The sequence below is a fragment of the Algoriphagus hitonicola genome, from assembly GCF_900113375.1.
GTDB lineage: Bacteria > Bacteroidota > Bacteroidia > Cytophagales > Cyclobacteriaceae > Algoriphagus > Algoriphagus hitonicola.
The window spans coordinates 57672-221048 of sequence record NZ_FOPC01000009.1 but is presented as its reverse complement, the minus strand read 5'-3'; the positions used below and the strand labels follow the sequence as shown (position 1 = coordinate 221048).

148 protein-coding genes, 1 other RNA gene and 1 pseudogene (1 of these 150 cut by a window edge) are annotated in these 163377 nt (G+C 42.6%); 79 read left to right on the top strand and 71 right to left on the bottom strand.

Annotated elements, in window-relative coordinates:
- Nucleotides 1-157 precede the first annotated feature (157 nt).
- Nucleotides 158-1069: an L-serine ammonia-lyase, iron-sulfur-dependent, subunit alpha gene (gene sdaAA / locus BM043_RS13610; RefSeq protein WP_092792529.1), complete on the top strand. Its 912-nt coding sequence runs from the start codon at nt 158-160 to the stop codon at nt 1067-1069.
- Here sdaAA and BM043_RS13605 read toward each other — a convergent pair.
- The 5 genes from BM043_RS13605 to BM043_RS13585 all read right to left on the bottom strand — a co-directional run bounded on the left by BM043_RS13605 (nt 1055) and on the right by BM043_RS13585 (nt 5878).
- Nucleotides 1055-1513 (bottom strand): hypothetical protein, encoded by a 459-nt coding sequence (locus BM043_RS13605; RefSeq protein ID WP_092792527.1) that lies wholly within the window; start codon nt 1511-1513, stop codon nt 1055-1057. The genes sdaAA and BM043_RS13605 overlap by 15 nt on opposite strands.
- A complete protein-coding gene (locus tag BM043_RS13600) occupies nt 1510-2448 on the bottom strand; it encodes a calcium/sodium antiporter (protein WP_092792526.1) in 939 nt (312 codons plus the stop codon). Before BM043_RS13600 ends, BM043_RS13605 begins: the two co-directional genes overlap by 4 nt.
- A 2-nt stretch (nt 2449-2450) precedes the next feature.
- Nucleotides 2451-3107 (bottom strand): uracil phosphoribosyltransferase, encoded by a 657-nt coding sequence (upp, locus tag BM043_RS13595; RefSeq protein WP_092792523.1) that lies wholly within the window; start codon nt 3105-3107, stop codon nt 2451-2453.
- Between the two features lie 69 nt (nt 3108-3176).
- Entirely contained in the window at nt 3177-4478 is a 1302-nt protein-coding gene (locus tag BM043_RS13590) for an OmpA family protein (RefSeq protein WP_092792521.1), read from the bottom strand.
- A 116-nt stretch (nt 4479-4594) separates the two neighbouring features.
- Nucleotides 4595-5878, bottom strand: coding sequence for an OmpA family protein (locus BM043_RS13585; protein ID WP_092792519.1), 1284 nt, complete (start codon nt 5876-5878; stop codon nt 4595-4597).
- 172 nt (nt 5879-6050) lie between these two features.
- On the opposite strand from BM043_RS13585, the gene BM043_RS13580 reads away from it, so the two are divergent.
- The 9 genes from BM043_RS13580 (at nt 6051) to BM043_RS13540 (ending at nt 14087) form a co-directional block, all read left to right on the top strand.
- Nucleotides 6051-6959 carry an aminopeptidase gene (locus tag BM043_RS13580; RefSeq protein WP_092792517.1) on the top strand — a complete coding sequence of 303 codons (909 nt, stop codon included), beginning with the start codon at nt 6051-6053 and terminating at the stop codon, nt 6957-6959.
- Nucleotide 6960: 1 nt separating this feature from the next.
- Nucleotides 6961-7491 carry a hypoxanthine phosphoribosyltransferase gene (gene hpt / locus BM043_RS13575; RefSeq protein WP_092792515.1) on the top strand — a complete coding sequence of 177 codons (531 nt, stop codon included), beginning with the start codon at nt 6961-6963 and terminating at the stop codon, nt 7489-7491.
- A gap of 20 nt (nt 7492-7511) precedes the next feature.
- Nucleotides 7512-8084: an adenylate kinase gene (locus BM043_RS13570; RefSeq protein WP_092792513.1), complete on the top strand. Its 573-nt coding sequence runs from the start codon at nt 7512-7514 to the stop codon at nt 8082-8084.
- Between the two features lie 74 nt (nt 8085-8158).
- Nucleotides 8159-9154, top strand: coding sequence for a GTPase ObgE (gene obgE, locus BM043_RS13565; RefSeq protein WP_092792511.1), 996 nt, complete (start codon nt 8159-8161; stop codon nt 9152-9154).
- An 81-nt stretch (nt 9155-9235) separates the two neighbouring features.
- Nucleotides 9236-9808, top strand: a complete 573-nt coding sequence (locus tag BM043_RS13560; RefSeq protein WP_092792509.1) for a nucleotide exchange factor GrpE — start codon at nt 9236-9238, stop codon at nt 9806-9808.
- A gap of 1 nt (nt 9809) precedes the next feature.
- Entirely contained in the window at nt 9810-10916 is a 1107-nt protein-coding gene (gene dnaJ / locus BM043_RS13555; RefSeq protein ID WP_092792507.1) for a molecular chaperone DnaJ, read from the top strand.
- Between the two features lie 80 nt (nt 10917-10996).
- Entirely contained in the window at nt 10997-11884 is an 888-nt protein-coding gene (locus BM043_RS13550; protein WP_092792505.1) for a hypothetical protein, read from the top strand.
- Nucleotides 11885-11893: 9 nt separating this feature from the next.
- Nucleotides 11894-12787 carry an ABC transporter ATP-binding protein gene (locus BM043_RS13545; RefSeq protein ID WP_092792503.1) on the top strand — a complete coding sequence of 298 codons (894 nt, stop codon included), beginning with the start codon at nt 11894-11896 and terminating at the stop codon, nt 12785-12787.
- Nucleotides 12780-14087 (top strand): ABC transporter permease, encoded by a 1308-nt coding sequence (locus tag BM043_RS13540; protein WP_092792501.1) that lies wholly within the window; start codon nt 12780-12782, stop codon nt 14085-14087. The genes BM043_RS13545 and BM043_RS13540 overlap by 8 nt, the downstream gene beginning before the upstream one ends.
- 38 nt (nt 14088-14125) lie before the next feature.
- Here the strand turns inward: BM043_RS13540 and BM043_RS13535 are convergent, their stop codons facing one another.
- Nucleotides 14126-14596: a Dps family protein gene (locus BM043_RS13535; RefSeq protein WP_092792499.1), complete on the bottom strand. Its 471-nt coding sequence runs from the start codon at nt 14594-14596 to the stop codon at nt 14126-14128.
- A gap of 146 nt (nt 14597-14742) precedes the next feature.
- On the opposite strand from BM043_RS13535, the gene BM043_RS13530 reads away from it, so the two are divergent.
- Together BM043_RS13530 and BM043_RS13525 are read left to right on the top strand one after the other, a co-directional pair.
- Nucleotides 14743-15978, top strand: a complete 1236-nt coding sequence (locus tag BM043_RS13530) for a sensor histidine kinase (RefSeq protein WP_092792497.1) — start codon at nt 14743-14745, stop codon at nt 15976-15978.
- A gap of 82 nt (nt 15979-16060) precedes the next feature.
- Complete coding sequence (locus BM043_RS13525) at nt 16061-17641, top strand: peptide chain release factor 3 (protein WP_092792495.1); 1581 nt, start codon at nt 16061-16063, stop codon at nt 17639-17641.
- A gap of 192 nt (nt 17642-17833) precedes the next feature.
- On the opposite strand, the gene BM043_RS13520 is transcribed toward BM043_RS13525, so the two are convergent.
- The 4 genes from BM043_RS13520 to ade all read right to left on the bottom strand — a co-directional run bounded on the left by BM043_RS13520 (nt 17834) and on the right by ade (nt 21462).
- Nucleotides 17834-18244 (bottom strand): hypothetical protein, encoded by a 411-nt coding sequence (locus tag BM043_RS13520; protein ID WP_092792493.1) that lies wholly within the window; start codon nt 18242-18244, stop codon nt 17834-17836.
- Nucleotides 18234-19385: a DUF4221 family protein gene (locus BM043_RS13515; protein ID WP_092792491.1), complete on the bottom strand. Its 1152-nt coding sequence runs from the start codon at nt 19383-19385 to the stop codon at nt 18234-18236. The genes BM043_RS13520 and BM043_RS13515 overlap by 11 nt, the downstream gene beginning before the upstream one ends.
- A 102-nt stretch (nt 19386-19487) precedes the next feature.
- Nucleotides 19488-19682: a hypothetical protein gene (locus BM043_RS13510; protein WP_092792489.1), complete on the bottom strand. Its 195-nt coding sequence runs from the start codon at nt 19680-19682 to the stop codon at nt 19488-19490.
- 151 nt (nt 19683-19833) lie between these two features.
- On the bottom strand, nt 19834-21462 hold the full coding sequence (ade, locus tag BM043_RS13505; protein WP_092792487.1) for an adenine deaminase: 1629 nt from the start codon (nt 21460-21462) through the stop codon (nt 19834-19836).
- Nucleotides 21463-21581: 119 nt separating this feature from the next.
- Between ade and cmk the strand changes: the two genes are divergently transcribed.
- The 11 genes from cmk to BM043_RS13450 all read left to right on the top strand — a co-directional run bounded on the left by cmk (nt 21582) and on the right by BM043_RS13450 (nt 30840).
- Nucleotides 21582-22289, top strand: coding sequence for a (d)CMP kinase (cmk, locus tag BM043_RS13500; protein WP_092792485.1), 708 nt, complete (start codon nt 21582-21584; stop codon nt 22287-22289).
- Entirely contained in the window at nt 22270-23166 is an 897-nt protein-coding gene (locus tag BM043_RS13495) for a 4-hydroxy-3-methylbut-2-enyl diphosphate reductase (RefSeq protein WP_092792483.1), read from the top strand. The genes cmk and BM043_RS13495 overlap by 20 nt, the downstream gene beginning before the upstream one ends.
- Nucleotides 23167-23304: 138 nt before the next feature.
- Complete coding sequence (locus BM043_RS13490; RefSeq protein ID WP_092792481.1) at nt 23305-24660, top strand: Na(+)-translocating NADH-quinone reductase subunit A; 1356 nt, start codon at nt 23305-23307, stop codon at nt 24658-24660.
- A 5-nt stretch (nt 24661-24665) separates the two neighbouring features.
- On the top strand, nt 24666-25880 hold the full coding sequence (locus BM043_RS13485; protein WP_092792479.1) for an NADH:ubiquinone reductase (Na(+)-transporting) subunit B: 1215 nt from the start codon (nt 24666-24668) through the stop codon (nt 25878-25880).
- Entirely contained in the window at nt 25867-26634 is a 768-nt protein-coding gene (nqrC, locus tag BM043_RS13480; protein ID WP_092792477.1) for an NADH:ubiquinone reductase (Na(+)-transporting) subunit C, read from the top strand. Before BM043_RS13485 ends, nqrC begins: the two co-directional genes overlap by 14 nt.
- 31 nt (nt 26635-26665) lie before the next feature.
- Nucleotides 26666-27349: an NADH:ubiquinone reductase (Na(+)-transporting) subunit D gene (locus tag BM043_RS13475; RefSeq protein ID WP_092792475.1), complete on the top strand. Its 684-nt coding sequence runs from the start codon at nt 26666-26668 to the stop codon at nt 27347-27349.
- Nucleotides 27350-27362: 13 nt separating this feature from the next.
- Nucleotides 27363-27974, top strand: a complete 612-nt coding sequence (gene nqrE, locus BM043_RS13470) for an NADH:ubiquinone reductase (Na(+)-transporting) subunit E (protein ID WP_092792473.1) — start codon at nt 27363-27365, stop codon at nt 27972-27974.
- A 151-nt stretch (nt 27975-28125) separates the two neighbouring features.
- A complete protein-coding gene (locus BM043_RS13465; protein WP_092792471.1) occupies nt 28126-28752 on the top strand; it encodes a 3-keto-disaccharide hydrolase in 627 nt (208 codons plus the stop codon).
- Between the two features lie 60 nt (nt 28753-28812).
- The gene (locus tag BM043_RS13460) at nt 28813-29367 is read left to right on the top strand and encodes a DUF502 domain-containing protein (protein WP_092792470.1); all 555 of its coding nucleotides are present in this window, start codon (nt 28813-28815) and stop codon (nt 29365-29367) included.
- A 127-nt stretch (nt 29368-29494) separates the two neighbouring features.
- Nucleotides 29495-29698: a hypothetical protein gene (locus BM043_RS13455; protein ID WP_143189539.1), complete on the top strand. Its 204-nt coding sequence runs from the start codon at nt 29495-29497 to the stop codon at nt 29696-29698.
- A 56-nt stretch (nt 29699-29754) separates the two neighbouring features.
- Nucleotides 29755-30840: a 6-bladed beta-propeller gene (locus BM043_RS13450; protein ID WP_092792466.1), complete on the top strand. Its 1086-nt coding sequence runs from the start codon at nt 29755-29757 to the stop codon at nt 30838-30840.
- Between the two features lie 34 nt (nt 30841-30874).
- On the opposite strand, the gene BM043_RS13445 is transcribed toward BM043_RS13450, so the two are convergent.
- The 8 genes from BM043_RS13445 to BM043_RS13410 all read right to left on the bottom strand — a co-directional run bounded on the left by BM043_RS13445 (nt 30875) and on the right by BM043_RS13410 (nt 41447).
- The gene (locus tag BM043_RS13445) at nt 30875-31783 is read right to left on the bottom strand and encodes a TolB family protein (protein ID WP_092792464.1); all 909 of its coding nucleotides are present in this window, start codon (nt 31781-31783) and stop codon (nt 30875-30877) included.
- Nucleotides 31784-31832: 49 nt separating this feature from the next.
- On the bottom strand, nt 31833-32873 hold the full coding sequence (gene selD / locus BM043_RS13440) for a selenide, water dikinase SelD (RefSeq protein ID WP_092792462.1): 1041 nt from the start codon (nt 32871-32873) through the stop codon (nt 31833-31835).
- Nucleotides 32866-33900, bottom strand: a complete 1035-nt coding sequence (gene mnmH, locus BM043_RS13435; protein ID WP_092792461.1) for a tRNA 2-selenouridine(34) synthase MnmH — start codon at nt 33898-33900, stop codon at nt 32866-32868. The genes selD and mnmH overlap by 8 nt, the downstream gene beginning before the upstream one ends.
- Before the next feature lie 65 nt (nt 33901-33965).
- Nucleotides 33966-34286, bottom strand: a complete 321-nt coding sequence (gene trxA / locus BM043_RS13430) for a thioredoxin (protein ID WP_092792459.1) — start codon at nt 34284-34286, stop codon at nt 33966-33968.
- A gap of 124 nt (nt 34287-34410) precedes the next feature.
- A complete protein-coding gene (gene dnaE / locus BM043_RS13425; RefSeq protein WP_092792457.1) occupies nt 34411-38700 on the bottom strand; it encodes a DNA polymerase III subunit alpha in 4290 nt (1429 codons plus the stop codon).
- A 363-nt stretch (nt 38701-39063) separates the two neighbouring features.
- Nucleotides 39064-39708 carry a 16S rRNA (guanine(527)-N(7))-methyltransferase RsmG gene (gene rsmG / locus BM043_RS13420; RefSeq protein WP_092792455.1) on the bottom strand — a complete coding sequence of 215 codons (645 nt, stop codon included), beginning with the start codon at nt 39706-39708 and terminating at the stop codon, nt 39064-39066.
- The gene (locus BM043_RS13415) at nt 39709-40320 is read right to left on the bottom strand and encodes an RNA polymerase sigma factor (RefSeq protein WP_092792453.1); all 612 of its coding nucleotides are present in this window, start codon (nt 40318-40320) and stop codon (nt 39709-39711) included.
- Nucleotides 40311-41447 carry a glycosyltransferase gene (locus BM043_RS13410; protein WP_092792451.1) on the bottom strand — a complete coding sequence of 379 codons (1137 nt, stop codon included), beginning with the start codon at nt 41445-41447 and terminating at the stop codon, nt 40311-40313. Before BM043_RS13410 ends, BM043_RS13415 begins: the two co-directional genes overlap by 10 nt.
- A gap of 120 nt (nt 41448-41567) precedes the next feature.
- On the opposite strand from BM043_RS13410, the gene tgt reads away from it, so the two are divergent.
- From tgt to BM043_RS13395, 3 genes are read left to right on the top strand one after another with little or no spacing between them, the layout of a single operon-like run.
- Entirely contained in the window at nt 41568-42698 is a 1131-nt protein-coding gene (gene tgt / locus BM043_RS13405) for a tRNA guanosine(34) transglycosylase Tgt (protein WP_092792449.1), read from the top strand.
- Nucleotides 42699-42701: 3 nt separating this feature from the next.
- Nucleotides 42702-43775 (top strand): LptF/LptG family permease, encoded by a 1074-nt coding sequence (locus tag BM043_RS13400; protein WP_092792446.1) that lies wholly within the window; start codon nt 42702-42704, stop codon nt 43773-43775.
- Nucleotides 43776-44687, top strand: a complete 912-nt coding sequence (locus BM043_RS13395; RefSeq protein WP_092792443.1) for a DMT family transporter — start codon at nt 43776-43778, stop codon at nt 44685-44687.
- Here the strand turns inward: BM043_RS13395 and BM043_RS13390 are convergent.
- Genes BM043_RS13390 through ispE form a run of 3 tightly spaced genes read right to left on the bottom strand, consistent with a single transcriptional unit; the run spans nt 44684 to nt 46096 of the window.
- Complete coding sequence (locus BM043_RS13390; RefSeq protein ID WP_092792440.1) at nt 44684-45016, bottom strand: type II toxin-antitoxin system PemK/MazF family toxin; 333 nt, start codon at nt 45014-45016, stop codon at nt 44684-44686. The genes BM043_RS13395 and BM043_RS13390 overlap by 4 nt on opposite strands.
- A complete protein-coding gene (locus tag BM043_RS13385; protein WP_092792438.1) occupies nt 45003-45248 on the bottom strand; it encodes a CopG family transcriptional regulator in 246 nt (81 codons plus the stop codon). The genes BM043_RS13390 and BM043_RS13385 overlap by 14 nt, the downstream gene beginning before the upstream one ends.
- 41 nt (nt 45249-45289) lie before the next feature.
- Nucleotides 45290-46096, bottom strand: a complete 807-nt coding sequence (ispE, locus tag BM043_RS13380) for a 4-(cytidine 5'-diphospho)-2-C-methyl-D-erythritol kinase (protein ID WP_092792436.1) — start codon at nt 46094-46096, stop codon at nt 45290-45292.
- Between the two features lie 522 nt (nt 46097-46618).
- On the opposite strand from ispE, the gene ilvD reads away from it, so the two are divergent.
- The 10 genes from ilvD to BM043_RS13330 all read left to right on the top strand — a co-directional run bounded on the left by ilvD (nt 46619) and on the right by BM043_RS13330 (nt 58194).
- Entirely contained in the window at nt 46619-48298 is a 1680-nt protein-coding gene (ilvD, locus tag BM043_RS13375; protein WP_092792434.1) for a dihydroxy-acid dehydratase, read from the top strand.
- Nucleotides 48299-48303: 5 nt separating this feature from the next.
- Complete coding sequence (gene ilvB / locus BM043_RS13370; RefSeq protein ID WP_245753036.1) at nt 48304-49998, top strand: biosynthetic-type acetolactate synthase large subunit; 1695 nt, start codon at nt 48304-48306, stop codon at nt 49996-49998.
- Between the two features lie 12 nt (nt 49999-50010).
- Nucleotides 50011-50511 carry an acetolactate synthase small subunit gene (gene ilvN / locus BM043_RS13365; RefSeq protein ID WP_092792432.1) on the top strand — a complete coding sequence of 167 codons (501 nt, stop codon included), beginning with the start codon at nt 50011-50013 and terminating at the stop codon, nt 50509-50511.
- A 41-nt stretch (nt 50512-50552) separates the two neighbouring features.
- The gene (ilvC, locus tag BM043_RS13360) at nt 50553-51596 is read left to right on the top strand and encodes a ketol-acid reductoisomerase (protein WP_092792430.1); all 1044 of its coding nucleotides are present in this window, start codon (nt 50553-50555) and stop codon (nt 51594-51596) included.
- 21 nt (nt 51597-51617) lie between these two features.
- Nucleotides 51618-53126, top strand: coding sequence for a 2-isopropylmalate synthase (locus tag BM043_RS13355; RefSeq protein WP_092792428.1), 1509 nt, complete (start codon nt 51618-51620; stop codon nt 53124-53126).
- A gap of 5 nt (nt 53127-53131) precedes the next feature.
- Nucleotides 53132-54538 carry a 3-isopropylmalate dehydratase large subunit gene (gene leuC / locus BM043_RS13350; RefSeq protein WP_092792427.1) on the top strand — a complete coding sequence of 469 codons (1407 nt, stop codon included), beginning with the start codon at nt 53132-53134 and terminating at the stop codon, nt 54536-54538.
- Between the two features lie 88 nt (nt 54539-54626).
- Nucleotides 54627-55217, top strand: a complete 591-nt coding sequence (gene leuD / locus BM043_RS13345) for a 3-isopropylmalate dehydratase small subunit (RefSeq protein ID WP_092792425.1) — start codon at nt 54627-54629, stop codon at nt 55215-55217.
- Nucleotides 55218-55225: 8 nt separating this feature from the next.
- Nucleotides 55226-56812: an alpha-isopropylmalate synthase regulatory domain-containing protein gene (locus BM043_RS13340; protein WP_092792423.1), complete on the top strand. Its 1587-nt coding sequence runs from the start codon at nt 55226-55228 to the stop codon at nt 56810-56812.
- Complete coding sequence (gene leuB / locus BM043_RS13335) at nt 56781-57848, top strand: 3-isopropylmalate dehydrogenase (protein WP_092792421.1); 1068 nt, start codon at nt 56781-56783, stop codon at nt 57846-57848. Before BM043_RS13340 ends, leuB begins: the two co-directional genes overlap by 32 nt.
- A gap of 106 nt (nt 57849-57954) precedes the next feature.
- Complete coding sequence (locus tag BM043_RS13330) at nt 57955-58194, top strand: addiction module protein (protein WP_092792419.1); 240 nt, start codon at nt 57955-57957, stop codon at nt 58192-58194.
- A gap of 7 nt (nt 58195-58201) precedes the next feature.
- Here the strand turns inward: BM043_RS13330 and BM043_RS13325 are convergent, their stop codons facing one another.
- From BM043_RS13325 to BM043_RS13315, 3 genes are read right to left on the bottom strand one after another with little or no spacing between them, the layout of a single operon-like run.
- Complete coding sequence (locus tag BM043_RS13325) at nt 58202-58657, bottom strand: PIN domain-containing protein (RefSeq protein ID WP_092792417.1); 456 nt, start codon at nt 58655-58657, stop codon at nt 58202-58204.
- Entirely contained in the window at nt 58654-58968 is a 315-nt protein-coding gene (locus BM043_RS13320; protein WP_092792415.1) for a hypothetical protein, read from the bottom strand. The genes BM043_RS13325 and BM043_RS13320 overlap by 4 nt, the downstream gene beginning before the upstream one ends.
- A 15-nt stretch (nt 58969-58983) precedes the next feature.
- Nucleotides 58984-59556 carry a hypothetical protein gene (locus tag BM043_RS13315; RefSeq protein WP_092792413.1) on the bottom strand — a complete coding sequence of 191 codons (573 nt, stop codon included), beginning with the start codon at nt 59554-59556 and terminating at the stop codon, nt 58984-58986.
- Between the two features lie 81 nt (nt 59557-59637).
- Here BM043_RS13315 and truA (BM043_RS13310) point away from each other — a divergent pair, with 81 nt between their 5' ends.
- Both truA (BM043_RS13310) and rimO read left to right on the top strand, forming a co-directional pair.
- Complete coding sequence (gene truA / locus BM043_RS13310; protein ID WP_177188479.1) at nt 59638-60426, top strand: tRNA pseudouridine(38-40) synthase TruA; 789 nt, start codon at nt 59638-59640, stop codon at nt 60424-60426.
- Nucleotides 60427-60502: 76 nt separating this feature from the next.
- Nucleotides 60503-61816: a 30S ribosomal protein S12 methylthiotransferase RimO gene (gene rimO / locus BM043_RS13305; RefSeq protein WP_092792560.1), complete on the top strand. Its 1314-nt coding sequence runs from the start codon at nt 60503-60505 to the stop codon at nt 61814-61816.
- A 101-nt stretch (nt 61817-61917) separates the two neighbouring features.
- Here the strand turns inward: rimO and BM043_RS13300 are convergent, their stop codons facing one another.
- The 9 genes from BM043_RS13300 to BM043_RS19515 form a co-directional block, all read right to left on the bottom strand.
- Entirely contained in the window at nt 61918-62325 is a 408-nt protein-coding gene (locus tag BM043_RS13300; RefSeq protein ID WP_092792408.1) for a hypothetical protein, read from the bottom strand.
- A gap of 46 nt (nt 62326-62371) precedes the next feature.
- Entirely contained in the window at nt 62372-62533 is a 162-nt protein-coding gene (locus BM043_RS13295) for a type II toxin-antitoxin system antitoxin (RefSeq protein WP_092792406.1), read from the bottom strand.
- A complete protein-coding gene (locus BM043_RS13290; RefSeq protein ID WP_092792404.1) occupies nt 62526-63050 on the bottom strand; it encodes a hypothetical protein in 525 nt (174 codons plus the stop codon). The genes BM043_RS13295 and BM043_RS13290 overlap by 8 nt, the downstream gene beginning before the upstream one ends.
- Nucleotides 63028-63876 carry an SPFH domain-containing protein gene (locus BM043_RS13285; protein ID WP_092792402.1) on the bottom strand — a complete coding sequence of 283 codons (849 nt, stop codon included), beginning with the start codon at nt 63874-63876 and terminating at the stop codon, nt 63028-63030. Before BM043_RS13285 ends, BM043_RS13290 begins: the two co-directional genes overlap by 23 nt.
- A 119-nt stretch (nt 63877-63995) precedes the next feature.
- Nucleotides 63996-64952 carry a signal recognition particle-docking protein FtsY gene (gene ftsY / locus BM043_RS13280; protein ID WP_092792400.1) on the bottom strand — a complete coding sequence of 319 codons (957 nt, stop codon included), beginning with the start codon at nt 64950-64952 and terminating at the stop codon, nt 63996-63998.
- A gap of 95 nt (nt 64953-65047) precedes the next feature.
- Complete coding sequence (locus tag BM043_RS13275; protein WP_092792398.1) at nt 65048-65200, bottom strand: DUF4295 domain-containing protein; 153 nt, start codon at nt 65198-65200, stop codon at nt 65048-65050.
- A 36-nt stretch (nt 65201-65236) separates the two neighbouring features.
- Complete coding sequence (gene rpmG / locus BM043_RS13270) at nt 65237-65419, bottom strand: 50S ribosomal protein L33 (RefSeq protein WP_092792396.1); 183 nt, start codon at nt 65417-65419, stop codon at nt 65237-65239.
- A gap of 31 nt (nt 65420-65450) precedes the next feature.
- Nucleotides 65451-65693 carry a 50S ribosomal protein L28 gene (rpmB, locus tag BM043_RS13265; RefSeq protein WP_087938582.1) on the bottom strand — a complete coding sequence of 81 codons (243 nt, stop codon included), beginning with the start codon at nt 65691-65693 and terminating at the stop codon, nt 65451-65453.
- 102 nt (nt 65694-65795) lie between these two features.
- Complete coding sequence (locus BM043_RS19515) at nt 65796-65954, bottom strand: C1orf53 family protein (RefSeq protein WP_177188478.1); 159 nt, start codon at nt 65952-65954, stop codon at nt 65796-65798.
- Between the two features lie 70 nt (nt 65955-66024).
- On the opposite strand from BM043_RS19515, the gene rocD reads away from it, so the two are divergent.
- The 6 genes from rocD (at nt 66025) to BM043_RS13235 (ending at nt 86712) form a co-directional block, all read left to right on the top strand.
- Nucleotides 66025-67290 (top strand): ornithine--oxo-acid transaminase, encoded by a 1266-nt coding sequence (rocD, locus tag BM043_RS13260; RefSeq protein ID WP_092792394.1) that lies wholly within the window; start codon nt 66025-66027, stop codon nt 67288-67290.
- A 75-nt stretch (nt 67291-67365) separates the two neighbouring features.
- Nucleotides 67366-68025 (top strand): HAD family hydrolase, encoded by a 660-nt coding sequence (locus BM043_RS13255; RefSeq protein ID WP_092792392.1) that lies wholly within the window; start codon nt 67366-67368, stop codon nt 68023-68025.
- Nucleotides 68026-68449: 424 nt separating this feature from the next.
- Complete coding sequence (locus BM043_RS13250; RefSeq protein ID WP_092792390.1) at nt 68450-75052, top strand: DUF6603 domain-containing protein; 6603 nt, start codon at nt 68450-68452, stop codon at nt 75050-75052.
- Between the two features lie 2 nt (nt 75053-75054).
- Nucleotides 75055-78309: a hypothetical protein gene (locus BM043_RS13245; RefSeq protein ID WP_092792388.1), complete on the top strand. Its 3255-nt coding sequence runs from the start codon at nt 75055-75057 to the stop codon at nt 78307-78309.
- Nucleotides 78310-78313: 4 nt separating this feature from the next.
- Nucleotides 78314-84784 carry a hypothetical protein gene (locus tag BM043_RS13240; RefSeq protein WP_092792386.1) on the top strand — a complete coding sequence of 2157 codons (6471 nt, stop codon included), beginning with the start codon at nt 78314-78316 and terminating at the stop codon, nt 84782-84784.
- A gap of 2 nt (nt 84785-84786) precedes the next feature.
- Nucleotides 84787-86712 (top strand): hypothetical protein, encoded by a 1926-nt coding sequence (locus tag BM043_RS13235; protein ID WP_092792384.1) that lies wholly within the window; start codon nt 84787-84789, stop codon nt 86710-86712.
- 189 nt (nt 86713-86901) lie between these two features.
- Here the strand turns inward: BM043_RS13235 and BM043_RS13230 are convergent, their stop codons facing one another.
- Nucleotides 86902-87888 (bottom strand): tRNA 2-selenouridine(34) synthase MnmH, encoded by a 987-nt coding sequence (locus BM043_RS13230; RefSeq protein ID WP_092792382.1) that lies wholly within the window; start codon nt 87886-87888, stop codon nt 86902-86904.
- A 124-nt stretch (nt 87889-88012) separates the two neighbouring features.
- Between BM043_RS13230 and hemB the strand changes: the two genes are divergently transcribed.
- From hemB to BM043_RS13210, 4 genes are all read left to right on the top strand, one after another.
- The gene (hemB, locus tag BM043_RS13225) at nt 88013-88984 is read left to right on the top strand and encodes a porphobilinogen synthase (protein WP_092792558.1); all 972 of its coding nucleotides are present in this window, start codon (nt 88013-88015) and stop codon (nt 88982-88984) included.
- Nucleotides 88985-89500: 516 nt separating this feature from the next.
- Complete coding sequence (locus BM043_RS13220) at nt 89501-90796, top strand: ammonium transporter (protein ID WP_092792380.1); 1296 nt, start codon at nt 89501-89503, stop codon at nt 90794-90796.
- A 107-nt stretch (nt 90797-90903) separates the two neighbouring features.
- Nucleotides 90904-92076, top strand: coding sequence for a porin (locus tag BM043_RS13215; protein WP_092792378.1), 1173 nt, complete (start codon nt 90904-90906; stop codon nt 92074-92076).
- Nucleotides 92077-92362: 286 nt separating this feature from the next.
- Nucleotides 92363-92725 carry a hypothetical protein gene (locus BM043_RS13210; RefSeq protein ID WP_092792376.1) on the top strand — a complete coding sequence of 121 codons (363 nt, stop codon included), beginning with the start codon at nt 92363-92365 and terminating at the stop codon, nt 92723-92725.
- 57 nt (nt 92726-92782) lie between these two features.
- On the opposite strand, the gene BM043_RS13205 is transcribed toward BM043_RS13210, so the two are convergent.
- The 3 genes from BM043_RS13205 to BM043_RS19510 all read right to left on the bottom strand — a co-directional run bounded on the left by BM043_RS13205 (nt 92783) and on the right by BM043_RS19510 (nt 95599).
- On the bottom strand, nt 92783-93157 hold the full coding sequence (locus BM043_RS13205) for a co-chaperone GroES (RefSeq protein ID WP_092792374.1): 375 nt from the start codon (nt 93155-93157) through the stop codon (nt 92783-92785).
- Between the two features lie 120 nt (nt 93158-93277).
- On the bottom strand, nt 93278-95197 hold the full coding sequence (dnaK, locus tag BM043_RS13200; protein WP_092792372.1) for a molecular chaperone DnaK: 1920 nt from the start codon (nt 95195-95197) through the stop codon (nt 93278-93280).
- Nucleotides 95198-95443: 246 nt separating this feature from the next.
- Nucleotides 95444-95599 (bottom strand): hypothetical protein, encoded by a 156-nt coding sequence (locus BM043_RS19510; RefSeq protein WP_177188477.1) that lies wholly within the window; start codon nt 95597-95599, stop codon nt 95444-95446.
- Between the two features lie 110 nt (nt 95600-95709).
- Here BM043_RS19510 and BM043_RS13195 point away from each other — a divergent pair, with 110 nt between their 5' ends.
- Nucleotides 95710-96519: an MOSC domain-containing protein gene (locus BM043_RS13195; RefSeq protein ID WP_092792370.1), complete on the top strand. Its 810-nt coding sequence runs from the start codon at nt 95710-95712 to the stop codon at nt 96517-96519.
- Between the two features lie 54 nt (nt 96520-96573).
- Here BM043_RS13195 and hemE read toward each other — a convergent pair whose 3' ends face one another.
- From hemE to truA (BM043_RS13165), 6 genes are all read right to left on the bottom strand, one after another.
- A complete protein-coding gene (gene hemE, locus BM043_RS13190; RefSeq protein WP_092792368.1) occupies nt 96574-97596 on the bottom strand; it encodes a uroporphyrinogen decarboxylase in 1023 nt (340 codons plus the stop codon).
- Between the two features lie 109 nt (nt 97597-97705).
- Complete coding sequence (locus BM043_RS13185) at nt 97706-98254, bottom strand: hypothetical protein (RefSeq protein ID WP_092792365.1); 549 nt, start codon at nt 98252-98254, stop codon at nt 97706-97708.
- Between the two features lie 79 nt (nt 98255-98333).
- Nucleotides 98334-98852, bottom strand: a complete 519-nt coding sequence (locus tag BM043_RS13180; protein ID WP_092792364.1) for a hypothetical protein — start codon at nt 98850-98852, stop codon at nt 98334-98336.
- 7 nt (nt 98853-98859) lie between these two features.
- Entirely contained in the window at nt 98860-99447 is a 588-nt protein-coding gene (locus BM043_RS13175) for a hypothetical protein (protein WP_092792362.1), read from the bottom strand.
- A gap of 46 nt (nt 99448-99493) precedes the next feature.
- Nucleotides 99494-101266 (bottom strand): ABC transporter ATP-binding protein, encoded by a 1773-nt coding sequence (locus BM043_RS13170; RefSeq protein WP_092792360.1) that lies wholly within the window; start codon nt 101264-101266, stop codon nt 99494-99496.
- 6 nt (nt 101267-101272) lie between these two features.
- On the bottom strand, nt 101273-102031 hold the full coding sequence (gene truA, locus BM043_RS13165) for a tRNA pseudouridine(38-40) synthase TruA (protein ID WP_092792556.1): 759 nt from the start codon (nt 102029-102031) through the stop codon (nt 101273-101275).
- 93 nt (nt 102032-102124) lie between these two features.
- Between truA (BM043_RS13165) and BM043_RS13160 the strand changes: the two genes are divergently transcribed.
- Nucleotides 102125-102607 carry a DUF4293 domain-containing protein gene (locus BM043_RS13160; protein WP_092792358.1) on the top strand — a complete coding sequence of 161 codons (483 nt, stop codon included), beginning with the start codon at nt 102125-102127 and terminating at the stop codon, nt 102605-102607.
- Nucleotides 102608-102734: 127 nt separating this feature from the next.
- The gene (locus BM043_RS13155) at nt 102735-103844 is read left to right on the top strand and encodes a trans-sulfuration enzyme family protein (RefSeq protein ID WP_092792356.1); all 1110 of its coding nucleotides are present in this window, start codon (nt 102735-102737) and stop codon (nt 103842-103844) included.
- Here BM043_RS13155 and BM043_RS13150 read toward each other — a convergent pair.
- Complete coding sequence (locus tag BM043_RS13150) at nt 103841-104263, bottom strand: rhodanese-like domain-containing protein (protein ID WP_092792354.1); 423 nt, start codon at nt 104261-104263, stop codon at nt 103841-103843. The two genes, BM043_RS13155 and BM043_RS13150, sit on opposite strands and share 4 nt — an antisense overlap.
- Before the next feature lie 151 nt (nt 104264-104414).
- Complete coding sequence (locus BM043_RS13145; protein WP_092792352.1) at nt 104415-105155, bottom strand: MBL fold metallo-hydrolase; 741 nt, start codon at nt 105153-105155, stop codon at nt 104415-104417.
- A 113-nt stretch (nt 105156-105268) separates the two neighbouring features.
- Here BM043_RS13145 and BM043_RS13140 point away from each other — a divergent pair, with 113 nt between their 5' ends.
- The gene (locus tag BM043_RS13140) at nt 105269-106360 is read left to right on the top strand and encodes a 6-phosphofructokinase (protein WP_092792350.1); all 1092 of its coding nucleotides are present in this window, start codon (nt 105269-105271) and stop codon (nt 106358-106360) included.
- On the opposite strand, the gene BM043_RS13135 is transcribed toward BM043_RS13140, so the two are convergent.
- The 7 genes and pseudogenes from BM043_RS13135 to BM043_RS13105 all read right to left on the bottom strand — a co-directional run bounded on the left by BM043_RS13135 (nt 106344) and on the right by BM043_RS13105 (nt 114406).
- The gene (locus BM043_RS13135; RefSeq protein ID WP_092792348.1) at nt 106344-107048 is read right to left on the bottom strand and encodes a tetratricopeptide repeat protein; all 705 of its coding nucleotides are present in this window, start codon (nt 107046-107048) and stop codon (nt 106344-106346) included. The genes BM043_RS13140 and BM043_RS13135 overlap by 17 nt on opposite strands.
- 13 nt (nt 107049-107061) lie before the next feature.
- Nucleotides 107062-107931: pseudogene (locus tag BM043_RS13130) on the bottom strand (restriction endonuclease).
- The gene (locus BM043_RS13125) at nt 107928-108800 is read right to left on the bottom strand and encodes an ORF6N domain-containing protein (RefSeq protein WP_092792346.1); all 873 of its coding nucleotides are present in this window, start codon (nt 108798-108800) and stop codon (nt 107928-107930) included. The pseudogene BM043_RS13130 and the gene BM043_RS13125 overlap by 4 nt, the downstream one beginning before the upstream one ends.
- Before the next feature lie 27 nt (nt 108801-108827).
- A complete protein-coding gene (locus tag BM043_RS13120) occupies nt 108828-110366 on the bottom strand; it encodes a YifB family Mg chelatase-like AAA ATPase (RefSeq protein ID WP_092792344.1) in 1539 nt (512 codons plus the stop codon).
- A 60-nt stretch (nt 110367-110426) separates the two neighbouring features.
- On the bottom strand, nt 110427-110795 hold the full coding sequence (locus tag BM043_RS13115) for a hypothetical protein (protein ID WP_092792342.1): 369 nt from the start codon (nt 110793-110795) through the stop codon (nt 110427-110429).
- A 29-nt stretch (nt 110796-110824) separates the two neighbouring features.
- Nucleotides 110825-112657, bottom strand: coding sequence for an ABC transporter ATP-binding protein (locus BM043_RS13110; protein WP_092792340.1), 1833 nt, complete (start codon nt 112655-112657; stop codon nt 110825-110827).
- 51 nt (nt 112658-112708) lie between these two features.
- The gene (locus BM043_RS13105; RefSeq protein ID WP_245753035.1) at nt 112709-114406 is read right to left on the bottom strand and encodes a hypothetical protein; all 1698 of its coding nucleotides are present in this window, start codon (nt 114404-114406) and stop codon (nt 112709-112711) included.
- Nucleotides 114407-114654: 248 nt separating this feature from the next.
- Between BM043_RS13105 and BM043_RS13100 the strand changes: the two genes are divergently transcribed.
- The 11 genes from BM043_RS13100 (at nt 114655) to BM043_RS13050 (ending at nt 124038) form a co-directional block, all read left to right on the top strand.
- Nucleotides 114655-114897, top strand: a complete 243-nt coding sequence (locus BM043_RS13100; protein ID WP_087938486.1) for a type B 50S ribosomal protein L31 — start codon at nt 114655-114657, stop codon at nt 114895-114897.
- Nucleotides 114898-114966: 69 nt separating this feature from the next.
- On the top strand, nt 114967-116166 hold the full coding sequence (locus BM043_RS13095; RefSeq protein WP_092792552.1) for a GlmU family protein: 1200 nt from the start codon (nt 114967-114969) through the stop codon (nt 116164-116166).
- A 4-nt stretch (nt 116167-116170) separates the two neighbouring features.
- Nucleotides 116171-117319 (top strand): DNA polymerase III subunit, encoded by a 1149-nt coding sequence (locus BM043_RS13090; RefSeq protein ID WP_092792339.1) that lies wholly within the window; start codon nt 116171-116173, stop codon nt 117317-117319.
- The gene (locus tag BM043_RS13085; protein ID WP_092792337.1) at nt 117312-117746 is read left to right on the top strand and encodes an ATP-dependent zinc protease family protein; all 435 of its coding nucleotides are present in this window, start codon (nt 117312-117314) and stop codon (nt 117744-117746) included. Before BM043_RS13090 ends, BM043_RS13085 begins: the two co-directional genes overlap by 8 nt.
- 1 nt (nt 117747) lies before the next feature.
- Nucleotides 117748-118656, top strand: coding sequence for a 30S ribosomal protein S6--L-glutamate ligase (rimK, locus tag BM043_RS13080; RefSeq protein WP_092792335.1), 909 nt, complete (start codon nt 117748-117750; stop codon nt 118654-118656).
- A complete protein-coding gene (hemC, locus tag BM043_RS13075; RefSeq protein WP_092792333.1) occupies nt 118653-119588 on the top strand; it encodes a hydroxymethylbilane synthase in 936 nt (311 codons plus the stop codon). The genes rimK and hemC overlap by 4 nt, the downstream gene beginning before the upstream one ends.
- Entirely contained in the window at nt 119585-120430 is an 846-nt protein-coding gene (locus BM043_RS13070; protein ID WP_092792331.1) for a peptidylprolyl isomerase, read from the top strand. Before hemC ends, BM043_RS13070 begins: the two co-directional genes overlap by 4 nt.
- Entirely contained in the window at nt 120420-121337 is a 918-nt protein-coding gene (locus BM043_RS13065; protein ID WP_092792329.1) for an SDR family oxidoreductase, read from the top strand. The genes BM043_RS13070 and BM043_RS13065 overlap by 11 nt, the downstream gene beginning before the upstream one ends.
- A gap of 39 nt (nt 121338-121376) precedes the next feature.
- Nucleotides 121377-122762: a sodium-dependent transporter gene (locus tag BM043_RS13060; protein ID WP_092792327.1), complete on the top strand. Its 1386-nt coding sequence runs from the start codon at nt 121377-121379 to the stop codon at nt 122760-122762.
- Nucleotides 122763-123000: 238 nt separating this feature from the next.
- Nucleotides 123001-123372, top strand: coding sequence for a response regulator (locus tag BM043_RS13055; RefSeq protein ID WP_092792325.1), 372 nt, complete (start codon nt 123001-123003; stop codon nt 123370-123372).
- 75 nt (nt 123373-123447) lie between these two features.
- Nucleotides 123448-124038 carry a porin family protein gene (locus BM043_RS13050; protein WP_092792550.1) on the top strand — a complete coding sequence of 197 codons (591 nt, stop codon included), beginning with the start codon at nt 123448-123450 and terminating at the stop codon, nt 124036-124038.
- Nucleotides 124039-124110: 72 nt separating this feature from the next.
- Here BM043_RS13050 and BM043_RS13045 read toward each other — a convergent pair whose 3' ends face one another.
- The 8 genes from BM043_RS13045 to BM043_RS13010 form a co-directional block, all read right to left on the bottom strand.
- Complete coding sequence (locus BM043_RS13045; protein ID WP_092792323.1) at nt 124111-126615, bottom strand: WD40/YVTN/BNR-like repeat-containing protein; 2505 nt, start codon at nt 126613-126615, stop codon at nt 124111-124113.
- A gap of 94 nt (nt 126616-126709) precedes the next feature.
- Nucleotides 126710-127879 carry a hypothetical protein gene (locus BM043_RS13040; protein WP_092792321.1) on the bottom strand — a complete coding sequence of 390 codons (1170 nt, stop codon included), beginning with the start codon at nt 127877-127879 and terminating at the stop codon, nt 126710-126712.
- Nucleotides 127876-129012 carry an NHL repeat-containing protein gene (locus tag BM043_RS13035; RefSeq protein WP_092792319.1) on the bottom strand — a complete coding sequence of 379 codons (1137 nt, stop codon included), beginning with the start codon at nt 129010-129012 and terminating at the stop codon, nt 127876-127878. Before BM043_RS13035 ends, BM043_RS13040 begins: the two co-directional genes overlap by 4 nt.
- A complete protein-coding gene (locus tag BM043_RS13030) occupies nt 129009-130214 on the bottom strand; it encodes a hypothetical protein (protein ID WP_092792318.1) in 1206 nt (401 codons plus the stop codon). Before BM043_RS13030 ends, BM043_RS13035 begins: the two co-directional genes overlap by 4 nt.
- A 15-nt stretch (nt 130215-130229) precedes the next feature.
- Nucleotides 130230-131294, bottom strand: a complete 1065-nt coding sequence (locus tag BM043_RS13025; protein WP_245753034.1) for a DUF6340 family protein — start codon at nt 131292-131294, stop codon at nt 130230-130232.
- Between the two features lie 73 nt (nt 131295-131367).
- Nucleotides 131368-132072 (bottom strand): gluconate 2-dehydrogenase subunit 3 family protein, encoded by a 705-nt coding sequence (locus tag BM043_RS13020; RefSeq protein WP_092792316.1) that lies wholly within the window; start codon nt 132070-132072, stop codon nt 131368-131370.
- Nucleotides 132073-132075: 3 nt separating this feature from the next.
- The gene (locus tag BM043_RS13015; protein ID WP_092792314.1) at nt 132076-133818 is read right to left on the bottom strand and encodes a GMC family oxidoreductase; all 1743 of its coding nucleotides are present in this window, start codon (nt 133816-133818) and stop codon (nt 132076-132078) included.
- Between the two features lie 126 nt (nt 133819-133944).
- Entirely contained in the window at nt 133945-134631 is a 687-nt protein-coding gene (locus BM043_RS13010) for an arylesterase (RefSeq protein ID WP_092792546.1), read from the bottom strand.
- A 254-nt stretch (nt 134632-134885) separates the two neighbouring features.
- Between BM043_RS13010 and BM043_RS13005 the strand changes: the two genes are divergently transcribed.
- Together BM043_RS13005 and BM043_RS13000 are read left to right on the top strand one after the other, a co-directional pair.
- Entirely contained in the window at nt 134886-135563 is a 678-nt protein-coding gene (locus BM043_RS13005; protein ID WP_092792312.1) for an ABC transporter ATP-binding protein, read from the top strand.
- On the top strand, nt 135556-138078 hold the full coding sequence (locus BM043_RS13000; RefSeq protein WP_092792310.1) for an ABC transporter permease: 2523 nt from the start codon (nt 135556-135558) through the stop codon (nt 138076-138078). Before BM043_RS13005 ends, BM043_RS13000 begins: the two co-directional genes overlap by 8 nt.
- A gap of 51 nt (nt 138079-138129) precedes the next feature.
- On the opposite strand, the gene ssrA is transcribed toward BM043_RS13000, so the two are convergent.
- Nucleotides 138130-138534: a transfer-messenger RNA gene (gene ssrA / locus BM043_RS12995) on the bottom strand.
- 147 nt (nt 138535-138681) lie between these two features.
- Here ssrA and BM043_RS12990 point away from each other — a divergent pair.
- Nucleotides 138682-139827, top strand: a complete 1146-nt coding sequence (locus BM043_RS12990) for a DNA polymerase III subunit gamma/tau (protein WP_092792544.1) — start codon at nt 138682-138684, stop codon at nt 139825-139827.
- A 44-nt stretch (nt 139828-139871) separates the two neighbouring features.
- Entirely contained in the window at nt 139872-140405 is a 534-nt protein-coding gene (locus tag BM043_RS12985) for a hypothetical protein (protein ID WP_092792308.1), read from the top strand.
- On the opposite strand, the gene BM043_RS12980 is transcribed toward BM043_RS12985, so the two are convergent.
- From BM043_RS12980 to BM043_RS12965, 4 genes are all read right to left on the bottom strand, one after another.
- Nucleotides 140402-141394, bottom strand: a complete 993-nt coding sequence (locus BM043_RS12980) for a DUF3078 domain-containing protein (protein ID WP_092792307.1) — start codon at nt 141392-141394, stop codon at nt 140402-140404. The two genes, BM043_RS12985 and BM043_RS12980, sit on opposite strands and share 4 nt — an antisense overlap.
- A gap of 17 nt (nt 141395-141411) precedes the next feature.
- Nucleotides 141412-142989 (bottom strand): LysM peptidoglycan-binding domain-containing protein, encoded by a 1578-nt coding sequence (locus BM043_RS12975; protein ID WP_092792305.1) that lies wholly within the window; start codon nt 142987-142989, stop codon nt 141412-141414.
- Between the two features lie 61 nt (nt 142990-143050).
- Nucleotides 143051-143695: an O-methyltransferase gene (locus BM043_RS12970; RefSeq protein WP_092792303.1), complete on the bottom strand. Its 645-nt coding sequence runs from the start codon at nt 143693-143695 to the stop codon at nt 143051-143053.
- 2 nt (nt 143696-143697) lie between these two features.
- Nucleotides 143698-144924, bottom strand: coding sequence for a M16 family metallopeptidase (locus BM043_RS12965; RefSeq protein WP_092792301.1), 1227 nt, complete (start codon nt 144922-144924; stop codon nt 143698-143700).
- Between the two features lie 275 nt (nt 144925-145199).
- Here BM043_RS12965 and BM043_RS12960 point away from each other — a divergent pair, with 275 nt between their 5' ends.
- The 3 genes from BM043_RS12960 to vapC all read left to right on the top strand — a co-directional run bounded on the left by BM043_RS12960 (nt 145200) and on the right by vapC (nt 147169).
- Nucleotides 145200-146486, top strand: a complete 1287-nt coding sequence (locus BM043_RS12960) for an aminopeptidase P family protein (protein WP_092792299.1) — start codon at nt 145200-145202, stop codon at nt 146484-146486.
- Nucleotides 146487-146564: 78 nt separating this feature from the next.
- Nucleotides 146565-146765, top strand: a complete 201-nt coding sequence (locus tag BM043_RS12955; RefSeq protein WP_245753033.1) for a type II toxin-antitoxin system VapB family antitoxin — start codon at nt 146565-146567, stop codon at nt 146763-146765.
- Entirely contained in the window at nt 146762-147169 is a 408-nt protein-coding gene (gene vapC, locus BM043_RS12950; protein WP_092792297.1) for a type II toxin-antitoxin system VapC family toxin, read from the top strand. Before BM043_RS12955 ends, vapC begins: the two co-directional genes overlap by 4 nt.
- On the opposite strand, the gene BM043_RS12945 is transcribed toward vapC, so the two are convergent.
- Complete coding sequence (locus BM043_RS12945; RefSeq protein ID WP_092792294.1) at nt 147166-148017, bottom strand: endonuclease/exonuclease/phosphatase family protein; 852 nt, start codon at nt 148015-148017, stop codon at nt 147166-147168. The two genes, vapC and BM043_RS12945, sit on opposite strands and share 4 nt — an antisense overlap.
- Before the next feature lie 120 nt (nt 148018-148137).
- Here BM043_RS12945 and BM043_RS12940 point away from each other — a divergent pair, with 120 nt between their 5' ends.
- Nucleotides 148138-149031, top strand: a complete 894-nt coding sequence (locus tag BM043_RS12940) for a flavin reductase family protein (RefSeq protein WP_092792292.1) — start codon at nt 148138-148140, stop codon at nt 149029-149031.
- 39 nt (nt 149032-149070) lie between these two features.
- Here BM043_RS12940 and sppA read toward each other — a convergent pair whose 3' ends face one another.
- Nucleotides 149071-150837 carry a signal peptide peptidase SppA gene (sppA, locus tag BM043_RS12935; protein ID WP_092792290.1) on the bottom strand — a complete coding sequence of 589 codons (1767 nt, stop codon included), beginning with the start codon at nt 150835-150837 and terminating at the stop codon, nt 149071-149073.
- 69 nt (nt 150838-150906) lie between these two features.
- Here sppA and folK point away from each other — a divergent pair, with 69 nt between their 5' ends.
- Nucleotides 150907-151395 carry a 2-amino-4-hydroxy-6-hydroxymethyldihydropteridine diphosphokinase gene (gene folK / locus BM043_RS12930; protein WP_092792288.1) on the top strand — a complete coding sequence of 163 codons (489 nt, stop codon included), beginning with the start codon at nt 150907-150909 and terminating at the stop codon, nt 151393-151395.
- Nucleotides 151396-151434: 39 nt separating this feature from the next.
- On the opposite strand, the gene fabD is transcribed toward folK, so the two are convergent.
- Nucleotides 151435-152310 carry an ACP S-malonyltransferase gene (gene fabD, locus BM043_RS12925; protein WP_092792286.1) on the bottom strand — a complete coding sequence of 292 codons (876 nt, stop codon included), beginning with the start codon at nt 152308-152310 and terminating at the stop codon, nt 151435-151437.
- 66 nt (nt 152311-152376) lie between these two features.
- Entirely contained in the window at nt 152377-153294 is a 918-nt protein-coding gene (locus BM043_RS12920) for a LysR family transcriptional regulator (RefSeq protein WP_092792284.1), read from the bottom strand.
- An 86-nt stretch (nt 153295-153380) separates the two neighbouring features.
- Here BM043_RS12920 and BM043_RS12915 point away from each other — a divergent pair, with 86 nt between their 5' ends.
- Nucleotides 153381-154340 (top strand): sodium-dependent bicarbonate transport family permease, encoded by a 960-nt coding sequence (locus BM043_RS12915; protein WP_092792282.1) that lies wholly within the window; start codon nt 153381-153383, stop codon nt 154338-154340.
- Here BM043_RS12915 and BM043_RS12910 read toward each other — a convergent pair.
- Nucleotides 154321-154758 carry a thiol-disulfide oxidoreductase DCC family protein gene (locus BM043_RS12910; protein WP_092792280.1) on the bottom strand — a complete coding sequence of 146 codons (438 nt, stop codon included), beginning with the start codon at nt 154756-154758 and terminating at the stop codon, nt 154321-154323. The two genes, BM043_RS12915 and BM043_RS12910, sit on opposite strands and share 20 nt — an antisense overlap.
- A complete protein-coding gene (locus tag BM043_RS12905; protein ID WP_092792541.1) occupies nt 154755-157532 on the bottom strand; it encodes a T9SS type B sorting domain-containing protein in 2778 nt (925 codons plus the stop codon). The genes BM043_RS12910 and BM043_RS12905 overlap by 4 nt, the downstream gene beginning before the upstream one ends.
- Before the next feature lie 321 nt (nt 157533-157853).
- On the opposite strand from BM043_RS12905, the gene BM043_RS12900 reads away from it, so the two are divergent.
- The 6 genes from BM043_RS12900 to BM043_RS12875 all read left to right on the top strand — a co-directional run.
- Nucleotides 157854-158534: a succinate dehydrogenase cytochrome b subunit gene (locus BM043_RS12900; protein WP_092792539.1), complete on the top strand. Its 681-nt coding sequence runs from the start codon at nt 157854-157856 to the stop codon at nt 158532-158534.
- Between the two features lie 13 nt (nt 158535-158547).
- Nucleotides 158548-160482 (top strand): fumarate reductase/succinate dehydrogenase flavoprotein subunit, encoded by a 1935-nt coding sequence (locus BM043_RS12895; RefSeq protein ID WP_092792278.1) that lies wholly within the window; start codon nt 158548-158550, stop codon nt 160480-160482.
- A 24-nt stretch (nt 160483-160506) separates the two neighbouring features.
- The gene (locus BM043_RS12890; protein ID WP_092792277.1) at nt 160507-161256 is read left to right on the top strand and encodes a succinate dehydrogenase/fumarate reductase iron-sulfur subunit; all 750 of its coding nucleotides are present in this window, start codon (nt 160507-160509) and stop codon (nt 161254-161256) included.
- 177 nt (nt 161257-161433) lie between these two features.
- Nucleotides 161434-162867 (top strand): sodium:solute symporter family protein, encoded by a 1434-nt coding sequence (locus BM043_RS12885; RefSeq protein ID WP_092792275.1) that lies wholly within the window; start codon nt 161434-161436, stop codon nt 162865-162867.
- Nucleotides 162864-163304 (top strand): GNAT family N-acetyltransferase, encoded by a 441-nt coding sequence (locus tag BM043_RS12880; RefSeq protein WP_092792274.1) that lies wholly within the window; start codon nt 162864-162866, stop codon nt 163302-163304. The genes BM043_RS12885 and BM043_RS12880 overlap by 4 nt, the downstream gene beginning before the upstream one ends.
- A 1-nt stretch (nt 163305) precedes the next feature.
- Nucleotides 163306-163377, top strand: partial view of an alanine racemase gene (locus tag BM043_RS12875; protein WP_092792272.1) — the 5' portion only. Its footprint extends 1002 nt past the window's final position; only the first 72 of its 1074 coding nucleotides appear in the window; its start codon is at nt 163306-163308; the stop codon falls past the right edge of the window.

Below are 163377 nucleotides of genomic sequence, written 5' to 3'. Positions count from 1 at the left end.
CCCACTGATTAGTTGAGTAGCCCCGCGGCAGGCGGCATTAAATCAATTCAAAAACAGGCTTAAAAATATTGTCCAGTTTTTTGTAGTAAATCCAGTGCTACCAAAACTTCATTCAGTATTTGTGGTAATTTTACAAAAGAGAATAAACCTAAATACTATGTGTTATTTATTTGAAGGTTTCAAAGATTGGAAACTGTATTGTGAAGCTAAATCAATGAGTTTGCCCGATTCGGTCATCGAATATGAATGCGAACAAAAAAATGCTACTCCCCAATCAATTCAAGAGGGAATGTTAAGAGCCTATTCGGTCATGAAGGACGCAGTGGAAACTGGGCTTACCAAAGAAATGAAATCTCGATCAGGAATGATCGATAATGGCGCAAAGAAGGTTTTTAATTATCCATTACCAGTTTTATCACCCGAATTCCAGCGATTGATTTCAAGAGCACTGGCGGCAAAGGAGGTTAATTCCTGTATGGGAAGAGTAGTGGCAGCCCCTACCGCAGGGGCATCAGGGATTCTTCCCGGAACTATGGTAACTCTACAAGAAATTCATCAACTTTCGGATGATAAAATTATTGAAGGTTTGTTGGTCGGAGCGGGAATAGCACTGATCATCGAGCAAAAGGCCAGTTTGGCGGGTGCAGTGGGTGGCTGTCAAGCGGAGACGGGTTCAGCTGCAGCCATGGCATCTGGAGCCATTGTCTTTTGTTTGGGAGGGTCGATTGAGCAAGTTTTTAATGCCGTTGCCATTACCATACAGTGTATGCTTGGTTTGGTCTGTGACCCCGTTGCTGGTTTAGTAGAAGTGCCATGTGTGGTGAGAAACGCAAGTGCCGCTAGTATTGCCTTCAGTTCAGCTCAAATTGCTCTTGCTCAGGTTGGCTCAGTGATCCCTGTTGATGAATGCATAGAGGCAATGGGGGAAATCGGTGCTTCTATGGAAAGTAGATACAAAGAGACCGCTCTTGGTGGTTTGGCTGCCACCTTGACGGGTCAGGCTATTTCAGAAAAAATACTGATTCGCGATATTGAGATTTTACCTGATAATGAATCAGGTGAGCAGTGATTTAAAGAATGGAATACTTATGATTTTTTCTATGCTTAGACTGAAAAATATTGCCCATAAGATAGCGCTCCAGAGCATGTGAAAAATTATTTTCCTCTTTTTGGTGCCAAAAGAAACCAAAATTAAAGTACCACCTATTGGAGTTAATAGTAAAGGGGTGAGAAATGCAATACCTATTTCTCCATATTTTTTCCAGATTTGAACGATTCTTCTGTTTTTCTTAGAAAAAACGACTCTTTTTTTAGTGGACTTAAGAGTAATAAAGGCTTTTATTTTCCTTCCAAGATTTGCAAAAATTATAACACTTGACATCATGCCGGCAACAGTAATCAAGATGACTTTTAAGGAGCTATACCCTGCTGCATGACCCAAAACAGGTCCAGCGATGAACTTGAAATAGGACAGGAAGTATATGCCAAATAGAGTAATCAGTGAATCATTCATAGTAACATGCCTAGATAAACCAAATAAGTAACTAGGAGAATACTACCTTCAATTTTGGAAATTTGAAGCTTTGATTTCATTAAGGGGAAAAGTAAAATGGTAATCCCCGTCATCCAAATAAAATCAAACTCAATAAAAGCCCGGGAAATATTAATAGGATTTATCAGGGCCGTAATTCCGATAATTGAAAGAATATTCATGATGTTACTGCCTAATATATTTCCAATAGCTAAGTCCGTTTTTTTGGAGATTGCGGCCATAATTGAGGTAATTAACTCAGGGAGACTTGTACCAATAGCAATTATGGTGACACCGATTACTCTTTCGGATACGCCGAAAGTTCTGGAGATATTTACTGCATTAGACACTAAAAGTTCGGAACCAAAATAAAGACCGACAATTCCTCCAAGAAATAAAGTGACGGCCTTGGTCCAACTGTAATCTTTTACTTGCTCGACTTCTTCTACACCTTCCACTGATTCTAAAAAATAGGCATTGCTTCCTCTAAATAAATATACATTGAAAAGAATGAAAAGGCTGATAAGAATTATTCCTTCCCAAAATCCCAGCATACCATTGAGTGCAAGTCCAAAGAAAAGGATTGTTACCAAAAGGGTTACAGGATAGTCAAAACGTAAATGAGTCCTTTTAATCATAATGGGATAAAAAAGACCACTTATCCCTAAAACTAAACCGATATTTGCAATATTTGAACCGATTACATTTCCAATTGAAATGTCACTATTTCCTTTAATGGCAGCATTGACACTGACAATAAGTTCTGGGGCCGAGGTCCCAAAGGCGACAATCGTAAGACCAATAAGCCCCGCCGACATCCCAAGTTTAACAGCAATTGCAGAGGCTCCGTCTACCAGAAATTTCCCACCTAAGAGAAGAGTAGCTAGGCCTATAACTAGAAAAATATATGGAATCATAGTTAAAGTTTAGTACCGAATGCTAAGTCACCCGCATCTCCAAGCCCCGGAACGATGTATGATAAGTCGTTTAAACCCTCGTCTAAGGCACCCAGCCAAAATTCAAACGGAATGTCCAAATTAGCTTTAATATGATCTATTCCCTCGGGGGCTGCAAATGCAGCAGCAATATGAATGAATTTCGGGCTGCCATGGGCCTGCAATTTCTGAATTGATTTTATAAATGACTTTCCAGTAGCCAACATAGGATCGGCTAAAATAACCGTCTTATTTTCTATTGATGGGCAGGCGAGGTAGCTTAGTCTTATGTGGATGTCCTCATCTCCACTCGAATTTTCATTTTCTTCTCTAAAGGCACCAATAAACCCGCTTTCTGCATGATCAAAAAAATTAAGAAACCCTTGATAAAAAGGCAGTGAAGCTCTCAAAACAGAAATAATCACGAGTTCTTCATTGGGCACTTTAATTTTTGCTTGGCCCAATTGGGTCACTACTGTTCGGGATTGAAAACTTAGGGATTTTGAGATTTCATAGGCTAATATTTCCCCTAGCCGAGTAAGATTTGATCTAAACCTCATACGATCTTTTTGAATTGCTTTATCTCGCATTTCAGCCATAAATTGATTGGCTACGGAAGGGATTTGGTCAAGAATAAACATAGTTCGAATTTAATAGAAAAAACCCGGCTTCGTTTGAAACCGGGTTTGAATTAATTTTAGCTCACTTAATTATTGAACTTCAAAACTTACTCTTCGTGCCATTTTTCTAGCATCTGAAGAAGATTTGTCTACGCTGGTATCTTCTCCATAACCTTTAAACGACAATCGACTTTCATTGATTCCTGAATCCTTCAGGAGTTGATAAACGGCCATTGCTCTTTTTTCAGAAAGCATCAAATTGTAGTCTTCTCCTCCGAGTTCGTCTGCATATCCTTTGATTTTTATATTGACGTCAGGATTCCTTTTTAAAAAGTTTGAGATGAATTGAACGCTCGAAATTGAATAATTTAAAGGCTTTGAAGAGTCAAAGGAAAAATACACATTCAAATATTGGTCATTAATTGCTTTTTTTAGATAATCAACCTCATTTATTGCCTCTTCGACAGGGCATCCATCAGTAGTGCTGGGTCCAGGGATAAAGGGACATTTGTCAAGGTGATCTGGAGTCCCATCTTTATCAGAGTCTAAGGTGGTGCCTTGGGAATTTACCCGTGCATCAGCCGGTGTGTTTGGTTCTTTATCTAAATAATCAGGAATTCCATCTCCATCAGAATCTTTCAGCATATCCTTAATTTCACCGATTTGGGATTGCAATTCATCTTTTGTCACATAAATGTCTGGGGCTAAATACCAGTCGGCGTGTTGGTCATGTTTGCCTAAGTAAAAGCTTAAACCCAGCGTACCTGTCCACCAGGTTCCGGTGGCGTGGACAAAAGGATTACTGTTTGGAGTTGTGATTGGATATGGGGCATTATATTGATTTCCATCAAAGGTATAAGTTTGACGACCATTGATTATCACGCTTATATCAGCTTTCATTGCTACTCGGTTTGAAATCAAGTACTGTGGGCTAATCCCAGTAATGAAATTGTAATGATAATCATATTCAGTGTTGGTTATAATGCTTTCTTCGAATTTCATTCTACCGCCTCCAGTACCGAAATGACCTAGAATTGTAAGTTTTGGTGATATATTTTGAAAATTCAATAACCTACCAATATTGGCTATGCCTTGTAAATTAATTCTGGAATAGTTGGTTGAAAAGGATGGGCTATTGGAATCACCTCCCGCTTCATTGAAGTTGCCAAATCCTATATCTCCTTTTATCCCAAAGTATTCATTGAACATGTAACGTGTTCCAAAATCCACGTGCCCAATATTTAAGGTAGGTGAGAGAAACCCTGGGGTTAATGGTCCCATTGGTTTATTAAATCCACTATTAATTTCCAAAGACCATCTGTTGAATTCTTTCTGGGCATTAGCCGAACTCACTGCTCCGACCAAAGCCAAAATAACAAGAAGTTTTTTCATTTAATCTATTCTTAGGGTGTGCCCAAAGGTATAGAATAATCATGAATTCTCGATTTGAGTATAAAAAAAAGCCTGTCCTAAAGTAGGACAGGCTTCACTCATATTGAAATGAATTATTATTTTACTTCAAAGCTTGCTCTTCTAGCCATTTGTCTGGCATCAGCAGATGACTTGTCTACACTTGTATCCTCACCATATCCTTGGTAAGATAGTCTGGATCCATCTACTCCAGCAGCTACTAGTAAATCATAAACGGATTTTGCTCTGCTCTCAGACAATTCCATGTTGTAGTCTTCTGGACCTAGTTCGTCAGCATAACCTTTAACTTCTACATTTACACCTGGATTTCTTTTCAAGAAGTTGGCGACATAATTTGCTGCACTTGTTGAGTACCCTAGTGGCTTATCACTATCGAAAGCGAAGTAAACATTCACATATCCATCATTGATAGCTTGCTTGAAATAATCTACCTCTTCAACTTCTTCCTCTACAGGACAACCATTAGTTGACGCAGGACCTGGCATGAATGGACACTCATCTACGTGATCAGGTGTGCCATCACCGTCTGAATCAAGAGTAGATCCCGAAGAATTTACACGAGCTCCAGCTGGAGTATTAGGCTCTTTATCCAAATAATCAGGAACACCATCACCATCAGAATCTTTCAACATGTCTTTGATTCCGTTGATTTGAGACGCTAGCTCTTCTTTAGTAGCATACTTGTCAGCTTCAATATACCAATCGGCGTGCTCTTCAGCAGAACCAAGGTAGAAATTTAAGCCAATTGTACCAGTCCACCAAGTACCATTAGCTCCGTAGAATCCATTGGTAGTGCTGGGTCTGATTACACCGTCTCCGTCGAATGTAACAGTCTGTCGTCCATTCAAGATCGTGGAAATGTCTCCAACTAAAGCGATGTTGTTCGAAAGCTTTAATTGAGGAGTAATTCCGAAAATCAATGTGTAAACATTGTCATCAAAATCATTGTAGGTGTTAAGTTCAGGATTTACCAGTCCAATACCGGCTCCACCATGTAACAACATCCCAAAAGATCTGCTGAAAGATTCGAAATTAAGAACTCTACCAAGGTTGGCTACCCCTTGAAGATTAAGTCTGTTGTATTTGGTATCAAAAGCAGGACTTTGGGAATCTCCCCCAGCCTCTTTAAATGATCCAAATCCAAAATCTAGCTTGGCCCCGAATTTTTCATTGAACATGTAACGAACACCGAAGTCCACGTGACCAATATTCAATGTTGGTGATAAGAATGGAGGCGCCAGAGGAGCCATCGGTTTATTAAAACCGCCATTCAATTCGAGAGACCATTTGTCATAGTCCTGAGCGTTAGCGCCGAGGGCTAAGGCTCCTGCCATAAGTGTTGAGAGTATTAGTTTTTTCATAACAAAAAATTTTTGTTCAAATTTTAAGTGTTTGATTGATGTGAGTTACAAATTTATAAACTTTTAAGTTAATACAAATCTAGATAAATTATTTAATTGACAATTGATCAATTAAATTTATTCCCGATTAGCAAGCAATTAACAAAATTTTAATAACATAATTGATGCCAAAATGAAATTATTGTTTGATTTACTGAATCAATTCGGGGTTTCGGGAGAAGAATTTCATATCCGTGACTTTTTAATCCAATACATTTTCAAACGGAAAAGTACATGGAATGTTTTACCCGAAGTTTTCTGGGGAGACGAATTCCACGATTGTATTCTCCTGAAATTTGGAAATCCGAGAACAGGATTATTCGCTCATATAGATACTATTGGTTTTATGGTAAGGTATGATAATCAGTTGATTCCTGTCGGTGGGCCTGAATTAATTGAGGATTGTATCTTAGTGGGACGGGATAGTCTAGGAGAGATCAGATGTAAGCTGAAAATTCAGGAAGATTTAATTTTTCACGATTTCCCAAGAAAAATTGACCGTGGAACCCGGTTGGCCTTTGAACAGAATATCCGCATCGACGATCAATTTATTCAAGCTGCCTATTTGGATAATCGGCTTGGGATTTATTCTGCATTGAAGGTTTGCGAAGAGTTAAAAGATGGTTGGGTGGTTTTTTCTACCTATGAAGAACATGGCGGGGGAAGCATGCCTTTCTTATTGAAATTTATCCAAGAAAATCAGCCAATCAAGCAAGCCATAATTTCCGATATTACTTGGGTCACCGAAGGTGTGGAGGCTGGAAAAGGTGTTGCCATTTCTATTCGGGATAAATTTATCCCCAGAAAAAGATTTTTGGACCAAATCATTAACTTGGCTGATCAAAGTAAAATCCCCTTTCAGCTAGAAGTGGAAGCCTACGGCGGAAGTGATGGTAGAGAGGTTCAGTTTTCCCCCTATGCCATTGATTGGTGTTTTGTCGGTGCACCAGAAGATCATGTACACTCTCCCGATGAAAAGGTAGCGTTGGTTGATCTTGATGCAATGATTCAAATGCACCGTTTTCTCATACAAAATCTGTGAAATGAAGAAAAAGATAAAGGAAAGACTTTTTGAAGTATATATTCCAAAAGAAAAAATCAGACCCCGGATCACCCAGTTAGGTACTCAAATTTCCGAAGATTTCGAAGGAAAAGATTTGATCATCATAGGAGTCTTGAATGGGGCTTTTATCTTTTTGGCAGATCTTAGTCGCCATATTACCGTATCTGCCCAAGTGAGTTTTATGAGAATTTCATCCTATCAAGGTCTCCAGTCCACCGAATCAGTGGAGAAAAAAATGGAAATAAATGAGGACCTTTCAGGTAAACATGTCCTCGTCGTTGAAGATATTGTAGACACGGGTATCAGTATGAATTACCTGTTAAAGGAGATCAAAACTCATAATCCCTCCAGTGTTTCGATCGCCACTTTACTTTTCAAACCCGAAGCTTTTCAGTTTAATTACCCACTTAATTATGTGGGTTTTGAAATTCCCAATAAATTTGTCGTCGGTTACGGCTTGGATTACGATGGCTTAGGAAGAAATTTGCCGGATATTTATCAGCTCGTCTGAAAGAAATTTAATGAAAGAACATGTATAACATCGTCTTATTTGGTCCTCCGGGTGCAGGAAAAGGCACTCAAAGTGAGAAGCTTATTGAAAAATACGGTTTGACTCACCTATCTACAGGAGATCTTTTTAGAAAACATCTCGGGGAGGGAACGGCATTAGGTGAATTGGCCAAAAAATATATGAACGAGGGCAGATTAGTCCCCGACGAAGTGGTAATTGGGATGGTAGAGGAGAAAATCTCGGAATCAAAAAATACCAAAGGTTTTATCTTTGATGGTTTTCCTAGAACCACCGCTCAGGCCAAAGCATTGGATGAAATGCTTGAAAAACATGGAATGAGTATTTCTGGAATGATTGCACTTGATGTTCCGGAGAAGGAATTAAAAGAGCGGATCAAAGAACGTGGAAAAACCTCAGGTAGGGTCGATGATCAGGATGAAGAAAAAATCAACACCAGAATCAAAGTATATCTAGAAGAAACCCTTCCGGTGGCTGCTTACTATGAAAGCCAAGGTAAATTTACCAAAATTAATGGAGTAGGTTCAATCGAAGGGATATTCAATGATATCTCACAAGTCATTGATAGCTACTGATCCTATTTAATTTATTAATTTTGTATTCAAAACTAGGCTAAGCTGATGTGCTTAGCCTTTTTAGTTTCAAAAATATGGCAGATTCCAACTTTATAGATTATGTGAAATTTTGCTCCAGATCAGGAGCTGGAGGGGCTGGATCGCTTCATTTTCGAAGGGAAAAACACGTCCCAAAAGGAGGGCCTGACGGAGGTGATGGAGGTCGGGGCGGTCATATTATCTTGAGAGGAAGTTCCCAGTTGTGGACCTTGCTCCATTTGAAATACAAAAAACATGTCATCGCCGAATCCGGTAAGTCAGGGGAAGGAGGAAGAAGAACCGGTGCCGACGGTAAAGATGTGATTTTGGAAGTGCCACTGGGTACCGTGGCCAAAGATGCCGAAACCGGAGAAGTTAGATGTGAAATCACCCAAGATGGACAGGAGGTAATCTTGACCAAAGGCGGTCGGGGAGGATTGGGGAATGATCATTTTAAATCAGCCACTAACCAAGCTCCTCATTTTTCCCAACCCGGTGAATCTGGAATCGAGGAGTGGATTATCCTTGAGCTAAAGCTATTGGCGGATGTTGGGCTAGTTGGTTTTCCTAATGCTGGAAAATCAACCCTATTGGCATCCATTTCTGCTGCAAGACCCGAAATCGGGGATTATCCTTTTACTACTTTAGTACCGAATTTAGGCGTTGTGGGCTACCGAGATGATAAATCCTTCGTGATGGCCGATATTCCTGGAATCATAGAAGGAGCCGCAGAGGGGAAAGGTCTTGGGACTCGGTTTTTGAGACATATTGAGCGAAACTCTATTTTATTATTTCTCATACCAGCCGATGCCCCCGATTTGAAAAAACAATACCAAATCCTCGTTGGGGAGCTCGAAAAGTACAATCCCGAACTTCTAGATAAAAAGCGGATTTTGGCAGTTTCTAAATCAGACATGCTCGATCAGGAGTTGATGGAGGAAATGAAGGCCGAATTACCGACAGACATTCCCGGCATATTTATTTCTTCGGTCTCCCAATTTAACTTGGAAAAGCTCAAAGATCTGATTTGGCAGGCAATTCATGCTGATTAAAGTGTCAGTTTGTCAGTCTTTCGAGAGTGGCAACAATATTGTTCAAATTGGAAAAGCCAGCTATTGAATTCATTTATAAGTATGAAAAATAAGAAAGAAGAAACAGAAGAAGTAAAAACCCAACAATCCACCGATTCTGAGGTGGAAGCACCCACAGTAGAATCTAATTCCGAAGAAGAAAAAGAAGGAAAGGAAGAATCGAATCCTTTGGAGAAAATGGAGGCCGAGTTGGCGGAGGTAAGGGACAAATATCTCAGACTTTATTCTGATTTTGAAAATTACCGGAAGCGAAATGCAAAAGAACGGCTTGACCTGATTAAAACCGCTTCTGAGGAGGTTTTGAGAGATTTGATTCCGGTAGTGGACGATTTTGAGCGGGCATTCAAAGCCGGAGAAAATGAAACCGACACCGTAAAACTTATAGAAGGAAATCGCTTGGTTTTTCAAAAGCTGCTTCGAATTCTCGAAAATAAGGGTTTAAAACCAATGAATGATCTCATAGGAAAACCCTTTGATGCCGATACGCAGGAGGCGATTACTCAGATTTCTGCACCAAGTGATGAAATGAAAGGAAAGGTAATAGACGTGGTAGAAAAAGGATACACTCTTGGAGACAAGGTCGTCCGTTTTGCCAAAGTCGTGACAGGAGCATAATATGGCAAAAAGAGATTATTACGAGGTATTAGGTGTCAGTAAGTCAGCATCAGCGGAGGAGATCAAAAAGGCCTACCGTAAATTGGCTATTCAATATCACCCGGATAAAAACCCTGACAATCCCGAAGCTGAAGATAAATTTAAGGAGGCAGCAGAAGCCTATGAGGTTCTGAGCAATCCTGAAAAGCGTCAGCGTTATGATCAGTTTGGTCATCAGGGATTGGGAGGAAATGGTGGCTTCGGCGGAGCCGGAATGAACATGGAGGATATATTCTCCCAATTCGGCGACATCTTTGGAGGTGGTGGCTTCGGCTCATTCTTTGGTGGAGGCGGTGGAGGTCGCAGAACCAAAAAAGGAACAAATCTTCGCGTCAAGCTCAAGCTAAATCTGCAAGAAATAGCCAACGGTGTCGAAAAGAAAATAAAAGTAAAAAGACATGTCATTGCACCGGGAGTGACATTTAAAACTTGCTCTACCTGTCAGGGTAGCGGTCAGATCAAAAAAGTCGTCAATACCATGCTCGGACAAATGGTATCTGCAAGCACCTGCGGAGTCTGTGGCGGAAGTGGACAGATTGTCGATAAAAAACCGGCAGATGCCGATTCCAGAGGATTGGTCATCAAAGAAGAGGTGATTTCCATTAATATTCCCGGTGGAGTTGCAGAAGGAATGCAGCTTAGTATGTCGGGAAAAGGAAATGAAATCCCCGGTGGGATTCCCGGTGATTTATTGATAGTCATTGAGGAAGTAGAGGAAAATACCTTCCAGCGTGACGGCAATAATGTAATTTATGATTTGTACGTTTCTTTTATTGATGCAGCCTTGGGAGCCTCGGTTGAGGTACCTACTATTGAGGGCAAAGTGAAAATCAAAATTGAACCGGGCACCCAAAGCGGGAAGATGCTTCGGCTTAAAGGTAAGGGTATAAAAGATATCAACGGGTATACGCGTGGTGATCAGTTGATTATGGTTAATATTTGGACTCCGACTAATCTGACAAAGGAGGAAAGGGTAGCTTTAGAAAACCTCAGGGACTCTGAAAACTTCATCCCCGATCCCGGGAAATCCGAAAAATCTTTCTTCGATAAAATGAAGGAATTTTTCTAATCGATAGTAAGCCAGATTCATTTCTGGCTTTTTTCATATTTTTGAAAAACCTTTTCCCAATCAAGTCGTAACCTATCCGTATGCTAAGAAAATTCTGTCTGGTTTTTCTGGGGATTTTATGGGGGATAGGTGTCAGCAAAGCACAGCTAGTCAAAGAATACAAGACTCCTGAAAAAAATGGGTTCGACTTGGTTCATCTGAATTTTTCTACATATAAAAGTGTCACCAAACTCAAAAGAATCCGTGCCTCCGAACCCATCAATATCCATGGGCACTTGGAGCAGGTTAATATTATCCCGACCTTCTACCATCAAGTAGAAGGCAATATTCTAGAAGCAAATCTCCTGCACAAGAATATTGAATCCGAAAATTTGGGTAAAAGCATCACCTCTAAACTCTTTTCCGGCAGCAATACGGGCTTTGGACACTCCTGGGATGTGGGGCTCGCTTCCAACTTTCTTTATCATTTGGATTTTACTTTGGGAATGGGCAGGTCTGAGTTTGACCTAGCCTATCTCCCCATCACACAGCTCAAAGTAAAAAGTGCCAGTGCGGATGTGCAGATTGACTACAGCAGTGATAATCCCAATCAAGTACAGATGGATACACTATTGGTGACCTTAAATATGGGTTCTGTCAGTGTGCATCATGCTAATTTTACCAATGCCAAGCAGATTATTCTTGAAGTAAACTACGGAAATATAGATTTAGATTTCAGTACTGGAATGTCATCTTCCTCCCATGTCATTGCCGCTGTGGGCGCAGGTACACTCAGATTGAAACTTCCTCCCGAAAGCTTTCCGATTAAGATAAAAGCCAAAACCACCGCCATGTGTCGGACTTCCCTTCCCAAATACCTGAAAGCTATTGATGACCAAACCTACGTCACCAAAGGGTATACAGCCAATGATCCGAGATTACTCGATTTGATCATTGATGTGGGAGTAGGATCACTGACCGTTGAATAATTTTTTATGATGCTAGAAACCCGCAAGCTCAATAAAACATACGGACAAAATATAGCTCTCACAGATCTGGATCTCAAGGTGCCCAACGGAATTATTTTCGGCTTATTGGGACCCAATGGTGCAGGAAAATCAACTTTTATCCGGATTATTAATCAAATCATCGATGCGGATTCAGGACAGGTATTGATTGACGGAATGGAACTCAGTCCCAAACACATTTCTCAGATTGGCTATCTTCCGGAGGAGCGAGGGCTTTATAAAAAAATGAAGGTGTGGGATCAGATGCTTTATTTTGCAAGGCTCAAAGGGCTCAGCAAATCCGAAGCTAAAGAGCGAATTCACCGATGGCTTTCTAAGATGGAAATGCTCACTTGGAGAGACAAAAAAATAGAAGATCTCTCAAAGGGAATGGCGCAGAAAGTCCAGTTTATTTCGACCATTCTGCACAATCCTCCCTTATTAATTTTGGATGAGCCTTTTTCAGGTTTTGATCCAGTCAATGCCGGAATCATTAAAGATGAAATCCTGGAATTGAAAAAGCAGGGCACCACGGTCATTCTGAGTACCCATCGGATGGAATCAGTCGAATTACTCTGTGATCAGGTGGCCTTGATTAATCAATCCCGAAAAATCTTAGACGGCACCATTCGTGCAGTCAAAAACAGCTTTAGACCCGAAGTTTATAGTGTTTCACTCGAGCATCTCAAAAAAGATATTCCTGCCGAATGGTCAGCCAAAGTAGTAGATGGAGTATGGAGTTTCACCTTGCCATTGAGTGGGAAAAGTCCCAACCAACTTCTTGGTGAACTGATGACCTATGGCGAAATAGTCCGCTTTGAAGAATTGGTCCCAAGCATGGAGGAAATTTTTATTCACCAGGTCAAATCAATGCAACATGGATAAAATTTGGCTTGTTATTCAGCGGGAGTATTTGTCGAGGGTCAAGAAAAAATCATTTTTGCTGGCCACCTTGTTGACGCCTTTGATTTTCCCTGCCATCATGGGGATTTTTGTCTGGATTGCTCTGGAAGAAAAAGGAAATCAATCGCTTCGAATCATTGAGGTGGTGGATGAAAGCAAGCTTTTTTTCCTAGAAAGTTCTGAGCAGTACGCATTTTCATTTTCGGATAGAGATCCCGAAGAAGCCAAGGACTTGGTCAAGAAAGGAGATCGCTATGGGTATTTATTGATTCCTGCCATCAACCTCAAAGATCCTCAGGGTATTGTTTACTACGGAAATGAAAATCCAAACATGAGTTTGATTTCCTATTTGGAATCCAATTTAAAAAAGAAAATCGAGGAGCAGCGATTGTTTGAGGCTGGAATTGATCCCAAAATCATCACTGATGTCAGAACTAGCGTAGATATCAAATCTATTACGCTGGATCAAAAAGGAGGTGAAAAAGTCTCTGATGCGACCGTTAATTACGCTATTGGGTTTTTAGCGGGGATTTTGATTTACATGTTCATATTCATATATGGTACGCAAATCATGCAAGGGGTCATCGAGGAAAAATCCAGTAGAATCGTAGAGATTTTAGTATCCTCACTCCGTCCTTTTCAGCTCATGCTAGGCAAAATTATTGGTATAGCTGGTGTAGGCTTGACGCAACTGCTGATTTGGATTGTACTGATAGGTACATTGACTACGCTGGTGACCGGATATTTGGGAATGCAGATGCCTCAAGAGCAAGCCATGGAGTTGGCCAATATGGAGGTGGGTGCAGAGCTTCCATCTACTGAAATGGGAGAGATTCTCCAAGTGATCCAAGGGATAGATTTTGTCAGTATAGTCAGTACGTTTGTTTTTTATTTCTTGGGGGGCTATCTACTTTATGGAGCTTTATTTGCGGGAATTGGATCGGCTGTAGATGCTCCATCAGATGCCCAGCAGTTTATGTTGCCGGTGACTGTTCCGCTGATCGTAGCCTATATGGGGCTGTTTGTTTTTGTACTTCAGGATCCCAATAGCACAACTTCATTTTGGCTATCGGTTGTACCGTTGACTTCACCTATCGCCATGATGGGGAGAATTAGTTATGGGGTGCCATTTTGGGAATTAGCTCTTTCTATGTCCTTATTGATTTTAGGTTTTCTAGGGACTACTTGGTTTGCGGGAAGGATCTATCGAATCGGGATATTGATGCATGGGACTAAGCCTTCTTACAAAACGATTTGGAAATGGCTTAAAAGCAGCCATTAAAAAGTAAAAAAGCCGGATCAAATGACCCGGCTTTAAGTTTATCTTAGGTATGCGGAAAGCATCCAGACTACTTTCTCTTTCGCAGTGATATAATCACTCATCAACGTGACTGTACCCTCATCTGCTTGCTCAGAAGCGGATTCCAGTACCTCGCGTTCGATATTCAATAAGGTATTGAGGTTTTCCCTGATGATCTCTACCATTTTTTTGGCATCAGCTACTTTTAAAGCCTCAGAAATACTCGAGTTTTCAATGTACTCCCCATACGATGATAGCGGTCTGCCGCCTAGCGTAAGAATTCGCTCAGCTACTTCATCCACACTTTCATTTGCTGCGGTATACAGCTCCTCAAATTTGGCATGCAGCTCAAAGAAATTTGGGCCACTTACATTCCAGTGAAAATTTCGGAGATTTTGATAGTAAACTTGGTAATTGGCCAATAATTTATTCAGCTTTTCTACCAAGACTTTGCTGTCCTTTACTTCTAGTCCTATGTCGTTCGTTTTCATATGCTTGTTTTATTTTTGTCTTCAAATTAATAGCTTAAATTTACTAATTATTGCATTGAAAAGCCAACTGAAAATATCTATCTCTGAGATATACTATCTATGAGTTTTATCAGTTTATAGGCTATTGGCGAGCGTTTACCGATTTCATGAAAAACCGAATTCAGGATCTTACATCGATTGATTTTTACAAAAATAGAAAACAAGTCAAGTGGCTGGTTGTGTTGGTTTCTGTGGTCATCGGAGTGGGTTCGATTTGGTACACCAATCGCTTGGTCGAGGAACTCCGCGAACGGGAACGTAGACAGATAGAGTTGTTGTCAAGTGCCTTGGAATATGCCTCCACTACTGCCGAAAACCTCACGTTCATCAATAAAGAGATCATTCAGCAAAATTATTCCATTCCCATCATTATGGTGGATGCGGAGTTTTCCCCGATTGAGTTTAGGAATATCATTTTCAAAAAAAACAGCAGTGCAGAGGATTCTACCAAAACCCTTCTCCGGGAGCTGGAAGAAATGAAGTCTGAATACGAACCCATCAGCTTGACTGAGGCGGATATCAAAGTGTATTACAGCAATTCTGAGCTTTTGACCAATTTGAAATATTACCCCTACGTGCAATTGGGTGTGATTTTGATCTTTGGAGTTTTAGCTTATACCCTTTTTAACCAAAGTAAGATTGCAGAGCAAAATCGGGTTTGGGCCGGGTTGACTAAAGAAACTGCTCATCAGCTTGGGACCCCTATTGCTTCGCTGATGGCTTGGATCGATTACCTGAGAAACTCACCCGTCTGGGAGGAGAATAAGGAAATCATCACCGAAATGGACAAGGACGTGGTGAAACTACGAATGGTGACTGAGCGATTCAGCAGTATTGGAAGCAAGCCGGTCATTCAGTCCGAAAATCTCTATCATGCCATCGAGGAGACCATCAATTACCTTCGTCCGAGAATCTCCACCAAGGTTGAGTTGGTCATCAATGCCGATTCTCAAAATCTTGACGCGATGATGAATAAGCCCTTATTTGAATGGGTGATCGAAAATATCTGCAAAAATGCGGTGGATGCGATGAAGGGAAAGGGGCGGATCGAGATCGATATTCTGCAGGATAGCGACAAATTCGTCATCGTGGACATAACCGATACCGGCAAGGGGATCGAAAAGCGAAATTTTAAGAAAGTCTTTAATCCGGGATTTTCAACCCGTCAGCGTGGCTGGGGATTGGGATTAACCTTGGCCAAACGAATCATCGAAGGCTATCATGGGGGCAGGATATTTGTCCGATCATCTGAGATTGGAATGGGGACTACCTTTAGGATTATTTTACATAGCACATTAGAAGGAGCCGAACAGTTTGTGACCGAGGGAATTTTAGAATATTGATAAAGTAAGATTTTACCCGTTAATCGTAAATCTGAAATCGTAAATCCATTTTTCATACCTTTGCGGGCTGAAATCCACTACCATGAGTTTGAAAGACGAAATCAAAAAGCGAAGAACGTTTGCCATCATTGCCCACCCCGATGCCGGAAAGACCACACTAACCGAAAAATTATTGCTTTTTGGCGGTGCAATCAATACCGCAGGTGCTGTCAAATCCAACAAAATCGACACGGCTACCAAATCCGACTGGATGGAGATCGAAAAGCAGCGGGGGATCTCCGTGGCGACCTCGGTGATGGGTTTCGAATACAAAGACATCAAAATCAATCTACTTGACACACCGGGTCACCAGGATTTTGCTGAGGATACGTATCGTACCTTGACTGCGGTGGATTCGGTGATTATGGTCATCGACTGCGTGAAAGGCGTGGAGATTCAGACCGAAAAGCTCATGGAGGTCTGTCGTATGCGGAATACGCCCGTGATCTGTTTTATTAATAAACTTGATCGGGAAGGACGTGATCCTTACGATTTGCTAGATGAGGTGGAGGCCAAGTTGAATATTCAGGTTCGCCCGCTTTCTTGGCCGATTGGCATGGGTAAAAGCTTTAAAGGGGTGTATAATTTGTATGAAAAAAAGCTTAATCTTTTTACCCCTTCTCAGCGAAAACTCAGTGATGACCGCCAGGTTTTCGAAAACTTGGAGGATGAGGAATTGGATAGCTTGATAGGAAAGAATCCCGCCGACCAGCTTCGGGAGGATGTGGAATTGATCGAGGGTGTCTATCCGGATTTTGATCCTAAGGAATACCTGGAAGGAAAAGTAGCACCGGTATTTTTTGGGTCGGCAGTGAATAATTTTGGAGTCAATGAAATGCTCGACACTTTTATTAAAATCGCTCCTGCTCCCAAAAGCCGTCAAACGGACCTTCGGGAAGTGACACCGGATGAATCCAAGTTTTCAGGCTTTGTGTTTAAAATCCACGCCAATATGGACCCCAATCACCGGAATCGCATTGCCTTTTTAAGGATTTGCTCTGGAAAATTTGAGCGGAACAAACCTTATAATCACGTTCGGGGGACGAAGCCTTTGCGTTTTTCCAATGTGACTCAGTTTATGGCGCAGGATAAGGAAATCATCGATGAGGCTTTCCCGGGGGATATTGTCGGCTTGTATGACACCGGGAATCTTAAAATCGGAGATACCCTGACCGATGGGGAAAACATGGTTTTTACCGGTATTCCGAGCTTCTCCCCGGAAATTTTCCGCGAAGTGGTCAATAAGGACGCGATGAAAACCAAACAGTTCGAAAAGGGCCTGAAGCAATTGATGGAAGAGGGAGTGGCACAGCTGTTTACTTTTGACATGGGTTCGCGAAAAGTGGTCGGTACAGTGGGCCAGCTTCAGTTTGAAGTAATTCAGTTCCGTTTGAAAAATGAATACAATGCCACCGTAGAGTTTCATCCGATGAACCTGTACAAGGCCTGCTGGATCAGTAGCAAGGACAAAAAGCAGTTGGACGAATTTGTCCGATCAAAAAACCGCCATATCGCTCATGACAAGGACGGCAAGCTGGTTTTTATGGCAGAGTCCAAAGCTTGGCTTCAAATGGTGCATGACAACTACCCCGAGATTGAGTTTCACTTTACTTCGGAGTTTTAGAAAAATATCCCTTCAGGTTTTGAAAGCCTGGAGGGTTTAACACTTGGTAGTCTTGATTCTCCGGAATCGAGATGGCAGATTAATTGACTGCTGCTTTCGGAAAATTAGTTTAAAGCATCTTTTCATAGAAAAGTGGTGGAAAAATTCGGAATCAGATTCCGGATTTTTCCAATTTTTGGTGTTTGATGAATCTCACCTTATTTCACTCAAAACCCTTTCATAATCTAAAATGTCGAATGAGGTAAATTCGTCCCCTCTAAAAAGAAGTATCTGATCAGTCATTTTGACAAGTCCTTCTTGGATCAATAGTTTTTGTTCATCTAGGTAAAGAGGAATCGGTGAATCCCCGATTATCGGATTAATTCGGAGTGATTTGGAGTTTTTTGCCAAAATCACAATAGCCCCAGGACTATTTTTTGGGAGGTTCATCAATTCCGAATAAAAGCTTTCCAGGCAAGTTTTGCATCCTTCCGGATGGATGACTAGTATCCACTCCTTTGGTTCTGCTATTTCCAGAATTGAAGCAACTTCGCTTTTGCCTATTGGCTGACAAGCTGTAAAGAAAAACACTAGCCAATAGACCTTGGTTTGATTAATCCTCATAGTTCAAGCCTTCAAACCGAATAATATCATATTTCAAGAAATTCTCATCAAAATCATCCCGGTTGGGATTGTTTGTGGAGACGTAGAGCCCTTTCTTTCCCACAAAGTAATTCCAAGTTTGAACATAATTAGTTTCAAAGTGATGCTCACCCATTATTTCCAAGTCCTGATTTAAAACTAATACACCTACTTTAGAATGATTTTGAAGTAGTTGGCGTGGGGTCAAATTGTAATTTTCCCAATCAATTTCTGAATAGAAAAACCGGTAAAATACTTTGCGATAAGAATCATAAAGTAGTGCCTCATATCTTCCATTTTTTAAATCTTTAATAATTTCTTCATCTCCATTTGGATATCCTTCAATTATTCTAAACCCGTTGATTTTGTTTGATTTTGCGGTTTTGTAGCCAATAACTTTTTCTTGACTTTTCGAGACTATCCAGAATTTATGATCTAATTGAGGGGAAACTATTATTGTATCACCATTATGAGCCCAAGAAATATCAGGGCTTTTTTTACCTTCTTCCCACTCATCTTCAGGCCTAAAAATTGATAACCAATTCAATTTTGCGATTTTGCCTCCAAAATTTAATTTGAAAATTGGTTTTGATTTTTTTAGTTCACTTTCCGACGTCCCATAAAGATCTTGAAAATAGGGCTGGATTCCGTATAAACTATTTTCTGAAAAAAGTAGGGGGGTCTCATTTGTTGCAGCTAGGTAATTTGCTTTATTTTCGGGATCGTCTATAGTTAAAGTTAATTTTTTATTTCCAGCAAAATTTAAAAAATGAATTCGAGGAGGAATAGATGCAATTAAAACACAATCCTGAGATAAAATCTCAAAGCCATTATTAAGACCTACCCCATTTGGTCCTTGCTTTCGAAGAGGAATTATATGAGCTAGTTTTTTGGAATCCAAGCTGAATATTCCTATTTCAAAATTCACCTTATTTTGAATTGCCAAGTATTCACCAGAATCGGAAAAAAAATACTGTGTTCTTGTTTTTTTTGGGGCGAAATCTTCGCTTAAGGGAATCTCAATACTCTTAAATACATTTGATTTTATTATTCTGTTTTTCTTTGGCTCTGACTTACAATTAAATAATAAAAATACTGCAAGAATAGGTAAATATTTCTTCATTTTTAAGACTTAAAAACTGTTCCATTCTCTAAAATTAAACATGGACTTAAACTGAATCCTTTAATTGAAGTGAATGAAACAGTTATTGTTAGAAATAATTAATTATACACCAATTGAGCCGTCATCCTCACAACCGCAAGGAGCCTTGTCTTTGGGCTTTGTGCATGTTTCACCGTCCCATTCGCATTTAGCAATTTCCCCTTGTGCTTCTGCTTCACTTGTTGCTAAGAATGAAGTTCCAAAGATTGCTGCACCAGTCAGCCCTAGTCCTAGAACAAATAATTTTAACTTTTTCATGATTTTTAAAATTTACGTTTGAAAATTGATTTTATCTTGGGAATGCCTAGAATTTCCCGATTTAATCTTTCGGCCAAAAAGATTTCGACTAATATAGGAGGTGCAAAAAAAAAAAAACAAACTAATTGGGTAAAATATTTTAAAACTTTAATTACAAATCAAAAAACAAATCACAAAAAGCAAATTTCTTACCATCAAACAAGCCCTTATCACTCAGTTTCAAATCCGGAATTACCAGCAAGGCCATAAAGCTCAGGGTCATAAAGGGAGAATTCAGGGTGGAGCCCATTTCCTTGGCTATTCGGTCGATCCCGGTATAGGCGGAAGCTACCTGATAGCCGTCTTCGGGAGACATAATGCCGCCGACAGGAAGAGGCAAGACTTCCTCTTTTACTCCCGAAACTGCCGATACGCCGCCTTTTGCCTCGATCAGGAGATTCACAGCCCGGCAGATGGATACATCATCCACACCGACCGCAATGATATTGTGGGAATCATGCCCGACTGAGGAGGCGATGGCTCCGGTTTTTAATCCGAAGTTTTTGATAAATGCTACCGCAGGAGGAGCATCTTCATACCGGTTGACCACAGTGATTTTCAAGATGTCTTTTTCGGGGTTGGATTCGGCGAAGCCGTTTCGTATTAAAATTTCTCCTTCGATCTCAGGAGTGATTAATTGCCCGTCGAGGGCTTCGATTATTCTCACCTTCGACCCTTTTGCCGCAAGCTGAAAATCTTCCAGTTTTTTGGCTGACGTGTTAAAATTGTTGATGACTTTATTTTTAACTGACTGAATGAGTGTTTTTCCGTTTTCTGCTACTTTTTCTCCACCGATATAGGTTTCAAGGACTTCAAACTTCTCGAGGTCATTGACCAAAATAAAATCTGCAGCATCTCCTTCTCGAAGCTGACCTACTGGCAGCGAATAATGGGAAATCGGGTTTAGACATGCGGCTTGGAGTACATCAAAAAGATCTTTTCCTTTGGCCACTGCCCGCGCTGCGAGTTCGTTGATATGACTGATCGCCAGATTGTCCGGATGCTTGTCATCAGAGCAAAACATAATCATCTCAGGATAGTCATCGATCAGATCGATCAGTGCTTCAAAGTTTTTGGCCGCCGAACCTTCCCGAATGGCGATTTTCATCCCGAGTTTGATTTTGCCTAACGCTTCCTCATAAGTGAAGCATTCATGGTCGGTGCTCGGGCCCGCTTTGACATATTTTTCTGCCAATTCACCCATCAATCCCGGAGCATGCCCGTCAATGGGTTTGCCGTACTTCTGGGCGATTCTGATTTTTTCCATGACCACCGGATCCCGGTTGACCGCGCCAGGCCAGTTCATCATCTCGGCGAGGTAAAGAATTTCCGGGCGACTTATCAGCTCCTCGATGTCATTGACATTAACTTCTGCTCCGGTAGTTTCAAAAGGCGTTGCTGGGACACAGGATGGCGCACCAAAAAAGAAATGAAAAGGAACTTTATTTCCATTTTCGATCATGTAATTGACTCCTTCGACTCCGCAGACATTGGCGATTTCGTGAGGATCGGAGATGGTAGCCACCGTACCGTGAACTACCGCCAACCGGGCAAACTCAGAAGGAATCAGCATCGAGGACTCCACATGGACATGCGCATCGATAAATCCGGGTAGCAAAAAGGGAAGATCTCCTCTAGCAAAAGTCGGCTGAATGGTAGCAATTTTCCCATGATCGATTTTAAGTTCCACCGGGTAAATTCTTCGCTGTGGGATGTCTACAAATTGCGCTATACTAATCATGAAAATGAGATTTAAATCAGGAAAATAAAAACGGGGAAATCCTTCCCTCCAAAATTCGTTTGGATTAAAACTACTATATTTGCGACTGAATTAAAAAGCCGAACAGGATCCTTTTTTAAATGGGGAAAATAGTAATTGCCATTGATGGGTACTCGGGTTGTGGAAAAAGCTCCACAGCCAAAGCCGTAGCAAAAGATTTGGGCTACACTTACATTGATTCGGGTGCCATGTATCGAGCAGCAACCCTGTATTTTTTAGAAAATTATCTAAATCCTGCCAATCCTCGTGACGTAACAAAAGGGCTGAAAAACCTGGAAATTACTTTTCATCCCAATCCAGATACCCAAAAACAAGAAACGTATCTCAACGGGCTCAATGTAGAGAACGAAATTCGAAGTATGCGCGTATCTGAGAAAGTAAGCGAGCTCGCAAAGGTGAAGGAAATCCGTGCCGAACTCGTAGCACAGCAGCAGCGTTTGGGAAAGAAAAAGGGTGTAGTGATGGACGGGAGAGATATCGGATCCGTTGTTTTTCCGGAGGCTGAATTAAAGGTGTTTATGACTGCAGATTTGGAAACTCGGGCTTACCGACGACAGCAGGAGCTTTTGGAAAAAGGAGATTTGGTTGACTTGGATCAAATTCAGAAAAATCTGGCTGAGCGGGATCGAATCGATTCCTCCAGAGCAGAAAGTCCATTGATAAAAATGGAAGATGCCGTGGAGATTGACACGAGTCATTTAAGTTTTGAAGCGCAAGTGGCACAGATCGTGCACCTGGCACAGCAGAAAATTGAAACACAAAAAGATTATGCAGGTAACCATCGATAAAAATTCCGGGTATTGTTTCGGGGTCGAATTTGCTATCAAAATGGCAGAAGATGAGATGGAGCAGTCCGAAAAATTATACTGTCTTGGCGATATTGTACACAATGATATGGAGGTCAAGCGATTGGCCGAAAAAGGCCTCGTCGTCATTGATCGTGAAAAGCTTGCCGATTTAAACGACTGCAAAGTTTTGATTCGCGCGCATGGTGAGCCGCCGGAAACGTATAAGACTGCCATTGAAAATAATATCGAACTCATCGATGCCTCTTGTCCCGTCGTCTTAAAATTACAGCATCGGGTCAAGACAGCTTTTGATAAGATGGAACGGGAGCAGGGACAGATTGTCATCTATGGCAAAAAAGGCCACGCAGAAGTGATCGGGCTGACTGGACAAACGCTGGAAAAAGCCATCGTGGTCATGGAAGAATCTGATTTGGATAAAATCGACTTTAATCGCCCAGTCACTTTATTTAGTCAGACCACCAAAAGCACCAAAGGCTTTTATGAGATTTCTCAAAAAATCGAGGAACGGATCAAGGCGGCAAAAGGTCAATTGACTTCGGTGGATTTTAATGCCAATGATTCGATTTGTCGCCAAGTATCCAATCGCGAGCCTCAGCTTCAGCGATTTGCTGAAGAAAATGATGTGGTGTTGTTTGTGTCCGGCAAGAAAAGCAGTAACGGAAAAGCGCTCTATCAAGTGTGTCTAAGCCAAAATCCGCGAAGTTATTTCATCGAAAACGAAACAGAGCTAGACTCTGAGTGGTTTCATCCTACAGATAAGGTGGGGATTTGTGGTGCCACCTCTACTCCGATGTGGCTCATGGAGCAGGTTAAAAGCCATGTGGAATCACTGGAGGAAAATGCGCTTCCGGCTTAAATCCAAAAATCACCATTTGGAAAAATGAAAGGCCACTCCCGAGAAAGTTCAAAGATAAAAGTCCTTTTGGCCACAAAATAATAAGGTTATTTATTAGATTTGAGGCGTTTTTCAAAAGCTCATAGTTCAAAAACAGATATGTCTAAAATAGTGAAGCTTAAGAAAGGTTTTGACATCAACCTGGCAGGAAAAGCCAAGCAAGAGCTTGCTGATTTTGCCCCCGCTCAAACTTTCGCCATTAAGCCTACGGATTTTATCGGCCTTCAGCGGCCCAAAGTCCTTGTTCAAGAGGGAGATACCGTAAAGGCCGGTACCCCGATCCTGTTTGATAAAGCCATGGATCAGGTCAAATATGTTGCTCCGGTTTCCGGCGAAATCATCGAAGTCAAACGAGGTGAAAAGCGAAAATTGCTTGAAATCAAAATTTTGGCTGATAAAGAGATCATCCGGGAAAACCTTGGGAAAATAGACCTTCAGTCAATCGATCGTCCCCAATTGGTTAATAGACTTGCAGAAAGTGGTGTTTGGCCTAATTTGATCCAGCGTCCCTTTGGTGTAGTTGCCAATCCGGAAGATACCCCAAAGGCTATTTTCATTTCTGCTTTTGATACCCATCCGTTAGCGCCTGATTTGGGCTTTGCGTTGCAAGGTGAGGAGCAGTATTTTCAAGCAGGTCTCGATGCTTTGGCCAAATTGACCTCCGGAAAAGTTCATTTGAATGTGGACGGTTCTAAATCAGTTCCAGCCATTTTCTCAGGCGCCAAAGGCGTTCAAATCAATCAATTTAGTGGTCCTCATCCAGCAGGAAACGTGGGCGTACAAATCCACCATTTGGATCCGATCAATAAAGGGGAAATCGCTTGGACCATTAGTCCGTATGGTGTAGTTCAGATCGGTAAGCTGATGATCGAGGGGATTTATGATGCAAGCAAGGTGATTGCTTTGACAGGATCGGAATTAACCAAAACTGCTTATGTGAGAACTACTGCAGGAGCTTCGGTTTCGACTTTTGTCAAAGGGAATCTAAACAGTGGTCATGTGCGGGTAATTTCCGGAAATGTCCTGACAGGAGAAAAAATCGCGATGGAAGGTTATTTGGGCTTTTACCACAATCAGATTACCGTGATTCCTGAGGGAGATTACTATGAGTTTCTAGGCTGGGCAAAGCCCACAACCGAAAAACTAAGCTATCACAGAGCACTTGGACTCCTCTCATTTTTGAAACCCAATAAAGAGTTTGTTTTGGATTCCAATGCGAGAGGGGAAGAAAGAGCTTTTGTACAGACAGGAGTTTTCGAATCAGTGACTCCGATGGATATCCTACCGGTTTATTTGTTGAAAGCTATTATGGCCGAAGACTTTGACGAAATGGAAGAGTTGGGTATTTATGAGATTGTAGAGGAAGATTTGGCACTTTGCGAATTTGTCGATGTGTCCAAGCATCCCGTGCAGGAGTTGGTAAGAAAAGGTATAGAATTAATCCAATACAGTTAATCCATATGAAGTTTCTAAGAGATTTAATGGACAAGCAGCGACCGCTTTTTGAAAAAGGAGGAAAGCTTGAAAGTTTATATTACGCATTTGAGGCTGGGGAAACATTTTTGTTTTCACCCAAGCATACTACCGGAATCAAAGGAGCTCAGGTAAAAGACGCGATCGACCTAAAGCGAATGATGATCACCGTAGTGGTGGCGATGATTCCAGCTTTGCTTTTCGGAATTTATAACACCGGACATCAGCATTTCCTCGCTGTAGGGGAGGCGGCCGGTCTTTGGGATAATTTCGGAGACAAGCTTCTGATCGGTTTGCAGTTGGTTTTACCGATTATTATCGTATCCTATGCAGCAGGGGGATTAGTCGAAGCTGCCTTTGCAGTGATTCGTAAGCACCCGATCAATGAAGGATTCTTGGTGACAGGGATGTTGATTCCTTTGGTGGTTCCAGCCACTACACCACTTTGGCAAGTAGCCCTGGCTACCGTTTTTGCGGTCGTAATCGCCAAGGAGGTTTTTGGTGGTACTGGGATGAATATCCTCAACGTAGCCATGACCGCTCGGGCATTCTTGTATTTTGCCTATCCGGCGCAGATTTCAGGAGACTTGGTATGGACCTATTTAGGAGAAAAAACCGCAGTGGACGGTTTCTCCGGGGCTACCGCACTAGCGGTGGCTTATAATGCAGGTGTAGATGGCGTTCCGGTCACGGAAGCCCTCGCTAGTCACAATACTGCAATAGGATCAGATTTATTTAGTTTCTCCAATATGTTTATGGGTTGGATTCCAGGTTCTATCGGAGAAACTTCAACCCTAATGGCGTTAATTGGAGCGGTGATTCTGATAGCGACAGGTGTAGCAAGTTGGAAAATAATTGTTTCTGGTTTTGCCGGAGCTTATGCTATGGGTTTGGTAATGAACCTTCTGGCGGTGAATGAGTACATGGCCATGCCGCCTCAGTATCACTGGGTGATGGGAGGTTTGGCATTTGGGATTGTCTTTATGGCTACTGACCCAGTTTCTGCTTCGCAGACGGAAACCGGAAAATGGATTTATGGATTAATGATCGGTATGCTGACCGTGATTATCCGAGTGACCAATCCAGCCTATCCGGAGGGAATTATGCTAGCCGTTCTATTTATGAACGTCTTTGCTCCCCTGATTGATTATTATGTAGTAAAAGCTAACAAAACAAGGAGGTTACAACGTGCAACAGTCTAACGGATATATCATCGTATTTTCGGTCATTTTGACCGTCGTCTTGGGTTTGTTACTTTCGGGTACATCCCAAGTACTGGGTCCAATGCAGCGGGAAGCCGAAGCCTTGGATAAGAAAAAGCAGATTCTTGGAGCGGTTATTTCCGCGGATGAGATTGATGCCATGACCCCTGAAGAGGTCAATGAGTATTATAGCTCACGGATTTCATCTATCGTGGTAGATATCAACGGAGAGGAAGTGACGGAGCAAGATGGCGCTTCTGTGACTGCCGAATCTGTAGATATCGGAAAGAATTACAAAAGACCCGCAGAAGAGCGACTTTATCCTGTATTTATTTTTCATGAAGAAGGAAATTCGGATGCAGTGGAGTCTTACGTATTTCCACTCTATGGAGCCGGACTTTGGGATGCGATTTGGGGCTATATGGCATTGGATACTGACATGAATACTGTCGGAGGTATAACTCTTGCTCATGCCGGAGAAACTCCTGGACTTGGGGCTAGAATCACCGAAGGAGGAGTTCAGGAGCGGTTTGTTGGAAAAGAAATTTACAACGAATCAGGTGAGCTAGTGGCAATCAAAATGCAAAAAGGTGAAGGAAAAGATTATTCTTCAGATCCTCATAAGGTAGATGGGTTGTCTGGCGCAACGATCACTGCAAACGGTGTAAATGCCATGCTCGAAAATTATTTGGGACATTATCAAGCATACATCGAGTCAAAAAAATCAAGTAAGGCTGTAGCAACAGCTAATTAATCATTACACCATTCACTGAACAAACAACACTATGAGTGCTGAAACAGTAGAAAAAGAAATTGAGAAAAAGCCAGCCGAGCCTCTTTTTTCTAAACGTAGAAAAAAATTAGTAACGGATCCCTTGGTGGATGAAAATCCAATTACCATTCAGGTATTGGGTATTTGTTCTGCCTTGGCGGTGACCACCCAAATGAAGCCTACCTTGGTAATGGCTATTTCGGTGATTTTCGTAGTAGTGATGTCTAATTTTGTGATTTCATTGATGCGAAATACCATTCCTAGCCGGGTGAGGATCATTGTTCAGCTAGCAGTAGTCGCTACCCTTGTAACGGTAGTTTCAGAAATACTCAAGGCTTTTGCCTATGACATGTATAAGGAGCTTTCGGTCTTCATCGGTTTGATTATTACCAACTGTATCGTAATGGGTAGATTGGAAGCTTTTGCTTTGGGAAATAAGCCGTATGACTCAATGTTGGATGGATTTGGTTCTGCCCTAGGTTATTCTTGGATTATTTTGACAGTTGCCTTCTTTAGAGAACTATGGGGATCGGGATCAGTTTTTGGAATCCCGGTATTCGATTATGTTTCTGGAATATTCGGGCCGGATTTCCAATTGGCCACTAATGGATTGATGGTATCTCCTGTTGGGGCATTTATCATCCTAGGACTGATCATTTGGGTACAGCGGACCAAGACTGGTTACGTAGAACACTAAAACGAAAAAGAAAATGGAATTATTCAATTTAGGTATTCGGTCGATTTTTATCGACAACATGATATTTGCTTACTTTCTCGGGATGTGTTCATTCCTGGCAGTATCCAAAAAAGTAAGTACAGCATTAGGACTCGGGGCAGCAGTTATTTTCGTTTTGACCGTAACTACTCCTGTCAATTGGCTCTTGAATGAATTTGTATTACGAGAAGGTGCTTTGACCTGGGTTAGTGGTGAATTGGCGAGCATTGACTTGACTTTCCTTCGATTCATCATGTTTATCGCGATTATCGCTGCGATGGTGCAATTGGTCGAAATGGTGGTAGAGAAATTTGCCCCAGCACTCTATGGCGCGTTGGGTATTTTCTTGCCCTTGATTGCGGTAAACTGTGCAATTCTTGGAGGTTCCCTATTTATGGCTCAACGAGACTATACGCTTGCCGAATCAGCCGTTTATGGTTTTGGATCGGGTACTGGATTCTTTTTGGCGATCGTAGCTTTGGCTGCCATCCGCGAAAAGTTGAAATACTCCCATGTTCCTAATGGATTGAAAGGATTAGGTATTACCATGCTTTTGACTGGATTGATGGGGATTGCCTTTATGTCCTTTATGGGAATTGATTTGTAAGAATTTACTTCTAAAATTTCAAAGCCTCGAAGAGTGATTTTCGGGGCTTTTTCTTTAGGTATTAAAAGTGGGCATTTGGCTTTTGTTTCAATGGTCGATCATATCCCAAGATTTGTTTTTAACTTGAATTTCAAACAAAATACAGCCTATTATGAAAAAGCTCTTTGCAATTCTAACCTTAGTGATGTGTAGCCTTCCTGTTTTCTCCCAACAAGGGGAGTGGATCGAACTTTTCAACGGAGAAAATCTCGATGGATGGAAAATTTCTGAAAACCCCGAATCATTTCAAATAGTCGATGGTCAACTCAAAGTGGAGGGTCCGCGTGGTCATGCTTTTTACAATGGGCCTGTGGGAAATCATGATTTTAAAAATTTTGAATTGATGGTGGAGGTCAAAACCATGCCCAAGGCCAATTCAGGTATTTTCATTCATACCGAATACCAAGAGGATGGTTGGCCTGAGGTGGGTTATGAAATTCAGGTCAATCAATCCCATTCCGATTGGCGAAAAACCGGTAGCGTGTATTCTTTTCAAGATGTACGGGATGTATTCGTGGAGGATGGAGAATGGTACACCCAGCACATAATTGTCGAAGGAAGTAAAATCACGGTGAAAATCAACGGGGAAACCGTTAACGAATACGACGAATCACTGGACAACAAGCGGAGTCCTAACTTAGGCAGTAAAAAACTAAGCAGTGGCACGATCGCTCTTCAAGCTCATGATCCCGAAAGTGTGATTTACTACCGAAGTGTGAAAATCAAATTATTGGATTAATTTCCAGATCTTAGGATTAGCTTTGGGAATACTAATGCTTTGTTTCCAAATTTACACATTATGGCATTTACCTACCGACGTATTTTAGCTTATTTTCTCCGGGGCTTGCTGTTTCTGACCCCTTTGGCAGTGACGGCTTATGTGATCTATGCCATTTTTCTCTTCTTGGACAACCTGATTCCTGTACCCATTCCGGGTATAGGAATCCTGATGGTTTTGGGTTTGATTACATTTATTGGTTATCTGGCTAGTTTATTCTTTACCGGGCGGGTATTCGAGTGGTTTGAGCGAGGATTGGTGAGGATTCCTTTGGTCAATTTACTCTATACCTCCATCAAAGATTTGATGGGGGCTTTTGTAGGGGAAAAGAAAAAGTTTAGCGCGCCGGTCATTGTCCAGGTTTCTGAAAATTTATCCCGCCTGGGTTTTATTACCCAGGAAGATTTATCCATCATCGGTGAACCTGAACTGATCGCGGTGTATTTCCCGCACAGTTACAATGTTTCCGGAAATGTATTTTTGGTTCCTCGGGACAAAGTCAAACCACTCCAAGGGGTCAAAAGCACCGATGTGATGAAGTTTATGGTTTCTGGCGGGGTTTCGAGTTTGAAATAATTTTTGAAAAAATTTAACTAATTCCTTGCTTCTTTCTTTCTTTCTTTCTTTCACCTGTCATTTTAATGCCATTTAATTTATTTTACACTTAAACTCTTTTATCATGTTTAAAAAAATCAAGTTCATTTTGACATTAGGCCTATTGATGTCAGGTTTTGTGTTCTTAAATAGTCAGACTGCTATTGCCGACTGTAATCCGGGTCATTATTCTACTGGAAATCAAAGTTTAGGTGGTCCCAACAGTAGATGGGAGTTAGTATGTGATGAGGCCTCTGAGGCTATTGGTTGTATTTCTCATCCAGATGAAGAGGAGGAGGAGACTATTGGCTAAAAGTTATTTGGGTCGGATTATTAAATCTGGCCCAATAATTTTTCTAACCTAATTAAATGATGTTTAAGATAACAAAAACTATTTGTGTTTTGCTTTTGCTTTTTGCTTGTTCCTCAAAAAAAAGTGAGGAAAGTCGAAGCGGAATAAAGGAAATCTCCATGGAAGTTAATTTTTCGAATTCCATTGATTATTTCATTGACACTACATTTATCCCTTTAGAGTTTTGTGAAAATTGTGTAATTGGTGATATCACTAAAGTATTGAAGGTCGAGGACGGTTTTATTATTTCAGACAGGGATATTACCAACCAAGTGTTCAAATTTGGCAATGAGGGGAAATTCAAATTTAAAATCGGTGAAAAAGGGGAGGGATTGGGTAATTATGTTTTGCCTTTTGACATTAGTTTAGTTCCTGAAACGGAAAACATTGCAATTCTGGATCAAAATCAACAGAAAATCCTTTTTTTCTCATTAGAAGACGGAAGTTTCATAGAGGAATTACCTATCAATTTTCAAGCGAAATCTATCCAATTTCTTTCTCCAAATAAAGTAGCAGTTCATTTTGATGGTCAGTTTTCAGGAAATGAGAGGGATTATTTAGGTGGAATTCTGGATTTAAAAAAAGGGGAATTCCTAGTTAAAGGGGTTTTAGATTTTTCTAAAACTGACCAAAATAGAACTGCTGGTGATTTTTATTTTTCAGGTAAAGAGCTTCTTTTTTCAAAGTCTTTAAATGATACTGTTTACAGTGTCTCTGAAAATAAATTCTCGCCTAAATATTATGTTGATTTTGGGAAGAAGAAAGTTTCTAATGAAATAAAGATCCTCCCATTGATGGATATGCGAATGCGAATGATGCAAGAATTACCTTATTATCATAATGGTAATTTTATTGAAAATGACAAATTTCTGTTTTTCCTATGGTGGGGAGAAGATGAATTTGAAAACCTAGCTTTTTATAACAAAGAAAATAATAATCTTGACCTCTTAAAAGGTCGGGAATTAACTATAAAACGTCCTTTTTATATGGATAACGAATACCTTTATTCCTTTCTCATGAACGCTGATTATGAGAGCATGAATAGCGAGCCATTTTTTGGATTATCCCAGAATCAGGTCATTCAAAAGGTAAAGCTTAATTGAGATGGATTGATACAAAATTAGATCTATGACTCAATCATTTATAATACCTCACAAAAGCTATCCACTCCCCATCCGGTGACCAGGAGTGTACATTGATGGTGCCTTGGCCTCCATAAAAAACGTCAGTGAGATCCCGGATTTCCTTGGTTTCTACATCGAGTAGTCGAAGCTTCACGTCTTTGCCAAAGGGATGGGCGCCTTTTTGGTCTTCGAGGTAAGAAATGATCACAGCACTTTTATTATCCGGTGAGGGATGGGGAAACCAGTTGTCCAACTCATCAAAGGTCAGTTGCTCTTGTCCGCTCCCATCGGGTTTCATCCGATAGGCTTGCATCCTTCCGGTTCGGTGGCTGTTGAAGTAAATCCACTGGCCATCGTAAGAATATTCCGGCCCATCATCCAAACCCTCTGTGTCCGTCAATCGGATTTCCTCTCCACCCACAGTCGGGATGACATAGATGTCCCAGGCTCCATCTCGCTCGGCGCAATAGGCGAGCATTTGCCCATCGGGGCTGATGCCATGCCAATAGCTGGGATAGTTTGGGGTGATGAGCTTAGGTTCGCCTCCTGCCATGGGAATGGTATAAATGCGCGAACTTTTCCCTTCGTCATTTTTGCTGAAAACCAGGGTTTCTCCATCAAAGCTGATTCCGTGGTCATTGTTGACTCGAGAGATCTGTTCAGGAAAAAGCTGACCCAACTTGGTGCCATCCATGGCGACTTTTTCTAGCTTCCCAGCTGCATTGATCAATAGGTAATCTCCATCACGCGACCAATTGGGTGCTTCAAAATGCCGCTCTTCTTTCAGAATTTGTTTTTCTTCCCCGGTTTTGACATTGAGAATGACCAATTCGCTTTGGATGCCTTCGGGTACTTGAGCAATTCCCATGGTGCTTGAAAGGAATAAAATGAGAAATGAAAGATAGGTTAGGTTGAGTTTCATGCTGGGTAGTTTATGTGCTTCTCCAAGTTAGTAAACCTATCGCTTTTCTTTACACTACCTCAACCACGAATTCTCCCTTTGCTGTAAAATTTCCAATTTGCCAAAAGACTTGCTTTTCGAGTTTCATTGTTTTCTCAAACCAATCCAAATTTTCAGGAGCTACCGAAATCAGTAAGCCTCCGCTAGTTTGTGGGTCACAGAGTTTGACCAATTCCATTCCTTTAACTCCTTTGGTTTTGGTATTGTACGCATTCCAATTCCGGTAAGTGTTATCAGGGAAAATGAACTGATCAATGTATTCCTGAATGCCTTCGATCAATGGAAGCTGGTCTAGTTCGATTTTTGCCGATAATTCAGCTCCTTCTGCCATCTCTATCAGGTGACCTAGCAAACCAAAACCAGTCACGTCGGTCATGGCATGGACTTCTTCATGATTTCCCAAAACTTGCCCGATGGAATTGAGACGGCAGGCGGTATCGAGCAGGTTGAGGTAATCTTTATCCTTGATTTTTTCTCGCTTTAAGGCTGTTGCCAAGACTCCGATCCCTAGAGGTTTGGTCAAAAAGATCAAGTCGCCAGCTTTAGCACCCCGGTTGGTTTTTATTTTTCGGGGATGAATTACCCCATTCACCGAAAGCCCGAAAATTGGGTCTTTCGCTGCGATGCTATGACCTCCAGCCAACTCGATGCCGGCAGCTTTGCAGACTTTTTTAGCCCCCTCCAATACTTTGGCTGCGAGTTCTGGTGCAAGTTTTTCTACGGGCCAACTCAAAATAGCATTGGCAAAAAGTGGTTTTCCCCCCATTGCATAAACATCTGAAATGGCATTTGCAGCTGATATCCGTCCAAAGTCAAATGGATCATCAACAATCGGGGTGAAAAAATCCACCGTATTGATCATGGCTAAATCTTCCGATATCTGATAAACCGCCGCATCGTCTTTGCTCGAATTACCCACTAAAAGATTGGTGTCTAATTGAAGGTTTGAACCGCTTTGGCTGAGTATCTGATCTAAAATAGCCGGGGCGATTTTGCATCCGCAGCCGGATCCTTCGCTCCATTGGGTGAGTTTTATGGGTTGATCACTCATGGCATTGTTTTTTGGTTTCAATTAAAAGTTCGACCTGATTGGCCAATGATTTACCTTCAAAATCCATTTCAATGATTTGGTTTTTGTGATGGTTTTTGAGGTCAAAGTCGTATGTTTTATCATAATACATCAACAAATTGGCAATCCAGGATTCGTTATTTCCTTCTTCCACATCTGTAATCGCTTGCTGAGTTCGGAGTCCCCCGAGTCGTTTTCCCAGTCGCTTTATTGCTGATATTAATTCGGCTTTTGGAAGATTTCCATATTCCGTCGCGATATGTTGAATTCGTTCTTGTTCCGACTTGTGAATATCGAGCATGGGTGATTGTTGCATTTGCTCAAAAAAACCATCAGGGAGGATAGTTCTTCCAATTTTCCGACTTTCATTTTCTACCCAAATGGGAACTTCTGGATTGGTTTGTAAGAGTTCCTCGGCTAATAGATTTTCAAACTGCTCCACACTGGGTTGTGGGGCTTGCCCGATGGCTCCAAAGGAAGAACCCTTGTGATTGGCCAGGCCTTCCAAGTTGATGATTTGTTCACCATTTTTTCCCAGTTTCTGCAAAAGCACCGTTTTTGCTGTTCCAGTCTTGCCCCCAAGTATGATCATTTTCCGTGTTTTTCGCACCTCTTCAAAAGTGAAGGATCGATAGGTTTTATATCCTCCCTTGAGTCGGAAAACTTCAAATCCTACCATGCCTAACACCCAGGATAGAATTTGACTGCGCATGCCTCCTCTCCAGCAGTAAATTAGGAGCTTTTTCCCCGGAAATTTTTGAAGGGCTTCTTTTTGAATCTGATGAAAGCGTGGACCGACCAATTCAAACCCTTTTAAAATAGCCTCTTGATTTCCTTTTTCCTTATAAAGCGTTCCGACTATGACCCGCTCCTCATTAGTCAAAATAGGTAGATTAACGGCCTTGGGAATATGACTTTGTGCAAATTCTCCCTCACTACGAGCGTCCAAAATGGGCAGCGATTTTCGCAGTTCAAAAAATTCATTGAGAGAGAGGAGTGTTTCATTCATAGACTTAGAAATATAAAAAAAGCCACAGGAAAAACCCGTGGCTTATCAAATAGTTTTAATCTTGATTAGAGCTGAGCGTCTAATTTTTGAGCCAAAATAGCTTTAGGAACGGCTCCAACTTGCTTGTCGACGATTTGTCCGTCTTTGAAGAAAAGAAGCGTAGGAATAGATCGGATACCGAAAGCCTGTGCGACGCCAGGATTGGAGTCCACATCTACTTTCCCGATTACCGCTTTTCCTTCGTAATCACCCGCTAATTCTTCTACTACTGGTCCAATCATTTTACAGGGGCCGCACCATTCTGCCCAGAAGTCCACCAAGATGGGTTGTTCGGACTTGATTACTTCTTCAAAATTCGCATCGGTGATTTCTATTGCTTTTGCCATTTTATAATACGTTTAGTTTCGGTTCTATTTTTCAAATATATGAGAGAAAGTCTATCCCGGATCAATAAGTTCCTACAGACTTTATTTTTTTATCTATTGGAGATAGTTAAATTCTTTCTGAAAGCTAGTCACTTACCACTTTGTAAATAACCTCGGGAATTTGATTGAGTTCCCTGATCATTTCGGCGCTGGGATCAATCCCTGTTTTTTTGGAGAAAAGTTTCAGACTGATATTCTCTTTTCGATCAATCACTGAAAAATACAGCTTGGCTTCCCCTTTATATTTTTCGGTGATTTGCTCCATTTTTTCCATCAAATCGTAATTCAGATCATCCAAATCAATATTGACCTCTAGTCCTTTGACTAGTTTGCCACGAACTTCCGAAAGCAGCATGATCGAGTTGATTTTAAACTCCAGTTCACTGTTCCATCTTTTCTCTCCCACCTGACCTTTGATAAACAAAAACCATCCCGCCATGAAGTATTCTTTGAATTTGACGTAATCATCTCCAAACAAAAAGAAGGTAAAACCGCCCTGATAATCTTCCATGGTTAAGGTGCCAAAAGGTTTCCCGTTTTTGGTCGTACGATGGGCAAAACTGGACACAGATCCGGCAAGCCGCAATTCGTTTTTGCCTTTGAGCGATTCCAGATCATTAAGGTCTGGCAAAGAAGCATTGGTAAAGGATTCGATTTCGAGTTTGTACTGATCGAGTGGATGGCCAGAAATGTAAAGCCCGACCACTTCTTTTTCAATATTGAGTTGCTGGAGTTGGGAAAAGGGCTCAAGTGGCGCCACTGAGGGCAAAGGAATATCCGCACTACCACTTGCTCCTCCAAAAAGGCTGACTTGAGCACTTTCCTCCTCTTGTTGGATTTTTTGGGCATATTTCACTGCCTTTTCAATCAAGGTGACATCTCCATCTGGAGCCTCGAGGTATTGTCTGCGATGGTATTGAGGAAAACAGTCAAAACCACCGGCCATGGCCAGAGCTTCCATTGTTTTTTTGTTTAGCGCTTTGGAGCTGACTCGCTTCGCAAAGTCAAAAATGGTTTTGAATGGGCCATTGGCTTCCCTTTCTTTGATGATTTCATCCACTGCCGCTGAACCCGCACCCTTGATAGCTGCCATGCCAAAGCGAATTTCTCCAGCTGCATTTACGGTAAACCCATTTTTGGATTCATTTACATCCGGACCTAAAACAGGAATTCCCATTCGCTTACATTCCTCCATGAAGAAAGTCACCTGCGTGATATCATTCATGTTGTTGCTGAGTACCGAGGCCATGTATTCAGCTGGGTAATGTGCCTTGAGATAGGCCGTTTGATAAGCAATCCAAGCATAGCAGGTGGAATGGGACTTATTGAAGGCGTAGGAGGCAAAGGCTTCCCAATCCGTCCAGATTTTCTCTAGTTTTTTGGGATCATGCCCCTTGGCAGCGGCCTGCTCGACAAACTTAGGCTTCATTTTATCCAAGACATCCTTTTGCTTTTTACCCATGGCTTTTCGCAATACATCAGCTTCACCTTTGGTAAAGTCAGCCAGTTTTTGGGAAAGCAGCATGACTTGCTCCTGATAGACTGTGATCCCATAAGTTTCCTTCAGGTATTCTTCCATGTCATCCAAGTCGTAGCTGATGGCTTCCGTGCCATGCTTCCGCTTGATAAATGATGGAATGTAAGCTAGCGGTCCCGGACGGTACAAGGCATTCATAGCGATCAAATCTGCAAAAACCGTCGGCTTGAGTTCACGCATGTATTTCTGCATTCCGGCGGATTCGTATTGGAAAATACCCACTGTTTCACCGCGCTGGAAAAGCTCGTATGTTTTTTCGTCGTCAATTGGAAATTCATCCGCATCTAACTGAATTCCATGACGCTCTTTGACGATTTTGATTGCATCCTTGATTAGCGTGAGGGTTTTCAATCCCAAAAAGTCCATTTTGAGCAAACCGGCAGATTCTACCACAGAGTTGTCAAACTGGGTGCAAACCATGTCTGAGTCTTTGGCCAAGGCCACAGGAACAAAATTGGTAATATCAGAAGGCGTAATGATCACTCCACAGGCATGAATGCCCGTATTCCGCACAGATCCCTCCAAAACCGTGGCTTGATTGACCGTCTTGGCCGATTCGTCCTGACCTTGCGCAATTCGAATGAGTTCTTCTGCTTTTTGTATCAATTCCCCTTGGCCTTTGAGTTTTTCCAACAAGGCGGGTCTGTTTTTTGCCAATTCGAAAAGCGCTTTGAGCTTGATGTCGGGTACAAGATTGGCCAGTCTGCCTGCTTCAGCTAGGGGGAGATTCAGCACCCGGGCAGTATCCCGAATGGCTGATTTGGCAGCCATGGTGCCGTAGGTGATGATTTGAGCGACTTGATTACTGCCGTATTTTTTGATTACGTAGTCGATAACCCTTCCGCGCCCCTCATCATCAAAGTCAATATCAATATCGGGAAGTGAAACCCGATCCGGATTGAGGAATCTCTCAAAAAGGAGATCATACTCAATCGGGTCCACATTGGTGATGCCGATGCAATAGGCCACTGCTGAACCCGCCGCAGATCCCCGGCCCGGTCCCACCGAAACGCCCATATCCCGAGCTGCTCGTGTAAAGTCCTGAACGATCAAAAAGTAACCCGGATAGCCGGTTCGTTCGATGGTCTCCAACTCGAAATCCAACCGCTCTTGAATCTCCGGCGTGATTTCGGAGTAGCGTTTCTTGGCTCCTTCGTAGGTAAGATGACGCAGATAGGCATTTTCTCCTCTTTTTCCCCCATCCTGATCGTCCTCGGGATGCTTAAATTCTTCAGGAATATCAAATTTGGGAAGGAGCACTTCCCGAGCCAGTTTATAGGCTTCAATCTTCTCTACAATCTCATGAGTGCATTCGATGGCTTCCGGCAAGTCAGCGAAAAGTTTTTTCATCTCCTCTGGAGACTTGAGGTAAAACTCATCATTGGGGAAGCCGTAGCGGAATTCTCTTCCGCGTTTACCGATGTATTTCTTGGGTTTTTCGACCAGTTCCCCATCTTTTACACAGAGCAAAATGTCATGTGCCTTGGCATCAGCCTTGTCATTGTAGTAGGTATTATTCGCTGCGAAATACTTTACATCATACTTCATCGCAAAATCCAACAAGACCTCATTTACTTTTTCTTCTTCTGGAATTCCATGTCGATTGAGTTCTACATAAAAATCCTCCCCAAACTGTTCTTTCCACCAGACGAAAGCTTCTTCCGCTTGGGTTTCTCCGACATTCAAAATCAGGTAAGGAATCTCTCCCCACAAACCACCAGTTGTAGCGATTAAGTCTCCTTTGTATTGAACCAATACTTCTTTGTCAATTCTCGGAACATAGTAGAAGCCTTCGATATTGGCATAGGAGGCCAGTTTAGCGAGATTGTGATAGCCGGCCTTGTTTTTGGCTATGAGAACCGTCTGATAGCCGTCATTTTTGGAAGATTTGTTTTTTCGATCTCTGCACAGGTTAAACTCGCATCCCACGATCGGCTTGATATCTGCTCCCATGGCAGCTTTTACAAAATGAAAAGCTCCCATCATATTGCCGTGATCTGTCATGGCAATGGCAGGCATATTCATGGATTTTGCTTTGGCGATCAGTGCCGGAATTTCAGAAGTAGCTTGCAATACAGAATATTGGGTATGTACGTGCAAGTGCGTGAAAGGCACATCGACCAGTTCGGAGATATCTGCTTTTCCAGCTTGCTTGAGAACTTCCTTGGCTGCGGCTTTTTGTTCGTCTTTGGCTTGCGCAAAATTAGCTTCGGCCAAATCGGGCGCCTCATAAATCACCTGGGCAACAGCAATTCCATCCTCGGGTTTCTGAACTCCCTGAGTGATCAAGCCAAAAAAGCAGCGAGCTGTAGCATCCACGTCATAGGCCGCATCGTGGGCGTCACCAAAGCCTTTGCCGAAGAGCTTTTGATGGAGCTCGGTGAGGGTAGGCCATTTAAATTTTCCGCCTTTGCCGCCGGGAATCGCACAGAATTCGGTAGAAATATCCTTGGTGTCCAGCGGATTGGCCGTTAGTGGCATTCCCAATTCTGCACGAATAAATTCCGATCCAACCACATTAATATCAAACTCGATATTGTGTCCGACTAGGTGCTTGGCTTCAGCGACGTCTTTTTCAAAAATGGCCAATACCTTCTTCAGATCATGTCCTTCGGCTAGTGCTCGCTTGGTGGAGATGCCGTGCACTTTTTCGGCATTGTAGGGGATGGTAAAACCTTCCGGCTTGACGATATAGTTATGATTGGAAAGCAGTTTGCCCTTGGCATCATGCAGTTGCCAGGCAAGCTGAACCAGCCTGGGCCAGTTGTCCACATCGGACATGGGGGCATTGTAGTCCCGGGGTAAACCGGTGGTTTCGGTATCGAAAATAATATACATGTGCTATCGAAAATTGAGGCTTCAAATTAGCGGATTTGAAGGAGGCAAAAAAGCGGAGTGGCGGGAATTGTCACTTAAAGAATTTAATTGATTGATAAAGAAATCTAACTCATTTCATATTAGAAAGTTAGAGGAAAATTGAGTTTGAAAAGGGAAGGGAATTGTATTTTTAATGGCATATTTTTTTAACAATGACTGCACTTTCAATAATATGATTATACGGAATCCTTCCAGTAGTCCTATCTCCTTTGCTAATCGAGACGGAAGACCGAAGTCTCGGAGAATTGTACTATTGCGCTGCTTTTAGGCCGATTATTTTTTACGGGTAAGAAAGCGGATATTCAGATTCAACAATAAAATCCGTTACCTTTTATCCTCCCAAGGCATATAGACCACCTTTTTGGTCTCGAAAAACTCTTCTTTGAAATAATCACTCAGATGATAAGTGACATAGGATTTGTCCAGTTCTTCCATCTCCTCGTCGATATCGCCCCCTTTCAGATATAAAATTCCGTTCGGGAATTCATTAAAGTCTTCTTTTTTGATTTTTCCTTTGACCCAAGGGTAAAAATTGATCATACGCGTGACCGCACGGCTGATCACAAAATCATACTTCCGAACCAAAGTTTCCGCTCGGGCTTGTTGGGCTTCTACATTGCTGAGCTTCAGCGCTCTGGCTACTTCTTTGACCACAGCTATTTTCTTTCCGATCGAATCCACCAAGTGAAAATGGGTATCCGGAAATAAAATAGCCAGGGGAATCCCGGGAAACCCGCCACCCGTACCGATATCAAGGACTTTGGTGCCGGGTTGAAATCCCATCACCTTGGCAATTCCCAGCGAATGAAGGACATGATGCACATAAAACTGATCCATATCCTTTCGGCTGATCACATTGATTTTGGCATTCCACTCTTCATAAAGTGATTGCAAACGCTCAAATTGCTCGATTTGCTTTTCGCTGAGATTGGGAAAATAGGACTGGATCAGTTGCGTACCCGAATTCATTTAGATGTGTTTTTCTTTGCCGGAGGCGATTTCATACAGGAGCTCTCGGGAGCGGTGGAGTTGGGCTTTTACTGTTCCTAGGGGCTTTTCGAGCTCCTGGGCGATTTCCTCGTATGACAATTCATCAAAGTAGCGTAACTGGACTAGTTTTCGATATTTTGCTGGAAGTTTGTCAACAAAAATCCGTACCATTTCGATCCGCTGGGATTTGATGAATTCATCCTGAGGATTATTGTCTCCATCTTCCACGTCGATATTGACCGAATTACCGCTATCGTCAGACATGGTGGTATTCAAACTCATGGTTTTGAGTTTTTTCTTACGGATAAAATCGATCGCATTATTGGTGGCGATCCGAAAAAGCCAAGTAGAAAAGGTATAGTCTTTTTTAAACCGATGGAGGTTTTTGAATGCTTTGGCAAAAGCTTCCATGGTCAGATCTTCCGCATCGTCTGCGTCGCGGATCATTTTCAGAATCATGAAATAAACAGCCTTTTTGTACCGCTTCATCAGGGTAGCATAGGCCTGCTGATCTTTGTGATCCACGGCCCGATCGATCAGATCAAAATCCTCGAGAGCCTTGTTAGAAAATCCGCGTTCGTTTATTTCCATTGAATATCCTTTGACTGATGGGAAATGGAACCTAAAATCCAAAAATAGCCCAAATACAAAAAGTCGTTGATCAGGATATTCGAAGGGACCTTAGATCCATTAATTTTTTTACTCGCTGTAGAAAAGATCACATACATTAGAAATGATCTTCCAAGGATAATACCGAAAACAATCAGAAAATGTTCCCAATTGCTCTGAAGTCCGAAATAAATCAATAAAGCAATGCCTCCCAGCCAGAATAATGCATGGGAAAGTGCATAAAACCCGATTTTTCGTTTATCCTCACTGCGATAATATTTTCCAATATGCAGGTGTCTTTTTTTCTGAATTTTGTAATCGCCCCAATTTTCCTTGGGTTTTGACAAGGTATTCGCTTCAGGATCTAGGACAATCGACGTATTATTTCCAGTGGCATATTGATTGACAAAAAGATCATCATCTCCTCCATCGAGATGCCAGATTCCTTTGAAGGCTTTGACTTCCATAAAAAAGCTTTTCCGGTAGCACAGATTTCTCCCGACTCCCATAAAGGGAGCTTTCCACAATCCAAAAGACAGGTAATACAGGGCAGTCATTAAGGTTTCAAATTGAATCCAGCGGTTGAGAAATCCGGGTTTTTGCTCATAAGCAGAATACCCAATAGCAAAGCGTTTGCCTTTTTCCCGGACCGGCGCTGTCATTTTTCTGATCCACTGATCCGAACACGGAACACAGTCTGCATCCGTTAATAAGATGACGTCATTTTTAGCTACTTTGATACCGAGCGTAAGCGCATATTTTTTCGGCGTGACATGATCGGGTGTGTATTTGATGGTGACCGAGCGAAGCTTGGGATAGATGGCCATCATTTCTTCCAGCAGTCGTTTGGTGCGATCGGTACTTTGATCGTTGATGATCATCACGTCAAATTTGGGATAATCCTGCTCAAAAAGTTTGGGGATCAGTGTTTTAAGGTTTTTAAATTCGTTTTTGGCGGCGATGACAATGGTGACCGGTTCCTCATTTTCAATTTCTTGCTTAGTAGATGGTGTATTAAAAAAGGCTACTCTGCCAAAAATCACCAATAAATACACGGCCTGAATGATTATCCCGAGGCTAAAGAGAGTCCAGAGTAAAAATAGGTCCATAGGTGGGTTTTGCTGGGCAAATATAAAATCAATTTCAGCATTCGTTTAAGAATAAGTAGATATTTTTGTAAGCCTAAACCAGGAGATGAAAAAAGTATTAATTCTCCTTAAAATAAGTAAATGAAGTTTAGATTAGAGAAATCCGACAACCAATCAAAAGCTCGCGCAGGAAAACTGGAGACCGATCACGGGACGATCCAAACGCCGATTTTTATGCCTGTGGGCACTGCCGGGACAGTGAAAGCGGTGCATCAGCGGGAACTTAAGGAGGATATTCAAGCTCAGATAATTCTGGGAAATACCTATCACCTTTATCTTCGTCCTGGATTGGATATTCTGGAAAAAGCAGGAGGACTTCATAAATTCAACGGTTGGGATCGGCCAATTTTGACCGATTCAGGGGGCTATCAGGTTTTCTCCCTGGCCGGAACCCGTAAGATCAAAGAAGAAGGCGTGACTTTCAAATCCCATATCGACGGGTCTAAGCACCATTTTACTGCTGAAAATGTAATGGACATACAGCGTACCATCGGAGCGGATATCATCATGGCCTTTGACGAGTGCACACCTTACCCTTGTGAATACGGCTATGCGCGAAATTCAATGGAAATGACCCATCGTTGGCTGAAACGATGCATCCATCGATTTGATGCTACGGAGGGAAAATACGGCTACAGTCAGACGCTTTTTCCAATAGTCCAGGGTTCGGTGTATAAGGATCTGCGAAAGCAAAGTGCTGAGTTTATCGCTGAGCAGGGAAGAGAAGGAAATGCTATTGGAGGGCTTTCCGTAGGAGAACCTGCCGAAATGATGTATGAAATGACCGAATTGGTCACGGATATTTTGCCAGTAGACAAGCCACGCTACCTCATGGGAGTCGGGACACCGGCAAATATTCTGGAGTGCATCGCGCTCGGAGTGGATATGTTTGACTGTGTGATGCCAACCCGAAATGCCCGAAACGGCATGCTTTTTACTTCGGAGGGGATCATCAATATCCGAAATGAAAAATGGAAGGATGATTTCAGTCCCATCGATCCCGCAATTGGAAACTATGCGAGTACGTTTTACTCCAGGGCCTATTTGCGTCATTTAACGATTTCTAAGGAAATTTTAGCTGCGCAAATCGCCAGTATTCATAACTTATCTTTTTATTTGTGGCTGGTGGGACAGGCCAGAGAACATATCCTTGCAGGTGATTTTGCCGTTTGGAAAGATCAAATGGTCAAAAAAGTAAGCACCCGACTTTAACCAATGAAACTACTCGATAAGCTGATAATAAAGGATTTTTTGAAGACCTACTTCTTTGTGGTCTTGATGCTTATTCTTGTGGTTTTGGTGCTGGATTTTACCGAAAAAAACGATATCTACATTCAAAACCAGGTTCCCTCGGCTGAAATCCTCCGCTACATGGGAAATTATGGTTTGTATCTGAATAACTTATTAACCCCGATCACGGTTTTTATTTCCGTCATTTTTATTACCTCCAAAATGGCTGGACGAACAGAGATTATCGCGATTCTCAGCAGTGGAGTGAGTTTTGTACGTTTGCTTCGTCCTTTTTTGATGGGAGCGGCTTTGATCGGAGCCGCAAGTTTTTACTTGAATGGCTGGGTTTTGCCCACCGCTACAGAGGGTGTGACAGTATTCCGATTGGTATATTTGGATAAAGGAGCACCTAACACCGAGCAGAATGTTCATATCAAAGTGGGGGAAAATAGTTATGCTTACTTAAATCGATTTTATAAAACCAGTAACTCCGGATTTACTTTCACATTGGAAACTATTAAAGATGGTAAACTCCTGGCTAAGCTCTCAGCGGATCGTATTGAGTGGGATACGGCAAAAAATTCCTGGACACTACGAAACTGGCGACTCCGAGAGCTTAAAGATCGAAAGGAAGTATGGACCGTGGGAGAGGCAAAGGATACGGTTTTGTCGATTGTGCCGGATGATTTTGGGATTCCCGAGAAACATCACGAAACACTCAAATTACCCCAGCTCAGTCGACAGATTAAAACCTTGGAAGCGCGAGGTGCGGATAATGTAGAATTTTATAAAATTGAGCGATATGTACGCTTTATGTCTCCCTTTGCCGCGCTTATTTTAACCTTTATCGGGGTCATTATGTCTGCTCGAAAAACCCGGGGAGGATCGGGGTTTCAGATTGCCATGGGCTTTTTGATGGCTTTTGTTTATATTTTATTGTTTATTCTTTCCCGGACTTTTGCCGAAAATGGCTCCGAATACCCCATCTTTTCAGTTTGGCTTCCCAATATCGTTTTTGGGCTTGTGGGATTGGTGTTGTACAAAACAGTTCCGCGATAAATGCAGGCTAGCTTCAAGGATTATTTATTGCTTCATCTAATCGTTTTGATTTGGGGATTCACTGCGATTTTGGGCGTATTGATATCGCTTCCGGCTTTGGAATTGGTTTTTTATCGCACCTTGATTGCGTCCATCGGCGTGGCCTTGCTTTTTGTTTGGAAAAAGAAAAATATCCTGATCCCTACACAGGAAATGTGGAAGGTGCTCGGGACGGGGATTTTGATCGCGCTGCATTGGATTCTGTTTTTCTGGTCAGCACGAGTTGCTACGGTATCAGTATGTTTGGCAGGAATGGCGACGACTTCATTGTGGACTGCTTTTGTGGAGCCTTTTTTTAACAGGACAAAGATCAAATGGTACGAGGTAGCCTTGGGAATCATGGTGATTTCCGGATTGGTGGTTATTTTCAAATTTGAAACCGGTTACTGGCTGGGGTTGGCGATGGCTTTGGCTTCCGCGTTTCTGGCCGCTTGTTTTTCGGTAATCAACGGACGTCTGACCAAAAAGCACGATCCTTATCAGATTACTTTTTATGAGATGAGTGGAGCCAGTATGTTTATTTTGGCGTTTATGCCGATTTATGCCGCGTATTTGACGGAAGGAGAAGGGATCCAATGGGCTTGGCAAGGTTTTGACTGGTTTTGGTTGTTGATTTTAGGAGGAGTTTGTACAGTCTATGCCTTTTCGGTTTCAGTAGATTTGATGAAGCGATTGACGGTATTTTCTATCAACTTGACGATTAATCTGGAGCCGGTTTACGGAATAGTCTTGGCGGTATTGATTTTTGGGGAAAAGGAAAAAATGACTCCGGAGTTTTACTTGGGCACGTTGATTATTTTGATTTCTGTGCTGATTTATCCAGTGTTGAATTATTGGAATAAGCGGAGAAAAGCAGTGAGGACTTTGGGTTAAAAGGTAAGGATATCATTTAAGGTCTCAATGGCAAGTTTGATCTCCTTTTTTTCTACCTCTCCAATTTTGGTTTTGAGCTTTTGCTTGGATATTGACCTTAAATGAAAAATCATAACCTCTGAATCTACTTTTAATCCATTTTTTTCAGTTGGTGTTAAAATCGGATTTCCTTTATATCCTTTGATTTTACTTGTCAAAGGTGCTGCCAGGACAACCTGGAGATGGGTGTTTAAAAGGTTTCCACTCAAAATGACTACAGGCCTAAATCCAGCTTGCTCCGATCCGATTACAGGGTCTAATCTTTCATGCCAAATTTCACCTTGCTTCATTTTCTTCTATTTGCTTGAAGTATTCTCCCATGTCTTCTTCTGCCATTTCCAATACCTCAGGATCTTTAGAAGCCATTCTGTAAGATTTGGCATATTCAAGACGCTTCAAATAATCCAAATATGCCCTTAGGGCTTTTTCGATCAGTTTATTTTTTGGAATTGATAGTTTGGAAGCTTCGGAAGAAACTTTTTCGAGGAGATCATCCGGGAGAGAACTTGTGAACGTAGCCATTTTATTTGAAGTTAAAGGTAAATATAATAATAAATACGTTTTTAAAGTTCTTTTTCAAAACAAAAATAATGCCCTGAAAAATTAATACCGCTTGGCTTTGTATCGAAAAGGCCAAACACACTCGAACCCGATCCGGACATTGCGGCATAATACGCACCTGCCTCGTAAAATTGACTTTTGATTGCGGCGATTTGTGGATGGTTTTTAAAAATACGTTCTTCGAAGTCATTCACCAATTCATTTTTCCAGCGACTTCGGTTGGCGATCACTTCTTCCAGTTTGACTTTGGGTGGGGCGGGAGTGACACCGGCGTAAGCTTCTTTGGTGCCGATGTGAATTCCGGGATTGATCAGTACCAAATAACTTCCCTTAAGCGAGAGGTCAACGGGCTCAAGGATTTCGCCTCGGCCCCTGGCGATTTTTGGGGTGTTTTCGATGAAAAATGGACAATCACTTCCGAGTTGGGCTGCGTATTCTTCCAAGAAAAAATCATCCAAGTGCAGGTCAAAAAGGTTGTTCATAAGCTTCAGCGCAAAGGCCCCGTCCGCCGAACCTCCGCCAAGTCCAGCTCCCATAGGAATGTGTTTGTGTAAATGGATTTTGAGGTTGGGTAAGCCTTGAAAATCCTTACGAAGGAGTTTTTCCGCCTTTAGAATCAAATTATCTTTCGCCTCGCCAGGAATCGGCAATCCGCTACTTTCCCATCCACCCTTTTTGTCAATAATCATCTCCAGGGCATCCCAGAGCGGGATCGGAACCATACAGGTTTCGATTTGATGATACCCGTCTTTTCGCCTTCCGGTGATGTGAAGTCCAAGATTGATTTTGGCATTTGGGAATGTGATCATAGATGTAAATTTTAACAAAAATAGGATAAAATTTAAAGGCAAAACTTGGGATTTTTAATTGAAAATTTTATAAAGAAAGTTCAAAATATTAGTGCATTGATTTCGATTCGGATTTTTCATTGTTAAAAAGGAAAAGAAAATTGATAAAAATTGAAAAAACCGAAATTCGAAATAATATTTTGAAAAACGGTTAAATCCTGAATTCAATTTTTTAAAAAAGGATAAAATGTCTTCATTTTACCATTAATATTCTGAAAAAATCTATTTTACTTACATTTAAATTTTGTTTTATAAACAAAAAGGCGAATTAAATATTGTAAGTGTGGTTTTTCGGAATTAAGTTTGAAAAATATTTAAAAGAAATTTATCTGCTCAACCCGAAATTTATGAACCTAGTGGTCTTTTTGCTAAGCTTGATTATTCTCATTAGAATTTAATGTGAGGCACTAGACTATTTATTCTGATAAAATAAAATCCTAAGTGCCTCAGTCAGTTGAGGCACTTTTTTTATACCCAAAACCTATGAACCTAAAGAAATACAGTTGGGAAATATCCGATAATCCTGAGCATCCGGCCGGTAAGGCGATGCTTTATGCCACAGGACTGAGTGATAAAAAAATGAAGCAGCCATTCGTGGGAATCGCGAGCTGTGGCTATGAAAGCAATCCCTGCAATATGCATCTCAATGATTTTGCTGCACTGATTAAAGAATCTTCTCAAGAGCAAGAGCTCACAGGATTGGTTTTTAATACGATTGGGATTTCTGATGGTACTTCGATGGGGACGCTTGGAATGCGCTATTCGCTGGTTTCTAGGGAGATAATAGCCGACTCCATCGAGTCGTTTATTTTAGGACATTCATTTGACGCATGTGTGGCAGTGGCCGGATGCGATAAGAATATGCCCGGGGCGGTCATGGGGATGCTTCGCATCGACCGTCCTTCGATTATGGTTTATGGCGGTACGATTGCCTCGGGCAATTACAAAGGCGAGAAACTCAATATTGTATCTGCTTTTGAGGCTTTTGGGAAAAAAATCCAAGGGACGATTTCAGAAGAAGATTACGATGGCGTTATCCGAAATGCCTGCCCGGGTGCAGGGGCATGTGGGGGAATGTACACGGCAAATACCATGTCATCCGCAATCGAAGCTATGGGGATGTCTGTGCCTTACTCTGCCTCCAATCCAGCAAATTCACCTGAAAAAATCCAGGAATGTAAGGATGTCAATAAGTACATTAAAATTTTACTCGAAAAGGATATCAAGCCGAGCGATATCATCACTAGAAAAAGCATCGAAAATGCGGTACGCGTTGCGATAGCCCTAGGCGGTAGCACCAATGCGGTACTGCACATTTTGGCCATAGCCCGTACGGCGGGTGTGGATTTTAATTTGGAGGACTTCAAGGCGCTGAATGCAACAACCCCCATGATTGGAGATTTCAAGCCTTCCGGTAAATTCCTGATGGAGGATCTGCATGAGCAGGGAGGTTTACCAGCATTTATGAAATATTTCTTGGAAAAAGGCTTTTTACACGGAGACTGCTTGACCGTAACCGGAAAAACTCTTGCTGAAAATCTTGAAAATGTCACACCAATCGTACCCTCCAAAGTCAACGTCATTCATCCTATCGAGTCTCCGATCAAAGAGACTGGGCATTTATGCATTCTGAATGGAAATCTGGCTCCGGAAGGAGCAGTGGCAAAAATTACTGGAAAAGAAGGTCGACTATTTACCGGCCCTGCCAAGGTTTTTGATTCTGAGAAAGAAGCCAATGATGCGATCCGAGACCATGTCGTAAAGGCAGGGGATGTCATCGTCATTCGCAATGTAGGACCAAAAGGTGCTCCGGGAATGCCCGAAATGCTTAAGCCAACCTCCATGATCATCGGAGCGGGACTGGGAGCTGACGTAGCGCTGATTACGGATGGACGATTTTCAGGAGGCACGCATGGCTTTGTTGTTGGGCATGTAACGCCAGAAGCTTGGAATGGTGGTCCCATTGGTCTGATTCAAGATGGAGATGAAATCACCATAGATACCAATGCTCAATCGCTGTCGGTGGATGTCAGTGAGGAAGAGTTTGCGAAGCGTAAAAAATCCTGGTCCCCAAAGGCGATCTCTGGACTCCAGGGGACCTTAAAAAAATATAATCAGTTAGTTTCTACTGCGTCTGAAGGTTGTGTAACCGATAAATTTTAAAACCTATGAAGGATTCAATGATCAGAGGAGCCGATATAGTAGTTCGGTCGCTTATAGCCGAGCAAGCGGAGATTATTTTTGGATACCCCGGAGGTGCGATTATGCCGGTGTATGATGCATTGTATGATTATCATGAGCAGATCAAACATGTGCTTACCCGTCATGAACAGGGAGCTATTCATGCGGCTCAAGGGTATGCCCGAGTCTCGGGAAAAGTGGGCGTTTGCTTGGCAACTTCCGGTCCCGGTGCAACCAATCTGATCACAGGACTGGCGGATGCACAGATTGACAGTACACCTTTGGTTTGTATCACGGGTCAGGTTGCGGCGCATTTGCTTGGGACGGATGCTTTTCAGGAAACGGATGTGGTCGGTATATCCATGCCCGGTACCAAATGGAATATTCAAGTCCGTACGGTAGAGGAAATTGCTCCGGCCATTGCCAAAGGATTTTATATCGCTCGTTCGGGAAGACCGGGACCGGTTTTGATTGACATTACCAAAAATGCCCAAGTTGATTTCGGGTCATTTAACTACGTTCCTTGTTTGGGCTTTAGATCCTATAAAACTCACCAGGTTATTGATCAAGCTGTAGTTTCCCAAGCTGCTAAGTTGATCAATGAAGCCGAGCGACCTTATTTGCTTTTTGGGCAGGGCATCACGCTGGGAAAAGCAGAAACGGAATTAAAGTTTTTCTTGGACAAATCGGGAATCCCGGCGGCTTGTACACTATTGGGCTCTGGAGCGCTTTCAGAGGACCATCCAAATTTTGTCGGGAAGCTCGGAATGCATGGAAATTATGCGCCGAATCTTCTGACCAATCAATGCGATGTGTTGATTGCGGTAGGCATGCGTTTCGACGACAGAGTAACGGGCGATTTGAAACGATACGCTAAGCAGGCCAAGGTGATCCACCTCGAATTGGATGCGGCCGAAATCAATAAAAATGTCAAAGCAGAAGTTGCCATTCACGGTGATTGTAAGGAAAGCCTCAGTCTGCTGACCGAGGCGGTTGATAAAAAAACACATGAAGGCTGGATGGGCAAGTTTAAGGAACTGGAGAAAATGGAAAAAGAGGCGGTCATGCAGCATGATATTACGCCCACCAAGACAGGATTGACAATGGGAGAAGTCATCAATCAGATCAATCAATACAAAGCTGACGATGCGGTGCTGGTCACAGATGTGGGTCAGCATCAGATGATCGCCTGGCGATATTTTAACTACAAAAAAACCAGGACTCAAGTGACTTCAGGGGGATTGGGAACGATGGGTTTTGCATTGCCGGCGGCTTTAGGAGCGCAGCTTTACGATTACTCAAGACAAGTCATCTGTGTAGTCGGAGACGGAGGCATTCAAATGACTATTCAGGAACTGGGTACGATTATGCAGACCAAGGCTCCAGTTAAAATCGTTCTGTTAAATAATAATTTTCTGGGGATGGTAAGGCAGTGGCAACAGATGTTTTTCGATCGGCGCTATTCCTTTACAGAATTGGACAATCCTGACTTCGTAAAAATCGCTGACGCTTATAATATTAGATCCCAAAAGGTAACGGAAAGGACAGACTTAACTGAGGCGATAGAAGATATGCTGATTCACGACGGACCGTTCTTTTTGGAAGTAGTCGTAGAGAAAGAGGACAATGTATTCCCGATGATCGCTACCGGTTGTTCAGTAGAGGAAGTAAGACTCTCCTAAAAATTCCCAAATATGAAACGCTATACCATTTTTGTCATTACCGAAAACTTCATCGGAATCCTCAATAGGATCACGATCATTTTCACGAGACGTGGAATTAATATTGACGCCTTGACTGCTTCTGAAAGTAGATTGGAAGGTATTCATCGGGTTACCATCGAAGTAGCAGCCAGCGAGGATACGGTCATTCAGCTTGTAAATCAAATCGAAAAAATCATCGATGTGATCAAGGCATTTTATCACGAGGATAGTGCGGTGGTTTATCAAGAATTGGCTTTATACAAAATCCCAGTGGCCAGACTGGAAGCAGGTTTGGAAAAAATTATCCGGCAGCACAATGCCAAAGTAATTTCCGCTGAGCCTGAGTTTGTGGTATTGGAGCTCACCGGACATAAGGAACAAACGCAGGAACTCTTGGAGATTCTTAAGGGCTATGGACTTTTGGAATTTGCCAGGTCAGGAAGGGTGGCGGTGGCGAAACGGATGTTGACCATCGATTCGCTTTTGAAATAAAATCTAAAAATCAAACTAATAAATCTATTAATCCGAAAATCATGAAATTAAAATTCGGCAACGTTGAAGAAAATGTGGTGACCCGTGAGGAATTTCCGCTGGAAAAAGCCAAAGATGTACTAAAAGATGAAGTGATCGCAGTGCTGGGTTACGGTGTTCAGGGACCTGGACAGGCTTTGAACCTAAAAGATAATGGCTTTAATGTCATCGTTGGACAGCGAAAAGGATCAAAAACCTGGGACAAAGCCGTTGCAGACGGCTGGGTTCCTGGTGAGACTTTGTTTGAATTGGAAGAAGCCTGCGAGCGCGGAACTATTCTTCAGTTTTTGCTTTCTGACGCGGGTCAGATTGCCCTTTGGCCTACGGTAAAAAAACACCTTTCTCCAGGAAAAGCACTCTATTTTTCCCATGGATTCGGAGTGACCTACAAGGATAAAACCGGAATCGTTCCTCCTGCGGATGTGGATGTAATTTTGGTTGCACCAAAAGGCTCAGGAACATCTTTGAGACGGATGTTTGTCGAAGGCAGGGGCTTAAACTCTTCCTTTGCAATTTATCAGGATGCCACGGGCAAAGCGAAAGACCGTGTAGTCGCTTTGGGAATCGGAGTGGGATCCGGCTATCTCTTTGAGACTGATTTTTACCGGGAAGTGACCTCTGATTTGACAGGGGAGCGAGGTACGCTCATGGGAGCCATCCAGGGGATTTTTGCTGCGCAATATGAGGTATTGAGAGCAAATGGACATACCCCATCGGAAGCCTTCAACGAGACAGTGGAGGAATTGACCCAATCTTTGATGCCTTTGGTAGCCGAGAATGGAATGGATTGGATGTATGCTAACTGCTCAACGACAGCACAGCGAGGTGCTTTGGATTGGTGGAAGCCTTTCCGTGACGCAACCAAACCGGTTTTCGAAGAACTTTACGAATCCGTAAAAACAGGTAAAGAGGCCCAGAAATCGATCGATTCCAATTCTAAATCTGATTACAGAGTGAAACTTGAGGCGGAATTAAAAGAGCTCAGAGAATCTGAAATGTGGCAGGCCGGAGCGGTCGTCCGTCAGTTGAGACCAGAAAATAATTAAAAACCCAAAACCCCTAAAAATATGAGTGACAAGCTGTGGATATTTGATACGACCCTTAGAGATGGGGAGCAGGTGCCGGGATGTCAGTTAAACACCCAGGAGAAAATCATAGTAGCTAAAGCGCTGGAAGATCTCGGAGTGGATATAATCGAAGCAGGATTTCCCATTTCCAGCCCAGGTGATTTTAACTCAGTAGTTGAAATTTCGAAAGCAGTTTCCAATCCCATCATTTGCGCGCTCTCCAGAGCGGTAGAAAAGGATATCGAAGTCGCTGCCCAAGCACTCAAATTTGCCAAAAAAGGCCGTATTCATACGGGAATCGGGGTATCTCCCTATCATATTCAGTACAAATTAAGATCTACTCCTGAGGAAATTATCCGAAGAGGAGTAGCGGCGGTGAAGTTTGCCAAGCAATTTGTAGAGGATGTGGAGTTTTATGCCGAGGATGCTGGTCGATCGGAACCTGATTTTCTTTGTAGAATTATCGAAGAAGTGATCAAGGCCGGTGCGACAGTGGTAAATATTCCCGATACCACAGGTTATTGCCTTCCCGAGCAGTATGGTGGAATTATCGCCGATCTAAAAAATCGCGTGTCCAATATTGATAAAGCGATTATTGCTACGCATTGTCACAATGATCTGGGGATGGCCACTGCCAATACCGTAGCCGGTGTGCAGCATGGCGCCCGTCAGGTAGAGGTAACGATCAACGGAATCGGTGAGCGTGCTGGAAATACCTCCATGGAGGAAGTGGTCATGGCTATAAAATGTCATAAATCCATTCCGGTTCATACATCCATTGATACGCCAAAAATCTACAAAACCAGTCGATTGGTGTCTAAGCTGATGAATATGCCCGTACAGCCCAACAAGGCAATCGTGGGTAGAAATGCTTTTGCGCATTCCTCTGGAATTCATCAGGATGGGGTGTTGAAACATCGGGAAAACTATGAAATCATTGATCCCAAAGAAGTAGGAGTGGAGGAGTCATCTATCGTTTTGACTGCTAGATCGGGAAGAGCCGCTTTGAAACATCACTTAGATGCCTTGGGTGTAGAATTGGAGGGGGAAGAGCTTCGCAAAGTTTATGAGGAGTTTTTGATTTTGGCAGATTCTAAGCGAGATATCGGAAGAAAAGATCTCTTGGAATTGGTGGGGAAATACCTGGACGAATCCAATTTTATCGAATTAGAAAAGGTGACTTATTCCTCCAATGGTGAAATCACTTCTACGGTACAGCTCAAAATCGGAAACGAAAGCTTCAAAGCTACTCAGACCGGTGTGGGTCCAGTGGATGCGGTGTTGAAAGCTATCGAAGTCCTCGTTCAGCCTCAAGTTGATCTGGAAGAATTTCTGATTCAGGCGATGACTCATGGCTCCAATGACGTGGCAAAAGTTCACATGCGAGTCATCAAATCAGACAAGCCTTACTATGGCTTCGCTTCTCACGAGGATATCGTATTGGCATCGGCTTTTGCCTTTGTCGATGCATTAAATAAAATACCGGTCAAGGAATATGCGACTGCTTAATTACTATGGAAAAGAAAACATTATTTGATAAAGTTTGGGATGCACACGTGGTTAAATCGGTCTCTCAGGGTCCAGACGTGTTCTTCATCGATAAACATTTTATTCATGAAGTGACCTCTCCTGTCGCCTTCCTAAACTTGGAAAAGCGGGGAATCGGTGTGAAATATCCAGAGCGGACCATTGCCACTCCAGACCATAACGTGCCCACCGTGGCACAAGATCAAACGATCAAGGATAAACTTTCTCGAATGCAAGTGGAGCGACTTCGGGAGAATTGTAAAAGATATGGAATCGAACTCCATGATTTGGGTTCGGCTCATCACGGAATCGTCCATGTGATTGGACCGGAACTCGGGGTCACCCAGCCTGGGATGACTATTGTCTGTGGAGATTCTCACACCTCCACTCATGGGGCGTTCGGAGCGATTGCTTTTGGAATCGGTACATCCGAAGTCGAAATGGTTTTGGCCACCCAGTGCATCATGCAGTCCAAACCCAAAAAGATGCGGATTTCTGTAGATGGAGAATTGGGAAATGGGGTGACCTCGAAAGACATTATTCTTTATATCATTTCGAAAATTTCCGCTGCGGGAGCTACGGGCTATTTTGTAGAATATGCGGGATCTGCCATCAGAAATCTTTCTATGGAGGCACGGATGACGATTTGTAATATGTCCATTGAAATGGGAGCAAGAGGAGGATTTATCGCACCTGATGAAACCACTTATAATTACCTAAAAGGGAAGCGATATTCTCCAAAAGGGGAAGCCTGGGATCAAGCGGTGGAATATTGGAACTCACTTCAAACCGATCAAGGGGCAGTTTTCGACAAAGAGTACACCTATGACGCAGCAGATATTGAGCCGATGATCACCTATGGTACCAATCCGGGAATGGGCATCAAAGTAAAAGGCACAATTCCCAGTTTAGATGGAATGGAAGGATCAAATAAAAAATCTTACCTAAAATCCCTGGATTATATGGGTTTTCAGCCTGGTGAAGCAGTTAAAGGAAAATTGGTGGATTATGTTTTCGTAGGATCCTGTACCAATGGAAGAATCGAGGATATCCGATCCGTGGCTCAGTTTGTCAAAGGACGAAGGAAAGCCGATAATATTACGGCTTGGATTGTGCCTGGATCCAGAGAAGTAGAAAAAATGGCCCATGAAGAAGGATTGGTGAAAATTCTCGAGGAGGCTGGATTTGAATTACGCCAGCCCGGCTGCTCAGCTTGTCTGGCCATGAATGATGATAAAATTCCTGCTGGAAAGTATGCCGTTTCGACCTCCAACAGAAATTTCGAAGGCCGTCAAGGTCCTGGTGCTCGTACGATGCTTGCCTCGCCACTTACCGTAGCGGCAGTTGCCGTCACTGGCCGAATCACAGATCCTCGAGAAGTATTTAATAATTAAGAGGTTTGAAGTCAGAAGCCTGAAATTTTCAAAATGTAAAATTTTCATATCATGACTTCCAATTTTCCAATCTTTCAATTCGAAAAAAATGGCTTACGATAAATTTACAGTACTGAAAAGTACAGCGGTTCCTTTACCCGCAGAAAACGTCGATACGGACCAAATCATCCCTGCGCGCTTTTTGAAAGCAACGGAGCGAGAAGGTTTTGGGGATAATCTATTCCGAGACTGGCGCTATGATGTAGAAGGCAACCCGAAAAAGGATTTTGTGCTCAATGATCCAACTTACAGTGGAAAAATCTTGGTAGCAGGAAAAAACTTTGGCTCAGGTTCCAGTCGCGAGCATGCCGTCTGGGCAATTTATGATTATGGATTCCGCTGTGTGGTCTCCAGTTTTTTCGCAGATATCTTCAAAAATAACTGCCTGAATATCGGTGTACTTCCGGTGACTGTTTCACCGGGATTTGCGGAAAAACTTTTCGATGCAATCGAAGCAAATCCTTCGACCGAAATCGAAGTGAACCTACCCGAGCAAAAGATCAAACTCCTCGCAACGGGAGAATCTGAACCTTTTGACATCAATGAGTACAAAAAAGACAATATGCAAAACGGTTTCGACGATATCGACTACTTGTTGAATATGTCAGCTGAAATTGACGCTTTTGAAGCGTCCAAATAAGATTGAAAATGGAGGCGAATAGGAAAATAGAAATCATGGATACCACATTGAGGGATGGAGAACAGACCTCGGGGGTTTCCTTTTTGCCTTCGGAAAAGCTCCAGATTGCTAAATTACTCCTTGATGAACTCAAAGTAGACCGGATCGAAGTGGCATCCGCCCGCGTTTCTTCGGGAGAATTAGAAGGGGTTCAAAAAATCACCCACTGGGCCGAACAGAAAGGTTACCTAGACCGGGTGGAGGTCTTGGGTTTTGTCGATACACCTGCCTCAATAGATTGGATTTTACAGGCAGGAGCGCGAGTCATGAATCTTTTGACGAAGGGTTCATTGAATCACCTCACCCATCAGCTCAAAAAAACTCCTGAACAGCACTTTGCCGAAATCGCCAAAAGCATCCAATTGGCGAAAGAAAAAGGAATAGAAGTCAACGTCTATTTGGAAGACTGGTCCAATGGGATGCGTAATTCGAAGGAATATACCCTCAACTTGATCGAATTTCTAAGTTCTCAGCCCATCAAACGAATCATGTTGCCAGATACCTTGGGACTTTTGTCTCCTGATGAGGTCAGACACTTTTTCGATGAGTTGGTTGGGAAATTCCCCGATGTCCATTTCGACTTTCATGCGCACAACGATTACGATTTGTCGGTGGCCAATGTGATGGAGGCTATCCTTCATGGGGCCTCCGGGATCCATACGACGATCAATGGTCTCGGTGAACGTGCTGGGAATGCTCCTTTGGAGTCCGTGATAGCGGTCGTAAAGGATTTTACAGGTTTTCAGATAGGAGTGCAGGAGCACAAGATTTTCCGTGTATCCAAATTGGTTGAGCAATTTTCCGGACATCATATTCCTGCAAATAAACCGGTGGTCGGAGAAAATGTCTTTACCCAAACTGCCGGGATCCATGCGGACGGAGATAATAAAAAAAATCTCTATTTTAATGATTTGCTTCCGGAGCGATTTGGTCGTCAACGGAAGTACGCGCTGGGGAAAACCTCCGGTAAAGCCAATATTCTGAAGAATTTGGAGGAATTGGGGATTTCTTTGGAAAAAGAAGAACTTGCCCGAGTGACACAACGAATCATAGAACTTGGAGATAAAAAGGAGCGAGTCACGACGGAAGATTTGCCTTACATCATTTCCGATGTATTACAGAATAACTCCATCACCAGAAATATCAGCATCGAGGGATATCATATGACTCATTCGAAGGGACTGAAGCCTACCGTTCAGCTTCGGATGAATATTCACGGGAAATTTTATGATGCAAGTGCCACAGGAGACGGACAATACGATTCCTTTATGCGGGCATTGAAGAAGATTTATAAGTCAATTGGGAAAGAGCTGCCTAGGTTGACGGATTACCATGTTTCAATCCCTCCGGGTGGGAAAACAGATGCCTTTGTAGAGACCGTGATCACATGGGAATTTGGGAAACTATTTAAGACCAAGGGGTTAGATGCGGACCAAACCATCGCGGCCATGAAGGCTACCGAAAAGATGCTTAATATTTTAGAAACAATTAATTACAACCCAGAGAAAGAAGAATCCACAAATTATGGAAATGAATATCGCGTTATTGCCGGGTGATGGTATCGGCCCTGAGGTTATCGCTCAGGCAGTCAAAGTAGTGAAAGCTATAGGTCAAAAATTTGGACATCAAATTAGCTTTAAAGAAGGTCTTGTCGGAGCCTCTGCCATCGATGCTACCGGGGATCCGTATCCGGATGCTACCCATGAAATTTGTGCGGCATCAGATGCTGTCCTTTTCGGTGCAATCGGAGATCCGAAGTACGACAATGACCCCAAAGCGAAAGTAAGACCTGAGCAGGGATTGTTGAGAATGCGTCAGAAGTTGGGTCTTTTTGCCAATGTTCGGCCGACCTTTACTTTTCCTTCTTTGGTGCACAAGTCGCCTTTGAAGCTGGATCGCGTAGAAGGGGTGGATTTTGTCTTTTTTCGTGAGTTGACTGGAGGGATTTATTTTGGCGAACCCAGAGGTCGAAATGAGCAAGGCACCAAGGCTTTCGATACCAATGTGTACAGCAAAGAAGAGATTGTGAGATTGGCCAGAATGGGTTTCGAAGCGGCGCAAAAAAGAAGAAAACTTCTGACCTGCGTGGACAAAGCCAATGTCATGGCGACTTCCAGATTGTGGAGGGAAACTGTGCAGGAATTGGCTGCCGAATACCCGGATGTGAAAGTTGAATACGAATTTGTGGATGCGGTGGCGATGCGATTGATCCAATGGCCAAAGGCTTATGATGTCTTGATCACCGAGAATCTATTCGGAGATATTTTAACTGATGAGGCATCGGTGATTTCCGGATCTATGGGTTTGATGCCTTCTGCTTCTTTGGGTTCCGATGTGAAGCTTTTCGAACCGATTCACGGTTCCTATCCGCAGGCTGCGGGAAAAGATATTGCGAACCCCTTAGCAACGGTGCTCTCAGCTGCCATGATGTTTGAGTATGCATTTGACCTAAAAGAAGAAGCTAACCTAATTTCCGATATCGTCAATCTTTCATTAACCGAAGGAATAGTCACCGAAGATATTGCCGAAGGCGGCAAAGCCTACAAAACCTCCGAAGTGGGAGACTGGTTGGCTTCAAAAATATTGGGATAACCTAATCCCATTTAAAAATGAAAGGACCACCTCAGAAATGGGGTGGGTTTTTATCCGGTCATTGGAGAAAACTGTTTGATCAATTAAATTCACTAACTTTAAAGATATGCAAAATTCGATTTTAAAAGAAAAGCTTCATCAAGCAGTCGATTCTGCCGATTCTCAATTGTTGGAGATTTTGTTTTCGATAGTCAGTGAGTTCAATGAATCTAATTGTGAATTAAAACCCCAACAACAAGCTGAGCTAAAAAGAAGACTGGAATTGTTTGACTCTGGAAAAATGAAATTTGCTACTTGGGATGAGATGATTTCAAGAATTGAAAAAGTAACGAGCTTACCTCAATAAGGTTGAATCAATTCAACCTTTCATTTCTGATTTTCACCAAATCCACTACTTTTATCCCATAGGCATTTGGGTAATCAGCAAGTTTGGAATCTCCGGTAATCAAAAAATTACAATTTTTGCAGATTTCTAAAACTCCGCTATCAGTCAATCCAACCTCAAAAAAAGAATCGAAGTCAATTATTTTTTTAGACTCAAGAAATTTCTCTGTTGATTTTGCTATCAATTCTCTTATTACTAAGTAATAGTCCCAGCGATGTCCTTTTTGGAAATTATTCAGCAAGTTGTCCACTTCTGTCAAAACATTTGGCGTAGTTACTATTTTGCCTAAGTCGCCGATCAGAAATGCCAAATTCTCAAAATCATCTGATTCAAAAATCGAAGTACGTTTATGCGATGCGATAAGGGACTTTTCAATTAGTCCGACTATCAAAAGTATCAACGCATTGGTATCCACAAAAATCATCCTGCTTCCGAAAACATATATATTCCAAGAACTTCTTTGTTCTCGTCGATTATTAGCCTTTTATAAACTCGCTCATAAGGTAAGTTGGAAAGTCTTATTGCAAGGTTGGTAATGGCCAAATCCGAAGGATAGCTTATGTTTTTGTTTTCTACCAAATAGGAAACGACTACCTCCCAGATCTTTTCGGTCTTTTTATATTCTATCTGCTCTAATCGGAAATCAGATTTCTGAATATTGATTAATTCTGAAAACTGTTTTTTGCGGCGTCGAAGACCTCTCTTAATGAAAGTTCCATAACTGATTTTTTTCAAATTTACTGAATATCCTCAATCCCTCGCCGGATTGATCATGATATGCGCCCGATGCGTGCCCGGATCCATAATCCAGGGTAAACCCGGACTGGCGGGCTTTAGTGGAAGTCCGGTGCTTTCTGCTGTTGCCCACGGGATATAGACGACAGAACGGGTGTAGGTGTTTTTGGCCTCGCCTGTTTCCCAATTTACATCACTATGTTCTGCAGTAAGTGCATGTAGGGTCGCCCCTTGATCAGGGAGTTGGAGTTTGCCCGCTTTGGATTCAGCTTCCCGAATGTCAAATATTTCTTGGGCATTTTTTCCCTCTTTGCGAAGGGCCCATCCTCGCTCCATGAAAGGCTGCGCGCTGATGTGATAGCAGGAAACGCTCAAGCTTTCTCGGCGGGGATCATCTCCTAAGCAAACGGTTTGATTGCTGCCCTTCCGAAGTAAAGTCCCATCAAATCCATAAACAGTCGCATCGGCTCGCTGATCTTCAGGAGCAGCAAGAGTTGCTAACTTGATTTGGGTTTCTTTTGACGGTGTGGATTGCGCAAAGACTGAAAATCCACTAAAAACGAGGAATAGAGTCAAAATTGATTTCATAGCTGTATTTTTGGGTTTCCCTTAAATTTACAGAACCGGCAGCAAGCATCAAACTCTTCCGGAACATTAATCCTCATCATTTTGCAAAGCAAACCGTTCTCTTACCTCTTCGCAGTCAGTTATTTCGGGGCTCGATTCAAGGGTTGGGCTGTTCAAAAAGGCCAACCGACGATTCAGGGGAAACTCGAGCGGGTTTTTCGATTTGTATTGGGGAATGACGATTTTACGATTCTTGGTGGGAGTAGAACCGACTCGGGAGTGAGTTGTCGGGAAGGATATTTTCAGTTTTTTTCAAAGGAGGAAATCAACTGGGAAAATTATCTTGACCGGCTCAATCAGAATTTAGGAGGAGAAATTAAGTTGCTTGGGGTTAGTGAAACAGACCGGTCATTTAATCTGATCGCAAGGATGAAATCAAAAACCTATCGTTATTTTTTCTCAAATTCAATTCTTCATCCTTTTGCCACAGCGTTTGTCGCCGAAGTTTCTGAGGGTAAAATAGATTTATCTAAAATGAATGCCGCTGCCCAACTCTTTGAGGGAAAACATGATTTTCAGGCTTTTTGCACCCTTTCCGAATCGAAGTCTGACTATCAGCGCAATGTCATTCACTGCCAAATTTCTCCATCCAGTCTGTTCGAAGGGCAGTTTTTTTCAAAAAAAATCTGGATGATGGAAATCAAAGGAGAAGGTTTTCTCCATCATCAAGTACGGAAAATCATGCGAGCGGTTTGGTACGTGGGTTTGAGTACTTGGAGTTTGGAGGAAATTATTAAACGGTTGGAAAATCCAGAAAACAGATGGGAGAAAATACCTCCTGCTCCGGCAAATGGGCTTTTTCTTTGGAATACAGAGCTCCAAGATTTTTGAATAGTAGATTTGGCCTCATCCCATACTTTGCAAGGCTTTTTCCCTACCTTTGCAAACTCAAAATCGAGGAATAGCAGTGAAAGCGAGAACATTAAAGAAAGACAAAGTCAATATCATCACCATGGGTTGCTCCAAAAACCTGGTGGATTCAGAAGTTCTTTTGACACAGCTCAAAGGAAACGGAATCAACGCCAGTCATGAATCCAACTCGGATGACAATAATATCATTATTATCAATACCTGTGGATTTATTGACAATGCCAAACAGGAGTCCATCGATACGATTTTGCAATATGTCGATGCCAAAGAGCAGGGTTTGGTCGATAAAGTCTATGTGACAGGATGTCTTTCGCAGCGCTATAAGGATGACTTGGAAAAGGAAATTCCGCAGGTGGATGCCTTTTTCGGAACGCGGGATTTGCCGGCGATTTTGAAAAAATTCAAGGCGGATTATAAACATGAGTTAGTCGGAGAACGGTTGCTGACCCATTCGGCACATTATGCCTACATGAAAATCTCGGAAGGCTGTGACCGGCCTTGCTCTTTTTGCGCGATTCCACTGATGCGTGGTGGCCACGTTTCTCGACCGATTGAAGAATTGGTCAAAGAAGCGCAGCATAAAGCCGCTCAAGGAACAAAAGAGTTGCTGTTGATCGCCCAAGATTCGACTTATTACGGGCTGGATTTATACAAAAAGCGTAATCTGGCGGAGTTACTTCGCAATCTATCTGATGTGGAAGGAATTGACTGGATTCGCCTTCATTATGCCTATCCAACTGGCTTTCCTTTGGATGTGATTGAGGTGATGAAGGAGCGCAATAATATTTGCAAGTATTTGGATATTCCCTTGCAGCATGGGTCGACCGATGTTCTGAAAGCCATGCGTAGGGGAACAACCCGTGAAAAGCAGGAGGAACTGATTTATAAAATTCGTGAAATGATCCCGGAGATTGCCATTCGGACAACGCTGATCGCAGGTCACCCAGGAGAGGGAGAAAAGGAATTTCAGGAGATGGTGGATTTTGTGGAGCGGATGAAATTTGAGCGATTAGGGGTTTTTACCTATTCTCATGAGGAAAACACCCATGCTTATGGAATGGAAGACAAGCTATCTCAGGAAGAAAAGCAAGCGCGAGCCAATCACTTGATGGAAGTACAGGAGCAAATTAGCTATGACCTTAATCAAGAAAAAGTGGGTAAGACTTTCAAAGTACTGATCGATAAAAAAGAAGGCGGCTATTTCGTGGGTCGCACCGAATTTGACTCCGTTGAAGTAGATAATGAAGTCTTGATTGATGCCTCGAAAACGTATTGCCGAGTAGGAGATTTCGTGCAGGCCAAAGTTTTTGAGGCCTCAGAGTTTGATCTCTATGCTTCAGTAGTGGAGTGATGTGTTGGATTTGAATCCTTCTTCGATTGGTAAAAAAAAGGTTGTTTCTTTATCGGAAACAACCTTTTTTCTTGATTCAGATCTAATGCGGTCGGTTAAATCTATTGAACCATTTGGTCAATTTTGGCAATTTCCTCTTTGTAGTCTTCGATTGATTCAGCAAGTTTTTCTATCTGCTTTTCCAGTTTTTCGATTTTCTTATCTTGCTTGTCTATTTTTTTGTTGATTTTATCGATGTCATTGGGAGAGAGTTTTCCCGCAGAATTATCTTTCTCATAGTTGTCTTGGATCTTTTCTTTCTTTTCGTTTTCCTTGACAAGTTTCTCTTGGCTTTTTAAAAGTTTTAATTCGTCCTTTTTGACTTTCTTTTCCAGTTTAAGTGCTTTTTTCTCCTCTTTGGTCATTTCACTTTCGATGATGACTTCCTGGGCTACAGCCTCGGAAATCGGATTGAAAAGATAAACTCCGATGGCAATTAGTGCGATTCTAAGAATTTTTGAATAGGTCATGATGATAAAGTTTATAATCTTAAAAACATAATTTTATAAGAATAGTTCATTCCTTTTTCTTGGGCAATCGTCCGGATTTTTTTAGCGCTTCTCTGACAATCCATTCCAGCTGCCCATTGGTACTGCGAAATTCATCCGCAGCCCATTTTTCGACCGCTTTCATCATTTCTTCATCCAGTCGAAGTGCGAATGGTTTTTTATTAGCCATGATTCTCCTCTTTCCAATATTCCAGAAAAGGCCGTAATTCTTTCTCCTTTTGGGTTCCGATTAAGACTTTTTTCTTTTCCCCTAAATCAATTTCTAATCCGTGATGCCCAATGACAGTATAGGCTTTCGTACTTCGGTTTCCCTTAATTCCCCAGCCTCCATGATCCGACAAGGGATTGAATTGAACAACTTTCATTTCATGAATTTGATCTTTGGAGATAGTTCTCCACTTAATAAATGGGAAATATCGATAATGAATTCCCGTATCATCAATTCTCGTGTTGAGTTGGATACTCATCAGGAAGAAAAAAGCGAGCATCATGATAGAGAGAATTAGAGTCAAAGTCAGAGCTTTATCGTTTAACTCTCCCGGCTCGTTTAAAACCAACACTGATACAAGAATCAAGGATGGCAACTCAACCATCAGAATCAAATACATGACCCAAGTGCCTCGATAGCTTTGCTGCTCCTTGAAAATCGGATAAGCCATATTTTTATTGATTGAGTGTGCCGACATTCAAAACTGGACTTGCCGCCCGGTCCGAACAAAGCACCACCATCAGGTTGCTGACCATGGCAGCTTTCTTTTCCTCGTCGAAGTCCACAATCCCTTTTAGTTTTAAATCCTCCAAGGCCATATCGACCATCCCTACGGCACCATCCACGATTTTACGTCGGGCAGCGACAATAGCCGTGGCTTGCTGTCGCTGAAGCATGGCTGAGGCGATTTCTGACGAATAAGCTAAGTGGGATATTCTGGCTTCAATCACTTTAATTCCAGCGTGCTCCAGCCGCTCAGAAATCTCCAACTCCAGGGAGTGGTTGACTTCTTCTACACCAGACCGCAAGGTGATTTCTGCATCTTCCGCCTCAAAGTCATCATAGGGATACTTTCCGGCCATTTTCCGAACGGCAGCGTCGGATTGTAGATGAATAAAATTTTCGTAATCCTCTACATCAAAAGTCGCTTTAAACGTATTCTCCACTTGCCAGACCACGATGGTTCCGACCATGACTGGATTACCGATTTTGTCATTCACTTTGAGGGGTTTGTTTTCAAAGTTCCGGACGCGAAGTGAAATCTTCTGTTTGGTCATAAACGGATTAACCCAGAAGAAACCGTTAGCCTTGACCGTTCCTTTGTATGCGCCAAAAAGGATCAAAACCATAGCCTTATTGGGTTGAAGCGTAAAAAATCCCGGAATGATCAGGATAAATGCAAGACAGGCAATGACCCCTACGACGGGAAGCTCATTAATAAAGCTAAAAACGATAGCGGGGATAAGGGCCAAGTTCAAAACAAGGAAGAGGTATCCCGATGAAGGTTTGATTATTTTTTCCATTTTATTATGATGTTAAAATGATATCATATTGAAATACGGTAAAAGTTTTCAATTGTTCAAATTTTTGCAAAAAAAAAGCCCTGAAAATTTCAGGACCTTGAATGATTGTTTGGTGAAAATCACTTTTTGGTAAATAATGAATCGACAAATTCCTTACGATTGAAGAGCTGTAGATCAGTCATTTTCTCTCCCACACCGATGTATTTGACGGGGATTTTTAGCTGATCGGAAATCCCAATAACTACTCCGCCTTTGGCCGTGCCATCTAATTTGGTGATGGCCAAAGAGGTGATTTCGGTGACTTTGGTAAACTCTTTGGCTTGGATAAAGGCATTTTGTCCCGTAGATCCGTCGAGAACCAAAAGAATTTCATGCGGAGCTTCAGGGATGAATTTCTGCATGACCCGTTTGATTTTACTGAGTTCATTCATCAAGTTGACCTTGGTATGAAGTCGGCCGGCCGTATCGACGATGACCACATCTGCTTTTTGATCCACAGCTTGCTTTACCGCATCAAAGGCTACTGAAGCGGGATCGGTATTCATCCCATGCGAAACTACCGGCACCCCAACTCTATTCCCCCAAAGAATCAGCTGATCCACTGCGGCCGCCCTAAAGGTATCTGCTGCGCCAAGGACTACTTTTTTTCCTGCGTTTTTGAAAAGATGGGCGAGTTTTCCGATGGTGGTTGTTTTTCCGACGCCATTTACGCCCACGACCATAATGACGTAGGGCTTTTTATCCTCGGGGATATCAAAATCCAAAAAGTCCTGGGTGTTGTTTTCCTCAAGAAGCGCAACAATCTCCTCTTTCAAAATCCGGTCGAGTTCATCAGTAGAAAGGTACTTGTCTCGGGCTACTCGCTCTTCGATTCGTTGGATGACCTTGATAGTGGTATCCACACCTACGTCTGAGGTAATGAGTATCTCTTCCAGTTCATCCAAAACTTCCTCGTCCACTTTGGATTTTCCGACGACGGCTTTTCCAAGTTTTGAGAAAATATTTTCACTGGATTTTTGAAGTCCCTGATCGAGACTTTCCTTTTTGTCCTTAGAGAAGAAACCAAAGATTCCCATACTGAAATGATTGAATTGAAAGTGGAATATAATGAAAAAGTCCCTGCTGACCGATGGACAGAGGGACTATAAATCATTACGATGCTTTTGGCAAATTATTTTTTCAGAGTATCCTGAACCAAAGTGGCCGGAACCATTTCCTCTTTGAAGGTGTATGCGCCAGTCTTGTCAGACTTGACCGCTCTGATCACTTTGGCGTAAGATACGCCGCCTTCTTTTTTCAGGGTTGCTACTACTTTCTTAGCCATGTTTTTGTTTATTTATGGAGGTAAACCTCAGCTAAATTACTTAATTTCTTTGTGAACAGTCACCTTTTTCAGGATGGGATTGAATTTTTTCAATTCCAAACGCTCAGTGGTGTTTTTTCTGTTTTTGGTTGTGATATATCTGGAAGTACCTGGCATGCCAGAAGTTTTGTGCTCTGTGCATTCCATAATCACTTGTACTCTATTTCCTTTCTTAGCCATCTTCTTGCTCTTTAAATTACGTCGTGACTGATTATTTGATTACAATCATTCCTTTGTTTTGTGCCTCTTTCAACACTGCAGTGATTCCCTTCTTGTTGATGGTCTTCAATGCCTTGGTACACACTTTCAAAGTAATCCATGCGTCTTCTTCAGGAACGTAGAAGGTCTTCTTGTGAAGATTTGGGTAGAATCTACGCTTCGTCTTATTGTTTGCATGGGACACGTTGTTACCTACTCGAGGTCTTTTTCCGGTAATGTCACAAACTTTTGCCATGATTTTATATCGTAATTGGTATGCGTTTCTGTAATGAGTCTGCAAATATCGGAACTTTTTGGGAATTAACAACAAAGCCTCTTAAAAATATACTGGTTTATTTTAGCGCTTCGGATAGGGGCAGTGTCGGCATCCACTTCCGCAGCAATAGCCCCTTTTGAGATGATATTGCTCGGTAAATACCATCAATCCCTCCTTCGTAAAATAATAATCTCCCGGGCCCAATTCTGGTAAGTCACCCTTCTTCTTTTCTGTTTTCATGGTTGCCCTCTCAGGCAATTGTTATATTTGCCTAAGTGAAATTATTTGAAACTCAAATTTAGTAAAAATCATGGAGACCATCACTTCAAGTAAGCGGGCGATTGCCTTGGAAGACCAATACGGTGCGCACAATTATCATCCCCTGCCCGTTGTGCTCAGCAGAGGTGAGGGTGTTTTTCTCTGGGATGTAGAAGGGAAAAGATACTACGATTTCCTCTCAGCCTACTCGGCAGTCAATCAGGGACACTGCCATCCTAGAATCAAGGATGCGCTGATCGAGCAGGCTGGTACACTCACCCTCACTTCCCGAGCATTTTATAATGACGTGTTGGGGCCTTTTGAAAAATACATCACCGAGTATTTTGGGTTTGACAAAGTCCTACCGATGAACACAGGGGCAGAAGGAGTGGAGACCGCTATCAAAATCGCCCGAAAGTGGGGATACGAAAAAAAGGGTGTTGCTGAAAATGAAGCTAAAATCATTGTAGCTGAAAACAACTTCCACGGCAGGACGACTACGATCATCTCTTTTTCCAATGATGCCAATGCCCGAAAGAATTTTGGACCCTACACTGACGGCTTTATCCGAATCCCATACGATGATATCACGGCTTTAAAAGCCGCATTGGGTCAGGAAAATGTGGTGGCTTTTTTAGTAGAACCGATTCAAGGTGAAGCGGGAGTGTACACTCCTACGGATGATTATATCAGAAAAGCCAAAGAAGCCTGCTCAGAAAAAGAAGTTTTGCTGATCGCTGATGAAATCCAAACCGGGATAGCGCGGACAGGTTCGCTTTTGGCAGTATGCGGTAATTGTACCTGTGAAGGTCACTGTGAAAAGCAGGAGACGTATACCAAGCCGGATATGTTGATTTTGGGGAAGGCCATATCAGGTGGTTTTTATCCGGTATCTGCGGTCTTAGCTGATAAAGAAGTCATGGATGTAATCCAGCCAGGCCAACACGGATCCACTTTTGGTGGAAATCCACTAGGTGCAAAAGTAGCAATTGCTGCCCTTGAGGTAGTTCGTGATGAGAAATTAGCTCAAAATGCCCGTAAACTGGGTGAATTATTCCGGGAGAGAATGCAAAAAATGATTGATAATTTCCCCATTGCCAAACTGGTCAGAGGTAAAGGCTTGCTGAATGCAGTCGTGATTAATGACTCTGAGTATAGCTCCACCGCTTGGGACATCTGTGTGAAATTGGCCGAAAACGGATTATTGGCCAAGCCTACCCATGGAAATATCATTCGATTTGCACCGCCACTAGTCATGACGGAGGAGCAGCTGCACGAATGCTGTGACATCATCGAGCGGGTGATTTCAAAATTTTAACAAGAGCAGAATTTATTTAGATAGGGGGTTGTTTGACTGAAAAGTTTGGCAACCCCTTTTCCTTACTAATCAATCATGAGCAAAGCGATTTTATTTGATATGGATGGCGTCATCTGCCATACTAACCCATTTCATTCACTAGCATTTAAGGAGTTTTTTTTAAAACGGGATATGTTTCCGACAGAGGAGGAATTTTCCCTTCATATGTATGGTAAAAGCAACTCATATATAATGAGTCATTTTTTTAAGCGGAAAATCGAGGGGAAAGAATTGCTTTTACTCGAGAATGAGAAAGAGAGTTTGTTTCGGGAAATCTACCAGCATCATGTAGATCCTATTTCGGGTTTCTTGGAGTTTTTAGAAAAAATAAAAGCCAGAGGTCTTAAAACTGCCGTGGCTACTTCAGCCCCGATGGCCAACCTAGAATTGATTGCGGGAAAATTAAACTTGTTTCCTCACTTCGAATCAGCCATGGCCAGTGAGCATGTTACCAAGCATAAGCCAGATCCGGAAGTTTACCTGAAAAGCGCCGAAAAGCTCAATGTACATCCCGCTGATTGTATCGTGTTTGAAGATTCCTTTTCAGGGGCTACGGCAGGCTTAAATGCGGGCATGAAAGTAGTTGCTGTGCTTTCTTCTCATACTCAGGAAGAGCTGCCCGCTTGTCATCATTACATCGAGGATTATCAGGGTTTGGACCCAGACGTGTTATTTGAGATTTTGGATATTAGGTGACATTTATAGTCACTATTTTGATACGAAACAATCTATTCGGATGCTTGGAGCTACTTTTTAAGACATTTGGAAAGGATACTGCCTGAGAACCGGTTTCCTTCAATTTTAGCCTGTTCCGATTACTATCCCAGGCTAACTTTTAGAAAGGCAAGGAAAGAGTTTATTGAAAAAATAGATGACCCTTAATCCGGCTTTTTTGGTTTTTCGGAAGATTAAAAATTTTTTTTCAGAAGCAAATATCACTTTTTTAAAAAAAATTGAATTTTTCATTTAAGGCAATGGACAAAATAATTTATTGATTGTATAATATTTTTCATTCTAATATTTCTTTAAAAAATTACATACAAAATTTTTTAAATCTGATTTAATCTACTTAGATTCAACCTGTTGAGTTTTTGTTGAATTTTTCAAACCATCTACTTTTATGGCTGTAATCAACCTACCTTTTGAATCGTTGCTCTCGGATTCGGGGATCAGCCAGCTCAAAGGACAATTGGATCAACTGATTTCCAATCCTTCTGATACGGCTGAAATGGTTCTGGAGCATTTGCGGGATAATGCAGATCTTCCCATCAAAATCCCGGTTTCGGTCTCCAAGGAATCCGCGCAATACGTCATCGAGACAGTTCAGGATTTGGCTACTGAGGAATTTGAATTTTTTCTCCAAGATCTAGAATCGGTTTTAAAAGAGTTTAATATCAAACTCAATGAAACCACCACGGCTATTGAGGAATTAATTTTTCGTGCAGAATCTCAGCTTCTGTCTATACGGGATCGGGTGAGTGATGAATTAGTCAAAATCCCCTATGAAATTGGAATCCGAGACAATAACGGAACTCGGGAGTTTTTCATCACTCAAACAGGAGTGATCGAGGGCAAGGTCCATGGAGTAAACATGAACCTCAAAGAATCCGAGCTTTCGTTTACCGCATCCATGCTGTCCGGGCTTTCATTAGATCTTGATGTGTTGATGCCTGGGCTCAATGCGCTAAATAATGCCGCCTCTCAGCCAATCAACCTTAAATTGGATTTTGCTTCTGGGATATTTACTGGAACTGCCAGCAATCTTCCTCCAGCCCGATTACAAGGAATCAGGGCCAATCTCACCCAATTGACTCTGGTGATTCAGGATGGAGATTTTCAATCTGGTACCCAAATGTCGGGAGCGTTTGAATTTGATTTTTTGGATGGAAGTACGATCGACTTTTCTGTCGAATTGCTCAATAATGGTGATGTCCGCTACCAAGCCCAAAATCCAGAAGGGCAAGAGCTGAAAAAAGGAAGTATTTCGGTCTTTTTTGAAAAAATTGAGGTCCTCACTTACCCTTCTTCGCCCTCGGAGATTGATATTCACGGCTGGGCGGAATTGCCTGGATTCAATGATTCGGCTACGCAAAGCCCAGCCAAAACTTCATTTCGTTTTGGATATTCCGAACCACATTTTGAGTTTACGGGGCAGGATTTCACTCCAATTCCACTGGGATTTGGTTCGGTGAACTTTGACGAGGTTTTTCTCAGAATACATAAAAACGGCACATTGAATGAAAGCAGGTGGGAGGGCAAGGTAAGCCTGCCCTTGTTTGAAGATGGTCAGCTGGATTTTGGGATAAATTTTGAAAATGAAGCCACGAATCGCTTTCGACTCGAAGTCAGCAATCCTACTAATCAAACTCTCAAACATGGAGGCTTTGAGCTAAACCTACAGCAATACGAAATGCTGTATGAGAATGAATTGCTTCAGGATGTGACAGGTGATGGGGAATTGACCATGCCTGAAGTTACTTCCGGCACTCCCATACAGGTAGAATTGCAGTTTACCCGAAGTGCTTCCAATGAAAATCTAAGCATAGCAGTTAGCGATTTTGGCACCCCGGAAATTGCCGGTTGCCAGCTGGAGTTTTCACAAATTCGATTTCTTTTTGTCAATAATACATTTACCAACAGTCAAATTAATGGGAAACTCAAATTGCCGGATACGACTGATGGAGCGGGAATTAATTTCAATCTCAATATATCTAATCAAGGGGAAGATTTTCATATCGAGCTGACGGGTAATCCACAGGATAATCAGTTGGTTTTTGGTCCCGTCGAATTATCATTGAATTCTTTTGACCTGCACGTTGTCAATAAGCAGCTGCAAAGTATTGAAGGTGAGGGTCAGTTGCTTTTACCCGGATTGAGTCAGGCTTTTGACGTTGATTTTGCTACTCAAATCAACGGGGCGAATGTGACCTACGAAATCCAGCTCAATGATGTAGCAGCCGAGATCGAAGGTTTTCGCTTGAGTTTTACACAAATCAATTTACTCCTAGAAAATGGTCAACAGTTTCAAGCTTCGGCCTCGGGAGGGTTAACTTTACCCGTATTTGAAGAGGGAGGAGAACTGGATTTTGAGGTGAATTTTGACCGGGGTAAAACATATCAAGTTGATGTAAATAGTGGAACCCAACTCGTGAAGTTTGGGGATTTTGAATTGAAGCAGCTTGATATTGATTTTGAGGTAGCTAATGGAGTGCTTCAGGATTTTTCAGGAAGTGGTGAACTTCAGATACCCGTTTTTAATTCTGCTACGCAGGTTTCGTTTGTGTATTCCCGAACACTGGATCAGTATAACATCGGATTACAAAATCCTGTGGATGTCGAATTATTCGGTGGAGAGCTTCAGCTTGCATCCCTGGATTTTGAGATTAGAGATGGGGACTATCACCATGGACAAGCTTCGGGTAATTTTAAACTTCCGGACTCCACCGGTGGAGCAGGGATTCAATTTGAATTGGTAGTAGATGCCAACGGAAAAGGCTATGAAATCGATCTTATCGGCACACCTGATCAAAATACAATTGAATTTGGTCCGCTTAGTTTGTCTTTTTTAAACTTTGAATTGAAAGTAGAAGACAAGGAACTCGAATCAGTAAATGGTGGAGGATCGCTTTTAATTCCCGGCTTGGATAGTCCATTTAATTTTGCGATTTCTTTTGAGAAAAATGGAAATGACCACACCTTTATTATCCAGTTGAATGATGTGTCGGCCGATCTCGAAAGTTTCAATTTACAATTCGAAAAAATCCGGATTGAGGCCGTACAAGGTCAGAGCTATTCGGCGGAGATCAATGGAGAAATCACCGTTCCTGTATTTGATGGGAATCCCTTAGCCTTCGACTTGGAAATTCAGTCAAACTCTTCCTACGAAATCAAGATCAACGGCAGTGGACAAACTGCCAATTTTGGAATATTTGAATTGAGTGATTTGGATTTGGATATCGAAGTGGATAATGGAGGGGTAAAAAATGCTAGTGGTGGGGCAAAATTTCTTATTCCTGAAATCAGCCAAGCCGATCAACCATTCGCTGTTCAAGTAGCTTATTCCAAAAATGGGGATGAGATTTTTGAGCTTTCTGCATCGGCATTGCCTCAGGTTGATTTGGCTATTTTCACCCTAAATATTGCTGATCTGGCATTTTTGATCAAAAATGGGGCATTTGATTCGGCTAATCTCACGGGATCGATGACCATGCCTATTTTTACCAATGGAGGCAGTTTGAATTTCACTTTTGAAGTTGAAAATCAAGGAGATTCTTACACCGTAAAAATCACATCTTCCGGTACGCTAGATGGAAGTGGATTGGAAATTAAAGACTTGGATTTTGAGTTGGTCGTTCAGAATTCCGGTCTGTCATCCATCAGTGGTGAGGCCCAATTTAAACTTCCCGGGGGAGATAGTTTTGTCGGGGTTTCGGTGAGCTATACCAAGGCTACAAATAAATTGACATTTGCAGCCACTACCCTGCCTATCTTCAAAATCGGAGATATTGATTTTAATTTCAGCCAATTTGGATTTGCCATTCAGAATGGAAACTTGACTGATGCTAATTTTGAAGGAAATCTAAAAATTCCTGCTTGTGAACCCGGACATGACGAATTGGATTTTGAGTTTCAGCTTTCGAATGGAAATAACTACACGATCAAAGCGAATCCTGATGGGCAACGGACCGAGCTCAAGCTAGGTGATGTCAGTTTGTTTATTGAGGAGTTTGACTTACAGATTTTAAATGGCGATCTGGAAAGTATCAGTGCCCAAGCTGGATTGGGTTTTTCGGGATTTGAGGAAGAAAACGGTTCAGGTCCAGCAGAGATTGCTATTGGTTTTAGCTATGAAAAGGCGGGTAAAAAATACCAAATTTCCGTCAATCAGGATCAAAAAATCAAAGTCGGAGAATTTGCCTTTTTACTTAAAACCTTAGAATTAAGTTTTACTTCTGACAGTTTGGAGTATCCGTTTACTTTCGAGGGTGAACTGGAAATCCCAGGATTGAAAGATGATTCGGATCAGCAGGCGAAGGTGGAGATCAGTTTTACTGTTCCTTCTGCAGGTAACTTTACGGGATCTATTGGAAGTACTGCTGTATTCCATTTGGGAAATGTCAAGATCTCGATTTCTTCAGTGGAAGTTAGCAAAGCTGGTTCTGATATTTCCATTGCCTTAAAAGGAGCGCTTGAAATCGAGGGATTGGGTGGTGATTCCACAGCCATTGAGGTGGATATAATGATTGACAGCGAGGGGGCTTTCCATATAATAGGTGAAATCACTCCCAGCACCGATGCATTAAAAGTCCTCGATATTCCAAGCGTTGTTCGGATTTATCTCAATAAAATCGGTCTGAGTCGATCTGCTTCCGATGAATGGGATTTTATCCTTGGGGGTCTAATTGAAAACCAGATAGTTATTCCAGGGATGGATAACCTGCTTCCCAGTGAGGTAAATCTTAAAGATCTTCAGTTTGGGAATACCTTTGATATTGACTTGGATATTCGCTGGCCTTCGGGCTTGAGTGTTTCCTTTGGAGGGGCACAAAGTGAAGCCTTGATTCCGGTGAACGGAAAGTTTGGAAATGCTGTCAGCCTTGATGCAATAAAAATCACCTATAAAGATAACGGTGGAGCCGGTGTGGATCTTGGAATTTCCCTATCTGGAGCAAGTATTGTTTTGGGACCGGTGGCTGCTTCTGTAGAAGGATTGGGTATTGAGGCGACTTTGACAAAGGCAACTTTTAACAACGGGGTTCCTCAAGGGGATTCCAATTTTGGAATTGTAAATATTGATATCCGATTCTTGCCACCAACAGGATTGGGAGTGTCTTTGGATACACCTGTATTTAGTGGTGGGGGATACTTATTTTTTGATGATGAAAAAGGAGAATATGCCGGTGCTGTCGAGCTTTCCTTTATGAATATGTTTGCCGTATCGGCCATTGGAATCATCAACAGCAAAATGCCAGATGGCAAGCCGGGTACTTCAGTATTATTTATTGTTTCAGTAGAATTCGGAACGGGGATCGCATTGGGTTTTGGCTTTTTCTTGTCAGGATTGGGGGGGATTCTCGGGATTCACCGGACGATCCAAGTAGAGCGTCTACGGGACGGTGTCCGATCGGGGACAATCCAGAATATTCTTTTCCCTAAAGATATCATTGCCAATATCAATAAGATATTGACTGATATTAAAGAGGTCTTTCCAGTCAAACGGGATCAGTTTGTTTTGGGACCTATGGCCGCGATTACCTGGGGAGTTCCGACTATTTTGAGAGTGGATTTGGGAATTGCCATTGAATTTGCCAATCCAGTTCGGTTTGGGATTTTGGGTGTATTGCGAGTAATTTTGCCGGATGAAAATGTCTCCTTGATCAAAATCCAAGTAGCATTCTTGGGCCTGATTGATTTTGAAAAAGGCATGCTCAGCTTTGATGCTAGTCTTTTTGATTCCAAAGTATTGACTTTTGGCTTGGAAGGCGACATGGTGCTGCGGATTAGTTGGGGCGAAAAGCCAGATTTTGTCCTCTCTGTGGGAGGTTTCCATCCTAGGTTTAAGCCGCCTACCCATTTGCAGATTCCGACCATGAAGCGGATGACACTTAAGATTCTCTCGGGCAACCCCCGCTTGACGCTGACTTGTTATTTTGCAGTGACTTCCAATACGGTACAATTTGGTGCCGGGATTGATTTTTACTTTGGCGTTGCTGGATTTAAGGTAGTAGGAGAGTTTGGCTTTGATGTATTATTCCAATTTTCACCTTTCCGCTTTATCGCCGATGCAAGAGCAAGATTGGCGGTTATGGCTGGCAGTACAACGCTTCTAAGCCTATCGCTTGAGTTTAGCCTTGAAGGTCCCGCTCCTTGGCGTGCTAAAGGTACCGCTAAATTTAAGGTACTATTTTTCTCCGTCAAGGTCAAATTTGATGTCACCTGGGGAGATAAGCGAGATACCAGTTTACCGGATATTGAGGTATTTCCATTGCTTTTGGAGGCCTTGGAGGATATTCAAAATTGGCGAAGCATTACCAAGTCAGTGGGAAGTTCGGGACTGCGCATGAAGGCACTGAGTGATGAAGGCGAGTTGATTTTGACACCTAATGGCAGTATAGAGATCAGTCAGAAAATCGTCCCTCTCAATGTGGAGATAAGCAAGTTTGGACAATTTAAGCCTGCAGACTATTCCCAATTTGAAATACCTGAGATTTCCATTGGTAACTCTGATTTAGACCCAAGTTTTGTTCAAGAGCTTTTTGCGTCTGCCAACTTTGTGGACTTGCCTGATAATGAAAAGCTCAGCTTACCTTCTTTCAATCCTCAGGACTCCGGTGTCAGTTTAAAAGCCGGAAGTGAGTTATCCTGTGGCAAACTGACCAATCGTCCCGTTCAGTACGAAGAGATGGTCATGGATGAAGTCAATACTCAGTGGAGTTTGGTTAGGGGAAATACATTTTCATTACCTAAAATGGAAGGAGCTTATTTTAGTAAAAATGGTGCAATAGCCCAATCCAAGCTTTCGGCTAAACAAACAAAAATCCATAATCTTCATCGTGTGGAATTGAATAAGCCTGCCTTTGCGGTGGCTAGCACGGAAGATCTGACGGTTTTGCCTAATGAGAAGCAAATGACTTATATCGATGCGATGAACGTGGTCAAATCAACTTCCAAAAAGGGTTCTCGAAGTATACAAGTGGTTTCCAGTGATATTTTAGAATTATAATTATGCCAGATTTAGCAAACTACTCTTTTTTGCCTTGGGTTCGAATGGGACTCGGAAATGAAATCATTGAAGTGGATTCTTTGGGAGCTGCTCTTCCTGGCAATCCGGTTTTGGAGCGTCCCGAAATCTCGGTTTCTGCCACACTTAAAGGAATCCAAGGTGATCAGAACAAAGAATCCACTATCACCAAGACAGTCAAGGTGCAAGGCCCAGGAGATGTGCTAGGTGTCAATCCCCAGTCAATTATCCGGGTTCACCCAAAAAACGGTGTGGCAAATTTTGAAACCAACAATCTTTGCTACATTGAATTTTATGAGGAGGATCTTCCTTGGCGGTTTACGCCGGCAAGGCCCAATGGAGAAAAATTACGTCCTTGGTTGGCTTTGATTGTGCTTAGAGAAAATGAATTTGAAAAAAGCAAAGGCGGAACTCCCACTCCGTATATCACGATTACCAATGAGGCTTTATCCAAAGTTTTTTGCAATAAAGAAGACACGTATGCGCTTGCCCATGTACAGGTGCTGGAGGAAATTGCAAACAATAGCCCCAATCTTAATTCGTATTTAGCCGATTTGATTGCCAAAGATCCTGACTCGGCCCTTTCCCGGTTGCTATGCGCTCGCAAACTCGAATATACCGATCCCAGTCCTGGTCTTGATTATGACCCGAATCGATATCATGCTTTTTTGATTCCCGCCTTTGAGACAGGGCGTCGCGCTGGATTAAACCTGGACACGCATGAGGTGCCCGCGCAGCAGTCCTCTTGGAGCAACCATGCGATCACTGAAGGTACTAACCCTAATGATTACCCTTATTATTTCACTTGGAACTTCAAAGTGGATCAAGGTGGAGATTTTGAAAGTTTAGCCCAGCTTTTGAAAGCGCGAGAACTCCCCGAAAATATCGGGAAGCGTGAGATGCTGTTGGATGATATGGGTTATGGAATTATGCCCGTGGGTGATGATGCGCTGGGTTTTGTAGAAGGTGCAATGCGCCACCCCAATTACCAAACAGCAGCTTGGCCCATGACAAATTTGGCGCTAAAGCAACAACTGCTAGAGGTGCTTAATTTATCTTTCAATTTACAAAGCACCACGGTTTCGGATAATTCTGCTTTTTTCTTCACCCCCAATCGGGAAGATGATCCCATTATCACACCGCCCATCTATGCGAAATGGCATAAAGGAATCGATAAGCTATCCAATAATGGAACAGATTGGGTTCATAAATTAAACCTGCATCCCAGCAATCGCGCCGCAGCGGGGCTTGGGGTCCAGGTCGTTCAAAAGCACCAAGAGAAGTTTATGGAATTGGCATGGGAACAGATCGGTGAAATCAATGAGGCCAATCAAAAAATCCGGGAAAATGAGCTTGCAAAAAGAGCGTCAAAGGCACTCTTTTCTAAGAAAATCCAAAAATTCGATCACCTGAATTTGATTCTTGCTGCAGGGAAATCCTTTGAAATGATCAAGTTTCAGGCTAATGCAACAATCAAAAAAGTATTAAAGACATCGACCGTTCCTACGGCAATTCGATCCGGGACGTTTTTGAAAGTAGCCAATAATTTTACCCCCACCGCTTTGATGAATGGCGGTGTGGATGGAGCTAAAGCGGTCCTTAATCAGGAACTTTTTGTCAAGATGAATAAGGCCGAAGGGGATATAGGCAAAATCTCAGCTGCACCTCCCAAAGGAGAACCATTAATGTCGATTAGCTCCACAAAAACGTTTGAGTTAATAAATCAGGTGGTGACCAATCCGCCCAAATCTTTTATGGAGCGATTTGCTACAGTGCTAATCGCTGTGGGTCCGATGGTAAATAATACGGATTTATTTCTTCCTGCACTGCAGGCGGAGTTTACCAAAACCGCAGAATATGAGCGAGCTTTTGCAATTGTAAATTCGTTCAAGAAAGCCGGCTCACGTAAAGTCATTCAAGCCAATAAAGCCTGGGAATTTTTGGTAGAAAATGATGTCTTTGAGGGTAGGATCAGTGATGATTTTGATGAAGGAATCTATGGCACTGTCAAGACTGTTAATTCTGATTTTCAGTTTGAAAAGCAAATTCTGTTCAAAAAGAAGTCAGCATCGACCAATTCCACCCTGATTCAATTCCAACAGGTAGAAATGTTGAAAAGTCGGATAGAATATTCAAATAGCTTTTCTACGGTTTTTAATATCAATGCCGCCACCGATCCTGCTGCATTTAAGGTGTTGACCCGACCAATTAAACCCGTATTGGAGGCGACGTTCGTGGCTACGCTTCAAGGAAAACTGGATCCAAAAGTCAATTTTAAGCGAAAACTTGGGGCATTTTTCAAAGGAGCGGCACCGGAAAATCATAAACCGATCATGGCCTATCCAAGGTTTCCATTTCCGGTTTATCATTACCTCAAAGAAATTTCTCCGGATTACATTATTCCCAATATTTCTGAGATCGAGCCCAATACCATTACCTTGATGGAGCCAAATTGGAAATTTGTGGAGTCATTTCTTGTGGGAATGAATCATGAGTTTTCTCGCGAACTCTTATGGAGGGAATTTCCTACCGATATGCGAGGAAGTTATTTCAGGCATTTTTGGGATTATGAAAATAATCCGAATGTAGGCTCAATGGCTGATTTGAGTGAACTAATTGAAAATCAGGATAAATGTGCAGATATCAATAAGATCCACCTTTGGAATTCTTCTTTGGGAAATAACCAAGCCAAGAAGGGGATAGGTTTGGTCTTATTGATCAAGGGAGACCTATTGAGGAAGTATCCAAACACATTGGTTTATGCACAGAAGGCAGTATACCAAAATGGCAATCCAGCTTTGCCTAGGAAGTTAAGTGATTATGATGATCTTCAGAATGTCAAATGGCCGGTCCTTAGTGGCACATTAGAGCCGGATGTTTATTTCTTTGGATTTGAGCTTACTCCTGAAGAGGCCAACGGAAATCGAACTGGGGATCCAGGTTGGTTTTTCGTGTTGCGAGAGCGTCCAGCCCAGATCAGTTTTGGATTAGATGATGCTGCCGAAACCTTGCCTTCACTAAATAGCTGGGACGATTTAGCATGGCAGCACATTACTAATGATATTAACCAGTATCCTCCTTACCTGGAGGTTAATGGGAAATTGCAGGTTAATGGGAATAGTATTGGATTGGGTTCTCCTAAAGTCAAGTGGAATGCCAGTAGTAGTGACATGGCCTATATTCTCTATCAGTCTCCAATTCTTTTTGCACGTCATGCGTCCACCATGCTAACCGAATAATGCCATGCCCACCACAGAACTCATAGGAAAATATAACGATCCCACTTTTCACCATATCAAATCGGCCTTTAACCAGCGCAGCGATGATTTTCCCGTATTGATGCTTCCTGTACGGCTTGAGACGAAGTTTGTGAAATATGCCCGGATAATTACTCCTGAAAAACCCAATCAACCTCATGTAGGTGGGATTATTCAAGATTTATACAAGCTTCATCATCAGATCCGAACTTTCTTTTTACCCGAAAGAAAAAAGCAGCTAAACGCTCGACAGATCCAGTCAAAAATCACAACGTTTAACAGCGTAATCAAAAAACAAATCTCCCAAATCGAAGCGTTTGATCAGGCTACCCGAGCAGACAAAATAGTCCTTCGTGATGCAGCTAAGGATTTGGACTCTTTGGCCAAGCTAATAGAAAAAGATTCCCTATACAGTGGGAAAATTGGAGACCTTTCTTCAGCAATTGGAAGGCTAACCAAAACAATTGAGAAGCTAAAGACTCCCTCAGTTTCCATTTTTGAGAAGGGTAAAAAGTACCTGGATTCATTAAATAAACTGAATAAGAGTATTGATGCGATTTTTGTCTCCAATAAAATCAACGCTGCCAAATTAGACGCCGAGCTTGATAAAATTGATCTTCAAATCGAAGAACTTGACAAGCTTGCAGATGAGCCGGATTTCGGGGCGACTGAGGAGGTGATTAAGGAAATTCAAAGTAAGATTTCGTATATCAAGCGGCGTCATAAAAGCGGAGATGTACGGCTGACTAATTTCAAAATTGGCTATACCGGGATCAGAGACCTCAAGAAAGAAGAATATAACCTCCGTAATAAAATCAATGGGCTCAAAAAGCGAATAGATGAAGAACATGTTCCGGTGATCAGGTCTCGAGGACAGTTGAAAACCTATCCTGTCAAGCAGTTGAATGCGGAAATCCTCAAAGCCATGAACAGGATGATGGGGCAATCCAGATTTTCTTCCCTCAACTTACGAACTGTATCAACTACACAAAAAGCGCTATTTCCCCAGCTGAAATCTATCCACGAACATGCACAGATTCCGCTTGAGGGTAGTTTGACAGAGATTAAAGAATTGAAGGCGAATTTTCTGAAATTGAAGAATCAATTGGTTGATTTTCAAAAGAAGATCCGAAGGGTAAAAGTCGTGACACCAGCTCAAAAGGCTTCCTTGACCAAGGCTTCAAATCAGATTACGAGCTACCTGAACCAATTAAGAGAGCTCGATCCGGAACTGGTCAAAACCGAAAACCAAATCATAGCAGATGATCGAATCCGACTCAGTGCCCGAGCAGCAAATGACACCCGGATCAATTTGCTTAGAACCCGAGAAGTAATTCGTTCAAGTAAGGCCTCAGTCCCCAAAAAACAACTTGATGTACTGACCAAACAGCTTGGAGAGCTTCAAGAAAAAATCAAAATCTCTTCATCCAATACGATTTTGCTTCCAAGAGGGGATTACAATCAGCTGAAAAGTGCCTATTACAGTTTGAAGGATCAGGTGAATAATGTCCTCACTGCCAATCCGAGGCCGGATGCTACTGCTGCCAGAGTGGAGGCGGAGAGTAAACTGCTAGCAATAGAAAATCATATTTTGGATCAATTGGTGGATATAAATGATCCTCGTGATCGGTTTTATGAGCTAAATCGGGACAGGGTAGTATTTCGGGTACCTTCTTCTGTCGAGGTGATGGAATTGTGGGTACGCATTTTTCCGGATGATATTGCCATCGACAATCATGATGAGCGGTTGACCGAAAATGAAATCAAAATGGCTCAAGACTTTTATCATGAGGTATATCGGTTTTTGCCAGCTAATCGAAAAAATGCTGAATTGGGTGCTTGGCGTGCTGCCGCTGCTAGTATGGGGGCACGAAGAGCAGCTTATGCTATCAAGATTTTGGAGCCGCAAGAGGTCAAATTAGATCAGGTAGAGGAAATCAAAGATGAATTTTGGGACATTCTTATCCGAGAATTATTCTATGTGCCGAAAAGAAGAGACTTTGTTCGCAATACGACCGATTTGCAAAAAATGGTAGATGCCTTTGCGGCTTGGTCAAGTAAGGTTAAAATTTACCTTCAGCCGAAACGGTTTACAGTTTGCCTGGAAAATAAGGAATTTCTTGATCAGGCTTTGGCACACTGCCGGGAAGCCATTGATTGGGCAGCCACCTGGAAACGCTCACGGAGCAGAAGCCTTCAGGAATCGGATATCAAGGCTTTTGTGAAGCAAGTCAACGAAGTTGGAAAACTGATCTATCAATTTTATCAATCGAATTTGAAAGGCTTGAATCTGCCTTTTAAGCCTAAACTAACCTTTCCTGAAGTAGAGAAAAAAAGTAAAGGTTGGGATCGGGCTGGATTTACCGAAGCGCTGCCGGACCGGTTTGTGGTTGTGACCAAGCGTGGAGATGAATACCAGCACATTGTCACTGGTAAAACTATCCCCAATCCACTTCCTCTGAGTCTTGACCCCAGTGGAAATCAAGCAGATGAGTTTGATCACTTGGAGGATGGCGAGTTGAAAGTTCCCCAATCGCTGAGTTGGATGTTTGATTTTGAAGCAGCAGTAGAAGTTGGAATGGGCTTGAAGATTCCTCTTGACAAGACTGATTTTGAAGAGGGCTTTGATCTGGTGATGGCCTATGGCGTCCAAAACAAAGATGCTCAATCCAGTCAACAATTGATCGATAAGCTTTTTACCAATCACCTGTATAGTGAAGGTGGATTGGAATTTTTGCCATTGGGCACAGCGACCAACAATACAGAATCTGTCAAATCACCCTATCGGGGACTAGATAATGATTTTGACGAAGCCTACCAGGTGTTTTTTAATGGGGACCAGGCCGAGTTTGTCAATAGTGCTTTGGATCAAAATGAGCTTTTGATATCGGACGGTCAGTTTTTCAAAGAGGGCTTAGGGATGTCTGAGGATTTGATTCGATTAATGAAGCATTTCGACAAAAAAGATATTTGTAATGGAAGAGCAATGAACCGTTCGCTCTTTTCGGCCTCGCTGGAGTACTATTTCAAAAATATGGTGGACAGCCTGATGGAGGACTACGATATCAGCCAGACCATGCTTTTCATGCTTCGACATGTTTCAGGGATTGGGACTATTCCTAGTTTTAAAATCGATAATCAGCCCTATGGTGTTTTGCCGATCAGTCCGGTGAAATCATTTAAATCTCAAGGGGCATTAAATAAAGGTTCAGAGGCCAACTATATTAAAAACCTTACCCTGTTTTTGAAACAGACAAAAGCAGCGTTTGAGCATTTCCCAACTAAGCCCATTTCCATCAATGACCCAGAATATAAAAATGATCCTCAAGGACAGTTTTTAAAGATTTTGGGATTGGAACCATTTTCAAAGGAGTTCTTTTACCGATTTGGAGTCAATGCAGCGAGTCGCTGGAAAGAACCAGAAGACTCCACTTTTGTGATTAATTGGGATTTGGAAAATGATGTTTTTGCACCTACCAAGGTGGCCAATAATTATAATCAACTGCTCAAAAACCTGGATCTTACCACTTCTTTTGCGCAAAGCAATGCGATCAGTAAAGCAGACATTTACAAAAACCGATTTACTGAAGGGAACTTCATCCTCGGGCCGCTGGTCCAAGATCCAAGATTAGGAGAGAAGCTAGCCATCACGGATAAGGGAGTTAACTATATCGAATGGCTACTCAAACCAGAGAATCTCAGTAAAATCACACAATTGCAATTTGATGAACTCCCCAAAGTCACCTTTGAAGAAGAAGAACTTACTCAATACACAGCACTTTTTGCGATGCTTCGTGGAGCCTTAGTTTTTGATCGTTCGACCTTTGCCAAAAATGCCCTTGAAAAATTGGTTGACCTTGATGTAGAGTTATTAGAGCGACTTTTTGCCTCGCATATTGATTTGGTGAGTTATCGACTGGATGCTTGGTTGACTGGCTTATCCAATTTCAGACTTCGCGAGTTGAGAAAGGAAAACGAAAAAGGTACTTATTTGGGCGCTTTCGGTTTTGTGCATGATTTACGTCGGGAAAAATCTCCTCAGCAGCTTATAAATACCCTTCCCAAAGGCCTGGAGCCTATCAATGGCGGATTGGTCAGTCGGCAGCCGGATAGTCAGGGTTTCGTTCATGGGCCAAGTATGAATCATGCCGTGACTGCCGCAGTTCTGCGTGCAGGATTTAATGCGATGAAGAATCAAGAAGGAACAGCCAATCCCCTGGCTATTAATTTAACATCGAGTAGGATAAGAAAAGCACTTCACCTGCTGGAGGGAGTTAGCCAAGGCCAGGAATTGGGAGCTTTGCTAGGTTATCAGTTTGAGCGGGCACTGCACGAGAAATATGATAATGGTGCAGGCAATCCGCTAGAAATGGATAAATACATTTATCGCCTTCGAAGGAAGTTTCCAAGCTACTCAGATGAAAATATTGAATCGGCAAGTCAAGTTCAAAAGGAGAGCATACGCCCCGCTAATGTCGTGGACGGAATTGCTTTGATTGATCATTTTGAATCCTACCTTTTAGATGATAAGACTTTGGTCGAAAGTGTCATTACGTCTAACTCAGGTACGATTGGCTTTTCTAATTATCCCTGGGGATTGACAGGAAGTCTCCCCAATCCAAGTGCTCCTGATGTGGGTTCTACAGCTGATTTGGAGCGCAAAAAAATTAGGGCCATCATTCATGAAATAGACAATTTGATGGATGCACTTGATGCTCTTGGTGACCTGATGACTGCTGAGGGCGTATATCAACTTGTTCGTGGTAATCATATTAAAGCAGCGGCGATTTTGGATGCCATCGCAGAAGGGAAAAGCATCATGGATCCGGATATCATCAGAAGTATGCGACAAGGTGTGATGGTCTCACACCGGGCTATTCTTCAGATCCCGATTTCAGGTTCTGTTGGGTCTCCTTGGGCTGGAGTTCCAGAAAGCCCACGAGGCAAAGCCGAACCTGCGCTCAATCACTGGCTAGCTGCCCGAATCGGAAATCCTGCTAAAATTTCTTGGATGGTCAAACTCGATTCTGGAGATTTTCCAGTCAATTTGATTGATTTGGGACTTCAGCCGATCGATTTGGTGATGTTGGTAGCTGCGGGAGGTGATGAAAGTCAGGAAGAACTTCAGGCTCGCTGTTTGGACTATCTTCGAGGTTTGGGGCAAAGTACTGAAGGCGAAATCGAATTCAGATTTAATTCTCCCGGCAATCCCGGGGATTTGAGTTTTGGGGAGTTGATTTCATTGATTCAGCATTTGGGCAAAGTCATCGGATCTGCTCGAAGCAGCGATGCACGTGATTTTAGAATCGCTGAAGATGATGCAAACTTTGGAGCAGAGGCAACGGGGATCAACATCAGTAAAATCAAATCGAGAATTAATTCGATTCTCCAAGACTATAAAAATCTTTTGGAGACGCTATCTCCCTTTCAATCTGGTAAAACTACCTATACCGAAATTGAACGAAATCTAGCCATTGATTCACTAAAGTCCCTCTGTCTGTTCGGATTTGCTGGATTTTATCCATCAAATCCAACTGAAGATGTGCTGACTATGGCTCAGCGGATTGTTTCAGCAAAAGCGAAAATGGAACAGCAGATCTCCTTTGCAGAGGGGAAACTGTCAGCCTTGGATTTAGAGGTTGAGCAGGCAAAATGGTTGACCTTTTGCCAGGACTTTAGCTCCAAGTTTTTGGGAAGTGGGTTTAAAATTCTTCCAGAAATCAGTCTAACCAATGCTGCTCAAATCAGTAGCCAACTGGCTATGCCATGGGGTGAAAGCCCATTACGAAATCTTTCTGGAGAAAGTGATTTAGTGGATTGGTGGGCTGAGATTTCCCATGTTAGAAAACCAATGTCTCAGTTGGAGTCCGTTTCTATGCTCGGTGAACTCCTTTACGAAGACCCTTTGAATCTAAAACCTGTTCAACTTCCCTGGGATATGGACAATCTTCCCCCATTGAATGATCGAGATTATTGGTTTGGAGCGGCCTACCCAGATACCTACCAGCCTGATGGCGACCGATTGTCACTTTTGATACTTGGCCAGCAGGAAGTGGAGGAAAAATGCTGTGGATTGGTATTGGACGAATGGACAGAATTGATCCCTATTGCCAAGCAAACCACGGGGATTGCATTTCATTTCAATCAACCTGATGCAAGGGCTCCCCAAAGTTTGCTCCTTGCAGTACCGGCAGAAAAGAATGGCGCTTGGGACTTTGAAGAACTTGCTCATTGCATAGAGGAAGCATTTAGTCTGAGCAAACTCAGGGCGGTCGAGCCAGAGCATGTGGAGGAGTCCATGTATTCCCAATTACTCCCTGCCACAGCGACTTTGGCCTACGGTAATACGGAGCATGTCCAACGGCTGCTAGATGAGGAAATCGATGAAGATAGCGATTCCAAAATGGGATTGTATGTAGATTTTTCTAGGATAAACACTGGTTATGAACCAGAATAGCTATGAGTAATATTTATTGTGCGCCATTTAGGGCCTTTAATCGAATAGAAGGTAGACCACGGGAAGAGGAGCTAGAAGATGCGTTGGCTGCTCGTGTCCATGATCCCCTGTGGATGCTTGCCCGACAGTACCAGTTTGGTGAATTCAAGGGTGAAGATGCAGGTTCAGCCATATTTGCCAAAGTGGCGGTAAATTCTGTCCGGATTTCGAATTTGGAATTTCCAAACGGTTCTAGTCCATCCTATTCCGAAAATATCCCTCTTGAAACACAGATAGAGCGGCTTATTCCTCAGGTTGATTTAAAAAAAGCAGCAAAATGGGGTCGGAAATTTCTTCAGCTTCTGGATGAGCAAGGAGCAAATGCCCCTGAAGAAGATGGCTATAACCCTGGACAATACAAAAATAACCTTTTAGCCAAATTCCCATTTGAGGTTCCTGAATTGAATAAAGACAATGAGTCGGTGGGCGAGGAGATTTCCAAAGCCCGTCAACTGAGTCTACAACAAGCGACGGCCTTTCTTCGAGCCTTGGCTGGCAGGGCCCTAAATGGTTTGGAATTATGGGTGTTTTTAGCCGGAGATTATACTAAAATCAATTCACTGGTTTTGGCAGAAAACCAAAGTCCAGATAAGGATCAGTTTGTCCATTTGAAGCATCGAGGGATCTTAGAGGTGGCTGCGAGTAATTGGATCCAATTTGTGAGAGAGGAATTGAATATTCCCGTTGATCCCGAAGACAACTGTTGGTATCAGGAGCGGTTAGAGTATAGTTTCAAAGCCAAGGTGGAGGAGGGAAATGGCGGACAAACTGAACTTTCTGCCGCAGCGTATTTTCAGGGACATTTGGATTGGTATTCATTTGACGTAAGCAAGGAAAATTCTTCTTCAGGTAGCGAATTTGACGAATCGGTAAAAACCAGAAAGGTCATCAGCTTGATTCCGACTGAGGCAGCATTTGCGGGAATGCCCAATTCCCGCTGGTGGGAGATGGAAGACGGATCGATAGATTTGGGTAATTTGAAAGCTTCCGATACTGATATCGCCAAAATCCTCGTCACTCAATATGCCATGCAATACAGTAATGATTGGCTTTCTATCCCTTATGATATCCCTACCGGCTCTTTTGCTGAGGTAGAAGGGATTGTCGTCAGAGATACTTTTGGACAAAATTATTTCATAGAGCCTGCTCATCAAGCTGGAAATGACTGGAACGATTGGAATATGTTCTCCCTTTCTGTAGAAAAGGGAGAGTTTGAAAAGCCTGATTTTGACAAACGTATTTTGCTGCCTCCGGTAGTTGCCCGAACCATGGAGAGCGAGCCTATTGAGGAGATTAAACTGATCCGTGATGAAATGGCTAATCTCGTTTGGGCGATCGAAAGTCAAGTTCCTGACGGTTTGGGGGGATCGATCGACGGCTATGAAGCTGCCCGGAATTTTCAGCAAATACTAGAGAAGCTTCAGGAGGAGCCTTCGGCAATGTCAAGGATAGCCCTTCCCGAGATTGATTCAAATTCCCCTGAAGCTAAAGCACGTACTTACAAAGCAATGCTAAAGTATCAACTGGGTAATACAATCAGTGAGAATTGGATTCCATTTATCTCGGTACATCGGAATGGCTCCAATCGGGAGGTCCATTTTCAGCGAGCATCCATGCCTCGGATTACAGCGTTATTCCCTACGCATGCAGTCAGACCCCGCACGCAGTTGCTTCGAGAAGGTATAAATCCGAATGATGAACAACTTCAACCCCTATTTATTGATGAGGAGGAAGTACCTCGGTCTGGAGTTAAATTAACGGGCACCTATCAGCGCACGCGTTGGTATCATGGTAAAATCGTCACCTGGTATGGGAGAAGAAAACGTACCGGAAGAGGCGAGGGAAGTAGCGGATTAAATTTTGATCAAGTCTTGGAAAATAATACGTAATCGCTTAATTTAGAACAAAATAAGAAACCAGTCTAAGGTAAAGATAAATGCACCTTGAGTGTTAGAAATCTGAGTAGGCATGCAGAAGAAAACGGAAAATTGAAGTCTGAGTAACAGCATAACGAAGAGTAATGCAATAATTCGGTGTCAACACAGTGGCGTCTTCCATCGGGAGACGTTTTTTTTGCCCTAATAATTTGAATAAATTTGTGACAATAAGGTGTCAGCCGACTCCTGTACGTTACCATTTTCTAGGGTGGCAAAGAGCTCTTTTTTTTGCGGCTTTTGATAGGAATCGGAGTGATCAAAGTATGCTAAAAGCCCTTCCGCCACGGATGCATAATTTTTCCGTTTCAAATGGGAAAGAATTTCTACTGATTTTTCCTTTCCTATTCTAAATTTTAGAGTTTCTATACCCTCAGCTAGCACCCCGTCATTTATGCCTGCGTATTGGGAAACCAGCCGTTCGACTCTTTTTTTATTTGACAGCGTAAGTAGGATCATTTTTCCTTTTTCAAGTTGCTCAGAAAGTCCTAAAGGGATTATATTTTTCCCTAAACTTAGTTTTTCTGACTCGGTGAAGACGGGAAGCTTTGGGTCAAAGGAATCTAATTTGGCGGCTAGTTTCAGCAGGAAGGTTTCTTGTGGGGCTTGGTTCTCCTGTCTTAGATTGCCGAAAGTAGAACCTTGATGATTTGCCAGAGATTCTAGATTGAGGACTTGTTGGTTTTTTTTGAATAATTCTTCCAATAAGTCCGTTTTTCCCACCCCAGTAGGCCCGCAAAGCACCATGAAATCATAGTGGCGTGAAAACACAGTTTCCGCCTCAAGAAGTAGTTTTTTCATTCCTCCTTTATAAATGAAAACTTGATGTTGGGGACGAAAATGTTGCCAAATGGCCTGAGCCATAAGCTGGGGGACCTCGTCAAAAAGAAGAATTGGGGTGTTGGGTTGGAAATAATGGCTTAGTTTTTCGACCCGTTTCATCAGTTCACTTCCTATTTCGGAACTAAAACCCTTCCTTTTTAATTTTTGAAGTTCGGAATGAGTACAAATACCCAAAGGTTTAAATAATGGATTAGGGATTGCGCGGATCGTGTTCAGATCCCGGACATCTAGGCATTGAAAAGTCTCTCTCTGACCAAAAAGTGTTTGGATGTATTTTACTTGGTTCATGGAAAAATTATTTTCCTCAATTTACGGAAATCCGATTTTTTGAGAGGGAATTGATGATTATTTCTTAAGGATTTTAAGAAGGGGAGGTTTGATTGTACCTTTGGCAAAAGAAACCAAAAAATCCATGAACCGACGACCCAGAAGAAATCGAAAATCTCAAGCAATACGAAATTTGGTAGAAGAAACATCAGTTTCTGTAAAGGATCTGATTTTTCCGATGTTTTTGGTCGAAGGCCAAGGAAAAAAAATTGAAGTGAGCTCGATGCCTGGGATATTCCGTTTTTCTATTGATACCCTACTGAAGGAAGTCGAAGAGTGCATGAAGCTGGGAATTGAAGCAATCGATGTATTTCCCGCTTATCCTGAGCAGTTGAAAAACACCACTGCTACTGAAAGCTACAATCCAGAGACATTTTACCTCAAGGGATTGCGTGAGATCAAAAAGGAATTTCCAGAAATCTGCCTGATGTCAGATGTGGCGATGGACCCATACAGCAGTGATGGTCACGATGGCTTGGTCAAAGATGGTAAAATCCTCAATGACGAGACTTTGGAGATTTTGGGAAAAATGGCTTTGGCGCAGGCAGAGGCAGGAGTGGATATTCTGGGCCCGTCTGATATGATGGACGGGAGGGTAGGATTTATTCGTGAGCTACTGGATCAAAATGGATTTACTGACACTTCTATCATGTCCTACACTGCCAAGTATGCAAGCGCATTTTATGGGCCATTTAGGGATGCGTTGGATTCAGCCCCGAAGTTTGGGGATAAGAAAACCTATCAGATGAACCCGGCTAATAGTCGAGAAGCTTTGATTGAAGCTGAACTTGACCTCATGGAAGGAGCCGATTTCTTGATGGTCAAGCCTGCTCTTGCATACTTGGATATTATTCAGCTTTTGAATACAAATTATCCTTTGCCAATTGCAGCCTACAATGTATCGGGAGAATACTCCATGCTGAAAGCCTCGGTTGAAAAGGGGTGGTTGGAGAATGATCGAGCGATTGTAGAAATGCTGACCAGTATAAAACGGGCCGGAGCTAAGGTCATACTAAGTTATTTCGCGAAGGAATTTGCTCAGATGCATCGCCAATAAAATTCAGGTTATTCCAAGTAGGTGAGATCTCCATTTTTTTAGGGAGATCTTCTTTTTTGCCTTTAAAAAGGAGGCTAATTTTTCAAAAAAATGTAAAAAATTGATTTTTAGGTTAAAAAAATACCCAAGGATTAAAAATTTATATTTTTGATAATATCCACTAAACAATATGATATTGTAAAAAAATATTAAAAATAGAATTTAATTCCGTTAGTATCCGTAATAATTATTTTTTATACTGATTCTGCATTTTCGGAATCGATTTCAAAAAATTATCTATATGAAAACAGAATAATATTTTTTTAACTAGAAGGTTTAAAAATCAGCCAAGAAATCCATTTTTATTGAATTATTTTCAATAATAGGTATTAAAAACAATCATAAAATCAATAAAAAATGGTTATAAATGAAAAAGTGATTTTTTTTATTGAACAAAATTACTTTACATTCGTTTGGGCTGAATTTCATTTTAACCCAATAAAATTTTGAAAAAAGTTCAAATTTAATCTCAAACCTATGAAGAATTTTGCAACCCTGTTGGCCAATGACATGGCCGCGATGGATCTCTCTCTGGAGATATCCCAAAACATCCTGACCACAAACAATGTCTGGATGATGTTGTCCACGGCGCTGGTATTTATCATGCACCTGGGTTTTGCCGGAGTGGAGGCCGGCTTTGGTCAAGCCAAAAACACGGTGAATATTCTGTTTAAGAATACCGTGACTCCCATTATCGGGATAATTTCCTATGCTGCCATAGGGTTTTATTTAATGTATCCCGGATTTGATGTTCCAGGCTGGTTGAGTTTTGACTCAGCAGGGTGGAATATGTTTTGGTTTGCCCCGGGCTCTGCGGATATCACATCCGGATATGCAAATGGAGGCTACACGTACTGGACCGATTTTCTGTTTCAGGCGATGTTTGCAGCCACCGCCGCCACGATAGTTTCCGGTGCGATTGCCGAGCGGGTCAAATTAGGAGCATATCTGTTTTTTACCCTGCTTTTTGTCGGACTAGTTTATCCAATCATTGGAAGCTGGAAATGGGGAGGTGGAGCTCTGAATGAAATGGGCTTCTATGATTTTGCGGGGAGTACGCTTGTCCACTCAGTGGGTGGATGGGGAGCATTGGCTGGAGTGATTTTGGTCGGTCCCCGAATTGGAAAATATGTCAATGGAAAAACCATCGAAAAACCAAGTGCGAGTGTTCCTCTTGCTGTCATCGGTGTCTTTTTGCTTTGGTTGGGCTGGTTTGGGTTCAATGGAGGCTCTGTCCTTTCGGCAGACCCGGGATTAGTGTCTTTTGTATTGGTGACAACTTCACTTGCGGCCTGTGCTGGTGGGTTGGGAGGATTTTTAACGGCCTACTTTACCTTTAAGCGACTGGATTTGGGTATGGTGCTGAATGGTATTTTGGCAGGCTTGGTGTCGATTACCGCAGGTGCGGATGTCATTAATCCAGGATCTGCGGTATTGGTAGGATTTATCGGAGGAATTTTGGTGGTGCTTTCGGCAATTTTATTGGACCGGATGAAGCTAGATGATGTCGTAGGCGCTGTATCGGTTCACCTCACCTGCGGAATCTGGGGGACCTTAGCCGTTGGGATTTTCTCCACAAATCCTGATCACTCCTTTATTACTCAGCTTATCGGTGTGGCCATCTGCGGGGCTACTGCCTTCACTGCGGCATTTGGTATTTTCTTCCTGTTGAAAAAGACTGTGGGAATCCGGGTTTCAGAAGAGCATGAGCGAACTGGACTGGATTCTCACGAACATGGAATCCGAGGATATACCATCGTCTTTGACGAATAATCAAAAAAAATAAAGAACCCTGCCCAAAGAAAAAAAACGCGACTCTCTTTCGATTGGGTCAGGGTCCTATTGGTCAACTCTATCATTCACCAACATTCAAAAGTAAAATGAAAAATATATTCTTACTAATTCTATGCGTAGCGATTAGCTCCACTCATGTAGTATTGTCTCAAGAAACCTCAGAAAGTGATACTCCTACCCTGATGCTTTCAGGTTCAGTTGATGCCTATTTTCGGTCCAACTTAAATGCCCCAAACAAAGGGGAAAATACCATGGCTCCAGCCACTTCATTTGGGAATTTACCCGGTTTCTCCCTAGGGATGGCCAATATTATCGCCACTTACGAAGGAGAAAAAATCGGGGCTGTTGTAGATTTGGTCTTTGGACCAAGAGGCGAAGATGCAGTTTTTGGTTCTCCGCTTTACGGGGGTGGAGTAGCGGGTAGTTCTCAAATCTTAAATCAATTATATGTGTATTGGAATGTCTCCGAGAAGGTGACATTCACAATGGGTAATTTTAATACCTTTCTGGGATATGAGGTCATTTCACCAACCGGTAATTTCAATTATTCTACCTCCTATATGTTTTCCTATGGTCCTTTTTCCCATACCGGACTTAAGGTTGACTTTGCCTTGTCAGATAAATTCTCCTTGATGACATCGGTGATGAACCCGACAGATATGACGGAGTTTAACCTCAACGGAACCTATACACTCGGCGCTCAATTGGGGTATTCTACCGATGCGGGGAGTACCTACCTAAACCTAGTCTATGGAGATCAGGATGGAAAGCTGGTCAACGACGGATCCTTAGTTGATGGACAAAGTTCGGGGGGGAATACCTTTCAGATCGATTTGACCACTGGTTTTAATCTAACCGAGGCCTTGTATGTGGGAGTGAACACCACCTACAATAGTACGGCATCCGGCGAATTGTTCAGTGGATCGGATATTCAAGAAATCGGAGGGAATGGCTATGGCTTTTATGGCTTTGCAGGATATCTGCAAACGACTACATCTGAAAAATTTGGGTTGGGATTGCGGGGAGAATATTTTAATGTCTTTAATGACGGTCTCGATGGAGTGGTGGGAATCGATGAGGATGGAGACGGATCTGTATTTGCGGTGACATTGTCTGGAAATGCCAAAATCGGAAAAAATCTGACACTCATACCAGAACTCAGACTGGATACCATGAAAAATGAGTTTTTCATGAATAAAGATTTGGCAGCATCCAAAAATCTTTCTTCGGTTTTACTTGCTGCCGTTTTTGCATTCTAATTAAAAACAGGGTCTATTGTTAGAAAAGCCGGGGTGATTTTCACCTCGGTTTTTTTAGTAAAGAGGGTTCTTTGAAAGGTTGAGGGATTAAAAATGATCCAAAAGAGTGAAGTTTAGGGTGTTGTTTTACAAATTAGCTTAAAATTTAACCTTGTTTTTAGCTTGAAAAATTTCGTATTTAAGAATAAAATTTTAAAAAACAGGATAATACCTAAAATAAATACTGATTTCCGAAACAAAAAAGTCTTATTTCTGTATACTTTTGTGTACCCAATTATACAGAGATATGAAAAAGACCCTTTTATTAGCTGCGACTCTCATGATAGGAGGTTTTTCTTTTGGGCAGGATTTGCCCAAAGGCCCGAAAGCAAAAAATCAGAAAATTTGGGAGAAAAAAAGAGAAGTTAATTTACTCACAGCCTTTGAAAGCCCCCAGTTTGAAAAAGGAGTAAATGCCAAATCATCTAAATTTTGGACTAGTGAATCTAAAACACTGAATGTCCAAACCCGAACCGAAATCAACAATCCAAAAGGATTGGAAGCCAAGAATCAAAAAGTTTGGGAAAATTCTAAGAAGGTCAAGGTAAATTCAAAAGCTTCCTATATTGAACCCAAGGCCCTGAAAAAGAAAAAATTCTGGTGGCATTAAAAATAAAAGAGCTCGTAATATCCGAGCTCTTTTTGGTTAATTCTTTTTCTCCTTCATTTAAAGATCTTGTTCTCTTTCGAGCATTAAAATAGCTCCTTGGGAAACGATAAAATATTTTTCTCCTTCATAAACCACCTCATGGGCTCCGGATAAAAGAAATATAGCTAGATCTCCTTCTTTGGCCTGAAGGGGGACGTACCTGACTTTTTCATCATTTTCCATCCAAGGCTCGTGCTCTTCCACAGGAGAAGGGATAGGATAACCCGGTCCGGCTTTGATGATATATCCCTGCTGTACTTTTTCTTTTTCCTGTACGCCAGGAGGCAAGTAAAGTCCAGAACCGGTCTTTTCGTTGGGTTTTTTTAATCGGATCAATACCCGATCCCCTACGACAATGAGATTTTTTAGTTTGTTATCGGCTGTGAGCTGCATGTGGATTTTCGATATTTAAGAAATAAGAGCCAAGATTCTCGATTTTCATCTTGACTCTTGGCTCTCAAAAGAAGAGATCCTGAGCGATATGCTCAGGCGCTCTCATGTTGGTTTAGATCTTTATTTTTTGTCTTCGTTGACTTCTTCGTAATCTACATCCGATACTCCGTCACTGGATTCTGATGTGCCTGAGCTTGCTCCGGCATCTGGACCTGGCTGCGCTCCAGCACCTTGAGTGGCGTTGTAGATTTCCTGAGAGGCTGCTTCCCAAGCTTTGTTCAATCCCTCCATAGCGGCATCAATTCCAGCTAGGTCTTGAGCTTGATGTGCAGATTTGAGGGTTTCCAAAGCACCTGAGATGGCGGTTTTGTTTCCTTCAGAAAGTTTGTCTCCGTATTCTTTCAGTTGCTTTTCAGTCTGGAAGACCAAGCTGTCAGCTTGATTGAGTTTGTCGATTTTTTCTTTCTCCGCTTTGTCGGTAGCTGCGTTTGCCTCTGCTTCTTTTTTCATTCTGTCGATTTCCTCTTGAGAAAGTCCAGATGAAGCTTCAATCTTGATTTTTTGCTCTTTGCCGGTTCCTTTGTCCTTTGCAGATACATTAAGGATACCGTTGGCATCAATGTCGAAGGTCACTTCGATTTGAGGTACGCCGCGTGGTGCAGGTGGAATATCAGAAAGCTGAAATCTTCCGATCGTTCTGTTATCCTTGGCCATGGAGCGCTCTCCTTGTAATACATGGATATCTACTGCAGGCTGATTATCAGCTGCGGTGGAGAATACCTCGGATTTTTTGGTAGGGATAGTAGTGTTGGATTCGATCAATTTGGTGAAAACTCCACCCATTGTTTCGATACCAAGGGATAAAGGAGTCACATCTAAGAGAAGTACATCCTTCACTTCTCCAGTCAATACACCACCTTGGATCGCAGCGCCGATAGCGACCACTTCATCAGGATTTACCCCTTTAGATGGTTTCTTGCCAAAGAATTTCTCTACTTCTTCTTGAATTTTTGGTATTCTGGTAGAACCACCCACCAAAATCACCTCGTCTATTTCTGAAGGATCCATACCTGCATCAGCCAAGGCTTTTTTGCATGGATCCATGGATCTTTTTACAAGATTTTCAGAAAGCTGCTCAAATTTTGATCTGCTCAGCGTTCTGACCAAGTGCTTTGGTCCGGTCTGAGTAGCCGTGATATAAGGCAGGTTGATTTCTGTGGAAGAAGAGCTAGAAAGCTCAATTTTTGCTTTTTCAGCAGCTTCTTTCAGACGCTGAAGCGCCATAGGATCCTGCTTCAAATCAATGTCTTCTTCAGACTTGAATTCGCTGGCTAGCCAGTCAATAATTACCTGATCAAAGTCATCCCCACCCAAGTGAACGTCACCATTGGTAGATTTTACTTCGAAAACACCATCACCGAGCTCGAGAACAGAAATATCAAAGGTACCACCACCAAGGTCATACACAGCGATTTTCATATCTCTGTTTTTCTTGTCCATACCGTACGCCAAAGCGGCGGCGGTAGGCTCATTGATGATACGTTTTACCTCAAGACCTGCGATTTGTCCGGCTTCTTTGGTCGCCTGACGCTCGGAATCGTTGAAATATGCCGGAACGGTGATGACGGCTTCAGTCACTTCTTGTCCCAAGAAATCTTCAGCGGTACTCTTCATTTTTTGAAGGATCATCGCCGAGAGCTCCTGAGGAGTATAAGAGCGGTCACCAATTTTGATGGCTACTGTGTCATTTGGTCCTTGCTCTACTTTATAGGAAGCATGCTTTTTCTCATCAGAAACTTCAGAGAATTTCTTTCCCATAAATCGTTTTACTGAAGAAATGGTATTGGCTGGATTGGTAATGGCCTGACGTTTCGCTGGGTCACCTACCTTTCGCTCTCCATTTCCATTGTCCAGAAATGCCACAATTGACGGTGTGGTTCTTCTGCCTTCACTGTTTTGGATGACTACAGGCTCATTTCCCTCCATGACTGCTACGCAGGAGTTGGTAGTACCCAAGTCAATGCCTATAATTTTTCCCATAATTATAATTTTTATTTAGTTGCTAATTCGATATGCTTCCCTTTCTTCAATGCTTGTGCCATCCCTTAATTGCCGAATTTTCGTGTCAGATTGTCAGAATCGTTGGCAGTTTTTGAGTTGATCCCGCTGTTTTTGGCACGAAGAATTAATCGGTAATTGTGAAATTGGCAGTTTTTTTAATTGAGCGATTGATCATGCAACTTTTGACCGGAATACATCATCTCTAAACTAAGATGAAGATGAATTTTACTCACAAAATAGCCGAGCGACTTCGATGGCTCGCTGTAGGACTTCTGATTGGATTGATTTTCTATTTGGAAGAAAATTCCGGGCTTTTTGGCTCGTTTTGTTTTTGGTAGTCCCAAATCCACTGTATTTTTCTTTGCTTTTCAGCAAAGCCATAATGTAAGATACTTTATATTAAGCCGAATTTGGTTTTTCTCCGAGGTGGGCTCTGGGTAATTCAGGTAAGCCAGAAAAACGAATGATCAACACTTGATAATAGAAATGAAATGAGTGAAAAATTAGAGGTACAAGATATTTTTATTTATCCGATCAAATCGCTCGGAGGGATCCGAGTGGAATCCGCGGAAGTCAGAGAAAGAGGCTTTCGCTATGATCGGAGATGGATGTTGGTCACTCCTGATAGGATGTTTGTATCCCAACGCAAAATTCACAAGATGGCTTTGCTTCAGGTAGAAATCAAGGCAGATGGACTTTCTGTATTTCAAAAGAATGATCCGAAAAGTCAAATTTTTATTCCTTTTGATGAATGTACAGAGGAGTCGATCTTGGTGACCGTTTGGGATGATCAGATGGAGGCGAAAAAAGTCGGCTCGGACTATGATCGATGGTTTTCCGATAGCTTGGGTTTCGATGTAATCCTAGTCAAAATGACTGAACAATCACATCGTCCTGTGAGTCCAAAATATGCAGTAAATGGCGAAACTGTCAGTTTTGCAGATGGGATGCCTTACTTGGTCATCGGTCAGTCGTCTTTGGATGATCTTAATTCGAGACTGGATATCCCCGTAAAAATGGATCGTTTTCGCCCCAATATTGTCTTTTCGGGAGGGACCCCTTACCTGGAGGATTCTATGCGGAAATTGAAAATCGGAAACTTGAACTTCCAAGTCGTAAAGCCCTGCGCACGATGCGTGATGACCACAGTGGATCAGCAAACGGCAGAATTAGGCAAAGAGCCCTTGAGAACTTTGGCGACCTACAGAACCAATAATAACAAAGTGCTTTTCGGGCAAAATGCCGTGGCTTTGGAAGCCGGAGAAATCAAAGTCGGGGATAAGATCCAACTTATTGGATAGGATCAAAACCGATAAGTTTTTCAAACCAAGTTCGGGTTTTTCGGTGGTCCGAATTTAAAACTCTTTGACCGTTTGGATAAAGATTTTGACCATCTCAGGATCAATGTCGGGATAGACACCATGGCCCAGATTAGCAATGTGCCGTGAGCCTTTGAATTGTTCCATCATTTCCTGGGTAGCTTTTCTGACTTGATCCGGATTGCCATAAAGCGCCGCAGGATCGAGATTTCCTTGAAGCGTTTTCTCTGTCCCAATTAATTTTCGGGATTCGGCGATTCCCATATTCCAGTCCAGACCGATGGTTTCACAGGTTAATTTTGCCATTTCCTCCCGCGCAAAAAATGCTCCTTTTGCAAAAACAGTTTTAGGGACCTCATCGATGGCATCACAGATTTGAGCGATGTATTTCAATGAAAATTCATGGTATTGCTTTGGACCCAAAATTCCAGCCCAGCTGTCAAAAATCTGGACCAAATCCGCTCCGGCTTGGATTTGAGCTTTCAGGTAATTGATGGTGGAATCGGTGATCATCTGCAACAAGCGATGCGAAAAATCGGGTTGGGTGTAGAGCATTGCACGAGCTTTGGAAAAAGTCTTACTTCCGCTTCCTTCGATCATATAGGCAAAAATGGTCCATGGCGCTCCCGCAAATCCGATCAACGGAACTCGCCCGGCCAATTCTTTTTTGGTGATTTCGATCGCTTTGATCACATAGGAAAGGTCGTTGGCTCCATCAGCGATCCGTAATTTTTTAAGGTCTGATTCCGATTGAACAGTCTGGGGAAACCAAGGTCCACGTTTTTCAACCATTTCATAAGGCAACCCCATCGCCTCAGGAATCACCAGAATATCCGAAAAAATGATCGCTGCATCTACTCCGAGTAAATCTACCGGCTGAATAGTAACCTCAGCAGCCAGTTCTGGAGTTTGTGCGAGCTCTATAAAACCCGAAACTGATTCTCTTACTGCACGGTATTCAGGAAGGATACGTCCGGCTTGCCGCATCAGCCAAACTGGCGTGCGCTCTACTTTTTCACCTTTGGCTGCACGAAGCAGCAGATCGTTTTGGAGTTGCATGCTGCAAAGATAGGAAGCAAATAATATTTGGAGGTGAAAAGGAGAGCAATTAAAAAAACAGGATCGTCGCAAAGCGTCAATCCTGTTGATAGTTAAGTTGGTTTAGCGATTATTTTTTCTTGGGAAGCAAGGTATTGTTTTTGAAGTCTTCTTCGGTGATTCCCAAATACTTGGTCACGGCTTCGTAATTAGTCAAATCGATTCGAGCATCTGGGAAATCAGAAGGGATTACAACGATTCGAAAAACCTGATTGTCTGTCCATTCAGGTCCAAGTAATGTTGGATCTATCGCACCGTCTAAAAAAAGTCTGACATCAAAAACCGTGAAATCATAATTATAGACTAGTGGTCCTTCCTCAAAGAAAACAGTTTGCGGAAGTGCTCTCCAGATTTCTGTGTCATTTCCATCAGTTTCCCAAAGGATGTAAGCCTGGACCGCATCGCTTTCGAAGATGGGTTCTGGCCAGTCAAATATGGCCTCGTAATTTTCCTCTTGAGTAAAATCAAAGTTTACTTGAAATGTCGTAGCAACGATATTCACCCCATCCTGTCCGTCTTGCCCGTCAAATCCGGGAGGGCCTTGTGGACCGGGAGGGCCTTCACAAGCCTGAAATAGGACTAAGGCCAAGAAGCCAAAAACTGCGCTGAGTCGTTTCATATATTTAGGGTTTAAAGAAGTAATAAATTCTTCCACGCTAAAAGAATGCCAAGGGTTGGTTAAAAAATGTAAAACAGCATTAGTCCTTGATCAGCGCAATGACATGAACTTCCCGCTCAGAAATGATTTTATCAATGTAAATTTCTGATAATTTGAGGTTTGCCGAATCTGCAAAACTTATGATTTTTTCTTTGACCGTATTGGGGCCTGGCATGACCCATTTACTTCCGTTGACCTTAGCGAGCAAAAATCGGGAGGACTCAAACTGTCTATATTCCATCAAATCCGCAGAAATCAGGGCGTTAATTCCTATAAATACCCGCATGGTATCCAACTTGCCCGCAGGTTCGATTTCATAAATCGTATGTAAAGCAGTCCCAGGATGAAGGCTTTTTTGGGCTTCTATCGTTTCAAAAGCTTTCGCTAAACGCTCGTCTCCCGGCACGCCGACAAAATAAATCCCTGATAAAGGCTCCGGTCTTTTTTCGACTAAAGAAATTTCAATGGGATTATTACCTCCCATTTGGTCAAAAAGCCAAAACCCCATTCCTACTACGAATATGAGGATTAGGGAAATGATAAGAAGTCTTCGATTCATCGGTAGGTTAGAAAAGGTATCTGACACCAATTCCTCCTTGACCCTTGATGTGTCCAACCCGGTCTAGAAGTTCTAAAAACATACCAATTTCTACAAAAACGGCAATTGGAAGTTCATCAAAATAGTATTCTGAACCGACAAAAGCCTCAGGACCAAAATCAGCATTTGTTCGTTCTTCACGCATGGGTTCAATACCACCTCCCACCTGGCCTTCGGTGTAAGTATAATTTACCCGGGTAGTCCGTAGCTGTGCACCGACTCCACCATAGGCCAAAAGATAGCCTTGCTCAATCTCAAACATATCGGTGATGTCCTCATGATAGGCCATTCTGGCATGAAACGAAACGCCTTTTCTAGCAGTATGCCCCACATAAAAAGCATTTGATGAGGGCGGATTACTGTCAAAATCCCGCTGAAAATACCCGTCACCATTGATTCCTCCACTTCCGATCATCACTTCATAAGAAAAGTAATCATCGATAAAATCCTTGTAGGTCAAGGTAAATGGTTCTCCGATTCGTACGCCTGCTCCGCGCTCTTGAGCTAAACTGATAAAAGGTAAAAGAGCAAAAATTGCCAATAATAGATTTTTCACGGTATGGTTGGTTTAATTTTTCTCGGGATAGAAAGCAAATTCCAGGCTAGATTGCCATGGACTTGAGTTGCATTTGATGCAGCTGGGTATAAAATCCGCCTTTTTCCAATAAAACTTCGTGGGTACCCTGCTCAACGATTTCTCCTTTGTGCAATACAATGATCTGATCTGCTTTTTGGATGGTGGAAAGGCGATGCGCGATCACGATGGACGTTCGGCCCTTCATCATCTTCTCAATCGACTCTTGAATAAGTTCCTCCGTTTCGGTGTCCACTGAGGAGGTAGCCTCGTCAAGAATAATAATCTCAGGATTGTAAACCATCGCCCGAACAAAAGAAATTAATTGTCGCTGACCTACTGAAAGCGTAGATCCACGCTCCATGACATTATAATCCAGGCCTCCGGGAAGGCGCTCGATGAATTTTCGTGCCCCGACCATATCTGCAGCTTCCATGACTTGCTCGCGACTGATGTCTGGATTTCCCAAAGTGATATTGTAATAAATGGTATTGGAGAATAAAAACACATCCTGGAGGACCACTCCGATATGCTTTCTCAAGGTATCCAATTCAAACTCCCGAATATCAGTACCGTCGATTTCGATGGCGCCCTTATCAATCTCATAGAATCGGGAAAGGAGATTAATAATGGAAGATTTACCAGCTCCTGTGGCACCGACCAAAGCGATGGTTTGTCCTCTTTTAACTTCAAAATTGATGTTTTTCAGGACAAAGTCCTCGTCAACATAAGCAAACCAGAGATTTCGAAATGATAAATTTCCTTGGACTTTTTCAGGCTTAAAAGTCCCTTCATTGGCGATGTGTTCTTTGCTGTCCAAAAGTTTGAAAATACGAGACGAACTCACCACTCCCATCTGAAGCGTATTAAATCGATCGGCGATCATACGGATCGGTCTAAAAAATAGCTGCAAATACATGATGAAGGAGATCAAAACACCGATTTGGAGTTCCATCCCCAATACGCCAACTGCTCCGTACCAAACGACCAGACCGATTCCAATCGCTTGGATGATTTCCGCTACAGGAAAATAAATGGAATAATAAAGAACCGAACGGATGTGAGCTCTTCGGTGCTCCCGATTGATTTCTTTGAATTTTTCAAATTCCCGTTCTTCCCGATTAAATATCTGGACGATATTCATTCCTGTGATATGCTCTTGGAGAAAGGAATTGAGGTTGGAGACCGCGTTTCGAACATCATTAAAAGTGACCTTTATTTTTTCCTTGAAAATGTATGTCGAAATAATCATCAACGGAAGGGTACACAAACTGACCAAAGTCAGCTTCCAATCGATATAGAACATTACGGCCAAAATGGTCACCAATTGAAGTAAATCTCCGATGATTGCCGCCAACCCTTCACTGAATACATCAGCCAATGTCTCAATATCTGAAATATTTCTCGTGACCAGTCTTCCGATGGGCGTATTGTCAAAAAACTTCAGCTTGAGTTTTAAAAGATGTTTGAATAGTTTGATTCGAATATCCCGAATAATCACCTGTCCGATCCAGCCTGAATAAAAGGTGTGGGCCCACTGAACTCCAGCTTGTAGAATCATGAGTCCCACCAAAATGTAAATCATTCGAATCAACCCCTGACTGTCCCCAATCGCCACATAATCATCAATCGCCACTTGGATAAAATAAGGGCGTGTCGGTGCCAGTAGAGCTAAAGCAATGGTCAGGAATATCAATAAATAAAATTTCCCCTTATAAGGCTGCGCATAGCGATAGAGCTGTCGCAGGACACGGGTGTCGACGATTTCTCCAGATGATTCTTTCTCTTTTTCTAAGCTCAAGGTATGCTAGTCTAAATAGATTTCGTTAGGATAGATGATTTTACTGAGAAACAGTCCTTTAGCTGGTGCTGCTTTACCTGCTTTGGATCGCTCACGGGATTTGATGATTAGATTCATTTCATCCGGATGGCGTTTGCCCAAGCCAATTTCCATCAAAGTTCCTACAATTGCCCGTACCATTCCACGTAAAAAACGATTAGCGGTTATATGGAATAACAATTCCCCCTCTTTTTGTTCCCAATGGGCAGACTTAATTTGGCATCTGAAGTGTTTTACTTCTGTGTGAATTTTGCTAAAGCATTCAAAATCCTCATGATCCAAGAGATACCGGGCTGCCTGGTTCATTTTATCCAGCTCAGGGGAATGAAAACAAACCCAGGCAAATTGATCCAAAAAAGGATTTTTTCGGAAAATCACCCGATAGAAGTATGATCGTTCTACCGCATCAAATCTTGCGTGCGCATCAGGATTGACTGGGCGAATAGTATGAATGGCGATGCTTTTAGGGAGGATTCCATTAAGTGCTTTGACGGTCCGTTCCAAATCAACAGTCCCTTCAAAATCAAAGTGACAAACTTGCATGGCCGCATGTACGCCAGTATCCGTGCGGCCACTTCCCATTATGGAGATGGGTTTGCGAAAATAGGTTGAAAGAGCCGATTCGATTTCTTTTTGTACCGAATGGGCATTTTTTTGGGATTGCCAACCGTGAAAATCAGCCCCATGATAACTCAACTCCAGAAAATATCTTTTGGATGTATTCATCGGCCACAAAGATACACTTCCTCTCTGATTCTGATTTAGCCTTTTCTTGTGAAAGCGGGGAATTGGACTTTTCTTTGCAAAAAAATAAAAATCATGATTCAACGGGTTCAAACCATCTTCCTTTTTCTTATAGTCGTAGCCATGGGGATTACTATTGGTACCTCGCTTTGGAGTCAGTCTGAAACAGGGGATGGAACTGGGAGTTCTTGGGAATTGACTGCCTTTATGCTGACTAATTTGGATGCCAATAGAGAAGTAATCCAATCTTCCTCCAAATGGTATCTTTCTGCTTTGGCGGCATTTGCTGGATTTTTGGCCTTAATTTCTATTTTTCAATACAAAAGCAGAGCTAAGCAATTACTATTCAATATGATCAACAGTTTGGTGATGGTGGTGTTGATCGTGGCGGTTTTTCTCACTACCAATGGAATCAATTCTGAAATTGAGGCCACAAGCGGAGGAACTTACCATTTCGGATTTTGGGTGATTTTAGGGGCCATGGTTTGTAATATGCTGGCTAATCGATTTATCAAAAAAGATGAAGCTTTGGTTCGTTCGGTGGATCGGATCAGATAAAGAGAACAGCGCCCGGTTTTCGCCGGGCTTTTTTCGTACATTATTTTCAGCTATTTTTTTTGTCAAGTGACTCAAATCATATTCTTATGTCCGAGGTTTTCTTAATTTCCCAAAAAATATTCAAGCTATGAAATTTGAAACCCGATCCATCCATAAAGGCAACCATATCACCGATACCAACCGGCCGGTTGTTCAGCCGATCACGTTGAGTACCACTTTTGAGCATGAAAATGAAGCCGGAATGCTCTATACCCGAGCCGGAAATCCCAATCGACTGGCACTGGAAGAACTGGTTGCTTCCTTGGAAGGGGGAAAAGTTGCTGCGGCTTTTTCATCAGGTAATGCTGCGGGCACGGCCGTTTTTCAAGCTTTGGAGCCCGGTTCTCATATTATTGCACCTGACGATATGTACCATGGTCTCCACAACTCCATGAGCGTACTTTTTAAAGGGATTCATGAAGTGAGTTTTGTGAATATGGCGGATCTGGAGGAAGTGAAAAAAGCAATTCAACCGAATACGCGACTGTTTTGGGTGGAGACTCCATCCAATCCTTTACTGAAAATCACTGATATCCGGAAAATCGCTGAAATCGCTAAAAGTCAACAGGCCGTCCTAGCATGTGACAATACCTTCGCCACGCCTGTATTTCAGAATCCACTGGCACTAAGTGCGGATATCGTGATGCACAGCAGTACCAAATATTTTGGGGGCCATAGTGATATTTTAGGAGGAATCCTGGTGGGAAAAGAAGACAATGAGTTTTGGGCAAAAATCAGAACCGTGCAGCGAGTAGGAGGGGCGGTACCTGCGGCATCAGATTGTTATTGGCTTAGTCGAAGTATCCGAACGCTCGCTTATCGCATGCGTGGACATGCCCAAAATTCCATGATTTTAGCAGAATACTTGTTGGCTCATCCCAAAGTAGATAAAGTACACTATCCGGGACTAAAAAATCACCCCGGGCATGATGAGGCGGCAAGTCAGATGACAGGATTTGGCGGCGTGGTTTCTTTTGAGGTCAAAGGTGGGGCAGATGCTGCCGATCGACTCATTAAAGCGCTTTATCTTTTTGTGAATGCTACGAGCTTAGGAGGTGTAGAAAGTATCATCGAGCGAAGAGCAGCCGTTGAAGGCCCCGATACCCTGATACCTCCAAACCTTATCCGAGTTTCGGTAGGATTGGAACATAGTGATGATTTACTTGAGGATTTGGACCAGGCCTTTTCGAAGATTTAAAGACGCTCCAGCGGAAGCCCGTTTCGAGTCCAATCCCCAAGTCCTCCTTTCAGGTGAAAAACTTGGGTATAGCCATTTTGAATCAAAAAATTGGCGGCTTGCTCACTCCTAATCCCCGCGCTACAATAAATGTAAATTTTCTGATCTTTGGGTAGTTCCAATACGCGCTTCGAAAAGTCATTGGCATAGATGTCTATGATTTTGGCGTTTTTAGAAAGAAGTCCTTGGTTGATCTCGGCGGGTGTGCGGACATCTAAGAGAATACCTTCACCAGTCTGAAACTTGGATTGAAAATCGATTGAGTTTAAGGAAATGACTTTTGCCACGGAGTTTTCATTCAAATTATCTTTTTGGGTTTCTCCGCTGGAGCAACTTCCTAGAGTAAACAGAATAGAAAAGGCAAAAAGCAGGTTTTTCATGGTTGGGACTTTAATTAGTAAAAGTATTTAATTCTACCAATTTTTCTCTGTGACTCTAAGCACAAAAGTGAAACAGGACTTTTTTCTGAATTTCTCCTCAAAAGAAAAAAGCAGCCTTTGGAGCTGCTTCAATGGTAGTTTTGATAAAATTTTAATTCTCCGGATACCAGTTTTTCAACCTGACTTCCACATTTGGAGCGGATTTGTTGACCAAGGTTTTGAATTGATCCACATCGGCCAATCCATCTCCACCGCGGAAATGATAAGGATAAACGATGGCAGGCTTAAATTCTGAAACTGCACTGGCTGCTTGATTGACATCCATGGTATAGGGCAGATTCATGCAGACAAAAGCCACGTCTATTCCTGTGAGCGCTCTCATTTCGGGAATGTCTTCAGTGTCACCAGAAAGGTAGATTTGCTTTCCTCCCAGCGTAACTATATAACCATTTCCTCTGCCTTTGGGATGCCGACTGTCGGCTGTCTCGGGAAGGTTGTACATGGGAATGGCACGGATATCCGCTCCTGAAATTGCTTTTTGCTCACCATTTCCGATGATAACGATTGCTGCGTATTTGTCTTTTGGAAGTTTTTCGGCCACAGCCGAAGGAGCGATAACAGTAGTCTTGCTTAAATCCAAGCCATCGAGCGTTTCCTGATTGTGATGATCGCCGTGAATATCGGTGATCAAAACCAAGTCGGCTGGGTTTTGTCCGGAAAATAGCTCAGCGCCACCGTAAGGATCTACATAAATGGTGAGATCTTGATAATCAATCACCAAGGAACCGTGAAGTATGGGATTGATCTTTATTGCTCCATTTTCGGCAGGAATCTGGTCCTGTCCGAAGCTCATATAGGAGATAAATACTAGGAGAAAGGTGAATTTTTTCATAGGTTAAATGCTTTGATGGATAACTCCATTACTTAAAATCTGTTTAAAATTGTCTAATCAGCAGGTTCAATCGTGAAATTTCATAGTTGCTACCTGGTATTTTCTTAAAAGTTATGAAAAAATTGTTGGTTTCTACCGGAGGTGGGGATTGTCCCGGCCTCAATGCCGTGATCAGAGGAATAACTAAGCGAGCTGCTCAATCAGGTGAATGGGAGGTTTGGGGGAGTTTTGAAGCGTTTAACGGAGTGATGGAAAATCCTCCCCGAATCATCAAATTGGACGAGCAAAATACCGCTGGAATCCATGTAATCGGAGGGACGATGCTGGGAACCACAAATAAAGGAAATCCACTTCGTTTTTCGGAAAAGCAGGCGGATGGCTCCGTGAAAATCATCAATAAAATTCCCGAGTTGGTAGCTGATCTTAAGCGAAAAGGGTTCGATGCAGTGATCAATATCGGAGGAGACGGTTCGCAGGAGATTTCTCAGGCAATGCACGATGCCGGGATGCCTGTAGTCGGTGTGCCCAAAACCATTGATAATGACCTGTCCTCGACGGATTTCACCTTTGGATTTCAGACCGCAGTTCAGATTGCAACCGACTCTTTTGATCGCTTAGTGACTACCGCCGCCAGTCATCATCGGGTGATGATTATGGAAGTAATGGGAAGAAATGCCGGTTGGATCGCCCTATACACTGCCATTGCGGGTGGGGCAGAAATCTGTCTGATTCCTGAGGTCCCCTATGATCTGCAGAAAGTCGTCAAGCGAATTGAATCCCGCTATGCCAATGGACGTGGATTTGTGAATATTGTCATTGCCGAAGGTGCACATGCCAAGGAGGGATCGGTGACCTCAAGCAAAGGTGAGGAAGGAAGAATTGCCGTTCGGCTAGGTGGGGTTGCATATACCCTAAGCGAGCAATTAAAAGCTGCTGGCCTGGATGCGGATATTCGAGAAACTGTTTTGGGACATACTCAACGTGGAGGAACGCCGATTGCTTTTGATCGGGTGATTGCTTCGGTTTTTGGAGTGAAAGCTTTTGAACTGGTTTTGGAAGGAAAATTTGGGGAATTGGTCGTTTTGCTCAACAATGAATACACCTCAGTCCCGATCAAAAAGGCTATTTCAGCCTATAATTATGTGGACCCGAAAGGTACTTTGGTGCAGGCTGCAAAAGGCATGGGAATTAGTTTTGGGGATTGATTTTAGGAGAAATGCATCGAGAAGCATAGTCTCGATACCATTGGATGGGACATTCTTGGATATATTCCTGGAATAGTTTATTCCGTTCTTCTTGAGAAATATCTTCTTTGACCTGAATAGTTCCGAGACGAATATTCCAAGTTTTATTTAACTGCTCGAGAAACCTCACCAATTCGATGGTGGAGAGGTTCTTTTCTGGAAATCCCAAGTCCTGAATCACCTGATGGATATGGGGTTCGTAAATTGGGTCAAAAGGCCAAACTGCATCCTCGCAGAGATTAACATAATCTTCCAAAAGGTCCAAGATTTTAAAAGCTTTTGGATTTTGGTTTTGTTGCTCCATTGCTCCTTCAAAAACCGAAAGTGCCTCCTTGTAATTTTTTAGGAATCGGTGCGTCCGAATGAGTAAGGAGGTGTAGAGGTGTTTCCCCGCAGTTTTCTCCGGGGTCTCCTTTTCATTGATTTCTTTTAAAAGGGGAAGAGCCTTTTCGTATTCCTGCTGATCGAAATAGATATTAGCTAGCTGGGTTTGAGTCATGTACTCTACTAGTTCTAGCGGATAATTTTCTTTGACGGTCTCGATGTAGTTAAGCGTAAATTGGATTTTGGTTTTGGTATCCGCTTCCCATAGCTCTCGATACAAGGTGAGCATAAATTCTTTGGAGAAAAATTGGTTTTGCTGGGGCATGAGAATAGGTCAATTATTCTTTGAATTTCTGAAAATAGTTTAAGTCAACATCATAGACTGTTTTTGGCTTAAGCCCCAACTTCACCATTTCAAACATTTGGATAAGCTTTTTTCCGTCCACCAATTCAATGGGAGGTGCTCCGTCCCGGGATGCCTCTTTTTCGGCATCTCTGGAAAACGTTCCTGTAGTGAGAATGATCCCTTTTTCAGCACGGCCTAGCATTGCATTTCGGAAATCTCCTACTTGTGCTCTAGAGACAGAACCTTCATATCTCTTACATTGAAAAATCACTTTAAAACTGACAAAGGGATTTTATTCTAAAATCCCAAAACCATCTATTCCTCCATCATGAGACTTTCCGGTGACTTCCACATTCTCAAAGCCATGTTCTCTCAGTAACTCTTTACAAACATTTTCAAAACCTGAAGGAGAAAGAGATTTCAGAACGGAAAGTAGGTTGTTTTCAGCAGTTACTTCCACTGTCTCAGGTTCTTCTTCCTCTTGGTCTTCAATAATTTCTTTTTTTGATTTTTCTTTTCTTATTTTTTGATTGATCTCGACCCATTTCAAAAATATTTCTCGAGACTCATCTGGAGTTAAGTGAGTATTTTTTCCCTTTTCGGTTAGTTTCCATGTTCCTCTTTCAGAAGAATTCAATAATCCTTCCCAAATAAGGTATTGCCTGGCCCATGCCACTTGATTGTGAAATCTATTTCCACCAGACTTAAGTGTTTCATCCAAAAAATCATTATCTAAATTGAGATTTTGGGCAATTTTTTCTGATACTTCTCTGGGTTTTCCTGAGTACCCTAATTCCCGTAAAGCATCTAATAAGGGGCCGAACCATTGGACAAACTCAGCTTGACTTTTCTTTCTTCTCATAAATTGCTATTTACTTCATTTAAAAGTACTTCTACAAAATCATCCATTCTTGAAAATGCAAACCATTTCTTTCCCAGATCTTTAAGTGATGCTCCAAAATGGTAAAGTTCCGATTTATCAAGGATTAAAAACCGATCATGGCTTTTGGAAAAGTTCGAGACTTCGATTTTTGGATACTGCGAATTGTACTTTTCTAAATCCAAAAGAAATCCTTGGGTACTATTTTTTGTAAAAATTGTGGCTTTGACATTATGATTACGTTTGCTAAATAACGTGAGTACGGATTCATTTACATAATTGTCAATCAGTATGATTTCCCTTTTGGCTTTTTTAATCAATTCAGAAACAAAAACATAAGCATCAAAAACCTGCCCCTCGAAAAATATTCCTTTTTCTGCTTTTAATTGCCCCTTTTCCAAGGCTTTGAATAATCGGTCAAACTTTTTATCGTTTTCTAGTTGCCTGATTTCAAGTTGATCCAATCGTTGAAAAAGCGAGGCGTTTTGAACTAAAAACTTCCGCATCTCTACAAAGGCTTGAATAATTTTTATACTTACTTGAATTGCCGTTTCGGTTTGTAAAACAGCAGATAGCATCGCAATTCCCTGTTCTGTAAAGACAAATGGAACGGTTCTTCTACCACCATGTGAATTTGAAGTTCCAATCTGGAACCTCAAGTTTTCCCACTCTTTTATTGATAATTGAAAAGTAAATGCTGGTGGAAATCTCTGTTGATTTCTTTTTACCGCCCGATTGATAAACTTGGTCTCCGTGCCATAAAGCTCCGCCAAATCACTATCGAGCATCACCTGTAGTCCTCGGACGGTATGAATTCTATTTTCTATTTCTTTTCTTTCTAAAGAAGTCATATTTCACAAAACAATATAAAAAGCATCTCACCCCGCCCAGCCTTCTCGATCCAAACTCCGATATTGAATTGCCTCAGCGAGATGCTCCACTTTGATTTCCGGACTGTCTACGATATCAGCGATGGTGCGGGCAACCTTGAGTATGCGATCGTAAGCCCGTGCTGAAAGTCCCAGTCGCTCCATGGCCGTTTTGAGCAGGGCTTTGCCTGCTTCGTTGATTTGGCAGACTTCCTTGACCATATGAGACGGCATCATGGCATTACAATAGACTTCAGGATTATTTTGGAAGCGCTCTTTTTGTTTTTCACGGCCTTTGATGACTCGCTCTCGAATAGCTTTGCTGGATTCGCTTTTTCGGGTAGAGGTCATCTCGTCAAATTTCACCGGAGTCACTTCCACATGCAGGTCAATTCGGTCAAGCAATGGCCCACTGACTTTATTCAGATAGCGCTGCACGATACCTGGCCCACAGACGCATTCCTTTTCGGGATGATTGTAATAGCCGCAGGGACAGGGGTTCATACTGGCAATCAACATGAAATTGGCCGGATAATCGACCGATACTTTTGCTCTTGAGATGGTGACTTTCCGCTCTTCCAAGGGTTGGCGCATAACTTCGAGCACGGTTCGTTTGAATTCTGGCAATTCATCCAAAAAAAGCACCCCATTGTGCGCGAGGGAAATTTCACCCGGCTGTGGATTGCCTCCTCCACCTACCAAAGCCACATCCGAAATGGTATGATGGGGACTTCGAAAAGGGCGATTGGCCAGCAGCGAAGCATTGTTTCCTAGCTTTCCAGCGACGGAATGGATTTTGGTCGCTTCTAATGCTTCCTGCAAAGAAAGGGGTGGAAGAATCGAAGGTAATCTTTTGGCCAGCATGGTTTTGCCTGCACCGGGCGGTCCGATCATGATGACATTGTGACCGCCTGCAGCGGCGATTTCCATGGCTCGTTTGATGTTTTCCTGACCTTGGACGTCAGCAAAGTCAAATTCGATATCATCCAGGGAATGATAGAATATTTCTCGGGTATCCGTCACCAAAGGGGTGATTTCCAGATCTCCCATCAAAAAATCCGCCGCCTGCTGAAGGGTTTCTACCCCTATGATATCTAGGTTGTTGACAATCGAGGCCTCTTTGGCGTTTACCAGCGGAAGGATAAAACCTTTAAATCCCTGTTTGCGAGCTTCGATGGCAATGGGAAGGATCCCTTTGATCGGGCGGAGATTTCCGTCAAGGGAAAGCTCACCCATAATCACATAACGATCCAATTCGGGGAATTCGACTTGCTCGGAAGCTTGCAATATACCCATGGCTATCGGTAGGTCATAGGCAGAGCCTTCTTTGCGGATATCCGCCGGAGCAAGGTTTATAACCACCTTTTGTCTCGGCATGCGAAAGCCGAAGTATTTTAAGGCTGACTCTACCCGCTGCTGAGATTCTTTTACGGCAGAATCGGGTAGTCCTACCATAAAGAAACTGGTGCCCATGCCCACATTGACCTCGATTGTGATCAAGTTGGCATCAACGCCAGAGACCGCACTTCCAAAAGTTTTTGCTACCATAATGAAAAAAGGAAACCTGTTTTGGTTTCCTTAATATACAGTTTTCTGAAAATTAACTCCTTATTTATCAGTGAAATTTTGTCTCGGAGGCAAATTACTGGGTTCGGCATCCTCGGCACTTGGTGCAGCAGATTTGGGCTTTTCGGTGCTGACCGGATGCTCAATATCGTAAATTCTTGCTTTTAGGCTGTTCATCTCAGCCTCCATTTTTTTTATTTTTTTCTCCAATGAGGACCGCACTCCCTGTCCAACCAACCAAGAAGCCAAAAATAAAAGAAACCCGACTAATATAATTTTTACCACACTGTCCGAGGTCACTTCTTCCATACCGAATATTCCTCCGATCGTGTCAAAGGCAATAAAAAAGACCAAAAATAGTGAGAAGTAAACCAAGAGAATGATTTGAAGTATTTGATGAAGTTTTTTCATGAATAGTAAAATTTGCTTTCCTAAATATACTAAACGGACTGAATACTCGAAAGCTTTTGATAAAGGCCTTCTTGATTCATGAGCTCCTGATGGCTTCCTCGCTGAACGATCTGTCCCCGCTCGATTACCAGGATTTCGTCTGCATGTTGGATGGTACTCAGGCGATGAGCGATCACCAGGGTAGTCCGGTTTTTCATCAAATGAGTCAAGGCCTCCTGTACCAATCTTTCGGACTCTGAATCCAAAGCTGAAGTGGCTTCGTCGAGAATGAGAATCGGTGGATTTTTTAAAACCGCACGTGCAATACTCAAACGCTGTCGCTGTCCTCCCGAGAGCTTTGTGCCCCGCTCACCAATCGACGATTGATAGCCATCGTCCATCTTGATGATAAACTCATGCGCATTGGCGATTTTGGCAGCCTCGATAACTAGGTCTTCGGTCGCTCCTTCGATTCCAAATGCGATGTTGTTAAATACGGTGTCATTGAACAGAATGGATTCCTGTGTGACGATTCCCATCAGTTTTCGGAGTTCTTCGAGCTTCAGGTCTCGGAGATCATTTCCATCAAGCGTTATCTTCCCTTTTGTTGGGTCATAAAAGCGCGGCACCAAATCCGCCAAAGTGGACTTTCCGCCCCCTGAAGGACCAACCAATGCGATGGTTTTCCCTTTTTCTAGCGTAAAATTGATGTCTTTTAGAATCAGCTGTTCCTCATAGGCGAAGTTAACTTGCTCAAAGTTGATTCCGCTCTCGAATTGAGCTATGGAAATAGGGTGAGACGGATTTTTGATTTTTGAATCAGTATCCACAACTTCAAAAATCCGCTCCGCCGAAGCAATGCCCCGCTGAATGCTGGAAACGGCACGTGAGATTTCTTTGGCTGGATTTAGCACTTGGGTGAAAATGATGATGTAGGTGATGAAATCCGAAGCACTCAAATCCGAGTTTCCACTTAAAACCAAACTGCCCCCGTAAACCAAAATTCCCGCAACCACCGTCACTCCCAAAAATTGGGAAATCGGGGAGGCCAATTCATTTTTCCGGGCCATATTGACATTGACATCTGCATAGTGGTCGGTTTCCTGATCAAATTTGCCAAACATAAAGCGCTCCGCATTGAAGGCTTTTATGACCCGCATTCCACCTAGCGTCTCGTCCAGAATATTCACAATTCTACCCAAGGATTGCTGACTTTGGACGGCTCGTTTTTTTAATCTCCGCGTGATACCACCGATGATCGCTCCGGAAATGGGTATGATCAAAATGGTAAAAAGCGTCAGTTTGACCGACATAAAAAATAAAACTGCAAAATAAAGAATGATTGTTGCTGGCTCGCGAAAAACTACCCGGAGTGATTGAACGATGGTGTTTTCGACCTCTTGTACGTCATTGGTCATTTTGGACATGAGATCGCCTTTGCGCTCATCGGAAAAATAACCTATGTGTAGCCCGCTCACTTTTCCAAAAATATCCATCCGCATCCGCTTGATGACCACTGCGCGGACTTTGGCCAATACTACTCCTGAGAGGTAAGTGAACAGGTTGGAAAGAAAGACCGAAACCACGATGATCATACAGACAAAAACCAAGGTGCCGACCTTGCCATATTCTCCCGAAACCTCCAGAAAATGATGGTTGAACAAGCCTGTAAAGTAGTCTATTGTAAGGCTAAACTCCGGTAGCTCTCGATACTGGTCCAAGGTCTTTGGGTCCACCTGTTCAAAAATGACATCAAAAAGCGGCTTGAGTAGCGTGAAATTGATCAGTCCAAAAATGATGGAAAATAGCGTGTAAATAATATAGGTGGGCACAAACTTTCCATAAGGTCTGGCATAGGAAAGAATCCGCAGGTAAGTCTTCATGAAAATCGATTCATCAAATGAGGCCGCAAGTTACGCAAAATAGCTGTTGGACTAGAAATTGAATTCGGGTCGGATAAAGTTCCACCGGATACCCAACTGAATCAATTGAGATCGGCGGTGGTCAGATCCCTCGATCCGCTGATGGCGGAAAGTGTGCGATGCGTCAATAAAGAAATTATGCTTCAGCATGTAGCTCGCAGTCAGATTCGACTGAAACACCTTATTTTTAATCCCCTGTCCGATGACATTGCCAAATAATCCAGTGGGACTTCCATCGAGACGATTTTTGAGCACATTTCCTCCCCAGTTCGTTTCTGGATCTGGATCGGAACCGAAGAATTGAAACATCCCCAACGCCGTTATATTTAATCGCGGAAGTGGTTGATAGCGTAGGATTCCGAGAAATTCTCGGAAGTTTGCGCCCAGTGGGTGGGTGAGGGGAGTCCGCCAGTTGGAGTAGGATTGATAGTCGATTTTTTCCTGAAAAGTATAGGGTCGGGCGGTATTGAATTCGAGCTGAAGGTCCAAATTAGAAACTTCAAAGGCGTTGATGTATTTGTAACCGGCTTGTACCCCGTATTTATTTCGTTTTGATCCCTTGCCGTCAATCCCAAAGAATTCACCAAAAACAAATTCATCCAAGGCAAATTGCCCGTAAAGCTGCATTCCGGGTCTAAGATTCCATTTGGCATCCATCCCCAGCATAACCTTGTCCGGTGTGCCGATTTGCTGCTCAGCCCAGCGGAAAAAGACCACGGGATTGAAGTAGTTGAAGTTAATCTGATCGGTCATCACCGATTCAAAAAAACCAAGATTAAGCTTTTCCCCTACATTGAAACTCAGTCGATGCATGGAGAAAAACTTTTGCGGATATCGTCCATCAGTGGGTCTTCTTCTGTTATAAAAAACATCCGCGGTCATTTGGGACCATAAATTCGTGAGCTGAAACTTCCAGATTTTGGTATTCAGCTTGACAAACATATAAGGATTGGAAAAATCCGAAAGCAGAAAAGAGCGATATCCTTCCCCGACAAAATTTCGGTCATGTCCCACTTGCGCTTGGATACTTTTAGTCAGATGAAAATTGACATGGCCTCTGGCAGAAAAATAGCTGTAGCCGTCTCGTTCATATTCTTTCCAAAACCCTTCACCGGGAACTGCCAGGTTTTGGGTAGCATAGGATTTTGCCCAAGAGGGAAAAAATACCTCCGAGGTAGTTACGTAGGTGTAAAAACTGACTTTTTTGTCGATGGCTCCCCGGACGACGATTCCGCGGCTAAGTTGGGCGGGCTTGCGATCCTGATCTGATTCTATTCCTCCGCTGAGAAAAAGTACCGGACTGAGATGAATATCAAAATCCTCGCTGTAATAATGGGCAAAATCTCCGGGTCTCCGGTAGATTTTTCTCAAAAAGGGTTTTTGGGATTCGGGAGTTTCTTCAGACATAAATTCCCAATTATCCTGAGCCAAATATTCCCAGTTGAACCGGTCTGAGGCCGATTGAATCACCGGGTCATGGCGTAAACTATCCAAGTATTGAGCTAAAATATCCCTTCTAAAAGGTTTGAATCCGGTAATAAAAAAAGGATTATTTGATCCTTGGAGGATTTCATATCGCTCGATTTTGTGATAATAATCCCGCTCGAAAGGGATATAACTCCCTTGGGCAAAAATTTGATGTTGATTTATCAAAAGAAAAACTCCAAGGAATAGCAGGTACCTTAGGGCTAATGATTCAATTATTCGCATGTGATTGAGTGGGGATTAACATCAAAAATTTCCAGTTTTCAACTCGAAAATACAGTTTTCGATCAGATCCTGCGTTTTTTAAGAAAGAATTATTGAAGTGGCATGAAAAATCCTGCACATCATTACCTTTGTGTCAGCATAAAACTGATTCATTCAAGTGGAAATTTCCGACAAAGATTTGGTGATTTTTACGAAAAAGGATAACTTTGTGCCTCATTTGAAAAAGGTACTCCAAAAATACTAGTGATATGAAAGCTGATATTCATCCAAACTACAGAGACGTGGTGTTTTACGACACATCTTCTGAGTTTAAATTTATGACCAAATCTACCATCGAAACTTCCGAGACAATCGAATGGGAAGATGGCAAACAATACCCTGTGTACAAAATAGAAGTGAGCTCTGAGTCTCACCCTTTCTACACCGGTAAGAAAATGTTGCTCGATACAGCTGGTCGAGTGGAGAAATTCAACAGAAGATACAAGAAGTAATTCGAAAGAGTCTTCAGCGAAAAAGTCTCCCGGAGCATGGATTCCGGGAGACTTTTTTATTTTTGTCTCATGGAGCAGATACTATTGTTTGACGATCCCTCGATTCGGGGAGCCTTATTGCCATTTACTTTTACTCGGCCGATTGGAGCTATTCGGGTAGGAATCCTGCAGATCGCCGAAAAATGGGAGCTTATCAGCAAAAGCCAGGTTTCTTTTCTCACTCAAGATTATTTGCAAGAGAAGTTTCCCCGCAATCTCGGTGACGCGCTTGCAGTTAATGGAGCGCTGATTCCGACTGCTGAGATAGTGGCTTTCCTCTGCAGACTGGAAAAAAACCAGTCGCTTTACTTTGGAAAAACGCTGATCGCGACTTATATCGGGGAAACGGAAAAAAACCTTGCTTCAGCTGCCGAAAAGCAACAAATCCAACTGCCTGAAGCACCTCTGATGATTCAGCATCCTTGGGATATTTTTAGTTTTAATGGAAAAGAAATTACCCGGGATTTTCATTTGATCACCGAAGGTCGAAAAAGCCAACCTCTCACTGACCCTTTCACGCACACCTACGGACAGGATATTTTTATCGAAAAAGGAGCGGTAATCAAGTCAGCAGTACTCAATGCCGAAAACGGGCCTATTTATATCGGGAAAAATACCGAGATCCAAGAAGGAGCGCTGATCAGAGGGCCATTTGCATTATGTGAGGGATCCACGGTGAATATGGGTGCTAAAATGCGTGGAGATATTACCGTGGGGCCCCATTCCAAAGTCGGTGGAGAAATCTCCAATTCAGTGATTTTTGGCTATTCCAACAAAGGACACGATGGTTTTTTGGGAAATTCGGTCATCGGGGAATGGTGCAATCTCGGAGCGGATACCAATACCTCCAATTTGAAAAATAATTATGCTCCTGTCAAAATTTGGAATTATGTCAGGGGAGGATTTGTGTCCACAGGTTTGCAATTTTGTGGCTTGATGATGGGGGATCACTCCAAATGCGGAATCAATACGATGTTTAATACAGGCACGGTGGTAGGAGTAGGCGCAAATATCTTTGGAGATGGTTTTCCCCGTAATTTTATCCCGTCCTTTTCTTGGGGTGGAGCGGCAGGTTTTTCTACCTTTCAATATCCAAAATTTGAAGAGACAGCCGAGATCGTTATGCAACGGAGAAAATTACCTTGGACCAAGGTGGAGTCTGCTCTTTTTCAAAAGGTCTTTGAACTGACCAAGAATTATCGAATTTGGGATAAAAACCCTGAAAAATAGCCTCATGCAATTTGCCGATATACCGGGTTTGCCCGAAACCAAAAAACATCTGATCAATGCCGTAAAGCAGAATCATTTGGCGCATGCCTTGCTTTTTCATGGGCCTGAGGGATCTGCCAGTCTGACGATGGCTTTGGCCTTATCCACCTTTCTCTATTGTCAACATCCGAGTGAGGAAGATTCTTGTGGGACCTGTCCCCCTTGTCAGCGGATGGCAAAACTGGTCATGCCTGATTTGAATTTTGCTTTTCCGCTAATCTCTAAGGGAAAAGAAGAGAAAAAGGAGGAAAAAGAAGACAAGGTGGACCATTTGGCAAACTTCCGAAAGTTTGCGCTAGAGCAACCCTATGGAAATATCCACGACTACATTTATTTCAATGGCTTAGAGAAAAAACAACTGAATATCTCGGTAGGCGCTGCTCGAAAAATCATTCAGACGCTCTCGCTGGTTTCCTTTGAGGGAGGCTACAAGATCATGTTGATCTGGGGAGCAGAGTATCTCAATACGGAAGCATCCAATGCACTGTTGAAAATTCTTGAAGAACCTCAGCTCAAAACGATTTTTATGCTGATTACCTCTCAACCGGAGCAGTTGCTGACGACGATTTTGTCCCGTACCCAAAAAGTCATGATCCGAGCGTTTACAGACGAAGAGATCCATGAGCATTTGGTCAGTGGTGGATATTGTGATGATCAGACTGCCAGTCAAATAGCGATGATCGCAGACGGTAATCTTCGAGAGGCGGTGCGATTGGTCAATCAGGTGGAAGATCAGCAAGTGGCTTGGGTGAGAGATTGGTTTAGGTTGTGTAATCGGCGGAATTTCAAGGAGATTTTTGCCCTTTCGGACGCTTACCATAAATATGACAAAGAAGCCCAAAAATCCGTTTTACAGACTGGAATGAATGTGCTTCGAGAAATTTTACTTAAAAATTCTTCCGTAGATTCCCTCCTTCGGACCAAAGGTGAAGATCGGGACTTTATAGAAAAGATCAGTGGAAATGTACTGAAAGAGGATCATATTCCCGGGCTTTATCATTTATTCAACCAAGCCCATTATCATTTGGAACGAAACGGAAACGCGAAATTAATCTTCACGGATTTATCAATGGAAATTGCCAGACTTATGATGAGAATCAGTCAACATGGATAAAAAAATAATAGGTAGAAAAGAACGGATTTCACTTCCTGAACTAGGATTGAAACTAGTCTGGGCAAAAGTAGACACTGGAGCTTATACCAGTTCGGTTCATGCCGAAAACATCCGTGAAGAGGTCCGGGAAGGAAAAAACGTCCTTGTTTTCGAAGCGCTTCTTCCAGGACATCGGGGATTTACAGGAAAAGAAGTAGTTGTGGAAAACTACAGAGAGAAGAAAGTGAAAAATTCCTTTGGGCATGCAGAGGTTCGTTACCTAATAGAAACGCCAATGGAATTAGCCGGAGAGAAGTTTATCGCCGAAATCACCCTGACAGACCGGTCCAGTATGAAAAACGCCATTCTACTGGGAAGAAAAATCCTCAGAAATCGTTTTCTGGTGGATGTATCCAAAATCAACCAAGCCAAAGCTTACCGCAATTAATATGAAAATAGCCATACTCTCCCGAAACCCTAATTTATATTCTACCAAGCGGCTTTATCATGCCATTCATGCCGCAGGGCATGAGGGAATAATAGTCAATCACAGTATCTGCGATCTGATTATCGAGCAGGAGGGGCCGTCGATTATTTATAAAGGAGAAAAGCTCACGGATGTAGATGCCATTATTCCGCGGGTTGGGGCTTCGGTCACATTTTACGGAACAGCGGTAGTTCGGCAGTTTGAATTAATGGGGACTTTTTCTGCGGTAAATTCCCAGGCCATCGTCAGAAGCCGAGATAAGCTGAGAAGCCTTCAGATTCTCTCCAAGGCAGGCTTGGGGATGCCAAAAACCGCTTTTACCAATTTTTCTAAAGGCGGTGAAAAACAGCTCATTGAGCATGTAGGTGGAGCTCCGTTGATTATCAAATTGCTCGAGGGCACTCAGGGACTCGGGGTCGTTTTGGCCGAAACCAAGAAAGCTGGACAATCGGTGATTGAGGCATTTCATGGATTGAAAGCGAGAATCATTGTCCAGGAATTCATCAAAGAGGCAAAAGGAGCCGATATCCGTGCTTTTGTTGTGAATGGTAAAGTAGTCGGAGCAATGAAACGACAGGGGGCCGAAGGAGAATTCCGGTCAAATCTGCACCGAGGTGGTAAAGCAACCATCATAAAATTGAGCAGAGCTGAGCGTCAGGCTGCACTAGGAGCGGCCAAAGCTTTGGGACTGGACATTGCCGGAGTCGACATGCTTCAATCGGCCAGAGGTCCGCTGATTTTGGAGGTAAATAGCTCGCCGGGTTTGGAAGGGATCGAAAAAGCCACGGGTATTGATATTGCTGCCGAAATCATCAAGTTTATTGAAGAAGGTGTCAAAAAAAGATCTCCAAAAAGAGCAGCTGAGCAATGAAAAAAATCAAAATAGGAACACGAGGCAGTAAACTCGCACTGTGGCAAGCCTATCATGTGGAGGAGTTGCTGAAAAGAGCAGGAATTGACTCTGAAATCGTGATCATTGACACCAAAGGCGATCAGATATTGGACGTTTCGATTTCTAAAATCGGCAGTAAAGGAGTTTTTACTCAGGAGCTCGAAGATCAACTTTTGGATGGGAGAATCGATATTGCGGTTCATTCTGCCAAGGATATGCAGTCCAAACTGCCTGAGGGTTTTGAAATAATCGCCTTTACCAAGCGGGAAAAAGAAAATGACGTGATCCTTTCTCATAAAAATCAAATTGATTTGGCAGATAAATCCAAACCGATCCTTTTAGGAACGTCATCTACCCGAAGAGTTGCGACTTTACAACATTTTTATCCTCATGTGAAGACGGTTGAAGTCAGAGGAAATCTTCAAACCCGAATCCTTAAAATGGAAGAGGGACTTTGTGATGGTTTGCTTTTGGCCTATGCCGGGGTACATCGGATGGGATATGATGATCAAATCGTGCAGGAGCTTTCGCTCCAAGAGTTTACTCCCGCTGTGGGCCAAGGGTCCGTGGCAATTGAAATTGCCTCGAAAATGGAGACATCTTTGAAGATTGAACTTACTGAAGCTTTGAATCATTCTGAAACCGCCTTAAAATTGCGCGCCGAGAGAGCTTATCTTCGGGTTTTGGAGGGAGGCTGTAGCATTCCTGTTTTCGCCTTGGGAAATCTCAGTGGAAACCAGCTTAGCCTGAATGGAGGAATTGTGAGTTTGGATGGAAAAGAGCGAATTTCTTTGACTGTGAATGGCTCAATCCATGATCCCGAACAGGTGGGTCAACAACTTGCCAAGGAAGTCTTTGCGGCTGGTGGAAAGAAAATTTTAGACCAAATCAAATCAACATTAACCCAATGAAATTATTCAATCAGCTAGTAGTAGGTGCTGCGGCAATGCTGTTTTTTGCCTGTGCAGGACAAAAAGACCAATTGGTCCGGATAGATACTAAGCACGGTCAGATCGTGGCGGTGCTTTTTGATGATACCCCCATTCATAAAACAAATTTTATTGATTTGGCTGAAAGTGGGCGATTTGATTCAACGGAATTTCATCGGGTAATTCCGGATTTTATGGTGCAGGGGGGAGATGTATTTGGGAAAGAAGACATGCCTTCTGAGGAATGGCCTCTTTTGGAAGCAGAGATTTTGCCTGAGCATTTTCATAAAAAAGGAATGATTGCGGCAGCAAGACAAGGAAACAATATCAACCCCGAGCGAAAATCCAGCGGTTCTCAATTTTATATTGTTTTGGGGAAAGTTTACTCCGAGCTGGAATTGACGACCGATATGCCGAGGCTACAATCGGCTTTTATGCAATATATTCAGGTGGAAAGTCAAGAGGAGCTTAGAAATACTTACACGCGTCTTTACGAATCTGAGGAGTATGATTCCTTAAATCAACTTCTGCTTTCCAAGCGGGATGAAATCGAACAATCGCTAGGCATGAATCTAACCAAGGACATTCCACAGGAAAGAATTGAAGCCTACACTTCAGTGGGTGGGACTCCCCATTTGGATGACGAATACACTGTATTTGGGGAGGTCATTCAAGGCATCGATGTGGCCGAAAAAATAGCTCAGGAGCGTCGTGGTTCGAGAGATAGACCACTCGACCCCGTGTACATGACTGTGAGTGTAGAGCGCATGTCAAAGGGAAAAATTGAAAGGGAATTTGGATATAAATATCCGGATGGCAACTAAAAAGAAAATATTGATTACCGGAGCCAATGGTCTTTTGGGACAAAAACTGGTTCAAAAGCTTGTGGAGGAAGGTGAGTTTGAAGTGTTGGCTACTGGTAGAGGTCCATGTCGATTGCCGGGAGAAGGATTTAAATATGTTTCCTTGGATATCGAAAATGAAAAATCAGTCAGGGCAGTTTTATCCAAAGAACAGCCATCGGTGATTATCCATGGAGCAGCGATGACTAATGTGGATACCTGTGAGCTTCATCAGGAGGCCTGTTACAGTGCCAATGTACTGGCCACGAAATATCTCGTGGAGGCAGCAGAAGAAATTGATGCACATTTCATTTTTGTGTCCACGGATTTTATTTTTGAAGGAGATGAGGGACCACTTGATGAAATGGCAGCGCCAAATCCGGTCAATTTTTATGGACAGACTAAGCTGGAAGGGGAAGCCATCGTAAAAGATTCTAAGCTGAAATGGGCGATAGCCAGGACGGTGCTGGTTTTCGGAATCGCCCATGACCTGAGCCGTAGCAATATTGTCCTTTGGGTTAAAGAAAGCCTGGAGGCAGGAAAAGAAATTCAGGTAGTCGATGACCAGTTTCGCAGCCCTACTTTAGCGGAAGATTTGGCAGAAGGATGCATTTTGATCGCAAAAAAAGGAGTTGAGGGGATTTATCATATTTCAGGTCCGGATTTTCTGACACCCTATCAAATGGCTCAGATTACGGCCGAATATTTTGATTTAGATGAGTCATTGATTAAGAAAACTGACTCGAATAAATTCACCCAAGCTGCACGAAGACCGCTCAAAACAGGATTTATTATAGAAAAAGCGCGAAAACAGCTCGGATACGAACCCAAAACTTTCCGAACGGCAATTGGTATTTTATCAAAACAAATTATCTTAGCCCGCTCTTAAAAAGCAGTTTATACCCTTTAATTAACTTTAGCATTATCTATGGCAGTAAACGCAAACCCCGACGATAGAGATCAATTTGGCTCGAGTCTCGGCTTTATTATGGCAGCAGCCGGTTCTGCAGTCGGTCTTGGAAATATTTGGAGATTCCCCTATCTCACTGGTGAAAACGGAGGCGGTGCCTTTGTTTTTGTCTACTTAATTTGTGTGGTTTTGATCGCACTTCCCCTATTGTTCAATGAAATTGCCCTAGGAAGAAAGTCGGGAAAAAACCCCATTGGAGCGATTCGGGATACAGGAGGGAATAAGTTTTGGCAATTAACAGGCGTCCTTTGTGTGATGGTCTGTTTTTTTGTTTTTAGCTATTACTCGGTGATTGCCGGGTGGACGGTTGGTTATATTTTTACGGAAATAATCAATATTCCCGTTGATTTTGAGGTGTTTGTAGAAACTCCAGAATATGTCATTCCCTTAACATTTGTTTTTATTTTAGTGACTATTCTTATCGTATTGGGTGGTGTATCAGGAGGAATCGAAAAGGCAGCCAAATTTATGATGCCTGTTCTCTTTATTATTATCATTTTCATTGCCGGTAGATCAGTCACCTTGGAAGGCGCTGAAGCGGGAATTCAATATTATCTCAACCCTGATTTCTCAAAAATCAATGGTACTGTAGTACTTCAGGCTTTAGGTCAAGCCTTCTTTTCCATGTCCGTAGGATGGGGATTGATGATCACCTTTGGTTCTTATCTTCCTAAAAGATCAAATATTATTCAATCTTCGGGATGGATTGCGGGGATGGATACAGCCGTAGCCTTATTGGGTGGTCTGATGGTGTTTCCTGCCTTATTTGCGTTGCTACCCGGTAAGGATCCTTCTGCGGGTCCAGCTTTGGTATTTGACGTGTTGCCTCGGGTATTTGATCAAATGCCAGGAGGAAACTTCATCGGAGCACTTTTCTTTTTGTTATTGATGGTAGCGGCTTTGACATCTACGATTTCTATGCTGGAAGTACCCGTAGCGTACCTGATCGATGACAGAAAATGGAACCGTAAAAAAGCGACCTGGATAGTCGGAATAGGAGCCATGATCATGTCTGTACCGTCTGCATTATCCAATATTGAAGGCAATTTCTTTGCTGAAATTGAATTCACATTCCTAAGCAATCCGATAAGAGGATTTTTCGGAGCGATGGATTTTATTTTCGGGACATTTGCGGTAATTGTGATTTGTTTGATGCTGGCGCTGTACACTGGCTGGGCAAGGAAGATTTCAGACTTTGCGGATGAATTGGCATTGGGAGCACCAGGATTTAAAGGACCTTTCCGTTCGGGTTGGATTTTCTTTATCCGATGGGTTTGTCCTATTGTAATTATCCTCTTGATTTTGAATATGGTTGGGATTTTTGGAGCTCCACAAGCTGCATAATCTCCTCTTTGACAAATAGAAAGGTTGACTCTGCTTAGGGTCAACCTTTTTTTTGCTCTTAAATGAATATTAGATTTGTCTGAAAGATTTATGAAAATTTCCAGTTTTCAGGATTTCTCACCTCTGATGGGTTTATAATTTCTGGAATTGTACTTTTTATGATTTAGCTAGCTATTGATCAGTACATTATGTAAATTAGAATGCTTTTCGAATTAGTTTAACTGTTTTTAATACCGCCATGAGAGTTTTAGTAGTCGACGACAATGCCCTTCATTTATTGATACTGCGAAAGATTTTTGAAAAATCTGCAGATACCGTTGTGATTGCAAATAATGGAAAAGAGGCGCTGGACGAACTTCGTAAAAATCCGGGGTTCAATGTGATCTTGACCGATATTATGATGCCAGAAATGGATGGAATTGAATTTTTGAGCGAGGTAAAAGGGAATAGTATCACGCATAGTATTCCGGTAATTGGCTTTACAGCAGGGGATGTGGATTATTACAGACAGAAGACTCCTATTCCTTTTGACACCTTAGTTCCTAAGCCCATTGATTTTTGGGAATTATACAATTTAGCCAAAGCCAAAGCTACCGCAGGATTGAATTGATTTAAAGTCTGGCAGTAGAATTGCTACTTTTTCAAGTAGTATTTCGTTATGGTTTTTCAATTAACCTTCACTGCTATGAAAAAATTACCAATTATTTTATTGTTGATCGGACTGGCCTTTCAAGGCTTCAGTCAAAATTTCGGATTCGGAATCAAAGGTGGGCTGAGTAGTACCGAGATCGATTTTGATTCTGACCGATTCGTACCGCAAGGAGCACAAACAGGATATCATCTCGGTGTTTTTGCTAGGCTCGGCGGAGCAGGGTTTTATGCTCAACCCGAATTGCTATTTACCCAAACCAGTGGTGTATTCATATTGGATCCTCAAGGCTCCGGCTCCGAGAGATATCAGGCAGACTTTAACCGGATTGATATTCCGGTGATGCTCGGTCTGAAGATGTTAAAAATACTACGCTTACAAGCGGGACCAATTGCCAGTATCAATGTGAATTCTAATTTGGAAGATGCAGGTGGTACCGTGAGTGATGTGGATTTTAAAGCAGCTACGCTAGGATATCAAGCTGGTTTGGGAGTTGATTTTGGAAATCTTTTTATCGATGCTAAGTACGAGGGAGGATTAAGTAAAGTGACTGAAAATATCGCTGGGTTTGGTACGGATAATCGATTAAATCAATGGATTTTATCGATTGGTTTTAAGCTGTTTTAAACCCCTAATTTATAATACAAAAAGCCCGAAAGAGTAATCTTTCGGGCTTTTCTTATTCAGTTTGAGGTGGACTTAATCCATTACTTTTTGATCTGGTTTTGCCAATTCATGGATTTGCTCCAATTCTATAATGTAAACACTTCGGCCATGTGTCCCGATAACAAGGTCATTTTCCCGTTCTTGGATTACCATATCGTAAATAGGGACATTTGGAATCTGTCCTTGGAAAAGATTCCAGTGGCTTCCACCATCCATTGTTACATAAAGTCCGTGGTCTGTTCCAAGATAGAGGATGGCCGGATTGAGATGATCTTCCAAAATGATGTTTGTCGATTCCTCAGGTAGATTTCCGTTGATAGGAATCCAGGTTTTGCCGTAATCCAAGCTTTTGAATATATAGGTTTTGAATTCATCATAGCGATAACCATTTAGCGTGATGTAGACTAGCCCTTCCTGATGTTTAGATGGAGCGATAGAGCTTACCCAGCGATCTTGCGGAAGGCCTTCATTAAGCGATTCCCAGTTTCCTCCATTGTTTCGGGTGATCCAGACATTTCCGTCATCAGATCCTGCATAGAGTGTCCCAAATTCAAATGGGGATTCTTCTACCACAGATAGGGTGGCAAAGGGAACATTACCACTTTTTTCGTTTTTGGTCAAGTCTGGGGAAATGGTCGTCCAGGTGCTTCCCTGATCCAAGCTTTGGTACACATACTGCGAACCCATATAAATGATGTCCTGATTGTGATGGCTCAGTCTAGCGGGTGTTCGCCAGTTCCAGCGATTGGGATCATTTCCGATATCGTGACCCGGCGTGATTCTTTTTCGATCTCCTGAAGCTTTATCGATACGGAAGTAATTGCCAAACTGAAAGCCCGTGTACACAATATCATTGTCCCGGGTATCCACTGCTACGACCATTCCGTCCCCGCCCATCAAGGATTCCCAGCGATCAGCAGGGTCATTTTTGGAGCTACCAAACCACACCCCATTGTCTTGCATACCACCATAAACATTATACGGCGTGGCATCATCGGTCATGATTGAATAGAATTGGGAAATCGGCATTTGCGTATTCAAGTGATCCCAGCGTGCACCGCCGCCATAGCTTCGATACAGGCCTCCGTCATTTCCGAGGAGTATATGCTTGCCATTTTTGGGATTGATCCACATGGCTTGATGGTCAGAGTGCGGTCTACCAATGGAGTCCGTTCTGGTGAAGTTTTTACCTCCGTCTCTTGATACCAAAAGCGGAACTCCCAAAACAAAAACCTCATCTTCGTTTTCTGTTCCGACTCGAATTTCTCCAAAATAGTAACCATAGGTATTGTATAGTCTGCTTAAGTCGGATTCGGATACTTTTTTCCAGGATTTGCCTGCATCCTCAGATCGGAACACCTCCGCTCCAATGATCGAAGCATTGGTTAGTGCGGCATTGGCATCGTTAGCCTTTTTATTGTAATCAGCGATTTGACTAGTGGTGATTTTTCCGGTACGGAGCTGACGCTTGATTTCGGCTGAAGTGTATTTGCTGGCAACTTGATTTCTGCGTAAAAATGTATTTAGCCTTTTCTCATCCAGTCCCATAGCGTCTTCTACGGACATACTCTCAAAGTCTTCAAATTTCAATGGATTTTCCTCTTCCTCTCCTCGTCTTCGGGGTTCTTGAGGTTCTTCCTCTGATGGACCTTGGTTGTCATGCAAGGCATAGACCACATCTGGATTGCTCTGCGAAAAATCAAACCCGATCCGGCCTACAAATTCATTTTGAGGAAAACCTTCGACTGCTTTTTCCCATGTTTTTCCCCCGTCTTCAGATCGCCAAATTGCGGAGCCTTCCCCATTGCCAATGAAGTCATGAGCCTGTCGAAATCGCTCCCAAGAGGCCGCCAAAAGAATATCAGGATTCTTTGGATGAACTTTGATGTCGATGATGCCTGTATTGTCATCAATGTAAAGCACTTTTTCCCAAGAAGCACCGCCATCGGTGGTCATGTATAGTCCGCGTTCTTTGTTTTGAGAATAGAGTCCGCCCATAGATCCCACCCAAACGATGTCGGGATTGGTGGGGTGAATCTGAACCGAGCCGATATGCTGCGAATGCGGCAACCCCATGAATTGCCAGGTTTTTCCAGCATCAGTGGATTTATAGACACCTGAGCCCGCGTAAGTGGATCGGCTGGAATTATCTTCGCCGGTACCCACCCACAGGATATTGTTGTCAGAGGGAGAAAGCGCAATGTCTCCTATTCCCAACGCACTTTGATGATCAAAAATCGGGGTGAACGACTGCCCGTTGTCTTCCGTCTTCCAGACACCGCCAGACGCCGCAGCGATATAAAACGTATTTGGGTTTTGCGCTACTTCGAGATCCACGATTCTGCCGGACATATTGGTTGGTCCGATATTTCTGGCTTTGAAGTCTTTGAGCGGAGTAGAGGCGTATAGTTCTCGGTGTTTTTCAATTGCTTCCACCAGTTCTTTTTCGGTGGTTGGTTTGATTTGCTGAGCCGAGGCTGTGCCCATCAAGAGCATTCCCGCAGCAGCTAAAATCAGGTAGGTAGATGATTTTTTCATACGGATTTATTAGATCAGGTTGGAATATAAGCATAAGCGGGCAAAACCGAATTGGAATTGCCCGCAAATGGATAGGGAAGGAGATAAATGGTATTTATGGATTGACTAGTCTAGTTTTGTAGATCACCGAATAATCATTTTCTGCCTCCGAAAAATTGAGGGAAAACCAGATTTCATCTTTGGAAACGAATTTATTTAAGTTGCCAAGAATCTCCGGTTTTTTGATAATGGGGCTGAGTTGGGAGCCATCGAAAAGGACAAAGCCTCCGGTGTTGTATTTTTCTGCGAATTCAAAAATTTTATTGAAGTCCCCGTCAGTTTCAGCGCTTGCTTTTTGGAATTCTTCCTCACTCAATCCAGACAAATAATTAATTAGAAATTGCTGATCTTCGGTATGGTGTATATCGTTAATCGTACCTACGAAAAAATCATTCATGTTAAATGAATCCGAAACCTTGTCGCTTTTAGGTTCATTTTCAATAAAGGTTTCAAAAGGGATAGTTTTGATAGATGGAGATTGTCCGAAGTCATTTATCGGATAGCCGTAAATTTTCGGTTCATTTCTAAAGGCCAAAAAAAGACTGTCTTTGCTCACTGCTAACTGCCGAAAATAAAGAAGATCAAAATAGGCTTGGTCCGCACTACTGAATTTTGAGGATTTAGGGAATTTGATTGCTGGCTCAAATTCACCTGTTGTCAAATCTAAAACTTCAAGATGTCGAGCATTCTGCTGATAATCAATACCTCCAGCGCCCCATTTATCAATATCTCTTCCTGAAATGTTCGCAAAAACCTGATCCCCTAGGACCTGAATATTATTGCCATTCGTGATTTGTAAAGTAGAAAAAACAGAAAAACCCATCTTATATTCCTCCTCCAAGTCTCCTGTATTCCTAAATTGATAAAATGAGGAGCCTGTAGATAAAATAAATTCTTGGTTGGAAATAAATTTAGCAAGCCCCCAACGAGAATCTTTATATAATCCAGGGCCTTCACCTTTCAGAAAAAGTTTTTCTTGGATTTCCCCCTCTGGATTGGTCACAAAAATGGTATCTGTATTTTGATCGATCATTAAATAGTTTTTCCCATCAGGACTGATGTCCATCAATAGTAAATTTCCCAAATAATCCACGACCAAAGAATCATAAATTTCAAATTTTAATACCTGCTCGCTTAAGGGAGCTGCGGTTTGTTCTCTTTCGGCTTTGCCACAGCTGCCGAGCACGGCTAAAAAGGTTGAAAAGAGGATGAATTTGGTTTTCATTTCTGGTTTAGTTGAAGTTTATAAAAGGTCAGGTAATCCTGTTCTTCGCCAATAAATTCATCGTTGCGAAGAGCGAAAAAGGGTTCATTCAAAGATTCGATATTTAGAATTTTATCAATTTTATTGGCGACAACTATTTCATTGGAAAGGGTCGAATCAGACTGGATTATTTTTAGGATTTGCCGTTGATGCTCGGAATATAGGGGGAAGTTTTTGGGAAGATTTAATTCATATTGGGCAAAAATATCCTCATCGATCCCTTCTTCATAGATGACGGGGATTCCTTCCGGCGTAGGAAAAAATTGACGGATTTTGCCATCGAGCATTTTTCTGCCGGATATATACTGATAGGCTTTTTCGTGTTCGCCATTATCTAAAAATTTGGAGGGAGATAGATGAATGGTATTCAGGTATTTTTCTTCATCAGATAAATCGTAAACGTGGACCATGGGCTCATTGTCCAATACGAGAAACAGTAAATCTTCTTCGATGCCAAACTGGATCCAAGGCCTTTCGTAGTAGGCATCGCTTGCATATCTCGAAATAGGAGGAATTTTAATAATGGGCTCAGATTGGCCATTTTCAGGATTGATTTTTTCAAGCAAAAAGTGATTCTTCACAAAATGCGGATCGTAGGGATTGGTCCCATCTCTACCCGGATAATAGAGAATTAAATAATCTCTCCAGGTGTCTATCGTTCTTAAAGTTCCTCCCCCATCTCTAGCCTCGGTGGGGAATTCGAGTTTAATTTCCCGGTTAAAAGATAAATCCGAATTAAGCTCATAAAGCCATCCCACGAAACTGGCGGCATAAATAGTGCCTTCATCCGTCATTTTTAGTTGCATGGGATAGTGAACCATCTCCGGGCCGTCCGTGGGATAAGATATTTCATTGAGAATTTTTCCAGTTTGGTCAAATTTGATCAATTTATTCTCCTTGAAATTGAAGATAATTCCCTGGTTTTTATAAAAGTTGCCACCATCTGCTGTACCCAGGTAGTCTACCTGAATCGAATCCAAAATCTCTAGCTCCCATTCATTACTTAGGTTTTCATCGCTTTCTGATTCCCCACTGTCTTCCTTGCATCCAAAAAATAAAAATGAACAAAGAAAAAGCGCAATTGTAAATCTCATATTCCTTCCAGTTTGTATTTATAAAATCGTACGAAATCTTCTTCCATTTCCTCGGAGGGGGCTTTTTGAAACCAAAGGAAGTTTCCCCCTGCAGAAAGTCCCCCTTCATTCATCCCTTTGGGAAAAGGTAAATTAGCCAGGAATTTTTTGGTTTTCGGATCAAAAATCAAGAGTCCTTTGGAAGCTTCTCGTTCCAGTTTTTCAAATAACAACTCCGCTTCTTCTTCATTTCCAGACATCCAAAGCTGCTCGGCTTCTTCCGTGGCGGCAGGATCCAACCCGCCAAAATAATGAATGACCAATAGATCATTGACTCGATGGATATTTCGGATGGCGGGCGTGCTTCCATTTAGTGAAACTGTCCCTTCTTGGAATTCGCTCCGCTCTGTGAGGACTAATTCCTGAAATCCCGCGATATCCATCAAGATGGTGGTATCTCTTACAAACTCATTATCAGAAAACTGATAAATATGCAATTTTGGGTCTGCCCCCAAGCTTAGATAAAGTTTTTCGTTCACCCACTCAAAAGCCGGAGTGTAGTCACTCACAATGTAACCGTAGCCGTTTTTGAACAAACTTCCTTCTTCGAAAGGGATGATTTCTTGGGATTCTCCGGATGCTACATCTACCCATTCCAATGCTCTGAATCGATCGTAAAATGCCTGCTCACCCGGATAAGTACCTCTGGTTCGGACTGATTTTGGCAATAAATATTTCTTCCCGTTCCAACTCACCGTCTCAAGCGATTTCCCAGCAATAGGCATAAAACCCACTCCACCGACCGATTCTGGATGATCGATTTTTGTAATCATGTCGCCCGTCAGGTTGTAGGTAAAAATGCCTCGCATTCCACTCAGAGCCACTTGGTCATTTCCGATAAAACCGGGTAACTCCATCATAAATCCGTAAGCATCGGGTGTGTCTTCTTGTTTTGAAAATTTCCCCAACAGCTGACCATTTTGATCGATAGAGATAATCTCACTAGAAGCGTAGTCGTAAAATAGGATTTGACTCCCATCATCTGAGACATCAGAAAGTATGGGATCACCCAGCAATTTGAAGTCTACAGAATCTACTTTTTGTAGCTGAAAATCGGATTGAGAATTACCAGGGCTATCCGATGATTGGTTTGTTTCATTGGACTTTTCATTTCCGCAGGAAAATAAAATAATTGCCAAAAAGATGTAAAAAGTATATTTCATAAGTAAAAGTTGAGATTAATTAGATTGAATCTGTTGGTTTAACAAATTGGCATTTTGAATCTCCTGATCCAAGGTTCGTACGTAATTTCTTGCCTTTTTTAAACCGTATTCTGTATATGCCCGACCAGCCCATTCCTTGGCTAGGTCCAAGCTGCCCAAAACTTCATAGCCAACAGCAATGTTAAAAAGTAGCATGCCGCCGGTCTTTTCGTCAGCATTGGGTAAAGCTGACTCCCAGGTTTGGATAGCTTGCTCCCACTGATCTACCTCCGCTAAGCGGGCCCCCTCGGCTACAGCTGGATGGGTCTTGGATTTGGGATAAAATCCCCGGTTGATATCTACATACATGGGAGCAATTTTGGTGGCATAGCCTGCTCCAGCCAATTCTCCCACGATGCGGGTGGCGTCCGCTTTTGCTATCAAAAGCGCTAAGGCCTGGGTTTTGGTTTCGGCTTCGGCAGACCAGGTATTGGTTTTTTGAAATCGCTGCTGGTCAATGATACTTTTTTGGAAAGGATCATAGAGACGAAATCCTGCCGATACATCAGCCACACCTTCCAAATATATCCCCTTCACTTCAACCGTTCGCTCATTATTGCCTTCACCGACAGTTTTTTTGATGAGTTTTTCTTGATCAGTGGTAACAAAGTCCGCACTGAAATTTTCCAATACCAGCACCGCATCAGCTTGGTATTCCTCGCAAAGTCGCTCCACCGTATACCAATCCAGTGGATTGGGAAAAATCTGACCAAACATTCCCCCGGTCAATCGCTGATTGGCCCGAACGACTTCAAATCGTGGGCTGGTATTCAATGTTTGCTGAAGGGAGGAAAGGGTCGCTTCTATAGAGTTACGAACTTCAAAAGGCAACTCTCCGGTGATTAATCCTTCGATAACGCTGACTACTTCATTTTGAGGTTTGGTTCTGTCAACAATCACTATTTTTTGGATTTCGGGTGAAACACTGACCGCTGCAGGTACCAATCGGGTCATGGTCACGGTTTTGGAGCAGCTGGAAAATTGGAGCATCAATCCGGTCCCTAGGATCAGACCTAGGATTTTTTTAAAAGGTGTTTTCATCGTGTGGGTTTAGTTCGAAAAATTACTACGAAATTAAAAATCCACGGTTGCTTGCCGTGGATTTTTTGTCATTTTAACCAATAATATTTCCTTCATCATCCCATTGGACCACTTTGGCTCGGTCCTCCGGTTTGAGATAAAAGTCTGCATATTGGCTGGGATTGGCTAGGCCGTGTTTATCCAAAACTTCCTGCGGAATTCCATCCCAGACATTGGGGGTGTTTCCCTTGTAGCCCATGTATTTCCAACCTGCCTCGGTCGTAAAATACCCAGTACAAGTCAGGTTTCGCAGCAAATTAAACCACTTCACGCCTCCTTCGTATGCAGGATCGGCTTTGTCAGGCCATGCAACTAGCTCTATGATTTCGATGACTTGGCCTTTGGAAAGCTCATTGAAGGGTTTGCCAAACTTTTCGTCAGCTTCGAAATCCAGCCACATCAATCCACCCCGCATGGGAGTCTGATAACCCGGCTGGTCCAGCATCATAAAATCCATGAAATCGGTCACTTTCAGTTCGGTGGCCGCTGGGGATTCTCCATCGGCAGGCATGATGATATCCACCAAGGTGTCCAGTTTTTTTCGCTCCTCATCTGTGAAAAATGAATCAGCAAGAAGTTTTGCATCTCTTTCCTTTTCTTCAGCCGTGCGGCCTCCGGGAGTCCCGCCTTCGAAGACTTGTCCGGTAACGACCTGTTCCTCCGGTTCACATCCGGTCATCAATAAGCCAGCTCCGATTGAGCCAGTGAATAGCAATTTGAGATTTTCTCTTCTGTTCATGGCTTAGATGTTTTTTTGTTTCAATTGATCTACGATATAATCTGAGGTTCTCCAGGACAGTGCCAAAATAGTCCAGGTTGGGTTTTTGTCTGCTTGGGAAACAAAAGGCCCTGCATCCACCACGAAGAGATTTTCACAGTCATGTGCCTGACAGTTGGTATTGACCACTGATGATTTTGGGTCCTTGCCCATTCGGGTAGTTCCTACTTCGTGAATGATTCGACCAGGTGCTGCAAGGCCGTACTTACTTTCAGGACCTGGTTTGGTTCCGAGAAGTATCGCTCCAGCATTTGTCAGGATCTCTTCAAACGTATCCTGCATGTGCTTGGCCTGTTTGATTTCCTGATCAGTCCAGTTGTAGTTGAAGCGAAGGACTGGAATTCCGTATTTATCGACGACGTTGGGATCGATTTCGCAGTAATTATCATAGCGAGGAATACTTTCTCCACGACCGGACATTCCTAGCGTGGAGCCGTAGATTCGACGAATGTCTTTTTTCAGACCTTCTCCATATCCTCCGTTTGGACTTGGATTGCCAAATTCATCTTTGATATATTTTCGCATGCTGTCCATACTCATACCAGTACCGTATGCAGGTTGTCCCATACCGCCCCAATATTCGATGTGATAGCCACGGGCAAAATCCAGTTTTTTATTATCTAGCCACCAAGGAGTGTACATATGCATGCCTCCCACGCCGTCTTCATTGTACCGCTCCCGGTCGATCAGGTCAGGCATAATTCCCATTCGATCAGCACCGGTGGAGTCATGAAGATATCGACCAAGGGCATCCGAATCTCCACCGATTCCATTTGGATGTGATTTTGATTTGGAGTTCATCATTATCCTTGCTGATTCGCAGGCCGAAGCACCTAGGACAACTACTCTTGACCGGAGTTTGTACTCTTTCATGTCCACTTTGGATACAAAAGAAACTCCTGTGGCTTTCCCTTGATCATCTGTGGTTACTTTTCTCACCATAGAATGTGTAAAGAGATCAACTTTTCCTTTTTTCATCGCCGGATGCACCAGACAGGTGCCCGCAGAGAAATCGGCATAGGCTTGACAGGCTCGATTACATTGATTGCAGAAAAAACAAACTCCGCGCTCATCATTGACAGGTCGAGTAAGCATAGAAAGCCTCGAAGGAATCATCGGGATGGCACCTTTATCCGCTCCTTTTTTGATGAAAAGCTCGTGAAGGCGTGGCTTGGGAGGGGGAAGGAAAAACCCATCCGGTTCGTTGTAAATCCCTTCTTTGGTGCCAAATACTCCGATGAGTTTGTCTACCCGATCGTAGTAAGGTTTTAAATCATCATAACCTATTGGCCAGTCATCTCCAAATCCATCTATACTGGCTCTTTTGAAATCGTTGGGTCCAAATCGAAGGGAAATTCTACCCCAGTGATTGGTTCGGCCGCCGACCATTCGGGAGCGAAACCAGTCGAACTGGGTTCCGTTTTTTCGGGTGTAAGGCTCGCCTTCGATATCCCATCCTCCGATGGCTTGATCAAAATCACCGAAGGGACGGATTCTGGTACCTGCTCCTCTTCGAGGCGATTCCCATGGTGGTCTCAATTGGGTTCGATCTTCGTCTTTGGCAGGGTCGAAATCTCCACCAGCCTCAACTACAGCTACTGCAAGCCCTGCTTCGGAAAGGACTTTCGAAGCCATTCCACCCCCCGCTCCCGAACCTACGATGATCACGTCGTAGCTGTCAGGAGTTTCTTTGATTTGAAAGCTCATTTTTTAAAAATTTTAATGAAGTCCAAAATATAGGGCAAAAAAATAGATGATGAAAATACTACTTATTTAAAGTATGGATGGGCGGTTGAAAATAATTTTAATCGATTTAAAATAAGTCTGTATTTCTTAGATTTCTTTCTCAATAAAAGGCCATACCGTTTCGAAAACGATCTGGTGACCTTCTTCTGTCGGGTGAATGCCGTCTGGTAAATTTAATTCGGGATCTCCCGCTACTCCTTCAAGTAAAAAAGGGATTAGAGTTATGTTTTTTTCCTTGGCTAACTCGGGGTAAATCGTTTGGAATTCATTGGTGTATTCTGGGCCCATGTTCGGCGGGATTTGCATCCCCGCCAGAATGATTTTAGTGGAAGGGTATTTGGTTCGGACTTTATCAATGATTTTTTCAAGGTTGGATTTCGTCTCTGATAATTCAATCCCACGCAATCCGTCATTTCCTCCTAATTCCAATACAAAAATATATGGCTCATCTTCTAGAAACCAATCCAGGCGATTTAATCCGCCCGCTGTGGTTTCACCACTCAATCCTCCATTGATGACCCGATAATCCAGTCCTAAACTATCAAGGCGCTGCTGAATTAATCCAGGGAAGGCATCATCTTTTTCTATCCCATATCCTGCTGTAAGACTATTTCCAAAGAAGAGGATGGTTTTATCAGATGGGATAGTTTGAGTTTCTTCTGCGGCTTCTTCAGCTTGGTTTGTGGTCGACTTTTCATTGGAACTGGAGCAAGAAGATGCCCACAAAAGAGCAAATACGGCAAGAAATGATGCAATAGGTTTTAGTATATTCATATGGTGATTTTCAGATTTATTTCCTCCAGCCAAAGTTGGACCATTTTAGGTTGTTAATTACTTCAAAGAATTGATTTTTTTGAGCACAAGTTCAAAATTCAAACAGATTTTAGGCCGACTATTGCTTTTGAGTCCTTTACTGAAGTGATTTTTTTGTTACTTGCTAGAGTCGAAAAATCAAATCCCCAGATAATTTAACAAAGCGTTGGGCTTTTCGTTTGAGAAGAAAATCATCTTGCACCATACTAGTAAAAATGAATATACTTTCCATTCAGAATTTGAGTAAAACCTACCAAAGCGGAAACCGAAAATTAACGGTTTTGGATGATGTAAACTTTGACCTTGCGATAGGTGAGACCATATCTATCGTAGGTCCTTCGGGCAGTGGCAAGACCACGCTTTTAGGACTTTGCGCAGGGTTGGATTCCGCTAGCTCTGGTTCTGTAGTATTAAACGGGGCGTCTTTGGAGAAACTCTCAGAAGATCAACGCGCCGCAATTCGTAATCAGCATGTAGGATTTATTTTTCAAAATTTCCAATTACTGCCCACCCTCACGGCCTTGGAAAATGTGATGGTGCCTCTCGAACTAAAAAAACGAAAAGATGCCCGAACTAAAGCCATGGAGTTGCTGGAAAAGGTGGGTTTGGGAGACCGAATGACTCATTATCCTACGCAGCTTTCCGGAGGTGAACAGCAACGGGTCTCCATTGCCCGAGCTTTTGCCAATGATCCCAAGATTCTATTTGCAGATGAGCCTACCGGAAATCTTGATACCGAAACCGGGGAGATGATTGAGCGGTTAATTTTTGATTTGAACAAAGAAAAAGGCACCACGCTCGTTTTGGTCACTCACGATACCGAACTCGCAGCTAAGACACAGCGAATCATCCATATCAAAGGCGGAAAAATACAGGAGGATAATCATGCCTGATTTTGCTTGGATTCCGAAAATGGCCCTTCGGGATTTTCGGAAAAACATTTCTCGTCTTTTACTTTTCGTCTCTTCGATTGTCGTAGGTATCGCTGCTTTGGTAGCCATCAGCTCCTTTGGTGATAATCTGACAGGGGATATTGACAATCAAGCGAAAGAACTCCTCGGAGCCGACTTGGTCTTGGAAAACAATAAACCGATCGGAGATCAGCCCATTGATTCTCTGGCTACCCTGACGGCCAGTGAGGTGAATTTTGCTTCCATGGTCGCTTTTCCCCAGACTGGGGCGAGCAGACTTACTCAAGTGCGAGCACTGGAAGGAGATTTTCCATTTTATGGAAAATTGGAGACCATTCCCGAATCAGGGGATGCGGACTTTAGATCGGGTGGGCAAAAGGTACTGGTAGAAAAAGTCCTGATGGCGCAGTTCGATGCGCAAGTCGGAGATAAAATTAAAGTTGGAAATCTTGAATTCGAAATTGCCGGTGAGCTTCAGGGAGTCCCCGGACAAACTGGAATCACGGCAACAGTAGCTCCGGCAGTGTATATTCCAATGGCTTACTTAGAGGAGACGGGATTGGTTCAATATGGGAGCCGAGTCGAGTACAATCGCTATTTCCAATTCGAAACCAATACTGATGTAGAGGCGCTTATTAAACCTTTTGAAGAGGAGTGGGAAATCGACCGGGTAGATGCGGATACGGTTGAGGACAGGAAACGCTCCACGGGAAGGTCTTTCGAAAATCTTTCTAATTTCCTGAGTTTGGTTGCCTTTATCGCCTTGCTTTTGGGATGTGTGGGAGTCGCTTCTGCGGTCAATGTTTTTGTAAAAGAAAAACTCGCATCCGTTGCCGTTTTGCGTTGTTTGGGCGTTTCTTCCCGAGATGTCTTGTTAATTTATCTGTTTGAAATTGTAGTCATGGGATTGGTGGGGGCAATCATCGGTTCCATCCTGGGTACAGGACTTCAGTTTATATTACCGGCCGTATTTGCGGAATTTTTACCTGTAGAGGTGAGTGTGAGAATTTCTTGGTTATCCATTGGATTTGGTGTGATCACGGGGCTTTTTGTATCGATTCTTTTTGCTCTTTTACCATTGTTGAAAGTACGGAAGGTCTCGCCGATGGCTACATTGAGGCCAGAAACTGCGGATTCTACACTTTTCAAAGATCCGATGCGATGGCTGGTTATTCTCGGTATTTTAGTATTTATCTGGGGATTTAGTTATTATTTGCTGGGACAGCTCGATTGGGCTTTTGGGTTTACCGGATTTGTGGTTTTTGCCTTTGGCATACTTTGGGGAGTAGGTCAATTGATCATGTGGTCGGTTCGAAAGTTCCTTCCGATTACGCTGAGATACACCGTGCGTCAGTCTTTGGCCAACCTTTATCGGCCAAATAATCAGACGATTTCACTTATCGCCACCATAGGACTGGGTACAGCGATGATTAGTACACTTTTCTTTCTGCAGAGTCAGCTTTTGGAAGAAGCAAAATTTGCGGATAAAGAAGATCAACCCAATCTGCTGATGTTTGATATCCAATCTCCTCAACTGGATGAAGTGAGGGAAAAAGTGCTCAGCAGAAATCTTAAAATCATACAGGAAGTGCCGATTGTCACCATGCAGCTGAATGAAATCAATGGGATAGACAAACGGGAGAACGAGGAACTTTCTGAGGAGGAGAACTACTCCCGCTGGATGTATAATCGGGAATATCGAGTAACTTATCGTGATACCCTGATTGAGACTGAGAAAATAGTTGAGGGAGAATTGATTCCTTACGGTGCTCGGGGGGATTCTATTTTTGTGAGTTTGTCAGAAGGGTTTGGAGGAGACAGAATGAAAATAGGAGATGAAATCGAATTTAATGTGCAAGGCAGACCGATCAAAACCTACATTGGTAGCTTTAGGGACATCAAGTTCAATCAGATTTCGACCAACTTCATTGTGTTGTTTCCTGAGGGAGTTTTAGATCAAGCACCGAAGTTTCATGTGATTATTACCCGAACCAATAATGACCGGGAATCTGCGGCTATTCAGTCAGAAGTGGTGCGTGAGTTTCCAAATATTTCCGTGGTGAATCTGGGAGCAATCGTGGAAACCCTGGAGGATATTTTGAATAAGATTAGTTTTGTGATTCAATTTATGGCCTTGTTTAGTATAGTTACTGGAATTTTGGTGTTGATCAGTTCGCTGATTATCAGTAAGTATCAGCGAATGCGGGAAAGTATTCTTCTCCGGACGCTCGGTGCGGACTCGGGTACGGTGAGCAAAATCAACACCCTAGAATATTTCTTTTTAGGAAGTTTGGCGTCATTATCTGGGATTATCCTGTCCTTTCTTGCAACTTGGCTATTGAGCGTATTTGTTTTTGAAATGAGCTTTAGACCTGCTTGGGGTGCCGCTTTTGGACTTTATGCGGCGATTACCTTGCTTACGATTGTTTTGGGCTGGCTCAATGGTCGCAAAATCATCAATCAGCCTCCGATGGAGATTTTGAGGGGAAATGGTTGAAATTTCGGGGTAAAAACAGAAAGCCTTCCAAAAATGATTTGGAAGGCTTTTTTGTGGAGCTGGCGAGATTCGAACTCGCGTCCAGATAAGGAAACACCGTACCGTCTACATGCTTAGTCACCTGTTGGTTTTTCGACTAGACTATGCTGGGTGACACACCTGAGTCTAGCTTAGCGATTGGGACTTAAGCTTGCTTAATCGCATCACAAGCTGCAGTCTGACCTGATCGACACCTCAGTTCCGCCCGGATCAGACCACAGACGGTGAGATGTGGCCGGGGAATCCGCCACGGCGGACTCAACCCTTTAAGCTTTCTATCCTGTTAAGGTTAGATTAGGCAGCCATGGCGTAAGAATTTTCGCCATTTATGGTTCGTATGAATCTTTCAAGGCCGTACATACTCCAGCCTGCATGCGAGCCCGATCCTTACACTTACTGTCAAAACCGGTCAGCCCCATATCACTTGGGATGACAAAAGTAAGTCAATTTTGGTTCCCGATTTTGAATTTCCTGATATTTCATTTTTTGGCTTTATTGGAATCGGAGTTTCTAATTTTTCAATCTTCTAATTCCCGAATGAGGAGATTTTTATATCTTGCAGCGATGGAAAATTTCGTTGTTTCGGCAAGAAAATACAGACCGGCAGATTTTAAAAGTGTGGTAGGCCAAGAGCATATCACGACCACACTTCAGAATGCAATCAAAAACAATCATTTAGCTCAGGCTTTTCTTTTTTGTGGGCCTCGGGGAGTGGGTAAAACTACCTGTGCGAGGATTTTGGCCAAAACCATCAACTGTGAAAATCGAGGTGACGATCAGGAAGCCTGTAATACCTGTGAGTCCTGTATTTCTTTCAAAAACAACTCCTCTTTTAATATTTACGAACTCGATGCCGCGTCTAATAACTCCGTAGATGACATTCGGAATCTTGTAGATCAGGTTCGCTATGCTCCTCAAAAAGGACAATATAAGGTCTATATCATCGATGAGGTGCACATGCTTTCGAATGCAGCTTTTAATGCGTTTCTGAAAACCCTGGAGGAGCCGCCCAAATATGCCATTTTTATCCTAGCGACAACCGAAAAGCATAAAATCATACCGACGATTCTTTCGAGATGCCAGATTTTTGATTTCAACCGGATTCAGATCAAGCACATTGCTGAGCATTTAAAATATATCGCAGATAAGGAAAAAGTTGAATATGAAGATGAGGCCCTTCGGCTGATCGCAACCAAAGCTGATGGAGCGCTTCGGGATGCACTTTCGATTTTTGACTTGATCGTAACTTATTCCGCAGGAAAGAAAGTAACTTATCAGGAAACAATCGCCAATCTTCATATTTTAGACTATGACTATTATTTCAAAGTCGTGGATGCGCTAGTAGATGGGGATATTTCCCAGTCCTTGTTGATTTTTGATGAAATCCTGAAAAAAGGATTTGATGGGCATAATTTTATTGTTGGGCTTACTGAGCATTTCCGCGATCTGTTGGTTTCACAAGACCAAGTGACCTTGAATTTGATCGAAGTCTCCGAGACGGTCAAAGAGCGATATATGGCTCAAAATCAATCTACCAGTCAGTCGTTTTTGCTTTCGGCACTTCATATTGCCAACCAATGCGACATTCACTACAAAGCCAGCAAAAATCAGCGGCTGCACGTGGAATTGGCTTTGATGAAAATGGCAAAATTACCTGAGGCCCTTAGCTTGGCGGCCTTGGTTGCGGAGGATTCTAAAAAAAAAAGCTAGCTGATTCCCCTGAAAGATCCGTAGGCTCAACCGTCGTTCCTTCTGTGGCAAGTATCGGGACCAAAATCACCCCGGTCCAAAAGACCATTTCGATCCCATCGAGTCTTTCTGCGACCAAAAAAATCATAAAAGATCAAGGTCAACAACCTCAGGTAGAAATAAAAGACGAAAAAAGACCTGTTGAATTTGTCTCGACGACAGAGGAACTAAAACCGCTAACCCAAGAGCTTTTGGATCAAATCCTGATCGAGGTCAAGGAGCATTTCAAAGGCTTGGGAAAAAACTTAGAGTTGGCCATTTTGAATCAAGCGGTGAGAATAGATGGAGAAGAGGTAGTGCTGGAAATTATGGGACATGTGCAGGAAGAGATTGCGCTGAAGATGAAGCCCGATTTGATTCAACTTATCCGTTCAAAAGCCTCTGTCGGTAAAATTTCCATTCGCTTGGATATCAAAGAGGAAATCGAATCCCAATCCTCAAAATTGTATACCGATTCAGATAAATTTCGCTTTTTGACCGAAAAACATGCAGCCTTTAAAGAGTTTACCAAGCGTTTTGGTTTGGAAGCAGATTATTAAAAATCCAACGAAATACCGAAATTAATGAGGTTTTGTAATTGGACGGCTTGTTTGGAGCTACCATCATCCTGCTTGATAAAAACCTCCTCGTCATAGATTAGGGTTGTTTCGATCCGGGTAGATATAAATCGGTTTACTTTCATCTGAATAACCGAATTGAAATTCACCACCATATTTCCAAAGCGCTCATAGTTGGAAAAGAGGTTCAGATCAGCCTTCCAAGAAATGTTTTCCATCAGCTGAATGTCTGAAACTGAAGTCGCAAAAGACATCCCTGCCTCTGCACGGACGTTTTCTCCCGGAGTGACCCCAAAAGCACCTACACTGCTCAGAGAGTCATTCATCACAATGGTAAATCGGCCTGTGAAAGGGGATAAAATCGTGGAGATTTTTCCTTTGTTTTCATAGGTCTTTCGATAATTGAGACCGGTGGAGGATTGGATGTATCCGGGTGAAAGCAAGTCGGAAATTTTTTCACGAACCTCATTTTCACTTCCAGATGGGCGAGAATATTTGTATCCGTCTAGGAGCTGGGTCCGAGCATCAATTTGGGTAGAGAGATAAAACATTTCGGAAAGCTCTCGACCATAGTTACTGCTGAAATTAAAATTGTCATTGGTTTTTCGCGTACTGTAATCCCGGTCTGATTGTCGGTTAAATCCCAAATTGATATTCAACTTGGTATCCCATACTTTCTTGTCTTTTTTGTAATTCGCAAAAAGGGAAAACCCCGTATTTAAGGCAAAGGAACTCGCTCCCCCCGCTGCCCAGTTGGTCAGTGTGGATTGTTGAATGTTTAGATTGTAATTTCCTCCAGTCTCCCAAAAAATCTCTTTAACTGGCTCATCGATCAGTAGCGAATCTCCCAGCATCAATAGCGTATCTCCTCCGATCAAAACAGTGTCAGGAATGATTCGTCTGTCCTGAGCAGTCGACTCATGGGATAGGCAAAAGTATAATAGCCCTACCGAAAGCAGAAAATAACGCATAGAAAAGAAGTGTGGAATCAGGGCTTGAAGATAGTTAATTTCTGGCCAACGCTGATGATATTTTGGCTTCCGATTTGGTTCCAGTTTTTGATTTGATCTACGCTCACACCATATTTTCGGCTGATTGAATAGAGCGTTTCTCCGGGAGAAACGGTGTGAATGAGTTGATTAGCTGCCGAAGTTGGTGGAGTTTGTTTTACGCTATTGGTAGTTTTAGATGCCTGGGTAGAGGCAGGGACAGATCTCGGATTCTGGGCTACACTTCTATTTTGATTGACAGGTACGATCTGAATATCTTTCCCTCTTTTACGATGCTCCTGAAGGTTCAATACCATGCCTGCTTTGAGATCCCGATCTTTTCGAATTCTGTTTTTGGCTTTCAGAGAAGAAAGTTTGATACCGTATTTTTGGGAAATGCTCCATAATGTCTCTCCAGGCTGTACGACGTGAGTTTCCACCACTGCCCGAGGTTTCTTTTTCTGTGTGTAATAATAGTTGCCAGCTTCGACCCGCTCATTGGGGTCGAGGTCATTCAGGCGACGTAATTTCCGCTCCTTGATTCCTACCTGATCAGCAAATTGCTCCAAAGAGGTGGTTTTAGCCGCTTGAACTCCATCTAGATTATTGATAGTAATTTGATTGGGTTGAGTAGCCTTATTGGTATTTCCAGCAATTTTTGGAAAAGCTGAGCTTGTTTTTGTCTCGGTCGAATTTGTAGGCTTGGTGGGTGCGGGCTTTGATTCCGGTTCGGTTTTGATGACCGCGGGCTGATAGTCCGGATTTACTTCTTCTATGTAAAAAAGGGAAAAGGTGCCCGATGGAATACGCCCATTTGAGGTCCATTTATTCATTTCTTTGAGATGCTCCTCGCTCACTTGATATTTTTTTGCCAAGGTGGACAAGTTGGTCGGTCCCTGAATTTTGGTTTCGACCAGTCGCTGACTGGATGAAGTCAAGATGCCGACCTGATTTTCAAAGGCGATTTTATGCGCTAGAAACTTCTTGAAATACCAATGACTATTTCGGTCAATGTCCATGACCCGTTGGCCATTGTAGCGATTGCCAAAATAGGATTTTGCTCCTCCCAAACCCATTTGATATGACACCAAGGCACATACCCAGTTGTCAAATGAATTATTGTGTTTTTTTAAATATAATCCTGCTCCTCGGCTGGAAGTGGCGATATTTTTCCGCTCATCGATTTGTCCATCGACCCGAAGGAAAACCTCTTCTGCCGTCCCTTGCTTAAATTGCCAAAAACCTACTGCATTTGAAGTAGAGACAGCGTCTGGAATCAATCCGCTTTCTTGGATTACCAAGTATTTCAAATCTTCCGGTACTCCCACCGCTCTAAGTTCTCGTTCGACGTAGGGCATGTAAAGGTTGACTCGATCGAGTTTTACCTTGAAATAGGCAGGGTTTCGGTAGAGTGCATCTACATCTAGCTGAATTTCTCGACGCGCTTGTGGATTGATGCGGATAATCATATCTGCAAATTCCAATTCCGCTGGTACCTGAGGGATAGGACCTTGTGCAAAACTTGATACAGAAATGAATACAAAAAATGTAAAACTCAGGATAGTATTAATTCTCATGTTTTTTGGCTACAAACTTATGTTTGCCTACTCGCAAAAATGATTCCTAAATTTTATCAAATCAGCGTTTTCTGATCAACATCAGCCCATCACGGATGGGTAGCAGGCAAGTTTCCACGCGTGGGTCTTCGGCGACTTTGCGATTGAATTCCAAAATAGCTACAGTATCCTTATCGATTTTTTGTTCTTTATCTATCAAAATCTTACCTGACCAAAGGACATTATCTACCAAAATAAGACCGCCTGAAGGTATTCGGTCTAAAATCAGATCATAATATGCAGCATTGTTTTTTTTGTCCGCGTCGATAAACGCAAAGTCAAAATCGCCCTCTAGCAGCGGGATAAGATCGAGTGCATTTCCCAGTCTATAATCGATTTGTTTGGCTAGTCCGCTTTCCTTGAAAAATCCCCTGACCATATGCTCCAGTTCATCATTTTTGTCCAACGTGATCAATTTCCCATTTTTCCCTAAACCACGAGCCATGCAGACGGCAGAATATCCGGTGTAAGTACCGATTTCAAGAATGGTTTGAGGTCGATGCATTTTCACGAGAAGTTCAAGAAATTTCCCCTGAAGATGCCCAGAAAGCATCCTTGGCATCAATACTTTAGCCTGGGTTTCACGAACTATCTTTTTTAACAGCGTATCTTCCTCACTGGTATGTGCTTCACAATAGGAGAGTAGTTCGGGATCAATAAATTCCATGATTAATTAGGGGTGTAGGTCAAATAGCTCAACTGCTCAGGGTCAAAGATCTCATTGGAAATCTCCAAAAGTTCTTCGGCCGTGGTTTTTCTGATTTGCTCAAAAATACGCTCCAAAGGATCTATTTTCCCATGATCGATCAGACTTTTTCCAAAGACCAGCATCAATGCGGCATAGTTTTCCTCTGCCATAGCCATTTGACCAATAGCCTGTTCCTTGGCCATGTGGAGCTGCATAGTTCCTAGTTTTTTGATGCGAAGTTTTTGCAATTCTCGCTGTACGATTTGCTTGGATTTTGATAGGGTTTTTTCCTCAGTTCCAAAAAATATCCCAAAGAAACCAGTATCCGAAAATGGCTGATAAGTAGATTCGATGCTGTAAACATAGCCGTATTTTTCGCGGAGCGCGAGATTTAACCGACTATTCATCGATGGTCCACCGAGGATATTATTTAGCAAGAAGAGTTTGTAGCGTTTTGGGTGAAACTGCGAAAAGGCGGGCCTTCCCATCGCTGCTAGCGCTTGGGAAATTTCCCGATTGATGGTTTTTGATTTTGGCTGAAAATGTTTGAATTCACTTCTAGCGTACAAAGTCCTTTTGGATGGGATTTGACTAAGCGGTCCTTCGATTGCACGCAAGGCTTTGGTGAAGGAAATATTTCCAATAATGGAAAAAACCACCTGACTCGTATCCAATCTACTGGAAATAAACTCGAAGAAATCCTGCTGGGAAAATCCTCGGACAGTTTCTTCATTTCCCAAAATATTCCTTCCCAAAGCGTGGTTTTCAAAGACCAATTCGTCCAATTCATCCTGAATCGAATCATCCGGAGAATCCCGGTACATGGCCATTTCCTCAAGAATTACCTGCCGCTCTTTTTCGATTTCTTTGAGTGGAAAGGTCGAGTTAAAAGTGATGTCAAAAAGCAAGTCCGCGGCTTTGGTATAATGCTCCTTCAGCACCGAAGCGTAGAAACATATTTTTTCCTTGGTGGTGTAGGCGTTAAGTTCACCGCCGAGCGATTCCAGACGATTAATGATGTGGAAGGTTTTCCTTCGCTTGGTTCCTTTGAATGCCATGTGCTCCCAGAAATGCGCCAAGCCTTCCTGCTCCTTGGATTCATCTCTGCTTCCAATATTGAGAATAAATCCACAATGCACCAGTCGGGTGTGGGCGACTTCTTGGTGTACGATACGGATACCGTTTGACAGCTCTTTGATTTGAATCATATATGCAATTAAAATCCAAAATGGATCCCTTTTTGGGCAAAGGGTTCATCTGAATCTATTTTATTTTAATCTAAAATTCGAGGATGTAAGCCTTTTTAACAGCGACTGAGTTGATTTAGTTTTGCTGATAAAAAGTAAGACAATTGGCTTTAAAACAATACAATTTGATGAGAATAAATTCCCTGAAAATTCTCACCACTGCTCCTTTTCTTTTAATTTCGAATCCATTTACTCCGTTAAGAAAATTCTCAGCATTTGACATAATATATTTATTTATGAAATATCAGCCAATCCCATCTTCAGTTTATCAAAAAAACCGTCAGAAACTCGCCTCAAAGCTCGCTGAAAACTCCCTAGCGGTTTTCAATTCCAATGACATCATGCCAACCAATGCGGACGGTACGATGAAATTTAGGCAAAATAATGACCTCTTTTACCTTTGTGGGATTGATCAGGAAGAGACGATTTTGTTAATCGCGCCGGATTGTCCCAATCCAAAATTCAGAGAAGTTCTGTTCTTGCGGGAAACCAACGAACACATTGCTATTTGGGAAGGGCATAAATACACCAAAGAGGAGGCAAAGCAGGCATCAGGGATTGAAAATATTCAGTGGTTAAATGCATTTGATCAGATTTTTAATACCGTGGTGGCTTTGTCCAAGCGAATCTATCTCAACACAAATGAGCATCTTCGTGCTGGAGTTATTGTTGAAACCCGAGATGCGCGTTTTATACAAAGCTGCAAAGAACGGTATCCGCTTCACGAATATGATCGTGCGGCGCCCATCATGCATGAACTCAGGGGAGTCAAAGAACAAGAGGAAATTGATCAGCTGCAGATCGCTTGCGACATTACGGAAAAAGGCTTTCGTCGAATTTTGAATTTTGTCAAGCCAGGTGTCACCGAGTATGAAATAGAAGCCGAATATCTTCATGAATTTGTCAGAAATAGGAGCAAGGGGTTTGCCTACGAACCGATCATCGCCTCTGGTGCTTCTGCCTGTGTACTGCACTATATCGAAAATAACAAGGCCTGTCGTCCTGGTGAGCTGTTGCTGATGGATGTGGGGGCAGAATATGGAAATTACAATGCCGACATGACCAGGACAATCCCGGTCAGTGGCAAGTTTTCCGATCGGCAAAAAGCCGTGTACAATGCAGTGCTCAGAGTACAGCAGGAAGCTATGAACATCCTGAGGCCTGGTACAACTATCCAAGACTACCATCGAGAAGTAGGACTTATCATGCAGTCCGAATTAGTAGGTTTGGGACTCATTGATCAGACGGATATTAAAAATCAGGATCCTGACTGGCCGGCATATAAAAAATATTTTATGCACGGGACTTCCCATCATTTGGGATTGGATGTGCATGATGTGGGGACTATGCACGGACCGATTACCCCGGGAATGGTATTTACTGTAGAGCCGGGCATTTACATACAAGACGAAGGTTTGGGAATTCGTCTAGAGAATAATATTGTCATTCAATCCGATGGCTATTTTGATCTGATGCGAAATATTCCCATCGAAGCTGATGAAATTGAGGATTTGATGAATTGAATTAAATCTTTTAAGAATTGAAATTAATTCCTATCAATTTTTGTGTATAAAATAGTTTATTCTGGTGTATATTTATTCATGATGAATCGAACTAATATTGAAATAGACGAAAATTTGATTGCAGAAATTCAATCGCGATCAACGCTTAAAACCAAAAAGGAGATTGTAAATCAAGCCTTGAAGGAGCTATTGAATCAATTAAAAAGGAAGGAATTACGCAGCCTTGCCGGAAAAATCAACTGGGAAGGTGATTTGGATTCCATGAGAGAATTGAAATGACAAGGGTTTTAATCGATACGAGTATTTGGATTGATTTTTTTCGAGGAAAGAATAAAGCTCATGTGCAGGAAGTTCAAAGGCTTCTCAAGGAAGATCAAGTTTGTATTTGCCCACCAATCTACCAGGAGATACTTCAAGGACTAACCAATGAAGAACAATTTGAGCAGGTCAAAGACCTTTTGGACGGGTTGATTTGGTTGGAATTGCCATATCGCGATTTGGCTTTAGAATCTGCCCGGATTTACATTTTGCTTCGAAAGAAAGGACTCACCGTAAGGAAAAGCATGGATTGCCAAATAGCATATTTTGCGTTGACGTTTTCTGTAGAGGTTTTTCATTATGATCGTGATTTCGATCAAATTTCAACTGTGTTTCCACTGATTTTACACAAAACTTTTAATTAAAATTCGATCTCCACCATCACGGGGAAGTGGTCTGATGGATATTTTTTACCGTAATTATCGGTCAAGATGCCATGTCGGATGACTTTAACATCCCCATGGACAAAAATATGATCGATGATGCCATCGGGCATTTTCTCCCAATCAAAACCGGTGAATGTTCCCTCCGGGCCATAAGCGGGGATTTCTGATATCAAACGGGCATCTTGCCAGTCGGCTGACTTGGTGATCGTGGTATATGCAGGATTATCCGGTGTAACATTAAAATCTCCCAATAAAATTACCGGTAGGTTTTGCGTATTGATTTCGGCGATTTTTTGGATTACCAGTTTACTACTTTCTTCTCGGGCTTGCTGTCCGATGTGATCATAGTGAATATTGAATACATAAAAAGATTCTCCGCCCTGATTTTTAAATTTACCCCAAGTACAGATTCTGTTCAGAGCGGCATCCCAACCTTTGCTGGGTTTTTCAGGAGTGGGCGAAAGCCAAAATGTACTTTGATCAAGTAGTTCGTATTTTTTTGGATCGAAAAGGATAGCTGTGAATTCCCCTTTTTCTGCACCGTCATCCCGGCCTACACCGAGGTATTCAAAATCCAAAGTTTCGCTGAGTTCTTTGATTTGATGCTGAAGTCCTTCTTGGGTGCCAAAGAGTCCGATTTGATGAAATTGGATCAATGAAGCGACATGAGGAGATCGGTCCTTCCAAAGATTTCCTTCGTCACCGGCATTGTCAAATCGGATATTAAAAGTGGCGAACTGATGGCTTTGCTGGCCAAATGAGCTTCCAAAGGCCAGTAAAAGAATAAGAAGAGCTAGGGTAAACTTTAGGGTTTTTATAGGTTTCATCGGAGAACTAATTAAGTTCTGTTTGTTTATCTTTTAAAATAGCGCTTTAATTTGCTGAAAAGAAACCGATTTTTACATTTCTTCAAATTTGGATTTAACATTTAATATAAACGTAATTTAATGAAAACCATTTACCCCAATGATCTGCCTGTACCTGAGTTTCATGCCTTACTTCAGGGAAGTGTAGCTCCCAGGCCGATTGCTTTTGCCAGCACGATTGATCGAGAAGGGAACGTGAATCTCAGTCCTTTTAGTTTTTTTAATCTGTTTAGTACCAATCCGCCCATTTTGATTTTTTCACCTTCTAGAAGAGTGCGTGATAATACGACCAAACATACCTTGGAAAATATCCTCGAAGTTCCCGAGGTGGTAATTCATACCGTGCATTTTGGGATGGTCGAGCAAATGTCATTAGCGAGTACTGAGTATCCAAAAGGTATAAATGAATTTGAAAAAGCCGGGCTTACAACTGTCCAATCCAGCTTGGTAAAACCTCCAAGGATTTTGGAAGCTAAAGTCGCTTTTGAATGCCAAGTCAATGAGGTGAAACCCTTGGGGGAAAGCGGGGGAGCGGGTAATCTGGTGATTTGCGAAGTGAAATGTGCGCATGTTGATGAAGATATTTTGGATCAAAATGGGGTAATTGATCCAAATAAAATTGATCTGGTCGCACGCTTGGGAGGCAACTGGTATTCTCGAACCAATGGTCATTCACTTTTTGAAATACCAAAACCCCTTCGGACCATGGGGATAGGAGTGGATCAGATCCCTGACCACATTCGGAATAGTTTGATTTTGACCGGGAATAATTTGGGTCGATTAGGAAACGTGGAGCAGCTTCCCGCTGTGGAGGAGGTAAAAAAATTCGGAGTTAATCCTCAATTGGAAGAAATGCGGATACGCTTTCAACATGACCCTGCTAGCTGGCTGGATCATTTGCATCTTTGGGCCAAGGATGAGTTGGATGAAGGAAATGTGGAAAAAGCCTGGTTGATTTTGCTTCAAGAGCAATAAAAACAAAGGCCTCAGAAAATGACTGAGGCCTTTGCTGACTTATCTGATTTTAAGTTCCTGTGGCATTCGAGCCTGGATGCCTTGATAGTTTTTCAGACGTTCTACTTTTTTCAAAAGTTCATATTCAGTTCCCAGCTGACTTTTAAGGAGTTTGATTTTTACATTATCGCCAAAATCGCTCATCAGCGTTTCAAACCAAGGCCTTTGCTCAGGATAGTAAATAACGCGGTAGTCATCTCCGGCTTCGATTCTTTCTACTGCTATTTCGATGGCTTTTTCCAAACCGCCCAATTCATCCACTAAACCACGCTCAATGGCTTGATTTCCAGTCCAAACTCTACCTGAAGCAACTTCCTTTACTGCTTCTGCTTCCATTCCTCTTCCTTCTGCTACCCGGCTGATAAACGTGTCATATCCATCTTCGATTTGTCTCTGAATAATGGATCTTTCCACCTCAGTCAAAGGCCGGGATGGATTCATAAAATCTGAAAGTTCACCGGTGGCTACCACATCGGTAGTCACGCCTAATTTATCATTGATTAATTCCTGTACATTAAACCAAAGACCAAAAATTCCAATGGATCCGGTAATGGTATTAGGTTGGGCTACGATGACATCAGCTGGAGCAGCAATATAGTAGCCACCTGAGGCGGCAACTTCGCCCATGGATACGATCAGAGGTTTGGCCGCTTTTGCCTCTTTCATTTCCCTCCAGATCACTTCGGATGCCAAAATAGAACCACCGGGAGAATTGACCCGAAGGACGATGGCTTTGATATCCTCATCTTTTCTGGCCTCTCGGATTTCTTTAGCAAATTTTTCTGAGCTGATGACTCCTTCCGCATTTCCTCCGACGATTTCGCCTTCGGCTATGATTACCGCAATTCTATTTTTGGAGGTGATATTTTTAGACTTCGCGAGCGAGCCGAGTTTTGTGGCGTTGATGGTGGGGATTTCGTCTTCTTCATCCAGTTCCAACTTTTCCCGGAGTTTGGCATGGACTTCATCCTCATAGGTCAGCTCATCCACCAAATGAAAGCTCACTGCATCTTCTGGTCTTCTGACCAGCATCTGATTATTGATGATCAGCGTGCTGTCCAAAGAAACACCTCTAGAGTCACTAACAGCGGTAAGCATTTGCTGATTGATGTCATCGAGGAAATACTGAGTTTGAAGTCGATTTTCAGGGCTCATTTTATCCAAAATAAATGGCTCTACCGCACTTTTGAATTCCCCCACGCGAAAGACTTCAGGTTTGATGCCTACTTTTTCGAAAAATCCTTTCAGGAAAATACCCTCTGATGAAAGCCCGTTAAAATCGATGCCACCCAATGGGTTGAGGTAAATTTCATCTGCTACAGAAGCTAAATAGTATCCTCCTTCGGAATAAATTTCGTCATAGGCAATGATGAATTTTCCCGAAGTTTTGAAATCCTCCAAAGCCTCTCTGAGCTCAAGCAGATTGGCCTGTCCCGCGAAAATCATCCCCGTATTCAGGTAGATTCCCTTGATGTTTTCATTGGTTTTGGCTTCCTCGATGGCTTTTTTAAGGTTAATTAATCCAGCCGACATATCCTGACCAAAGGGATTGCCAAAACCAGCCAAATCAAAATCATCCTCCGAGGTCCGCTCCACTAAAGTACGACCGTTGAGATTGAGGTGGAGAACAGTGTTTTTTTCGAGGGACACTTCCTCATCTGATGATGCTGCAATGATTCCAATTACCCCAAAAAAGAGTAAAAAACTCAAAATACTGAACACGAATAGACCTACAATTACGGCCAAAACATTTCCTAAGAACTTCATAATTAGATAAATTTGACCGTAAAAATAGACTATTTCAGGGAATGAATAAAATAATGTTTTTATTACATCATGGTTAAAGAAGTTACTTTGATTTTAGGCGGAAATGAAGGTGACCGACTGGGTTTGCTTAAGCAGGCTGTAAGAATGATCTCAGAATTCGCCGAAATCCTCAAATTTTCTTCCATTTATCAATCCGAATCTTGGGGAGGAGTGGCAGAAAATGATTTTTTAAATCAAATTTTGATTGTGAAAACCGGCACAACGCCGATGGCTTTTTTGGCTCATATTCAGTCTATTGAAATAGCTCTAGGGAGAAAAAGAGATATTCACTGGGGAAACCGGACCATGGATATTGATATTTTATATTGGGAGGATGAAGTGATTCATTTGCCAGAATTGAAAGTTCCTCATCCGCTATTGGATCAGCGGCGATTTGTTTTAGTCCCTTTGATAGAAATAATGCCTGATTTTATTCATCCTCTGGCTAAAAAAGATCAACGAAGCTTATTGGAAGTCTGTGAGGATAAATCCCGTGTTGAGCTTTTTTGCAAACCATAAAAAAAAGGCTGCCTTTTAGAGACAGCCTTTTATTCAATTTTAAAGACCTGAAACCTGAGCTTCGGGATGGATTTTTTTAACCAAACCCTGAAGTACTTTACCGGGACCACATTCTACAAATTCGACTGCTCCATCCTTGACCATGTTTTGGACAGATTGTGTCCATTTGACAGGAGCGGTCAATTGAGCGATCAGATTCGCTTTGATCTCGGAAATATCAGTGACCGCAGTGGTGCTGACATTTTGATAGACAGGGCAGGAAGGTTGACTAAAATGAGTGTTTTCGATGGCGCGTTGAAGTTTTTCACGAGCGGGCTCCATCAGCGGTGAGTGAAAAGCTCCACCTACAGGTAAAGGTAAGGCCCGTTTCGCTCCAGCCGCTTTCATTTTTTCACAGGCGATTTCGATTCCTCTATTGCTTCCAGAAATGACTAATTGACCGGGGCAATTGTAATTGGCCGGAACGACGATTTCGTCTTGAATTTCGGCACAGATCTCCTCTACTTTTTCATCAGCTAATCCCAAAATAGCCGCCATAGTGGAGGGGTTGATTTCACAGGCCTCCTGCATCGCCATAGCCCGCTGATAGACCAGATTCAACCCATCTTCAAAAGCCAGTGTACCATTGGCGACCAATGCTGAAAATTCCCCCAAGGAGTGACCGGCAACCATATCCGGCTTGAAATCAGGAGTGGTTTTTGCCAAAATTACCGAATGCAAAAAGATAGCTGGCTGAGTTACTTTGGTTTGCTTGAGTTCCTCGTCAGTTCCCTCAAACATGATATCTGTGATCTTAAAGCCTAAGATTTCGTTGGCTTTTTCAAAGAGTTCTTTGGCTACAGAACTAGACTCGTACAGTGATTTTCCCATTCCGGGGAATTGGGCTCCTTGGCCCGGAAAAACAAATGCCTTCATGAAATATCGATTGGTTTTGGGGCAAATATAAGTCTTTTTTTTAGGGTCGTTTTTAGCAAAAAGATGCTAGACTTTTTCAAAATGATCATTGAAAACTTTTTCTTTATTCTCCGATATCCACCTGATAAAAGCCTTGACTGCCGGTGGATGTTTTTTTTGTTTGAGCCATATGAGTTTCCATTCGGCTTTTAAGGGTATTCCCTTCAATGGCAAAAGTTTTATGCGGCCTTCTTTGACTTCTTTACTCATAGAATAGATTGATAACAGCGAGATGCCAAGTCCGGCCATAACGGCTTGCTTGACGGCTTCGTTGGTAGCGAGTTCCATTTTGCTTTGAATGTGAATGTCCCTATCCTGAAAAAACTTTTCCATCATCACCCGCGTGCCAGAGCCCTTTTCCCGTAGGATAAATGGGATTTTATGCCATTCGCCTTTTTCGATTTTTTGTTGATAGTGGGAAGCATGTTCTGGACTGCTGGCTAAGTGCCAGTGATTTTCGGCCAAAATGATATTTTCCAAGTCCAAATCTTCGGGACTGAGGGAGACCAATGCCAAATCGGTGCTGTTTTCTTCTAAATGAGAAAGCACTTTGTACCGGTTGGACACTTCAAGGCTGACTTCGACATGGGGGTGTATTTTCAAAAAATCAGCGACCAAATACGGGATAATATATTTACCGGTCGAAACGGCCGAAATCCTGATTTTTCCTGCCAAAAGTCCTTTTAGCTCGAGCATGCGCTGTTCGATTTGGTCCATTTCGGCAAAAATCCGATCTGCCATTCCGACCATTTCCTGACCAAATTCGGTGATGTGGATTTTCTTACCAATGATCTCCGTAAGAGGAACATCAAATTGTTCCTGAAGATTTTTCAGCTGCATGGAAACCGCCGGCTGAGTCATATTGAGCATTTTGGCGGCCTTGGTAATGCTTTCGTGCGTATGTATTGCCTGCAAAGCCCGCAACTGTGTAAAAGAAATATTCATAAGCAAATCTAATATTTATAGTGTTAACGATAATAAAAAATTATGTTTTTGTTTTTTTTGAGATTTTTATCTCAAATATTTGCGGCATGGATTTTCAGATTTTGATAAATAACCTCACCAATCCGAGCTTGTTGTTCTTTGTGTTGGGGATTGTAGCGGTAAGGTTAAAAAGCGATTTAGAGATTCCGGGTACTTCGGCAAAATTCATCGCGCTTTACCTGATGCTTTCGATAGGTTTTAAAGGAGGTCAGGAACTCTCCCACAGTGAATTTGAAATCTCAATTATCTGGGCCTTACTTTTTGGTCTTGTCTTATCTGCAATAGTACCGTTTTATACCTTTTTTATCCTGAAAGGGAAATTGGGTACCGCCAATGCCGCTGCTATTTCTGCTGCTTATGGATCTATTTCTGCGGTGACCTTTGTGGCGGCAGTTTCTTTTTTGGAGAACCAAGGCGTGAGTTTTGGAGGTCATATGGTCGCGGTGATGGCACTGATGGAGGCTCCGGCAATTATTTCCGGTGTTATTCTTCTGCGAAAATTTTCTGAGAACAAAGGATCCGGAGGAATGAAGAACACGGTTATTCACGCTTTTACCAATGGCTCAGTCCTGCTGATCCTTGGAAGTTTGGTTATCGGGTTGATTGCGGACGAAAAACAAGCGGAGGGGATCAAACCCTTCGTGACTGATATTTTTAAGGGATTTTTGGCCGTATTTCTTTTGGATATGGGAATAAATAGTGGACGGAAGTTGAAGACATTTTTTAAAAACGGCTATTTCTCTACTCTTTTTGCCATATTGGTTCCACTTTTCAATGGATGTGTGGTGGCCATTTTAAGTTATTGGATTGTATCCGAACCTGGAGACCGATTTATTTTTTCGATCTTGGCAGCAAGTGCTTCCTATATAGCAGTGCCTGCAGCGATGAAACTGGCAAATCCGGCCGCCGACGAAGGACTTTATATCCCGATGGCTTTGGCGATTACCTTTCCGTTTAATATCACACTCGGGATGCCTATTTATTGGATTATAATTCAGCTGTTTTAATAGGAGAGTTTTCGCCACTCAAAAATTTAGCTTCCTCTTCCGGGCTTGGTAGACGACAGGTGTTCTTCTTTCCAAACCAACGGTAACGGTTTTTTCCGATCCAATCGTAGACAGGATCTCTTAGCCATGTAGGCAAAAAAATTAAAGGATATAAAGCCGGCCATAATCCGGATAGGTGCTTAGCTATTTTAAGAGCAGCCGTACTTTTATAAAAGATTTTTTCATCCTCCAGCAAAACCAATGAGTCGAGATAGTCGGCTTTGACCTGATAGCTGGCAAGAATTTTTTTACTGAATTGGTCTTGCAATGCTCCCACAAGAAACCGGTCTTTTCGATCTCTATTGATTATAAAATCTATGGAAGTATTGCAAAGATTACACACCCCATCAAAGAAAATGATGGATTTGCTCAAACTCATCGGATGATCTGGACGGTCCCTTTTAAATTTTGGCTTTGTTCGGAAGGATCAAGCACATCAAAGAACACTGTGCCGGAGTAGAAATAGGTCCCCGCCGGTAATTCGCTGCCATTTTTATCTCTACCATCCCAACGGATGAAAATATCGTTTTCGTTAGATTCCAAGCTGTTGTAGGTAAATACTTCTGCTCCCCAACGGTTTACGATGTTGATCTCCACGCCGGTCACAAATCTTGGGCATTGTGAGAATGGATTGTCAAATGCGATAAAGGTGTCATTCAAACCGTCTCCGTTTGGCGTAAAGGTATTTGGCAACTCGTAGTTAGGGCAATTTTCCACACAGACAATATTGCTTGGTTCACTTTCATTTCCGGATCTATCCACCGCAGTAATATAATAGCAACCTCGATAAGTAGTCAATTCTGTGACTCTCGTGGATAATTCCAAGGCGGATAATTCCTCGATAAATTCAAATTGTCCTTCTTCTCCATCATCGGTGAAATACAATCTATAGCCTGCAAGTTCATCATCACACTCTCCGGAGAAATCCGGTTCCCAACTTAAATCATGGAAAAAGTTGTTTGAATTGCAGGGGAGTTCGGCTACGTATTCACTGCATTCCGGTCCCTCAAACGTCAACACAGGTGGACAAGGTAGACGATTGTCATCCGGTTTTGCACAAACGATTTGTGATTTGTTTTCCAAGGGATAAACCAAGCCTTCAACGTTATACGATCCCTTGGTAATCACATAATAACAGTATTCGATTTCTTTTTCCAAAGGCTGACTATTGAAACTTCCATCGTCTAAAAACCGGAAGCCATCCGCAGTGACATCGACTTCTGCGATTAGCTCGAAGGTATCCTCGTCTTCTCCTTCAGGATCAGTACGATTTCGATATACTTCATGTCTAAAATCGCCGACCGCATTGTTCCAAGGGACATTAAACTCCCAATTAAGCTCAATCGCTTCATTGATAATCGTCGGTTCGAGCCAGACTGAAGATGCGCTCGAGGAAGTATCGATTTTAGTACCTTGATCCAAGAGTACCACCTCGTAATTGTAAACGAGGTTTTCTGTATTTAATCCGGTATCGGTAAACAAGGTGTCGGAGGTAACGATCAGAGAAATCCTGTCATCATCCCCTGTATACCCCGTACTTCTTACCAACTCATAGGTAAATGGACCGGGGAATTGCGTTCGGTCAATGTCATAAGGAGGAGTCCATTTGACAAAAATTTCACCTTCATTTTCATCCGTTTCTTCCACGCTGACATTCGTAATGATCGGTACATCCACGTCAATGGTGATGCAGATTTCCTCAGAAACGATACTTTCACCCAATCTAGGTTCTGGGAAAGCCGCCACCAAGCGATAGCAATACGTGTTGCCAGGAGCCAAACCTTCCCCACCATTGAGATCTTCAAAACTGAAGGTCTCCATATCTGTAGTTCCGATCAATTCATAACCGGGTCTGATTCCTGTTTCACAACTATCAGGCTCATAAGGATCCGAATTAATTCTGCGCCAAATCTGCATTTCATCCGCAGAACTCGCACAGGCATAAGGATCCCAGTTGAGCTCTACTGCTCGTCCGGGCATTTGTTCCAGATCATTCCAGACTGGGGGAGGGCCAATGACTTTGATTCGCCAAGTTTTGATATCAACCAATGCGGGACCTGATCGTGGTTGATCGGTGATTCTGACCCGCACATCGTACTCTCTTGCTCTTACATGGTTGCAGACCGTCTGCCAATCAAAGTTTACGATTCCCGGGGTAGGCTGAAATTCAGACTCGGGATTATAGTTAGCCGGAGAGGTGGTGATTTCGAGAGGTTCACCAAAGACCTCAATTTTAATGGGATCCCCATCGGGATCTTGCCCCTGGATGATTTCTTCGATCAGTGTGCCTGCTTCCACGCAGAGATCTGGAGGTAAGATTAATTCCGGCCTTCGATTATTTGAGTTTTCGATAATGATCTGCATGTCCCGAACCACATAGCCGATCTGCACCCACTCTCCATCGAGTTTACGATATTCTTTGATCCGAAAAGCGACATTAAACTGTCCAGCGGTACCGGGAGCATCCCAAATTAAATCTCCAAAAATTGGGTCTAGCTCAAGAAATGCAGGAGATGTTCCATCTTCTTGATTGAAGCTGAATTCGGCATTTGCAGGGCTTCTGTAGTTATTTACCGGACGCTGGAAAAATTGTTTTGGGATGTCCATCTCATAAGCCAAACTATCACCATCAGGATCGTAAGCTCCGGGGTTGTGAATATATCGGACATTGACGGCGCCATTATCTACGGGAGGAATGGTTAATATTGGTGAGTTGTTGACTCCGATAAATGGGTCAATCGTAATCTGAGTTTCTACATAAAACGGAGTGTCCACCGAGTTATCCATATTCAGTGTCAAGTCATTCCGGTTAAATTCTTGAAATCTAATTGTATATGTACCGGGACCCTGGAAAGTATGCTCTATAACAAAGGTGTTTTTTTCGATTTGATTTCCTAAGCTTTCCACAAGTGAAAAACTACTTTCGGTATTCAATTGCTCCTCACGCCCATCGCCAAAATTGATGGTTCCCGGTCCGAAGACCACATTGGACCGAGTATCGGTATAGCCGACCACCGTGATCCTGTAGGTAAGTGTCTGTACTGAAATCCGCTCGGCGATAATCTCTCCTGCACGAATGTGGGTCGCCCAAGAAGAAGAGAGTCCGAGAAATAAGAAAATGATAAAAAGTCCTATGGAAAGTTTGAGTCTCATATTGCGCACCATTGATCCCTAATTTATCCCAAAACACTTCCCGAGTCCAAAAGTTATTTTGCTGAGATTTATGTTTTGATTTTTAATCTATACGAAATAAACGGAAGAAAGTAGAAAATCTAGCTAAAATCAAACAATAAAATTAAACAGTCTGTTAAAAATCCAATTTGAACAGGCTGAAAGGGCTTTTCGAATTAATCTATTTAGAACCTTTTAAAATAAGAGTGGAGTATGTGAATGGATTGTTTGCTAGCTGTTCCAAATGTAAATTTGGCCTCAGTTATAGAAAACATTCGTTTTACACCAATCCTAAAAAATCATATGAGTTGGGTTACAAAAACCTTAAGTAGCACACTGGGAAGAAAGCTGATCATGGCATTGACAGGACTCTTCTTAATCCTGTTTTTAGTAGGTCACGTCTCCGGCAATTTACTTTTGCTCAAGGGAGACGAAGGAAAGTCCTTTAATATCTACGCAGAGTTCATGACGACGAACCCTGCCGTTAAATTACTGTCCTATTTGACCTATATTTCAGTAATCGGGCATGTAATTTATTCTATCATTCTTACCCGTAAAAACAAGTCTGCTCGTCCCATTGCTTACGCCGAAACGAAAGCTTCGACCAATTCCTCCTTTTCATCCAGAAATATGGGGATTTTAGGAACTATCATATTGGTTTTCTTAATGGTTCATATGCAGAATTTCTGGTACCAGATGCACTGGGGAGATATTCCTACTGTAACTTATGATGGGGAAACGTATAAAGATCTATTTGCTGTAGTTTCCTTTTCATTTCAAAATGAACTGCTCGTCTTGGGTTACGTGATTGCCATGGGATTTTTGGCTTTTCATCTTTCTCATGGATTTGCGAGTGCATTTCAGACCTTGGGTTTGAATCATAAAAAATACTCTCCTGCTATCGAAACAGTAGGGAAGATTTATTGCGTAGTGGTTCCGGCATTATTTGCCAGTATGCCACTTTATATCTATTTCACTAGCTAATTAAAAGTCCCGTATGATACTAGATTCCAAAATACCTGCTGGTCCTTTGTCAGAAAAATGGACTAAGCATAAGTTTAACAGCAAGCTGGTCAACCCGGCAAATAAAAGAAAATACGAGGTCATCGTAGTGGGTACAGGTTTGGCGGGCGCATCTGCGGCAGCCTCTCTTGCGGAGTTGGGGTACAATGTCAAAGCCTTTTGTTTTCAGGATAGCCCACGCCGGGCACACTCTATCGCTGCACAAGGTGGAATCAACGCTGCTAAAAACTACCAAAACGACGGTGACTCTGTGTTTAGATTGTTTTACGACACGATCAAAGGAGGTGATTACCGTGCTCGCGAAGCAAATGTCTACCGACTAGCGGAAGTGTCCGTAAATATCATTGATCAGTGCGTGGCTCAAGGTGTCCCTTTTGCGAGAGAATATGGTGGCCTTCTGGCTAACCGTTCTTTTGGAGGTGCGCAGGTTTCACGGACATTCTATGCCCGCGGTCAGACAGGACAGCAATTGTTATTGGGTGCTTATTCAGCACTGAGCCGACAGGTCGCCAATGGAAAGGTGAAACTTTATCCACGAACCGAAATGATGGACGTGGTCGTTGTTGACGGCCATGCGCGAGGTATCGTGACAAGAAATCTGATTACCGGTGCGATCGAAAATCATGCGGCACATGCGGTATTGCTCTGTACGGGAGGCTACGGAAACGTATTCTTCTTATCAACTAATGCAATGGGTTCCAATGTAACAGCGGCTTGGAGAGCTCACAAGCGTGGTGCTTACTTTGCGAACCCTTGCTATACTCAAATTCACCCGACTTGTATACCTGTATCTGGCGATCATCAATCTAAATTGACTTTGATGTCCGAATCACTTCGGAACGATGGTAGAGTCTGGGTTCCTGCTACTAAGGAAACAGCAGACAAGCTTCGAAAAGGAGAAATTAAAGCCAACGATATTGCAGACAAGGATCGGGATTACTACTTGGAGCGAAAGTATCCAAGTTTCGGAAACTTAGTTCCCCGTGATGTGGCTTCTAGAAATGCCAAATATGTCTGTGATGAGGGTCGCGGCGTCAATGAAACTGGCGAGGCAGTATTTTTGGATTTCCGTGATGCGATCAAGCGGGATGGAGAAGATACCATTCGCGCCAAATACGGTAACCTATTTGATATGTATCAGCAAATCACCGGTGAAAATCCTTACCAAGTACCGATGATGATTTATCCTGCGGTTCACTATACCATGGGAGGGCTTTGGGTTGATTATAATCTAATGACCACAGTTCCGGGCTTGTACGCTTTGGGTGAAGCTAATTTCTCTGATCATGGAGCAAATAGACTTGGAGCTTCTGCTCTGATGCAGGGATTGGCAGACGGCTATTTCGTGATTCCTTATACTGTGGGAGATTATTTGGCGCAAATAGGACCAAAGCCAGTAGATGTAAACCATCCGGAATTTCAAAAAGCAGCAAACGAGGTCAAAGATCGAATCAATAAGTTGCTAAGCATCAAGGGTTCCAAAACCGTAGATTATTTCCATAAGAAGCTTGGAAAAATCATGTGGGACGAATGCGGAATGGCAAGAACTGCTGAAGGCTTGTCAAAGGCTAAGGCTGAAATCAAAGCACTGAGAGCTGAATTCTGGAAGGATGTCAAAGTATTGGGCGAGAATGAAGAACTCAATCAATCGTTAGAGAAAGCTCATAGAGTGGCAGATTTCTTGGAATTGGGTGAATTGATGATTGATGATGCGCTCAACAGAGATGAGTCCTGTGGAGGTCACTTCCGAGAAGAGTACCAGACACCTGAAGGGGAGGCATTGAGAGATGACGAAAACTTCGCTTATGTGGCTGCTTGGAAATACACTGGAGACAATCAGGAAGAAGAGCTTCACAAAGAGCCTTTGGAGTTTGAAAACGTGAAGTTGACCCAGCGTTCATACAAATAATTAAGATTTAAAATTCATAGTTCTATGAAATTGACATTAAAAGTATGGAGACAAAAAAACAATACCGATAAGGGTGGCTTTGTTTCCTATCCAATAGATGGAATATCCAAGGACATGTCCTTTTTGGAAATGTTGGATGTTCTGAATGAAGAGTTATCTGACAAAGGTGAAGATCCAGTTCATTTTGATCACGATTGCCGAGAGGGGATTTGTGGGATGTGTTCCTTGTTTATCAATGGAAAACCCCATGGTCCACAGCAAACCACTACCTGTCAGCTGCACATGCGGTCCTTCAATGATGGAGATACCATCACGATAGAACCTTGGAGAGCGAAGGCATTTCCAGTGGTCAAAGACTTGGTTGTAGATCGATCTTCTTTTGACCGAATCATCCAAGCTGGAGGATATGTATCGGTGAATACTGGTGGTGTTCCTGATGCAAACGAAATTCCTATTCCAAAGCGAATAGCAGATGAAGCTTTTGATGCGGCGACCTGCATTGGATGCGGTGCCTGTGTAGCGGCATGTAAAAATGCCTCTGCAATGCTTTTTGTATCGGCTAAAATTTCCCAACTCGCTATGCTGCCTCAAGGTCAAGTAGAGCGAAAAGAACGAGCAGAGAAGATGATCGCTCAGATGGATTCAGAGGGTTTTGGTGCCTGTACCAATACAGGGGCTTGCTCCGCAGAATGTCCAAAGGGAATTTCGCTGACCAATATCGCTAGAATGAACCGAGAGTATTTCTCGGCGGTCGTCAGTAGCGAAAACGTCTAATACAATCAAACCAATAAGAGGCCGGCTAGTCCGGCTTTTTTTGTGCTTTTCCATGGGTAAATTGGATTAAAATATCAAAATCAGGAATAAAACCCAATAATATTTCAGTTTAGGGCCTTATTTGTTAACTTTGAAAAATTATATTCTCTAGAAGTTTGATACAAATCCCAAAACATAATGCAATTGATCGATCTACTGATCTTTTTTATATACATGATAGTGATGCTGGGCGTGGGCTTTTTTTTCATGCGAAAAAACAACAGTCAGGAAGATTATTATGTAGGAGGCAGGTCAATTGGTAGTATCCATATTGGGCTTTCGGTAGTTGCGACGGATGTGGGTGGAGGTTTCTCCATTGGATTGGGTGGATTGGGTTTCGTTATGGGGATTTCGGGTTCCTGGATGCTTTTTACCGGATTACTTGGAGCCTGGATGGCCGCAGTAATTTTGATCCCACGTGTAAAATCCGATCCAGCCTTTGCGCGGTTTTTTACATTTCCTCAGATTATTGGCCATTTATATAATTCCACTACTGCCAAAGTAGCCGCGGTCATTTGTTTTTTGGGCTATGTTGGATTTACCTCATCTCAGTTACTGGCTGGAGCCAAACTCGCCTCTGGCACTTTTGAAGTGTTGGATTTGCAGACGGCTTTGTTGATCATGGGGGCGATTGCGGTGATTTATACGGTTATGGGAGGCCTCAAAGCCGTGATTTATACCGACACGATTCAGTGGATAATTTTAATGCTGGGTTTGATGTTTATAGGGATCCCTGTAGCGTACAATTTTGTAGGAGGATGGGAAGGGATTCATTCTACTCTTCCCCCGGAATTTTTCTCCTTAGGGAATTTACAGTGGCAGGATTTATTTAATTGGGGGATCACGATTATTCCGATTTGGTTTGTGGGGATGACACTTTACCAGCGGATTTTTGCTGCCAAAGATGAGAAAAGTGCCCGAAAGGCATGGATTATCGCCGGTTTATTCGAATGGCCCATCATGGCTTTTATGGGTGTTTCGCTAGGCTTGCTCTCTCGAGTAGCAGTCGAGCAGGGAGCATTGGAGGGGGTCTCCGCGGCGATGGATCCCGAGATGGGATTGCCAGTTTTACTCAGTCAGATTTTGCCTGCTGGGATCTTGGGTTTGATGATGTCTGCTTATTTTTCTGCGGTTCTTTCTACGGCCGATTCCTGCCTGATGGCTGCTTCTGGTAATTTGACGACAGATTTGTTGGGGAAATTTCTCAAAAATAAATCCCATCAGACCGAGATCAGAGTTTCACAACTTTTAACTTTAGGAATAGGAATTGTAGCCATACTTATCGCTTGGCAAATGACTGAGGTGCTGAGTTTGATGCTCTATTCCTATGCCTTTATGGTTTCGGGTTTATTGGTCCCTGTGGTCGCGGGCTTGTTTTTCAAGGTTAGCAATGCTCGCGCTGCGATTTCGGCCATGGTGATCGGAGGATCAATTACTGCTGGATTAACCTTTCTAGAACTTTCCTTGCCCTTGGGTTTGGATGCAAATTTGTTCGGATTGACAGCTTCTTTGCTGACTTTTCTGATCGTTTATAAAATGGATTTAATGACTCGGAAAAAAGATACTATATGATAAAATTAGAAACACTCTCGGCAATAGATACCGCGACATTTCTTCAAAAGAACGAAATAGCGGATTTCTTATTTGAGCACCTTGGAGAATATGGTGATCCGAAAGATGATATCATGAAATGTCTCGATTATGCGCTCGATAGAGGTATCCGTGCGGGAGGTTTTGTGGTGCTGGCCAGAGAAAAAGGAAAAATCGTGGGTGCCCTAGTGATGAACAAAACTGGAATGTCAGGTTACATCCCTGAAAACATCCTGGTATATATCGCTGTGGATGCAGCTCAGCGAGGCAAAGGAATCGGGAAAAAAATTATGGATATGGCCATCAAAATGGCCAATGGAGCCATAGCGCTTCATGTAGAACCCGATAATCCCGCGAAAAAGCTGTACGAAAAACTTGGATTTACAAACAAATATCTCGAGATGAGATTAATTAAATAGGATGGCTTATTTAACATTAAACCGGACTAAGCTCAGAGATAATTTTAATTTTCTGAAAGAAAAATTCGATAAA

Excerpts from the sequence above, each read along its gene's own strand:
- sdaAA (WP_092792529.1), top strand. The coding sequence starts at position 158 with ATGTGTTATTTATTTGAAGGTTTCAAAGATTGGAAACTGTATTGTGAA.
- BM043_RS13605 (WP_092792527.1), bottom strand. The coding sequence starts at position 1,513 with ATGAATGATTCACTGATTACTCTATTTGGCATATACTTCCTGTCCTAT.
- BM043_RS13600 (WP_092792526.1), bottom strand. The coding sequence starts at position 2,448 with ATGATTCCATATATTTTTCTAGTTATAGGCCTAGCTACTCTTCTCTTA.
- upp (WP_092792523.1), bottom strand. The coding sequence starts at position 3,107 with ATGTTTATTCTTGACCAAATCCCTTCCGTAGCCAATCAATTTATGGCT.
- BM043_RS13590 (WP_092792521.1), bottom strand. The coding sequence starts at position 4,478 with ATGAAAAAACTTCTTGTTATTTTGGCTTTGGTCGGAGCAGTGAGTTCG.
- BM043_RS13585 (WP_092792519.1), bottom strand. The coding sequence starts at position 5,878 with ATGAAAAAACTAATACTCTCAACACTTATGGCAGGAGCCTTAGCCCTC.
- BM043_RS13580 (WP_092792517.1), top strand. The coding sequence starts at position 6,051 with ATGAAATTATTGTTTGATTTACTGAATCAATTCGGGGTTTCGGGAGAA.
- hpt (WP_092792515.1), top strand. The coding sequence starts at position 6,961 with ATGAAGAAAAAGATAAAGGAAAGACTTTTTGAAGTATATATTCCAAAA.
- BM043_RS13570 (WP_092792513.1), top strand. The coding sequence starts at position 7,512 with ATGTATAACATCGTCTTATTTGGTCCTCCGGGTGCAGGAAAAGGCACT.
- obgE (WP_092792511.1), top strand. The coding sequence starts at position 8,159 with ATGGCAGATTCCAACTTTATAGATTATGTGAAATTTTGCTCCAGATCA.
- BM043_RS13560 (WP_092792509.1), top strand. The coding sequence starts at position 9,236 with ATGAAAAATAAGAAAGAAGAAACAGAAGAAGTAAAAACCCAACAATCC.
- dnaJ (WP_092792507.1), top strand. The coding sequence starts at position 9,810 with ATGGCAAAAAGAGATTATTACGAGGTATTAGGTGTCAGTAAGTCAGCA.
- BM043_RS13550 (WP_092792505.1), top strand. The coding sequence starts at position 10,997 with ATGCTAAGAAAATTCTGTCTGGTTTTTCTGGGGATTTTATGGGGGATA.
- BM043_RS13545 (WP_092792503.1), top strand. The coding sequence starts at position 11,894 with ATGCTAGAAACCCGCAAGCTCAATAAAACATACGGACAAAATATAGCT.
- BM043_RS13540 (WP_092792501.1), top strand. The coding sequence starts at position 12,780 with ATGGATAAAATTTGGCTTGTTATTCAGCGGGAGTATTTGTCGAGGGTC.
- BM043_RS13535 (WP_092792499.1), bottom strand. The coding sequence starts at position 14,596 with ATGAAAACGAACGACATAGGACTAGAAGTAAAGGACAGCAAAGTCTTG.
- BM043_RS13530 (WP_092792497.1), top strand. The coding sequence starts at position 14,743 with ATGAAAAACCGAATTCAGGATCTTACATCGATTGATTTTTACAAAAAT.
- BM043_RS13525 (WP_092792495.1), top strand. The coding sequence starts at position 16,061 with ATGAGTTTGAAAGACGAAATCAAAAAGCGAAGAACGTTTGCCATCATT.
- BM043_RS13520 (WP_092792493.1), bottom strand. The coding sequence starts at position 18,244 with ATGAGGATTAATCAAACCAAGGTCTATTGGCTAGTGTTTTTCTTTACA.
- BM043_RS13515 (WP_092792491.1), bottom strand. The coding sequence starts at position 19,385 with ATGAAGAAATATTTACCTATTCTTGCAGTATTTTTATTATTTAATTGT.
- BM043_RS13510 (WP_092792489.1), bottom strand. The coding sequence starts at position 19,682 with ATGAAAAAGTTAAAATTATTTGTTCTAGGACTAGGGCTGACTGGTGCA.
- ade (WP_092792487.1), bottom strand. The coding sequence starts at position 21,462 with ATGATTAGTATAGCGCAATTTGTAGACATCCCACAGCGAAGAATTTAC.
- cmk (WP_092792485.1), top strand. The coding sequence starts at position 21,582 with ATGGGGAAAATAGTAATTGCCATTGATGGGTACTCGGGTTGTGGAAAA.
- BM043_RS13495 (WP_092792483.1), top strand. The coding sequence starts at position 22,270 with ATGCAGGTAACCATCGATAAAAATTCCGGGTATTGTTTCGGGGTCGAA.
- BM043_RS13490 (WP_092792481.1), top strand. The coding sequence starts at position 23,305 with ATGTCTAAAATAGTGAAGCTTAAGAAAGGTTTTGACATCAACCTGGCA.
- BM043_RS13485 (WP_092792479.1), top strand. The coding sequence starts at position 24,666 with ATGAAGTTTCTAAGAGATTTAATGGACAAGCAGCGACCGCTTTTTGAA.
- BM043_RS13475 (WP_092792475.1), top strand. The coding sequence starts at position 26,666 with ATGAGTGCTGAAACAGTAGAAAAAGAAATTGAGAAAAAGCCAGCCGAG.
- nqrE (WP_092792473.1), top strand. The coding sequence starts at position 27,363 with ATGGAATTATTCAATTTAGGTATTCGGTCGATTTTTATCGACAACATG.
- BM043_RS13465 (WP_092792471.1), top strand. The coding sequence starts at position 28,126 with ATGAAAAAGCTCTTTGCAATTCTAACCTTAGTGATGTGTAGCCTTCCT.
- BM043_RS13460 (WP_092792470.1), top strand. The coding sequence starts at position 28,813 with ATGGCATTTACCTACCGACGTATTTTAGCTTATTTTCTCCGGGGCTTG.
- BM043_RS13450 (WP_092792466.1), top strand. The coding sequence starts at position 29,755 with ATGATGTTTAAGATAACAAAAACTATTTGTGTTTTGCTTTTGCTTTTT.
- BM043_RS13445 (WP_092792464.1), bottom strand. The coding sequence starts at position 31,783 with ATGAAACTCAACCTAACCTATCTTTCATTTCTCATTTTATTCCTTTCA.
- selD (WP_092792462.1), bottom strand. The coding sequence starts at position 32,873 with ATGAGTGATCAACCCATAAAACTCACCCAATGGAGCGAAGGATCCGGC.
- mnmH (WP_092792461.1), bottom strand. The coding sequence starts at position 33,900 with ATGAATGAAACACTCCTCTCTCTCAATGAATTTTTTGAACTGCGAAAA.
- trxA (WP_092792459.1), bottom strand. The coding sequence starts at position 34,286 with ATGGCAAAAGCAATAGAAATCACCGATGCGAATTTTGAAGAAGTAATC.
- dnaE (WP_092792457.1), bottom strand. The coding sequence starts at position 38,700 with ATGTATATTATTTTCGATACCGAAACCACCGGTTTACCCCGGGACTAC.
- rsmG (WP_092792455.1), bottom strand. The coding sequence starts at position 39,708 with ATGAATTCGGGTACGCAACTGATCCAGTCCTATTTTCCCAATCTCAGC.
- BM043_RS13415 (WP_092792453.1), bottom strand. The coding sequence starts at position 40,320 with ATGGAAATAAACGAACGCGGATTTTCTAACAAGGCTCTCGAGGATTTT.
- BM043_RS13410 (WP_092792451.1), bottom strand. The coding sequence starts at position 41,447 with ATGGACCTATTTTTACTCTGGACTCTCTTTAGCCTCGGGATAATCATT.
- tgt (WP_092792449.1), top strand. The coding sequence starts at position 41,568 with ATGAAGTTTAGATTAGAGAAATCCGACAACCAATCAAAAGCTCGCGCA.
- BM043_RS13400 (WP_092792446.1), top strand. The coding sequence starts at position 42,702 with ATGAAACTACTCGATAAGCTGATAATAAAGGATTTTTTGAAGACCTAC.
- BM043_RS13395 (WP_092792443.1), top strand. The coding sequence starts at position 43,776 with ATGCAGGCTAGCTTCAAGGATTATTTATTGCTTCATCTAATCGTTTTG.
- BM043_RS13390 (WP_092792440.1), bottom strand. The coding sequence starts at position 45,016 with ATGAAGCAAGGTGAAATTTGGCATGAAAGATTAGACCCTGTAATCGGA.
- BM043_RS13385 (WP_092792438.1), bottom strand. The coding sequence starts at position 45,248 with ATGGCTACGTTCACAAGTTCTCTCCCGGATGATCTCCTCGAAAAAGTT.
- ispE (WP_092792436.1), bottom strand. The coding sequence starts at position 46,096 with ATGATCACATTCCCAAATGCCAAAATCAATCTTGGACTTCACATCACC.
- ilvD (WP_092792434.1), top strand. The coding sequence starts at position 46,619 with ATGAACCTAAAGAAATACAGTTGGGAAATATCCGATAATCCTGAGCAT.
- ilvB (WP_245753036.1), top strand. The coding sequence starts at position 48,304 with ATGAAGGATTCAATGATCAGAGGAGCCGATATAGTAGTTCGGTCGCTT.
- ilvN (WP_092792432.1), top strand. The coding sequence starts at position 50,011 with ATGAAACGCTATACCATTTTTGTCATTACCGAAAACTTCATCGGAATC.
- ilvC (WP_092792430.1), top strand. The coding sequence starts at position 50,553 with ATGAAATTAAAATTCGGCAACGTTGAAGAAAATGTGGTGACCCGTGAG.
- BM043_RS13355 (WP_092792428.1), top strand. The coding sequence starts at position 51,618 with ATGAGTGACAAGCTGTGGATATTTGATACGACCCTTAGAGATGGGGAG.
- leuC (WP_092792427.1), top strand. The coding sequence starts at position 53,132 with ATGGAAAAGAAAACATTATTTGATAAAGTTTGGGATGCACACGTGGTT.
- leuD (WP_092792425.1), top strand. The coding sequence starts at position 54,627 with ATGGCTTACGATAAATTTACAGTACTGAAAAGTACAGCGGTTCCTTTA.
- BM043_RS13340 (WP_092792423.1), top strand. The coding sequence starts at position 55,226 with ATGGAGGCGAATAGGAAAATAGAAATCATGGATACCACATTGAGGGAT.
- leuB (WP_092792421.1), top strand. The coding sequence starts at position 56,781 with ATGGAAATGAATATCGCGTTATTGCCGGGTGATGGTATCGGCCCTGAG.
- BM043_RS13330 (WP_092792419.1), top strand. The coding sequence starts at position 57,955 with ATGCAAAATTCGATTTTAAAAGAAAAGCTTCATCAAGCAGTCGATTCT.
- BM043_RS13325 (WP_092792417.1), bottom strand. The coding sequence starts at position 58,657 with ATGATTTTTGTGGATACCAATGCGTTGATACTTTTGATAGTCGGACTA.
- BM043_RS13315 (WP_092792413.1), bottom strand. The coding sequence starts at position 59,556 with ATGAAATCAATTTTGACTCTATTCCTCGTTTTTAGTGGATTTTCAGTC.
- BM043_RS13300 (WP_092792408.1), bottom strand. The coding sequence starts at position 62,325 with ATGACCTATTCAAAAATTCTTAGAATCGCACTAATTGCCATCGGAGTT.
- BM043_RS13295 (WP_092792406.1), bottom strand. The coding sequence starts at position 62,533 with ATGGCTAATAAAAAACCATTCGCACTTCGACTGGATGAAGAAATGATG.
- BM043_RS13290 (WP_092792404.1), bottom strand. The coding sequence starts at position 63,050 with ATGTCGGCACACTCAATCAATAAAAATATGGCTTATCCGATTTTCAAG.
- BM043_RS13285 (WP_092792402.1), bottom strand. The coding sequence starts at position 63,876 with ATGGAAAAAATAATCAAACCTTCATCGGGATACCTCTTCCTTGTTTTG.
- ftsY (WP_092792400.1), bottom strand. The coding sequence starts at position 64,952 with ATGGGAATCTTTGGTTTCTTCTCTAAGGACAAAAAGGAAAGTCTCGAT.
- BM043_RS13275 (WP_092792398.1), bottom strand. The coding sequence starts at position 65,200 with ATGGCTAAGAAAGTAGTAGCAACCCTGAAAAAAGAAGGCGGCGTATCT.
- rpmG (WP_092792396.1), bottom strand. The coding sequence starts at position 65,419 with ATGGCTAAGAAAGGAAATAGAGTACAAGTGATTATGGAATGCACAGAG.
- rpmB (WP_087938582.1), bottom strand. The coding sequence starts at position 65,693 with ATGGCAAAAGTTTGTGACATTACCGGAAAAAGACCTCGAGTAGGTAAC.
- BM043_RS19515 (WP_177188478.1), bottom strand. The coding sequence starts at position 65,954 with ATGAAAACAGAAAAGAAGAAGGGTGACTTACCAGAATTGGGCCCGGGA.
- rocD (WP_092792394.1), top strand. The coding sequence starts at position 66,025 with ATGGAGACCATCACTTCAAGTAAGCGGGCGATTGCCTTGGAAGACCAA.
- BM043_RS13255 (WP_092792392.1), top strand. The coding sequence starts at position 67,366 with ATGAGCAAAGCGATTTTATTTGATATGGATGGCGTCATCTGCCATACT.
- BM043_RS13250 (WP_092792390.1), top strand. The coding sequence starts at position 68,450 with ATGGCTGTAATCAACCTACCTTTTGAATCGTTGCTCTCGGATTCGGGG.
- BM043_RS13245 (WP_092792388.1), top strand. The coding sequence starts at position 75,055 with ATGCCAGATTTAGCAAACTACTCTTTTTTGCCTTGGGTTCGAATGGGA.
- BM043_RS13240 (WP_092792386.1), top strand. The coding sequence starts at position 78,314 with ATGCCCACCACAGAACTCATAGGAAAATATAACGATCCCACTTTTCAC.
- BM043_RS13235 (WP_092792384.1), top strand. The coding sequence starts at position 84,787 with ATGAGTAATATTTATTGTGCGCCATTTAGGGCCTTTAATCGAATAGAA.
- BM043_RS13230 (WP_092792382.1), bottom strand. The coding sequence starts at position 87,888 with ATGAACCAAGTAAAATACATCCAAACACTTTTTGGTCAGAGAGAGACT.
- hemB (WP_092792558.1), top strand. The coding sequence starts at position 88,013 with ATGAACCGACGACCCAGAAGAAATCGAAAATCTCAAGCAATACGAAAT.
- BM043_RS13220 (WP_092792380.1), top strand. The coding sequence starts at position 89,501 with ATGAAGAATTTTGCAACCCTGTTGGCCAATGACATGGCCGCGATGGAT.
- BM043_RS13215 (WP_092792378.1), top strand. The coding sequence starts at position 90,904 with ATGAAAAATATATTCTTACTAATTCTATGCGTAGCGATTAGCTCCACT.
- BM043_RS13210 (WP_092792376.1), top strand. The coding sequence starts at position 92,363 with ATGAAAAAGACCCTTTTATTAGCTGCGACTCTCATGATAGGAGGTTTT.
- BM043_RS13205 (WP_092792374.1), bottom strand. The coding sequence starts at position 93,157 with ATGCAGCTCACAGCCGATAACAAACTAAAAAATCTCATTGTCGTAGGG.
- dnaK (WP_092792372.1), bottom strand. The coding sequence starts at position 95,197 with ATGGGAAAAATTATAGGCATTGACTTGGGTACTACCAACTCCTGCGTA.
- BM043_RS19510 (WP_177188477.1), bottom strand. The coding sequence starts at position 95,599 with ATGGCTTTGCTGAAAAGCAAAGAAAAATACAGTGGATTTGGGACTACC.
- BM043_RS13195 (WP_092792370.1), top strand. The coding sequence starts at position 95,710 with ATGAGTGAAAAATTAGAGGTACAAGATATTTTTATTTATCCGATCAAA.
- hemE (WP_092792368.1), bottom strand. The coding sequence starts at position 97,596 with ATGCAACTCCAAAACGATCTGCTGCTTCGTGCAGCCAAAGGTGAAAAA.
- BM043_RS13185 (WP_092792365.1), bottom strand. The coding sequence starts at position 98,254 with ATGAAACGACTCAGCGCAGTTTTTGGCTTCTTGGCCTTAGTCCTATTT.
- BM043_RS13180 (WP_092792364.1), bottom strand. The coding sequence starts at position 98,852 with ATGAATCGAAGACTTCTTATCATTTCCCTAATCCTCATATTCGTAGTA.
- truA (WP_092792556.1), bottom strand. The coding sequence starts at position 102,031 with ATGAATACATCCAAAAGATATTTTCTGGAGTTGAGTTATCATGGGGCT.
- BM043_RS13160 (WP_092792358.1), top strand. The coding sequence starts at position 102,125 with ATGATTCAACGGGTTCAAACCATCTTCCTTTTTCTTATAGTCGTAGCC.
- BM043_RS13155 (WP_092792356.1), top strand. The coding sequence starts at position 102,735 with ATGAAATTTGAAACCCGATCCATCCATAAAGGCAACCATATCACCGAT.
- BM043_RS13150 (WP_092792354.1), bottom strand. The coding sequence starts at position 104,263 with ATGAAAAACCTGCTTTTTGCCTTTTCTATTCTGTTTACTCTAGGAAGT.
- BM043_RS13145 (WP_092792352.1), bottom strand. The coding sequence starts at position 105,155 with ATGAAAAAATTCACCTTTCTCCTAGTATTTATCTCCTATATGAGCTTC.
- BM043_RS13140 (WP_092792350.1), top strand. The coding sequence starts at position 105,269 with ATGAAAAAATTGTTGGTTTCTACCGGAGGTGGGGATTGTCCCGGCCTC.
- BM043_RS13135 (WP_092792348.1), bottom strand. The coding sequence starts at position 107,048 with ATGCCCCAGCAAAACCAATTTTTCTCCAAAGAATTTATGCTCACCTTG.
- BM043_RS13125 (WP_092792346.1), bottom strand. The coding sequence starts at position 108,800 with ATGACTTCTTTAGAAAGAAAAGAAATAGAAAATAGAATTCATACCGTC.
- BM043_RS13120 (WP_092792344.1), bottom strand. The coding sequence starts at position 110,366 with ATGGTAGCAAAAACTTTTGGAAGTGCGGTCTCTGGCGTTGATGCCAAC.
- BM043_RS13115 (WP_092792342.1), bottom strand. The coding sequence starts at position 110,795 with ATGAAAAAACTTCATCAAATACTTCAAATCATTCTCTTGGTTTACTTC.
- BM043_RS13110 (WP_092792340.1), bottom strand. The coding sequence starts at position 112,657 with ATGAAGACTTACCTGCGGATTCTTTCCTATGCCAGACCTTATGGAAAG.
- BM043_RS13105 (WP_245753035.1), bottom strand. The coding sequence starts at position 114,406 with ATGCGAATAATTGAATCATTAGCCCTAAGGTACCTGCTATTCCTTGGA.
- BM043_RS13100 (WP_087938486.1), top strand. The coding sequence starts at position 114,655 with ATGAAAGCTGATATTCATCCAAACTACAGAGACGTGGTGTTTTACGAC.
- BM043_RS13095 (WP_092792552.1), top strand. The coding sequence starts at position 114,967 with ATGGAGCAGATACTATTGTTTGACGATCCCTCGATTCGGGGAGCCTTA.
- BM043_RS13090 (WP_092792339.1), top strand. The coding sequence starts at position 116,171 with ATGCAATTTGCCGATATACCGGGTTTGCCCGAAACCAAAAAACATCTG.
- BM043_RS13085 (WP_092792337.1), top strand. The coding sequence starts at position 117,312 with ATGGATAAAAAAATAATAGGTAGAAAAGAACGGATTTCACTTCCTGAA.
- rimK (WP_092792335.1), top strand. The coding sequence starts at position 117,748 with ATGAAAATAGCCATACTCTCCCGAAACCCTAATTTATATTCTACCAAG.
- hemC (WP_092792333.1), top strand. The coding sequence starts at position 118,653 with ATGAAAAAAATCAAAATAGGAACACGAGGCAGTAAACTCGCACTGTGG.
- BM043_RS13070 (WP_092792331.1), top strand. The coding sequence starts at position 119,585 with ATGAAATTATTCAATCAGCTAGTAGTAGGTGCTGCGGCAATGCTGTTT.
- BM043_RS13065 (WP_092792329.1), top strand. The coding sequence starts at position 120,420 with ATGGCAACTAAAAAGAAAATATTGATTACCGGAGCCAATGGTCTTTTG.
- BM043_RS13060 (WP_092792327.1), top strand. The coding sequence starts at position 121,377 with ATGGCAGTAAACGCAAACCCCGACGATAGAGATCAATTTGGCTCGAGT.
- BM043_RS13055 (WP_092792325.1), top strand. The coding sequence starts at position 123,001 with ATGAGAGTTTTAGTAGTCGACGACAATGCCCTTCATTTATTGATACTG.
- BM043_RS13050 (WP_092792550.1), top strand. The coding sequence starts at position 123,448 with ATGAAAAAATTACCAATTATTTTATTGTTGATCGGACTGGCCTTTCAA.
- BM043_RS13045 (WP_092792323.1), bottom strand. The coding sequence starts at position 126,615 with ATGAAAAAATCATCTACCTACCTGATTTTAGCTGCTGCGGGAATGCTC.
- BM043_RS13040 (WP_092792321.1), bottom strand. The coding sequence starts at position 127,879 with ATGAAAACCAAATTCATCCTCTTTTCAACCTTTTTAGCCGTGCTCGGC.
- BM043_RS13035 (WP_092792319.1), bottom strand. The coding sequence starts at position 129,012 with ATGAGATTTACAATTGCGCTTTTTCTTTGTTCATTTTTATTTTTTGGA.
- BM043_RS13030 (WP_092792318.1), bottom strand. The coding sequence starts at position 130,214 with ATGAAATATACTTTTTACATCTTTTTGGCAATTATTTTATTTTCCTGC.
- BM043_RS13025 (WP_245753034.1), bottom strand. The coding sequence starts at position 131,294 with ATGAAAACACCTTTTAAAAAAATCCTAGGTCTGATCCTAGGGACCGGA.
- BM043_RS13020 (WP_092792316.1), bottom strand. The coding sequence starts at position 132,072 with ATGAACAGAAGAGAAAATCTCAAATTGCTATTCACTGGCTCAATCGGA.
- BM043_RS13015 (WP_092792314.1), bottom strand. The coding sequence starts at position 133,818 with ATGAGCTTTCAAATCAAAGAAACTCCTGACAGCTACGACGTGATCATC.
- BM043_RS13010 (WP_092792546.1), bottom strand. The coding sequence starts at position 134,631 with ATGAATATACTAAAACCTATTGCATCATTTCTTGCCGTATTTGCTCTT.
- BM043_RS13005 (WP_092792312.1), top strand. The coding sequence starts at position 134,886 with ATGAATATACTTTCCATTCAGAATTTGAGTAAAACCTACCAAAGCGGA.
- BM043_RS13000 (WP_092792310.1), top strand. The coding sequence starts at position 135,556 with ATGCCTGATTTTGCTTGGATTCCGAAAATGGCCCTTCGGGATTTTCGG.
- BM043_RS12990 (WP_092792544.1), top strand. The coding sequence starts at position 138,682 with ATGGAAAATTTCGTTGTTTCGGCAAGAAAATACAGACCGGCAGATTTT.
- BM043_RS12980 (WP_092792307.1), bottom strand. The coding sequence starts at position 141,394 with ATGCGTTATTTTCTGCTTTCGGTAGGGCTATTATACTTTTGCCTATCC.
- BM043_RS12975 (WP_092792305.1), bottom strand. The coding sequence starts at position 142,989 with ATGAGAATTAATACTATCCTGAGTTTTACATTTTTTGTATTCATTTCT.
- BM043_RS12970 (WP_092792303.1), bottom strand. The coding sequence starts at position 143,695 with ATGGAATTTATTGATCCCGAACTACTCTCCTATTGTGAAGCACATACC.
- BM043_RS12965 (WP_092792301.1), bottom strand. The coding sequence starts at position 144,924 with ATGATTCAAATCAAAGAGCTGTCAAACGGTATCCGTATCGTACACCAA.
- BM043_RS12960 (WP_092792299.1), top strand. The coding sequence starts at position 145,200 with ATGAAATATCAGCCAATCCCATCTTCAGTTTATCAAAAAAACCGTCAG.
- BM043_RS12955 (WP_245753033.1), top strand. The coding sequence starts at position 146,565 with ATGATGAATCGAACTAATATTGAAATAGACGAAAATTTGATTGCAGAA.
- vapC (WP_092792297.1), top strand. The coding sequence starts at position 146,762 with ATGACAAGGGTTTTAATCGATACGAGTATTTGGATTGATTTTTTTCGA.
- BM043_RS12945 (WP_092792294.1), bottom strand. The coding sequence starts at position 148,017 with ATGAAACCTATAAAAACCCTAAAGTTTACCCTAGCTCTTCTTATTCTT.
- BM043_RS12940 (WP_092792292.1), top strand. The coding sequence starts at position 148,138 with ATGAAAACCATTTACCCCAATGATCTGCCTGTACCTGAGTTTCATGCC.
- sppA (WP_092792290.1), bottom strand. The coding sequence starts at position 150,837 with ATGAAGTTCTTAGGAAATGTTTTGGCCGTAATTGTAGGTCTATTCGTG.
- folK (WP_092792288.1), top strand. The coding sequence starts at position 150,907 with ATGGTTAAAGAAGTTACTTTGATTTTAGGCGGAAATGAAGGTGACCGA.
- fabD (WP_092792286.1), bottom strand. The coding sequence starts at position 152,310 with ATGAAGGCATTTGTTTTTCCGGGCCAAGGAGCCCAATTCCCCGGAATG.
- BM043_RS12920 (WP_092792284.1), bottom strand. The coding sequence starts at position 153,294 with ATGAATATTTCTTTTACACAGTTGCGGGCTTTGCAGGCAATACATACG.
- BM043_RS12915 (WP_092792282.1), top strand. The coding sequence starts at position 153,381 with ATGGATTTTCAGATTTTGATAAATAACCTCACCAATCCGAGCTTGTTG.
- BM043_RS12910 (WP_092792280.1), bottom strand. The coding sequence starts at position 154,758 with ATGAGTTTGAGCAAATCCATCATTTTCTTTGATGGGGTGTGTAATCTT.
- BM043_RS12905 (WP_092792541.1), bottom strand. The coding sequence starts at position 157,532 with ATGAGACTCAAACTTTCCATAGGACTTTTTATCATTTTCTTATTTCTC.
- BM043_RS12900 (WP_092792539.1), top strand. The coding sequence starts at position 157,854 with ATGAGTTGGGTTACAAAAACCTTAAGTAGCACACTGGGAAGAAAGCTG.
- BM043_RS12895 (WP_092792278.1), top strand. The coding sequence starts at position 158,548 with ATGATACTAGATTCCAAAATACCTGCTGGTCCTTTGTCAGAAAAATGG.
- BM043_RS12890 (WP_092792277.1), top strand. The coding sequence starts at position 160,507 with ATGAAATTGACATTAAAAGTATGGAGACAAAAAAACAATACCGATAAG.
- BM043_RS12885 (WP_092792275.1), top strand. The coding sequence starts at position 161,434 with ATGCAATTGATCGATCTACTGATCTTTTTTATATACATGATAGTGATG.
- BM043_RS12880 (WP_092792274.1), top strand. The coding sequence starts at position 162,864 with ATGATAAAATTAGAAACACTCTCGGCAATAGATACCGCGACATTTCTT.